160 protein-coding genes, 1 other RNA gene, 1 pseudogene and 2 other annotated features (1 of these 164 only partly in view) are annotated in these 178,680 nt (G+C 49.4%); of the genes and pseudogenes, 21 read left to right on the forward strand and 141 right to left on the reverse strand.

The features are described 5' to 3' along the window. The 37 genes from ileS to HII30_RS03215 form a co-directional block, all read right to left on the reverse strand. Positions 1-350 carry the 5' end (the start) of an isoleucine--tRNA ligase gene (ileS, locus tag HII30_RS03035; RefSeq protein WP_425495974.1) on the reverse strand. The gene continues 2,722 nt to the left of window position 1, outside the view, so 350 of the gene's 3,072 nt are visible here — the first part of the coding sequence; the start codon lies at positions 348-350; its stop codon lies beyond the left edge, outside the window. Between the two features lie 70 nt (positions 351-420). Beyond that, positions 421-691, reverse strand: a binding site (T-box leader). Between the two features lie 63 nt (positions 692-754). Then, complete coding sequence (locus HII30_RS03040; RefSeq protein WP_169503455.1) at positions 755-1,249, reverse strand: DivIVA domain-containing protein; 495 nt, start codon at positions 1,247-1,249, stop codon at positions 755-757. Between the two features lie 207 nt (positions 1,250-1,456). Next, positions 1,457-2,239, reverse strand: a complete 783-nt coding sequence (locus HII30_RS03045) for a YlmH family RNA-binding protein (protein WP_169503456.1) — start codon at positions 2,237-2,239, stop codon at positions 1,457-1,459. Between the two features lie 23 nt (positions 2,240-2,262). Next, a complete protein-coding gene (locus HII30_RS03050; protein WP_169503457.1) occupies positions 2,263-2,529 on the reverse strand; it encodes a YggT family protein in 267 nt (88 codons plus the stop codon). 7 nt (positions 2,530-2,536) lie between these two features. Further along, complete coding sequence (locus HII30_RS03055; protein WP_169503458.1) at positions 2,537-2,974, reverse strand: cell division protein SepF; 438 nt, start codon at positions 2,972-2,974, stop codon at positions 2,537-2,539. Between the two features lie 3 nt (positions 2,975-2,977). After that, positions 2,978-3,667, reverse strand: coding sequence for a YggS family pyridoxal phosphate-dependent enzyme (locus tag HII30_RS03060; protein ID WP_169503459.1), 690 nt, complete (start codon positions 3,665-3,667; stop codon positions 2,978-2,980). 8 nt (positions 3,668-3,675) lie between these two features. Further along, entirely contained in the window at positions 3,676-4,524 is an 849-nt protein-coding gene (pgeF, locus tag HII30_RS03065) for a peptidoglycan editing factor PgeF (protein ID WP_169503460.1), read from the reverse strand. A 34-nt stretch (positions 4,525-4,558) separates the two neighbouring features. Next, complete coding sequence (locus HII30_RS03070) at positions 4,559-4,867, reverse strand: YlmC/YmxH family sporulation protein (RefSeq protein ID WP_169503461.1); 309 nt, start codon at positions 4,865-4,867, stop codon at positions 4,559-4,561. Positions 4,868-5,033: 166 nt separating this feature from the next. Then, positions 5,034-5,816, reverse strand: coding sequence for an RNA polymerase sporulation sigma factor SigG (gene sigG / locus HII30_RS03075; protein WP_169503462.1), 783 nt, complete (start codon positions 5,814-5,816; stop codon positions 5,034-5,036). 77 nt (positions 5,817-5,893) lie between these two features. Then, positions 5,894-6,616 carry an RNA polymerase sporulation sigma factor SigE gene (gene sigE / locus HII30_RS03080; protein WP_169503463.1) on the reverse strand — a complete coding sequence of 241 codons (723 nt, stop codon included), beginning with the start codon at positions 6,614-6,616 and terminating at the stop codon, positions 5,894-5,896. A gap of 129 nt (positions 6,617-6,745) precedes the next feature. Further along, positions 6,746-7,681 (reverse strand): sigma-E processing peptidase SpoIIGA, encoded by a 936-nt coding sequence (spoIIGA, locus tag HII30_RS03085; protein ID WP_169503464.1) that lies wholly within the window; start codon positions 7,679-7,681, stop codon positions 6,746-6,748. A 245-nt stretch (positions 7,682-7,926) separates the two neighbouring features. Continuing rightward, on the reverse strand, positions 7,927-9,057 hold the full coding sequence (gene ftsZ / locus HII30_RS03090) for a cell division protein FtsZ (RefSeq protein ID WP_169503465.1): 1,131 nt from the start codon (positions 9,055-9,057) through the stop codon (positions 7,927-7,929). A 57-nt stretch (positions 9,058-9,114) separates the two neighbouring features. Then, positions 9,115-10,401, reverse strand: a complete 1,287-nt coding sequence (gene ftsA, locus HII30_RS03095; protein WP_169503466.1) for a cell division protein FtsA — start codon at positions 10,399-10,401, stop codon at positions 9,115-9,117. Positions 10,402-10,599: 198 nt separating this feature from the next. Next, positions 10,600-11,370 carry a cell division protein FtsQ/DivIB gene (locus HII30_RS03100; RefSeq protein ID WP_169503689.1) on the reverse strand — a complete coding sequence of 257 codons (771 nt, stop codon included), beginning with the start codon at positions 11,368-11,370 and terminating at the stop codon, positions 10,600-10,602. A gap of 62 nt (positions 11,371-11,432) precedes the next feature. Continuing rightward, complete coding sequence (gene murA / locus HII30_RS03105; RefSeq protein WP_169503467.1) at positions 11,433-12,716, reverse strand: UDP-N-acetylglucosamine 1-carboxyvinyltransferase; 1,284 nt, start codon at positions 12,714-12,716, stop codon at positions 11,433-11,435. Positions 12,717-12,732: 16 nt separating this feature from the next. Further along, positions 12,733-13,638 carry a UDP-N-acetylmuramate dehydrogenase gene (gene murB, locus HII30_RS03110; protein WP_169503468.1) on the reverse strand — a complete coding sequence of 302 codons (906 nt, stop codon included), beginning with the start codon at positions 13,636-13,638 and terminating at the stop codon, positions 12,733-12,735. A gap of 158 nt (positions 13,639-13,796) precedes the next feature. Then, positions 13,797-14,906 (reverse strand): undecaprenyldiphospho-muramoylpentapeptide beta-N-acetylglucosaminyltransferase, encoded by a 1,110-nt coding sequence (gene murG, locus HII30_RS03115; RefSeq protein ID WP_169503469.1) that lies wholly within the window; start codon positions 14,904-14,906, stop codon positions 13,797-13,799. Positions 14,907-14,911: 5 nt separating this feature from the next. Continuing rightward, complete coding sequence (gene spoVE, locus HII30_RS03120) at positions 14,912-16,009, reverse strand: stage V sporulation protein E (protein ID WP_169503470.1); 1,098 nt, start codon at positions 16,007-16,009, stop codon at positions 14,912-14,914. A 51-nt stretch (positions 16,010-16,060) separates the two neighbouring features. Next, positions 16,061-17,482 carry a UDP-N-acetylmuramoyl-L-alanine--D-glutamate ligase gene (gene murD / locus HII30_RS03125; protein WP_169503471.1) on the reverse strand — a complete coding sequence of 474 codons (1,422 nt, stop codon included), beginning with the start codon at positions 17,480-17,482 and terminating at the stop codon, positions 16,061-16,063. 2 nt (positions 17,483-17,484) lie between these two features. After that, a complete protein-coding gene (mraY, locus tag HII30_RS03130) occupies positions 17,485-18,450 on the reverse strand; it encodes a phospho-N-acetylmuramoyl-pentapeptide-transferase (protein ID WP_169503472.1) in 966 nt (321 codons plus the stop codon). A gap of 4 nt (positions 18,451-18,454) precedes the next feature. Beyond that, complete coding sequence (locus HII30_RS03135) at positions 18,455-19,870, reverse strand: UDP-N-acetylmuramoyl-tripeptide--D-alanyl-D-alanine ligase (protein ID WP_343045059.1); 1,416 nt, start codon at positions 19,868-19,870, stop codon at positions 18,455-18,457. A gap of 2 nt (positions 19,871-19,872) precedes the next feature. Then, entirely contained in the window at positions 19,873-21,354 is a 1,482-nt protein-coding gene (locus HII30_RS03140) for a UDP-N-acetylmuramoyl-L-alanyl-D-glutamate--2,6-diaminopimelate ligase (protein ID WP_169503691.1), read from the reverse strand. 61 nt (positions 21,355-21,415) lie between these two features. After that, positions 21,416-23,362, reverse strand: coding sequence for a stage V sporulation protein D (locus HII30_RS03145; protein ID WP_169503474.1), 1,947 nt, complete (start codon positions 23,360-23,362; stop codon positions 21,416-21,418). 84 nt (positions 23,363-23,446) lie between these two features. Then, positions 23,447-25,684, reverse strand: a complete 2,238-nt coding sequence (locus tag HII30_RS03150; protein WP_169503475.1) for a penicillin-binding protein — start codon at positions 25,682-25,684, stop codon at positions 23,447-23,449. Positions 25,685-25,705: 21 nt separating this feature from the next. Beyond that, positions 25,706-26,110 (reverse strand): cell division protein FtsL, encoded by a 405-nt coding sequence (locus HII30_RS03155; RefSeq protein WP_169503476.1) that lies wholly within the window; start codon positions 26,108-26,110, stop codon positions 25,706-25,708. A gap of 30 nt (positions 26,111-26,140) precedes the next feature. Then, positions 26,141-27,094, reverse strand: a complete 954-nt coding sequence (gene rsmH / locus HII30_RS03160; protein ID WP_169503477.1) for a 16S rRNA (cytosine(1402)-N(4))-methyltransferase RsmH — start codon at positions 27,092-27,094, stop codon at positions 26,141-26,143. A 54-nt stretch (positions 27,095-27,148) separates the two neighbouring features. Further along, a complete protein-coding gene (gene mraZ / locus HII30_RS03165) occupies positions 27,149-27,586 on the reverse strand; it encodes a division/cell wall cluster transcriptional repressor MraZ (protein WP_169503478.1) in 438 nt (145 codons plus the stop codon). Between the two features lie 217 nt (positions 27,587-27,803). Then, positions 27,804-29,072, reverse strand: coding sequence for an adenosylhomocysteinase (locus tag HII30_RS03170; RefSeq protein WP_169503479.1), 1,269 nt, complete (start codon positions 29,070-29,072; stop codon positions 27,804-27,806). Positions 29,073-29,099: 27 nt separating this feature from the next. Continuing rightward, positions 29,100-30,734: a bacillithiol biosynthesis cysteine-adding enzyme BshC gene (gene bshC / locus HII30_RS03175; protein ID WP_169503480.1), complete on the reverse strand. Its 1,635-nt coding sequence runs from the start codon at positions 30,732-30,734 to the stop codon at positions 29,100-29,102. Between the two features lie 160 nt (positions 30,735-30,894). After that, positions 30,895-31,833 (reverse strand): ABC transporter ATP-binding protein, encoded by a 939-nt coding sequence (locus tag HII30_RS03180; protein WP_169503481.1) that lies wholly within the window; start codon positions 31,831-31,833, stop codon positions 30,895-30,897. Then, entirely contained in the window at positions 31,830-32,825 is a 996-nt protein-coding gene (locus HII30_RS03185; protein WP_169503482.1) for an ABC transporter ATP-binding protein, read from the reverse strand. Before HII30_RS03185 ends, HII30_RS03180 begins: the two co-directional genes overlap by 4 nt. Before the next feature lie 14 nt (positions 32,826-32,839). After that, a complete protein-coding gene (locus tag HII30_RS03190) occupies positions 32,840-33,790 on the reverse strand; it encodes an ABC transporter permease (RefSeq protein WP_169503483.1) in 951 nt (316 codons plus the stop codon). A gap of 2 nt (positions 33,791-33,792) precedes the next feature. Continuing rightward, positions 33,793-34,725 (reverse strand): ABC transporter permease, encoded by a 933-nt coding sequence (locus HII30_RS03195; RefSeq protein ID WP_169503484.1) that lies wholly within the window; start codon positions 34,723-34,725, stop codon positions 33,793-33,795. A 125-nt stretch (positions 34,726-34,850) separates the two neighbouring features. Beyond that, positions 34,851-36,506, reverse strand: a complete 1,656-nt coding sequence (locus HII30_RS03200; RefSeq protein WP_169503485.1) for a peptide ABC transporter substrate-binding protein — start codon at positions 36,504-36,506, stop codon at positions 34,851-34,853. Positions 36,507-36,665: 159 nt separating this feature from the next. Next, complete coding sequence (locus HII30_RS03205; RefSeq protein ID WP_169503486.1) at positions 36,666-37,046, reverse strand: DUF3397 domain-containing protein; 381 nt, start codon at positions 37,044-37,046, stop codon at positions 36,666-36,668. A 7-nt stretch (positions 37,047-37,053) separates the two neighbouring features. Beyond that, entirely contained in the window at positions 37,054-38,025 is a 972-nt protein-coding gene (locus tag HII30_RS03210; RefSeq protein ID WP_169503487.1) for a ketopantoate reductase family protein, read from the reverse strand. A 125-nt stretch (positions 38,026-38,150) separates the two neighbouring features. Then, positions 38,151-38,801, reverse strand: a complete 651-nt coding sequence (locus HII30_RS03215; RefSeq protein WP_169503488.1) for an RsfA family transcriptional regulator — start codon at positions 38,799-38,801, stop codon at positions 38,151-38,153. A gap of 313 nt (positions 38,802-39,114) precedes the next feature. Between HII30_RS03215 and HII30_RS03220 the strand changes: the two genes are divergently transcribed. Together HII30_RS03220 and HII30_RS03225 are read left to right on the forward strand one after the other, a co-directional pair. Further along, a complete protein-coding gene (locus HII30_RS03220) occupies positions 39,115-39,351 on the forward strand; it encodes a DUF2626 domain-containing protein (RefSeq protein ID WP_169503489.1) in 237 nt (78 codons plus the stop codon). A gap of 208 nt (positions 39,352-39,559) precedes the next feature. Next, the gene (locus HII30_RS03225) at positions 39,560-40,672 is read left to right on the forward strand and encodes a hypothetical protein (RefSeq protein WP_169503490.1); all 1,113 of its coding nucleotides are present in this window, start codon (positions 39,560-39,562) and stop codon (positions 40,670-40,672) included. A 23-nt stretch (positions 40,673-40,695) separates the two neighbouring features. Here HII30_RS03225 and HII30_RS03230 read toward each other — a convergent pair whose 3' ends face one another. The 7 genes from HII30_RS03230 to HII30_RS03260 form a co-directional block, all read right to left on the reverse strand. Beyond that, a complete protein-coding gene (locus tag HII30_RS03230) occupies positions 40,696-41,949 on the reverse strand; it encodes a type 2 periplasmic-binding domain-containing protein (RefSeq protein WP_169503491.1) in 1,254 nt (417 codons plus the stop codon). Positions 41,950-42,147: 198 nt separating this feature from the next. After that, on the reverse strand, positions 42,148-43,479 hold the full coding sequence (locus HII30_RS03235; protein ID WP_169503492.1) for a PhoH family protein: 1,332 nt from the start codon (positions 43,477-43,479) through the stop codon (positions 42,148-42,150). Between the two features lie 371 nt (positions 43,480-43,850). Then, positions 43,851-44,939 (reverse strand): LCP family protein, encoded by a 1,089-nt coding sequence (locus HII30_RS03240; RefSeq protein ID WP_169503493.1) that lies wholly within the window; start codon positions 44,937-44,939, stop codon positions 43,851-43,853. A 114-nt stretch (positions 44,940-45,053) separates the two neighbouring features. Then, positions 45,054-45,350, reverse strand: coding sequence for a YlaH-like family protein (locus HII30_RS03245; RefSeq protein ID WP_169503494.1), 297 nt, complete (start codon positions 45,348-45,350; stop codon positions 45,054-45,056). Positions 45,351-45,415: 65 nt separating this feature from the next. After that, positions 45,416-47,257, reverse strand: a complete 1,842-nt coding sequence (gene typA / locus HII30_RS03250) for a translational GTPase TypA (RefSeq protein WP_169503495.1) — start codon at positions 47,255-47,257, stop codon at positions 45,416-45,418. A gap of 148 nt (positions 47,258-47,405) precedes the next feature. Then, positions 47,406-47,912, reverse strand: coding sequence for a LiaF transmembrane domain-containing protein (locus HII30_RS03255; protein ID WP_169503496.1), 507 nt, complete (start codon positions 47,910-47,912; stop codon positions 47,406-47,408). A gap of 194 nt (positions 47,913-48,106) precedes the next feature. Continuing rightward, positions 48,107-48,766, reverse strand: a complete 660-nt coding sequence (locus HII30_RS03260) for a TerC family protein (protein ID WP_169503497.1) — start codon at positions 48,764-48,766, stop codon at positions 48,107-48,109. Between the two features lie 126 nt (positions 48,767-48,892). On the opposite strand from HII30_RS03260, the gene HII30_RS03265 reads away from it, so the two are divergent. Then, a complete protein-coding gene (locus HII30_RS03265; RefSeq protein WP_169503498.1) occupies positions 48,893-49,582 on the forward strand; it encodes a TerC family protein in 690 nt (229 codons plus the stop codon). A gap of 107 nt (positions 49,583-49,689) precedes the next feature. Here the strand turns inward: HII30_RS03265 and thiI are convergent, their stop codons facing one another. From thiI to HII30_RS03295, 6 genes are all read right to left on the reverse strand, one after another. After that, positions 49,690-50,934 (reverse strand): tRNA uracil 4-sulfurtransferase ThiI, encoded by a 1,245-nt coding sequence (thiI, locus tag HII30_RS03270; RefSeq protein WP_169503499.1) that lies wholly within the window; start codon positions 50,932-50,934, stop codon positions 49,690-49,692. Between the two features lie 8 nt (positions 50,935-50,942). Beyond that, entirely contained in the window at positions 50,943-52,094 is a 1,152-nt protein-coding gene (locus HII30_RS03275) for a cysteine desulfurase family protein (protein WP_169503500.1), read from the reverse strand. 118 nt (positions 52,095-52,212) lie between these two features. Then, on the reverse strand, positions 52,213-52,974 hold the full coding sequence (locus HII30_RS03280) for a lytic transglycosylase domain-containing protein (RefSeq protein WP_246245979.1): 762 nt from the start codon (positions 52,972-52,974) through the stop codon (positions 52,213-52,215). A 164-nt stretch (positions 52,975-53,138) separates the two neighbouring features. Next, entirely contained in the window at positions 53,139-53,501 is a 363-nt protein-coding gene (locus tag HII30_RS03285) for a hypothetical protein (protein WP_169503695.1), read from the reverse strand. A gap of 90 nt (positions 53,502-53,591) precedes the next feature. After that, entirely contained in the window at positions 53,592-53,816 is a 225-nt protein-coding gene (locus HII30_RS03290) for a DUF1540 domain-containing protein (RefSeq protein ID WP_169503501.1), read from the reverse strand. Positions 53,817-53,953: 137 nt separating this feature from the next. Next, positions 53,954-54,460 (reverse strand): YpuI family protein, encoded by a 507-nt coding sequence (locus tag HII30_RS03295; protein WP_169503502.1) that lies wholly within the window; start codon positions 54,458-54,460, stop codon positions 53,954-53,956. Between the two features lie 234 nt (positions 54,461-54,694). Here HII30_RS03295 and HII30_RS03300 point away from each other — a divergent pair, with 234 nt between their 5' ends. Beyond that, positions 54,695-56,584: a S8 family peptidase gene (locus HII30_RS03300; RefSeq protein WP_169503503.1), complete on the forward strand. Its 1,890-nt coding sequence runs from the start codon at positions 54,695-54,697 to the stop codon at positions 56,582-56,584. A gap of 74 nt (positions 56,585-56,658) precedes the next feature. Here the strand turns inward: HII30_RS03300 and HII30_RS03305 are convergent, their stop codons facing one another. The 29 genes from HII30_RS03305 to HII30_RS03445 all read right to left on the reverse strand — a co-directional run bounded on the left by HII30_RS03305 (position 56,659) and on the right by HII30_RS03445 (position 92,917). After that, the gene (locus HII30_RS03305; RefSeq protein WP_169503504.1) at positions 56,659-56,925 is read right to left on the reverse strand and encodes a hypothetical protein; all 267 of its coding nucleotides are present in this window, start codon (positions 56,923-56,925) and stop codon (positions 56,659-56,661) included. 179 nt (positions 56,926-57,104) lie between these two features. Continuing rightward, positions 57,105-57,507, reverse strand: an RNA gene (rnpB, locus tag HII30_RS03310) — RNase P RNA component class A. Between the two features lie 88 nt (positions 57,508-57,595). Further along, complete coding sequence (locus HII30_RS03315; RefSeq protein ID WP_169503505.1) at positions 57,596-58,711, reverse strand: Nif3-like dinuclear metal center hexameric protein; 1,116 nt, start codon at positions 58,709-58,711, stop codon at positions 57,596-57,598. Beyond that, positions 58,687-59,457: a tRNA (adenine(22)-N(1))-methyltransferase gene (locus HII30_RS03320; protein ID WP_169503506.1), complete on the reverse strand. Its 771-nt coding sequence runs from the start codon at positions 59,455-59,457 to the stop codon at positions 58,687-58,689. The genes HII30_RS03315 and HII30_RS03320 overlap by 25 nt, the downstream gene beginning before the upstream one ends. A gap of 227 nt (positions 59,458-59,684) precedes the next feature. Beyond that, a complete protein-coding gene (rpoD, locus tag HII30_RS03325) occupies positions 59,685-60,815 on the reverse strand; it encodes an RNA polymerase sigma factor RpoD (RefSeq protein ID WP_169503507.1) in 1,131 nt (376 codons plus the stop codon). Positions 60,816-60,857: 42 nt separating this feature from the next. Continuing rightward, on the reverse strand, positions 60,858-62,675 hold the full coding sequence (gene dnaG / locus HII30_RS03330) for a DNA primase (protein WP_169503697.1): 1,818 nt from the start codon (positions 62,673-62,675) through the stop codon (positions 60,858-60,860). 46 nt (positions 62,676-62,721) lie between these two features. Next, complete coding sequence (locus HII30_RS03335) at positions 62,722-63,189, reverse strand: YaiI/YqxD family protein (protein WP_169503508.1); 468 nt, start codon at positions 63,187-63,189, stop codon at positions 62,722-62,724. A 187-nt stretch (positions 63,190-63,376) separates the two neighbouring features. After that, positions 63,377-65,452: a glycine--tRNA ligase subunit beta gene (glyS, locus tag HII30_RS03340; RefSeq protein WP_169503509.1), complete on the reverse strand. Its 2,076-nt coding sequence runs from the start codon at positions 65,450-65,452 to the stop codon at positions 63,377-63,379. Further along, on the reverse strand, positions 65,445-66,332 hold the full coding sequence (glyQ, locus tag HII30_RS03345) for a glycine--tRNA ligase subunit alpha (protein WP_169503510.1): 888 nt from the start codon (positions 66,330-66,332) through the stop codon (positions 65,445-65,447). Before glyQ ends, glyS begins: the two co-directional genes overlap by 8 nt. A 318-nt stretch (positions 66,333-66,650) precedes the next feature. Further along, on the reverse strand, positions 66,651-67,406 hold the full coding sequence (gene recO / locus HII30_RS03350) for a DNA repair protein RecO (protein WP_169503511.1): 756 nt from the start codon (positions 67,404-67,406) through the stop codon (positions 66,651-66,653). A gap of 36 nt (positions 67,407-67,442) precedes the next feature. Continuing rightward, positions 67,443-67,586 carry a YqzL family protein gene (locus HII30_RS03355; RefSeq protein ID WP_169503512.1) on the reverse strand — a complete coding sequence of 48 codons (144 nt, stop codon included), beginning with the start codon at positions 67,584-67,586 and terminating at the stop codon, positions 67,443-67,445. 135 nt (positions 67,587-67,721) lie between these two features. Next, on the reverse strand, positions 67,722-68,624 hold the full coding sequence (gene era, locus HII30_RS03360) for a GTPase Era (protein ID WP_169503513.1): 903 nt from the start codon (positions 68,622-68,624) through the stop codon (positions 67,722-67,724). Between the two features lie 24 nt (positions 68,625-68,648). Continuing rightward, on the reverse strand, positions 68,649-69,023 hold the full coding sequence (locus HII30_RS03365; protein WP_169503514.1) for a diacylglycerol kinase: 375 nt from the start codon (positions 69,021-69,023) through the stop codon (positions 68,649-68,651). After that, entirely contained in the window at positions 69,020-69,520 is a 501-nt protein-coding gene (gene ybeY, locus HII30_RS03370; RefSeq protein WP_169503515.1) for an rRNA maturation RNase YbeY, read from the reverse strand. Before ybeY ends, HII30_RS03365 begins: the two co-directional genes overlap by 4 nt. A gap of 21 nt (positions 69,521-69,541) precedes the next feature. Continuing rightward, positions 69,542-71,815: an HD family phosphohydrolase gene (locus HII30_RS03375; protein ID WP_169503516.1), complete on the reverse strand. Its 2,274-nt coding sequence runs from the start codon at positions 71,813-71,815 to the stop codon at positions 69,542-69,544. 14 nt (positions 71,816-71,829) lie between these two features. Beyond that, positions 71,830-72,801, reverse strand: a complete 972-nt coding sequence (locus HII30_RS03380; protein WP_169503517.1) for a PhoH family protein — start codon at positions 72,799-72,801, stop codon at positions 71,830-71,832. Between the two features lie 6 nt (positions 72,802-72,807). Next, complete coding sequence (gene yqfD, locus HII30_RS03385; protein WP_169503518.1) at positions 72,808-74,001, reverse strand: sporulation protein YqfD; 1,194 nt, start codon at positions 73,999-74,001, stop codon at positions 72,808-72,810. After that, positions 73,998-74,291, reverse strand: coding sequence for a sporulation protein YqfC (gene yqfC, locus HII30_RS03390; RefSeq protein WP_169503519.1), 294 nt, complete (start codon positions 74,289-74,291; stop codon positions 73,998-74,000). The genes yqfD and yqfC overlap by 4 nt, the downstream gene beginning before the upstream one ends. A 156-nt stretch (positions 74,292-74,447) precedes the next feature. Further along, a complete protein-coding gene (locus HII30_RS03395) occupies positions 74,448-75,035 on the reverse strand; it encodes a hypothetical protein (protein WP_169503520.1) in 588 nt (195 codons plus the stop codon). Positions 75,036-75,053: 18 nt separating this feature from the next. Then, entirely contained in the window at positions 75,054-76,046 is a 993-nt protein-coding gene (gene floA / locus HII30_RS03400; RefSeq protein WP_211184397.1) for a flotillin-like protein FloA, read from the reverse strand. A gap of 123 nt (positions 76,047-76,169) precedes the next feature. Further along, positions 76,170-77,537, reverse strand: a complete 1,368-nt coding sequence (locus HII30_RS03405; RefSeq protein ID WP_169503522.1) for an NfeD family protein — start codon at positions 77,535-77,537, stop codon at positions 76,170-76,172. 227 nt (positions 77,538-77,764) lie between these two features. After that, positions 77,765-78,205: a GatB/YqeY domain-containing protein gene (locus HII30_RS03410; RefSeq protein ID WP_169503523.1), complete on the reverse strand. Its 441-nt coding sequence runs from the start codon at positions 78,203-78,205 to the stop codon at positions 77,765-77,767. A gap of 16 nt (positions 78,206-78,221) precedes the next feature. Further along, positions 78,222-78,395, reverse strand: a complete 174-nt coding sequence (gene rpsU / locus HII30_RS03415; RefSeq protein WP_005547957.1) for a 30S ribosomal protein S21 — start codon at positions 78,393-78,395, stop codon at positions 78,222-78,224. A 162-nt stretch (positions 78,396-78,557) separates the two neighbouring features. Further along, positions 78,558-78,917 (reverse strand): histidine triad nucleotide-binding protein, encoded by a 360-nt coding sequence (locus HII30_RS03420; RefSeq protein WP_169503524.1) that lies wholly within the window; start codon positions 78,915-78,917, stop codon positions 78,558-78,560. A gap of 43 nt (positions 78,918-78,960) precedes the next feature. Next, the gene (locus tag HII30_RS03425) at positions 78,961-82,413 is read right to left on the reverse strand and encodes an SbcC/MukB-like Walker B domain-containing protein (RefSeq protein WP_169503525.1); all 3,453 of its coding nucleotides are present in this window, start codon (positions 82,411-82,413) and stop codon (positions 78,961-78,963) included. Continuing rightward, positions 82,410-83,588 carry an exonuclease SbcCD subunit D gene (locus HII30_RS03430; protein WP_169503526.1) on the reverse strand — a complete coding sequence of 393 codons (1,179 nt, stop codon included), beginning with the start codon at positions 83,586-83,588 and terminating at the stop codon, positions 82,410-82,412. Before HII30_RS03430 ends, HII30_RS03425 begins: the two co-directional genes overlap by 4 nt. Positions 83,589-83,613: 25 nt before the next feature. Continuing rightward, the gene (locus tag HII30_RS03435; protein ID WP_169503527.1) at positions 83,614-87,777 is read right to left on the reverse strand and encodes a UvrD-helicase domain-containing protein; all 4,164 of its coding nucleotides are present in this window, start codon (positions 87,775-87,777) and stop codon (positions 83,614-83,616) included. Beyond that, entirely contained in the window at positions 87,774-91,283 is a 3,510-nt protein-coding gene (addB, locus tag HII30_RS03440; protein ID WP_169503528.1) for a helicase-exonuclease AddAB subunit AddB, read from the reverse strand. The genes HII30_RS03435 and addB overlap by 4 nt, the downstream gene beginning before the upstream one ends. 260 nt (positions 91,284-91,543) lie before the next feature. Further along, positions 91,544-92,917 carry a class I SAM-dependent rRNA methyltransferase gene (locus HII30_RS03445; RefSeq protein ID WP_169503699.1) on the reverse strand — a complete coding sequence of 458 codons (1,374 nt, stop codon included), beginning with the start codon at positions 92,915-92,917 and terminating at the stop codon, positions 91,544-91,546. Positions 92,918-93,031: 114 nt separating this feature from the next. Here HII30_RS03445 and HII30_RS03450 point away from each other — a divergent pair, with 114 nt between their 5' ends. Continuing rightward, positions 93,032-94,009, forward strand: coding sequence for a Na/Pi cotransporter family protein (locus tag HII30_RS03450; RefSeq protein WP_169503529.1), 978 nt, complete (start codon positions 93,032-93,034; stop codon positions 94,007-94,009). On the opposite strand, the gene HII30_RS03455 is transcribed toward HII30_RS03450, so the two are convergent. The 7 genes from HII30_RS03455 to HII30_RS03485 all read right to left on the reverse strand — a co-directional run bounded on the left by HII30_RS03455 (position 94,000) and on the right by HII30_RS03485 (position 99,568). Next, positions 94,000-94,431: an NUDIX hydrolase gene (locus HII30_RS03455; protein ID WP_169503530.1), complete on the reverse strand. Its 432-nt coding sequence runs from the start codon at positions 94,429-94,431 to the stop codon at positions 94,000-94,002. The genes HII30_RS03450 and HII30_RS03455 overlap by 10 nt on opposite strands. A gap of 92 nt (positions 94,432-94,523) precedes the next feature. Next, positions 94,524-95,864, reverse strand: a complete 1,341-nt coding sequence (gene mtaB, locus HII30_RS03460) for a tRNA (N(6)-L-threonylcarbamoyladenosine(37)-C(2))-methylthiotransferase MtaB (RefSeq protein WP_169503531.1) — start codon at positions 95,862-95,864, stop codon at positions 94,524-94,526. 1 nt (position 95,865) lies between these two features. Continuing rightward, positions 95,866-96,636 (reverse strand): 16S rRNA (uracil(1498)-N(3))-methyltransferase, encoded by a 771-nt coding sequence (locus HII30_RS03465; protein ID WP_169503532.1) that lies wholly within the window; start codon positions 96,634-96,636, stop codon positions 95,866-95,868. A 104-nt stretch (positions 96,637-96,740) separates the two neighbouring features. After that, positions 96,741-97,424 (reverse strand): site-2 protease family protein, encoded by a 684-nt coding sequence (locus HII30_RS03470; RefSeq protein ID WP_169503533.1) that lies wholly within the window; start codon positions 97,422-97,424, stop codon positions 96,741-96,743. A gap of 3 nt (positions 97,425-97,427) precedes the next feature. Then, positions 97,428-98,408, reverse strand: a complete 981-nt coding sequence (prmA, locus tag HII30_RS03475; RefSeq protein WP_169503534.1) for a 50S ribosomal protein L11 methyltransferase — start codon at positions 98,406-98,408, stop codon at positions 97,428-97,430. A gap of 541 nt (positions 98,409-98,949) precedes the next feature. Further along, positions 98,950-99,150: a YfhD family protein gene (locus HII30_RS03480; RefSeq protein WP_169503535.1), complete on the reverse strand. Its 201-nt coding sequence runs from the start codon at positions 99,148-99,150 to the stop codon at positions 98,950-98,952. A 46-nt stretch (positions 99,151-99,196) separates the two neighbouring features. Beyond that, on the reverse strand, positions 99,197-99,568 hold the full coding sequence (locus tag HII30_RS03485) for a hypothetical protein (RefSeq protein ID WP_169503536.1): 372 nt from the start codon (positions 99,566-99,568) through the stop codon (positions 99,197-99,199). A 215-nt stretch (positions 99,569-99,783) separates the two neighbouring features. Between HII30_RS03485 and HII30_RS03490 the strand changes: the two genes are divergently transcribed. Next, on the forward strand, positions 99,784-99,981 hold the full coding sequence (locus tag HII30_RS03490) for a hypothetical protein (RefSeq protein WP_169503537.1): 198 nt from the start codon (positions 99,784-99,786) through the stop codon (positions 99,979-99,981). An 86-nt stretch (positions 99,982-100,067) separates the two neighbouring features. Here HII30_RS03490 and dnaJ read toward each other — a convergent pair whose 3' ends face one another. The 11 genes from dnaJ to gpr form a co-directional block, all read right to left on the reverse strand. Next, the gene (gene dnaJ, locus HII30_RS03495) at positions 100,068-101,189 is read right to left on the reverse strand and encodes a molecular chaperone DnaJ (protein WP_169503538.1); all 1,122 of its coding nucleotides are present in this window, start codon (positions 101,187-101,189) and stop codon (positions 100,068-100,070) included. Positions 101,190-101,285: 96 nt separating this feature from the next. Next, positions 101,286-103,127, reverse strand: a complete 1,842-nt coding sequence (dnaK, locus tag HII30_RS03500) for a molecular chaperone DnaK (protein WP_169503539.1) — start codon at positions 103,125-103,127, stop codon at positions 101,286-101,288. Between the two features lie 104 nt (positions 103,128-103,231). After that, entirely contained in the window at positions 103,232-103,825 is a 594-nt protein-coding gene (grpE, locus tag HII30_RS03505) for a nucleotide exchange factor GrpE (RefSeq protein ID WP_169503541.1), read from the reverse strand. A 52-nt stretch (positions 103,826-103,877) separates the two neighbouring features. Beyond that, positions 103,878-105,425 carry a TCP-1/cpn60 chaperonin family protein gene (locus HII30_RS03510; protein WP_169503543.1) on the reverse strand — a complete coding sequence of 516 codons (1,548 nt, stop codon included), beginning with the start codon at positions 105,423-105,425 and terminating at the stop codon, positions 103,878-103,880. 15 nt (positions 105,426-105,440) lie between these two features. Next, the gene (gene hrcA / locus HII30_RS03515; protein ID WP_169503545.1) at positions 105,441-106,475 is read right to left on the reverse strand and encodes a heat-inducible transcriptional repressor HrcA; all 1,035 of its coding nucleotides are present in this window, start codon (positions 106,473-106,475) and stop codon (positions 105,441-105,443) included. A 135-nt stretch (positions 106,476-106,610) separates the two neighbouring features. After that, positions 106,611-107,072 carry an N-acetyltransferase gene (locus HII30_RS03520; protein WP_169503547.1) on the reverse strand — a complete coding sequence of 154 codons (462 nt, stop codon included), beginning with the start codon at positions 107,070-107,072 and terminating at the stop codon, positions 106,611-106,613. A 77-nt stretch (positions 107,073-107,149) separates the two neighbouring features. Continuing rightward, positions 107,150-108,328: a radical SAM family heme chaperone HemW gene (gene hemW, locus HII30_RS03525; protein WP_169503549.1), complete on the reverse strand. Its 1,179-nt coding sequence runs from the start codon at positions 108,326-108,328 to the stop codon at positions 107,150-107,152. 314 nt (positions 108,329-108,642) lie between these two features. Next, a complete protein-coding gene (gene lepA / locus HII30_RS03530) occupies positions 108,643-110,460 on the reverse strand; it encodes a translation elongation factor 4 (protein ID WP_169503551.1) in 1,818 nt (605 codons plus the stop codon). Between the two features lie 87 nt (positions 110,461-110,547). After that, on the reverse strand, positions 110,548-110,937 hold the full coding sequence (locus tag HII30_RS03535) for a hypothetical protein (RefSeq protein ID WP_169503553.1): 390 nt from the start codon (positions 110,935-110,937) through the stop codon (positions 110,548-110,550). Between the two features lie 27 nt (positions 110,938-110,964). Further along, positions 110,965-112,284: a stage II sporulation protein P gene (locus HII30_RS03540; protein WP_169503554.1), complete on the reverse strand. Its 1,320-nt coding sequence runs from the start codon at positions 112,282-112,284 to the stop codon at positions 110,965-110,967. A 210-nt stretch (positions 112,285-112,494) separates the two neighbouring features. After that, complete coding sequence (gene gpr, locus HII30_RS03545; protein WP_169503556.1) at positions 112,495-113,496, reverse strand: GPR endopeptidase; 1,002 nt, start codon at positions 113,494-113,496, stop codon at positions 112,495-112,497. 196 nt (positions 113,497-113,692) lie between these two features. Between gpr and rpsT the strand changes: the two genes are divergently transcribed. Next, positions 113,693-113,965: a 30S ribosomal protein S20 gene (gene rpsT / locus HII30_RS03550; protein ID WP_169503558.1), complete on the forward strand. Its 273-nt coding sequence runs from the start codon at positions 113,693-113,695 to the stop codon at positions 113,963-113,965. An 85-nt stretch (positions 113,966-114,050) separates the two neighbouring features. Here rpsT and holA read toward each other — a convergent pair whose 3' ends face one another. The 6 genes from holA to HII30_RS03580 form a co-directional block, all read right to left on the reverse strand. Then, complete coding sequence (holA, locus tag HII30_RS03555) at positions 114,051-115,070, reverse strand: DNA polymerase III subunit delta (protein ID WP_169503560.1); 1,020 nt, start codon at positions 115,068-115,070, stop codon at positions 114,051-114,053. A gap of 274 nt (positions 115,071-115,344) precedes the next feature. After that, positions 115,345-116,691, reverse strand: coding sequence for a zf-HC2 domain-containing protein (locus HII30_RS03560; RefSeq protein WP_169503562.1), 1,347 nt, complete (start codon positions 116,689-116,691; stop codon positions 115,345-115,347). Next, entirely contained in the window at positions 116,688-117,236 is a 549-nt protein-coding gene (locus HII30_RS03565; protein ID WP_169503564.1) for a sigma-70 family RNA polymerase sigma factor, read from the reverse strand. The genes HII30_RS03560 and HII30_RS03565 overlap by 4 nt, the downstream gene beginning before the upstream one ends. A 210-nt stretch (positions 117,237-117,446) precedes the next feature. After that, a complete protein-coding gene (locus HII30_RS03570; protein ID WP_246245983.1) occupies positions 117,447-120,104 on the reverse strand; it encodes a ComEC/Rec2 family competence protein in 2,658 nt (885 codons plus the stop codon). A 100-nt stretch (positions 120,105-120,204) separates the two neighbouring features. Further along, a complete protein-coding gene (locus tag HII30_RS03575) occupies positions 120,205-120,723 on the reverse strand; it encodes a deoxycytidylate deaminase (protein WP_169503566.1) in 519 nt (172 codons plus the stop codon). A 55-nt stretch (positions 120,724-120,778) separates the two neighbouring features. Further along, a complete protein-coding gene (locus tag HII30_RS03580; protein WP_169503568.1) occupies positions 120,779-121,399 on the reverse strand; it encodes a ComEA family DNA-binding protein in 621 nt (206 codons plus the stop codon). A 185-nt stretch (positions 121,400-121,584) separates the two neighbouring features. On the opposite strand from HII30_RS03580, the gene comER reads away from it, so the two are divergent. Next, entirely contained in the window at positions 121,585-122,427 is an 843-nt protein-coding gene (gene comER / locus HII30_RS03585; RefSeq protein WP_169503570.1) for a late competence protein ComER, read from the forward strand. Here the strand turns inward: comER and leuS are convergent. The 21 genes from leuS to spoVAC all read right to left on the reverse strand — a co-directional run bounded on the left by leuS (position 122,408) and on the right by spoVAC (position 144,547). Beyond that, positions 122,408-124,849 (reverse strand): leucine--tRNA ligase, encoded by a 2,442-nt coding sequence (gene leuS, locus HII30_RS03590; RefSeq protein ID WP_169503572.1) that lies wholly within the window; start codon positions 124,847-124,849, stop codon positions 122,408-122,410. The genes comER and leuS overlap by 20 nt on opposite strands. An 80-nt stretch (positions 124,850-124,929) precedes the next feature. Then, positions 124,930-125,197 (reverse strand) — a binding site (T-box leader). A gap of 39 nt (positions 125,198-125,236) precedes the next feature. Next, entirely contained in the window at positions 125,237-126,106 is an 870-nt protein-coding gene (locus HII30_RS03595; RefSeq protein WP_169503575.1) for a helix-turn-helix transcriptional regulator, read from the reverse strand. A gap of 52 nt (positions 126,107-126,158) precedes the next feature. Further along, positions 126,159-127,232: a Gfo/Idh/MocA family protein gene (locus HII30_RS03600; RefSeq protein WP_169503577.1), complete on the reverse strand. Its 1,074-nt coding sequence runs from the start codon at positions 127,230-127,232 to the stop codon at positions 126,159-126,161. 18 nt (positions 127,233-127,250) lie between these two features. Continuing rightward, entirely contained in the window at positions 127,251-128,417 is a 1,167-nt protein-coding gene (locus HII30_RS03605; protein ID WP_169503579.1) for a Gfo/Idh/MocA family protein, read from the reverse strand. 45 nt (positions 128,418-128,462) lie between these two features. Further along, positions 128,463-129,314, reverse strand: a complete 852-nt coding sequence (locus tag HII30_RS03610) for a sugar phosphate isomerase/epimerase family protein (protein ID WP_169503581.1) — start codon at positions 129,312-129,314, stop codon at positions 128,463-128,465. Between the two features lie 594 nt (positions 129,315-129,908). Next, a complete protein-coding gene (locus tag HII30_RS03615) occupies positions 129,909-130,679 on the reverse strand; it encodes a class I SAM-dependent DNA methyltransferase (RefSeq protein WP_169503583.1) in 771 nt (256 codons plus the stop codon). Between the two features lie 40 nt (positions 130,680-130,719). Beyond that, on the reverse strand, positions 130,720-131,628 hold the full coding sequence (locus HII30_RS03620; RefSeq protein ID WP_169503585.1) for a CvfB family protein: 909 nt from the start codon (positions 131,626-131,628) through the stop codon (positions 130,720-130,722). After that, the gene (gene rsfS / locus HII30_RS03625) at positions 131,625-131,969 is read right to left on the reverse strand and encodes a ribosome silencing factor (protein ID WP_169503587.1); all 345 of its coding nucleotides are present in this window, start codon (positions 131,967-131,969) and stop codon (positions 131,625-131,627) included. The genes HII30_RS03620 and rsfS overlap by 4 nt, the downstream gene beginning before the upstream one ends. Further along, positions 131,966-132,544 carry a bis(5'-nucleosyl)-tetraphosphatase (symmetrical) YqeK gene (gene yqeK, locus HII30_RS03630; protein WP_169503589.1) on the reverse strand — a complete coding sequence of 193 codons (579 nt, stop codon included), beginning with the start codon at positions 132,542-132,544 and terminating at the stop codon, positions 131,966-131,968. Before yqeK ends, rsfS begins: the two co-directional genes overlap by 4 nt. Further along, the gene (gene nadD / locus HII30_RS03635) at positions 132,516-133,118 is read right to left on the reverse strand and encodes a nicotinate-nucleotide adenylyltransferase (RefSeq protein ID WP_169503591.1); all 603 of its coding nucleotides are present in this window, start codon (positions 133,116-133,118) and stop codon (positions 132,516-132,518) included. Before nadD ends, yqeK begins: the two co-directional genes overlap by 29 nt. Positions 133,119-133,133: 15 nt before the next feature. After that, positions 133,134-133,424, reverse strand: a complete 291-nt coding sequence (gene yhbY, locus HII30_RS03640) for a ribosome assembly RNA-binding protein YhbY (protein WP_169503593.1) — start codon at positions 133,422-133,424, stop codon at positions 133,134-133,136. Between the two features lie 48 nt (positions 133,425-133,472). Then, the gene (aroE, locus tag HII30_RS03645) at positions 133,473-134,345 is read right to left on the reverse strand and encodes a shikimate dehydrogenase (protein ID WP_169503594.1); all 873 of its coding nucleotides are present in this window, start codon (positions 134,343-134,345) and stop codon (positions 133,473-133,475) included. Between the two features lie 35 nt (positions 134,346-134,380). Next, a complete protein-coding gene (gene yqeH, locus HII30_RS03650; protein WP_169503595.1) occupies positions 134,381-135,508 on the reverse strand; it encodes a ribosome biogenesis GTPase YqeH in 1,128 nt (375 codons plus the stop codon). Then, positions 135,505-136,032, reverse strand: a complete 528-nt coding sequence (locus HII30_RS03655) for a YqeG family HAD IIIA-type phosphatase (protein ID WP_169503596.1) — start codon at positions 136,030-136,032, stop codon at positions 135,505-135,507. Before HII30_RS03655 ends, yqeH begins: the two co-directional genes overlap by 4 nt. A gap of 169 nt (positions 136,033-136,201) precedes the next feature. After that, on the reverse strand, positions 136,202-138,421 hold the full coding sequence (locus HII30_RS03660; protein WP_169503598.1) for a transglutaminase TgpA family protein: 2,220 nt from the start codon (positions 138,419-138,421) through the stop codon (positions 136,202-136,204). Continuing rightward, on the reverse strand, positions 138,418-139,665 hold the full coding sequence (locus HII30_RS03665; RefSeq protein ID WP_169503600.1) for a DUF58 domain-containing protein: 1,248 nt from the start codon (positions 139,663-139,665) through the stop codon (positions 138,418-138,420). Before HII30_RS03665 ends, HII30_RS03660 begins: the two co-directional genes overlap by 4 nt. Before the next feature lie 2 nt (positions 139,666-139,667). After that, the gene (locus HII30_RS03670; RefSeq protein WP_169503603.1) at positions 139,668-140,624 is read right to left on the reverse strand and encodes an AAA family ATPase; all 957 of its coding nucleotides are present in this window, start codon (positions 140,622-140,624) and stop codon (positions 139,668-139,670) included. Positions 140,625-140,842: 218 nt separating this feature from the next. After that, on the reverse strand, positions 140,843-142,135 hold the full coding sequence (gene ltrA / locus HII30_RS03675; RefSeq protein WP_169503605.1) for a group II intron reverse transcriptase/maturase: 1,293 nt from the start codon (positions 142,133-142,135) through the stop codon (positions 140,843-140,845). 591 nt (positions 142,136-142,726) lie between these two features. After that, positions 142,727-143,077, reverse strand: a complete 351-nt coding sequence (gene spoVAE / locus HII30_RS03680; protein WP_169503607.1) for a stage V sporulation protein AE — start codon at positions 143,075-143,077, stop codon at positions 142,727-142,729. Positions 143,078-143,080: 3 nt separating this feature from the next. Next, on the reverse strand, positions 143,081-144,094 hold the full coding sequence (spoVAD, locus tag HII30_RS03685) for a stage V sporulation protein AD (RefSeq protein WP_169503609.1): 1,014 nt from the start codon (positions 144,092-144,094) through the stop codon (positions 143,081-143,083). A gap of 3 nt (positions 144,095-144,097) precedes the next feature. Next, positions 144,098-144,547 (reverse strand): stage V sporulation protein AC, encoded by a 450-nt coding sequence (spoVAC, locus tag HII30_RS03690; protein ID WP_246246090.1) that lies wholly within the window; start codon positions 144,545-144,547, stop codon positions 144,098-144,100. 455 nt (positions 144,548-145,002) lie between these two features. Here spoVAC and HII30_RS03695 point away from each other — a divergent pair, with 455 nt between their 5' ends. Continuing rightward, a complete protein-coding gene (locus HII30_RS03695; protein WP_169503613.1) occupies positions 145,003-146,076 on the forward strand; it encodes a M42 family metallopeptidase in 1,074 nt (357 codons plus the stop codon). Between the two features lie 96 nt (positions 146,077-146,172). Here the strand turns inward: HII30_RS03695 and HII30_RS03700 are convergent, their stop codons facing one another. Continuing rightward, entirely contained in the window at positions 146,173-146,358 is a 186-nt protein-coding gene (locus tag HII30_RS03700; RefSeq protein ID WP_169503615.1) for a hypothetical protein, read from the reverse strand. A gap of 161 nt (positions 146,359-146,519) precedes the next feature. Between HII30_RS03700 and HII30_RS03705 the strand changes: the two genes are divergently transcribed. The 4 genes from HII30_RS03705 (at position 146,520) to HII30_RS03720 (ending at position 151,364) form a co-directional block, all read left to right on the forward strand. Then, a complete protein-coding gene (locus tag HII30_RS03705; protein ID WP_169503617.1) occupies positions 146,520-147,359 on the forward strand; it encodes a sugar phosphate isomerase/epimerase family protein in 840 nt (279 codons plus the stop codon). Between the two features lie 233 nt (positions 147,360-147,592). Beyond that, positions 147,593-148,936 (forward strand): LLM class flavin-dependent oxidoreductase, encoded by a 1,344-nt coding sequence (locus HII30_RS03710; protein ID WP_169503619.1) that lies wholly within the window; start codon positions 147,593-147,595, stop codon positions 148,934-148,936. Positions 148,937-148,957: 21 nt separating this feature from the next. Beyond that, positions 148,958-150,334: an LLM class flavin-dependent oxidoreductase gene (locus HII30_RS03715; RefSeq protein ID WP_169503621.1), complete on the forward strand. Its 1,377-nt coding sequence runs from the start codon at positions 148,958-148,960 to the stop codon at positions 150,332-150,334. Beyond that, the gene (locus HII30_RS03720) at positions 150,315-151,364 is read left to right on the forward strand and encodes an aliphatic sulfonate ABC transporter substrate-binding protein (RefSeq protein ID WP_169503623.1); all 1,050 of its coding nucleotides are present in this window, start codon (positions 150,315-150,317) and stop codon (positions 151,362-151,364) included. Before HII30_RS03715 ends, HII30_RS03720 begins: the two co-directional genes overlap by 20 nt. Before the next feature lie 223 nt (positions 151,365-151,587). On the opposite strand, the pseudogene HII30_RS21990 reads toward HII30_RS03720, so the two are convergent. The 5 genes and pseudogenes from HII30_RS21990 to HII30_RS03745 all read right to left on the reverse strand — a co-directional run. Further along, positions 151,588-152,256, reverse strand: a pseudogene (locus HII30_RS21990) (IS256 family transposase); the annotation flags it as partial. Between the two features lie 260 nt (positions 152,257-152,516). After that, positions 152,517-153,359, reverse strand: a complete 843-nt coding sequence (locus tag HII30_RS03730; RefSeq protein WP_246245986.1) for an ABC transporter permease — start codon at positions 153,357-153,359, stop codon at positions 152,517-152,519. 29 nt (positions 153,360-153,388) lie between these two features. Continuing rightward, positions 153,389-154,162, reverse strand: a complete 774-nt coding sequence (locus HII30_RS03735) for an ABC transporter ATP-binding protein (protein WP_169503625.1) — start codon at positions 154,160-154,162, stop codon at positions 153,389-153,391. Positions 154,163-154,364: 202 nt separating this feature from the next. Beyond that, positions 154,365-155,222, reverse strand: a complete 858-nt coding sequence (locus HII30_RS03740; RefSeq protein WP_169503627.1) for a sugar phosphate isomerase/epimerase family protein — start codon at positions 155,220-155,222, stop codon at positions 154,365-154,367. Then, entirely contained in the window at positions 155,197-156,111 is a 915-nt protein-coding gene (locus HII30_RS03745; protein ID WP_169503629.1) for a phytanoyl-CoA dioxygenase family protein, read from the reverse strand. Before HII30_RS03745 ends, HII30_RS03740 begins: the two co-directional genes overlap by 26 nt. A 186-nt stretch (positions 156,112-156,297) precedes the next feature. Here HII30_RS03745 and HII30_RS03750 point away from each other — a divergent pair, with 186 nt between their 5' ends. From HII30_RS03750 to HII30_RS03775, 6 genes are all read left to right on the forward strand, one after another. Next, complete coding sequence (locus HII30_RS03750) at positions 156,298-157,233, forward strand: helix-turn-helix transcriptional regulator (protein ID WP_246245988.1); 936 nt, start codon at positions 156,298-156,300, stop codon at positions 157,231-157,233. Continuing rightward, entirely contained in the window at positions 157,230-159,062 is a 1,833-nt protein-coding gene (locus tag HII30_RS03755; RefSeq protein ID WP_169503631.1) for a sensor histidine kinase, read from the forward strand. Before HII30_RS03750 ends, HII30_RS03755 begins: the two co-directional genes overlap by 4 nt. Then, positions 159,046-160,701: a response regulator gene (locus HII30_RS03760; protein ID WP_169503633.1), complete on the forward strand. Its 1,656-nt coding sequence runs from the start codon at positions 159,046-159,048 to the stop codon at positions 160,699-160,701. Before HII30_RS03755 ends, HII30_RS03760 begins: the two co-directional genes overlap by 17 nt. A 121-nt stretch (positions 160,702-160,822) precedes the next feature. Continuing rightward, positions 160,823-162,121, forward strand: coding sequence for an ABC transporter substrate-binding protein (locus tag HII30_RS03765; protein ID WP_169503635.1), 1,299 nt, complete (start codon positions 160,823-160,825; stop codon positions 162,119-162,121). 93 nt (positions 162,122-162,214) lie between these two features. Continuing rightward, positions 162,215-163,096 carry a carbohydrate ABC transporter permease gene (locus tag HII30_RS03770; protein ID WP_169503637.1) on the forward strand — a complete coding sequence of 294 codons (882 nt, stop codon included), beginning with the start codon at positions 162,215-162,217 and terminating at the stop codon, positions 163,094-163,096. A 12-nt stretch (positions 163,097-163,108) separates the two neighbouring features. After that, complete coding sequence (locus HII30_RS03775) at positions 163,109-163,945, forward strand: carbohydrate ABC transporter permease (RefSeq protein WP_169503639.1); 837 nt, start codon at positions 163,109-163,111, stop codon at positions 163,943-163,945. A 177-nt stretch (positions 163,946-164,122) separates the two neighbouring features. Here HII30_RS03775 and HII30_RS03780 read toward each other — a convergent pair whose 3' ends face one another. Next, positions 164,123-166,819 carry a glycosyl hydrolase family 95 catalytic domain-containing protein gene (locus tag HII30_RS03780; RefSeq protein ID WP_246245990.1) on the reverse strand — a complete coding sequence of 899 codons (2,697 nt, stop codon included), beginning with the start codon at positions 166,817-166,819 and terminating at the stop codon, positions 164,123-164,125. A gap of 160 nt (positions 166,820-166,979) precedes the next feature. On the opposite strand from HII30_RS03780, the gene HII30_RS03785 reads away from it, so the two are divergent. Further along, positions 166,980-167,852: an AraC family transcriptional regulator gene (locus HII30_RS03785; RefSeq protein ID WP_246245992.1), complete on the forward strand. Its 873-nt coding sequence runs from the start codon at positions 166,980-166,982 to the stop codon at positions 167,850-167,852. Here the strand turns inward: HII30_RS03785 and HII30_RS03790 are convergent. The 5 genes from HII30_RS03790 to HII30_RS03810 form a co-directional block, all read right to left on the reverse strand. Next, complete coding sequence (locus HII30_RS03790) at positions 167,843-168,595, reverse strand: response regulator transcription factor (protein ID WP_169503645.1); 753 nt, start codon at positions 168,593-168,595, stop codon at positions 167,843-167,845. The two genes, HII30_RS03785 and HII30_RS03790, sit on opposite strands and share 10 nt — an antisense overlap. After that, entirely contained in the window at positions 168,573-170,339 is a 1,767-nt protein-coding gene (locus HII30_RS03795) for a sensor histidine kinase (protein ID WP_169503646.1), read from the reverse strand. Before HII30_RS03795 ends, HII30_RS03790 begins: the two co-directional genes overlap by 23 nt. 99 nt (positions 170,340-170,438) lie before the next feature. After that, a complete protein-coding gene (locus HII30_RS03800) occupies positions 170,439-172,016 on the reverse strand; it encodes an extracellular solute-binding protein (protein WP_169503647.1) in 1,578 nt (525 codons plus the stop codon). Positions 172,017-172,091: 75 nt separating this feature from the next. Next, a complete protein-coding gene (locus HII30_RS03805) occupies positions 172,092-172,973 on the reverse strand; it encodes a carbohydrate ABC transporter permease (RefSeq protein WP_169503650.1) in 882 nt (293 codons plus the stop codon). A 31-nt stretch (positions 172,974-173,004) separates the two neighbouring features. After that, a complete protein-coding gene (locus HII30_RS03810; RefSeq protein ID WP_343045056.1) occupies positions 173,005-173,955 on the reverse strand; it encodes an ABC transporter permease in 951 nt (316 codons plus the stop codon). Between the two features lie 423 nt (positions 173,956-174,378). On the opposite strand from HII30_RS03810, the gene HII30_RS03815 reads away from it, so the two are divergent. Then, a complete protein-coding gene (locus HII30_RS03815; protein WP_169503653.1) occupies positions 174,379-175,464 on the forward strand; it encodes an NAD(P)H-dependent flavin oxidoreductase in 1,086 nt (361 codons plus the stop codon). Between the two features lie 233 nt (positions 175,465-175,697). Here HII30_RS03815 and HII30_RS03820 read toward each other — a convergent pair whose 3' ends face one another. The 5 genes from HII30_RS03820 to HII30_RS03840 form a co-directional block, all read right to left on the reverse strand. After that, entirely contained in the window at positions 175,698-176,243 is a 546-nt protein-coding gene (locus tag HII30_RS03820; protein ID WP_169503655.1) for a hypothetical protein, read from the reverse strand. Between the two features lie 137 nt (positions 176,244-176,380). After that, entirely contained in the window at positions 176,381-176,995 is a 615-nt protein-coding gene (locus HII30_RS03825; protein WP_169503657.1) for a hypothetical protein, read from the reverse strand. Between the two features lie 2 nt (positions 176,996-176,997). Next, on the reverse strand, positions 176,998-177,513 hold the full coding sequence (locus tag HII30_RS03830; RefSeq protein ID WP_211184401.1) for a hypothetical protein: 516 nt from the start codon (positions 177,511-177,513) through the stop codon (positions 176,998-177,000). Further along, complete coding sequence (locus HII30_RS03835) at positions 177,488-177,703, reverse strand: RHS repeat-associated core domain-containing protein (RefSeq protein WP_169503659.1); 216 nt, start codon at positions 177,701-177,703, stop codon at positions 177,488-177,490. Before HII30_RS03835 ends, HII30_RS03830 begins: the two co-directional genes overlap by 26 nt. Then, on the reverse strand, positions 177,678-178,680 hold a 1,003-nt coding region (locus tag HII30_RS03840), incomplete at its 5' end, for an RHS repeat-associated core domain-containing protein (protein ID WP_169503661.1). The genes HII30_RS03840 and HII30_RS03835, both read right to left, overlap by 26 nt.

The following is a 178,680-nucleotide window of genomic DNA, read 5'->3' on the forward strand; positions in this document are numbered from 1 at the left end:
CTTGCTTTACATTTTTTAATAAAAGCTTCAATGCCATAATTCTCGATTTCCTGTTTGCCGGAAATCCCCAGTTGTTTCTCCACACCAAGCTCTACCGGGAGACCGTGCGTATCCCACCCTGCTTTACGGATAACCTTGTAGCCCTTCATCGTCTGATAACGGCCGACAAAATCCTTGATGACACGTCCCAGTACATGACCGATATGGGGAGCCCCGTTGGCTGTAGGAGGTCCTTCATAAAATACAAAATGCGGCTTGCCCTCCCGATTGGCAATGGACTGCTTAAAGACGTCCTCATCATTCCATTTCTTCAGTATCCGCAGCTCGCGGGAACGGGCTTTCTCTTTCACATCCACTCGATTCATTACACTCTCTTCCTTTCATCTGGCTGTATTAGAACAACAAAAAAAGCCCCGCCCCAAAAGGGACGAGAACTTATACTCGCGTGACCACCCTAATTCCGTTATAAGCATCTGCAAGATTGCATAACGGCACCTCAAGTCCATGCCTGAAAAGACACGGGGCCGATATAACGTTCGGCAAGCCGGCTTTGCTTACTCACGGGTTACACCGCTTCAGCATCACTTCTCCGGGAGGATCTTCCAATGAGGACTGAACATCGGCTTTCAGCAGTATGCCGACTCTCTGGAGTTCAGAATCCTTACAGTACTTATCCCATCAACGAATGGATATTAGATCATATTATGATAATAGTTATAGTCCCTTTGTTCACAAATGTCAACCTGGCAGCAGCCTAGTAGACTTCTCTTGCTTCCAGGCTCGGCTCCCGGCTTTCGAGCGAATCCCATCCGTCATGCTTGAGAAGCTCCAGCTGGGCTTCCACCAATGAACGAAAGCGAGTGCGGTAGATGGATGCCTGTTTCTTCAGTTCCTCGACTTCAAGCGCCACTTTACGTGACTTGCCTAAAGCTTCGTTAATGATACGGTCGGCATTCTTCTCAGATTCTTTAATGATGAGCTCTGCTTCCTTCTTGGCGTTGCTCTTCACATCATCTGCAGCTTCCTGCGCCACAATAATCGTCTTGGAAAGCGTCTCCTCGATATTCAAAAAATGATCCAGCCGCTCCTGCATTGACATCAGCTGGCTCTTCATTTCTTTGTTCTCACGGATCACACTCTCATAATCCTTGATGACCTGGTCCAGAAACTCGTTGACCTCATCCTCATCATAACCGCGGAGCCTGCGGGCAAATTCCTTGTTATGTATGTCCAGCGGCGTTAACGACATGATGTCCACCTCCTAATATATGGGCCTTACCCAGCAGAATGTCCTGTACTCACCTGTACCGTAATCTCCCTATAAGGATCCTATCACAATATCGGTCATACCCGGCTTCTATTTTACTGGTAACATTAGACAAACTCATTTTCTCAGCAACTCTGCCTTGTCACTACTGTTTCATTCGACAAAAAAACGGCAATTCCTTCAAACGGCTTAAGCAAATTTGCCAATCTTGATGCGGTACCGCCCTTTTTTCGTCATGTCTCCGGTCTCGAGCACTTTAAATCGGCCCAGTCCTTGAATGGATACCATATCACCGTCTTTCAGCGGGGAAGAAGGGTCTTCCTCCACCTTCCAGTTCACCCGGCAGCGTCCGGCTTTAATCGGAACGACGATCTTGCTCCGGCTCATTCTGTGTACATCACTGCTGATACCGTCCAATCGAAGAGAGGCTGCCGTCAGTTCCATGATCTCGAGCTTGGTTTCTTTCACCTTGAGTTCTTCAATAGGCAGGATCTCAGTCATAACATGAACACGATGAACCTGGCTTAAATTCATATGCAAAAATGATGATATGTCCTGGCTGACGATCGTGTGGCAGCGGTCTTCCAGCACATGAATATCGCCAATTTTGGAGCGTTTGATGCCAAGGCCTAATATGGAGCCCATATAATCGCTGTGTTCCAAACTCAGCAGCTTCTGGTCACCTGACGTAATGGAAAGAACCCGCAGTCCGGTATCCTCACCAGTCAGGTCCCGATAATCCGGGGCGATGAAGGCGCGAACCCTTTCCGCTTCAGGATGGCCGCCATCATAAACGGCGTGCACATCCGGATGACGGTTAACCAATGTCTCCAGGATAAACCGCTGTCTGGGATCCAGAAAATCCGTCAGCTTGTCCTCATGGTACTGTCCTGCATTCTCTACCCATTCCCAGGCCTTGTCCACAAAATCGCGTTCATCGCGGTGAAAATGGCTGTAAATATCCGGGCGCATACAATGTGAATTCCTCTCTCTGTTTAGAAGTATTCGATAATGGCGTAAACGCCTCGTTGTGCTAACTGCAGCACGAACAGGGCAACGATCGGTGAAATATCAATCATGCCGCCGATTGGAGGAATAAATCTCCGGAACGGGGCGAGATACGGTTCGACCAATTTGCCCAGCAGTTCTCCGACAAAGCTTTCACGGACATTAGGCAGCCAGGACATCAGTACATAAACCAGTATCATATAGAAATAAATTCGAAATAAAACATCTACCACGTCATAAATATTATTGGACAAGCAATGTTCACCTCATTCTGTTATAGTCCTGATCCTCGGCAAGAATTTCAGAGATCGAACCCTGAATCTCCACCGTATCGGGTGTACATAGAAAAATGTTGCCGCCCAGCTTGGAGATACTCCCTCCCAAAGCATAGACGGTACCGCTAAGAAAGTCTATGATCCGAAGTGCCTGATCATTCCGTACGCGCTGGAGATTCACGACCACGGAGCGAAAGGACTTCAGCTGGTCCGCGATCTCTTGTGCCTCATCGTAAGAACGGGGCTCGCTCAATACAACTTTTACATTTTTTTGAGAATGTATACTCACTACGTTGCCGCCTTTAGGATTTTTACGGTTATCCGCCGGTGGAGCTTCATCCGGCTCTTCCAGCACTTCGCGCTCCACAACCTCTTCTTCCTCCTGCAGCCCGAGGAAATTCATAAACCTGTTCATGACACCCATGACTCATTCCTCCTCTTTTCCGACTAAAATCGAGCCCAGACGCACCCAGGTCGCTCCTTCTTCCACAGCGACTTCAAAATCGTTGGACATTCCCATAGACAACTCCGTCATCGGCTCCGGTGTCAGTGCTTGTCTGTTCAACTCATCTCTTAGCTGTCTCAATCCACGGAATACCGGTCTTGTATCCTCGGCAGAAGATTCGAAAGGAGCCATGGTCATCAAACCAATGACGTCAATATGCTTATATGCTCTAATCTCTCTCAGAAAATCAGCAGTCTCTTCCGGCTGAAGCCCGTATTTGGAGGACTCTCCCGAAATGTTGACCTGAAGAAAGGCGGATACTCTCATATTCAAAGCCTGTGCTTTCCTCTCCAGTTCTTTCGCCAGAGACAGCCTGTCCAGTGAATGAATATATGAAAACTTGCCGATCACGTCCTTCACCTTGTTGCTCTGGAGATGGCCGATGAAATGCCAGACTCCACGTTCTCCCAGCGTGCGCCATTTCTCTTCGGCGGTCTGCCAGCGGTTCTCCCCGATATGGCGGATGCCTTCATTCAGTACGGACTCTGTCATTGCGCCAGAAACGTACTTCGTTACGGCGATCACATTTACCTCATTCCGGTTTCTGCCGCTTCGGCGGCAGGCCTCCGAAATCCGCTGTTCCACTAGATCCACGCGCTCTTTCAAACTCAAGGGAAAGCTCACCTCTTTCTCAATCCGATCCAGCTGGCCATACGACCTGTAACACCGCCGTCCTTGCGGTAGGAAAAGAACAAATCGTTACGGCAGCTTGTACACCATGATGTACATTCGATATGATCCGCCAATATTCCTGCTTTTATCATAATGTGTCTGTTTATTTCTTTCAAGTTCAGCATATACTTGCCGTTTCCTTTGTCATAAAAAAGCATGTCGGGGCTCATGTTATTACCCGGTGCAGGAAGATCCAAATCTTGGACAGGATTCATCACTTTATCATCCACTTCATAGCAGCACATTCCAATGGACGGCCCGATGGCACACCTTATTTCTCCAGGCCGGCTGCCGTACAATTCCGACATCCTGCCGATCATCTTCTCCGCAATGCTGGCGACCGTTCCTTTCCAGCCGGCATGCGCGAGCCCAACCGCCTCGTGCACAGGATCCCAGAAATACAAGGGCACACAATCTGCATAAAACGAAGTCAGCAGTACACCAGGTACGTTACTCAGCAAGCCGTCCGTATCCTGGAACGCAGTTTCACGGCTGGTACTGCCCGCACCGCGCCATGCCTCATTAATGACACCAATATGGCTGCTGTGTACCTGTTCCCCACAGGTCCAGTCTTCAAGACAAAATCCAAGACTGTCTGCGAGCAGGCGGCGATTGCATATCACAGCTTCCGCTGAATCTCCGACGTGAAATGCCAGGTTCAGACTGTGATACGGAGATGTGCTTATCCCGCCATCGCGCCCTGTAAAGCCCGCTGTCAAGCCAGACTCCTGATCCTGCCACAATTTTATATTAAACCTCGCAAGTCCCTGCCCTGCCTGCTGCTCAAATGGTTCCATTCTCCATTCACCTCGATACCAGTGTACCAGAAAATCAGTACATTTTGCGTTCCCGACGCTCCGGACCTTCCAGATAAGCTGCTGGTTCCTGTTCCTCCATGGGTTTTCGGATCTCTTCCATCTTAACGAGCACCACATCCGACCCAATCTTGACGATATTTCGCCACGGAATAATAAGGTCACTGCCCCCGCCAAACAGCCCCATGAATTTGCCGTAGCTGGGTACAACGATCGCATCGATGCGCCCTTGCCTCAAATCCAGTTCGAGATCGCTGACCTGTCCAAGACGCTTGCCGTCCACAATGTTAATCACATCTTTGGTTTGAAAATCGGAAATTTTCATCAGTTTCCCCACCATCTAATTTAGGGTATTGTGAACCGTTGTTTAACTATATGATGCTGAAGCGCAAATTAAGCTCTTCTTATTCGACGAAAGACAAGAAAATGTAAAAAAACGATCCCGTTCGGGATCGCCTGTGTTAAAGATGGCATATTCAATTTTTAGGATGCTACGTTTTTACATGCTTCTGCATCTGCTTGATGGCCGACTTTTCCAGTCTGGACACCTGAGCCTGGGATATGCCGATTTCGTCGGCGACTTCCATCTGGGTTTTACCTTCATAAAACCGCATGGACAGAATCATCTTCTCCCTCTGGCCCAGCTTGTGCATTGCTTCACGCAGCGCAATTTCTTCAATCCAGGAAATATCCTTGTTCTTGTCATCACTGATCTGATCCATCACGAAGATAGGATCACCGCCATCATGGTAGATCGGCTCGAATAACGAGACAGGGTCCTGAATGGCATCAAGTGCGAATACTACGTCTTCCTTCGGCACATTAAGCGCTTCGGAAATTTCAAAAATAGTCGGTTCACGGGAATTCACATTTGTGAGCTGATCGCGGACCTGAAGCGCTTTGTAGGCAATGTCACGCAGTGACCTCGATACCCGGATCGGATTATTGTCCCTCAAATAGCGCCTGATTTCTCCAATAATCATGGGTACGGCATAGGTGGAAAACTTCACATTTTGTGAAAGATCGAAATTGTCGATGGCTTTCATGAGGCCGATACATCCGACCTGGAACAAATCATCCACAAATTCTCCACGATTGTTAAACCGCTGAATGACACTGAGGACCAGCCTCAGATTTCCATTCACCAATTTTTCTCTGGCCGACCGTTCATCGTTCTGCTGAAGATTATGGAATAACTCCCTCATCTCAGCATTGGTTAGAACAGGCAGCTTGGCTGTGTCTACACCGCAAATTTCAACTTTGTTTCGGGTCATGATGACTAACCTCCCAAGGAGAAACATTACTGTACATTATCTCCGAGGGGGCTTATTTTATTCCTTGCCTTTTCCAGTTAAACCATCTTGTTGAATTCTTTGCGCAGCCGCTTGATAATTCGTTTCTCTAAACGCGATATGTAGGATTGAGAAATGCCAAGCAGGTCGGCGACATCCTTCTGCGTTTTTTCCTCTCCGTCCCGCAGGCCGAAGCGAAGCTCCATAATCAGCCGCTCCCGGTCACTGAGCTTATCCAAAGCCTTTTGCAGCAGCTTTCTGTCGACCTGCTCCTCAATATTCCGGTAAATGGTATCATTCTCGGTTCCAAGGACATCGGACAGCAGCAGTTCATTGCCATCCCAATCGATATTCAGCGGCTCGTCAAAAGAGACTTCGCTCCGTGTCTTGCTGTTGCGGCGCAGGTACATCAAAATTTCATTTTCAATACAGCGCGAGGCATACGTGGCCAGCTTGATTTTTTTCTCGGGATCGAATGTATTGACGGCTTTGATCAATCCGATGGCTCCAATGGAGACCAGATCCTCAATATTGATGCCTGTGTTTTCGAATTTGCGTGCGATATAAACAACCAGACGCAGATTGCGTTCAATCAGCATCGCGCGGGTCGCAGCATCACCGGAAGGCAGCTTGTTGAGAAGATACTCTTCTTCCTCCCGCGTTAACGGAGGCGGAAGCGCCTCACTGCCGCCAATGTAATAGACCTCCTGACTCTTCAGACCTAGCAGGAATAAAAAGCGATAATACTGCAATTGAAGCGCCAATCTCCATTTAACAGGCATTTTTTGTCCTCCTAAGAGTTTTTCTCCGAAGGAGAAAAACTGACTTCGTAAGCATAAGCTAAGAGTTTTTCTCCGAAGGAGAAAAACTGACTTCGTAAGCGTAAGCTTTGAGTTTTTCTCTTACCTCTGTTATCCAGCAGCGCTGACAGGGATTCCGTCCCCCTGGACAAGCTCAGGGTGAAGGATTGCTTGGTACGCACCTTCTCCGGAAAGCGTCCCGCCATCTAACCCGATCAGCACCCTGACGGGTTCATACAGGTGTCCGTTCATTTCAATGATCACCCGGTCGGGCTTGAGTGCCAGCATAAAGGCAGCCCCCCGGTTCACACCGCGGTAAGGAATTAGACGCAGCCGATCCTGCCAGGCAAACGTCTCGCCATCCAGCTCCATAATCCACTTATCCGGTTCCCCAAGCCTCGTTCTCCAGGAAGCCGGCAGAATGTCTTTCCAAAGTGACGCCTCCATCACCATGACCGGAATGCGGGTCAGCGGATCACTTAACTGGTTGCCGGTGTCGAGCAGGCCTGTGCATGTAATGGTTGTCTCACCCATCTCAACCGTAACCTGGCCCAGCAGCGTCTCCCGCTGTTCCACCTGACGCCGGGTGGTCTGTACGGCACGAAAGATCATAATCACCGCAAATAAAGCAATACACATAAACCAGAAGCTGACTTTCAATTCAAAGGTGAGACCGCCCGATGCTGTAAACCAGATTCCGTTAAACAGGTCTCCTGAACTTTGCATGAAATAGTGGAAACCGATGATGCCCCCAGCTGCAGCAAAATTGACCATGTAAAAAGCCCCCAAATTACGCAGGAAGCTCTGCAAACTTACAAATCCAAAGGCAATCCACAGCATAATCAAAGACAGACCAAATTTGACGAGAAAGGTAAACAAAAATCCGAGTTCAGGCACAAACATCATCACCACATACATGGCCCCGGTGACAGCAGAGAGAAATAGTCTCCATTTTCGCGGGTTCAATCGGCGCATCCAGGCGGTTAATGCCAGTAGTACTCCATCAATAAGAAGATTCACTAAAAAAATTAGATCAATATAAACCATGGTGGCCACACCCGCCTACCCGAAAGTTTTCCGTTCCTTTACCTGGGCTTGTGGGAGATATAAATAGTATAAAGAAGACTACGGTTCAAAGTCTGTCTAAACATGGGACGGTCTACCGACTTTTTTTGTCGATGTAAGGCAGTTTTTAGAGCCAAATCATAGAGAAAAAGAACACAAAAAAGCCGGTCAGATAGATCTGACCGGCTTTAACCTATAAATCTAGATAAAGCAGATGATAGCTTGTATTAATCGTTATTACGGGAACGATTGCGAAGGAACGTAGGAATATCCAGTTGATCATTACTTACCTGATTTCCGAAAGGTTTCAGATTCACATTGCCTTTGTCGGAAGACTGCTGCTGTGTCTGCTGCTGCTCTCCTTGAGACAAAGGCCGACGTACAGGCGGCTGCTGCTGCATAGGCTTGCTCTCAAAGCCGGTAGCAATAACGGTCACCTTAATCTCTTCCTTCATACTCTCCTCAATGATTGCACCGAAGATCATATTAACTTCCGGATCCGATGCAGAGGTTACAATCTCAGCTGCTTCGTTGACTTCATACAGAGAAAGATTGGAACCCCCGGTGATATTCATGATTACGCCTTTGGCACCTTCAATCGAAGTTTCCAGGAGCGGGCTCATAATGGCTTTGCGAGCTGCTTCTGCAGCACGATTCTCACCGGTTGCCATACCAATACCCATCAGGGCAGATCCGCGTTCTGTCATGATCGTCTTTACATCCGCAAAGTCAAGGTTGATTAGACCTGGTACTTTGATCAAATCGGAAATGCCCTGCACTGCCTGGCGAAGTACGTTATCTGCCTCGCGGAATGCTTCCAGCATCGGCGTTTTCTTATCGACAATTTCCAGGAGACGATCGTTCGGAATCACGATCAGGGTGTCTACTTTCTCTTTAAGAGATTCAATACCAAGCTCTGCATGAGAGGAACGTTTCCGTCCTTCAAAGGTAAATGGACGAGTAACTACGCCCACTGTCAGTGCACCGCATTCTTTGGCAATTTCAGCAATGACCGGTGCAGCACCCGTTCCGGTTCCGCCGCCCATACCAGCCGTCACAAATACCATATCCGCTCCTTTGAGCGTGTTCATAATCAGATCGCGGGATTCCTCCGCCGCTTTCTTACCTACCTCCGGATTTGCACCGGCTCCAAGACCGCGGGTCAGCTTGTCCCCAATCTGCAGTTTATGTTCCGATAATGCTAAGTGGAGTGCTTGAGCATCCGTATTTACTGTAATAAACTCGACGCCCTGCACATCATTTTCAATCATGCGGTTCACAGCATTGCTGCCGCCGCCGCCAACCCCGATTACCTTAATCTGGGCCAGGCTCTCCATTTCAAAATCAAATTCCAACATCTATTCCATCTCCCCCTCAATGTGCGTGGATGGCACGTCCACTGCCAAATGAATCCGCTAAATAAATTCGCTGAACATATTTTTTAAACGTTCAATAAATCCCGGTTTCTGGCTGCTTTCTTCCTGAGCTGCTGCCGCAGGATTTTGCTTAGCGCGATTCACCGGTTTTTTGCCGCTGCCGTTACTCGCGGACGTACTGCCTCCTGACGTGCGTACCCGCAAGCTGCGGATCGCAGTGTGAAGGATTCCCACCCCGCTGCAGTAACCAGGATCACGTACACCGATAAAATCCGGAGTAGATATGCGGACGGAAGCCGCCAATTCGTTCTGTGCCACCTGCAGCACTCCAGGCATAGACATAGTACCACCAGTAAGTATATAACCGCCGGGAAGCTCATTGTAACCTAATCTCTTAATTTCCTGACGAACCATCTGGAAAATTTCCTGTACCCGGGGTTCAACGATAGCTGCTAAATCTTCCTGGGTGAACTCCTTGTCCACATTGCTGCCGATACGGGTCACCTTAAACGTGACTTCAGGTGCCGCACTTTCCATCCATGCACATCCGTATTTGAGCTTAACCTTTTCCGCTTGATCTGTCAGTGTTCGCAAACCATAAGCGATATCGTTGGTTATGAAATCACCACCGATTGGAAGCGTGGATGTCGAGACAATACTTCCGCTTTCGAACACAGACAGAGTCGTTGAACCTGCTCCAATATCTACCAGAACGGATCCCATCGTTTTCTCGTCCTTGGAAAGAGCCAGTTGACCCGCACCCAATGGGACTAATACGAGATCTTTCACCTTCAGGTCGGACTTTTCCACACAACGCAGCAAGTTATGTATGGCTGTCTTCGCACCGGTAATAATCGTAGCCTCCACCTCAAGGCGGACACCGATCATCCCCCGGGGATCCGAAATCCCTTCCAATCCGTCTACCACAAACTGTTTCGCTACCACATCGATAATTTCTCGGTCCGGAGGCAGCGCTACGACTTCAGCTGCTTTCAGCACCCGGTCGATATCCTCTTCGCCAATTTCACGATCCTCGTTCGATACAGCCACAACACCATGGCTCGATTGAAGTCCGATATGATTCCCGGAAATGCCGACGTACACTTCGGATATTTGAATACCGACCATACGTTCCGCGTGATCAACGGCACTGCGAATGGATTGTACGGTCTGATCGATATCTACAATTGCACCTTTTCGAATACCTTCCGAGTCGGCAGATCCAACTCCAATAATATTAAAGGTTCCATTATTAATTTCCCCAATAATAGCACGAACTTTGGATGTACCGATGTCCAAACTAACAATGATGTCATTGTTGCTCACTCTGGCACCTCCTGTTTTTCAATAGTTTTCATATACAAAGTCCATTCCATAATAACACTTTTCTAACTATTCCACACGCGCAGGGCTATCCCTCTTTTTTCTACAATTTTTTTAGTGCCAACATCTTCTAATTGTGGGCTGAAAAGTCAGAGAAAAAAAAGGGAGAACGGCGTGCTTATACGATTGTACCACCCTTTCCTATTCCTGAGTAGTAGGCGGATTATCTTCTTCTGGAGGAGGTTCCGGTTCAAAAGGTTCATAGGAATCTGCCTCCAGCATCGTGATGATTCCAGGCTGCTGCATTTCCGTGACCTGATTCAGATATTCAACCTTGCTGCGCAGCAGGGAAACCGCTGTAATCACTTCGAATTTCGAACGGGTGTACATTTTGATCCGGTCGGGAAAAGAAGGCGTAGGTGAAGGCATAATCTCCGATATATCAGATGTCATGCTGTTCGGTATATCTACCAGAGCTTCGCTAAGCTTGACCTTGATCGGATCCTTCTCATCCCAATGGGTCAGGATCGGTTTTTCGACAGCGATTCCGCTGGCCGATACCGGTATAGATGTACCGCTTGCCAGGATCGCTTTCAGCCCGCCGTCAGCTGCAAGCTCATAGGCTACAGTGGGATGCTCTGTGATACTGACGCGGATCACACCGGGAAAGGTCTTATCCACGGCAGCGCTCTTAATGGTCCCTACCTCAGCCAAAGCACTTTCGATGCGCTCAGGATCCACACCGAAAAATTGGGCTCCCACTTCAAGTCCGGCTTTTTGCATGAGCTGCTTGTCCGAGTTAAAGGTATTTCCTGTAAAATCAATCTGTGATACCTTGCTCAGCGGAGACCGAAAAAAAAGCACTGCCAGCAGGGCTGCAAACAATAAGATCAAAACAAACAGAATCTTCCTCGCCGTCTTTGGTATTTTGGGCCTGGCCTCTTTCAGCACAGGAATTTGTTGTTTGGGCATATCCACACTCCATAAAAGAACCATTTCATCCCCTCCTTCACAGGAGGGGATAAGCAGGGTCGTCAATTGGCTAAATCCAACGGTTTCGGGACAGGTGTCTGTCGTATGATCTTGGCCCCGAGTCCCTGGAACATATTCTCTATCCGGTCATATCCGCGGTCAATATGGTGAATCTGCTCCACCACTGTCGTACCTTGTGCAGCCAGACCAGCAATAACAAGGGCTGCGCCTGCGCGAAGGTCAGTCGCTTCCACGGTCGCACCATAAATGCGCTGTACTCCCCGGATAAAGGCACAGTTTAAGTCTGTTGAAATATCCGCACCCATACGTGACAATTCCTCTACATGCTTGAAACGGCCCTCGAACACAGTCTCCTTCATCACACTGAAACCATCGGCAAGAGAAAGAAGCACCATAATCTGGGACTGCAGGTCGGTCGGGAAAGAAGGGTACGGGGAGGTTACAATGCGTTCTACCGCTTTCGGGCGGCTCATACAGCTTACATTCATTATATCATTGCAGATACTGGTTTGAACACCTGCCCGCTTCAGCACATGGGTAAGCGAGTTCAGATGAGAGGGATTGCATTTCGTCAGCGTTACACTGCCGCGGGTCGCAGCCGCAGCAATCATCACCGTTCCAGCGACAATCCGATCGGGTATAATCTCATAATCACATGGGGTCAGAGAATCCACACCATGAATGGTGATGGTGTCCGTACCGGCCCCGATGATATTCGCGCCCATCTTGTTCAGAAAGTTCTGGAGATCCTGAATTTCTGGCTCTCTGGCCGCATTCGTAAGAACTGTGGTTCCCGATGCAGTTGCAGCAGCCATCATAATGTTCTCAGTCGCACCTACACTGGCAAAATCCAGATGAATGTCAGCACCGGTCAGTCTGGATGCCTTGCAGTGAATTTTCTGGTCACTCTCTTCGATCTCTGCGCCCAGAGCAAGCAATCCCTGAAGGTGCAGATCAATTTTCCGTTCACCGATCGCACAGCCGCCAGGCTGATAGATCGTGACTTCACCAAACCGGGCCAGCAGAGGACCCATCAAAAATATGGAGGATCTCATCTGCTTCATTAAATCTTCCGGCACATGAAACGAATTGGCGGATGAGGTATCCACAGTTACTGTTTCCAGCTCATGCTTGCATTTGGACCCGAGACGGCTGAGTATGTTCAACATGACCTCAATGTCCAGCAGATGTGGAACATTGCTCAGCCGAACATGGCCTTCTGCAAGAAGGCAAGCCGCCAAAATCGGTAAAGCGGCATTTTTTGCGCCATGGATACGTATAGTTCCTGTTAGGGGGCTTCCGCCCTCAATCACCAATTTGTCCAATGTATCACCTCCGAGTTTACCGCTCCCCCATGACATAGACTTCGGGAACCAAGGTGATTCCGTTTTTCTCGGAAATGGTGTCCTGAACCTTCTTCATAAGGGCGAGCACGTCCTCTGCTGTCGCTTGACCGGTGTTTTCAATGAAATTGGCATGCTGATTGGATATCTCGGCGCCTCCGATCCGGAAGCCTTTCAACCCTGCGGCTTCAATCAGCCGGGCAGCATGATCCCCGGGCGGGTTCCGGAAAACACTCCCTGCGGTGGCCGATTGAAGCGGCTGTGTACGCCGGCGGCGGTCCTTATAGGATGACATGGCTGCGGAAATTTCCTTCTTATCCCCTTTTTGGAGCTGAAATTGTGCGCTTACCACAACGCCTTTCCGCTCATGCAGTACGGAGTGACGGTAGTCAAACTCCATATCCTCAGCAGCATAGTGAACCAATTCCCCTGTATCCAGTACAATGTCAGCGGACTTAAATATGCGTGACACATCAGACCCGTGAGCGCCGGCATTCATATACACAGCTCCTCCAACTGAACCAGGAATGCCGCCGGCAAACTCCAGTCCTGTCAGAGCTTCCTTGCCTGCAAGGACACTGAGTTTGACAAAGGACATACTGCCACCGGCGAAGGCAACTTCACCGTTAAAACTGGCCTCGTCAAACCCCTCTCCCAGCTTGATCACAACACCGCGGATTCCCTTGTCAGAGATCAGCATGTTAGAACCCCGGCCAAGCTGAATCCATGGAATCTGCGCTTTGTGAAGTGTGCTCAGAAGCTCTGCCAGCTGTTCCTTGTTTTCCGGCACGACCAGAACATCGGCAGGACCGCCGATCTTCCATGTCGTATATTTCGCGAGCGGCTCGTTCCAGTGTAATGCTCCGATATTTAGTGGCTCTAATAATGTTTTTAATTGCTGCATCCTGATTTACCTCCTTGATAAAACCGAAAAAGCCATATCCTCATGGGTGAAGAGATGGCCGCTTTTTCGGGTCATACCGGCCGCTTTTGGGTGATTGTCACGTTGTATAGAGTATCTTATGTAGGCCTCTTCATGTGTGTGACAGTCGCCCAGCCGTTTTAAGGCCTTGTAATCAACCGGTGGATTTCTTCTACAATTACTGCTGCTGAATCCGGCTTTCCCAGCTGCTTGGATGCTTTCGACATCGCAAGCTGAAGCTCCGGATTCTTCATAATTTCCGTAATACGCTGAAAAAGAGTGTCTGCATTCAGGTCTTTCTCCAAAATCATTCGGGATGCTCCCGCTTCTTCCAGCTGACGGGCATTGGCCTCCTGATGATTATTCGTCACATTCGGAGACGGTATTAAAACAGACGGTATACCCAGTGATGTAATCTCTGCCAAAAAAGAAGCCCCTGCCCGGTTTACGATCAGGGATGTAGCTGCCAGCACCTCTGGCATGTTATTTACATAGGGAACAATATGCAAATGATTCGGCATCGTACCCAGCTTGCTGCGAACCGCTTCACGCGTATCTTCAAAATACAATTCACCAGTTACATATACAAAGTGGACATCTTCCAAAGACCCAAGTTTTTCGGCCATGCCAATCATAGCCTGATTAATCGCTTTTGCGCCACGGCTTCCACCGGTAATAAGCACAATCTTGCTGTCCATGGGAATACCCAGCGAAGCAAATCCGCGTTCCCGATTCGCCGACTGCACCGTCGTTGCCCGTGGATTGCCGGTATAAAGCACCCGCTTCGCTTTCGGGAAAGAGCGCTCCGAGCCTTCAAAGCTGACGGCAACACTGTCTGCATAACGGCTTAAAAATTGATTCGTCAGACCCGGAATGGCATTCTGCTCATGAATCATCGTCGGAATTCCAAGTTTCGCTGCTGCATAAACGACCGGTCCGCATACATACCCTCCGGTTCCGATAACAATATCCGGCTTGAATTGTGACAACAGCTTCTTGCTGCGGGTGACTCCCTTGAAAAAACGCATAATCGTTTTTACATTGTCGAGAGACAGCTTCCGGCGGAAGCCTGTGATATCAATACTTTCAAAAGGAAGGTTTTCCTGTGGCACAAGCCGGCTCTCCAGTCCCTTCTCACTGCCAATATATAAAAAAGCGTTACTTGTGCTCTCCGCTTCACAATGTCTTGCTATAGCGACGGCCGGGTAGATATGTCCTCCGGTTCCGCCGCCAGTTAATACGACACGCATGCCGTTCACCTCGCATAACGGGAAATGTTTAGTAAAATGCCGAGCGCGGTCAGCATCAAGGTCAGAGAACTTCCACCGTAACTGATCAGCGGAAGCGTAATTCCTGTAACAGGCATAAGTCCAATGACGACGCCAATGTTAATAATGACCTGAATGGCCACCATACCGATAATCCCGACAGCCAGCAGACTGGCAAAGCTGTCGTTGACGGTCATCGCAATCCGCATCCCTCTCCATACCAGGATCAGGAACAGCATCAGGACAATCAAACCTCCGATAAATCCCAGCTCTTCAGCCAGAATGGCAAAAATGAAATCCGTCTGGGGCTCCGGGACATAGCTGTATTTCTGCCGGCTCATCCCCAGGCCCAGCCCGCCAAGCCCTCCCGGTCCAATGGCATAAAGCGACTGAATGATCTGGTATCCCGTACCCAGCGGGTCTGACCAGGGATCCAGAAAGCCTGTAATGCGCTTCAGACGATAGGGTGCTGCCAGGATCAAGCCGACAAACCCGGCTGCTCCGCCCAGGGCCAGAAAGCCGAGATGTTTCATTTTGGCCCCAGCCGCAAATACGATCATCAATGCTGCACCAAGCATAACGGCACCGGTCCCCAGATCCGGCTGAAGCATGATCAGACCAAAAGCCAGGCCAATGAGCCCAAGCGGCGGAAGCAGTCCCTTGGAAAAGGACGTGATGTTGTAATCTTCGCGTGACAACCACTTCGCCAGGAACAGAATCATGCCCAGCTTCATGAACTCTGAGGGCTGAATGCCAAAGGAGCTTATGCCCAGCCAGCTTCGCGCACCGCCCCGGACAACCCCGATACCAGGAATCAGAACGATGACAAGCATAAAAAAACAGATCAAAAGCCCAAGCTTGGCAAATCTTTTCCAGACACGAACATCCATATTGGCTGTGAAATACATGGCCCCAAGGCCGAGAGCCGCAAAAAGCAGCTGACGTTTCACAAAATAAAACGAATCTCCGTAATCATGAAAAGCGAGCACAGAGCCCGCACTGTAGACCATAACCATCCCCATGGTCAGCAGGGCCAGGATACTGATCAGGAGCCATAGATCAGGCGCCGGGAGTTTCTTGTTCATGAAGAGGCCACCTTTTGCATTGTAAGTAGGGGCTTATCCACACCCCCCTACTTACAGATTATGCACTGCCTCTTTAAAAATGCGTCCCCGCGTCTCATAGGAAGGAAACATGTCCCAGCTGGCACAAGCAGGAGACAGAAGAACAACATCTCCTTCCTCGGCCAGTAGGGCTGCCCGATTTACGGCAGCGGTCAGCACAGCGGCAGCGTCCTCTTCATTATCGACCAGGACGATTTCCTTTAATCCGGCCTCGGCCGCCGCTTTTGCAAGCTTTTCTTTCGTTTCCCCGAGCAGCACCACAGCCTTCACACGGTCCTGCAAAACAGGAACAAGCTCTTCATAGCCTGTTCCCCGATCCAGGCCTCCAGCGATGAGCACGATCGGCTGCTGGAAAGAAGTGAGCGCCATAGAAGTTGCTTTGGCATTGGTTGCTTTGGAATTATTGTAATAGGTCACACCCTGTCGTTCCTTTACGAATTCCATGCGATGCTCTACTCCGCGGAAATCAGTCAAAGGACCGGAAAGTGAAGCAATATCTGCTCCAGCGGCCAGTGCAATGGCACAAGCGGCAAGCGCATTACCCACATTAAACCTGCCCGGGAGACCGATTTGTTCTACCGGGATGATCTCGTGCGTGAAGCCCTTATCATCACTGTACACCACAGTACGGCTGATTTCATCTTCCACACCCGGCAAGTATGGCGGAACCACATGCACCCCTTCCTGCAGCGCCTCATTCAGCGAAAACGGAAGGATATGACTTTTGATATAAGGCACGAGGCTCCGGCATACCGGATCATCCCAATTCAGTACCGCTGTATCCTCTTCTGTCTGATTAGCAAACAGCTTCGCTTTGGAGGCTACATAATCATCCATCCCACCATGATAATCCAGATGGGTTTCTGCAATATTAAGGAGACAAGCGATCCGCGGGCGGTAATCTTCTGTCCCTTTCAGCTGAAAGCTGCTCAGCTCGACGACCATCCAGTGATCTTCTGTTGCTTCCTGTGCAGCCTGACACAGCGGTGTTCCGATATTCCCGGCCACAATAGGTGATTTCCCTGCGGCTTCCAGCAGTTTCCCTACCCATGTTGTCGTTGTCGTTTTTCCATTGGAACCGGTTATACCAATCATTGGTGCACGGCAGAGGTGATAAGCAACCTCCACTTCCGTCACGACGGGAATGTTCAGCTCCTGTGCTTTCACAACGGGAGCTGCATGATACGGAATGCCAGGATTTTTGACCAAAAGAGCCACGCCCGGATGAACAAGGTCATCGGGATGTCCGCCGCAGATGACCCGGACGCCTTCAGCTTCCAGCTCCTCCGCTTCCGGACACTCCTCCCGGGGCTTCTGATCATTCACTGTTACATTTGCTCCTGACGCATGCAGCACTTTCGCTACCTGCAGCCCGCTTTTGGCCAGTCCAAGCACGATAACTTCCTTGCCGCGGTATTCTTCTGGATGTTTCATGTCTACAACCCCTTGTTCAGATAAAGTCCGATACCAGCCAGCAGAATACCTACGGCCCAGAATGTAATGACGACACGCCACTCTGACCAGCCGGATAGTTCAAAATGATGGTGAATCGGACTCATTTTGAATATGCGCTTGCCCCTTGTTTTAAACGATATCACTTGAAGCACAACGGACAGCATCTCAATGACGAACACACCGCCGATAATCAGGAAGAGCAGCTCACTCTTTGTTACGATTGCAATCGCGCCGATCGCTCCGCCAATGCCAAGAGAGCCTGTATCGCCCATAAATACCTTAGCCGGATGAGCATTGAAGACGAGAAAACCAAGCACGGCACCGATCATGGCTGCCGCACAAAAGGCAGCTGCAAAGGAGGTCGACTGGATGGCGACGAGTGCATAAGCTCCAAATGCGATGGCACTGACGCCAGACAGCAGGCCGTCCAATCCATCAGTGAAGTTGACCGCGTTGCTGATCGCCAGCATCATGATAATAATGAACGGATAATAAAACCATGGGCCCCAATCCAATGACCACTGAATTCCTGGCATGCTGATCGCAGTGCTGTGGCCGTTGGACAGCAAAAGCCAGCACATGATCCCCGAAAACAGCAGCTGACCGAACAGCTTCTGACGCGCTGTCAGACCCAGGGAGCGCTTGAATACAATTTTGATGTAATCATCCATGAATCCGATCAGGCCAAAACCGAGTGTTCCGACCAGCAGAACATAAAAGCTGTTATCCACCGGTGAAAACTTCAAGAATGTCAGAGTGAAGGCCAGTAAAATGACGACACCGCCCATGGTAGGCGTCCCGGCTTTCTTCAGGTGACTCTGTGGACCATCATCCCGGACCTGCTGACCGAACTTCATACGTCGAAGCAGCGGAATCAGCAGAGGTGCGGAAATGACAGCTAGTATAAAAGATACACCGATTGTCAGCAATAAGAGTTGAAAGTCCATGATATCACCCCCTCACATCATTGTTGCTTGCCGGCAGATTTTTCAATGCTTCGACGACTTCTTCCAGCTTCATGCCCCGGGAAGCTTTCACCAGCACAACATCTTTACTGGTTACTTCCTTCAAGACCGCTTGAATGAGCGTCGTTTTGTCCGTATATGCTTTGACACTTCCTTCCGGCATCCGGCTCTTGGCGGCCTCTGCCATGTGAAGTGAAAGCGGACCGTATGTATACAGCCTGTCAATCTCTCCAGGTGAAATCATGCGCCCAATCTCCGCGTGGAATTCAATTTCCTGCTCTCCCAGTTCCAGCATGTCCCCGAGTACAGCAATCCGGTTCCGGTAGCCATTCACCCCGCCCAGTACATCCAAAGCCGCTTTAACAGACAGCGGACTTGCATTATAAGCATCGTTCAGTACGGTGACGCCGTGGGGCGTTTCAATGCTTTCGACCCGCATGCTTGTCAGCTTCAACGAAGCAAAGCCTTCCCGGATCTCTTCCTGGGTAACGCCGAAATGACGTGCAGCCGCCATGGCTGCCAGGGCGTTAACCACATTATGTTTACCGAGCAGCGGAAGACTGAAGCTGTCTTCCGGATGCGAGGCTGCACTGAATATAACTCCCTTTTCATGAAACATCATGCCTGCTGGATAATCATCGTTATCCTCGCGATTTCCAAATGTGAACGTGACAAGTTCTTCAGGTTTTGCCGTTTCCGGCTCATCCAATACCTGATGAAGCAGCGGCTCATCGCCATGATAAATAAGCAGACCGCCAGACTTTAATCCGCTGATGATTTCCAGTTTTGCACGAGCGATCTCATGCCGGGAGCCCAGCTGCAGCAGATGGGATTCACCAACATTGGTAATAACAGCCACATCAGGCCGTGCCATGCCGGAAAGCAGTTCGATTTCATGCCGGCCGCTCATTCCCATTTCGAGAACGGCGATTTCCGTGTCCTGCGGCATTTCAAGCACTGTCAGCGGCAGTCCGATCTGATTATTAAAATTCCCCTGGGTTTTGTGCACATTATACCGTGTTGAAAGCAGGGAGGTGACCATATCTTTCACCGTCGTTTTCCCGTTGCTGCCGGTAATACCCACAACCTTGACCCCGGTCTCAGCCAAATAAGCAGTGGCCAGCGACTGAAGAGCCGCCAGCGTATCGTCTACGAGAATAACAGCTCCTGCAGGAGGGGCGCTCCGGTCTTTTTGCCACAGTACAGCTTCCGCCCCATTCTTCAAGGCAGATTCTGCAAATTGATGCCCGTCAAACCGTTCACCAGTGAGCGGTACATACAGACAGCCCTTCTGAATGCTGCGGGAGTCTGTGCTTACTCCCTGTACCATGATGTCTCCATCTTCTTTACGCATAAGCGCACCGCCGCACATGGCTGCGATGCGTTGTAAGTTATTATGAATCACTATTGTCTGCCCCTTATCGCTTCTTTTGCAACGATGCGGTCGTCAAAGTCCAATACTTTGCCGCCGATCAGTTGATAGGTCTCATGACCTTTCCCCGCAATCAATACTACATCTCCCGGGCTTGCCATTTCAATAGCCTTTTTGATAGCCTCTCGTCGATCCTCAATCAGGAGATACCTTTCGGCAGGTACATTATCCTCTATTAGACCCTTTTCAATATCCTTTAAAATTTGTTCTGGATCCTCAGATCTGGGGTTATCAGAAGTAATAAACACCATATCGCTCCACTGTGCCGCGATGCGCCCCATAACCGGACGCTTACTCCGGTCCCGGTCGCCGCCGCAGCCGAACACGGTCAGAATTCGATGTGCAGCGATCTCCTTCACCGTCTTTAATACATTCTCAAGTCCGTCGGGCGTATGCGCATAATCCACAATAACGGAATAAGGCTGGCCCTCATCAACGGATTCCACACGTCCTTCCACGCCTGAAACTGTCTCCAGGCTCTGCTGTATGAAGGACAGCGGTACGCCTTCAATCAATGCTGCAGTGATGGCAGCCAGCGTATTGTACACATTAAAATTGCCGATCAGTTTAAGCTTGATATCTGCACTGCCGCAAAATGTCTCCACGTGGAACGAGGTTCCCTGAGCCCCGATCTGAATCCGGGATGCGCGCACATCTGCGTCATGATGTATGCCGTAGGTGATTATTTCAGCAGCAGTCAGCTTACTGAACACCCGAGAGGCTTCGTCATCCACGTTCAGCACGGCGTATTTCCGGCGCTTGGGATCCTTGTCAAAAGCATTGCCCAGCCGGGAGAAAAACAGTCCTTTGGCTGAACGGTATTCTTGCAGTGACTGATGATAATCCAGGTGATCCTGGGTCAAATTAGTAAATACCGCTGTGCGAAAATGGGTCCCTTTCACCCTTCCCTGTTCCAGGGCATGGGAAGAAACCTCCATAACACACATTTGGGTGCCGCTGCGTGACATTTCACTCAAGCTGTGCTGAAGCTCCAGAGCATCCGGCGTTGTACACGACATGGGATATGTGTGACCGCCGTATGTCATTCCGATCGTTCCGATCAATCCTGTGGGTAACCCGAAGTCATTCAAGATCTTTGATATCAGCGTCGTCGTGGTGGTCTTCCCGTTGGTTCCTGTTACGCCGATCATCGTCATGGTATGGCTGGGCTGCCCGTAAAAAGCATCCGCCAGGGCAGCCAGTGCGAACTTGCAGTCCCGCACGATCACCTGCGTGACCGGTAGATCCATCCTGTGATTAACGACAAGGGCAGCAGCCCCGCGCTTTACCGCTTCTGCAGCATAATCATGTCCATCCACGGTATGACCCGGCAGGCATATGAAGAGATCCCCGGGTTTAACCCGTCTGGAATCACTTGTCAGCCCCATGACCTCGGTCTCTTCCCCATCAATAAGTGCCGCTGTCAGCACAGACGTCAACTCACTCAGCTTCATTGTCATCCCTCCAAATGTGGTGACACGCTCTTCAATCCTCTTCTGCTCAAAAAAGGAGATATTAATGACTATGCTCCTTCTCCGGGGATGCATTCCCCATATATATTCGGATTGTCGAACCGCGTTCCACCCGGCTTCCCGGTTTTGGAGCCTGATTGATGACGGTGCTGCCTGTGCCTGATTTGGCAAGATTGAAGTTCATGTTGAGGTCTTCGTACAAATCCTGAACGGTTGCCCCGACCAGATTCGGTACGGTGACAATCGGTGTTTCTCCGTATTTATACTCTCTGGACAGCTGGTCACTTCGTTTGGGAACCTGCAGGTAATGCAGAGAATCCTCAAGAATGTTTTGAACGATCGGAGCGGCCACCACGCCGCCAAACTGAATCCCTTTCGGATTGTCAACCGCCGTATATACGACAATCTCAGGATCATCCGCCGGTGCAAAACCGATGAAGGATACGATGTGTTCCGTTGAAGAGTAACGGCCGTTTATAACCTTTTGTGCGGTTCCCGTCTTGCCGCCGACGCGATATCCATCAATGAATGCGGGCCGCCCCGTTCCTTTTGCTACAACACTCTCCAGCGCCTCTCTTACCTGTCTGGACGTATCTTCTGATATCACCTGTCTGACCGGCTCCGGTTTTATTTCGCTTACGACTTCGCCGGTCTCGGGGTGGATCCAGGCTTTAGCAATATGAGGCGTAAAGAGCTTACCTCCATTAATGGCCGCTGAAACAGCCGCCACCTGCTGAATGGGTGTAACGGACACCCCTTGTCCGAACGCCGTTGTCGCCAGCTCAACCGGTCCAACCCGGGACAGCTTGAATAGAATCCCGTTCTCCTCACCGATCAGGTCAATGCCTGTCTTCGTACCAAATCCGAAGTCCCGGATGTATTGGAACAGACTTTCTTTACCCAGCTTTTGACCTAATGCCACAAATCCCGGGTTGCAGGAATTTTGAACAACTTCCATAAAGGTCTGGCTGCCGTGCCCTCCCCGTTTCCAGCAGCGGAGCCGTGCTCCTCCCACTTCCACCGCGCCGGAATCAAAAAAGTGATCGTTTTTCAGGTTCACCTTTCCCTCTTCCAATGCAGCAGCGAGTGTTATGATCTTGAACGTTGACCCCGGTTCGTAAGTCATCCAAATTGGCAGATTGCGGTTATATACCGCCGAATCGGCTTCCTTATATTGTGCCGGAGAATAGCCCGGCCTGCTGGCCATCGCCAGAATCTCCCCATTCTTCGGATTCATAGCAATCGCCCAGCTGGCATTCGCCTGATACTTCACCATCGCTTGATCCAGCTCTCGCTCCATAATGGACTGAATGGATTTATCCAGCGTCAGCTCCAAGTGAAGTCCATCCCGGGGTTCCATATACTTCTCCGACGACCCTGGCATTAACCGACCGCCAGCATCTGATAAGTAGGAGATGCTCCCGTTCAAGCCGCTAAGCTTGTCATCGAATTTCTTTTCTGTACCTGTGAGTCCCTGGTTGTCAATTCCGGTAAAACCCAGAATATGTGCTGCCAGACTTCCATAAGGATAGTAACGCATATTGTCTTCGGCAACGACGATACCCGGCAGCTTCAAATCACGAATTTCCTGAGCCAGCTCCATCGTAATTTTTCGTCCGCCGGGTTTGAGCCGTTCCACCATGGAACCTCTTTTTGTAATGATCTTCTTGACATCTGCCGTATTCATGCCGAGTTTCGATGCCAGCAGTTCCGCTGTCTTGTCCGGCTCCTTGATTTGAACCGGGATTGCCATGATGGTTGGTGTGCTGATATTGGTCACTAGGGCTTCTCCGTTACGGTCCAGTATATTCCCTCGCTCTGCCGTAAAGGGAATATTGCGCCGCCACAACTCTTCGGCCTTGGCAGACAGTTCAGCCCCTTCACCTAACTGAACATATGCCAGACGGATGACAATAGCACCAAACATAATAATCAGAAATATCAGGCTCCAAAACAGGCGCCTCCGACGGGATAATGCAGAAAATTTCATAGCGATTCCCTCCCTATTCAACCATTCAGCCCATAAGTATGTTTTATCTCATGAGTATTCGGTTGAAGCCTGGGATAGAACAAGCTATTCCTCGCCTTCCTCCTCGGTGCTGCTGCCAGATGGATCGGCTTCTTCTTCGGTTGAGGCGCCTTCCTTCTCTTTCACAGATTCTGCAGCTGACTGAAGCGTCAGATAGACCACACGGCCATCCTTCTCTTTCGTTTCCTTTTGGTCCACAATATAGCCTTCTCCCTTAACGTTAACCTTGACCTTGAGCAGTGTCAGGATTTCCAGTGCGTCTCGGAGGGACTCACCGCGCATATCAGGGATTTTCATCTTGGCTGCATCCTCTGTCATTAGATAAATCCGCTGTCCTGTGGATATCGGATCACCCGGTGCAGGATACTGCTTCACAAGCGTACTGCCGCTTCCCAGTACTTCAAAGACAAAGCCTTCGGCCAGAAGCTTGGTACGGACATCCTTGGTCTTCATGCCGGACAGATCCGGTGTGACTCTGATATCAGCTGGAGCTGCCGGTGCAGCCTGTTCTTTATCCTTCTCATCTGTTCCTTCCGTCTTCGGGACTCCCCAATACTTGAGGCTCTGGGATACAATCTTTTGAAATACCGGTGCAGCTACCGCACCGCCCCCGCTCTGTTCATTCGGTTCATCCACAATGACGATTACGGCAATCTTGGGATCATCCACAGGTGCATAACCGATAAAGGATGCCACCAGCTTGGATGTATCGCTGTAGTCTCCCTTGACGGAGGTGCCCGTCTTTCCCGCTACGCGGTAACCATCGATATAGGCTTTCCAACCTGTACCTTGCTTCTGGTCCGCTACGACCTGCTCCAGATATCCGCCTGTCTTTCTGGCAGCTTCTGGTGTGATGATCTGCCGAATCAGCTCCGGTTGAATCACCTGTACGTCACCCGTATTCGGATCCTGAATTTCCTTCACAATCTGTGGTTTCAGCAGCTTCCCGCCATTTGCTACTGCTGAAATCGCTGCAATCTGCTGAATTGGAGTTACAGATACTGCATAACCGTATGGAACGGTAGAGATATCAATATCCCGGCTCATATTCAGCACACCTAAACCTTCACCTGGCAGATCTATGCCAGTCTTTTCATTAAATCCAAATAAGTTAATATAATTGGTCAGACGTTCTTTACCGAGCATTTCGTAACCAAGTTTGACAAAGGCTACATTACTGGAGCGCTTCACGCCTTCCAGATAGGTGATCATGCCCCAGCCGTCTCTTTTAATATCATAGTGTGTTCTGCCCCCGGCTCGAATAGAACCGGACTGATAGTACGCATTGGGATCGAACAAGTTCTCTTGTATTGCGCTCGCCAGGGTAACAATCTTGAAGGTCGAGCCCGGCTCATACGTGGAACGAATGGCATGATTATAATAATTGCTGTAATCCGGTGCATCCCAGTACGTATTGGGATCGAAGGTAGGCAAATTGGCCATACCCAAAATTTCCATCGTGTTCGGATCTGCTGCAATAACGGTCATACTAACAGGTCTGATTTCCTCGTATGCTTCACGCATGGCATCTTCGATAAAATACTGAATGGTATCATCGATTGTCAGCTTGATGTTCTTGCCGTTTTTTGCAGGCTGATACACATCGTCTGCAGAAGGAAGCTTGACGCCCTTCTTGTCGCTTTTATACTTGGCGAATCCATCCACGCCTTTCAGCTCTTCATCAAACCTGAGCTCAAAGCCATCCTTGGCAGCTCCCTGCCTGTCGGTGTATCCGAGAATATGAGCTGCCAGCGAGTTGCGGGGATAAAAGCGCTTATTCTGTGAAATGAGATCAATGCCTGATTCCGCCACCTTGCCCTCTGAAGACAGCTTGGCTTCCAGCTCACTTCTAAGCGCCTCAACCTGCTTGCGCTTGTCCTCATTAATCTTCCATCCCTCGTTCCGTACTTCACGGTTCACGAGGTAATTGCCTTTGCTGTCCTTAGCGGTTACCAGCTTTACCAGCTCATCTTCTTTCTTGCCCAGCACTTTATGCAGGCCTTTAACGACTTCATCCTGAAGGTCATTCGCTTGAATCACCTTCGGATTGACGACAACGGTATATGCCGGTGCATCCATCGCCAGAATGTCGCCGTCTCGATCCGCAATGGTCCCCCGGGAAGCCGTCAATTTTTGCTCACGGTCCCAGTTTTTCATCGCCCGCTCCCGCCAGACATCGTTATCCACAACCTGAAGCCAGAAGATACGACCAATCAATAAAGCAAAAAAGAGGGTAATCAATCCCCCTATAAGCAATGAACGCATTTTAATTTTTTTTATCATCGGTTTAACCTCACTACCGTTTTAGTTTCCCGACGCCTTGCCTGCGGTTCCAGTTTGTTTGGAGTATGCCGGAACATGAATGGCATCATTTTGCTCAACCTGCACGAATCCGAGCTCCTTCGCTTTCCGAACGATGTCCATCTCCAGTGTCTGCTTTTCTACTTCCAGGATGCCCATGCTGGTGCCGGCTTTCCGGATTTCGATTTCGGACTGCTGAATCTGGCGGTTTAGCTCATATACCTTGACATGTCCCATTCCAATCCAGCCCATGACTACCACCACGAACAGGACGGACAGCAGGTATAACATTTTTTCCTTTTGAGGCAGCGGGGAACGACGCTTGATGACAGTGGTTTTCTCAACATATCCGGTTTGGCGTTCCTTCTGTCTCTCCTGAACGGCCAGGTTGCCGCGAGTGTAGGCCATGGCTGAATTCTCCTTACTGTGTATTGTCGTTTACAGTTTCTCCGCCACACGCAGCTTCGCTGAACGGGCACGCGGGTTCATTTCAATCTCTGCTTCACCCGGAATCATCGGTTTCCGGTTCACGAGTTTCAGGGTACCCTGACCGCCTCCGCAAACACACATCGGAAAATCAGGCGGACAGGTGCACTTGGCAACATAACTGCTGAAGATTTGTTTGCAGATTCGGTCTTCCAGGGAGTGAAACGTAATGACAGAAACTCTTCCTCCCGGTTTCAGACAATTTACGGCTTGATGAAGTGCATCTTCAAATGCTTTGAGCTCATCATTGACCGCAATCCGCAGTGCCTGAAAGCTCCGTTTAGCAGGATGACCGCCTGTACGGCGTGCTGCTGCCGGTATGCCTTCTTTAATCAGCTCGACCAGCTCGCCTGTCGTTTTCACGGGCTGCTCTGCTCTTTTTTCACAAATGACTTTGGCGATCCGTCTTGAGAATTTCTCCTCGCCATACTGAAACAAGATACGGGCAATTTCCTTCTCCGGCCATTCATTAATGATCTCGGCAGCTGTCAATTCAGCAGACTGGTCCATTCTCATATCCAGAGGTGCATCATGATTGTAGCTGAAGCCCCTTTCCCCTTCATCGAACTGGGGGGAGGATACGCCAAGGTCGAACAAAATGCCGTCAACCCGGGAAATTCCATCAGCATCCGGTTCCACTTCTCTTTGAAGAACCTCCTGAAGATCCCGGAAATTCGTCTTGACCAGTGTCACCTTGCCTTCATAAGGCTTTAGAATCTGCAGCGCGTTGTCCAGCGCCCAATCATCCTGATCCAAGGCAATCAGACGGCCATGTTCACTCAGTTTGGAAGCAATCAGAGAACTGTGTCCTGCTCCTCCGAGGGTGCAATCTACATAAATCCCTTCCGGTTGGATGCGCAGCCCTTCTGTCGCTTCCTCTTTAAGCACTGTGATGTGATGAAACAAGCTGCACTCCTCCAAAAATTTCAAATCATCCTAAACATGTGTATGTACGGATTTCTAAAGGTCCACATCAAAGTCGACCAGTTTCTCAGCGATGTCGTTAAATGCTTCTTCCGACTGTTGATAGTATTCATTCCATTTGTCTTTGCTCCAGATCTCCACCCGGCTGGAAACGCCGATAATCACGCATTCCTTATCCAGCTTCGCAAACTCTCTGAGATTCACCGGTAAATTTACCCTTCCCTGTTTGTCCCACTCGCATTCTGAAGCGCCTGAGAAAAAGAAACGTGTAAATGCACGGGCATCGGATTTCATGAGCGGCAAAGATTTAAGCTTTTGTTCCATGATGGCCCATTCTTCACGTGGGTATACAAAGAGACACTGATCGAGTCCGCGGGTCACAATAAAAGAGCTTCCAAGGAGTTCCCGAAATTTCGCAGGGATAATGACTCTCCCTTTATCGTCGATGTTATGCTGAAACTCCCCCATGAACATCAGTCTCTCTCACTCCTTAACCCCGTTTCCCCACTTTGCACCACAATCCACCACTTTAGGATAATAGATTCTTCATACATAATCAAATTCCTGCTAAGCTGCCATCTTTTTTTTGGTTATATCCGGAAATGTTTCCGCGCAAAAAAGAGTTCCGCCGGACATATTCCATCCCGGCGGAACTCATGAAACGATGCGTTAAAGCAGAAGTACCTGATGTTTAATGCTGTGCCCAGCTGTCCAGGTACGATTTCTGAACATCGCTGAGCTGATCGATATCCATCCCTAGACTTTCCAGCTTGTAGCGCGCTACCTGCTCATCTAGCTCATAAGGAACATTTACGACCCGGCAGCCCATGCTGCCATGAAGATCATTCACATATTTCAGGGAAAGGGCCTGAAGTGCGAAGGTCATATCCATAATCTCAGCCGGATGACCATCTCCTGCTGCCAGATTAACAAGACGTCCTTCGGCCAGCAGAAAGATTTTACGTCCATCGTTAAGATGGTACTCTTCGATGTTCCGGCGGACGGTGCGGACGGATTGGGAACGGGAGGCAAGCTCCGGTTTGTTAACCTCTACGTCAAAGTGGCCCGCATTGGACAAAATCGCTCCATCCTTCATCACATCATAATGCTCGCCGCTGATCACATCACGGTTGCCTGTCACCGTGACGAAGAAATCACCGTGACGTGCCGCTTCACTCATCGGCATGACCCGGAAGCCGTCCATATAGGCTTCCACTCCCTTGATCGCATCCACTTCCGTTACGATCACGTTCGCTCCCAGACCCTTGGCACGCATCGCTACACCTTTGCCGCACCAGCCATATCCGACCACAACAACGGTTTTGCCTGCGACAACCAGATTTGTGGTCCGGTTAATACCGTCCCAGACAGACTGTCCTGTACCGTACCGGTTGTCGAACAGGTACTTGCAGTACGCATCATTCACCGCAACCATCGGGAATTTCAGTGCGCCTTCTTTTTCCAGCGATTTCAATCGAAGAATCCCTGTCGTCGTTTCTTCTGCACCGCCGCGGACCGATTGAAGCAGATCCGGACGTTCCGCATGCAGAATCGTTACCAAATCGCCGCCGTCATCAATGATCAGGTCAGGACCAGTCTCCAAAGCACGGACCATAAGCTCCTTGTATTCTTCAGGTTCCGGATTATACTTCGCGAACACCGTGACACCATCTTCAACGAGCGCTGCACAGACATCATCCTGAGTCGACAGCGGATTGCTTCCGGTAATCGTTACATCTGCTCCACCCGCCTGAATAACCTTGGCCAGATAAGCCGTTTTCGCCTCCAGGTGCAGGGAAATCGCAACCTTCAGGCCTTTAAACGGCTGTTCTTCTTCAAATTGCTTTCGTACCCGGTTCAGCACAGGCATATGAGCCTCTACCCAATCGATCTTCAGATGGCCTTCCGGCGCTAACGCTAAATCCTTAATTACACTGTTCTCTACAGACTTGGAACTCATAAGAAATTCCTCCATTCACATAATGAATTACAAATATATGACCCGGTGAACACCTGAATCGTCATAAGCAATGTCCATCAGCCGGTCCAGAAAGGATGGGCCGTAACGATTCACAAAATAAAACAAATTATAAACCCGCTCCTGCGGACGGTTCATCGGTGCAAGTTCAGCCTGCAGCCGGTCCCATTGACGTAAAGATGCGCTGTGCTGCTGCTCCAGAGATGATTTGGTTTTTTGCAGCAGGAAATCCATCTGCTCCAAAATCTTTTGCCGGTTGGTGTCACCCAGTCTTTGAAGACCCGGCTGAAGCTCCCCCAGATCCTGGATTAGCGGCGCATACAATGCAGAAAAGGCATCTTTCATGTCCAAAAATCGTTGGTCCAAATCTAAATGATCCTGTTCTGCCAGCCACTGGCTTCGCTTATCTTCCAATCCCTGAAGCACATCCTGCAGCGTCAGTCCGTATTTATCCATGACTTTGGGTACTGCGGAATCAACCAGACTGAAGGACATACGCGGTAGAATCAAAGGCATCTGCAAATCCAATTCCTTGAAAGCATAACGGGTAATGGACCAATAAGCAATCTCGCCTTGACCGAGTACCGCTCCCAGAACCGGGAGTACCGCATCCTGCATCAGGGGCCTTGTAAGCACATTATTGCTGAATTTTTCAGGGTGTGCCGCAAGCTCTGCCAATAGCTCTTCCTCTGTCATGGATACCAAGCCTTTGCGGTCGCTAAACCGCCCCTGATCCTTGAACAGAAGCAGTCTTTTTCCTTCATGGAGATAAAAAAGATTCAGCCCGTCTTCGTTAACCTCAGCCTGAAGCTCGTAATCCCGCTCTTTCAGTTCACTGGCGGCCTTGATATAAGCAGCTGTCAGTTTCTCATTCTCGCGGATCATCTGCTCGAAGACCGGTTTTTCCAGGGCTCTTAACTGCGGATCTGCAGAATCCATCAGAATGAGTCCGTAACGTCCAAAGCACTCCCCCATCAATCTGGCAAATGCCTCACTCAAGTCTGAAGATTCCAGTGAGGTTTGGCGGAGTAAAGACATCAATTCCTTCTTGTGAGGACTGTCCTCCAGCAGATTTTGCATTTCCCCAAGTGCGGTCTCCCACTGCTCGGCGTTTACCGGAGTATAGCTGACGGAAGTTCGGGAACTATCCGCTGCGTTCATTTTGATCTTTACCGGTCCTTCATCCTGTGCCGGCAAGAACGTATGATTGACTTCATCCCAATCGTGATCTTCTCCCGCAATCCAGAACACCGGAACGACCGGACGGCCTAGACGGGCTTCAGCTTCCCTCGCAGCCTGAATAATGGTCATGGCTTTGTATGCCACCAGCATCGGTCCTGTGAATAACCCGCTCTGCTGTCCCCCTACGATAACGAGAGCATCCTCACGCTCCAGCAGAGCGATCGATTTATGTACCGCTTCGTGGCGGTTATGATGTCTTTCATTATAGGAGCGTAAACAGTCAGCCAATGCTTGACGGTTGACGGCCCTGTGTCCATTCTGATCCAGCCAATCTACGCGCTGCTTCCAGCTCTTCGGGTCACGATGGCTGCCGCCGTAGAAGTCGCCTACCTGCTCGTAATGATTTATATAGTCATACGAAAGCCGGGAGCCGCCGGATAATGGCTCCGGAATAATATTCATGAGAGTTGCCTCCTATTCTACCTTCGGGCTTACCGTTTAACTTACTTTAATAAAGCCTTCCTTGATTGTACCGAATGTTGTGGTTCTCCGTCAAAGAAAAAGAAAAAACCGCCAGCTGATGCTGGCGGCAGAACTGCCCCAAGGACGCAATGATGAGAAGTCAAGCATAGTCCTTGCTTACCCAATGTCCTGGTGACACCTCAACCAATTCCGTATCCTGGTCATTCAGAACTACGGTGCCGTCTTCACCTTTAACAGCGGAAATCGGCCCTTGGCCGCTGTCTTCCAGCGTTAAACGCTTCTTGCTGCTCTCAACTTCCGGATCCGGGACCGGAATCGCGGACAATAAAGTTTTGGTGTATGGATGAATCGGATGATCATAAAGTTCTTCACTGTCTGCCAGTTCTACCATTTTGCCGAGATACATCACTGCAACCCGGTCACTGATATGCTTCACCATGGACAGGTCATGAGCGATAAACAAATACGTAAGCCCCAGGCGGTCCTGCAGATCCTTCAGCAGATTGACGACCTGGGCTTGAATCGACACATCCAGTGCCGATATCGGCTCATCACAAATAATAAACTTCGGATTAACCGCTAGCGCCCGGGCAATTCCTATACGCTGCCGCTGACCGCCGGAGAATTCATGGGGGTACCTTGTCGCATGGTCACTGTTCAGGCCGACCATATCGAGCAATTCCTCTACACGCTTCTTGCGCTCGCCCCGGCTGCCAGCCATGCCATGAATGTCCAGCGCTTCACCGATAATATCAGTCACTGTAAAACGGGGATTTAAAGATGCATAAGGATCCTGAAAGATCATCTGCATATCGCGCCGCATAGCCTTCATTTTCTTGGGGGACAGCTGATAAATATCGGTTCCATTAAAGCGGACTCGGCCTGCGGTCGGTTCATACAAACGCAGTATCGTACGGCCGGCCGTAGACTTTCCACAGCCGGATTCTCCCACCATCCCCAGCGTTTCACCTTCTCGAATATAAAAATTGAGATTGTCTACCGCTTTAAGCGTTCTTCCTCCACCGACATTGAAATATTTCTTCAGCCCTTCAACTTCTATTAAATGATGTTCATTCATGATGACTGAGCCTCCCGTGCCATGGGATGCAGATTCCAGCAGCGCGCCATATGCGTATCGCTGAATGCAGCAGCTCCCGGGTCAACCTTTTCACAAATTCTCATCGCCTCATCACAACGGGCACAGAAAGGACAGCCCACCGGCGGCTTGATCAGATCCGGAGGTGTTCCGATGATGGGAATGAGCGGCTCGTCCTTTCTTTGATCCAGACGCGGCATGGAACGAAGCAGCCCTTGCGTGTAAGGATGCTTCGGGTTTTTGAAAATCTCCCATTTCGTCCCGGTCTCTACCACTTCACCAGCGTACATTACAATTACCCGGTCACACATACCCGCTACGACTCCAAGATCATGCGTAATCAGGATAATGGAGGTTCCCAAGCGCTGCTGCATCTCTTTCATAACATCCATAATCTGTGCCTGTATCGTGACATCAAGCGCCGTAGTAGGCTCATCAGCGATCAGCAGGGAGGGATTGCATGCCAGTGCTATAGCAATCATCGCCCGCTGCCGCATACCGCCTGAAAACTCGTGCGGATATTGATGAAAGCGTTCCTCGGCATTCTTGATACCGACGAGCTTGAGCATTTCAACCGCCTGCTTCCGGGCTTCGGAAGAAGACATCTTCTGGTGCTTCTCCAGTCCTTCTGTGATTTGTCTTCCGATCTTTATGGTCGGATTCAGGGAAGTCATCGGATCCTGAAAAATCATCCCGATGTCTTTGCCTCGAATGGCTTCCATCTGTTTATTGGTTTTCTGGAGAAGGTTCTCTCCCTTGAATAATATTTCGCCCTGCTTGATCCGGGATGGCGGGGAAGGAATCAGGCGCATAATACTTTGTGCCGTGACACTCTTGCCGCTGCCGGATTCCCCTACAATCGCAACCGTCTCACCTTTGCCAACTTCAAACGTGACGCCCCGGACGGCTTTCACCTCTCCGCCCCGGACATCAAAGGATACGTTAAGATCCTTCACCTGAAGAATCGGTTCCATACGGCTTCCACCTCCTATTTTTTCAACTTCGGATCCAGTGCATCTCGCAGACCATCACCGAAAATATTAAAAGCCAGCATCGTCAAACTGATGAACAGCGCCGGGAACAGCATCCGCCATGGATAATACATCCATCCCGACAGTGCATCGTTAATCATGGAGCCCCAGGATGCTACCGGTGCCTGAACCCCAAGCCCGAGAAAGCTGAGAAAAGACTCTGCAAATATTGCATTAGGCACAGAAAGTGTCAGGGTTACAATAATGGGTCCCATCGCATTCGGAATCAGATGCCGGAACAACAGACGTCCGGTGCCTGCTCCCATTGAACGGGCTGCCAGGACGTATTCCCGGTTCTTGAGCTGCATAATTTCCCCGCGAACAATCCAGGACATATTAATCCATCCGGTTATTGTGAGCGCCAGTATGATTGTTCCCAGGCTGGGTTCAAACACGACCAGAAGCAAAATCGTGACCAGCAAATATGGGATAGAATATAAAATTTCTGCAAATTTATTCATAAATTCGTCAATACGCCCGCCAAAATAACCCATCAGCCCGCCATAGATCACACCGATCATCAGGTCAATGGCCGCAGCCGCAAGTCCTACGGTCAGAGAGATCCGCGCTCCCATCCAGGTCCTAACAAACACGTCACGCCCCAGATCATCCGTACCAAACCAGTGTTCACCGGAGGGAGGCATGTTGGTATTCATCAGATCATTCGTTTCATAATCATAATTCGAAATCATCGGACCGATAATGGCCATAATCAAAATCAAAATCATGATGACAAGGCCGGTCATCGCGAGCTTGTTCTTTCGAAGACGTTCCCACGAATCACGCCAGGCCGACAGGCTCTCGCGCTGGATGATTTCGGACTGCTTCTCATCCATTCCGATTTTCTTAAAATCTTCCGGCTGCAGGTTGTCCCATGCTGTACCAGACGTCGTTGAATCTGATGCCATCTTTACCCCTCCTTCCCGCCGTCAAGCTTGATTCTGGGATCTACTACTGCATATGCAATATCTGTCATAAAGCGAGCCAGCATAAGCAGAATGCCATAAAAAATCGTAATCCCCATAATGACGGTGTAATCCCGATTTGTGATACTGTCGACAAACTGCTTTCCGATGCCGCCAATGCCAAAGATCTGTTCGATGACCACAGAACCGGTAATGATGTTGGCCGTCATGGGACCTACATAAGTCACCACAGGCAGAATCCCGTTGCGGATAACATGACGGAACATAATGGCCATCCAGTTTAACCCTTTGGCCTTGGCCGTCTTAATGTAGTCGGAATGCAGTACTTCCAGCATGCTGGATCGCGTCAGTCTGGCTATGAATGCGATCGGCTGGGCGGATAGCGCCATAACCGGCAGCACATAATCCAGAGGGCTGTCAAAGCCCATAACGTTAAATATCCCGGCTTTTTCGGCCAGCACATACTGCAGCAGGGAAGCCAGCACAAAGCTTGGTACGGCAATCCCGAGCACTGATAGAATCATCGCTGCACTATCAATAAGCCTGCGGTGATACAGGGCAGCCAGCATCCCCAGCAGCACGCCGACAATAACGGCAACCACAATGGCAATCAAACCCAGACGCAGGGAAGGCCCGAAAGTATCCGTTATAATATCGGTTACGCTCTGGTTCTGCTGCTTCATCGACAAGCCGAAATCACCCTGAGCGATGTTTCCTAAATATTTGGTGTACTGCTGAAACACTGGTTTATCCAGATCATACTGCTCCATCAGCCTCGCAAGAATTTCAGGCGACGGCTTCTTTTCTCCCATAAACGGATCACCGGGTATAGCTTTCATGAGAAAAAACGTGGCGGAGATCAGTATAAACAGCGATACCAGCATATAAAAAAACTTGCTCGCCACATACCTCAACATGCCTTAAACCTCCTGATGTTTGTCTGCTCACAGCAGCGCATAATAAAAATCGGGATATACAAGGGGAAGCCCCACATATATATCCCGACTCGCGATTTAGGTGGACCTAAGCCGCTGTCTTAACATTACTCAACATATGCGCGTGAAAAATCCAGATCCCCTTTAAAGTCGATGTTAATGCCTTTCATCCAGGGCTTGATCAGAGAGACGTTCGAGTAGTAATAGATCGGCATCACGACCTGATTGTCCTCGACTAGAATTTTTTCTGCCTGCGCCATAAGTTCCATCCGTTTTGCGTTATCATCTGTGGCATAAGCGTCTTTTACCAGCTTGTCATACTCCTCGTTCTTGAAGCCGGTATCGTTGTTACCACCGCCGGAAGTCCACATGTCGATATAGGTCATCGGATCATTGTAATCCGCGCCCCAGCCCGAACGGGCAACCTGGTAATTCAGGGCAGAACGATTTTTCAGAAAAACGCCCCATTCCTGATTCTGGACCTGTACCTGCACGCCCAGATTGTTTTTCCACATATCCGCAATTGCCAGTGCGATCTTTTTGTGATTGTCGTCCGAGTTGTGAATCAGGGTTACTGCCGGCAGTGTGGTGTAGCCTTTTTCTTTCATGCCCTGGTCCAGCAGTTTTTTTGCTTCGTCTATATTTTCTTCAAAATACTTGTCCGGGACTTCTTTGCGGAACTCATCCTTTTCGCCTTTAATGCCTGGCGGCACAAATCCGAAAGCAGGAATCTGACCACCTTGCGTGATCTTGTCCACGATCGCCTGACGGTCAATCGCCATGGAAAATGCTTTACGGATATTCACATTGTCAAAAGGCTCCTGTGTTGTGTTGAAAATATAAAAATAGGTAGAGGAGATCCCTTTGATGTTCAGCTCGTCCGGCATTTGCTTCTTCACTGCAGCCAATTGGTCAGTTGGTATGTTGCCGACAGGATGGCCGGCATAGTCCAGCTCGTCATTGCGATAGCTTGAAAGCTCGGTTGCAGAGCTGTTAACAATGCTCATATGAACCTTTTCGAGCTTGATGGACTGATGATCCCAGTACTGATCGTTTTTGGCCAGCTCGATCTTTTGTCCTTTTGTCATGGAAGCAATCTTGAACGGTCCATTCCCGATAATTGTCTCCGCTTTGGTTGCCCACTTATCGTTATCTTTCACAGAAGAGTGAAGCGGATAATACGTCTGGAATGACATCAGGCTGAGGAAGTATGGCGTCGGGTTCTCCAGTGTTACCTCAAGGGTGTGATCATCCACGGCTTTCACGCCCACTTGATCCGGGTCGTCCAGTTCACCCAGGTTATAGGCTTCCGCATTTTTTATATAATAGAGCTGGTATGCGTATGGCGGTGCCGGCGCGAATCCCGGATCCAATACCCGCTTCCAGGCAAATTCAAAATCTTTAGCAGTGACGGGGTCCCCATTGCTCCACCTAGCATCGTTGCGAAGGGTAAAGACATACTTTAATCCATCCTCAGAAATATCCCATTTTTCCGCCACACCCGGCACTTCTTCTCCGTCAGGTCCTTTGCGGGTTAACCCTTCAAATACGGCATTGATAATGGTGTTAGAGTTGTTATCCTGAGCTTGTCCCGGATCTAATGTTGGAGGCTCAGAGGCCAGATTCATTCGAAAAACCTGCTCTTTGGGTTTGTTTCCGGAACTGCCTGCACCTTCATTGTTGTTAGAGCCGCAGCCGGCCAGTGCTGTACCGATCGCAAGAATCAGTGTCATGAGCAGCAGTAAACTTTTGTGTTTCTTCATCTTGCAGGTTCCCCCTCGTAGGTTAAATTCACAAAAACGATTATACAACCAGCGGTCAAATAAATCAGTCGTTAATATATTCCACAAAAAAACCTGCAGGATGCTTCCCTGCAGGGTTCTATTGACTCTATGCCGGGATGACATACGGATATGTTTCCCTCAATTAACTTTGATTATGTATTGAACCAAACCAATAAATGCAAATAATATGTAGCCTGCGCTCATGCTTACAAAGGCAAGACGCCATACGGCACGGAACAGACGCTTCCCGTCAACTTTTCCTTTCCACCGGTTCTGCGCCCCTCCAATCAGACCTGCCGTAATCAGCAGCAGCAGCATCATCAGATAAAATCCGGATTGGGATTTGAACAAAATATTGAACAGCGCGGAGACGGAGACGAGAAGGAACAGGGTCGTCACATCCATGGACAGCCCGGTCGCCTGTTTCTTGTCCCGGGTGCTATAATAAACAATCAGATACACAAGCCCGAAAGGAATGATCGGTACGAGACTCATCACAATGAGAATATCCAAATTCATGCCTCCTTTAATGTTGTATGCCTTCAACAAGCTTCCAAATCAAGTAATGGCTTGGCGTCTGAACACCCGCCCTTTCTCCCATACGAACGATACTTCCGTTAATAGACGATATTTCTGTTGCACTTCCATTCAGAACATCCTTCAGCATCGATGATGTGTTAGCTGAAGTCGCCCGGCAGACATCAAGAATCTGCTTCCACAAATCTCTTTCGAAAGGTATTGCACAGGCTTCATACACGGCTGTGCCTTCGTTATAGAGTTGTTTCATAAGCTGCAGCCGGGGTCCGGATTCCAGCAGTTCCCCATTACGAATACGCCATAGTGCTGTCAAGGGGTTGATCACAGCATTGATCAACAGTTTCCGATAAATCAAGTGTTCCAATGTTTTCGACAAAAAACTTCGGAATCCTGCTCTCTCCAGCAGTTTTATAAGGTCATGATCCAGGGATTGTTCTTGATCTGTCTCATCAGAAAGACTGGAAATGCCTGGGCTGGAGAATCGGCCGAGATGGGTGTCGCCCGAACCAGCGTGAACCACATCATAATAACTGCCGCGCGCCGCTCCCTCTGTAGTTACTGCAGCATAAAGATGCCAGTGTGTAAGCAGTTTCTGCAGCTCTTCCATATGGCCGGTACCATTCTGAAAACATACCAGACGATGTCCCGTTCCCTGATATGGCATAAACAGTTCTTCTGCTGCTTCGGCCACCTTCCCTTGTTTAACCATGAGAAAGGTGTAATCGCTCCCCTGCGGCCCACTCAAATCATGATAATCGGAGATGGGATATACTTCAAACACTTCAGGTGGAATGACTGTTTCCAGAATGCCTGATGCATTGTAGATCATGATTCCTTTATGTCTGATACACTCTACTTGATCTGTACCGCGGCACCATAAAGTAACCCGTGCTCCCGCTTCTGCAAGTCTTCCGGCATACAGTAAACCCAATGATCCTGCACCTATAATATGTATATTCATATTTAATTCCGCCTATCTTCCAGTCCTGTTGGTTCTAGTATATATCATGTCCGTCTGTACAAATAGCCCGTGATTTGTGCACAGTGCACGAATCACGGGCTATGTACTACTATAAAGGACAAAAGCTATTCAATGCGTTCCAGATTGCCATTGGCATCCATCTTAAACCGTGTTTTCAATTCTTCCTCTTCCTCATTCAAAAAAGCAAGCCTTCTTGCACGATCCATAATTTGAATCAAAGCCTTATAATCATCGTTCACCACATGATAATCAGTCTTGACCAAATTGACTTCCTGGGACAGCCTCGCATTTTCACTTCGCAGTCTTGCAAGCTCTTCTTCTTTTTCCCGCAGCGTTCTCTCTAACGTCTTATACTGTCTGCCGCTTTCCTGCAGACCGCCTTTCCACTGACGAAGAAAACGGATCACGGCATCAATAGATAATGATTCTTCACTGGCTGTTTCTCCCTTGAAGCTGTCCTGCTCAAGCTGAACCTCTGCAAGGCCAGCCACCTGAGGTCCATGAGACGCAGATTGCTTTTTGTAATAGCTTCGTTTTTGACGCTGTGATTTCGCCAAACTGATGGCTTCCTCGTATTTTTTACGAACACAGCTGTTCCATCGAAAACCGCATGCTGCAGAGGTGCGGCCAATCCGTTCCCCCACTTCTTCGAATGCGGCCAGCTGCGTGCTTCCTTCCCGAATATGACGCAAAGTCACCTCTGCTAATATGAGGTCGTCCTCCGCGCTCCATGCATCCTGTCTCACTGCTGACATACCACAAAACCCTCCTAACGACATCCTAAAATAACCGTCTTCATACCGCTGTTCACGGCAGATGAATAGGGTATAAAAGCTGCTTTATTCATTCTTATGCTTCTCATAGAGTTCATAGAATCTATTTGATACTAAATTGTATTTCCACTTTGAGGACAGATCATACGCAGATGTCGCAATTCGAGGCAGGTTTCATCATAAAATTCATAAAAAATTACGAAGGCTTGCTCAGTTAGGCGTTTACACGATTATACCATGACGTTATAATGTACATAGCAATATGGGTCCTTACATACGAGAGGAGGATATGATCATGGCACGTATGTTCCGTGTGCTTGGCTTTTTCACGTTAACAATCGGTCTGATGGCTTTTGCCGGTGACCTGATTGAGATGGCGCTGCTCTTCTTCCTGCAGACTGCGTTTTTCGTGATCCTGGGATATTTGAAATTCACGGAGAGAACGTATATTACGCTCTTCTGGGCTTATATGATCGTGACCTTTACCGGTTTCAGTTATTGGACGATCTTTGAAATGGGCTTGCCACTCTAACATCCCGATTGTTGAGAAATACTAAGAAAGCGATCAGGCACTGGTGCCGGATCGCTTTTTTAATTGTGCATGGATTTGCGGCAGTCCGCAATCTTACACGGCCAAGCATTGATAATTGCGTCGCAGCAGTCATATATTGGTTAAATATGGGGATATGAATTTGATGAATAACTAACCTTTTCATTTTTGCTAAGGGGGTTTTCAAGCGTTGAATATACGAACATGGCGTCCATTCATCCTGCTGGGGCTCTGTATGGTACTCACCTTCCTTTCAATCACACCCGGGACCAGTGCAGCAGAACCGTACTCTATGCCGGTGGAATCGGAAGAAGCGCGCAAACTGCTTCAGGACAGCCTGTCCATCGTTGAAATCGACCGGGAAATCGGCCGAATTGAAATCCAGCAAACCAAACTCCGCACCCTGCAGCGCTCCCTGGAGAGAGATATAACCCGGCTCGAAAAAGATATTCACGTTAGGCGGGAACAAGCAGGTGCGGTACTTCGCGAATATTATATGGGGGAGCGGAAAACACTTTTTACGCTGCTTCTTTCGGCGAGCAGCATGTCCAGTTTTTTCAGAATTATGGAATTCTATGATCTGATTATCCAGAATGATCGTCAAGTTCTTCAAGCTTACGACAATGAATATCGAGCCCTGGCTAAAGCTAAAAATGATGCTCTCCGCAACGCGAGCCAGCTGGAGGAAGTTAGAAATCGCCTTATTCTCCAGCGTGAACGCGTGCTTGCTCTTGAAGAACAGGTCAGCAGCGGCGTCCTCGCGAGCGGCAATCCAGAAGCCATGTCCCGATTGATCCAAGAGTTCACATTATATTGGGAGAATGTAGGGCTGTATGAAGTAAAAAAACACTTTCAAGCGTTGGCAGATGCGATGAACAATCTGCCTGATTTCATCCAGAATGGTGACAGTATGCTGAAAACCAATGGCAGACAATATTCCATCAATCTTCATGAAGATGAACTGAATCGCTTCCTGCGATCTCAGAATGAGCTCTTCAATACGTTCGCTTTCCGCTTTAATGACGGTAAAGTGATTGCGGAAGGAGAAAACGGAAATCTTTCATTGCGAATTGAAGGGCATTACAGCATCGTCAATGACCCGGATAATGCCATCTTGTTTCAAGTCGATAAACTTGTATTTAACCAACTGGAGCTCCCGGATACGACGCGTTTAGAGCTTCAGGAGGAATTCGATATGAATTTTTATCCAAAACAGCTCGTATCTTTTCTAAAAGCTACAAAGGTAAGCAGTACAGATCAGCGGCTGCTGGTCACTCTGGAACTGGATCTAAAAAATAAATAACACAAAGAGGAGGTCACGGTCTGCTATGGTGCAGCCGCGGCCTCCTCTTGCTTCCCGCTCTCATCTGTGGCTAATGCCGTAAATTCCTGCAGACTGATCTCGCCATTTAGAAGAAGCAGGGTGATTTTCGTATAATCTGCAAAACCGTCCGCACGGCCAAAATTCAGCTCGGCTGCAGACGACTGTACTAAATATTGCTCCAGCTGCGCGAGCGCTGAAGGTTCCGCCAGCTGTATGATAGCGCTGTCTTTATTTAAATCGGTTCCTGACATCACTGGATATCTGCCGGTGATGTTCGTCCACAATGGATCTCTGGCTCCAGCTGTCATGTCACTAATCCAGGATAGCGCAAGCAGTGATTGTTCCCTATTTCCTGTTAAGGCAAAACTTCGGGTATGGATAACTGGTTTATAGCTCGACATTTTCGGATCCGGTAAGGTAATCTCGTATCCTTCAGGCCAGTCCCGATTCAATGATGAAGATGAACTAATCCTGGTGGAAGCCATATCAGAGCGGTCTTCCGCATTCATCCGGCGGCGATATGCTTCATCATCTTCTAGCTGAAGTTGGGTGTAGAACTGCTGCAGGTCCAGTGCTGCGGATTCCTCCTGCCCGGGCATTTCCGGATTTCCTCCTGCCGCATACACAGCAGCAGCAAAAGCATAAGGATCCTTAGGATCGATGGAAAACCCTGATATGACCTCTGGATCACTGGTCTGGACCGACTCTCCCAGCGGCTCTGCTGCCGGTTCTTTCGCTCGTTGAACAGTGATATATGGATCCACATCCAGAGGAACGCCCCATTGAAACCCGTTCCACTGCATCGACGACAGCAGTCCTGCAGGAAGCTGCGATTCCGGAATGACAGATGGCGCTGCCTCAACGGGCAGCAGCAGGCCCTTTATGGCAAAGGGCTTGATCCAGTGACTGTCTGCCAATATGACATCCGGACCTTCTCCTAGCTGCATTCTCCGCATAAAATCCTCATTGTTCCCTGCTATATTCTCCATTTCAATGATATGAACGACGGTACCGGTCTTCTGCATAAACTGCTCATTCAATTTGATGAGATGAGCCAACTCAACTTTATTCATCGTTACCCCTACAGTAATGGGGCCCAGGTCTCTCCTGCTGACATCGGGTGTTTGATCCGGCGGCAGCGGAATTTCACCAGGAAGATCACGGCCTACTTTTGGAGTGACATCAAAGCTTGGAGATAAGCTGGTTAATGATAACAGAAGTATGGCAAACAGGAGCCCATAATTTTTCCGCCTCACGGCTTGTATCACTCCTTTTTGTGATCATTGACCTTATATTACCAGAGTGATAGTGCTCTTGTCCTACTTTTTTTGCGAAATATTAAGTCCTGCTCACTATAAAATCACTTGCGCTCCAATAAACATCAGGACTGTGCTGAGCAGACAGCCCGGCACAGTCCTGAGATAACCCTATCATTTCCCGGAAAATAAAGAGAATTACAATAAATCCGCCGCGAGCTGTGCGAGCTTAGAACGCTCCCCTTTTGTCAACGTAATATGACCGCTGAGACTTTCTTGTTTAAAGGCATCCACAACATAGGTTAATCCGTTGCTTACCGCATCCAGGTAAGGATGATCAATCTGTTCAGGATCTCCCATCAGAATCACTTTACTGCCCTCTCCCGCTCGCGACACGATCGTTTTGACTTCATGTGGAGTCAGGTTCTGTGCTTCGTCGACAATGATGAACTGCGAAGGGATTGAGCGTCCGCGAATATACGTCAAAGCTTCCACCTGAATGCTGCCCAGCCCCATTAAAATTTTATCGATATCCCCTGCTTTTTTGGTATCAAAGAGAAATTCCAGATTATCATAGATCGGCTGCATCCAGGGACGAAGCTTTTCATCTTTCTCCCCCGGAAGGTATCCGATGTCTTTGCCCATTGGTACGACAGGGCGGGCAATCAGCAGCTTTTTATATTTATGATCGTCTTCAACCTTGCACAAGCCTGCTGCCAAAGCGATCAGCGTCTTCCCTGTACCTGCTTTTCCTGTAATGGTTACCAGCGGGATGTCATCATTCAGGAGCAGTTCAAGCGCCATACGCTGCTGCGCATTCCGCGCCGATATCCCCCACACCGGATCATTACTCAAGAACAGCGGCTCCAGCCGGGTCGCTTCGGCATTTACTTTAAGCAGTGCGGATTTACCACTGCCCATTTCATCCTTCAAGATCACAAACTCATGAGGATTCAAACGGAAGTTTAGCTGAAGCGGCGCAATCGGCAGATACCGGTTACTGTAAAACTCGTCAATCATGGAAGGATGCACCATCAGTGTGCAGTGGCCCGCATATAATTCGCTGGGGTCTCCTATGCGGTCAGACAGATAATCCTCTGCTGTCATGCCGAGTACATCTGCTTTGATCCGCACCAGCACGTCTTTGCTGACCAGCACAACCGACCGGGAATCCTCTTTCTCATCTTCCTCCAATTTATAATTTAATGCGACAGCCAGGATCCGATTATCGTTCGAGGCTTCACAAAACATTTCCTGAACCTTTACAAAGCTGCGGTGGTTAAGTTCCACCTTGAGGCTTCCCCCATTCTCGAGAAGCACCCCGTCATGAAGCTGTCCCTGGGCGCGTAAACCGTCCAAAAGGCGAGACACGGAGCGAGCATTACGTCCGAGTTCATCCGCATTCCGTTTCTTGGAGTCGATTTCCTCCAAAACTACAGCCGGGATAATGACCTCATGCTCTTCAAAGGCGAAGATCGCTTTGGGATCGTGCAGCAGTACGTTTGTATCCAGCACAAATATTTTCTTCATCGATATCCCCTCCACAGCTTCTTCTTACTTCATTTATTCTTTAAATACGGCTGCAACCACTGCTGTATTAAAAGGCACCACCTCCTTTGAGCTTATCCTCCAAATTCCCACATAAAACAACAAAAAAAGCCTGGCGATCATCACCAGACTTTTTGTTCAGGGCATAGCATAACCAGACCGCAACCCTGCTTTTCACGGCCAACAGCACATCCGCGCACATATGCAAATTTCATCTCTTCTAGAGCTGAATTTCGCTGAACCATGAATTTTGTCGACTGCTTTGCAGTTGGGGACATCATCCAGCCTCCTGTACGATAACTAGGGATATGCTTTTATTGTATTATAGGACACGCCAAAACTTGCTATCAATCTTAAGGCTGAGACACAGAATCTGCATTCTCCGCAGCAGCCTGGGGTTCCACAGTATGGCGTCCTTCCAGCTCATCTTTCAAGGCCTGCTTGGCCTGCTGCAGTTCGGACTCATTAATGTAAACAAATGGACTGCGCCACTCTCCGGTAATCGGAACAAAATTGACGTTTTCTTTGTTAACATCGTAATAGGCTTTGATCATATTCTTCATCTGATCATTCTCGAGATCTGTCTTCATGTTATCACTGACGGCCTCAAGTACTTTATAAGACTTTACGGCACCACCAAAAGATTTCATACGGTCAATCAAGGAATGCAGCACCTCGCTCTGACGCGCATTGCGGTCAAAGTCGTTCGATTCCTGTGTCTTCGGTTCACAGTTCATCGATTTACGATAGCGGACATAGTCCAGTGCCTTGCTTCCGTCCAGCTCCTGCGGACCAGCTGTCAGATTGATATCTGTACCGTCTTGTGAGTCTCTGTGACACATATTGTACTTCACGTTGACATCCACCCCGCCAAGCGCATCTACAACATCCCGAAATCCTTGGAAATTCAGAACCGTGACATAATCAATCGGCACATCCAAATACTTGCTCAGCATGGTTTTCATCTCTTCTTCTGCAGATGAACCGCCCTTCTTTTCCAGGTTCTTGAAGGTTGGATAAAAAGAATTCAGTTTGCGGTCGTTGCGATACCCTTGCAGTTGCAAGGAAGAATCCCGGGGCAGCGATACAAGTGTTGCTGTATTTGTCTCAGGGTTCATGGATACAACCATCACGACATCCGTCAGATGTGTCTGATGCTGCGGCCTGTAATCTGTACCTAGAATCAGCATCGTAAGCGGCTTGACCTCGGCTGACTGCTCCGGCGGCACGGCTTTATCAACACCTGTGTTCAATACGGTGTCTTCTGCTTTCAAATAGAGCGTACCGACATAAACTGCTGCTCCCAAAATAGCTAAAATCACAAGAATAAGAAGCCATTTGAAAAACAATGCCATCGGACTTTTCTTCTTTTTGACCGGAGTTTTCTTCCGCTGTCCCCCTGGATTTGCTCTGGGAGGAAGCCCCGTATTTCCTGTACTCATAGCATATACACCTTTTCGTTCAATTTAGATACATGGGAATCATGTAAAAACTCTCTACCTTATAAACGACATTTCCTTAAAAAAGTTGCCGGCATTCGCCGGCAAATGTAATTTTTATGGAGTTTTAGGGTTATTCTGGCCTTTTCTCTTCTGCCGGTCTTCCACAAAATAACGGATACGCACCATCAGCATCAAGCCAACGGCGACCAGCAGGCACTGGATAATCGGAAGCTTATCAATCTGAAAGATGAGCAGCATTCCAGAACCAAGAGCCATTAGAATATAAAGCAGTATTTCTTTCAGCAATGGCATCTTCTGCCGTACACGAAACACCTTGTTGTACACGTAAGTGATCAGCACGAAGATAATAAGGTAGGACACCAGCGGGTGTTCCGCTAACCAGTTCTGCACAGGTGGGTTCACTCCTTTACACGAAGCATGTGCGGGCAAGCCCGCAGCCGGAGGTTACCTGCCGGCTACAGACTGGACTGTGCCATTTTGCGGGTTTTCTCTGCACGTTCCCGCTCGCTCTTGTTCAAAATTTTCTTGCGAAGACGAACCGATTTCGGTGTGATTTCGCAATATTCATCATCATTCAAATATTCAAGCGCCTGCTCCAGCGAGAAGATGCGTGGCGTCTTCATTTTGACTGTGTCATCTTTAGTGGCAGAGCGTACATTCGTCAGCTGCTTTTCCTTACAGATGTTAACGACAATATCATTATCACGGGTATGCTCTCCAACAATCATGCCTTCGTAAACTTCTGTACCTGGCTCTAAGAACAGTGTTCCGCGGTCTTCGACGCCCATCATGCCGTAGAATGTCGTTGTGCCGTTCTCTGTGGATACAAGCACACCTTGGTGACGTCCGCCAACCTGACCACCATGAAGAGGACCGTAGCTGTCAAACGCATGGTTCATGACGCCGTATCCGCGGGTCAGTGTCAGGAAATGGGTGCGGTAACCGATCAATCCACGGGCTGGAATCAGGAACTCCAGACGCACTTGACCGTTCCCGTTATTCACCATGTTCACCATTTCCGCTTTACGTGTACCCAGACTTTCCATTACGGATCCCATGCTGTCTTCCGGCAGATCGATAATCAGACGTTCGATCGGTTCCATTTTGGCACCGTCAATCACTTTAACGATAACTTCAGGCTTGGACACCTGGAGTTCATAACCTTCACGACGCATGTTCTCGATCAGAATACCCAGGTGAAGCTCACCACGTCCAGATACGACATAAGCATCCGGGCTCTCGGTTTCTTCGACTCTAAGGCTGACATCGGTTTCCAGCTCTTTAAAGAGACGGTCACGCAGTCTGCGGGATGTTACCCATTTCCCCTCACGACCCGCAAACGGGCTGTTGTTGACCAGGAACGTCATTTGAAGGGTAGGCTCGTCAATCTTCAGAACCGGCAGTGCTTCCGGATGCTGAGGATCCGCAATGGTTTCACCAATATTGATGTCTTTGATACCGGCAATCGCTACGATATCGCCAGCTCCCGCTTCCGCTACCTCTACACGCTTCAATCCCTGGAAGCCGAAAAGCTTCTCGATACGTGCAGATTTGCTGGAACCATCACGAAGCATGACTGTAACGGCCTGCCCCTGCTTGATGACACCGCGGTTCACACGTCCTACCGCAATACGTCCAAGGTACTCATTATAGTCCATCAGGGTAACGAGGAATTGAAGAGGCTCTTCTACTTTCTCGGTTGGGGACGGGATATGCTCTACAATTGTTTCGTACAGAGCAAGCATGTTATCATCCTGTTTGTCCGCATCCATACTGGATGTTCCGTTCAGTGCCGATGCATAAACAACCGGGAATTCCAGCTGCTCGTCATTCGCGCCAAGCTCGATGAACAGATCCAGTACTTCGTCGATTACTTCGGCCGGACGTGCTGCAGGACGGTCAATTTTGTTCACGACAACGATCGGCGTCAGATTATGTGCAAGTGCCTTGCCCAGAACGAACTTCGTCTGCGGCATACAGCCTTCATAAGCATCAACAACGAGCAGAACGCCGTCTACCATTTTCATAATACGTTCAACTTCTCCGCCAAAATCGGCGTGACCAGGTGTGTCTACAATGTTGATCAGAAAATCCTTGTACGTAATGGCTGTATTCTTAGCCAAAATAGTAATACCGCGTTCACGTTCCAAATCGTTGGAGTCCATGGCACGTTCCTGCAGCGTTTCATGCTGCTGGAAAATCCCCGACTGCTGGAGAAGCTGGTCTACCAGCGTGGTTTTACCATGGTCTACGTGCGCGATGATCGCGATATTACGAAGTTGATCTCTTGATTGCATAAATTTATCTCAAATCCTCTCTTTTCGTATGGGCCACAAAGAAAGCGCCGGACGTTAATGCAATCCCGACGCTTCAACATATACACCTTATTTTATAGGTTATGTGATTCAAAAATCAAGTCTTTTCAGAAAACTTCCAGTTAGATGTTCAGCCGCGGCTCCACTTACTGCTGCCTTTACGACCCCGGCCATAAATCAGCCATATGCCCGCCAGGATCAGAATCAGGGCAATTACATAGAAAGCACCGGTGTTCAGCCAGGAGAAAACAAATAAAATGAAAGACAAGACAATCAGTACGGCAGCTACAGGCAGCGCACCTCCCGGACGCGGAGATTCATACAAATAATATTCATATACTCCGATACCGATCCCCAAGATAAGTGCAGGCCACAAGATGCTCATCAAGTGCCAGCCCCAAAAACTGCAGATCAGAAACAAGACGCCATACACCGTTAATATTCCGGCTGGAATTAAAATACCGGCAGATGTCCGTCTTCCAAAATACAGCAGATGCAGCAGCACGCCTGGAATCAGCAGAACCAGCGGCCACAGGGTCCGTCCCAGGAACCCGAACACCCCCAGCTTACCTAATAAAATGAATACGCCGGCAGCAATGATAAACAAGCCCAGTGACAAATCTCTTTTGGAGGACATTTCGATCACCCTCTCTTACGTATTATGTACAAACTTTAAACCAAAACGTCATGTTTCATGGTATTGCTTTCATTTTATCCGAAAACGACAAAAAAAACCATAACCCGGGCTTGACCGTCATGATCACCAGACACATTTATTTTCAGCATGCAAAGAAACCGGAAGTCCATGATCTCCCGGTTCTTGATTTATGCTTATGGACGCACTTGCAAAGATCTAAATCCGCCATACATGCCCATTCCGACAGCCAGCAGGATCGGCAGCATATTATACAAGCCTGGAAGCCAGTATATCAGCAGCACCCCTGTTCTGGAGTCATGGAGCAGCATCTCTCCCGCCGTGTAGGCAAGGATTGCAGCTCCCAGATAGAGCACAACAGGGAGTTTGACAAGCAGCTTTGAAATAATGCCGCTGCCCCATACAACAATGGGAATGCTAAGCACAATGCCAATCACGATCAGGGCCAAATCCCCTTCAGCGATTCCCGCAATGGCCAGCACATTATCAAGGCTCATCACAAAGTCCGCGACAAGGATTGTGTAGACAGCTCCCCACAGAGATGCAGACTCTCTCAATCCCGTATGTTCACTCTGCTGATCTGTAATCAGCTTCACAGAAATCCACAGCAGCAGCAGTGCGCCCCCGGCCTGCAAATAAGGAATTTTCAAGAGAAGAACAGCAGCAAATGTTAACAGGCATCGCAGGATCACAGCTCCAGCCGTGCCGATCCATACTGCCCGCCGTTTATTTTGTTCTGGAAGATTACGGCTTGCCATTGCGATCACCAGTGCATTATCACCGCTCAATACCAGATTAATAATAAGAATCTGGCCCAGCAACATCAATGTCTCCATGATGCACCCCCTCTTAAAGTCATATGAGGTCATCGTCCAAGCTATGCTTGCATCACGGAAAAAACAAGCCTATAATGAATCCACTTTATTAAAACGGCTTTTTCATATTAAAGGAGTGACATATTGATGGAGATCTTCAGCGGCGAGTTTTTCCTGGCTCTCGTGCAGATTGTGTTCCTGGATTTAGTACTGGCAGGGGACAATGCCATTGTAATTGGCCTGGCAGCCCGTAACCTGCAGCCTGCTACCCAGAAGAAAGCGATTCTGCTTGGTACAGCTGGAGCCGTGCTGCTTCGCATCTTGGCAACCATCCTGGTCGTATGGCTGCTGGAAATTCCGTGGCTGCTGCTGATCGGGGGAATTCTGCTGATCGGTATTGCCTACAAACTGCTCACCGATGAGGACGATCACAGTGACATCCAGGCAGGACAGCATCTTTGGACTGCGATTCGAACGATTATTATCGCCGATGCGGCGATGGGGCTCGATAATGTTATTGCCGTTGCCGGTGCGGCTGAACATAACAATGTCCTTGTCGTACTCGGTCTTCTGATCAGCGTGCCCATTGTCGTATGGGGCAGTACACTGTTCATTAAGTTAATCAACCGTTACCCTTGGATTATTTATCTCGGTGCCGCTGTGCTGGGCTATACCGCTTCATCCATGATTACCGATGAAGAACATTTCACTGCATTTTTTGATACTCATCCGCTCGTAAGAGGTTTATTCATTGCTGCTGTTGTACTTGGTGTCCTGGCCGCCGGACATTTTAAAAAGCAAGCCTCTCGCCGGCAGCGCGAACAGACAGGTACTTAACCCCTGTCAAATATGGGGAACCACCCCCCCTTCCCAAACCAAGAACAAAGCTCCCCTTCAAGTCGTGGTTAATTTCTTAACCTGTACTTAAAGGGGAGCTTTTCACGCTAAAACCATTCTTCTTTCACAACAGACTCCTTCTTCATCCCCTGCTCCGAATCAAGCTGCATATCCGGTGTGATGATGACCGTTTCAGTCTGTTCTACCGCCAGATCGATCTTGGCCTGCAGCCCCGGAAGCGTAGCCTCCACTTTTTGCACAATGCGAAGGTTCGGGTTGGTGGTCGGGGACTTGGGAACAAACAAGGTACAGCAATCCTCGAAAGGCAGAATCGATGTTTCATAGGTTCCGATTTTTTTGGCCATTTCAATAATATTCTGCTTATCGGTCGTGATCAGCGGACGCAGCAGCGGAAGCTCGGTCGCCCGTCCAATGACATTCATGCTGGGCAGTGTCTGACTAGCAACCTGACCCAAACTATCTCCTGTAACGATGGCCTGTGCGCCTTCCTGTTCCGCGAGTCTGGATGTAATCCGCAGCATCGCCCGTCTCATGAATGTGATAATCAGATTATCCTGCCCGATACCGGTAAACGAAGTCTGAATGTCTGTAAACGGCACCAGATGAAGTTTGATTTGACCTGCATATCCTGATAAGATTCCGGCCAGTTCAATCACCTTCTCCTTGGCCTGCTGACTTGTGAACGGATAGCTGTAAAAATGAACACACTGGACCTCCAGACCTCTTCGCATCGCAGAAAAACCCGCCACCGGACTGTCAATCCCGCCCGACAGCAGCAGCATCGCTTTTCCGTTCGTTCCCAGTGGAAACCCGCCTGCCGCCTCAATCGACTCATGAAATAGATAGGTCCGGTTCTCACGGATCTCCACTCGCAGCTCAATTTCCGGATTCTTGACATCGACCTTCAGCTGGGAGAAATTTCGAAGCAGCGGAGAACCGATCAGATGATTCATTTCCTGGGAGGAATGCGGAAAAGCTTTCCACACCCGTCTTGCATTTACTTTAAATGTTGTCTGCTCCCCCAGTTCCGACCTTCCAATGAAATCTACTGCCGCTGCAGTGATGTCTTCCAGTTCCGACCTGCACACCTTAACAGGACTTATGGAAACAACACCGAACACCTTTTTCAATACGTCAAGGATGGGGGTCACAGGTTCTCCGTTTAAATCAATATAGAGCCTCCCATACTCCTTAAGTATTTTAGCGTTCGGATAAGGCTTCAATAACGCTCTGACATGGGTTAGAATGCTTTTCTCAAAGCGATTGCGATTCTTCCCCTTTAATGTAAACTCCCCAAAACGAAGGAGCAGCATATCATACGGCGAATTCATAGTAATTCTTACCTCCTTCTTGCTGTAATAGATCGCAGCTTGTCTGCCGATTGCTCCAGCGCACGGCATAGTTGTATAACATCATTCTCTGTATGCTCCCATCCCAAACTGATCCGGATCCCGCTGGAAGCAGCGTCCTTGTCCCGGCCCATTTTCAGAAGCACCCGGCTCGGTTCACTGCTTTTGGAGGAGCAGGCTGATTTGGTTGAGATGAGGAACCCCTGCTGTTCCATAAGATGAACCAAAACTTCAGGCTTCAATCCCGGGTAGGAAAAGTGGACGATATGCGGTGCGCCGCTGTCCGTGCTGTTCAGCATAACCTCTGGCATTTTGGCGATTTTCTCAAACAAAATATTCCGAAGCCCGTTCATTTTGTGGTAAAAGTCAGCTTGTGCCGCCGAGGCCAGCCGCATGGCTTTCGCTGAGGCTGCAGCAGCCGCAACGTTCTCAGTGCCTCCCCTATGTCCGTTCTCCTGCGAGCCGCCAGTTATAAGCGGAAACAATGTTACTCCTTGTCTGATATACAGGATACCGGCCCCCTTGGGACCTTTAAATTTATGAGACGATAATGTGTACAGATCTGTTTTCCAGTTATCCAGTTCTACAGGCAGCTTTCCAAATCCCTGCACACCGTCCACATGGAACAGTACTCTGTGATTTTTCTCTTTGATGAGGCTGCCAATCTTCTCAAGAGGCTGTACTGCCCCTGTCTCATTGTTAACATGCATAACACTAACCATAACCGTATCACTGCGAACCTGTTCCGCAAGCTGTTCCGCATTAACAACACCATCCGGACCGACTGGAATCCATGTCACTTCCCAGCCCAGAGCTTCCATCTGTCTAAAGGATTCGTATACGGAAGGATGCTCCGTTACGGTCGTCACCAGATGCTTGCCGCGGGAACGATACTGCATGGCTGTACCCTTGATCGCTAGGTTGTTGCCCTCGGTAGCTCCTGAGGTGAACACAATCTCCTTGGGAGAAACCGACAGTGCACCAGCGCATACCTCTCTCGCTCTTTTAAGCAGTTTGGCTGCTTCCTCGCCTGCACTGTGAAGGGCAGACGGGTTTCCATAGTGCTGTGCCATGATCTCAGACATACTCTGGATCACTTCAGGATAAGGCGGCGTTGTGGCCGCATGATCGAAGTAAAGCAATGGATGAACCACCTTTCCAACGCAAAAAGATCAAACGGGTCGTTTTAGTGTAGGCTTCAAGCCTGCGAAAACTTCCCGTTTGACCTGTTTATGGATTTATGACAATATTCAAGCTTTATCAAACCTCATATTTGGTACGAGACTGCAAGACTTTGTGTATATAGGATTGTGTTTCCGAAGGCAAAAGTTCTAACTTGTTCATTAACTCTTCATCGGAAGACAATCCAAGTCTGGAAACTCGTCCAGGGCCGGCATTATATGCAGCAAGCGCCATACCGACTTCACCGCCGAATTTCTCAAGCTGATATGCAAGATACTTGGTGCCGCCTTCAATGTTAGCGGCTGGATCAAACGAATTGCTGACACCCAGTCCACGTGCTGTAGCATCCATCAGCTGCATCAAGCCTTTTGCGCCTGCTGAGGAGACGGCATTGGGATTAAAAGAGGATTCCGTATCAATCACAGCTTTGATCAAGTCAACAGGCACGCCATAACGCTGCGACGCCGAGAGAATCAGCTGTTCGTAGTCGCCCGAACGCGGCGCGCTTTCCTGTACTTCCACATGTTCCGAAGAAGATGTAGGGCTTAAAGGCTGATAAATGCCCCCTGCTTGTCCGTCGAGTGAGTTTATATTTTCTTTCATATCCAGCTGCTGCCATAGCAATCCGTCTTTAAAGGTAACGCCAGGGGCTAGATTAACTACCGTTCCTTCTGGAAATCTGTTCTCCCCTGTTTCATAGGAGGTCATAGCCTGAACCAAAACATTATCAAAGCTGGCATCCGGAAATGACGATTTCACTTGGGTCGTAACCTGATTACTGCTGTCTCCTGCCCGGTAAGTACCTGTCGATCGGTCTCCCTGAACTGGAATGAATTGCATTATGATCACATCTTCCTGTTAGAAGTCTGCTTCCATTTTACAACCTTTCCAGTTCAGCCGCTATACCCATTTTTTAAAAAAACATGAACACTCGTTTCAAATACAAATGGACTGTCTCATAGGTAAATGAGACAGCCACATAAATCCTTCGGTGAAGTCCGCCGTTATCTGGCAAATGGAATCAGTACAAAATAGCTGATCGTGGCCAGCAGACCCAGACCAATACTCCAGGCGCCGAGCGTGCGGCTTCCTTTGGTGTAGGAATAATAACCTGTCACGGCTGCAATCGGCCCCAGAATGACAGACCACATGAACAAAGCGGCAATGCCGATGATGAGCCCCACATAACCGACAGCTTTTCCTGTGCGGATATCCTCATGACCTGTTTCCTTTTCAACAGTCTGCTCATGACGAACCGTGTTCACCCCGTATGGCGTCATCTCTGCACCATATTCCTCCTGATAATTCCGGCGGGGATAATCGGTACGGTCACGATGGGTCTCAATCCCTTTGAACTGGGAATCCATACGGTTTTTGTTGTACTGGTTTCTGTTGTACTGATTATTGTCGTTCATACGTTGACCTCCCTGAGAATCATGATCAGAGTCGTTGGTTTGTTATCCCTTTGGCTTAAAGGTTAGGCAGCATGTGGCAGAGGAAGTATCGGCGGCATCACGGTGATTGTCTACGAAATGTTCTCCGGCAAATTCGTCACCAAGATGAACATTGGCATGACGATCGATCTCGATCATAATCATATCGGCACGGCAAATATTCTGTTCTCCCCAGTAATTACAGTTGCTGACACTGCATTTTACATATGGTTTGGCTTCGTTGGCCATTTGATATCACCTCGCATACATTTTCCCCTCGCATGGAAAGGCGTATACACATCCCCCACTGTCATTTGGTGTTAAGGAATACAAAAAAAGAGATACCTAAAGCGGCATCTCTCTTGTGTATGGTCAGTATTTAAAAATTACGCATGTTTGCGATCGGCCTGCATACGGCGTTCGGTTAAATAATCACTCTCATAATAAGCCAGATCGTCACGCAGTTCTTCATAGGTTCTGGTAATGTTCAGGATGATGTCCCTAGCAGGCCGTACCGGCTTCTTCCGGAACCGAATCGCATCCTGGCCAGTATATGCATAGCGTCCGTCTTCGGAATAGCTTTCATTTTTCGGGTAAAAGAATACGTTTACGCAGCGGTGATAAACATTATACAATGCTTTTTCCGCAAAATCGGCATCAAAGTTCGGACGACGCTGAACGATGCCCAGCTTTTCGTAAGCTACCTCCGAGAAAGCAAGCAGATGACGGAGATCTGAAAGAAATCCTTTGTAAAATTGAACGGTCTCTTCATCCTGTTCTGCGGCTAACTGAGACAGGGTATGTTCATTCAAAAATGGTTCCAGGATGTTGATCGCGGATTTCAGTTTTTCCCTTGTTTCCGCACACAGATTCTGAAGATTGTCAGCTGGCATTACGTTGGCTCCCCCTTAATGTTACTGGCCGTTTTAGAGTAAAAACCTGCGGCCAATGTCATGTTCTATCCTACCATAAATGACCTGATTTTTAAAATCCTAAACGATGAATCCGGCACCAATTTTTTTGCAGTCTTCATTTTTATAACCCAGTCATTACAGCATCGACGCATAAAAAATAACACATATCATCAGGCTAAAAGAAAAAATCATCACCAGTAAGGAGCAAAAATAATGAAATCACGCCGCTTATGGAGTTTATTAGGTGCTGTCTCTATATTGGGGTTGTTTCTTGTGATCCTGCTAAGCAGTGATCCTCAGTCCCGGGAACCGGACCTCGCGAAAAACCGCAGCCGAATCTCGGCGCCGGAGGAAAAGACAGTCAAGCTGTCCGTGATGCAGGGTGATCTAAATGCAACGGACCGCCTTAGCCGGCTGGATGCCAGGCAGCATCTCCAAACTCTGCTGGACCCTCACGGTAATAAAAAACAAGAAAAAATCAAGGCTTCTGTAGCCAAACATCAGGTCTCACATCCACAGTATGAACAAATAATCTGGTTTCAACTTCGCCCTGGCAGCGTCAAAGAGGTTTTTCGATGCGGTCCAGAACAAGGTCCTCATCAAAAAATAATCAGCAGGTATATGAAGCAGGCCCAGACTCAGATCCTGAAGGGAAAATCGTACCAGTCTCCGACGTTTCAGACAGGCCAGCAATCTTATTTTGTAGCTGCAGAGCCTTCCTCGGATAAGACATACGGGGCTGCTGCTGTGGTAAATCACAAAGTGCTGTCCCAGGTAAAAAACCATCAGCGTAAAAATCTGCGTTTGATTCCATATCCGAAAGAAGGCTCATTTAAAATTGAATCTATTCACACCGACACACTCCAGGATCTGACGGTAAAAACAGGTCACGATAATCAAAATGCCAGCCATTACTATGAGAATGAAATTGTGGTGCGATTTCAGCAGGAGCCTATCGCAGATGACATGCTGCTCATTGCATCCGCTATTGACGGCAGTGCTCCCCGAAAATTAGGAAATGCTTATGTATTTCGTTCCAGAAGCAAGAATTTCAACGAGTTAAAAGCTTACTTCACAACCACCTGGCGCCCTGTATATGCTGAACCTCATTACCTTTATTTAACAAATAATGAGCCTGTTAACACGCCTAATGACCTGCTGTTCTCACAATATCAGTGGAATCTGCCTGCAATTGAAACCAATCGCGGGTGGGATTTGTCCAAGGGGAGCGAAGATGTGGTCATTGCCGTCATTGACACTGGAATTGACTTGGATCATACCGATCTGCGCGGTCAAACGGTGAACGGATACAATGTGGTAAACCCGGATGATCGTCCTATGGATGATGTCGGACATGGAACTCACGTCGCAGGTATCATCTCAGCTCTTGTGAACAACGGAGAAGGTGTTGCCGGAATGAGCTGGTACAACAAAATCATGCCAATCAAGGCTCTGGACAGCAGCGGTTCCGGTACAACTTATGCTGTGGCGGAGGGGATTATATGGGCGGCAGACCATGGGGCTAAAGTGATTAACATGAGTCTGGGCAACTATGCAGATTCGCAGTTTCTTCATGATGCGGTGAAGTATGCCTACGACCGGGACGTGCTTCTTGTTGCAGCCTCAGGGAATGATAATACCGAACGTCCTGGTTTTCCTGCTGCCTATCCTGAAGTATTGGCGGTCGGGGCAACCAACTCGGATCTGACCCGAGCGGAGTACTCCAATTATGGAGACTATATAGATGTCACAGCCCCTGGAACGAACATTGCCAGCACGTACCCTGGTAATCAGTATGCTGCACTATCCGGAACGTCCATGGCCAGCCCCCATGTTGCAGCGATGGCTGGCTTAATTCGCTCTTTGAATCCGGATCTGACCAACCGGGAAGTGATGGATATTATGATTTCTCATGCACTTGATCTCGGTGACAAAGGAAAGGATAAATATTTCGGCAATGGACAGGTCGATGTCTTTCGTTCCCTGAAGGCTGCCGAAAATGACGAGGTCCCTTTACAGATGTGGCCGCATCATGTGCTGAACCGTCTTCAAGAGGAATTAAAACGACAGCAAGACCTGAAGAACGATACATTCTCCCCATAAATCTACGATAAACAAACCAAGAAAGCAGCCTGTGGATTGTTCTTATGGCTGCTTTCTTGATGTTCTGATATCCTTTATCTTTTGCGCCGATTACGGGAACTGCTGGAAGCACGCTTTCTGGACGAGCTGCCAGACACGGTGACGCCAGCCACCTCTTCGCGCTCTGTCACGGTGTAGATATGCTGTTCTACAGGTACACAATGCACTTTATCCACCACTTGAATCGGATGAATCACAGGCACGATCTGCGGAACGAAATGATCTCTGATCACTACGATAGGATCACATACAATGGGAGAAACCGGAGGACAAACCGGTGGGCAAGGTCTTACATGGGACATGAACTCCAACTCCTTTCCGTTGATAATATCAGCTTATTATTCATGGGACATATTGGTATGGTCATTTGTACTTCTGCCGTTTATTTATTTCTATATAACGAAAAGACGCCTGATTTCCAGTCACAATAGACTTAGAAATCAGGCGTCTGATATGATGTCCTGAATATTACCGTTGCAGTTAGAAAAGTTTTTCATAAGCCGGGTTCTGTGCTCTTCGTGGTCATAACGGGAACTACCCTGCCACCATAAGCGACAATCATCTATCTAGGCCGGTCATTACTGAACGGCTCCAGCGACCAACCCGAACGCGCCTCGGGCTAAGGCTGCTTCCTCGAAAGAAGCTGCGTTCCATTAGGTCTTGCTCCAGGTGGGGTTTACCAGGAACGAAGTCACCAGCGTTCCTCGGGGTCTCTTACACCTCGGTTCCATCCTTGCCTGATCCGTATAAACGGCCATCGGCGGTCCATTTCTGTGGCACTATCCTTCAACTCGCGCTGACTGGACGTTATCCAGCACCCTGCCCTGTGGAGCCCGGACTTTCCTCTCGCGGTTCTCACCGCCAGCGATTGTCTGACAAACTTTTCGGACAACACTACATAGTATACATGTTTTGAAAGAACGTTACAAGCCATCAAAGCTTCTCATTTAAAGAGATTAATTCCAAACTGACTCACATGAATGTAAATGGTTCTGTGTTAACCTTCGAAGCTGAAACCAGGGTATCATAACGGTGAGCCTGCAGTTGATCAGCCAGCCACAAGGCTACTTTTTCCTTCATGATTTTCTCTGCATTATGTCCCGGATCGATGATGCAAAGCCCTGCAGCCACTGCATCCAGCGCCGTGTGATAGTCGATATCGCCGGTTACAAGCACATCTGCTCCCCGGAACATGGCAGCATGCATAAACTTACCTCCTGAGCCGCCAATGACAGCGGCCTTCTTCAGAAGCGTGTCCGGATTGCCCACAACACGGACGTGAGGAACGTCCAGGTTCTGTTTGACGGTCTCGGCTAATTGTTTTAATGTCACCGGTTCTCTCAGTTCCCCAACCCGTCCGAGGCCAAGTGTTCTGCCTTTCTGCTCCAGCGGGTAAAGATCGTATGCTGCTTCTTCGTAAGGATGAGCTTTCAACATAGCTTGAACGACCTTTTTCTGGATGCCTTTCGGAACGATCGTCTCCAGACGCACTTCGTTGACCCTTTCCAGGCTTCCTTGTTGGCCGATAAAAGGCTCACTGCCCTCCTGAGGCATAAAGGTGCCAAAGCCATCCATATTAAAGCTGCAGTGACTGTACTGGCCAAGATGGCCTGCTCCGGCGTTAAGGACCGCATCCAGTACTTCCTGATGATGACTTTTTGGTACAAATACCACCAGCTTGAACAGTGATTCCTGGTGAACATCCTGCACAGATACCGTATTTTCAATACCTAATGCCTCGGCCATCCAATCGTTCATTCCGCCCTCGGTGATGTCAAGGTTCGTATGACTGATGTATACTGCAATATCGCTCTTAATCAGCTTCTCATACACTTTTCCCATCGGAGTATCGGTCTGTAAGCCTTTGAGCGGTCTGTAAATGATGGCATGATGCGCTATGATGAGATCCACACCTGTCTTCACAGCCTCATCAACGACTTCCTCTGTCACATCCAGCGCTATCATCACGTGCTTTATATCTTTTTGCAGGGTGCCCAGCTGCAGTCCAATCCGGTCATCCGGCTCGGCTGCATGCTTGGGTGCCAGCTGTTCCATACATTGAATTACGGCTTGTCCTTTTGCAAGCATGACAGCACCTCCTTGATTGTATCCATTTCCTGTTTGAGCTCGCCTGCCTTCTCGGATGCGGAAGACAGTTCTGATTTTGCAAGGGAAGCAAGAATTTTCGCCATCTTACCCAGTTCCGACCTCCATTTCGCATGGAACACGAACACAGGCTTCCTGATTAACCACGGTCCGAAACGCAGCAGCCAGGCTTGTGGCACTTCCAAACCGCTGTTCAGCCTGTAGGTTTGGTACAGCTCTTCATTGGTTAAGCCGTTTACCTCTTCTTCTTCAGGGACAGCGGTCAGCACTTCATAAATCTTGCCGTCTTCCTCCAGAATATCCTCTTCAATCAGCACCCAGTGATGCTTAACCAGCCATTTCCGCAGAAGGTCCTCTCCCACATTGGGCTGAAGAATCAAACGGTGGATGCCTTGCAATTTCCCCTGTGTATGTCCCCGGTCTAGGATGGATGATATAAGTCCGCCGCCCATGCCGGCAATCGTGATGACATCGACTTCTCCCGGATGAATTACATCCAGTCCGTCACCTTTGCGGACAGATATAACGGCAGCCAGGCCGGCTTCCTGTACCTGCTTCTCTGCGGCACGGTGAGGCCCGCTATTTACCTCACCCGCTACGGCGGAGACACACACTCCGGTCTGTACAGCTGCCGTCGGTAAAAGAGCGTGGTCTGAGCCGATATCAGCCAGCCTGCTGCCAGCAGGGATATGGTTCAACAGTGATTGCAAACGATTTGAAAGTTTCATGATAACTCCCTATCTAACTTTATTAGTGGTGTTCCTACCGTATCAAACGAAAAGCTAAACTGCAAACCAGATTTCTTTCCTGCTCGGTCTATTTGCATTGATTAAGCAAAAGAGCTAAAATAAATACGAAATACATAAATGAAGGAATTAATTCCAAAACCAAGAAATCTCTAATCGGTCAAAAAAGACCTTGCTGCATAGAATGCAGAAGGTCTGTATACTAGCTGTTATTCAAGAAAATCCTTCAGACGCTTACTGCGGCTTGGATGGCGGAGCTTTCGAAGCGCTTTGGCTTCAATCTGACGGATACGTTCACGAGTCACGCCAAACACTTTTCCGACTTCTTCCAGGGTTCGAGTACGTCCGTCATCCAGACCAAAACGCAGACGCAGAACGTTCTCTTCACGTTCAGTCAAGGTATCAAGCACATCTTCCAGCTGTTCTTTAAGAAGCTCATATGCCGCAGCATCGGCTGGAGCGAGCGCTTCTTGATCCTCAATAAAATCTCCCAGATGAGAGTCATCCTCTTCCCCGATCGGTGTTTCCAGGGAAACCGGTTCCTGGGCAATCTTCATGATCTCCCTTACCTTTTCCACACTCAATTCCATTTCTGCTGCAATTTCTTCCGGCGATGGTTCACGTCCCAATTCCTGCAGAAGCTGTCTGGATACCCGGATCAGCTTATTGATCGTCTCCACCATATGAACCGGAATCCGGATGGTCCGGGCCTGGTCTGCTATGGCACGGGTAATGGCCTGACGAATCCACCATGTTGCATACGTGCTGAATTTAAAGCCTTTTTCGTAATCGAACTTTTCTACGGCCTTGATCAGACCCATGTTGCCTTCCTGAATCAAATCCAAGAAGAGCATCCCTCGTCCGACATACCGTTTCGCAATGCTGACAACAAGCCGGAGGTTAGCTTCTGCCAGACGGCGTTTGGCTTCTTCATCACCCTGATTGATACGCTTCGCCAGCTCCACTTCATCATCAGCTGATAGCAGCGGGACCCTTCCGATTTCTTTCAAATACATACGTACAGGGTCGTTGATCTTGATCCCCGGCGGCAGAGATAAGTCATCATCAAAGCCAAAATCATCACTTTGGTTATCTTCCGAGTCGTCCGATTGGCGATGCGTTCTTTCCTCATCATTCTCGTTAACAACCTCAATCCCCAGGTCGCCCAGTTGTTCGTAGAACTCCTCCATTTGCTCAGGATCCTGATCAAAGGGAGACAACTTCTCCATAATATCTTTATAGCTCAATACGGATCTTTTTTTACCCTGTTCAATCAACTGATCTTTGACTTGGTCCAGTGTAAATTCCGTTTCTAGTTCAGTATGCTGATCATTCGCCATTCTCTCGGCTCCCTCCTCCCTAGAAACAATCAAGCATAGCCGTCACTGTCTCTCTAGGGCAATAATCTCACTTGCAATTTGGGCGGCTCGCAAAAAATCACCCGATCGTTCTGCTTTCATCATTTCTTCTTTCTTCTCATCAATCTGTTTCTGTCTCGGATACTTCAATACTTCGCGTATGCAGTCATCAAGCACCTGAACGTTCCACTCCATCGGATTCTCCATCATGGAAATGGAACTCACAGTCTTCTCAAGACGGTCATCATGCAGTGAAGACATGAACCGGCTCGGATCCGGCGGCTTGCCCTGCGCGTAATAAGCATATAGATAAGCAGCAATTGCCGCATGATCTTCGATATTAAACGCTTCTCCTAGATGTTCGTCTACATACCTGGCAGCTTCCCCGTCCTGCAGCATAAGGGAAAGCAGCCTCCGTTCAGCGGCATGATAGGCGGGCAGCAGGGTGGGTGCCGCAGCCTGACCTTTTTTATGCCTACCATTATTCCACCTTTTTTCCGGAATATCCCCCTGCTCCTCCTTTTTTTGCATGGATTGGCGCAGAAGGTTACAATCCTGCTTCAAACTCTCATAAGATAAATGAAGCTCGGTGGATAATTCACGAAGGTAAACCTCACGCTCTGTAGAAGAACTCAGCTCTGCAATGATGGGCAGCGCTTCTTTGGTATAGGCAATTTTTCCATGTTCTTCTAGCAGTATATGGTTTTTTTTCAGATATATAAGTTTAAATTTTGTGGACGAAACGGCGGAGTTCATGACATGATGGTAACGTTCCAGACCGTATTTACGATAGTATTCATCAGGATCCATTCCGTCGCCCATCAGAGCTATTCTTACCCTTAAACCTGCTCCTTCAAGCATCGGCAGCACTTTCATGGCTGCCTGAAGTCCAGCCTTGTCCCCATCATAAGAAACGATGACCTCTTCAGCCATGGATTTCATGATGGCGATCTGCTGCTCCGTAAGGGATGTGCCCATTGTAGCCACCACATTCTGATAACCGGCTTCCCAGGTTGCGATGACGTCCCCGTATCCTTCGCACAAGACGATTTGGCGCAATTTGCGTATGGACGCTTTGGCCTGATGCAGGTTATATAATGTACGGCTTTTATTAAACAGCAGGCTTTCCGGAGAATTCAGGTACTTCGGCTGTCCTTCACCAAGAATCCGTCCTGCGAAGGCGATCACACGACCATTCCGGTCATGAATCGGAAACATGATTCGGTTTCTGAACTTATCCACATAACCGTCACGCTCCTGCCTCGCCGACAGTAACCCGCCTTTCTCCATTTCCTTCAGATCAAACTCCCGCTTGCCCAAAAATTGAACCATGGTATCCCACCTGTCTGGTGCAAAGCCAATCCCGAACTGCTCAATAATCTTGTCATTAAAACCGCGGGAGCGCAGATAGGATACCGCATCCTGTCCGTGCTGTGTATTCTTCAGCAAAAAATGATACAGCTTAGCACTCAACTCATAAGCGTCATACAGCAGCTCTTTTTCCGGATTCCGCGGGGCCATCTGATATCCCTGACCTTCCGGTAAAGAGATATCACTTTCCTCAGCCATCGCTCTAACCGCTTCAGGGAAAGAAAATCCTTCCATTTCCATTCTGAATTTGATGGCATTGCCGCCTTTACCGCATCCATAACAATAAAAAATCTGGCGTTCCGGTGTCACGGTAAAGGAAGGGGTTTTCTCCGAGTGAAACGGACAGAGGCCCTTCATGTATTTCCCCTGCTTGGTCAGTTGTACGTACTTGCTTACCGTGTCGACGATATCATTCTTGGCCAGTACCGACTCAATCACATCATCCGGAATACTGCCTTGTCCGGTAACCATTCCAACCACCTTCATCTCTTCAGCACGTAAATAATATTCGCTGCGGTTAAACATTCTCCTGCATCTGCTGCAAAAGTTTTGTCAGTTTATGTTGAAAAATTTCACGGTCTTCCTCAGTCATCTTGCGCGGCCCTTTGGAATAGTGTCCCGACTTTCGCGCCTTAGCTTTTTGGTAACGGCTGTCCAGCAAAAAATCGATATCCTGATCACTAAAGGATCGGCCTCTAAACGAAATAACCTTGCACGATTTGGACAGGCAAATCGCAGCTAATCCATAATCCTGTGTTACGACAATATCTCCGGGACGAATATGGTTCGCGATGTACAGATCGGCACTTTGGTCACTGCGGTCCACCTGGATTACGGTAATTCCCTCGCCCGGCTCCTGCCTGTGATCGAAGGAAGAAACCAGCAGCACAGATACACCGAACGTCCGTGCACATTGAGCAATCTCTTTCTTGACTGGACAAGCGTCACCGTCCACGACAATGTTCATATTATTCGTTAATGTCATTTGTCCTCTTGAAAACATATTGTTGGATAAATAAATGTCTACACTTATTATATACGTCTTGACTCAATAAAAATCCTTCTTCCGTAAACGTACAAATGGCTGCCATTTTATAGAAATCTCCCCGGAATAACGACAAGCGGCTGCCCCGAAACCGGGGCCCCGCTTTTCGTCAAGCTGTTATCCTTCTTTACCACACCAGCTTTGTAAACTCAGCAAATGATTTAAGATCATTCTCAATGCCGGAGAGCAGTGCCAGACGGTTGGCTTTTACTGCTTCATCTTCGGCCATGACCATGACATGATCAAAAAATCCTGTGATGGGATCCTTCAGCTGGCCCAGAAGTTTCAAGGCCTTCTCACCTTCTGAGTTTTGAACTGCATTCAGGTATTCATCTCGAACGCTCAGCCAGGCTTCATACAGCGCACTTTCCTGCGGCTGGGCGAACAATTCCGGATTGACGGCAATCTTGCCCGCCTTTGCTGCCAAATTACTCACACGGTTAAAGGATTCAACCGTTGTTTTGAAATCCACATTACTCTGGATCTCGGACATGAGGGCATGACCGCGGGATACGACGGACACCACATGATCAAAACCGGATGAAATAACGGCATCTACCACATCATATTTCAAATCTTCGGACAGAAGCTTCTTCACACGCAGTCCGAAGAAATCGATCAGATCCTTGCGAATTTCTTTCTCTGAACGTTTCAATCCCCGAACATCTTCATGCACAGCAAGGGCGGTATCAAACACTTCCGACAAGGACAATGGCAGCTGATGTTCCAGAATAATCTGCACAATACCCTGAGCTTGTCTCCGAAGAGCATAAGGGTCCTGAGACCCTGTAGGGATAATCCCGATGGAGAAGCAGCCGGCAATGGTATCCATTTTATCCGCGATGCTCACTACAGATCCCACCAGACTAGCCGGTACAGCATCACTGGCAGAACGAGGCTGGTAATGTTCAAAGACCGCTTTTGCTACACTTTCCTTCTCACCGGCCTTGCGGGCATAATCCTCACCCATCACGCCCTGAAGCTCAGGGAATTCATATACCATTTGTGTAACAAGATCGAATTTGCAGATATCGGCTGTCCGGCTGACATCATCAGATGCTTCAGCGGTTAGCGAAAGCTTTGCGGCCAGATTATCAGCAATACGGCGGATGCGGCGGACTTTATCACCGATCGTACCCAGTTCTTCATGGAAAACAATACTTTCCAATTTAGACAAGGCATCCTTAATCTGAAGCTTCTGATCTTCTTGGTAGAAGAATTTGGCATCAGACAGACGTGCACGCAGTACCTTCTCATTTCCTTTCGCGATCACATCCAGTGAACGGCTGTCACCACTGCGGACAGTTACGAAATAAGGCAGCAGCTGGCCTTCAGCATCCAGTACCGGGAAATACCGCTGATGCTCGCGCATCGAGGTGATGAGTACATCCTGCGGAATTTCAAGGAAAGCCGGATCAAAAGATCCATGCAGCACGGTCGGGATCTCTACCAGAAACAATACCTCTTCCAGCAAGTCTTCCTTCACAGCAATATTCCAGCCCTTTTCATCTGCAAGAGCATGAATCTGGGATACAATCATTTCCTCGCGTTCTTCGACATCAACGATGACATGCTGCTGACGTAAGATGTCCACATATGCTGAAGCCTCTGGTATAACGGCTTCGCTTCCTAGAAACCGGTGGCCTCTTGTCACATTACCGGCTTTGACATCTGTAATCTCCATGTTGATCACATCTGTACCATGAAGGGCCGCGATCCATTTGATAGGACGGACGAACTTGAATTCATGAGATCCCCATCTCATATTTTTAGGGAAGGTCATCGATGTGAGAATCCCCAGCAAGCCCTCAGACAAAAGGTCCGCTGTCGCTACACCCACACTGTTTTTCGTGACATAAATATATTCGACACCGCCGAGTTCCTTAAAAGTAAAGCTGTCCGGTTCCACACCTTGGCTGCGTGCGAATCCAAGTGCTGCCTTGCTCCAGTTTCCGCTGTCGTCCAGTGCAATTTTACGGGAAGGTCCTTTTACTTCTTCGCTCATATCGCTTTGACGGTCCGCCACATCATTGATCAGTACAGCGAGACGGCGTGGAGTTGCATATGCTGTCACAGTGCCAAAACTGATTCTGGACGTTTCCAGCCATTTGACAGTCTTCTCCTTCAGCTGATCCATTGCACTGCGCAAAAAACGGGCGGGAACTTCCTCCAGACCGATTTCAAACAATACGTTCTTAGTCAAGGTCAGCCCCTCCTTTCTTGATCAGCGGGAAGCCAAGCTTCTCGCGTTCCTCTAAATACGTAGCCGCGACCTGGCGAGCCAGATTGCGGACACGCATAATATAGCCGGTCCGTTCCGTTACACTGATGGCGCCGCGGGCATCCAGCAGGTTAAATGTATGGGAACACTTGAGCACATAGTCATACGCCGGGAACACCAGGTTTTGACTCATGGCTTTGTTCGCCTCTTCCTCATACATGTTGAAGAGCGTAAACAGCATTTTTACATCCGACACTTCAAAGGTATATTTGGAATGCTCAAACTCCGGCTGGTGAAATACATCACCATACGTAATGCCGTTCACCCACTCCAGTTCAAAGACATTCTCTTTGTCTTGAATATAGGAAGCCAGACGCTCCATGCCGTATGTAATTTCGACAGCAACGGGATTTGCATCAATACCGCCGACCTGCTGAAAATACGTAAACTGGGTGATCTCCATACCATCCAGCCACACTTCCCAGCCCAGTCCCCAAGCACCAAGCGTTGGAGCTTCCCAGTTATCTTCGACAAAACGGATGTCGTGATCCAGCGGGTTAATCCCTAAACGCTCCAAGCTTTCCAGATACAACTCCTGAATATTATCAGGTGAAGGCTTAATAATGACCTGAAACTGATGATGCTGGTACAGGCGATTCGGGTTCTCGCCATATCGTCCGTCTGCCGGACGCCGGGAAGGCTCCACGTACGCGACATTCCAAGGCTCTGGCCCGATCGAGCGAAGGTAGGTCATGGGATTCATGGTTCCTGCCCCTTTTTCCGTGTCATACGGTTGTACGATGATGCAGTTTTGTTCTGCCCAGAATTGCTGCAGTGTTAAAATCATCTGCTGAAAATTCATGATTTGTAGCTCCTTTGCATTGATTTTGACTACCAGATTCTGCACAACAAAAAGCTCCCGCCCTACGCCTGTTGTACAGACATAGGGACGAGAGCATGAGCTTCCCGCGGTTCCACCCTACTTGGTCTCTTGCAAGACCCACTTTATCACTTGCAGCATGCTCCAGGGACGCCATCATCATGGAGGGTTTCCACCGGACTTCCACCACCACCGGCTCGCTATCTAACTAAGGACTCCCATACACGAATTTCCCGTTCAACGCATGATTATTTAAATCAAAGAAATCATATCATATGATACCTAAATTTGAGACATTCGTCAAATATCATATTTGTCCATCTGATCGAGAAAGTTCTGTGATTTCAGCCGAAGCCCCAGCTGCATATCCATCAGGGCCCGCATAATGAGCTTCAGTTCTGACTTGGTCTCCGCCTTGACATCAACATTGCCTAATCTTCGTAGATCCAGACGCGCAAACAGCCGGAGCAGTTTCAATGTGCGCGGTGTCAATGTCATCGCAGGAGGATCCAGATGCTTGCAGTACCGGCACAGAACACCGCCCAGACGCGGACTGATTAGCATATCTTCATCGCTGCGCTCCTGACCGCAGGAAATACAAACGGATAGTTCCGGCCCATAGCCGGCAGCCTGAAGAATCTTCATCTCATAGAGATGGATAATAATTTGAGGATCTTTATTGTCCTCTAATGAAGCAAGACAGGCTTTCAGCTGATGAAACCAAAAAGCACCTGTCTCCTCATCCTGCAGCACCCGGTCCAGCAGCTCGCAGGCATATGAGGAGTAGGCGGCTTTAAACAGATCCTCTCGCAGCAGATGATGGGATTCTATAATCTCACCGGCATTCAACGTTCCGAGACCGGTACCATTTCTAAAATAAACATATTCACCATACGTAAAAAGCTGAGTCAATGCAGCATGCCGGCTCTTCACCTTTTTGGCGCCCCGGACCAGAACCCCTACCTTGCCCGAGATTTCGGTGCAAAGTGTAATGATCTTGTTCCCTTCGCCGTAGTCCATACTGCGGATGACGATGCCTTCCACCCTGTGTAGCATGCCTTATCACCCAACCATTCCTGAAACAGCCAGGAATCAATCGTTCTCTTCATGCTGAACCACCTCTTCACCAAAAGCCGGTACCTCTTCCGCTTCTCCTGTAATGCCGGATTCTTTATACAGCAGATATGCATCGACATCTCCAGTCATTGCAAAATACTTCCACGAAAAATCTCGCATTCGTATTCATCCTCTCTTAGGAAATGACGTCTCCCATCTATGAGTTAGGATGTGCGCCGGCAGAGGATTTATGATTTGCAATTGTTGGGAGAAGCTTAGAATACGTTTTCTGGGTGAGAAGGTTATAGATCAACATTACTGTCCGCGGTGAAATCCGAGATCGCGTAGAACCCGTTCCTGGTTGCGCCAATCTTTTTTGACCTTAACCCACAACTCCAGAAAAATCTTGGAGCCCAGCAGTCTCTGAATATCATGGCGGGCCTGCTTGCCCACTTCTTTGAGCAGTGAACCCTGTTTGCCGATGATAATTCCCTTCTGAGAATCCCGCTCTACAAAAATGACGGCCGAAATATGAACAGTGCCATTCTTCTCTACCTTCATGTCTTCAATCGTGACCGCTATGGAGTGCGGAATTTCTTCACGCGTCATGTGCAGAATCTTCTCGCGAATCAGTTCGGCGCAGACAAACTGCTCCGGATGATCGGTGACCTGATCCTCGGGATAATATTGAGGTCCGGGAGGCAGATAGTTCTGCAGCTGGTTCAGCAGTGTGCTCACATTGTTTCCAAGACTTGCTGAGACGGGAATGATCTCGGCAAAATCATGCAGCTTGCGGTACTCATCTATTAACGGCAGAAGTGCTTCCGGCTCGATCTTATCAATCTTGTTCATAACCAAAATGACCGGTGTCTGCACATTTTTAAGTTGTTCTGCAATAAAGCGGTCTCCACCGCCGAACCCTTCTGAAGCATCAATCAGAAACAGAATGGCTTCCACTTCACCCAGAGTGCCTAGTGCTGTCTGGTTCATATAATCCCCCAGCTTAGACTGGCGCTTATGAATCCCCGGGGTATCCAGAAATACGATCTGAGAATGATCGGTCGTATAGACTCCGTGAATTTTGTTGCGGGTGGTCTGCGGCTTGTCCGACATAATCGCGATTTTTTGGCCGATCACTTGATTCATCAAGGTTGATTTACCGACATTCGGCCTGCCAATAATGGCGATGAAACCTGATTTAAACGTTGTTTTATTCATATATGCCTCCAGCTCAATTGCTTATCAAGATTTAAACCATGCTGTCACTGGTCCGTAAAAGACGATAATACCCACGGCTGCGGCGAATACCGCCGTCACTAGGACAGCACCCGCTGCCGTGTCTTTCGCAATACGTGCCAGGGGGTGAGACTCGGGAGATACCAGATCCACCACAGCTTCTACTGCCGTGTTGAACAGCTCTGCACAAATAACAAGCGCTGAAGCCAGAAGCAAGCTGAGCCATTCCCATTTCCCCACATCCAGCAGTGCCGCAGCTAAAAATACCATTGCTGCGGCGGATACATGAATTTTGAGGTTAACTTCCGATTTCAGAGCATGCAGGATACCATGGCAGGCATATCTGAAACTGGCTGCGAAATCATGGCGTTCAGGTTTCACTGCCTTTTTAATCCCACTTGTTCAAGTACGGTTTCCTGCTTTGCCATCATTTCAGACTCACTGTCCTCATCCTGATGGTCATAACCCAGCAGATGGAGAAAGCCATGGACAAACAGAAATCCGAGCTCACGCTCCAGAGAATGTCCGAATTCTTCACTCTGCAGTTTAGCCTGCGGAACGGAAATTACAATGTCACCCAGAATTTCAGGCACCTCACCCAGCTCATCATGCTCGTCCATATCATAAATAATGGTCAGCTCTTCATCATGCTCCTCATTCATCGCAAAGGATAGCACATCTGTCGGGCGGTCAATGCCGCGGTAGTCTCTGTTAAGCTCATGGATCTGCTTATTATCCACAAAAGTCAGGTCCACTTCGCCGTCTTCAACCCCTTCGGACAAGCCAGCCTGCTGCAAAATCTTCTCCAGAAGCGTGATCAGTTCTTCCGTGATCGGAAAATCAGTCTGCTCATTATTCCATACCAGCTGCAAGCTCATCCTTACACACTCCTCATGTCATCATGGTTGATCTTTCTTTTCGTCACGCTGTCCTGAATCCACAGGAAGGTCAGTCTTGGTCTTCTTCATGTCCTCAGGATACTCTATACGGGAGTGGAAAATCCCCATGACTGTCGCTTTTAATGTTTTGGAAATAATATCAAGCTCTTTCATCGTCAGATCACATTCATTCAGTTGATTGTCATCGACACGGCCCTTGATGATCTTCTCGATCATGTTTTCAACCTGATCTACGGTTGGCTTACGTAAGGAACGTACCGCTGCTTCCACACTGTCAGCAATACCCACGATCGCTGCTTCCTTCGATTGGGCTTTCGGTCCGGGATAACGGAAATCATCTTCTGTAAAATCCGGTTCAACACCCTGCTCCTGCGCCTGCTTCATCGCTTTATGGTAGAAAAAATGAAGGAATGTTGTACCATGATGCTGCTCGGCAATATCCCGGATCGGCTTCGGAAGGTTATAGTCTTTCTGCATTTCAACTCCGTCCCGGGCATGTGCAACAATGATCGACTTGCTCAGCTTCGGCTCCAGAGAGTCATGCGGATTCTCCATATTACTCTGGTTCTCGATAAAGTACATCGGACGCTTTGTTTTGCCCACGTCATGATAATAAGATCCTACACGGCACAGCAGGCCATCCGCTCCGATTGCTTCCGCAGCCGCTTCAGATAGGTTTCCGACCATGACACTGTGATGATACGTCCCTGGTGTTTCAGTCAGCAGTTTACGCAGCAGCGGATGATTCGGATTAGACAGCTCCACCAGCTTCAAAGCAGACAAAATACCGAATGTTACTTCGAAAAATGGCATCAAGCCAATCACGAGCACTGCCGTCAAAATCCCACCGGCAATCGCAAAGCCAAGTGCGTACAAGCTTTCTGCGCGAGTCCATGTGGAATCATGAACCAGAAGGATGATAAGCACAGACAGGGCACCGAACAGAGACACCATAATGCCCCCCTTCAACAGGGCAGAGCGCTGACTGGCCCGGTGGATTGCAAACAGCGCTACACATGATGTAACGACAGCAAAAAATCCAAACCGGAAATCAAACATCTGGCTCTTATCCACATTCAGAATTACACTGGCCAGAATACTGAAAATCATAGCGCTGAAATAAGCCAGATGGATGTCCATCAGCAGTGTAACGAGAATGACGCCGATGGCAACAGGAGCCAGATAGCCTACATAAATGCGTTCCTCACTCTGGAGAAATCCTGCCAGGTGCATGCTGATCAGTGTAATAACATAGATAAGTACCAGCATTAATATTTGAGAGTTGTTATATTTAAATAAATTGACGTCCGATTGACGGATAAACATCAGCACCCCAAAAGAGAGCAGGACGGAAAAGAGAAGCAGTCCCAGTTCCGGCCAATATGTCACTTCATCTTTCAGCAAGCCGTTCTTGCTCAGAAAATCATAAATATCAGGTGTAATCAGCTGACCTTTCTGAACGAGAATGTCTCCCTGTTTAATGAACACCGGCTGTGTGTTTTCTCTCGCCTCGACCTTCGCTTCCTTCGTTGCCACTTCATTATAAAATTTATTTGCCGTAATAGAGAGACGGACCAGCTCTTGTACGACTTCACGGGCGGTCCGGTCGTTCAGCGAACTGGTGCTGACCAGCTCGGCCACCTTGGCTCTTGCTGTCTGGGCATCGACAATCTCATTCATCAATCGTGACACGATATCCCGGGCCACCGATTTCATCTGAGTAATTTCTTCGCCTTCAAGCCGGGGTATCTTGATAAAAGTTTCTTCCGGCACACGATACGCCTGCTGTTCAATAACACGTTTCATTTCCTCCAGCAGTTCGTCCGGATATCCTTCCGACCCCCGGTTGCCCGCTATAAAGCTGTTGACAAAATCGTTCACGCGCTGCGGAATTTCTTCCCGATAGATTGAGATTTTATCCTGGACGGATACCTCATCCTGATTCAGGCGGTCAATCCGCTCGAACAGCTGCTGCACCAAAACATCATTCCGAAGAGGTACATATGTATAAATGGGCTGCACACGTTCTGCTGCTTCTTCCTGTGCTTTCAATGTAGCCTTGCTGTCCTCGATCTGAGCCGGAGCAGGAATATTTTTCTCACTGCGCGTACCAACTTGAATATCATAACGCTCCGGGAGAAGCTTGATCGACAGGCTGATATAAATCAGCAGCGCAAGCAGTAAAAACAGAATATAGCGTGTTGCCACGCTATATTTCCACCTGTTATTTTTATCTGATATGGACTTGTCCGTCGATGGTTTGGTAATGGCCATAGCGACAATCCCCTTTAAACTTGGTTTTCTGCAGCTTTGTCATATGCAACGATAATTTTCTGGACTAAAGAGTGCCGTACAACGTCCTGCTCAGCAAAATAAACAAATCCGATATCTTCAATCTCACCAAGAATCATTTTGGCTTCAACAAGTCCTGATTTCTTGCCGCGGGGCAGATCAATCTGAGTGACATCGCCGGTAATGACCATTTTGGAGCCAAATCCCAGACGGGTCAAAAACATCTTCATCTGTTCCGGTGTCGTGTTCTGGGCTTCATCCAATATAATAAATGAATCGTCCAGCGTACGTCCCCTCATATAAGCAAGCGGCGCGATTTCAATGAGGCCTCTCTCCAGTGCTTTGGCTGTCTGGTCTGGTCCCATCACGTCGTACAGCGCATCATACAGCGGCCGTAGATAAGGATCAACCTTCTCCTGCAGATCGCCTGGGAGAAAGCCCAGACTTTCGCCTGCTTCGACAGCCGGACGTGTGAGGACAATCCGCTTAACCGTTCCTTCTTTCAGGGCAGCAACAGCGAGAACGACCGCAAGATAGGTTTTACCGGTACCGGCCGGGCCAATCCCGAATACAATATCACGCTTCTTGATCGTAGTCACATAGTGCTTCTGTCCGATTGTCTTAACCCGGATCGGCTTACCCCGGAATGTTGTCGTGATTTCGCCTTTATAAAGATCGAGCAGTTGATCTGCACGTAAATCGATAGCCAGGTCTACGGCATAATTAACATCTCTTTCTGTCAAAATGTATCCATTGCGGACAAGCTGAAGCAGTACGTCAAACAGCTGCTGAAGGCTTTCCACATGAGCTGGTTCACCCGTTATGGTCAACACAGCTTCCCGCGAATCAATCCTGGCGGGTATGCGGGATTCAATCATTTTAAGAAATGTATCCTGGGGTCCGAATAAAGAAAGCCCTTCAGACGCGCTTTGCAAATGAATGTGAGTGCTGGTCGTTTGTTGTGACAAATAGCCTCATTCTCCTTGGTTATATACTATGGGAAGCTCTTTCGATATGGACTCTTCCACCTCGAAAAGTACTTTCATATAAACTTTACCATTCTCTTTCTTATCATGCAAAATTTTTTGGCCTACAAGACGTGTTTCAGCACCATATTTAGCCAAAATGTCACGAAATGCGCTCTCCAGTCCCTGCCTTTTCGCCTCATCCTCTGTAATGGTTTCTGTAGTCTGCTGTACCTCCATCACTTTCTCGGACATCCACCCGAATGGAAGCGGTTTGGTGCGCCAGGTCAGAGGATCATACAAGCTTAACGTCTTAGTGACTTCGTAATCCACATCACCATACCCCCACAGCTGGACCGCACGATTGCCCAATACGAGGTAAGACTTACTTTTATATTCTCCGGTGAGCACATTTTTCTTTTTCGTTAACGGTACTTCAATTTGATATTCATGCCAGACGAGGCCTTTAACCTCTCCTTTTGCTACAACAGACCTTTGGTTTTCTTCGTCTCCCAATATACCGGAAATTAAAACTTCACCTTTCTTGACTCTGGTGTTGACCTGAACTTTCGGAACGCCTTTCTCAGCATATATAGACGTAATCACGGCATCCGCAGTACTGACCAGATGGCGCGGACTCTGCAGAACAGGCTTCTTAGGAACTGAGGCTTCGACTACCTGGATTGTAATGCTTGTACCCTTTCGTTCCACACCGACCCATGAGGTCCCAGGAATTTGTGCGGTCAGGTCAGCAGACAGCCTGTCCAGTGATTTCAGACGAAATATCCATTGGTAAGTGTACACCCCTTCTTTGTGGGCCGCTTCAAGCACATCCTCAGAAGCGATCTTCTCATTACCTTCAACCTCAATGTTCCACACCATGGAAGAGAGCAGCATTAGCGTAAAAAAGAAGATGACCATGCCGGCCGCGAAAATCTTTCGCTTCCATAAATGAGATGTACGAAAAGGAAGGCCATGACGTTCCAGAATGGTTGTCCGGCAGCCTGTCTTTTTTAACAGGGGTCTTAAACCCTTAAAATCAGACAGCAGGAGTTTGAACTCTGCAGACTGTTCTCCTGTCGGTTTGATCTCCCAGACGGGGGTCGCCGCTTCCGACAAGGCGTTAATGAAAGACGGCAGCTGTTCTCCCCGCACCCTTACTTTCAGGTATCCGCGGATATATATCATTGTCGGAATATTCAAGGTTTTCCCCCTCTTTCTATGTATTGTATATGCTGTACTTTTCCCGCCACTGTCACTTCTGTGCTCTGAATTGCCCGGATCGAGAGGCCGGAACCAGAAATCTCCAAAGCTCCATCGTTCAGGGACAAAACAAGTTTTTCTGATGTGAATTGAATAACTCCCCGGTGATTTTCAATATGAAGTTCATGATTGCCAATCAGGGTCAACCGCGGCAAGTCAAACAGCAAATCCTGAGGCAAATCGAGTATATCCTGAGTCCATTTCTGCAGATTGCGGCTGATGCGGGACATATGAAGCCCTTCCCCCTTCCTGTACTGTACACCATATGCCTCCAGCTGCCTGATTATGCCAGCACATCCCCGACAGACCGCTGTTTCAGCGCAAAAAAACAGGCCGTTCGGGACATTGCCCGAACGGCCTGTTTGCACAGTTTTGCTGTATAAAGTTTAACGGCGTCGTCCAAGAGGCTTTTTCGCTCTTGGAGGACCCAAAATTTCAGACCAAATGATCCCTTGTACAGCTCGATCTGCAAGATCTGATTGGCTGAGCTGAGGCTGTGACTGCTCCGACGCTGATTCCTGCAGCGGTGATTTATACCCAGAATCCAAACGATCCAAATCAGCAAAAGCACCTTCGAGATCTCGCTGCATCTGCCGTTTCCGTTCTTCCATACCTTCACTGACTTTTCGGGTATCAAGGTTTTCAGCGGCTGATTCCAATCGGGATTTCGCATCTTCATACGCGTCCTGAACCTCTTCCTGCTCATGATAAGGAGATTCATACCTGCCCTGTTCACGATCTGATGAGTCTGTTGAACGCCTGGAAAGCTGACGTGAATCCGATTCTGCGGCAGGCGGGCCTGCAGGCTGTGATCCTGCGGGCCGTGGCTGCTGGTTGCGGCGTTCCTTTTCATTGCCGAAGGTTGGCATCTGTGACGGCTTTTGTTCACCGCCCTTGCCGAGTTTACCTAAGAAGGAGAGGAGAAAATACCCGGCAATGGCCACGATGAATAAATTATCGAAGATCCACTCCATGAAGGCTTCGCCTCATTCCTATTTGTTATTTCTGGAATCGTTCTGATTATCATTGTTTTCATTTACTTTACCTAACTGGCCTCTCATTTGAGTGTCAGCTTCAATATTTTTGAGATTCATGTAATCCATAACACCCAACTGTCCGCTTCTAAGCGCTTCAGCCATAGCCAGCGGTACTTCGGACTCGGATTCCACAACGCGCGCTCTCATCTCTACGACACGTGCTTTCATCTCTTGCTCTTGAGCTACGGCCATAGCACGGCGTTCCTCAGCTTTTGCCTGAGCAATACGCTTGTCAGCTTCTGCCTGCTCGGTCTGCAGGAATGCACCAATGTTCTTGCCTACATCCACATCCGCAATATCAATCGACAGAATTTCGAATGCAGTACCTGAATCCAGTCCTTTAGATAGAACCGTTCTGGACATCAAGTCAGGATTCTCCAGAACATCTTTATGAGAACCTGCAGAACCGACCGTTGTAACGATCCCTTCACCGACACGGGCAATGATCGTTTCTTCTCCTGCACCACCGACGAGCCTGTCAATGTTGGCACGTACGGTTACACGAGCTTTAACCTTCACTTCGATACCGTCTTTAGCAACTGCAGCTACGATTGGTGTCTCGATAACACGAGGGTTAACACTCATCTGTACCGCCTGCAGCACATCACGGCCTGCAAGGTCGATCGCGGCGGCACGTTCAAATTCGAGCGGAATATTGGCGCGCTGTGCAGCAATCAATGCATTAACGACACGGTCAACATTACCGCCTGCCAAATAATGACTTTCCAGCTGGTTAATGTTCAATCCAAGCCCTGCCTTTGTAGCTTTGATCAGCGGATTCACAATCCGGCTTGGTGTAACGCGGCGGAGCCTCATGGCTACCAATGTGATAATACCGACGCGAACGCCGGAAGCGATCGCCGAGATCCAGAGCATAAGCGGGAAAAAACTGAAGAACACGCTCAGCAATATAATACCGACAACCCCAATTAAAAGAATAGTGATCATTGAGTCATCCCAGTTCAAATACATCTACCTCCATACTATTTATTTGTTGATACCATTGTACCAAATAAAAAATTCTTATCAAATTCTTAATCTTATTTTGTCGGAATTAGCCGCACTCTTGTGCTATTCGACTGTGGTTTCTTCAACTACAATCCGGGTCCCATCGGTCTTTAGCACTTTAATAGGAGTTCCGGCAGCCACAAATCCACCTGCGGATACGACGTCCAGACGCTGTCCTTCAATTTCGGCAGTTCCAGCTGGACGAAGCGGAGTAACACTAATTCCCGTCAAGCCGATTAGCATATCACGGTCGGCTATCGGAATATATCCATTTTCTCTGGACAAGCTGTCGCTTAGAATAAACTTATTCCAGATTCCCCGTTCCTTGAACACGACCGCAACCACCACAATGGCAACCAGTGCACACAGGAACGCGATACCCAACGACCAGGCAACATGAGTGGTGCTGTAGGCTGCACGGACCACGCCGAACACCAGGCTGATCGAGCCGATGACGCCTAGAATACCGAAGCTTGGAACAAAGAGCTCCATTGCCAGCAATACGAGCCCGATAATGAACAGCAGCCACGTCTCAGTTCCGGCAAACCCGGCAACGGTGTTACCGAAAAAGTACAGGACAAAACCGATGATACCTATAATTCCTGGAAAACCAAATCCGGGAACGATGACTTCGATCAGTACACCGGCAATACCTACAAACAGCAGTATCGTCATAACGATAGGGTTTGTCAGGAAAGTAGCCAGCTTCTCAGAAAAGGTGAGCTCCATCGTAAACATGTCTGTGGTGGAGTACCCCATCCACTCGATCACTTCATTGGTGCTGTTGGCCAGCTTATCTGCATAACCAACCTTCAGCGCTTCCTCCGGAGAAAGAGAAATCACCTGCCCTACTTCATTGGTTCTGTTAATTTCGGGCATCTCTACCTTCTCATTGGTACCAGCCATACCGATTGCAATATCTGAATTACGTCCGCTGGACTCTGCAGCACTCTTCATTTTACTCTTCCACCAAGACACCATCTTGGCATCTTTTACCGGATTGCCCATGCCATCCACCATATATGCTGCGCCGATCATACTGCCATCAGCCATGGCGATTTTATCTGCATTCAGAGCAATATAACTTCCCGCAGAAGCAGCATCTCCGCGAATAAAGGCAACGATCGGAATATCGGTTTGCTGAAGCAAATTCCCGATTTCTTGCGCCTTGTCAACACGGCCCCCCGGTGTATCGATCTCCAAAACGATCAACCCTGCGTCCATATCCACGGCTTCTTTAAAAGAACGCTGAAGAAAACTTGTCAGTCCCTGCTCAATTTGCTGCTTAACAGGAATGACATAAACTGACCCACTGTTCTCTGCCGCTTCCGCTTTGCCTGGATTGACATATAACGCGCAGGACATGAGTATCCACAGCAATGCTAAGAGTGTGAGCCCAAGCCGCCTTGGCGACAGCTTCCTAAAACTCATCTCGTACCCTCCTCCTATAAAGATCATTCGTGCCATATCTTTAAACCGCTATCATGGTTTGTGAGCGGATGCCTATTTATTAATATGTGTAAGCTCCCGAACACATTATAACGTAATACGTATGTTTACCCATTTGGTTTCAAAAAGATAACCCCGCCATGTAAACCACCTAAAAAGCAAAGAAAAAACACTCCTTGATCAAATCAAGGAGTGCTTCGCTTATGTTATTACAGAAATTGTTGAACCACTTGATTCACTAGTTTTCCATCCGCGCGCCCTTTGACTTTCGGCATAAGAGCGTTCATCACTTTACCCATTTCGGCTTTTGAAGAAGCACCGGTTTCCTGGATGGTCTGCTGTACAATGACTTTAATTTCTTCTTCAGTAAGCTGATCCGGAAGGTAGGACGTCAGGAGCTCAATTTCTGCTTTGGCATCGGCGGCAAGATCGTCACGATCTGCTTTTTCAAATTCCTGGAGGGCATCTTTGCGCTGTTTGATTTCACGACTTATAATATCAAGCACTTCGCTGTCATCCAAACTTCTTTTCAAATCTATTTCAAGATTTTTAATCGTTGAACGAACCATTCGAATGGTGGAGAGTTTGAACTTGTCCTTACTCTTCATCGCTTGCTTCATATCTTCGTTCAATCGTTCGCTAAGATTCATGCTGAGTCATATCCTCCTAAAACTTTCTCTTACGAGCAGCCTCGGACTTTTTCTTGCGCTTTACGCTTGGCTTTTCATAATGCTTGCGTTTCTTCACTTCAGCCAAGACGCCATCTTTAGCAATGGAACGCTTGAAGCGACGAAGTGCAGCATCAATTGTCTCGTTTTTGCGAACTTTCGTTTCAGACACCAGTTTTCCCTCCCTCCGACCAGACCGTCCAAGAGCAATAACACGGTTCATCATTCTTCATTATAAAGCAAAGTTAAATAATGTGTCAACCTTGGGTCATCTTATTTTAGCATGGCCATCCCAGCAGGATCATTTTGTCTGCAATTTCAGCAATATGTCTGATTAGGCATGTGAATTTGAGCTGCCCACCAGCGCACCCAGTCTGGTACCGCCAAGCAGGTGGTAATGAAGATGGTGAACAGTTTGCTCCCCATCACGGCCGCAGTTGTTGATCAACCGGAAGCCGCTCTTGTCGATGCCAAGCTCCCGTGCAGCTTCCTGTGCCGCCTGATGGATGTCTGCAATCAGAGGCAGGTCCTCAGGCTGAACATCATTCATCGATGCAATATGCTTCTTCGGAATAATAAGCACATGCACAGGAGCCGCAGGCTGGATATCATGAAAAACGAGCAGCTGGTCATTCTCCAGCACTTTTTTAGACGGAATTTCTCCATTAACAATTTTGCAGAACAAACAATCCATTCCAAAGGCCTCCTTCATCTTCAGGATCTCTGTTTCTATCATATCACATCTTTTCGATCATGATCTTCGATCCGCCGCCTGCCTGTCCTGCCGGGGTAATGACCAGCTTCCGTGGAAGCCTTGCCCTCAGCTCCGGTACATGGCTGATAATACCGACCGTCAGTTTGTCGTTGTGCAGGCGTTCCAGAGAAGTAATGACCGTATCCAGCAGTTCCGGATCCAGGGTACCAAAGCCTTCGTCAAGGAAGAAGAACTGAAGCGGATACTGCCCGCGCAGCTGGATTTGGGCAGACAGTGCGAGTGCCAGTGACAGCGAGGTCAGGAACGTCTCCCCACCCGAGAGGGTGGACACCGGACGTCTGACGCCGCCGTTGGCATCGTCCCGGATGACAAACCCTCCTCCTGAATCTACCTCCAGGGAGTAACGCTGCTGGGTTAAATAGCGCAAACGCTGTGAAGCGGCCTGGCTGACCTGCATTAACTGTTCCTCTGCGATGTACTCCACAAATGCATTGCCTCGCAGACACGATTGAAGCTTGGACAGACGTTCGCTTTCCCGGGCGTGCTGAATACGATGCTTCTCCAATTCCATAAACCGGATGTGCCGTGTCCGGATATCCTCCAGGTCACGCTGTGCGCGGGCTTTCATCTGGATGGCAGACTCATCTGCACTCCGGCCCTCATCGAGCGAACGGCAGCACTCCTGCCACGCTTCTTCACTAAAAATCTTCCCGTCCAGCTTCTGCTCGACATCATTCAGGCGCAGTGACCATTCTTTCTGCTTGTCACGATGATCCTGAAGCAGATGACGGGATTTCTCCATCTCTTCCGGCGGCATGCTTGCATTCAGCAGCTCCTCTTCCGAAGAGAACGGGGATGTCGACAAGTCTGTAGTCCATCGCCGCTCCGCAAGTGCCGCATGTTCGCCAGCGGAATGAGCTGCCTGTCCTGCAATGGCTGCTTCTCTGGCCGCAAGCTGCTTGCGTTCTTCTGCTTTCTTGCTCCGCTCTGCGGTCTGTGCAGCAGTATCTTTAAGGTATTTAAGCCGCTGTCTGCATGAAGTCAGCAGTTCTTCTGCTGACTCATTTCCGATCCAGGCGCGGAGGCGGCCGTCTTTTTCCAGCAGCAGTTCCTGCTTGCCTTGATGCTGGGCATCCCACTGGATCAGCTGTTTCTCCAGCTCCCGGAGCTGCAGCTCCAAGCTGGCGGATGCTTTTTTCTTCTCTTCCAGGAAAGGAACACTTCGTTCCAAACCTTCGCGCACCGCCTCGGCCTTATCATCTTTTTCCCGTATCCCTGCAAGCTGCTGCTCCAAAGAATCATAATCAAGGCTTCCCGCGGCAGCATACCAAGCCTCCTTGAGGCCTGCAAGTTCTTTCTGTGCCGTGTTCACTCTGTCATTCAGCTGTACCAATCGGGCATGATTATGCTCCTGCGAAGCTTCTTTTCTGGCCAGATCCTTTTGAATCGAAGACTGTTTCTCTTGTACCAGATGAACACTGCTGCGAAACTTCGCGGCTGCTTCTGACAACCCGGCTGCAAAAGCACGCAGGGAAGACACCGCCATATCCAACTTGTCATCTTCCAGCTTCTGATTATCGTCCACCAGGATTCCTGCTGCCGCTTCAGACAATGAGGATGTGATTTCTTCCCACTCGCGGTTGCTGCTCTGCTGACCAACAGCAATGAGGCTATTGACATTATCTTTTGGCACAGGTAAAGTCACGCCTTCGTTCAACAGCTGTCGGAATTGAAGCCTCAGCTCCTGCAGCTCCTCCTGCATGGCCTCAACCTGCTTCAACCGGCGGTCAGCATCATCAGTTGAAGCGGCAGCTTCAGGCAGGGCCGGCTCAGGATGATGTAAGCTTCCGCATACAGGACAAGGCTTGCCGTCGCTAAGATCAGCTGCAAGAGAGAGCGAAAGGGCATGCAGCTCCTGCTGTCTGGCATCCAGGTTCAGCCCTCGGATCAAAGAGACCGCATGAGCAGCTCCTTGTTCACTAAGCTTCACAGCATCTGCCGCAGCTTGCCGGAGCTGCTCCCCTTCACGGGATAACATCATGAGTTCGTGATCTACGGATGAAGCCTGTTGTCTCGTCTCCCGGATCTGTTCATCGGCTTTTGCATTCACCCTTTGTTGCTCACGGGCTTCTGCTTCGTACTTGGTCAGCTGGGTTTCGGCACCCAATATGCTCTGTTTCTTCTGCATTGCTTCCTGCAGAGCCTGCCGATCCTGGGCGCGTACTTCCAGCAGCTTCAGGCTCTCTTCCAGCTCCTGTCTTCGCTTCAGGCCTCTTTCCAGGAGTTCCTGCTCCTTGGACAGCTGCTCCGTTACCGTCTGCATTTTGTCTCTAGCTTCATTCCTTAGTGCCGACAGCTTAGCCAGCTCTTGGGACAGCACCTCGCGTTCACGCTGCAATATGACGGCCTGTTCCAGCTGATCTGCCCTCGACAGCAGCGCAGGTTCCTCAGACGCCAGCTCTTTACGTGCAGTCTCGTCGGCTTCGGCAAGCTGTATCGCATCTTTCTCGGCCTCATCTGCTGCCTGCTGCAGTCCGGCTGCTCTTTGTTTCAGTGAAGCATGGCGCTCTGCCGATTCTTTCCTGGCTTCCTGCACGGGCAGCAGCTGTCTGGCATAACCGGCAAGCTCCAGCTTATGTTCCAATGCCTTCAGCTCATCTTCCCGCGCAGATAACTCGTTCAAGTGCTGTTTCAGCCTTCTGAGCTCGGCGTCAAGCTCACGTAGTTTGGACAGTGACTCATTCTGCTGAATAGCAGCTTCAAGGCGCGAACGAGTCTCTTGGGCGTGCAGTTCTGCAGCCGAAAGAGCTTTCTCAGCCTCGGCGACCGCCTCCTTGCCGGCAATACCTAACCCCTGCTGCTCGGCTTCTACCGCTCGCAAAGCACCCTCGTTCTCCTTGACTCTCCGGCTCAGCTTCTGCGCCAGCTGGTCCCCGTATCGCTCCAGATGGAAAAGGCGCTGCAGCATCTGCCTTCGCTCGCTTCCCTTGAGGGATAGGAACTCAGCGAACTTTCCCTGGGGGAGCACAACGGCTCTCGTGAAATCATCCATTTTCAAACCGATTTTCTCTTCAACACACCGTGTCACATCGGCCAGCTTGTCCGCAATAACGAGCTCCTCTTCTCCTGCGATTCGCACAAAACGGCTGACAGCATTGCTGACGGACAGCTCATTCATTCTCTTGAACCGGCGCTCTACCCGGTAACGCTCAGCCCCTTCTGCGGAAGCCAGTTCAAAGGTAAAGGATACATACAGACTGTCCTCGGAATGGTTCATGATGCCTTGGGTACCGTTCTGGGCACGTTCCACCTTGCCATACATGGCCAGTGTAATGGCATCCAGGAGCGTGGACTTTCCGCTTCCTGTCGGTCCGAAGATGCCGAAAAGCCCTGTCTCACACAGCTGTTCAAAATCAATCTCCTGCACCTCACGGTAGCTCTGAAGCCCCGATACTTTCAAAACAATCGGCTTCATCCCTTCACCTCCGGTGTTTCGGGCTCTTCTTCATCCACCAGCTCCAGGAACAGATGAACGAGACTGTCTTCCGGCTCTGCTCCCCCGGTTTGACGGTGATAGAACTTCCGGAACAAATCCGGCAGCGGCAGCCTGGAACGCTCTGCCTCCAGTTCCATGGCCTCCATCTCAGGATAGACCGGCCGGATATGAACGATGCCGTCCCGGCTCTTCCGCAGTTTCTGAATATCGGCAAGCCCCATCGCTTCCGTGAGTGTCACTTCCAGATCAATAAAAGCCTGGGCGTCACGTCCCTCATCCAGCCAACGGTAAACTTCCTCCAATCCGCCTTTAGCCTTCCAGCGGACCAGCGGTCGGCCGCTGCTCAAGAAAAGCTCCTCCACGACCGGCACTCCACCAGGAGCCACATCGATCAAGGTCACGGATTTGGCTTGACCAGCCTCTGAGAAGCTGTAGGCCAGCGGTGAACCGCTGTAGCGCATAATACCTTCGCCTTTGACCGCCTGCGGCCTGTGTAAGTGCCCCAATGCCGTATAGCAGGCCCCGACATTCAGTGCCGAGGGATCTACCGTATAGGCACCTCCGATCTGAATCGGCCGTTCCGAATCACTCTCCAGGCCGCCCAGGACGTAGATGTGGCTCATCGCAAGATTGACCGTTTCAGGCGTGAAACTCCCCGCCATCTTTTTCATCAGACTGCCTACTCTGTCACTGTATGCGCGGCGCAGTTCATTCTCCTCACCGTCGACAGACAGCAGCTCATTCAGGCGTGATTCCGAAGGGTACGGCAGAGCGGCGATTTTGGCAGTTTCTCCAGTACGGACAGCGTGCACCGTTACTGCCTCAGCTGCTGGCAGCCCTACAAGTGTGATGCCGCTCTTTGTGACCAGAGGCGTAACAGAAGCCACACGCTCTGGCTGATCGTGATTGCCAGCAATAGCCACAAATCGCCTCCCCCCTTCACTAAGCCGGGCAGCCGCTTCATAGAACAGCTGCTCCGCAGCAGCAGGCGGGTTGACGGAATCGTACACATCGCCGGCCATCATGATCAGGTCCGCCTGCTGATCATCTGCAAGCCTGACGAGCTCTTCGAGGAAGGCCTCCTGTTCCGCAAGCCGGCTTCTTCCTTCCAGCGTCCGCCCCAGATGCCAGTCTCCAGTGTGCAATATACGCATGCTCATCACTCCTTCCATTCAAGTTTTAAAGCCGCACCGCCTGGCCGGCATCAAAAAAGTACAGCCAGCTCTCCGCAATAGGCTCGCCCAAAATGTCTTCAAGCGCCTTGGCGTACAGCTCTAATTGAAACCGATATTGTTCCGTTAAAGCTTCTATACCTCCACGGTGTTCCAGCACACGGTCTGTTTTGTAGTCCAGCAGGATCAGCTTTCCTTGGGCCCGGAATAGACAGTCAACAACACCCTGAATCAGAACACATTCTTCATCAAGCTGTTCCTGCACAATGTAAGAACTTGCCCCCTGCTGCAATGAAGTCAGATAAATCAGATTTTGATAGGCTTCCGAAGCGGGGAGCGCATAAGAAAACGGCATTTCACGCCAAATCTGCTCGGCCTGAACCAGCCTTGCACCCACTTCCGAGGAGATCATATCGACGATTTCCTGCGGTGATACCACCTCTGCCTGCTCTCTGGTAATCATTTCTTTCAGAAGCAGGTCTGACAGCGTGTGCTGCACAATGGAAACATCCAGATCACCATGAAGTGGAATATGCTGCATGACCGTATGATAAACCGTTCCCCTCTCTGCCGGAGTCAGCTTCACAGCTTCCATAAATTTGGGACGTCTCAGGTTCAGCGTATATCCCTTGCCGGTATCCTCTGTCTCCAGATTACGCCGTACTGCTGTTTCCTCTGTCAGATCCAGTGAGGGGCTATCCTGCATCGCAAGCAGCTTTTTCATTTCCGTCACCGAAGTTTTAGCAGAAATACCAGAGGCGGCGCTAAAAGGATAACTCCAGCTGATGCGGCGGTACAGATCCTCCCTCTTCTCCTGCGGGCTTTCACCTTCCTGCCATACAATCTCTTGCACGGGCTCGCGCTTCAGAAGTGATGACTCTATCCTGGACCGTACGTCGTCCAAACTGTTCTTGTCTCCGCCAGCATCACTCTGGTTCAGACGCGGAGGTTCGGTGATCAGGTACTCCGCCGATTTTACGGTGATATTCCACAGGCCATCCTGCTGAAACAGAAGATCTGAACCAAGAGGCGGTAACTCCGCAGCTTCTCTAAGCACAGCGGCAGACGGGTGACGGATGATTGCCGGACCAATCCAGTCCAGGTAGCTGCGTCCCCTTGCCAGCATATAATCAGGCAGCAGCAGATCCGTATAGCTGTCTGCGTGCGCCCAGTCGTTGATTTTTTTGAGGAGGTTTTTTACAGAGGCTACCAGAATCAGCTTCTCCTTCGGTCTTGTCAGGGCCACATACAGCACCCGCATTTCCTCAGCAAGCAGCTCAATCTGAGCTCTTCTTCGGATCGCCAGATTGGGCAGCGTAGGGTACGTGACACGAAGCTGCTCATCCACATATTTCGGACCAAAGCCCAGCTCCTTGTGCATAAGAAACGGGGAGTTCAGATCCTGCTGATTAAAGTTTTTAGACAACCCGGCTACAAAAACAACCGGAAACTCCAGCCCTTTGCTTTTATGAATGGTCATGATCCGGACGGCGTTGCCCTGGCTTTCTGTATCTCCAGGTGCCCCCAGGTCTCCCCCATTATCCTTCATACGGGATATAAAGGTGAGAAACCGGAACAATCCACGGGATGAGGTGTCCTGCTCATACTGGACAGCACGATCATAGAGGGCCGTAAGGTTGGCGCGTCGCTGACTCCCTCCTGGAAGTCCGCCCAGCCAATCCAGGTATCCTGTTTCACTATAAATCCGCCAGATCAAATCACTCAGACTGCCTTGACGCGCTTCAGTCCGCCAGCTCTCCAGCCGATCACGGAATCTCACAAGCTTCTCGAACAACTCGCCGGAAACACCCGGCCGTCCAGAATGTCCTGATGTCCCTTGTATGAACTCTGCCAATCCCAGCTCTGTCCGTCCCGCGGCGGCTTCGGTCCATCCAGGAAGTTGAAGGTCATCCGACCAGCTTCCTGATGCCGTGTCTGCTCCGCGATCTTTACTATCCAGCGAATTCCCCGTCAAAGCTGCAGACATCGCATCATAGAACGAACCTGAGGCACATAAACGCACCTGGGCCAGCTCTTCTTCGCTCAGAGCAACCATAGGTGAACGCAATACAGAAGCAAGCGGAATATCCTGGCGAGGATTATCGATGACCTGAAGCAGGCATAACATAATTTCAACTTCCACAGCTTGAAAATAACCCCGGCTCTGTTCACCCGATGTCGGTATGCCTTCCTGGCTCAGCTCCTCCATCATCAGCGGTGCCCACACACTGACAGATCTCAGCAAAATGACAATGTCACCGTACGCTGCCGGTCTCATACTCTTGATAGATTTGTCATACACCATCATCGGTGTCCCGCCATCTCCCATCAGCTCACGGATTCTTCCGGCAATGGCACGGGCCTCCAGCTGGGCAGTTTCGATATCCACCACTTCGTTCTCTGAAGTCACGGCTCCTGGCGGAGTGTTGTCTTCCGTTCCAGAAGGCTCTCCGGCATCGGGGCTCTCCTTGTCAATCAGCAGCAGCTCTGGTGCATACATGCCTACACCTTCATCTGCATCTGCACTTTTATCAGAGTCTGCCCCTTCGCTGTCTCCACTGTAACGACCCGCAGGTTCAGGATCTGGGAAATAAGCTCCGCACACCAGCTCGGCACGATCGTCGTAGACGATCTCTGCTACAGATTCATTCATAATCTGGCGGAACAGCATGTTAACGGCTTGAACCACTTCCATGCGGCTTCGGAAGTTTCGGGCCAGATCAATGCGAGTGCCTTCACCCGCAGGAGCATCCGGCATATCGGATGATGAGATGTATCTCTTATACTTGTCAAGAAACAAGCCCGGCTCTGCCAGCCGAAAACGGTAAATACTCTGCTTCACATCGCCCACCATGAACCGGTTACCCGGGGAGGGTCTGGAAATCAGTCGTACAATTTCTTCCTGTACACTGTTCGTATCCTGGTATTCGTCCAGCAGCACTTCATCAAACTGGGCGCGATACTCCATGGCAGCGTCTGAAGGCAGGGCATTTCCCGGCACAGAATCCTCATGACGCAGTACCTTGAGACAGTAATGCTCCAGATCATTAAAATCGACGGTGCTCTTGGATGCTTTTGCTGCACGATAACGATCGGCAAATGCGATAACGGTCTCCACCAGCTCATCCATCAGCGGCGCTGCACCATGCAGCTCACTGAGAAATTGGGAGGCCGTGCGCCCAAACAGGGAATTTTTCAATTCGCTGACGGTCTTCTTCACATTGTCTCGCAGTTCCTTGACACGGTTCTGAAGCTCTGGCAGCACATCGTCTTTCCGTACCGACTTCAGCTTGCCGAAGGATACATCCCGAAATACATCATAAAGATGTTCCCATGGACGGTTATGCACAGCTTCCATCAAAGTCGTAATCAGCTGCAGATCTTCCTCGATCGTTACGATATAGGGCGCTGGTCCACCCGGCGCAAGGGCCGCGGCTTTGGCCTGTTCCAGCAGACCTGCAGCACCTGCGAGCGCCAGCTGCGCGTCATTCAGGATGCTGTGCACCCAGGCAGTCTGACCGAGCTGTTCCGTATCTGTGATCCGAAATGCCGAGGCTGTTTCCCTAAGCCATTCATCCGGCCAAGGATGACTTCTAGAGAAATCGTATAAACGCTGGACCAACCGGTACAAGGCATCGTCGCTTCGTTCTCCGCTGAACCAGTCGGCAAGAGTAACAAAGTTCCCCCCCTGCTCCGCCTCCCCGTATTTCTCCTCAAACAATTCTTCGAGCGTATCCTGACGCAGCAGGTTCGCTTCATTCTCATTCAAAATCCGGAATCCGGGATCAAGCGGAATCAGCTGATAGTAGCGCCGTATGACTTCCATGCAGAAGGAATGGAGCGTCGTGATGGAGGCCCGTCCCAGCATGGCAAGCTGACGCCTGAGATGCTCATTGTCCGGATCGCTCTCCAGTGCTTTATCGAGTGCTTCACGGATCCGCTGCCGCATTTCAGCCGCTGCGGCCTTGGTGAAAGTAGCCACGAGCAGGCGGTCTACGCTGAAACCTTCAGCATCATCCGCAATTTTGCGGATGATGCGCTCCACCAGCACCGCCGTCTTGCCGGAACCCGCAGCTGCAGCGACCAGAATATCATCGCCGCCTCTGGCAATGGCCTGCCACTGATCGTCACTCCACATGCTGCCTGCCGGCTTGGTCATCATCTTGTTCATCTGGAGCTTCCTCCCTTCCCTTTTGCAAGCAGATCCCATATCTGATCCTTCCCAGGCCTGCCAAGCAGCTGGTACCGGTTGCTGTCCATACTATCGTCGAACTGGCACACAGGGCGGTAGGAGCAGTACGTACAGGCTGTTTCCTGTTGGATCTTGTAAGGCTCAATCTCCACTTCGCCCCCGGTTATTCGTGAACCGATGTCAAGAATATTCTCGCGGACGGACTTCAGCAGCGTCTGCCACTGATCGGGATCCGCTACCGAAGCGCTGCTGTAGAAGCTGCCATCGGCTTTCACGGCTACCGGAATTATTGGCGAATGCCCCTTGTCCAGCGCGGCATCCATCAGCGATACGACATCACGGTCAGCCAGAAGCAGTCCTTTCATTTTAAACCTCTTCAGCAGCTCCTCTGCAGCCTGATCCGCCGTCATCCCGTTCGGTGACTGCAGCACAGGATCATGCACGTGGAAATACAGAGTCCCCGCAGGGAGTGCCTCTTCCCCGAGCCAATCCTCGGCAAATGTGAGCAGGACGTCCAGGTACGTGAGCATCTGAAGAGACAATCCATAGTACACTTCGTGAAGCTTCAGGTCTTTCTGGCTTGACTTGTAGTCAATGACCCGCAGCAAAATTCCGTTCTCGCCCCTCGCCATATCTACCCGGTCAATCCGGCCTACAACCTCCATCTCCACCCCGCCAGGCAGTTCAAAAACGAGCGGAGGAATGGCTTTCCCTGGTCCAAAATCCAATTCCAGTCCAACGGGCTCAAAGCTTCCGCGTCTGGACTGCTCTCCAAGAATGAGCGAAGCACGTCCCACAATGCTCTTCAGCTTACGGGAGATATATCCGTATCGCTTAGAACTGAGCAAAATTTCTCCCTGCAGCTTCGGTGCAAGACGGTCTACCGTTGCCTCAGCTTCCCGAAGACATTCATCCGCGCTCAGATCGCCCCAGCTTACCCCCTGCTTGCGGAAACGCTCGGCCATTTCACTCAATGCAGCATGAAATAACTGACCGATATCCGGTGCCTGAAGCCTGTACATTTGGCGTTCCCGGAGCTTAAGGCCATGCGAAGCAAAATGTGAAAATGGACATGCTACGAAACGTTCCATTCTCGAGACGCTGGTCCGGATCCGGCTGCCGTATAATCGCCGGCTCGTCTCCTCTTTGAGGCTGTGCGTCTCATTGCGGTAGGACAGTGAAGACAGCATCAGGCTCAGCTGCGACTTCCAGACCGGGCTTCTTGCAAACCAGTTGTACACTTCCCACCACATCGGATGGAGCTGTTCCCCGTTTCTCCAGTCACGCAGTCTGCTCACAAGAAAAGCCAAAGACTTCGTATCACCTGCAATGAAGGCAGATTCCTGCTCCGGTGTCAGCCCTTCTTGAGGCTTGATCGGCAGCAGCTTCTCTTGGAGCGGAAACATCCGCTTCAAATGACGGATAATTTCCGAAGGCAGCAGGGTCTTGCCTTCTTGATCGGCAGCAGGATAACTGATCCACAGCTGACGGCTTGCCGTTGTCAGAGCAGAGTATATAACAAACCGCTCGTCCAGCAGTCTGCGGGAGATATTCGGCGCCAGTTCCATGCCCGAAGCTTCCAGCGATACACGCTCCTGCTCGGACAGGATACCATCATCCTGAAACTGTGCTGGAATCACCCCATCATTTACGCCAAGCAGAAAGACATATTTCACATCCCCGCTCCGGGTCCGGTCCATACTGCCGACCAGCACCTGGTCGAGAGAAGGAGGCACGAGGGCCAGCTCCAGCTCGGTGAGTCCGGTATCCAGAATACCGGCAAAGGTCTCGGCACTGAATTTCTCGCTGCCCATCATTTCCACAAGCTGATCCAGCAGATCCAGCACAGCCCCCCATACCTGGCGGTTCTCTCTCGCCTCCTCCGGCCGGCCGCTTTCGAGAGAAGCACGGCTCATCTTCTCCAGCTTCTGCGGAATATCGGCATCCTCCAGCAAAGCGAACACCGCTGTACATTTGTCCCGGGCCGAAGCGCCTTTTTTTAATCTTTTGTCAAAAGCAAACAAGGGACCTCTAACCGCATCACGGCAGCGTTCAATCATCTGAAGCCCCTCTTCACGGCGGCCGGCTTCTCCGTCTTCCAGTGACAGGCTGGGCATCCCTTTCCAAGGTCTTCCGTCTGTCCAGCGTGAACCCTGAATGCCGGAAGCGAGGACATGATTCTCCAGCTGGTCCATATCCTCCCGTGATATCGATCCATCCAGTGGAAGCAGCAGGTCGGTTTTGACACACCGGAATACATCCTCATAGCGCCATCGCCGTACAGCAACATCCAAAGCGGCCCGAATAAACTCCACCAGCGGGTGATGAAGCTCGCTCCGCTTCTGATCGAGAAAATAAGGCACACGGTATTCCCGAAAGAGCGGACCGATCAGGAATTGATAATCCCCCAGATTTCTGGAGAACACTGCCATCTCACGAAACCGGGCCCCTTCCTCTCTCGACAGTCTCAGCATTTCGCGGAGCGCGCCCTCCACTTCTGCACGCCGGTTACCCGCTGCATACAGCGAGATGCCTTCCGGATGACGGTCTGCTGACCCCGAACCTGCATTCCAGGGAACCCGGCGGTCAAACCCCCGTTCCAGATGGGCCAGGGCAGGACTATGCTGAAAACGCGGCAGAGGATCGGGTCTCAGCACGGAATGCTCCATGGCCAGACCCAGTTCCTCCGCAGCACCTCTCAGCTTGATGTAAGTGACAGCCGTAGGATGAAAAAGATCCAGTTCATGCGGCTCCATCCCCTCACTATAAGGCTTGTCCAATGTCAGGGCTGCCGTGACAGAGCTGGCGTGTGACATCAGCTCACGGAGCACCGCGTATTCCTGAGGTGTAAAACCGTTGAAGCCGTCAATCCAGATATCCGCCTGCCTGATATAAGACGATGCCGGGATTCCCTGTGCAAGCGCCGCTAATGTGTCCTCTTCGTCGCTGTAGAGCGGAGACATTTCATGCTCGAAATCCCGGTATACCGTCAAAATATCCTCCAGCTTGCGCCGAAGTAGCGGCGGACTTCCCGGAGATCCCGCCATGTGTTCCAGCTGCTCTTCTACGCAGGAGGCGTCCAGGCAGTACCGCTTCATTTCGGTATACAGCTGACTCAGCTTGCCCACAAAGCCCATCTGCTCACCGGAAGTACCGAAGAGCTTCAGCTCATCTTTCCGGCGCTGAATAATCTTGTAGAGCAGCATGCGTTTGCCCTCTTCACCAATCGTCACCTTAGCTGAACCGCCTGTTTCCTGCATCACACGGTAAGCTAGTCGGCGGAAGCTGAGCACTTGCGCCCTCAGTGACCCCTTGACCCCCGGACTTGTCACCAGCGCATGTTCTGCTTCGAACGAACCCTGCTCCGGCACAAGCAGAATGATCGGATTTCCTTGCGGATCCTCCGCCAGGCGCTTTGAAATGTCTTCCCGGATTCTTGTACTTTTGCCGCTTCCTGCACGGCCGATCAAAAAATGAATGGACAATTCAGGTGTCCCCCTCTTCCCAAAAATGCGCCCCTTAGGGAGCCTTGTTATATTTAAAATCACCGTATATTAGTTTCATGGTGAATGCCGTTCTTTACTTCAAGATGCTGTCTTTTAGTATAACATAAGAACGAACATCTGGAACGTATGTTTGGATGTCATTCCCATTCAGGCCCAGTTCTCTCATGCAGTGTCCCAAAGCAAATAAACCGGAAGGGAAGCGACTCCCCTCCGGTTTATTCAATCACCAATCACAAGTATTACAAATTGGATTTGCTTCGCACCTCAAACACAGCGAATTTCAGATAATGCCCCTCTTCCACACCCAGAATCTGAGGATGATCTTTACCCGCTGCGCGCCACTCTACCAGCCGCAGCACCTTGCCGGCATCCTGTGCTGCTTCACGGATGGTATCCAGGAACAGCTCCGGTTTCATATGATAGGAGCAGCTCGCGGTGACCAGATACCCGCCTTCATTGACGAGCTTCATGCCGTGTAGATTGATATCCTTGTACCCTCTGCAGGCTCCTTTGACAGCACCTCTCGTTTTGGCAAAGGCGGGCGGATCCAAGATGACCACATCCCATGTTCGTCCTCCTCCGGCTGTCAACGGCTTGGACGTATCAACCTTGCTATCGCCCTTGGCACGCTCCTGCCGTTCCTCGGTGCCTTTAACCTGATTGCGCAAATATTGAAACGCATCATCGACTACAAACTCTACCCTATCCTGAAAGCCGTTCAGCTCCACGTTTTCCCGCGCACTTTGGATCGCATGTTCGGAAATATCCAGGCAGGTGACCTTTTTAGCACCGTATTTGCACGCATTGAGCGTAAAGCTTCCGGTATGTGAGAAGCACTCCAGCACGGTTGCGCCATCCCAGTATGGGAACGTGACTTCCTTGCCGCTCTTGTTGACGGGCACACGCCGCTTGATTCCGTCTTGTTCCTGTTCCTGCAGCGAAATCCCGCTCCGCTCACCCCAGCCTGTCATCAGCGGCTGAATGGATGCACGGTTCTCCCGCTGATCAAAGAAATAGCCGGTCTTCTGGCCTTCCTCAATATCCACCTTGATCTCAAGCCCGTTCTCTAACACCGTGACATGACGAGGACAGTTACCATACAGCACGCCCTTGCGCTGCTCCAGCCCTTCCAGTTCACGGACCGATACATCGCTTCGCTCGTAAATCCCTTCCGGCTGTATGACTTCCACCAGCGCCTGTGTTATTTGCTCACGGCAGCGGTCCATGCCCAATGTAAGCAGCTGAACGACGAGAATACGGTCAAACCGATCTACGATTAAGCCCGGAAGAAAGTCGGCCTCCCCGTAAACAAGCCTGTACGCCTTGTCATCTTTCAAGAAACGTTCCCGGTGTCTCAAACAATCTCTAAAGCGGTTGGCAAAAAAACCGGTATCCATCTTCTCCAGCGGCTCATAAGACATAACCCTTACTGTTATCTGGGAATTATGATTGTAATATCCGCATGCCAGAAAACGTCCTTGATGGTTCAGCACCTGAACCAGATCCCCGGAGGCCGGTTCTCCTTCCACAGAAGCTATTTCACTTTTGAATATCCAGGGATGCCCCTGCTCCAATCTTTTTTTTCGGTTCCGATCCAAAATGACCGATGGCATCATAGTCTTCACTCCCTGATTTTTATCTCCACAGACCGGACAAACCCTGCATGTCTGTCTGCGGTGATTCATATATGTAATTACCAATGACTTTTTTGCGATAAGGAGAATTACATGCTGCAATCCCTGTGGTTCCCTGTTTTGTACGGTCTCGTCCTGTTTCTTCTGGGCATGAAAATTATGGAGAGCGCCCTGCAGCGCTGGGCAGGTCCCATGCTGCATCAATGGCTGAACAGAGCAACTTCCACGCCCTTAAAAGGGATGCTGACCAGCACGGTTCTTACAGCTGTGCTCCAGAGCAGCTCGGCCGTTACTGTGCTGACCATCGGATTTGCCAACGCGGGCCTGCTGGGCCAAGCAGGTACGCTTGGCATCATATTGGGCACGAATATCGGCACAACCCTGACGACCGAGCTCATCAGTCTCCAGATCGGAGCCGCTGCTTTTCCGCTGCTGCTGCTGTCACTCTTTCTATGGGCTGCAGCGGTCATTGCAGGCGAAATGACATGGTCCATGCGTTCGGCGGTGTTGATCACCCGGCTGGAAAAAACACAGTATCTTACCCTGGCTGTCGCCGGCTTCGCCCTCGTGCTGCTGGGCATCAAAATCATGCAGTCCATCGGCCCTCCCCTGCAGGAACTCGGCATATTTCAATGGTTTCTGGAACATGCCGGACGGAGCATGATCTGGGGAATCATCGCCGGCGCTGCCCTGACGGCTTTGATGCACAGCAGCGCTGCGGTCATCGCCATGACCATGAGTCTCGCGCTGAGCGGATCCCTGCCTCCCGTGCTGGGAGTTGCTATTGTTCTGGGCTCGAATGTCGGCACATGTGTCACTGCTTTGATGGCTGCAGCCGGAAGCGGTCCGGCCGGTCGATTTGTCGCCTGGTCTCATCTTGCGCTTAATATCGGCGGCGTACTGCTGTTCGCTCCGCTGCTAAATGTTCTGACAGAGGTATCTGGAGCTCTCGCTGCCGATCCGGGAGGTCAGATTGCCCACGCTCAGACGATATTTAATGTCGTATGTTCTCTGCTGGCTCTGCCGCTGTGCTATCTTCCATTTTGGAAAAAATCACAGAACTATACGTGAATATCTAATAAGGATAAGGCCTGTTTGAGGATCGCATCATTGTTACTGTAGCCGCTCGACTGCTGTTTTTTCCAGGCTTGAAGCGGCTCAAACCAATCCACTCCATTGATTTCCTCTACCTGCGGCTTCAACGTACCCTCTTTGGCCTCCACAAGATAATAGTGAACTTCTTTATCTACGGCGCCATATTGAGGATGATTATACGTATAGGCGATGATATCCACCGGTGCTACGATAACACCCGTAATGCCGGTTTCCTCCCAAATTTCGCGAAGCGCGGTCTGCTCCACCGTCTCTCCGGCTTCCATTTTTCCTTTTGCGAGGGAGGTCTTGCCGTAGCGATCCTGAATGAGCTGGATTTGAAGGTTTCCCTCCTTGCTGCGGTACACAACGCCCCCTGCGGAAATCTCTTTCCGGTTCATATTGAATTTCCCTCCTTTATGTGCAACAAGGATTTCCTTCTCCGCTGCTTGCGAAAAAGGAAATCCTTGTATGGTTGACCTGCGCTCCTGAATTAAAGAGCGGCAGCCAATCCGTTTTCCATCACGCTGATCACTTCACCCTGGCATTCATTTACACCGGCTGCGGTAATTTTCACACGGCAAACCTGGCCTTCAAGCTCAGGACCTCCGTCAAAAACAACCTGCAGGTAATTGTCGCTGTAGCCCTGCATTTTGCCGCCCGCTGGTGAGCCTTTGTATTCCCGTTCCGGAATTACGTCAACTTCCCTGCCCACGAACTGCTGGGCATACGCAAGCTGCAGCTGTTCTGAAAGGTCAATCAGCTCGTGAACACGTGCATTCTTCACTTCATCGTCAACCTGGTCTTCCATGCGCGCAGCCGGTGTACCGGTCCGCTTGGAATAAGGGAAGACATGCATTTCCGAGAATCCGATTTCTTTCATCAATTCATAACCGTTTTGGAACATCTCATCACTTTCTCCTGGGAACCCGACAATAACGTCAGTTGTAATCGCCAGATCCGGCATCGCTTCACGAATCAGCTTCATTTTGGTCAAGAATTCTTCGGTCGTGTACTTCCGTCTCATGCGCTTCAGCACGGTATCATCCCCCGCCTGGAGCGGGATATGAAGATGCCGGCACATTTTGGAGGAATGCTTCAGCACGTTCAGCATGGCCTCGTCAATCTGGCTGGCTTCGATCGAACTGATCCGAATTCTTTCCAGCCCCTCTACCTTGTCCAGATCCCACAACAGATCGGATAAACGGTAGTTCTCCAGATCATCTCCGTAGCCGCCGGTATGGATGCCGGTCAGCACAATTTCCTTGTAGCCTGCCGCAACCAGCTGATTGGCTTGGCGGAGGATACTCTGAGGATCCCGGCTACGGGAAAGGCCGCGGGACCAAGGAATGATACAAAATGTGCAAAAGTTGTTGCAGCCGTCCTGAATTTTCAGGAACGCACGGGTACGATCGGCAAAATCAGGCACGTCCATCTCTTCAAATGCCCGGGTCTTCATGATGTTTCGAACCGCATTTATCGGCTGGCGTGTCTGTTCAATCTCATGGACGAACTCCATGATTTTATCACGGTCCTGGTTGCCGACAACCAGATCTACACCGGGAATATCGAGGATTTCCGCAGGTGAAGTCTGTGCATAACAGCCTGTTACGGCCACGATGGCGTCTGGGTTACGGCGCACGGCACGGCGAATCATCTGCCGGCTTTTTTTATCCCCTGTATTGGTCACATGACAAGTATTGATCAAATAAACGTCAGCGGTTTGTTCGAAATCCACCTGTTCGTAGCCTTCATTTTTGAAAAGCTGCCAGATGGCTTCGGTATCGTAAAAATTGACTTTGCAACCCAACGTATAAAACGCTACGGATGGCATATCAAACTCCCCCCATTTCTCCAAATTCATACAGCGCACAGGCCAGTGCGGTCATGCCCGCTGTCTCACACCGCAGAATGCGGCGTCCCAGACCCACAGATACCGCTCCGGCAACTTCAGCTTCACGGCACTCTTCTTCCGTAAAACCGCCCTCCGGACCGACAATCAGGAGCAGTGAGGCAGACGCCTCCTCTGGTGTCAGCTTCTGCGCTGCAAAAGGCTTCAGCACGTCTCTCAGCTGAGAACCGTCCTCTTTCTCGTAACAAAAACATACCAGGTCATATTCAGAAAAGGTGCTCAGCAGCTTCTTCCAGCCCAGGGGCTGCTCCACCTCAGGTACAACATTCCGGTGAGACTGCTCTGCCGCTTCCTTTACAATTTTACGCCAGCGCTCCAGTCGTTTCTGCTCCTTCTTCGCATCATACTGGACAATCGTCCGGTCTGATAGAAATGGAACAAATGAAACGGCCCCGATCTCGGTGCACTTCTGGATGACAAGCTCCATTTTATCACCTTTGGGCAGGCTTTGGGCGACTGTTACTTTGAGCAGTGGCTCGTGTGTCATCTCCATCATCTCTAGGATGCCGGCGGTAACGCCTTCAGGACCTATCTTTTGAATTTCAACAAGTGCTTCCCGTGATACCCCGTCGCTAACGATGAAGGTATCTCCCGGCTTGCCCCGCATCACTTTTGTAATATGTCTGGCATCTTCACCCGTGACGCTGACGTTCTGATTAGAAAACTGTCCGGGCGAAACAAAATATCGCTGCATAGTGTACCTACCTTTGTTCTGCCTCATCAAACATGTCAAAATTGCCAAACTACATCATACCTCTTTTAGGCTTCCATGACCAGTGTAATCTCTGGCAGGGCGGCCTAACCCCCGAACAGGGAAGTGAACATATTCAGGAAAAATACGGAAAAACTATAAGCGGTCTCATACATCGGCCGGATCGTATATTTCTGAAACCCGGGAATCAGAATGATTAATAAAAAGATCAGAATCGACCACTGCTCGAACCGCTGCATCTTCGCAGCAATTCTGCGGGGTGCCAGTTCTTCAACAATCCGGTAGCCGTCCAGCGGCGGCAGCGGAATCAGGTTAAACAAGAACAGGAAAAAGTTCAGTACGATAAACGTATCAAAAAAGATATGAACAGCATCCACAGCACGATCATTGCTCATCGCACTTAATGCACCAAACTCATATAACGCTGCATAGATCAGGCAGCCGACAAACGCCAGCAATAAATTGCTCAGCGGACCCGCTGCAGAGACAATAATACTGTCTCGGCGGGGGTTTGAAAAGTTCGCACGGTTGACGGGTACAGGTCTTGCCCAGCCAAACCCGGCGATCAGCAGTAAAATAATGCCCAGCAGATCGAAATGCACAGCCGGGTTGAGCGTGACTCTTCCCAGCAGCTTGGCGGTAGGATCTCCGAATTTATTTGCAAAGTAGGCGTGTGAGAATTCATGCAGTGTAAAAGCGATAATCAGCGTAATCAGGAAAAAAGGCAGCCGCTCGATGGGATAAAATAATATCTGGTCCAAAAATTCCATGGCCTACCTCTTTCTCGCGACGAACGCTACCCAGTCATCTTCGCGGGCCACGTCCGCAATTTCAAAACCGGCCGCTGTAAGCGCCTGTTCTACGATCTCGACCTTGTTTTTGTAAATGCCTGAAGCGATATAGACGCCTCCCGGCTTCAGCGCTGCGTATACATCATCTACAAACAGCAGAATGACTTCAGCCAAAATGTTGGCCACGACCACCTGCACAGGAAGGGTAACGCCAAGCGGCTGCCCCGATTCCCCGCCGTTTTTCAATACAGACAGCAGGTCGCTTTCGACCACAGTAATCTGGTTATCCATTCCATTAAGCCGAGCATTCTCTTTTGCACTGGAAACCGCCACTGGATCCAGATCCAGAGCGAGTACACTGGCAGCCCCGAGATGCACCGCACCGATGGACAATATGCCGGAACCCGTCCCGACATCAATCACTTCTTCGCCGCCGGAGATCACACCCTCCAGGGTTCGCAGACAGAGTGCAGTGGTGGGATGAGCTCCTGTGCCAAAAGCCATGCCGGGATCCAGTTCAATAATGCGCTCATGCTGTGACTGGACCGTGTAATCCTCCCAGGTCGGTTTGATCGTCAAGCGTTCCGAAACCCTTATGGGTTTGAAATACTGCTTCCAGGCTGTAGCCCATTCTTCCTCATCCACCGTTCTCTGCTCATAAGTAACGTCCCCGGCTCGTATGCCGAAATCTGCAAGCTCCTGAACCCGAGGAGATATTTCGTTCTGGATGCTGTCCAGATTCATCTCTTCAGAAAAGTAACCCTTAATGACAGCTTGTCCCTCCGGAATATTATTAAACGGTATAATTTCGTCATACCATTGACCTAATGAAGTATCTCTTTTCTTCTTCGTAATTGCGGATTCCTCTATGGATACTCCGCCGGCTCCCGCCTCGTGCATAAAGTTTGAAATCATCTCCACGGCTTCCTCCGTGGTATGTATCGTCAATTCGTGCCATAACATATTGAACGTGATCCTCCTCATTTTTACATACGTTATATTGTACTATACAGAGGACCCTTCGCACAAAATTTATAAGCAGCTGGGTGGGCATTTGTAAGGCTGTTTAGGTAACTGCTCATGAAGTCGCTGCCGCTCTGATCCGGGAGGGATTGCTTTTCTATTAGCGCGGCGGGCAGCCGCAGCATTCAGCATTCTGGAATAAGATTGTTTTCCAATCTTATTTTTGTGAAAATAGAGCTCACTTCCTGATTAAGATTGATTTCCAGGCTTATTTTTCAACTTCACCCCGATTTCGCGACTACCCGGAGACTTTCCACTAGGTTTAAGACTGATTTTCAAGCTTAAACCGCTGTATAGTAGGAAAAATGAGGAAATAAGCTTGTTTTTCAAGCTTATTCACCAGCGCGTGGGTAGCGTCAAGTATTCTGTGAAGTGTAGTGGCGTGCAGCTAGCCTCCTCAGCAACACAAAAAAAGCTGCTCCGCAAGATCTGAAGATCCTTTGGAAACAGCTCAAGATTAAAAACGATATATCACCTCTCTTTACTGAGGGCCATTTTCGTGATTGTCGAACATTTCTCTCAACTGGCGCTTGTCGGCTGCTTCACTGCGGCGAAGAGCTTCCACATCGTCTGTGTCCGCTTCCAGTGCAGAAAATTCCACGTCCTCATTTTTCGCGGATTGGAGTGCGATCATTTTTTGTGTTTTATCGGCGATTCTGCCTCGTTTTACTCGACGCATCATAATCTTTTACACCTCCCTTTTTTCTCTGCTACTCACACATTCACATTTACATATAGCCTCCGGCCTGTTCGATGATCTTTACAGCCTGATCAGCCACTGTATCTTCCAGTACGACAGCAAGTATAATATCCCGCCCCTGCAGGCCGTCCGGCTCGCTGGCACTCATCCCACTCGCTCCCGGATCTGCTGCGCCTAAAATTCCGGCCGATATATTGCTGAGCGCTGCATTCTGGGTCATAGCGGTTAAACTGGTGATTTCCCCGCTCAGCGGATTCATCGGGTTATTTAAACCTCCGCCGGGATAGGCGCTGAACCGGTCAACCGATACGTCAATCACACGCAGTGCCTTAAGCTTGTCCGCTGCTTCATGAGCTTGTTCAGGCGTGTTAAAATACGCCAGAATACTTTTTTCTGTCATGTCTCTCACCTGCTTATCAGAACAAAATGTCGGAGCACAGATCTCGTCTCACATGCCGCATCAGAACCTTTTTTAGCATGTGTTGAAGGACCAAGGTTTATACTTTGCCAAAGCCCAGCTTGTTCGAAACGGGTTTAGCTGGATATGGAATTATTTGAATGTTATAATTTCCCATAACATAAATTTACTGCTGTGATAATTAAGGAGGATGAACCATGTTTACCTTAAAAAATTTCATGCTGGTTGTAATCAATCTGGTTGCAGAATTGTGGAGCGGTCCATTTCACAAATCGAGTTTCTACGATAAACGCACTCCTCGCGGAAATTCTACTGGTTACTTTACTTTTGTTACTGCTTCATTGTTCGTGACCATTGCACTTGCAGGTTATCTTTATTTACAATTCTACAAATAGCAAAAAAAAGAAGCGGCGATATCAGGTCTGCCCTGTACCGTCGCTTCTTAATATTTATCTACCCCAGACATGCATCTGGATCCTGCCTAATCCCCGCGGAATGCTCTCTTCACGCGGTCAAAAAAGGACTGCTCATTCTCATGTGTCTGCTCGCCGTCCATGGAGGCAAACTGGCGCAGTAAGTCTTTTTGTTCATCGCTCAGCTTGCTCGGTGTAACGACAACGACCTTCACATGCTGGTCACCCTGACCCATCCCGCGCAGACGCGGTACGCCTTTGCCTTTCAGGCGGAAGTACGTGCCTGTCTGGGTACCCGCAGGAATCTTCAGCTTGACTTTTTCTGTCAGGGTCGGGATTTCAATCTCATCTCCCAATGCAGCCTGAGCAAAAGTCAGCGGAATTTCACAGTAGATATCGTCACCTTCACGCTCGAAGAAATCATGCGGCTTCACGCGAATGACGATGTACAGATCTCCTGCCGGACCGCCGCGCAGACCGCCTTCGCCTTCTCCGCTCATGCGCAGCTGTGCTCCGTCGTCTACACCACCTGGTACACGAACATGGATCTTGCGCTGCTTTTTCACCTTGCCATTACCATGACATGTTCCGCACTTCTCTTTAATGATCGTGCCGGTACCATTACAGTTCGAACACGCACGGCGATTCACCATCCGCCCGAACGGTGTATTCTGCACAACCTCCTGCTGGCCGCTTCCATGACAGATGCCGCAGGTCTGAGGTTTCGTACCTGGCTTGGCGCCTGATCCCCCGCATGTATCACAAGACTCGGTTCTCGGAATGGTAATATCGGTTTCCTTGCCAAACACCGCTTCCTTAAACTCTACCGTCATTGTGTACTGCAGATCGTTACCGCGCTGCGGTGCATTCGGATCACGCCGGCCATTTCCACCGAAGAACATGTCGAATATATCTCCGAATCCGCCGCCAAAATCACCGGAGAATCCGCCTCCGCCCATACCCTGATTCGGGTCAACATGGCCGTATTGATCATAGCGCGCACGCTGCTGGCCGTTGCTCAGCACATCGTAAGCTTCTTTTACTTCCTTGAATTTGGTTTCCGCATCCTCGGCTTTGTTTACATCCGGATGATACTGCCGCGCCAGCTTTCGGTACGACTTCTTGATATCATCCTCCGAAGCATCCTTCGCCACGCCGAGCACTTCGTAATAATCTCTTTTATCAGCCACGGTTCCACCCCCATTCAATATATCTCTCGCTGGACAAAAGGAAAGTCAAAGTGCGGGACTCGCGCTTTGACTTTTCCCTGACTCAATTGATTCAGCTTAACCTTTGTTCTTGTCCTCGTCAACAACCTCGTAGTCAGCATCAACCACGTTATCTTTCTTCGCAGAACCTTCCTGGCCCTGTGCAGCTTCACCCTGCTCCGCTTGAGCTGCCTGCTCATACAGCTTGACAGACAGCTGCTGAACGATTTGTGTCAGCTCTTCAGTAGCTGCGTTGATTTCCTCTACATTCTCGGATTCCAGAGCTTTTTTCACTTTTTCCTTGGCTTCATTTGCATTGTCAATCTCGGAAGCATCGACCTTGTCACCCAGATCTTTCAGCGTTTTCTCGGTGGTGTACACAAGCTGATCTGCATTATTGCGGGCTTCGACAAGCTCTTTACGCTTCTTGTCTTCATCTGCATGCAGCTCGGCATCCTTCATCATTTGTTCTACTTCTTCATCACTCAGGCCGCTGGAAGAGGTAATGGTGATCTTCTGGCTCTTGCCTGTGCCTTTGTCCGTAGCAGAAACGTTAACAATACCGTTCGCATCGATGTCGAAGGACACTTCGATTTGAGGCACGCCGCGTGGTGCTGGTGGAATGTCTCCCAGCATGAAACGTCCCAGTGTTTTGTTGCCTGCAGCCATTTCACGCTCACCTTGAAGAACATGAATTTCAACGCTAGGCTGATTATCTGCATAGGTGGAGAACACCTGAGATTTGCTTGTCGGGATCGTGGTGTTGCGCTCGATCATTTTCGTAAATACGCCGCCAGCTGTCTCAATACCGAGGGACAGTGGAGTTACGTCCAGAAGAACGACGTCTTTCACATCACCGGTCAGGACACCTGCTTGAACAGCAGCACCCAGAGCTACGACTTCATCAGGATTCACGCCTTTATGAGGATCCTGCCCTGTCAGCTTCTTGATTGCTTCCTGTACAGCCGGAATACGGGTCGATCCGCCAACCAGAACGACTTTGTTGATATCACTTGCTGTCATGCCTGCATCTTTCAATGCTTGACGTGTAGGTGCAAGTGTACGTTCTACGAGAGAAGCCGAGATTTCTTCGAACTTCGCACGGGTGAGGTTGATCTCCAAGTGCTGCGGCACGCCGTCAGCCACGGTAATGAACGGAAGCGAGATAGATGTAGTCAGAACGCCGGATAGTTCTTTTTTCGCTTTTTCAGCAGCATCTTTCAGACGTTGTACTGCCCCTTTGTCTTTGCTCAGATCAATGCCCTGCTCTTTCTTGAACTCAGCTACCAGATAGTCGATGATAACTTGGTCGAAATCGTCACCGCCGAGCTTGTTATCTCCGCTGGTTGCTTTAACTTCGAAGAAGCCGTCGCCCAGTTCCAGAATGGATACGTCAAACGTACCGCCGCCCAGGTCATATACCAGGATTGTTTGATCTTCGGATTTCTCCATACCGTATGCAAGAGCGGCTGCTGTTGGTTCATTGACAATACGCAGAACTTCCAGACCCGCAATTTTACCTGCATCTTTCGTTGCTTGACGCTGGCTGTCGTTGAAATAAGCTGGAACAGTAATAACCGCTTGAGTTACCGTTTGGCCGAGGTAAGCTTCGGCATCGGATTTCAGCTTTTGCAGAATGATAGCGGAAATTTCTTGAGGTGTAAATTCCTTGCCGTCAATGCTTTCCTTATGGTTGGTACCCATGTGACGTTTGATGGAGATGATCGTGCGGTCAGGGTTCGTGATTGCCTGGCGTTTCGCCGTGTCACCTACAATACGCTCTCCGTCTTTTTTGAAACCTACTACGGAAGGGGTTGTGCGTGCGCCCTCCGGATTTGGAATGACGACTGCTTCTCCGCCTTCCATTACTGCTACACAGGAGTTGGTTGTACCCAAGTCAATACCGATTACTTTACTCATGAAAAAAATCCTCCTTCATCATTTAACGCACGTCTAATGTGCGATTGATATCTATTTATGTGTTAGATTGAAGCCGGCTGGCGCGAAAAGCACTTCGCTAAAGCTTAGCTGCTTACCTTTACCATGGCCGGACGAAGTACCTTATCTTTCAGCATATACCCTTTTTGAACCTCTTCGACAACGATACCCTCTTCATGCTCATCGCTTTCCACCTGCATAATCGCCTGGTGAAATTCAGGGTTGAAAGGCTGGCCTACACTTTCCATCGCCTGAAGCCCTTCAGCATTTAGAACGCCTTCCAGCTGACGGAAAATCATATTGACCCCTTTTACCAGCGAGTCCGATTCAGGATCCACATTTGAAGCCGCAAGCGCACGTTCAAAGTTGTCGATCACCGGAATCAGTTCTGTGATCAGCTTGGAAGAAGCATATTTGGCCAGCTCTTCCTTTTCTTTCTGAGTCCGTCTGCGGAAGTTGTCAAAATCCGCCTGAGCACGCAGTGCGCGCTGCTGTGTTTCGGCAAGCTCCTCCTTCAGCGACTCTACTTCCTGATCCACAGCACCGCCAGCAGCACCCTCAATAGGTTCTGCAGACTCGGTCTCACTGTGACCCTGATTTTCCTGGTGCAGTGTTTCGTCCTGTGTATTATGTTCTTCTTGCATTTCTTCCTGAACGTTGGTTCCCTGTTCGTTATTCAAGATGAACTCCACCTCCTAATCATTATGTGTACGATTTGTATTCCTTATAGGATCAATCATCCGGGCCTGCAGCATCCCGCATCTTGATAACATGATGTATTCGCAGCACGGCCGCTGCGACTTCTCCCGCTGCACGAAGACCATGCAGCTTGACCGGTGCCGGATCCATAATGCCGCGCTCCTCATAATCCACCACGATGCCGGTATCACAGTCTATGCCCATCGAATCAGACCCTGTGACGATCTGTGCCGCCCGAACTTCTTCCATCTTCTCCAGCGGATTATACCCGGCATTCAGCAGAATCTGGGACATGGGACGCCGAAGGGCAGCAGATACGGCTTCAATTCCGAAAGCCTCCATCCCTTTTTGAGCTTCGCGGTAACGCTCCAGTTCATAAGAAACCGCAAGCTCGCTTGTCCCTCCTCCCGGCAGTACACCGCCGGCCGCGGCCGCCTGAAGAGCAGAGGCTGCATCGCCGGCGATTCTGGCCGCTTCACCGACGACCTCCGAGGTGCTTGCACCTACGATGACCGTGACGACCTTCACGCCCTGATCTCCCGCTGCAATACGGACACGCTCCAGCGTATCATCATACGAAGCCTTGGGAGTGTGTCCAAGCACAGATGCCAAAACATCACGGTCCTTATGCAGCGCTGCCCGTCGGACCGGAACAGCGCCAGTCATATCACATACACGCCTTAAATCGGCGCGGGATACTCTTGGCACCACGAGAATCCCGTGATCCAGACAGAACTGCTCGGCATCCGGGTGTGCTCCCTTCTCCAGCAGGATCACCTTGACACCTATTTCGGCGAGGCGTGTAAGATCTGAAGCAAATACCTGCCGTATGTCCATATACCGGGAAAAGCCGGCTTCTGTGCTTATCGCTTCCTCGTCAAGATCATCGGGTTCCAGACCATCCATCAGTACGAGAACCTTAGCATCCTCATATTGAAGCTGTTCTTTTGCAAATAAAGGTTTTTGCCGGAGCAAAATGCCTTCGAAAACTTCATTATCCGCCTTCTCCAGAGCGATGATACTGTCGGCCAGATGATATGACGGATCCCGAAGCCGCTGCAAACCTGAGCGGGATGCAGCCTCCATGACGAGGTTGACCACATCCCGCCGTTCCCTTCCGGCTACATAGGCAGTTCGCTCCAGAAGCGGATCATGCAGTCCGTCAATACTCCTTGATCGTTTAGAAAGCAGCTCCAGGGCCATATCGATGCCCTGTCTCATCCCCTCCACGACCTTGGACGCCGGTACGCCTTTGACAATCCGGTCCACACCCTCTTGAACCAGTGCACCCGCAAGCACCGTTGCGGTCGTCGTTCCATCGCCGATCTTCTGCTGCTGTGCCCTGGCGACCTGGATCAGCAAACGCGCTGCGGGATGAGTTACGTCCATCTTATCCAGTATGGTCACTCCATCGTTCGTTATAACGACTTCGCCTCGAGGTCCTACCAGCATGACGTCCAGTCCCTTGGGGCCCAGAGTTCCCTCAACGGCCGAGGTAACGGCACGCACGGCAGTGCTGTTATTTATCAATGTTGAATGACGTTCATCGCCGTCTCCATGAGACTGATTACTCTGACTCAAACCGCCACACTCCCTTTACTTGTACCAGTGTGAAAGCAACCGGGTCAAATCTCCTGATAATACGTTCAGTATGCCGATCACCCGGGCGTATTCCATACGGGTCGGCCCCAGAATCCCAATCGTGCCGATTGCTTTCCCGTCCGCCGAGTAGGTGGCTGTAATCAGACTGCAGTGTTCAAAAGCAGCATGATTGTTTTCAGTACCAATCCGTACCTGAATCCCGGAATCTCCGGAAGCCGGAGCCATCATTTTCATCAAAGTCGGTGTCTGCTCAAGCAGTTCAAAAATGTTCCTTACCTTGTCGACATCCCGAAATTCCGGCTGATTCAGCATGTTCGTCGTCCCGCTGAGATAGACTTTATGTTCCTGCTCACCGTTATCCAGCGACTCATCGAGCATCTTCATCAGTTGTTCATAATGGTCAATATGTCTCTGCATTTCCTGACCCAGCTCGGAGTACAGCCTGGACTTCAGCTTATACAGCGGAACATTGCTCAATTTGCTGTTCAGCAGGTTCACGACTTGCTCCATATCTTGAATGGATACCCCGGGAGGGATGGATACAGTCTTGTTCTCCACCTGTCCCGTACTCGTCACAATAATCGCAACCGCTGTACTTTCATTTAACGGAAGGAGTTGAAAATGACGCAGGGACGTATGAAAAACTTCCGGTCCCAAAAGGATGGAAGTATAGTTCGTCATTTGAGACAAAATACCGGAAGCATGCTGGATCATCTGTTCCATTGCATTCAGCTTCTCGGCAAAAAAAGTTTTCATCACCTTCAGCTCGGATGGGTTGAACAAAAACGATGACGTAAGATGATCCACATAATAGCGGTATCCTTTATGCGATGGAATACGGCCTGCTGAAGTATGCGGCTGTTCCAGAAACCCGAGCTCCTCCAGGTCTGCCATTTCATTGCGAATCGTCGCCGGACTGTATGCAACATCTCCGCGTTTGGATATGCTTCGTGAACCGACGGGCTCTGCCGAGCGGATATAGTCGTCGACGATGGCGTTTAGAATCATGCGCTGTCGATCTGTTAACATCTCGTTCCCTCCTTGCTGACTGAAGTTTTGTTTTGTCGTTAGCACTCATCAGCTTCGAGTGCTAACCGATATTACAAAAATACCAAACTGAGCTGAGCATTGTCAAGTCAGTTCGGTACTTCTACGCATGACTTTCTAATTCAATTTTTTCAAAACGGCGATCTCATCACATGCGTGCTGCTTGCTGCAATGAATGCAGTCCGTCCATACTTTTTCAGGGAAGATTTCTTTCTCCACAATTGAAAATCCGTTTTTGAGGAAAAAAGAAACTTCATATGTCAATGCCATGATCTTGGGAAGCTCGCGCTCCTTGGCTTCTTCAATCAGACGATCCACCAGCATGGAACCGATTCCCTGCCCTTTATGTCCTTCTGAAATACCAAGGGAACGGATCTCAACCAAGTCACTTCCGAGCTGGCATAAAGATCCGCATCCGATAACGTTTCCTTCCGATTCGGCAACTACAAACTCATTAATCTGTCTTTCCAGCACTTTTCTTGACCGCGGCAGCATGATCCCTTTCTCGGCATATCCCTGAATCATCTGGTACAGCGGCTCCACATCGTCCAGTGTGGCTTTTCTGCATACGGCTGACATTCTACCGTCTCTCCTTTACGCGCTCCGTCATATATGTATGAATAAATATACAACAGGACGTATACAAGTTCAATAGATTAATTCCCCGTTAAACTGCCGATAAACTCGCCAAACACGTCGTTTCCAAACAAAATCCCCTTCGAGCTCAGCTTATATCCCTCATCCGTCGTATCCAGCAAACCTGCATGAACCAGCTTCTCCAGCGGTGCAGCAAAGGTCTGATCCATGGAAGCTCCGAATTGCTGCTCAAATCGGGCACGCGATATGCCATCCAGCACGCGCAGACCGACCATCAGGAAATCCTCCATCGCCTCCTCACGCGGAATGTCCAGTGTATTCAGACGCGGCAGCCCTTGATTAACGGCTTCAATATACGGATTTACACCTTTCACATTGACATGCCGCTGGCGGCCGATGTAACCGTGAGCACCGGCTCCCAGGCCATAATAGTCCTCATTCAGCCAATACGCCATATTATGCCGGCTCTCGTACCCTGGTTTCGAAAAGTTGCTGATCTCATACTGCCGGTATCCGGCTTCTGACATTCGATTCATGAGCAAGAGGTACATATTCAGCTCGTCTTCCTCGTCTGGAAGCGGCAGCTGGTTTTTTTGGTACATCGTATGAAAGAGTGTATTCTCCTCCACCTTCAAGCTGTAAATGGAGTAGTGGGGAAGCCCTAGTTCAAGTGCTTTGGTCACACTTTCGGACAGCATGTCCACCGTTTGATTCGGCAAACCGAACATCAGGTCAATGGACATATTTTGAAAACCAGCCGCTCTCGCATTCTCCAAACTCCGATATACATCATCTGTATTATGAATACGTCCGATGCCGCTCAGCAGCTCATTCTGAAATGCCTGAACACCAAAGCTCACACGATTAACCCCGCCTTCCCTCATGACAGACAGTTTCTCGAGATCGGTTGTGCCGGGATTGGCCTCCATCGAAAACTCGATATTCTCATCCCAGTCCGGAAAATGCTTTCTCACTGAATTCAAAAAGAACTGCATTTCATCCGGCTTCAGTACAGTAGGTGTTCCTCCCCCTACAAAAATACTGGAAATACTTCCTGGCGGCTGGGCCTGTACTGTCATTTCCATCTCCCGGTCCAGTGCCCGCAAATAATCCATGACTGGCTGATCCTTCAGCACATAAGAATTGAAATCACAGTAAAAACATTTATTTGTACAAAACGGAATATGGATATACACCACCCGGGTGCGTTCATCCTTCTTCTGTTGAATGATATTCATTGATATAAAACCTCCCTGCAGCCGCCATGGATATCTTCCTAGTCCAGCTGCCTTTGCTACTTCCTTTATAACATACATTTGTTGAGATGCTCCATGTGGAAAGAAAAGGGGCTGTCTCAAAAGAGTATTCCGGCGCGCGAAGTATGCCCGCTCACGGGTGTGAAATGAAAAAAAATAAGCCCGGAAACCGAGCTTATTGAGATAATCGCCGGAAAATTGGAGTGGCAGCTGCTTCAGAGTAACAAACTTACTTATGAGACAGCCCCATCTCAATTAACAGCAAAAAAGTACTACGTAAAGCCAATCACAGAGGTCTATTTATCGTCGATCTTCAGTACCGCCATAAACGCTTCCTGCGGCACCTCGACACTGCCGACCTGTTTCATGCGCTTCTTGCCTTCTTTCTGCTTCTCCAGCAGCTTTCTCTTACGCGAGATATCACCGCCGTAACACTTGGCGAGAACGTTCTTACGCATCGCCTTTACGGTTTCACGAGCAACAACCTTTGTTCCGACCGACGCCTGAATCGGCACCTCGAACATTTGGCGAGGAATCAGCTCACGAAGCTTCTCGCAGATGATCCGTCCCCGGTGATAAGCACGGTCGCGGTGGACAATAAAGGACAAGGCATCCACCTGCTCGGCGTTCAGCAGGATATCCATCTTGACCAGATTGGAAGTCCGGTAACCGCTCAGCTCATAATCGAACGACGCATAACCCTTCGTGCTGGACTTCAGCTGGTCGAAGAAATCGTATACGATCTCGGAGAGGGGAAGCTCGTACGTAATGGTAACGCGCGTCGTATCCAGGTATTCCATGTTGATGAATTCGCCGCGCTTATTCTGGCACAGTTCCATAATGGCACCGACAAAATCATTCGGCACAATGATGGCAGCCTTAACGTAAGGCTCCTCCACAAAATCAATCTTGCCAATTTCCGGATAATTGGATGGATTGTCAATTTGAATCTGTTCTCCATTTGTCAATGTAATCCGGTAAATAACACTCGGCGCGGTCGTAATCAGCGGAATGTTAAACTCGCGCTCGATCCGCTCCTGGATGATCTCCATATGAAGCAGTCCCAAAAATCCGCAGCGGAAACCGAAACCGAGCGCACTGGATGTTTCAGGCTCGAAGGTCAGAGAGGCATCATTCAGCTGAAGCTTCTCCAACGCTTCCCGTAAATCGTTGTAATCAGAGCTCTCAATCGGATACAATCCGCAGAACACCATCGGGTTAATCTTGCGGTATCCCGGCAGCGGCTCAGCCGTCGGGCGCTTCGCGTCCGTAACGGTATCACCGACCTGAGTATCTCCAACATGCTTGATGCCGGCTACAATAAATCCTACGTCACCAACATTCAGCTCGTCCACGGTCGACATACGCGGCTTAAATGCGCCCACCTCAATGACCTCAAAGGTTTTGCCAGTGGCCATCATCTTAATCTTGGAACCGGATTTGATACTGCCATCAATAACCCGGACGTATACGATAACCCCTTTGTACGGATCATAGTGGGAATCGAAAATCAGCGCTTTCAGCGGCTCAGCGGCTATTCCTGTCGGAGCCGGAACCTTCTGAACGACCTGCTCCAAAATTTCCTTGATGCCGATCCCTGCCTTGGCGGAAGCCAGAACTGCATCACTGGCATCCAGGCCGATCACATCCTCGACTTCCTGCTTCACCCGTTCCGGATCAGCGCTCGGCAGATCAATCTTGTTGATAACCGGCAGAATTTCCAGGTTATTATCCAGCGCCAGGTACACGTTCGCGAGTGTCTGGGCTTCAATGCCTTGTGCCGCATCCACAACCAGCAGCGCGCCTTCGCAGGCAGCCAGGCTCCGGGATACCTCATAGGTAAAATCGACGTGTCCTGGAGTGTCAATCAGATTAAGAATATACTCCTCGCCATCATCGGCCCGGTATGTTAACCGAACGGCCTGCAGCTTGATCGTAATGCCGCGCTCACGTTCCAGCTCCATCTGGTCCAGAACCTGCTCCTGCATTTCACGGGAGGTCAGTGCGCCGGTAAACTCCAGAATACGGTCAGCGAGTGTGGATTTTCCATGGTCTATATGTGCAATGATACTGAAATTACGAATTTTTTGTTGTCTTGCTTGTACGTCAGTCATGCCTTACCCCCAACAACCACCAGATGTTTGAATCAATTCATTATAACAGTTGAAGGGATGGTCAGCAATGCCGTGTCATGTTCAATTTCAATCTGTGATTGATCCAAAGAGAGATACGACCCATCGGATGCTCTGATTGGACATCTGCTGAAGCAGCCCGGCTGTTTTATCAGCCAGTATATCCGCCGGCGGCTTGGACACATCGGGAAGGAGAATATCACGCGGCAGCGGCTCGAACTTTGGCTCTTTGGGCAGGCTGTCGCTATTCCGCTCACTTTGGGGAGGTGAACTGCCGACACCCGGTTTCAGTTCGTCGCTGGCCGGCTCAGGAACAAAAGTCTCTCTTTCCTGCACCTGTCCGTATACCGGCACTTCTCTTTTAGGCGCTTCATCCATGCCCCCCATCTGCAGACCTACCAATATGCCAATTCCGGCCCACAGGATGACTGCCGCCAGCTTTCTGCCTGTCTTCGACATGCTTATCGACTCCCCCTAAAAAATACTTTAAGCACCGCTGCCTGCAGGTTGAGCTGTTTTTCCGGCACTCGCTTTTTCCGCATCCTGCTCTTCCCAGTACACTTCTGCAATCATATCGGCGAGCAGCTCGGCTGTCCGTTTCAGTTCTTCTTTTGTATTGTCGATCCCGCCGATTTCAATCAATATACTTCTGGGAGACAGGGACTGATTATATTCTCCATTGCCCTGATTTGCTGACTTGCCCCATACGCCGCGGGATACGCCTGGGTATTTCTGTTCCAGCTTTTGATTGATCCGGTTCGCAAAGCTTTCATTGTCCCGCCAGTTTTTATTGGCATGTCCGATAATAAAATACACCTGAGCATAGTTAACGCCATTAATCTGGGTTGTCGTTTTGCTGTGACGCTGGGAATCACGATGAATATCAATCAGATATGTAAGATCATCATGCTGTGCCATAGCTGCTTTGACCGTCTGGCGGGAATATTTATAAGAATAGTTCCAGTTATAATCCGGAACGCTGGATTGATAATCGCTCTGATCATGAACGGTTCCGATCCCTTTCGCCTGCAGCCGCTTGGAAACCATACTGCCCACCAGCATAATATTTTTGGATGGAGAGGTAGAGCCGGGATTATTGCTAGCCTTGGATAGCAGCGGGTTAAAGGATTCCTGCGGATGCGAATGATAAATGAATACTGCCTTTTTGTTCGATATGGAAGGCGGATTATCTGTGCCGGGCTGCTCCTGTGCCGGTTTCTCTCCCGGCTTCTTATCAGGGTTCTGTGCCGGACTGTTCTCCGGTTCTGGATGCTCTCCCGCTGCAGGATCAGCTTCAGATGACGGCTCTTCCAGATCACCAGGATTTGCCGGCTCGCCAGCGGCTGGTTCCTGAACATCCGGGCGATAATCCGCCGGGGCTTCGCTTTGTTCATTTCCTGAGCCGCTGCGAAGGGGAACCGGCTGGTTGTTTTTCATCCCAGGAACCTCACCTGCCAGCAGGCTTTTAGGATCTTTTGGATTGACACTTGTCAGCAGTTCGAACACAAAGGGTGCCATCTTTTCAGCTGAAAGAGCTGAGTTTTCTTTCTCAAGCGCCATCTGCGGCATTTCCATGCCGATCATATCGATAAAGAAGCGGCTGGACAGTGAAGCGGCCAGTCCCTTCATAGAAGAAACGGGAGAGGTGTGAAGCCCTTTTTCAACCATGCCGCCTAAACCTAGCAATAGAAAAAACAGCAGGGAACCAAGCATCAGCAGTACCAGCGTCCGGCCCATACTCAAACTGTCCAGCCACTTTCTTCTTAGCCTGGCAATGTTCCAGATGCGGAATTTCCGGTTGTTCATATCGTTGTCCTCCTCTGTCATAAACGGGATTACAGACACTGTTCCTGCTTGTCCCGCCGCTCTGTAATCTCTTATACTTCCAATCTATGAGCTTCAAGGAATCGATAGAACGAACTGCCGAATCTTTTCTTGCAAAAGGTGATAGAACAGAAAATAGACTGCTTTCCAGACCTGTAAGGGTGGAAGCAGTCAGCATATGGATCATCTAACTCAGTGCGTATACGCCCCGACATTACCGGGATCTACAGCTTCATGAAGCGCAGCATTCAGTCCGCTAGCGACGATGTTCGCAATATCCTCAATGAATTCATCGATTTCTTTCGGCGTTACGATCAGATCGTGACCGAGCGGCTCAAGCACCTCTTTGACCAGCGCGAGTCTGTCATGTTCAGAGATTTCATTCAGCATCCCCATAATTTGTCCCGTCTGCTTCGAGTCACTGCCAAAATGATTCTTCATCATTTCGATCGCGTTATTTACAATTGTGGATGCATAGCAAACGGTAGGGACGCCGATGGCAATACAGGGAATACCCAAAATATCTTTTGTCAGTCCCCGGCGTTTGTTCCCTATACCGGAACCGGGGTGAATACCGATATCCGCAATCTGAATCGTCGTGTTAACCCTCTCGAGAGAGCGCGAGGCCAGCGCATCGATCGCTACAATAGCATCCGGACGGGTACGCTCCACAATACCCTGAACGATTTCACTGGATTCGATGCCTGTCACGCCCAGCACGCCGGGTGCTACAGCGCTGATCTGGCGGTATCCCGGTGCTACCCGGTCGGGCATCAGCTCAAAATAATGCCGTGTGACCATCACATTCTCCACCACAAGCGGCCCCAGAGAATCCGGCGTTACATTCCAGTTGCCAAGGCCTACAATGAGCACAGAGGCATGTGGTCCGAGTCCGATATGCTGCATAAATTGTTCGAATTCCCGGGCAAACACCGTAGCCACGTGCTCCTGCAGACCGGTATCTCCTTTGCGGAGCTCAGGCACTTCAAGCGTGACATAATGCCCTACGACTCTGCCGATCTTTTGGGATGCTGCCTCATTTTGAACGTCCAGGCGTGTTATCTTGATCCCGTCCTCCTGGCTGATGTCTTCCACGACCCCGGGAATGGGTGCAGGCTCGAGGCTGTTGATCATTTCTTTAGATTCTACGGCAAGGTCCGTGCGGACCGAATAACACTGCAAGTCTAACTCCATATCAGCCATCACTCTCCTGTTCTTAATGATGGTAGTGTGCGGGAGTTGCCGGAGGATTATGCGTGCATTTCCTGATTTTGAATAGTGCTGTGAAGTCGAAAGGACTTAGTATTGCTTTTTGTCCCCTCACATGCTAAACTATTTTAAGTTGTGAACCATTTCGCTCTATTGAAATGCCTTACAGGAGGTGAATGTAATGCCAAACATTAAATCCGCGGTTAAACGCGTTAAGACAACTGAAAAACGCCATGCACTCAACATTTCCCAGAAATCCGCACTTCGTACAGCTGTTAAGAATGCTGACACTGCGCTGGCTGGTACTGAAGTTGAAGCTGCGAAAGCTGCTTTCCAAGCCGCTTCCCAGAAGCTGGATAAAGCTGTTACGAAGGGTCTGATCCATAAAAATGCGGCTTCCCGCAAAAAGTCCCGTCTGGCGAAAAGACTGAACGCAATTTCTTCCCAAGCGTAAGAAATGCGATTCATTTATACGTTAATGAAAAACCCTGAGCCACAAATGCGGCTCAGGGTTTTTAGTTATTACAAGTGATAGGAAGCTAGACTCCAAGCCGCAGGATAAACAGTTCCAATCCGAGCACCTTGTCCATCGCCCCGGACTTCATCTTGTAATCCATTTCCCCCATGTAGTTCAATATATTCTCCAATCGTGCGGTTTCAAATTTACGCGCCTGCTCACCTGCAATTTTCACAGCATACGGGTGCAGTCCCAGCTGCGAAGCAATTTGCTGCTGGGAATAGCTCTGTCTGGAAAGGGTCTTGACCTGCAGGATAATTCTAAACTGTCTCGTGATCAAAGCTGCAATTTTAATAGGTTCCTCACGCTGCTTCAGCAGCTCGTAAAAAATGGATAGCGCTTGATCCAGTCTTAAATTCGCAATATCTTCGACCAATGCAAAAACACTCTGCTCGGTGCTTCGGGAGACCAATTGATTTACAACCGCAGCGCTGATACTCCCACCGTTACCGGCATATAAACAGAGCTTGTTTACTTCACCCGCCAGATTTTGCAGACTTGTGCCTGCATTGCGAACCAGTACTTCAGCTGCACCGGGCTCAAAGCTGCAATGCTGCTGCAGGGCCTGTTTTTCAACCCATTTCAACAGATCATCTCCGCCCAAGGGCGTAAATGAAAGTGCTGTTCCTGCTTTTTTGACAGCCTTGACGATCTTCTTGCGTTCATCCAGCTTCTCATTAGAAACAATAAACACGATAACACTGTAGTCTGCCGGGTTGTCCAGATATTCCAGCAGGCTTTCCGTTCGATGCTCGATCTTGGCACTTTCCTTGCCCGCGGTGAAAATAGCTGCATCCCTGACCAAAATCAGCTTTCTCTGGACCATAAACGGCACAGTCTCTGCTTCCTCAATGACAGCCTGTATCGGGATCTCGCTCAGGTCCATATGAATTAAAGCAAAATCACGGTCTTCTTTCGTGATAAGCTGGTTCTCAAGAAATGTAAGAAACTCGTTCAACTGATATTTTTCACTGCCGTACAACAGGTAAACCGGAGATACCTCCCCTTGTTTGACGGCCTTAGCCGCTGCTTTGGCATCCACCTTTCATCCACCCCTTTTTCTTCTTCGTCCACTATACCAGAAATGCCTGTACCAGGACAGCCGTACAGCGAAGAACCCCTGCCGCCAAGATGGCTGCAGAGGTTCTTCATTCCCAACACATCTATATAAACGCACTGCGGAATGCTCTAGAAACATTCCGCCGCCGGTCAAACGACGGGGTGTTCATTGTGATGTGCTTTATTTAGATCTGTTTTAACCTATTCTTGAACCCGTATAAGTGTGCATCTTTTATCCTCAATTGCCATTTTGATTCCTAAGGGGTTCGAGGAGCCCTCTCGGTTTTTGTTGGCGGTTCAGATCTTGCCGGTGTCTTTGCAGGCGGCGGCACTTCTGCAGCAGAGGAGTCCTCTTTGCTGTTCTGCTTCTCAAGAGAATACACATGCTGTTTCTCAGTGCCGTCAACCATTGTCCAATAGGTAAAGGTTTTGCTGTCTTCAGACCACTGGCCTGTGATCCATTCTCCCTGCAGTGGAAGACTTTGAATAACGGCCGGCGGGTCCTCGGATTTCGGGACCTGGTACAGCACCAGCTGGTCCCCCTCTAGTTGAGCACGGTGCAGGCCATCGGGCGCATCCCACTGCAGTGGTGCCAGCATACTGGCCATGCCAAATATAAAGTTTTCCTCCGCCTCCACTGCAGGCTCATCATTCATTGAAGGATCCTCTGCAGCCGGGGGCTCATCACTCTTATTACCGACTTCTGCATCTGCCGCTGTAGAATCCTCGGCTGGGGGTAATGCAGCCTCTGGATCTGATCCTGATGGTGCCTCTTGAGGATTATTATTGGTTTCAGAAGAAGGTTCGCTTTGTGCTGCACTCTTACTTTTGTCCGGCTTCACCTGCGGCTTCTCTGTCTCCCCGCTGCTCTTTGAATCTTGAGAAGGAGCCGTTTTGGTCGTAGAGCGCTCATTCGAGGATTCCTGCCCATCCGGAGCGGCAGATTCCCGAGTCTCTTTCGGGGTCTCCTGCCGGCTCTCTACCGGAGTTTCTGGCGGAGTATCGGGTAATACCTCGGTCCCGCCTTCTGCCTGGTCCGCAGAGCCTTCTTCTTTCATGAGCGGCTGCTGCTCTTCTGGTACCGTGCTATTGGCATCAGGAACGTCTTCCTGCTGCATCTCGGTTTCACTCTCGGCAATGCTGCTGTTCGCTGTCATATTCGACTGTTCAGATTGATAAGGAATTTCGGCATCGGAGAGCTGCTTGGGCTCATAGCTAAAAATGGCTGCTCCCAGCACCACAGCCGCAGCTGCAGCACCAATTGCCGTTCTTCCCGCGATGGTCCCCCACCAACCTGAAGAACGAGGAGTACGACGAGGTTCCGGTATCATCTCGGCCGGTTTACGGGCTGCTTCGGCAAGCCGCTCATCCCGGGCACGATCGATCGCATCCAGCTGAGGCAGTATGGAATCCACCAGGCTGAACGGCATTGTCACCGGCGGCAAGTCTTCGAGATCGCGCGATAATAATTTAATCATTTGAAAGTGTTCCGCACACTCGGCGCAAACCGCAATATGCTTGTAAAGCTGTGCGGTTTCATCCGGTGTTAGATCCTGATCGAGGTAACGCTGCATCCAATCTTCCATCACTTGCTGACAGTTCATCCTGATACACCACCTTTCTGATGCTCCTGGAGCATGTTCTGCAGCTGCTGCCTCGCCCTAAACAGATAAGACTTCACCGTATTTAAAGGTAAATTCAGGCAGTCTGCGATTTCGTTGTAAGATAAATCCTGCACATATCTCAGGACAATGACGGTTCGGTGATGATCGGGCAGATGATTGATCGCCTCTTGAATATCCTGTGCCAAATATCCCGTCATGACTTCCTTCTCAACATTCTGGCGGTCTTCGAATACGAGATCATGTTCATCAATGGAGACGGTAGGTTTGTTGCGGCGGAATTTATCAATACAAATATTCGTCACGATTCGTTGAACCCAGGTTTTGAATTGAGCCTTCTCTTCATAGGAATTGATCTTGGTGTAAACCCGGATCAACGCTTCCTGGGAAGCATCCAGCGCGTCCTGTTCATTGTTTAAGATATAATAAGCTGTGCGGTATACATGCTGCTCGATTTCTCGCAATAGGGTGATTAGAGCGTCGCGATCGCCCGATTGAGCGGCTCTGATGAGTCCCTGCTCCACCACAGTGGATCCCCCTCTCCCTGCATACTAAATGACGAATCTATTTCGAAAATTGTTGCAGGATAACATTTTATTTTTTAAGGAAACATCAACTAACTATACCAAAAATAATTCCTGGCGTCATCAGACTCTCTTCATATCCAGACCTATTGGCGTCGGCAAACAAAGGTCATATGCTCCAGTGTCCTCAGATATACACAAATAGGAAAAGCCTCACAGGGGAGGCTTTTCTGGAGGTAATTTTGTACGAACACTGATTTTACCGTCTGATTCTACTCTGATCTGGGTCTCACCGTGCAGATCGGTGCGGAACAGCGTCACGTTATGTTCTATTATACGATCTACCACATCGGGATGCGGATGACGGTAAATATTGTTCACCCCCGCTGAGATGACGGCCGCTGCAGGTCTCCAAGCTTCCAGCCACTGTGGGGATGTGGATGTTTTGCTGCCATGGTGTCCAATTTTCATCACATCTACCGGTAAGGCTGCTGCTGCAAGCGATCCATCAACGTTGTGCAAAATCGTAAGCTCAGCCGCTGTATCAGCGTCACCGCTGAATAAAAACCTCGCTTTGTTCATCTTCATTAAAAATACCAGGGAATGATGATTCTGTTCCTTGACCTGTTGAAGCTGCCTGTCATCTTCAACCGCTCTGGCGGAAGGATGAAGGAACTGTATGCGTGTATCGGCATCAGGCTCATACAGGGAATGCTCTTCCGCTTTGTAGATCGGGATTCCCTTGCGCAGGGCCGTACTCATGAGAGCCTCGAACTTGGGTGATGATGTCAGGGTCCCATTAAAAACAATCGCTCTCACCGGTATTTCCTCCAGCACCGCTTGAATGCCGCCTGCATGGTCCTGATCATTATGCGTAATCATGACCATATCCAGACTATGAACGCCTCTCTTCTTCAACAGAGGAACGACGACTTTGGCACCGACCTCAAACGGGCTTTTCCTCTCCCTCCATGCGTCCTTCTCTTTCCGAAAGTTAAGCGTACCGCCCCCATCTACCAGCAGATTTCGCCCCGATGGTGTCGTAATGAGTATGGAATCACCTTGGCCGACATCCAGAAATTGCACGGTCCCTGCTCCATGTCGGTAAGGGCTGTGATAGCCTGTATACAGTAGCAAGCAGATTATGACAGCAAGCGGAAGTACCGCAGGAATCGCAGCGGCCTCTATTCCTCGCGCCAATCGCAAGAAACCGGCGGATCTCAGCCTTGCGGTGACAGACCACAGCACAGGATGAGGTTCTGATCGGCGAAGATCCTGAAGAATTGATCGGCCTGTCCTTTTCTGCACAGCATCAAGCGGCACCGTCTCATCCGGGTTGAATGGTTCGGCACGGTTTTCAAGCAGCTTGTTTAAGGAACGCAGCAGCAGAAACAAGGTGATAAAATACATCATGATCCACCACAAAGCGGGAGAGGGCCATATGGTCAAAAATGCAGACGAGCCGTTCATCCACTCTACCCATCCAAAGGTCAGATTATTGATCGATACAATCAGGGCTGCGAGCCAGCCGGCACCCTGCATCCAGATGATACTGATAAGAACACAGATCATTCCCAGCGGCAGCACGACCAGACTGATTAAGGGTACCAGCAGGAGGTTGGCAAGGAGCGACAGCAGCGAAAACTGGTTGAAATAATAAATAGTAAGCGGAAAAGAGACCATCTGGGCTGCGGCCGTCACGGCCAGAGAGCCGCCCAGCCACTTTGGAAAAGCAGAGAGCAGCGGCATCAGCTTCGGTACAAAAATCATGAGTCCAGCAGTCACCAGGAACGACAGTTGAAAGCTGACATTGACCAGATAATACGGGTTGTACCAGAGCATCATGAGTGCAGCGGCGCTTAAAATATGCATACCGTCTTTGAGGATCCCTCGCCTGGCCGCATACAAGCCGATCATACCCATAATGCCAGCACGAGTCACGGAGGGGCTCGCGCCTGTCAGTACAACATACAGTGGCAGAAGAAAAATGACAGCTGTCAGCGATGCTTCCCTGGTCATCCTCAGAGAGGAAAAGATGAACAGCAGACAGCCGACATAAACGGCCACATGCATACCCGATATCGCCAGGATATGGGTCAATCCCAGTCTGGAAAATTCCATAAAGGTATCGTGATCCAGGTCTCCTCGGTCACCGATAATAAGGCCCTTCATATATCCGCCGTGAAATCCGCCAAACAGATCATCAATCCGCCCTCCAATCGATGATCGCAGATCATCATTCCACCGCCATAGGGATATGACATTATGTTCCTCCGCCATTGTCTTGATCTCTTGGGCCCCCGACGTCTTTACGATAAAATGAATGTTCTGATGCCGCAGAAACGAGCGATAATCAAATCCGCCAAAGTTACGCGCCTCTCCCGGACGCTCCAATGAGCCGTTAAACACAACGCGATCTCCCCTTTTCCATCCCAAAGCGGTGCCCTGCTCCTCTTCATGCGACAGCTTCACCTGAACCAGAACCTTCTCCTTCAGTTCTTCATTCGATCCCCACCGGTTCACCTGCATCGTAAAATCTGCTCGGTCTCCGTCCACTTTTACCGGTGACAAAATATGTCCTTCCACCTCATCACTAATCGTATCTTCTTCTGCTGCACCGCTCTTCAGCACCTGTTCAAGACTGCTCACATTGCGGCTGTCATTAAACTCCCAGTACAAGGCCGAACCTGTCAGTGCGAAGAGCATTATAACCGCCAATACCGAACGGGTCCGGCGAAGGATAACGGCAGCACCAAGCAGCATAGCGATACCTGTAATCACCTGCAGCTGCTGTATGCCTGTAAACATCGCCGCACAAGCGCTTCCGGCCACCCAGTAGATAGCAAACCATAAAAGAGGCCGCTGACGCATTCAATCACATCCCCCTTGAATTCAAACTGCACAAAAAAAAGAACCTCAGAACGCCTAAGCATTCATGGAGGTTCTTCCTCGGGTCACAAAATATATCCAATTAATTTTCAACAGACATCAGCGTTTCTCGCGGCGGTTCATACTGTTCCAGCTGCCGGAACGAAATCCCTTTCTGGGCCATCATAAGACTGACCTTACGGCTGTCCTTAGGATAGGTACGGTGATAGACAATCTCCGTAATCCCGCTGTTGGCCAGCATATTGGCACAGGTCCAGCAAGGTTCATCTGTAACATAGACGGTGCTGCCCTCCCGATCGATGCGGTCGGTAAACAACAGCAGATTTTGTTCAGCATGAATGGTACGGATACAGCGCTGCTTCTTCACCATCTCTTCCACGCCTTCCGTGACGACCAGTTCATAATCCTCTGCGATCATGCACCCAGCCTCTAGGCAGTCCGGCACCCCCATCGGCGCACCGTTATATGCCGTCCCGAGCAATTTCTTCCCCTGAACAAGCACCGCGCCCACATGTCTTCTCGGACACTGCGAACGGGTAGAAACCATAAATGCAATATCCATAAAGTAGGTATCCCAGTCTTTGCGATGATCACTGCTCATACGTTGTCTCACCTGTCTTTGTTTGAAATAAGATTGATTTTATTGTATCACAGGGTTAAAGCGCGATGTAAGTTTTCATTTTTTCAAACATTTTAGGTCCGATTCCCTTTACCTCCATCAGATCAGCAGGCTTCTGAAATGAGCCATGCGTGTTCCGGTAATCCAATATAGCCTGGGCTTTCTTCTCTCCAATCCCCGGCAGTTCCATGAGCATCGACAGATTCGCTGTATTGATGTTGATTGTGCCATCTTGAGCACTCGATGCAGCACTTCCGCGTGCTTTCTCAGCTGCTGCAGCGGGACTGGAAGGGACCGAATTTTCAGAAACCGGTTTCTGAGCTGCAGGCACTGCGTCAGGTATCTCGGTGGAGGATGCTGAATGCTGTCCCTCCTTATCAGCTGGAGCCGCGTTACCGGCACGGGCATCAGCTTCTTCAAGAGGAGCCGATGCTGGTTTTTCTTTACCTGCCTTCGACTTTTCTTTATCTACCTTCGCCGCAGCTTCTTCTTTCTCGTCTGCTGGCTTGCCGCCCTCAGATTGCAGCCCCAGGACTTCTTCCATTTCTGCGTTTAGCGGTACCCAGTCCTGAAGGCTCTTCTCCCCTCCACTAAACAAAATCAAACCACATCCCAGCAAGGTCACAGCGATACTTGCCGCCATTTTTGTTCTTCTCATTTCGTGATCCTCCAACCCGGACCCGCAGGTCCGCTTTATGTATTTGGCCGCTGGCCGGCTGCGGGTCTAGGGTGACAGATGCTCATTTACAGCGTACCAGTCATGGGTCAACCTTGCCGCTGCATACATTATCGGTAATACACGGCAGTTCTGTGCCGTTATAACGTGAAAGGAGGGAGCCCCATATGAAAGTCGGTTTTATCGGTGCGGGAAGCATGGGCCAGCTGTTGATCGACTCCTTGATCCGTTACGGTGCCTTGCAGCCGGAACAGATTCAGGTAAGTACCCGTACTCCGCAAAAATCGGTAGATCTTCTACATCAGCATCCCGGTATCAAACTCTATGAAAGTAATGCGGAGAATGCGTCCCAATGCGATATTCTCTTTCTATGTATCAAACCGGGTGACTTTAGATCAGTTATTGATGACATTGCAGAGGTGATGTCCCCCGAGCAGATTGCCGTATCCATTACCAGTCCCGTGCAGCTGTCCCATCTGGAGCCGGCACTTCCCTGCAAAGTGGCCAAAATCATCCCCAGCCTAACCAACTACACGGGCAGCGGCGCATCACTGTGCATGTATGGTTCCCGAATCAAAGAAAAAGACAGGCTGCTTTTGGAAAGCCTCCTGTCTTACATCAGCAGGCCCATTCAAGTACTGGAATCGCACACAAGGATTACGTCCGATTTTTCCAGCTGCGGGCCTGCTTTTTTGAGTTATTTTTTGGAAAAATGGATCACTGCTGCCGTCGAATTGACCGGAGCCGACCGCTCCTCTCTGAACCGTCTGGCCGGCGAAATGCTGCTTGGCACCGGAAGACTGCTGACAGAAGAAGGATTCACACCGGAGCAGCTACAGAAAAGAATTGCTGTCCCGGGTGGCATCACCGCCCAGGCCCTGTCCCTGCTTGAGGAAAGGCTGGACGGTCTGTTTCACCAGCTCATAAGCACCACACATGACAAGTACGATGAGGATTTGGAGAAACTGGATGCGGTGTTCGACTCCATGGTTAACCGGCCACGATATTGACCAGTTTACCCGGCACTGCAATGACCTTGCGTACACTCTTTCCTTCCAGTGCCTGCTTGACATTCGGAAGGGAGAGGCTATGTTCTTTCATGGCTTCCTGGTCCATGTCTTTACCGATCTTAACACGCTCGACAATCTTGCCATTCACCTGGATCACAATCTCGACTTCAGCATCTACGGTCCATGCCTCATCGAACTGTGGCCAAGTTTCGTAAGTGATGCTTTCACTATATCCAAGCCGGCTCCAGAGCTCTTCTGCCAGATGGGGAGCCAGCGGAGATAACAGCTTCACGAAACCTTCCATGGCTTGACGCGGCAATTCTTCGGTCTTGTAGCCTTCGTTAACGAAGATCATGAGCTGGCTGACCGCTGTATTAAAGCGCAGATGCTCCAGATCTTCCGTCACTTTCTTCACGGTCTTGTGCCAGATGCGCTTAAATTCATCGGAACCTTCACCGTCTGAAAGCTTGCTGCTAAGCTCGCCGTTCTCGCCGATAAACAAGCGCCATGCGCGGGACAGGAAACGGTGAATGCCCTCCGCTCCGTTCGTGTTCCATGGTTTGGTCGCTTCCAGCGGCCCCATGAACATTTCGTACACGCGAAGCGTATCGGCTCCATATTCATTCACAATATCATCCGGATTGATGACATTGCCGCGGGATTTGCTCATCTTCTCGTTGTTGGTACCCAGAATCATACCCTGGTTCACCAGCTTCTGGAACGGTTCCTTCGTATCCACTACACCGAGATCATACAGCACTTTATGCCAGAACCGGGCATACAGCAAATGCAGAACCGCATGCTCTACACCGCCGATGTACAGGTCAACCGGCAGCCAGGCTTTCTGCTTTTCTTTGGAGCAGATCTCTTCCGTATTATGCGGATCGATATAACGCAAATAGTACCAGCTGCTGCCGGCCCACTGCGGCATCGTGTTCGTCTCGCGGCGGGCTTTCATTCCCGTTTCGGGATCCACCGTCTCCACCCATTCTGTAACATTGGCGAGCGGTGATTCGCCTGTGCCTGATGGCTTGATGTGATCAACATCCGGCAGAAGCAGCGGGAGCTGGTCCTCCGGCACAGTTTTCATGGAGCCATCCTCCAAGTGAAGAATCGGAATCGGCTCCCCCCAATACCGCTGGCGGCTGAACAGCCAGTCCCGCAGGCGATAGGTGATTTTGCGGCTGCCTTTTCCGCTCTCTTCCAGCCAGGTTGTCATTTTCTCAATCGCTTCTTCATTATGAAGCCCGTTCAGGAAATCGGAATTGACGTGTACACCCGCTCCGGTGTACGCCTCTTCATTCACATTGCCGCCGCTGACCACTTCGATAATATCCAGGTCGAACTTTTTGGCAAATTCCCAGTCACGGCTGTCGTGGCCCGGTACAGCCATGATGGCACCGGTACCGTATCCGGCAAGCACATAATCGGCAATCCAGATCGGCAGCTTGGCACCATTCGCCGGGTTAATTGCATAAGCACCGGTGAAAACACCGGTCTTGTCTTTTGCAAGATCCGTACGTTCCAGATCACTCTTGTGTGCAGCCTGCTCTTGATACTGCTTAACAGCCGCTTTCTGGCTTTCACTTGTAATGGCTTCCACCATCTCGTGTTCAGGTGCCACCACACAGTAACTTGCACCGAACAGCGTGTCCGGACGAGTTGTAAATACCGTCAGCTGGTGGTCATGACCCTCAATATCGAATACAACCTCGGCACCCGTCGACTTACCGATCCAGTTCCGCTGCATATCCTTAATGCTTTCAGACCAATCCAGGTCTTCCAGATCCTCCAGCAGTCTTTCTGCATAATCTGTAATTTTCAATATCCACTGACGCATCGGCTTACGAACAACCGGATGACCGCCGCGCTCCGACTTTCCGTCAATGACTTCCTCGTTGGCAAGTACTGTTCCAAGCGCTGGACACCAGTTCACCGGAACTTCAGCTACATAGGCAAGACCTCTGTTATACAACTGAATAAAAATCCATTGCGTCCATTTGTAATAATCGGCATCGGTCGTACTGATCTCACGATCCCAATCGTAGGAGAAACCCAGAGATTTAATCTGTCTGCGAAAATTATCAATATTGCTGATCGTAAAATCCCGCGGATGCTTGCCGGTGTCCATCGCGTACTGCTCTGCTGGGAGACCAAATGCATCCCAGCCCATCGGATGAAGCACATTAAAACCGCGCATCCGTTTAAAGCGGGATACGATATCCGTTGCCGTGTAGCCTTCTGGATGACCTACATGCAGCCCCGCACCAGACGGATACGGAAACATATCCAGTGCATAAAACTTCGGCTTATCGTCATCTTCCCTGGTTTTGAATGTTTTGTGCTGATCCCAATACTTCTGCCATTTCGGCTCGATGGCCTGCGGCTTATAGCCGTGACCTGTTTGTTGATTTTCGCTCATCTTCGCCAGCTCCTTCTTTGCGCTTGAACCCCATTGGTTATTATGTGTAACAAAAAAACCTCCCGTCTCCAGCGTATAACGCTAGGGACGAGAGGTTGTTTCCCGTGGTACCACCCTAGTTAGTGAAAGGCATACTTTGCCTTACACTCACTCTGTCACCTATATCGCAGGTGAGACGACCATGCTTCTTCAGCCGATCCATAAACATGTGCTGCAGCAGCACAGATATCCGCCAAATTGACATCGTTACTCCGAGGTGAGTTCATTTCTGTCGTCAACCGGCTTGCAGCAACCGCCGGCTCTCTGGGTAACGAGCATGAAACTAATTGTCCTCATCATCGCATAATATTTTAAATTGAATGTCGATATTATATCGAATATTGCTGGCTAAGTCAATGTGGAAATGCGGCTGTTCCGGTATTCATCGGGACTTACACCTACCATGTCCTTGAACATTCGGCTAAAGTGAGCCAGGTGATTAAAACCTGCTGCACGCCCGGCTTCTGTCACAGACATTTCGGGATGGAGCCAGAGCAGGATTTTGGCTTGATTGATTCTACGGCTGTACACATATTTCAATACGGTTGTCCCTGTTACCTCTTTAAAAATGGAAGAGAGATACGGTTTGGAAAGATGCACAATCTGAGCAATGTCATCCAGCGTAATATTCTGATCATAATGATGCTCTACGAATGATATCACATGCTGGACATGGCGTTCTTTCTCAGAATACTCTGACTGCGCTACCGTCGTTTCCGAACAAATGTCCGCAATATACAGCAGCAGATCCGCCAGGCGAAGCCCGCGTCTCTCATTATGATGGCCGGAAGGTGATAGTGAGAGACGATTTAGTTCCACTAGCATTCGTTCAAACTCCTCACGTTCTGCTCCGGCCAACGTCAATCTAAGGTTGCTGAGCTGCTGAAATGGAGTCAATGCTTTGGCCGACAGCGCGGGACTGAGCCACTGATCCAAAATCCCAGGATCAAAATGAATAATACTGCGTACATAGCGGGCATCGGGCTCAATATGCGGACAATGAAGGGTCAGGCCGTTCATCAACAAGAGGTCCCCGGGCTGCAGTACGTAGATTCGATCACCGATCAGATATGTACAAGTCCCTTCATGAAAGTAAAAAATTTCATGCGAGGGATGAGAGTGGAAAATACCGCTTTCAATGAGGTAGTCACTCCGGTAAGAATAGCTATAAGGCTGACGTGTCAGCTGGTGTTCATGTATAAGGAACCCCGGTTTCATAAGAGTTTTCCCCTTTGCGCTCCATGGATTCCTTATAGTATAAACGAATATGTTACTGAATACGAACCGCCTGCTGCTGCGCCATCACACATAATTCTCCCGCCTTGAAGGCATGCTCCTGCGTCATGGCGCGTTCCGTTCGCTCCAGACAATCCAGAATCAGTTCACCGAAGAAAGGAAACCCTACTTTTCCGCTGAGCTCCATATGATACTCTCCGCTGCCGTTGACGAGATACAGATGATCCCCCTGCGGGCTGCGGGCAATATCAATGTATTTTCTGAGCTCGATGTACCCTTCGGTCCCCAAGATAAACGTCCTGCCGTCTCCCCATGTGCCAAGACCATCTGGGGTCAGCCAGTCTACTCGGAAGTAGTTGGTCGCACCATTGTCCCCAATCAGCGTGGCATCTCCAAAATCTTCTAGCTCCGGATACTGCGGGCTGTTGTAATTCGCCACCTTGCTGCTGGCTACAGCAGCATCCTTGCATCCCGCATAGAACAGGAACTGTTCGATCTGATGCGAGCCGATATCACACAGTATGCCCCCGTACATTTCGCGTTTGAAAAACCAATCTGGACGCTGGGAGGCATTCAGCCGATGCGGACCGGTACCCATAACCTGAACTACTCTGCCGATCGCTCCATCCTGAATGAGATGGCCTGCATGAACAGCGCTTTCCACATGCAGCCTTTCACTGTAATACACCATGTATTTCTGTCCGGTTTCCGATGCCTTGGCCCGTGCCTGATTGACCTGTTCCAGTGTAGTAAAAGGAGTCTTATCGGTAAAATAGTCTTTGGCATGCGACATAACTTTGAGTCCAAGCTCGCAACGCAGTGACGGGATCGCCGCTGCGGCTACTAGCCGAACTTCCTGGTCCTGCAGAATCTCATCTTCAGAAGAAGCGGCAGTGACCTGAGGGTATTTTTCACAGAACGCTTGAACCTTGTCAGGATCGGGGTCATACACCCACTTCAATGTCGCACCTGCCTCCACCAGTCCGTTGCACATGCCGTAAATATGTCCGTGATCCAGGGCCATAGCTGCAAATACAAATTCACCGGGCCCTACAACAGGCTGAGATTTACCAGATGGTGCATACATCATACCGTTACTTCGATTCATTATCGAAACCTCCCATTTCTATACAAAAGATTTGGACATATCCACTTCCGGTCCCGTGTCCCTTACGGTCTTCTGATACGTTGAATGCTGAATGACCTCCTGCAGCTTTTCATAATAAAGATCCTCATCGATCGGCAGCTCGACCCAGTCATCCAGCCAGGTGGATAAATGCATGCTGTTAGAGAGTGTCAACCCGTGAATACCTTCTTCCCCAGGCGCAATCAGTGGAGTACCATGCAGTATGGCATCTGTGAAATTTTGCAGTATACCGTCATGCTGTGTATTCTCTCCTGTGATCGGTACCTCACACTTCCAGCACTCCGGCTGGCCGAACTTGCCCTCAAAATTTTTATTGAATTCCGGCTCTGGAACCCGCAGCCGCGAGAATGAGAGCTTGTCGTTCTCTAGGACAATTTTCCCCCGGGTGCCTGTCACTTCAAAACGTGTCGTTCCCGGTGCCTCTCCAGTCGTCGTTATAAAAACAGCAGTTGCGCCGTTTTCATATTCCGCATAAGCCGTGACATCGTCCTCTACCTCAATATTGCGATATTTTCCGAAAGAACAGAAGGCTCTCATGCGCTTCGGCATCATCCCGGTCACCCACTGCCACAAGTCCAGCTGATGCGGAGACTGGTTCACCAGCACACCGCCGCCCTCACCGGCCCAGGTTGCACGCCAGCCTCCGGAGTCATAGTAGCTCTGGGAACGGTACCACTCGGTTACGATATAATTCATCCTGCGGATCTCACCCAGCTCACCATCTGCAATCAGTTCCCGCAGCTTTTGATACAGCGGGTTGCATCGCTGATTGTACATAATGGAGAACACCTTGCCGCTGTCTTGCGCGGCTTCGTTCATTTCACGAACCTGTTTCGTATACACACCGGCCGGTTTCTCAATCAATACATGCAGTCCCTGCTGGAATGCAAAAATCGCTTCCTTGGGATGATCATAATGAGGTGTGGCAATGATGACCGCATCGATTTCACCGGAGGACATCATCTTCCGGGCATCGCCCCAGATTTTCACATCCTGTGGCAGTTCTGCTTTAGCCATATCCTGCTTTTGCTGCTGCATATCGCATACGGCCGTCAATTGAGCCCCTTTTATACGGCCTTCAGCCAGAGAACGGGAATGACTGTACCCCATTCCAAGACCAATAACCCCTACTCTTACCTTGTCCACGGTATGATCCTCCTTGAATGAATTTATTTAGAGTCTATATTTATGTTATGCCGACCACTCTTTCATCTGCTCAACAATCGATTTCATCATGTCCGGTGAGGCAAGTGTGCCGCTGAAATCTTCAATTCCGAAATATCCGTCATACCCAACGGATTTCAGATCGGCCAGAACCTGCGGCCAGGATACAGCACCCTGGGCCAGGGGTGACCAATCCTGTTTCCATTCTGTACGGTCACCCTCTCCTGTTATGGAGCTCACGTGTGCGGCATTTTTGACATGGACGTGGGCCAGGTATGGACCCAGCAGTTCCAGTCCCATTTTGTAATTTTCATAACCTTCATATACCATATTGCCGGGATCGTACAGCACACCGATATGTTCGGGATTAAATTGCGACACCAAGCGGTGAGCCAGTGAGGCACTTGGTGCAATGGTATTGTGATGTGTTTCTACCAGTGCTTTCACGCCATACTCCGCTGCCAGGCCTTCAACCTGAGCCAGATATTCTTTACACTGATGGAATAAGGTATTGTAATTCGCACTACGATCATAAGCCGGAACCCCTGCCCGAATATAATCTGCGCCCAGAAGCTGGGCTGCCCGCAGCACACGGCGTGTATTTTCGATATCTCCACATGAGAGGTAAGGGACTACCGCAAGCGTTCGGATATTTTCCTTTTCAGCGATCTGTTTGAATGTCAGCCACTCTTCCTCACTTCCTGCAGGATCGATCGAGCAGCGGTTATGCCGCCAGTACGATGGTTCCTCCTGTAATGCATCTTGAGGAATCTCTTTAAACCGCCATTCCACTGCCTCAACTCCTGCCTCTCTGGCGGAAGTAACCAGCTGTTCCGGGCTTAGCTCCGGTGTCGAAACGGTAAATATCGAAAACTTCATTTGATCCTCTCCTTAAGGTTAGCTTATGTAAAGCACCAGTTGCAATCGCTTCCAATTTCATTCACATTCAGTTTACCACAAGACAGAATAGAGGAACTATGGCTGCATCCTGTTACCTTAACCTCAGTCAAATCAATATTGAAATAAGGGAGTTACAGGCAAACGGACTCTGAAAAAACATCCCGCGGACGAAGCGCGTAACTTGCGAAACATGCAAACAAGCGAAACTTGCGAAACATTTCTCCCGTCGCTGTTGTGCTCATTAAACTCAGCTAAAATAAGCTTGAAATTCAGGCTTATTTCTCCCATTTTGTCTGTTAAGAACACTTTAAGCCTGAAAATCAGTCTTAAATTATCTGAAAACGTTACCATAACCCGAAAATGGATGTAAAGTGAAATATAAGCCTGAAAAACAATCTTATGGATCCAAAAGCTTCTGTTTTTCTCAAAATAAGCTTGGAAAACAATCTTAAACTATCACATGCTGACACTGGGGTCGCTCGTTCGCACTCGCAGAGCAATGTCACATCTTGGCACGAACACCAAATAGAAAAAGGCCAACCAGAATACTGGCTGACCGTGTTGTTTCTATGATTATTTTACAGCTACATAAAACAGACGCCGGGCGTTTTCTCCAGCTTCAACCCATTCGAAATCGGCGTAGCACTGCACATCCCGGAATCCCGCTTTTGTCAGCTCCACTTTCATCCACTGCGGATCATACCCCCGCTGAACATGACTTTCTTCGAAACGGCGGTATATCGACCGGTCCTGTTCATCTCGCGCAAATATGGATAGATGATGTTCAATCTCACACCGCGGGCCATCCAGCTCACATGTCCAGATGTACGATACCCTCGGATCATCGAGAACAAACGGCTGCTCCTCATCATACCGGATCAGTGTGTTAGGATGATGCACATCAAACAGAAATGTGCCCCCCTCGTTCAATCCCTTATATGTACGCTGAAATGCTGCCCGAATATCCTCTTCTTCCAGCAGGTAATTGAAGCAGTCGCAGAACGAAATTACGGCATCGACAGGCTCCGGCAGTTCCCACTCCCTGATATCCTGCTGAACCCAACGGATGCTGCCTTCCCTGAAGAACCTTCCCCCCTGCGGGGTTTCTTCCAGTTTGCGTCTTGCAATGGACAGCATGTCAGCCGACAGATCAATCCCAGTCACCTGAAATCCGGATTTAACCAAAGGAATCGTAATACTTCCTGTCCCGCATCCCAGTTCCGCCACACTCGCCGGCATTCCATGCTTTTCCCAGGCCGTCCGAGCAAATCGGAGCCATTCCGGGTATGGCATATCTTCCATCAGTTGATCATAAACGTATGCAAATTTGCGGTAAGACAACATGCTGATACCACTTCCTGACACTTGTGCTTATTGTTTCTGATTACTCTTCCGGGACGGAATTTGCTGCATCATTACGCTGAACCAAATACGTCCAGTTTTCCTTCTGAGTGACCAGTCCATCCTTCATCAGCTTGCCCAATGCCCGTTTAAAAGCCGATTTGCTGATGCCGAATCGCTGCTTGATAATATCCGGCGGGGTAGCATCTGAGTAAGGCATCCCACCGCCCGGACGCTCTTTCAAAAAAGCAAGCAGCCGGTCCGCATCATCTGTGCGTCCGACTTCCTTTCGCGGAACCATGGACAGATTGACACGTCCGTCCTCCCGGAGGTGACTGACACGCACCTTCACTTCTTCACCCAATCGCAGCATCCGGGTTCGCTCGGAAGAATGGATCATGCCAATAGCCCCGAAGCCCAGCACACCTCCATCTACAACCACAAAAGTTCCCATCTGCAGGGGCTTGTACACCCTTGCCGTAAACCATTCATTCAGCCAGGAAGCAGGGGCATGAAATGCGAGAGGCACAAGCTCTTGTTCCCCTGCCAGTCTGGCCCGCAGACGTCCCTGCTTATCATGTTCCATCATGACGTAAACCTGATCCCCTACTTGAGGATGAAGCTCCTTTAACTCCGGGAGTTCACGGATGGGCAGCAGCAGCTGCCGGCCAAGCCCCATCTCAAGGAAGCAGCCCAGCCGTGGATGAACATCAGCCACCATCAGCAGGGCGGTCTCACCCAGTGTCAAATAAGGCTTCTTCATCGTTGCCGCCAGCCGGTCTTCTGTATCGAAGAAGATAAACACTTCTACAGCTTCACCCGCTGTGATCTCCCGGGTCAATTCCGTATAGTGAAGCAGAACATCGCGATCTCCTCCGTCAAGAAAAAAACCATACGGAGACACTTCACGGGAAACTTCCAGTTCCACGATCGTTCCGGCGATCAAACTCATACGTTCTCCACCACTTTGGCGTCAGACCATAAGCGTTCGATGTTGTAATATTCCCGCTCATCACGGTGGAAAATATGCACAACAACGTCTCCCAGATCGAGCAGTACCCAACGGGCAGCATCCATGCCTTCGATCCGAACGGGAATACCGGCATCATGGGCACGTTTACGAACTTCGGTCGCAATGGCCTGCACCTGGGTATCGGAGTTACCGTGACAAATCACAAAGTAATCCGCCACCAGCGAGATGCCTTTCAAATCCAATGCCACAATATTCATGGCTTTTTTATCTTCTGCGCCTGCAATGGCAGTATTCAATAATTGCTGTGGTGTTATGGTCATATATTCTCCTCCAATTGCTTAATCAAATCATTACGTGACAATACCGTGAGCGGATAAATGATTTGCTTTCTGGCTATCAAGTGGCTGATGGTGGAATCAAATCCGCCGGCAAGCGCCCCTTCAAGGCTATGTTGGGCCAGTTCGCGCAAATTATGCACACCAGGAAAATCCCGCCCCGGTTCGATGTAATCGGCAAGACAAACCACCTTGTCCAGCAAGGTCATTCCCACCCTGCCGGATGTATGATAACGAATGGCATCCAGGATCTCCGGATCTGTAATTCCGTAAACTTCCCTTGCGGTAAAAGCGCCGACCTCGGCATGCCACAGCTGCTTGTCATGCAGAAGCAGCTCATCGTTGAGTTTATGCTCAACCAGAATGTTTCTCATCTTCTCAATCGTCCAGTATTTAGAAACATCATGCAGTATAGCTGCGAGATCGGCTTTTACTGGATCCGCTCCATATCGCCTTGCCAGTTGAACAGCAGTCTCCATCACGCCCAGCGTGTGAGTCCACCGCTTTTCCGGCATCTGAGCAGATACAGCTTCAATCAGCTGTTCCCGATTGTACTCCATAGATCCCGCTCCTTGATATATATTCATAAACCGGATCCGGCACCATATAACGGATCGACTCCCCGTTCTCCGCCTTATGGCGGATGTCTGAAGAAGAGATATCCAGCATCGGCATGTCCACTATATGAACACGACGCTTAAGGAAATCCGGCAGCTGCTCAGTATCGAGCGGGGAACCTGGACGGTTCAAACCAATAAAGCTCAGCATATCGGCCAATTCCTGAATTCTATTCCACTTCGGGAGGTAATTCACCATATCGGCTCCGATAATGAAATGGAAATCATGTTCCGGCCATTCCTTTTTGAGATCCCGGATCGTATCCACGGTATAGGAAACGCCTTGACGCTTAACTTCCACGTCCAGCAGGCGAAAGTGAGGATTTGAGGATATTGCCTTCTCTGTCATGTCTAAACGCATTTCTCCCGTAACGCCTGCCTGCTGTTTATGCGGCGGAGTATGGCTTGGCATAAACCACACTTCCTCCAGTCCACATGCGTCCCTCGCTGCCTCTGCAGCCATAAGATGGCCAATGTGAATCGGGTCGAACGTTCCTCCCATGATACCTGTCTTCATCCGGATTCCTCCTTATTAAGGAAGCTCGATCGTTTTGTAGTCCCGAGACTCCTTATAAAGTACAATGGTTTTCCCGATAACCTGTACCAGCTCTGCACCGGTTCCTTCCACCAGTTCATTCGCGATCTCACGCGGATCCTCCAGGCAGTTGTTAAGCACCGAGACTTTCAAAAGTTCCCGCTTTTCAATTGCTTCGTTAATATGGCGGATCAAATGCTCGTTGCTCCCACCTTTTCCGACTTGAAAAACCGGATCCAGATGATGCGCGAGTGAACGTAAATGTCTTTTTTGCTTACCTGTCAGCATGCTATGTCATGACTCCCTTATATGGTTTAAATGTACGTCTGGAAAATCTCAAAAACTTTCCAGTACCGCCTGTTTCATCTCTTCTACGGGGGCTGTAAGGCCAGTCCAGTATTCAAAAGCGAAGGCGCCCTGGTTTACGAACATGCCCAGTCCCCCATGCACGCGGCATCCCCTCGCTTCACTTTCAGTGAGCAGCTTCGTCTTGAGGGGATTATAGATCAAGTCACTCACCACAATCCCCTCAGGAATCCATTCAGCTTCCACCGGCATTTGATCCACATGCGGATGCATGCCCACCGATGTTGTGTTGATAATGACATCGGCTGATGAAACGGCTTCTTCAGCTTCATGCTCGCCATAACCTCGGATAGTGGATGTACCCCCTCCCCATTCCTCAGCCAGCTGAACAGCTTTCGATGACGTGCGGTTTATGATCGAGATCGAACCTGCCATCTCCAGTGTTAAAGCATGAACAATGCCGCGTGCGGCACCTCCAGCCCCCAGCACAACAATATTGCTTCCGCTCAAACCCGGCAGCACTTCGTCCTTTAACGAACGGACATATCCAATACCGTCCGTATTATAACCTGTCAGTACGCCATGGTCATTCACGATCGTATTAACTGCTCCGATCTTTGCCGCTCCTTCATCGATCTTGTCCAGATACGACATCACTTCCACCTTATGCGGTATGGTCACATTCACTCCGCGAAACCCGAGTACCCGGACAGCCTGGATGGCTTCCTTCAGGTTATCGGGTTTCACATGCAGCGGAACATAATGGCCAGAAATGCCGTGTGCCTTCAATGCCGCATGATGCATCACAGGTGATTTTGAGTGAGCGATCGGATCCCCCAGCACACCAAGCAGCAGTGATCCGCTCGTGGGTACAAATTGTTCAAGCAGCCGATTCCCTGTCATGGTATTCTCCCCATTCTTTACTTCTTGGCATGATTCTAAATCAAGGACGGACGCAGCATCACCTTGACGCCCTTCGGTACATGAACCGCTGTTAATGCACCTTCATCACTGTTCACTTTGATCCAGCCCAGTCCCGAGATGAACACATCACATTTCGACCCCTTCGGAACCCGGATCTCATGCCTCGTCCAAGGCGGCATATCCTTCAGCCGATCACGGTTCGGCGGGGACAGAAGCTCACCCGCGTGGTCCTCATACAAGGAATCTGCACGCTCCAGTTTAGTGCGGTGAATCTTCAAGCGCCCGCTAATAAAAGAGGTGAATGACTGATGCTTCCCTTGGATAAAGTCAAAACGGCCCATGCCCCCGAAAAACAAGGTCTGACCCTCATCCAGCTGATAGACAACGGGTTTAAGCGGATTCTCCGGCATAACGACACCCAGATCCTCACGACCCACCATTTCACTATATCTCCAAGGATATACGATACCCGGAGTATCAATAATATAACGTCCGTCATCCAGCGGAATATTAACCATATCCAATGTGGTTCCCGGATACCGTGACGTGGTAAGTTCCTGATCCAGATCACTATAATCCCGGATCAGACGGTTAATGAGCGTCGATTTGCCCACATTCGTGGCTCCGACGACATAGACATCACGGTCTCCGCGGTTCTCTGCAATCGTCTCCAGCAGCCGGTCAAAACCCTGATTTTTCTTGGCACTGCACATAACAATATCAGTGGTTCTAAGCCCGTGTTCTTTACACTGCTTCTGCACCCAGTTTAACAGCTTGTTCCAATTCGTAACCTTTGGCAAAAGGTCGGTTTTGTTGACAGCTAGTATAACCGGGTTATTGCCCACAAAACGCTGAAGACCGGAGATCAGACTGCCCTCAAAGTCAAAAATATCCACAATGTGAATGACTAATGCGTGCTTGCTGCCGATCTGACCGAGCAGACGAAGAAATTCATCCTGATCCACCGCCACTGCGGCTGCTTCATTGTAATTCTTGATCCGAAAACATCGCTGGCAGATGACCGGCTCCCGATCCCAGGCTTTCTCCGGCAAATAGCCGGGTTTATCTTGAGAAGCATGCTGAAGCGTGATGCCGCAGCCCCTGCATTTCTTGATGTCTTGTCCCCCTGCAGCCCCACTCATTTCTTATCCTCCTCTTTCCATAAACCCATTCTCCGAAGGCGGGTTAAGGCGATCTTCTCCACACGGCGGTTAAACAGGCGTGTAATCCATCCCTCGTCATTAATGGCGATCGGCATAACCAACACTGTAAAAAGACCCAGCCGGTTCCCTCCGTACACATCGGTCAGCATTTGATCACCGACCACTATGGTTTTGTCAGCAGTCAGGTTCATCATCTGCATCGCTTTGCGAAAAGGTGCATTGCTTGGTTTGCGAGCTTCATGAACATATTGAATATCCAGCGGAGTCGCAAATTTCGATACACGCTCCAGCTGATTATTAGATACGATAATCAATTGAAATCCGATCTCTTTGACTTTTTTAAACCATTCCAAAAGCTCAGGTGTCGCCAAGGGAGCCTTGGCTCCGACCAGGGTATTGTCCAGATCTGTAATAATGCCCCGGTAGCCCTGCTTGTACATCTCTTCCAGATCGATATCATAAACCGTGTCGACACGCTGCTTGGGAATAAGCATCTTAAACAAATGATTCACCTCAATTTCATAGGAAAAACTATACCATATTCCAAGTAGTTAGTAAAAATAAACAACAGTCTCATTTAGGATGGCCGATTCCAAAGAAATGCATCCATTTTTCTCCACACCGGGTGCAAAAAACCGCCCGCCGTTCCTTGCGGAAGGCGGACGGCAGGAATTAAACGGTTTTCACCTTTTTCAATCCTTTTTTAAGTTCGGCAGCTTCCGCCTGTACCGTTTTCCACGCTTCATGATCCACCTGAACCGGACTATATCTGGCATCTTCAAACCGTTTGAGCAGCGGGTTCAGTAAAGGTGCCAGTGACGGATGATGTTCCTTCCAGCGCAGTACCGATTCACGCAGCGTTTCTTCCGGACTGCGGGTTAATCCCTTTCGGTGTATAGACCGGATCCAGCGCTCCGTCTCGGCGATCACTTTATCAGCTGGCGTCAAAGGTCTGCCGCTGGTAAGGCGCGCTCGTATAAATCGGAAGTTCACGCGCATTCTCCAAAGAATATACCCGATCCATAACAGAATAATAACACCTGCCGCTATACCAAGAATGGGATACAGATTGAAGTTGTCATCGCCAGCTGTCTCAGCTGCCGCTGTTTCCTGCTCTTCTTCTTCCACAGGTTCCTGCTCATCCGGCTCTTCTGGTACCACCGGCTCCTGAACCTCGCCTCCGGACAAAATCGGCATGGTGAAACCTGGTGTAGCTTCGATCGGAATCCAGCCGTATTCTTCACCGAAATATACTTCTGCCCACGAATGGGCATCTGCATTGGTAACCGTATAGCTGCCTGAAGGCGTTCGGCTGCCGCCAGGTGACATAAACTGCTCATTCGGTACGTTTCCCGGGGCGTACCCCTTGACCCAGCGAGCAGGAATATCCAGAGAGCGCGCCATCATGACCATGGATGTGGAGAAATAATCACAGTAGCCTTCTTTGACTTCAAACAGAAAGCTGTCAACGAAGTCGCCGCTTTGTTTGTTCGACAGATTCGGGCTGTTGGTATATGAAAACTCACTGCTTTGTAAATACTGCTGCAGCAGCATCACTTTTTTGTACGGGGTATCTCCCCCTGAAGTGATGTCCTCTGCCAGTTCCTGGACACGGTCCGGGAAGCGCGATGGAATCTGTAGATATTCATCATCCGCAGAATTGTTTCCATACAGCTCCTCATCTGATTTCTCCTTTAGCTGCTCCCATGGTATGACCGGCACCTCGGAAGTGACAGTGTAGGTTTTGGGATAATAAGGCCTTTTCGGCTCGGAGATCAGATGAAGCTCGGCTCCTTCGGTTTTCCAGCGGAGAACACCGTTCTCCTCTGAATCAACGCGGTCCACGCTCACCATGGAATAGGCTCCAAACAGCACAGGATACACGTTATCGTTAAGCATGGTGACATCCTGCTTCACCGTTTTGGTCGGGACGCCGGATTGTTCTTCAGGCAAGGCCTGGCCGACCTCAACCGATTCCGTGTCCCGCGCTCTTTGTCTGTCCGCCCAGCCGGTTCCGGAATAAACGCTTCTCGTCTCTCCCCGCCAGTAATTTCGTTCATCTGATGAAATGGACATCACCGGGGAATAGTCGAAATTAAATCCGCCGCCGAGATCATTATCTTCCCGTCCATACCCTGACATACTTTCCCAGGAAGTCACAATGACGCCTCCCCCGGCCGCTCCCCCGCCGCTCGTCAGTGGAAGACCGCTCCACTCTCTCCAGGCTGTGTAGGGATCAGTTAGTGAAGGCTGAATGTTTGGCATATTCACCCCGGCAAACATAATCAGAGAGAATATGACCAGAATGTTGCCAATAATTTTGAACGGGTAACGCCGCAGCCGCTGCCACCCTTGCGGAAACCGGATACGAAACCGGTTAAAATGCTCCGTGACCAGCCACGCCAGCCCTGCACCTGCAACCCATGCCGTTTCATCCCACAATACAAAGGTTGTGAAAGAATCCAGCACGGCAAACGCAACAATATTCAAACCGACGAGCATCAATATTTTGCGTTTGCTGTTCGCCCAGACGGAAACAAAATTAAAGATCGCCCACGCCGCAAGCGCGAACCACAAATACGGCAGCGCATAATGATAACGCTCATCATTCAGCGCATCCGCAAAGCTTTCCGGAACAGGCATTCCATAATTGGACAGGATCCTGTAAACGGCGTATATAATCAAAATTAGCTGAATAGGAATTCTATATACTCTTTTGACGAATACCAATACTTCAACGACTGCCGTTATGGCCAGCGCTGCCACAATGCCTGCTGTTGTCTCTTCGTAAAGGATAGGTTCTGTATAGGATACCCACTGTGTCAGTAGAATCCAGATCCAGAGTATAGTCAATCCGTGAAACAGCCAAGAAGAACTTCGTTGCTGCCTCATCGTAACCCACCTCCCAGCACAAAAGGCAGTTCTTCCAGCGATGATGCCGTGAAGCTCATGACACCCCGGCTTTGGAGATAAGATGTAAAGTCTTTGGACTCCGTCGCGGAATCTCCGCCATCAATCTTCAACAAACACGGATTCATTCCGCGGTTTTCCGCCCATCGTATCGTTTGTACGATATCGTCATCTGCTGTCGGTGTGACAATCAGAAACAGAGCACCTTTCGGCAGCTCCCGGCCCACCCGATCCAGGGATGACTGCAATGATTCCTTTCGGTCTGCATGAACATCAACCAGATGCTGAATCATAGCCATCCGCTCTCCCTGGAACGTGCTTGGAGGAAACAGATGAGGAATTTTTCCTGTAGTAAACAGCCCGATGCCTGCATCTTCCTTACTTCCGTATTCAAGCAATGAAGCCGCTGCAGAGACAGCTGTCTCGAAATGCTGTGCATTTCGGAATCCTTTCTCGCTGCAGTTTAAAACAAGCATCGTTTGCGGATAGGATTCATGCTCGAATTCCTTGGATTTCCAGGATCCGGTCTTGGCTGTGGCGTTCCAGTGAATACGCGAAATCCGGTCTCCGTATACATAGTCTCGCACACCATTGATTTGTGTTGTTTCCCTGCGAGCAGGGGTCGTTGTGGTTTGCGCTCCGCCCAAACGGACACTGCGGAGATTGCGCTGCCAGTTCGGGATATACACCGTTCTGGGTAGAACCCGAAATTCCGTATTCACTTCAAAGCCCCCGCGGTGTTCCATAAGTCCGAATATATCCTCACTGATACATTCCGTTTTCAAAAAAGTATAACGTCCTCGCTCGAGGCCCGGTGTCTGGAAGGTTAACTCGCCTGACCCGCGCATACTCGGGATCATACTGTCTTCGAAGGACCAGGAGTCCCCGTTATGCCGCTGCAGCACTTCACGTATAACGAGATACGGCATAGGGAGCAGTCCCGGTATGGTTACCTGCATCCGGACATGAACCTGTTCACCTGCATGCAGAAGTCCGCCCTCAGATCCGCCTGCACTCACCGTTCTAGCTGCCTTAACACGATTCACGCCGCCCAAGCTGAATCCAATTAAATAAACGGCGAGTAAACTGACCATCGAGAACAGCATCATCGCTGTTTTACCGCCTTGAAAAAGAACATAGAACAAAACCATGCACCATACCGCCAATACTGCTGCCAAATTACCCGGCTTGATGCTGCCTAAAAATGCAGAAAGATGATGGCGCATGCCTATCTCCCCATTTGAACCGGCACTTTGACTTGTCTCAATATAAACTCAAGCACTGTGGCCGTGGTGGTCTTGTCCAGCCTCGACTCCGGACGCAGCAAGATCCGGTGGGAAAGCACATAGGGCGCCAGGGTCTTAACATCATCTGGCAGCACATAATCTCGCCCTTGCAAAAACGCAAATGCTTTCACAGCATTCATAAATGACAGTGTAGCGCGGGGACTTGCACCCAGCAGAACAGATGGATGTTCACGGGTAGCCCTTGTAATCCCCAGCAAATAATCGGCTACCGGTTCTCCCAGAAACACGTCCTGAGTCTCCTTCTGGATCTCTGCGATCGTGCTCATATGTGTAACTGGACGAAGCTTGTCCGTTAACTGGCCATGCTTGGATTTGAACATGAGTTCCCGCTCGGTTGCAGCGTCGGGATAGCCCAGACTTAGTTTCATCATAAAACGGTCGAGCTGCGCTTCAGGCAGCATGTACGTTCCTTCAAAATCGATTGGATTCTGAGTTGCACACAGCATAAAAGGATGAGGAAGCTGATGGGTTTCACCATCCACCGTCACACTTCGCTCTTCCATGACTTCGAGCAGAGCGGACTGTGTTTTGGTCGTAGCGCGGTTGATTTCATCCGCGAGAAGGACATTGGTCATCACGGGACCCGGACGGAAATAAAACTGTTCATCGCGGGGATGAAAGACGGAGACGCCTGTAATATCACTTGGAAGAATATCCGGGTTGCACTGAATACGCCGGTAATCTCCCTGCATGGTCTTGGCGAGCGCCTTGATCAGCTGGGTTTTACCGGTCCCGGGAACATCCTCGATCAATACGTGGCCGCCTGCCAGAAGAGCAGTGAGAAGAATCTGGATCTCAAACTCTTTACCAAGCAGGCAGGATTCCAGGTTGGATCGCACAGATGATATGATGTTGATCGATTCTTGGCTTACGGGCATGTATGAATAACCTCCTGTAAGGGAATGATTAAATGGTTTATATCTATTGTACATGAACATGGACGTCGAGTACATTACATCACCCATACATACCCTGCTTTACTATATCTGCAACTCACTAGAGTAAAGGGCAGACATCTCTGCCCCTCCTCATCAAACCGTACGTGAGGTTTTCCCTCATACGGCTTTCCGATGTTCGTCATTCATGTGCATGCAGATCACAAGAGCGTTTTAAGTCCACATTGTGAGGACAGTGCTTTCACTTCGCGTAATGAGCTCATCCATCGCGTGCGTTGACGTTTCTTGGCAACCCATTTTGCTAGTCGCTGGAGGATGTACCAGTCCAGTTTCGCCATCTTCTTTTGGCTGTAAGCTGTGTAGTAGTAGTTGCGCCACCCCTGTATTTTAGGGTTTAAGTATTCCAGGTGGTCCTGAAAGGTCTTGTGACGCATATTTGGTGGAGCCAGTCGCTCTTTTACGACCTCTCTGATTCGCTCCTCCGCCTTGCGACACAACCACTGCTGGGTCGTATAATATATTTTGCCTTGAGATGTCTCCGCTTTCGTCTTTCGATGGTGCATGCCTAGAAAGTCAAAGCCTTCTTCTCCTGTCCATAATCCGACAATACGCGTTTTGGTCGGATGCAGCGTTAACTCCAGGCGACCCATTATGACTTTAATGAGTTCGTAAGCCCGATCTGCATCTTTCTTCGTCTTGCAAATCACCACAAAATCATCTGCGTAACGAGTCAGTTCCCCAAATGCGCTGCCGTTTCGCTCCCACAGGAGATCGAAGTAATTCAGATAGATGTTTGCGAGCAAGGGAGAGATAACCCCGCCTTGCGGCGTACCTAAATCGGAGCGTCTGATGCTTCCTTCCTCCATGACTCCCGCACCCAACCACTTCCTCACCAATTTCAAGATACGTCTGTCACTGATTCGCATTTCAACCAGCTTCATGAGCTTCTCCTGATTGATGTTGTCGAAGTAGCCTTGGATGTCGACGTCGACCACCCAATTCCCTTTGCGGTTACATGCTTTCCGAATGCGATCTAACGCTTGCTTTGCACTTCGTTTTGGCCTAAACCCGAATGACGTTTCCTGAAAATCCGCCTCGAAGATCGGTTCCATGACGAGTTTCGCTGCCATCTGGATGACGCGGTCTCTCACCGTGGGAATGCCCAGCGGTCGCTGCTTTCCATCCTTCTTCGGAATGTAATGACGTCTGACTGAGTGCGGATGATACTCGCCTTCTTTAAGAAGACGTTGACATTCGTGTACAAAGAGCACCTCTCCTTGTTTCTCGATGTCTGCCAGTGTCTCTCCGTCTATTCCTGCCGAGCCCTTATTGGCTCGTACTCTTCGCCATGCTTCCCAAAGAATGTCCAGCCGGTAGACCTTGTCGTACAACGCGTGAAACCTTCGCTTCTTGCTTTCCTTGGCCGCATGACCTAGTTTCTCTTGGAGTTGTTGAACGTTTTCCTTTGGTGTTGTTAGCCGTTTGGCATTCACTGACTCGTACCTCCTTATGAAACTTGAACAAAGCAGGGCTCCTTCCCTCCTGCAGATTGTGTTGTCCTGCATTCTTCGGTACTATGAGCCCCTCGGACTCCCTTCCTGCAGACGGTTCACTTCACCTTTCGGGCTTATAGAGCGTCTCTTTACGGTTTCAAAAAAAAAAACCGTGCAGGGGAGGGCCTCCCCAGTTCACTGCATCCTCTTTCACACCATGCCGATTCCCTTACGCCGGAGGATTCTTCACTGCTGATCCAAGTTCTAAGCAGCTTCCGTGGCCTTCGTCCAATGCAGCGAGACTCGGCATCCTCTCTTCCCTCTTGCGAGGCCTTTTTGACGACGCGGCAGAATTCACTTTATGTTACGGCCTGGTACGTTGCTCGCCCCGTTTCAGACGGGTGCTTTCGTCGATACGCTTCTACGTACAGATTTCGCCATACGCAGGTATCCTAGCTACACAGGGGCTTGGTCCCTCCTGTGACCGGACTTTCACCGGCTAGAGAATGCGTGCTTAGCTGGGCACGCCTGCATGCGTAAAAGCCCCGGAATTTCATTCCGGAGCCCGTATAACGCTCAAATAACTATGAATTAACCCTTGGGTCGAACAATAAGTGCTGCCAGAAAAGAGAAAATGATCGCCGAGGAAATACCGGCACTCGTAATTTCAAAAATACCGGTCACCACACCAATCCATCCGTCCCGTTCAAGCTCACTCAAAGCCCCATGCACCAGGGAATTGCCGAAGCTCGTGATCGGAACCGAAGCTCCGGCGCCTGCAAACTTGATCAGCGGATCATATAAGCCGAACGCATCAGCTACCGCTCCTGCTACAACGAGGGTGCTCATCGTATGCGCAGGTGTCAGCTTGACCGCATCCATCAGGATCTGTCCGATTACGCAGATCAATCCTCCGATGATAAACGCCCATAAAAACTGCATGTCTTAACCTCCCATCTCCAGTGATACGGCATGCGCAATACAGGGAATGCTCTCACCCTGCTGGTAAGACAGTGGTGACAGGAGCGCACCTGTAGCTACGACTAGGACTTTATGCAGCTCGCCTCGTTTCATCCGTTTCAGAATGTGTCCATACGTAACGACTGCAGAACAGCCGCATCCACTGCCGCCTGACAAGACATATTTTTGACGGTCGCGGTCGTAGATCATTAATCCGCAGTCCATGAAATTGGTTTCTTCCATTGCAATGCCTTCTTTTTTGAGAAGCTCCTTCGCAATCGGCAGACCGACCGCTGCCAGGTCACCGGTTACGATTAAATCGTAATATCCCGGCGAGCGTCCCGTGTCTCTCATATGAGCTGTGATGGTGTCTGCCGCCGCCGGGGCCATCGCCGTTCCCATATTAAAAGGATCCTTCACTCCCAGATCGATGACCTTACCGATCGTAGCATGCGTTACATGCGGTCCGTCACCCTGAGCGGAAACGACGGAACATCCTGCACCGGTGATGGTATACTGCGCGTAAGGCGGCTTCTGGGACCCGTACTCTGTCGGATATCGAAACTGTTTCTCCACTGTGCAGTTGTGGCTCGCGGTTCCTGCCATTGCATACTGTGCTGCACCGGAGTCGATCATCATAGAGGCAACGGCCAGACTTTCCATGGATGTGGAACAGGCGCCGAACACGCCAATATAAGGAACACCCATCTTCCGTGCTGCAAAAGAACTGCTGATAATCTGATTCATCAGATCTCCGCCTACATAAAACTGCAGATCCTCTTCTTTAATAGAAGCATGCTCCAATGCTTTCCTTGCTGCATCCTCGAGCAGTCTGCGTTCTCCCTTTTCCCATGTCTTCTCATTAATTTCGATATTGTCATAAATAAAATCAAAATCTTCAGCCAGGGGTCCTTCACCTTCCTCGGGCCCTACAATGGAAGAAGCGCCCAGAATGACAGGCTTCTTTTCATAAGTCCAGGTCTGCCCTTTCACCTGCATACGTCAGCCCCCTCCCCCTGTACCCAAGAGGGCGTAGATAATGCCAATGATAAATGCGGCTACCGTACCAAATACGATGACAGATCCTGCGAGTTTAAACATGCTGGCCCCTACGCCCAGCACCAGTCCCTCAGCACGATGCTCCAAGGCAGCCGAGCACATGGAGTTGGCAAAGCCAGTCACGGGAACCGCCGTACCTGCCCCAGCCCACTGGGCAATCTTGTCATAGACACCAAAGCAGGTCAGGATGACAGAGATGATAATCAGAACGGCAACCGTAGGACTGCCAGCCTCTTTCGTCGACATATCAAATACGGACATGAAGAACTGCTGAATGCCTTGTCCGATCAGACATATCAAACCGCCGACAAAGAACGCCTTCAGACAATTTTTCAATATACTGCGGGGCGGCTCATGCTTTTTGGCGATCGTTTTATATTCGTCCGGACTCATGGAACTTACCTTTGAATTTGACCTGGAGTCAGGCAATGTCAATAGCACCTCCGCTGATGTTGGGATGATTGTTATAATCATTATGGTTTATAATGACTTTCTTTATGTTTGGTGAAATCATCCACGAACAAAGAAAACAGCCTCGGCTCTTATCGCCAGGCTGTTAAGAAGCTGTCATCTTCAGCAGCATACGATGAGAATCAGCAGCAGAAACAGGATCAGAACGAGAAACAACATCTTATAGCGGCCGGGATCAGCGATTGGCATCGCCTTATTCATGACCGGTCTCCTCCTTTTTGTCCAGAGCGGAATTGAAATGATTCATTATATTCCAGCTGGGCAGCTGTGGTGCCTAGGTTGGAAGCATGGAAGGACGTGGACTTTTTATAGGGAACAGAGCATACTAGAGACTTGAAACCTCTCAATATCACTCAATTAAAAAGGAGATTATTCCCATGAAACAATACACGATGGACCTGCTGAAAACGCTGACCGAATTTCCAGCTGCACCAGGTTTCGAACGCGAGCTGCGTTCCTGGGTTAAAGATGCTCTGTCCCCATACACGGAAGAATTTGTACAGGACCGCCTGGGCAGCATTTTTGCCGTTCTTCGCGGTAAACAGGAAGGCCCCAAGGTGATGGTCGCAGGACATATGGATGAGGTCGGCTTTATGGTCACTGGCATCACGGAAGCGGGCATGATCCGTTTTCAGCCATTGGGCGGATGGTGGAGCCAGACCGTACTTGCCCAGCGGCTTCAGATCATCACAGATCACGGTCCCGTGATCGGGATCGTCGGCTCCGTACCAACCCATCTGCTGGACGAGGTGCAGCGAAGCAAGCCGGTTGACATCAAGAGTATGTATATCGATATTGGTGCAGACAGCAAAAGCCAGGCCGAATCTTTTGGCATCCGTCCCGGTCTTCAGGTCGTTCCGATTTGCAGCTTCACACCTCTTGCCAACCCCAAAAAAATTATGGCTAAAGCCTGGGATAACCGCTACGGTGTCGGGCTTGCGATCGAGCTGGTCCAGGCTCTTCATGCTGAAGAGCTGCCGAATACCCTGTATGCAGGTGCTACAGTACAGGAGGAATTGGGTCTTCGCGGAGCGCGCACTTCAGCAAACCTTATTCAACCGGACATTTTCTTTGGACTGGATGCGAGTGCAGCGAATGATATGATGGGAGACAAAAGCCAGTTTGGACAGCTTGGACAAGGTGCCCTGCTTCGTATTTTTGACCCTACCATGCTGACCCATCGGGGAATCGTTGAATATGTGCAGGATATGGCCGAGACGCACAAAATCAAATATCAATATTTCGTCTCACCGGGCGGTACAGACGCCGGACAAGTGCATTTGAGCGGCATCGGCGTTCCGTCGACGATTATCGGAATATGCTCCCGTTATATTCACACCTCATCGTCCATTATCCATACCGATGATTATGAAGCTGCGAAAGAGCTGCTGATCAAGTTGGTCAAAGGTCTCGACCAGACGACCTTGAATACCATTCTGGAACAGGCATAAACACAAAGAATCCCGCCGCAGTAAGAGGGGGTAGTTCTTACTGGTGCGGGATCGGGACATCATATTCCTCCGGAGCTTTTGATTCAGACAAGGCAGTCAGCAGGATTGCTGGTTTACGTCTGCTTTAAAATGCATGATTTTAAAAACGTTATAAACCAGCAATCTTTTGACACCTGTCGGCAGTCTGAATCGGGCATCTTCTATGTTATAAAGCATGACATAGATTCGGGTAGATGGAATTTCACTCCGGAATTCGTTGTCCTTGATGATCATTATAGACATCAGTAAAACCACCGTCAATAGATATGTAAGGTTTATTAACATCAAAAAATTCACATCATCGTTTACTTCATTTCATCACTTTTGCGGATATCGGTGTTCAACTCTGGTTGATTTCTTTATACTGAATGCAAACCTATTTGATAACACTGGAGGTATTTGACATGCTAAGAGGATTAACAAACGCCGGGTTAGGCGCATTAAAAAATGATGAGCACCTTATGGAACTGGCCTCACAATACAGCTTTGACAGCGTAGATCTCGACGCTAATTCATTAGTAAGCCGGCTTGGCAAGGATGCCGCCAATGAACGCCTGCAGTCCCTGGGGCTCACGGTGGGTTCTATCGGACTGCCTGTGGAATGGCGTGCCGATGATCAGAAATTCCAGGAAGGACTGGAACAGCTTCCAAAAGCGGCTGCAGCTGCCCAAGCTCTGGGCTGCACTCGCTGCTGTACATATATTCTTCCCTCCACCGATCATGCAGCTGCCCATTTCATGGCTCTTGCCACCACTCGTCTAAGACAGTGCGCAAGTATTCTTGCAGCCTTTGGCATTCGGCTTGGCCTGGAGTTTGTAGGCCCTCACCATCTGCGTACCCAATGGAAAAACCCCTTCATCTGGACGCTGGAGGAGACGCTGGACTGGATTCAGGCGATCAACGAACCGAATGTCGGGCTCTTGTTCGACGCCTATCACTGGTATACCAACGGAATGACTGTAGAAGATATTGCACGTCTGAGCCCAGGTCAGATTGTGCATGTTCATATTAATGATGCGAAAGATGTGCCTGTCGAGCAGGTCTTGGATAACGACAGACTCTACCCTGGAGAAGGAGTCATTGATCTGGCAGGATTTTTGAGAGGACTTCACCGTATTGGATATCAAGGTCCTGTAGCCCAGGAAATTCTGACCCCATCACAGCCCGAAGATTCCCCTGAGGACTTGGCTGCCCGTTCTAAAGCCTGTTTTGACCAAGTTTTCACTGCAGCAGGTATAGAGTAACCACAAGTTATTTATGGAAAGTCAAAATTCAGACTGGTTTTTGCAGAGGTCGTATTCAAAAAAAACATCTAACTTACTTTTCCTACTTGATTAGTTGGAATAAAGGTGTTACGATGCCTACATCAACGAATTTCATACATTCAGCCGATTGGTCAACCGAAGGCCTCCTGTTTCCGGACAAATGTCCGGATATGCAGGAGGCCTTTGCATTTTTATCTAAGGGAGGTTTATTTATGACGGCAAAACCCCGGAGCATGCACCTTGGAGCCTTTCTCTTTCAAGTCGGGCATCATGTGGCCGCTTGGCGCAGTCCTCACAGCAAGACCGAGCAGATTTTTGACTTTGATTTCTACAAACAATTTGCCCAGACGGCTGAGCGCGCCAAGTTTGACATGATTTTTCTGGCCGATACGCTTGCGATCCCGCGCAAACACGACGCCTATCTGAAGCATGCTGTTACCATCCGTCCCGAACCACTCACGCTTCTCTCTATGCTGACTGGTGTTACGGAACGTATTGGACTTGCAGCGACGGTATCCACGACCTACCATGAGCCTTACAATTTGGCGAGGGAATTCGCAACCTTAGATCACCTCAGCGGAGGACGCTCCGCCTGGAATGTCGTTACCTCCAGCAGGGATGAGGAAGCACGGAATTTCAGCCGGGAGAAACACCTTGATCACGGTCCCCGGTACGCGCGGGCACGGGAATTTGTGCAGGTTGCTTCGAAGCTGTGGGACAGCTGGCAGGATGATGCAGTCGTGATCGATACGAACACCGGCCTTTATGCAGATCCATCCAAAGTCCAGCGCATCGATCATAAAGGAGAGTTTTTCTCTGTACGCGGACCGTTAAATGTGCATCGGCCTCCGCAGGGCAGGCCAGTCATCATTCAGGCCGGCTCATCCGATACCGGTATTTCTCTTGCTGCTGAAACGGCAGAGGTTGTCTTCACAGCATGGCAGACACTGGAAGAAGCTCAAAGTTACTACCGGAAAATCAAGGAGCGTATGAAACATTTCGACCGGGCACCTGAAAGCTTAAAAGTGATGCCCGGAATTCTCCCTATCATCGGCGCGACCGAGAAAGAAGCCAGGGAAAAAGAACAGCACCTGCAGGAACTCGTTGTTCCTGAGGTAGGGCTGGCGATGTTGTCTGCTTCCCTTAACACAGACCTAAGCGGTTATTCGCTGGATGGTCCTCTGCCCGATCTGCCGCAGCTTGAGGATATTAACGGAGGAAAAAGCCGCTTCAAACTGGTCTCGGATATTGCCAAACGGGATGGTTTGACCCTGCGCCAGCTTATGTACCGGGTAACCGGCGCGCGCGGCCATCGTACCATTACCGGCATGCCGGAGTATATCGCTGCCGAGCTGGAATCCTGGTTTGAGGGGCAGGCCTGCGACGGATTTAATATCATGCCCCCTTATCTGCCCGGAGGTCTGGATGATTTCGCACAAACTGTTATCCCGATTTTACAGGAGAAGGGTTTATTCCGGACAGCATATACCGGTTCGACGCTCCGCGATCATCTCGGCCTGGAGCGTCCTGCAGCACGGCAGACGGTGCAGCTATAACAAAGCAAAGGAGAGATTACAATGTCAAAACGATCCGGACAATTAAAGCTCGGCGCTTTTATTTACGGCGTAGGTCATCATATCGCCGCTTGGCGCCATCCTGAAAGTGACAGCAGCGGTTTTTTGAAGCTGGATTATTATAAACGTTTTGCACAAATCGCAGAGCGCGGACTGTTTGACATGATTTTCGTCGAAGACGTCCCTTCCCTTCCTGAACCACTGGATACTGCGGTGGCGCATACGCTTTCTGCACGTGCGGAACCGGTCACCCTCCTATCCGCCCTGGCCGGGGTTACCGAGCATATCGGCCTGGCGGGTACAGTATCAACCACCTACAGTGAACCATATCATGTCGCTCGCAAATTCGCCTCCCTGGATCAGTTAAGCCACGGCAGAGCTGCCTGGAATGTCGTTACGACAAGCATGGAAGCAGCCAGCCACCATTTTGGAAAGGATCACCATCTGGATCATGCTCTGAGGTATGAAAGAGCCCGTGAATTCGTGGACGTAGTCACATCCCTTTGGGACAGCTGGGAGGAAGGCGCGGTCCTTATGGACCGCATCCGCGGTGTGTTCGCTGATCCCAACAAAGTGCATGACGTGTCTTACAATGGGCGTTTCTTCAATGTAGAGGGCCCACTTACGGTTCCGCGCTCTCCTCAAGGACGTCCGGTTATTGTGCAGGCAGGCTCTTCAGATACCGGACAGGAGTTTGCGGCTCAAACCGCAGAAGTCGTCTTTACCGCATGGCAGACACTTCAGGAGGCGCAAGCTTTTTATCACAGTTTGAAAAGCCGTCTCGTCAAGTATGGACGTACTTACGATCAGCTCAAAATCATGCCTGGTGTACTGCCGATTATTGGGTCAACAGAACAAGAAGCAAAAGAGAAAGAAGCATACCTTCAGGAGCTTGTTGTCCCTGAGGTTGGACTGCAAATGGTATCCCGAATCCTTCGGGTAGACCTCTCCGGATATCCGCTGGATAACCCGGTACCAGACCTTCCTGATGCAGAAGAGATTAACGGAGGAAAGAGCCGTTATCAGCTGCTCGTCGACATGGCTCGCAGAGACCGACTGACAATCAGGGGGCTGATTGCCAGAGTGACCGGTGCCCGGGGACACCAGACGATTGCCGGCACGCCCGAGCAGATTGCAGACCATCTGGAGCTTTACTTCAACAGCCGCGGCTGCGACGGATTCAATATCATGCCCCCTTATCTGCCTGGCGGCCTGGAAGAGTTTGTGGACCATGTGGTCCCGATCCTGCAGCAAAGAGGTCTGTATCGTACCGCATACACCGGCACTACGCTTCGAGAGCATTTAGGTCTTGCCGTACCTGATAATAAATTCATTTCAAATACGTCCGGGAGGGATATTCATGACTCATCCGTCATTTAATTACCGTTACAGAACACTGCTGCTGGTGCTGCTAGCTTCAGCTCTATGGCTTGCAGGCTGCTCCCAAAGTGGAAGCAGCCTGCAGGCAAGCTCTTCCGGATCCAATTCTAAAGATGACAAGGTCGTTATTCATATCGGTGTGCAGGGCAAAACAGGCATTCTGCCTTACGCCAGAGAGAAGGGATGGTTTGAAGATTCCTTGAAGGAGGCCGGTGCAGAGGTACAGTGGCATGAATTCGCCAGCGGCCCTCCTCACTTCGAAGCTCTGGCTGCCGGCAGAATTGACTTTGGTGCGGTAGGGGGAACTCCGGTCATCTCCGGTCAGGTTGGCAATGTGGATTTTCGCGCAGTCGCCGTCACCGCTGACGGGAGAAAGGGAAATATGATTGTCATTCCCAAAGACAGCCCGATTCAAGAGCTGAAAGATTTGAAAGGCAAAAAAATCGGGGTTGCCAAGGGCAGCAGTGCTTATAACTTTCTTTACATGGCGCTGGATCAAGCAGGCCTAACGGATTCAGATGTAAAAGTAATTCAGCTTCAGCCCGACGAAGCAAGGCCAGCTCTGGATACCGGAGCCATCGATGCCTGGTCCATCTGGGAACCTTACGCTACGACTGCGGTCTTCCAAACCGGGGCCAGCCTGCTGGCTAGCGGTGAGGATCTGAACATTAATGCACCCAGCTTTCTGATTGCCCGGACCGGCTTTACGGAAGAGCATCCTGAGCTCACCGTTGCTTTTTTGAAAGCTTATGAAGAAGCGAGAATCTACTTTACTACACATTTGGATGAAGTATCTGAGGATATCTCCAAGACCCAGAAGCTCGACAAAGAGATTATATCCCGTGTGTTGAAAAATTCGCAGCCTATCCTCCTCCCGATCACGCCTGAATTTGCCAAGGCTCATCAGGAGCAGGCGGATTTCCTCTATAAATCCGGAGCGATCGATAAACAGCTGGATACCAGCAAAGTTCTGGAATCCAAGTTCGTAGAACAAGCCTTGAAAGAACTGAATGAAGATAAGCAGAAATGATCGTTGAAACGATCGAAATAAAGGGCTGTCCCAAAAGATCTTGGATCTTGTGGGCAGCCCCCTTTGCTGTGTCTGAGACGTGAGAATAGTGAGGCGATCGGCACGAGAGGCTCCAGAGGCATGTTTGGCATGTTTGGCATGATTGGCACGTTTGGCATGATTGGCACGAGAGCTTCGAGAGTTCCGAGAAATAAGCTTGAAAATCAGGCTTATACAAGGAAGCTGTCGTATAGATGGCAGGCCGAGTGAGCGCGGGGTATTTGTAGAAGGTCAACAGCGTCGGCAGCTGTTCCTCCCAGGACTTCACTTCCTTAGGATATTGCTTGCGCCATTTTTCCTTAAATTCTTTGAAAACTGTGCGGGCTGCGTCACCATCAACCGCGGTGTAGACCTGCTTTAGATCAGCCAAAAATTCGGTTTTATCCGCCACACGTATCTTGGGGAAGGTCGCCCGAACTTTGTGCACGATACAGTGCTGGACATCTGTTGCACCACGTTTCTGGAAGTCTTTTAGCACCTCACGCCAAACGTTTGAGCTTTCCTGACCTCCGACATAGAAACCAAGAATCTGGCGAATGCCTTTCTCATCGATGCCCATGACTAAATACACAACCTCACTGCTCACGGAGTTGCGTTTGAGTTTGACGTAAAGTCCATCCAGGTAGATCACGGAGTAGCGTTTCTCAAGTGGCCGATTTTGCCACGCTTCGATATCCTCCATGACCGTCTGAGTGATGTTGCTGATCGTGGTCGGAGAGTAGTGCGTACCAAACATGGACTCAATAAATTTTGCTACATCACGTGTGCTCATGCCATCTTTGTACATGTGAATAATGGCCTCTTCCAGCAACCCCTCACGCCGCTGATACGGCTCAAACAAACGGGTATGGAAAGACTCCAAATCATGGTACACAGACTATTGTACGTCACCCGAATGAAGCAGATCTTCTTGCCAGATTATGCTCCAGCTTTAGCTGGGATACACTGCAGAACAAAAAACAAGCAGCTGGCCGGGATCCGTATCCGGATGCCGCCACGCTGCTTCATGATGCCCTAAGGGCGAAACAAACAGATTCAAGTGAAGCTCCCTGAATGATGTGCTCATCAGTTCAACACCTTTCTATATGAAACATGAAATTTTATGAGCCCGCTTCAACCTGTATATGCGTCTCTCCACTTCAGCAGCTTCCGCTCCAGATAGCGCACAAAGGAATCGGTCGCTTTTCCTACAACTGCAAAAATGATAATACCCACAAATACAATGGAAGTTTGAGAAAATTGTCTAGCGTCCATGATCAGGTATCCGATGCCTTCACTGGAACCCATCAGTTCAGCGACGACGAGACCCAGCCAGGATACACCGAGCGACAGCCGCAATCCCAGCAGCATATTAGGCAGGGAGGCGGGAATAATCAGCCGAGTGACCTGCTTCCAGCGGCTGAACTCCAGAATACGCGCCACATCAAACAGTTTGGAATCTGCGCTCCGGATGCCAAGAAACGTATTGACATACAGTGGAAAAAAAGCACCTTTGGCAATAAGCAAAATTTTGGACATCTCTCCAAATCCAAACCACAAAATAAACAATGGCGTAATCGCCAAATGCGGAATCATTCGCAGCATTTGAACACTTGGATCAACGGTCTGTTCCACTCTGTTGAACATCCCTGTGAGCAGTCCCAGACCCAGACCCAGACTGCCGCCAAGCAAAAACCCTAACGCTGCTCTGCGGACACTGACCTGCACATGCCCCCACAGTTCACCGGATACGGTTAATTCCCAGCCGGATTTCGCAATTGCTGTCGGTGTTGGCAGCAGCGTTTCCGAAATAAGGCCAAGCATGCCGGCAGCCTGCCAGATCACCAGAATGAACACCGGGATGTAAAGCCCTCTCCTTATACTCTTCCACTTCGTGCCCGGCGGTTTCGTCACAGGCTTGCTCCGTTTCTCCTCCACTTGCACTGGTGGTCTAGCCACGGTTTCCATTGTACTCATGAACAGTCACACCTTTCCTCTTGATTGGATTAAATATCATAATTGCCAGCACCTGCCGGCTCCTCAATACGCTCAAATTCGCTAAGTACTAGTCTCCGGTATTCTTGAAATGATGTACTGGATTTCTTGCGGGGAAAAGGTAAATCCACACCCACAATCCGGCGGATTGTGCCCGGTCTGGCATCCATGATCACAACCCGGTCAGCCAAGTAAACCGCTTCATCAATATCATGCGTAACCAGGATCATGGTCGTCCGGTTCTGCTGCCATATATCGAGCAGCACTTCCTGCATATGTCCCCGAGTGAAAGCATCCAGCGCACCAAATGGTTCATCCAGCAGAAGCACCTTGGGACTACGGAGCAAAGCACGTGCAATAGCGACGCGCTGGGACATGCCTCCGGAAAGCTCCCGCGGAAATGCTTTTTCAAACCCTTCAAGACGCACAATACGTATCAATTCGTCGACCTTTTGACGCACTTCCGGCTGGCTTAGTGATAAATCTGCTGCGATGTTCCTCTCCACATTCAACCAAGGGAAAAGCCGATGTTCTTGAAAAATAAACCCTTTATCAATGCTGGGCCGTTCCACCTTCTGACCTTCCAGCAGCACTTCGCCGTCATGAACGATGTCCAAACCCGCAATAATTTTAAGCAGGGTGCTTTTTCCGCAGCCGCTGGGTCCGATAATGGTTACAAATTCTCCCGGTTTCACTTGAAGTTTGATATCGCGCAGCGCCTGAACAGGTCCGGCAGGGGTTTCAAATGTTTTGTTCAGATTTTCGATGCTTAGTATCGTTCTCATTGTTTTCTCCCCTTTACAGTTTGAATTGGAGGTGAAAAAAAAGAGACTTTCCGTACGTCCGCCCTTGAATAAAAGGCAAACAGGAAAGTCTCCGGTGTTCCGGTGGACAGGCCGATATCGTAAATAAAACTTATTATCCCTATCAGCTTGGTATGTTTTGTTGATATTATAGTCCGAGACAGATATGGTGTCAATTGTTAAATTAGCTTTGTTCCCATAACTGAACGACCTGGTTCTTTAATAGGATCGACTGTTTGAACCGTTCCTGTCCTGAAACCCCTGCTGCATAGGGGTCTGGCCCCAGTTCGCATACAAATGGGAAAACCGTATCCGAATCAGCCTTTTCCTTCCAGTACGTCATGCCTCTCTGCCACCATCGGTGGAATCTTGCCGTGAGATGATCTGCCGTATCTGTACCAATCTGGGCCTGGATCTGCTGTCCATGACAGATCCGGCCGTGAATACAGGCAGTCCGCCGCAGCAACGTATCGAAATAGGGTTCAGCTTTCGCTTCCACCTGAGATGCAAACCCGTCCATCTCTCCTGCCAGTACATAATGAGAGAAATCGATGGTGAGCGCAAGCCCTGGAAGCTTTTGAACATAACTTGCTGTACGGATCAAATCCTGAGTGATACGCCCCCTGTGGGTTTCAACAAAATGAGGAACACCGGCAGCATTCGAGACTTCTTCAAGCTGACGCAAGAGTGCCAGCGCTTCATCGTCTACCACAAAGCTGTCCATCACCTGCGAATTGACATACTGGGCTCCGAATTCTTTGGCCTCGGCAAGCTGACCAGCCAGTTCTTCCGCGGTGGATGGAAATCCGCCTGTACCGAAGCTGAAGTCATAGTCATCCAGCAGCTTGCGGAATTGATCACGCTCAGTCCCTTCTGCAGGGATGCCTCCGAAAATTCCGGTAAAACCCGCCTTGGCAATCTCATCAAACTTACGCTCTACTGACCATTCGCCGTGATCATCACCTGCGCCGGCCATCGACCACCATGCCTGCTGAACATCCAGCTTGAGCGCCATATTAGTCATTGATCCAGTATTGTTCATGAGGATAACGGAATGTTTCCGGCTTCACGCGCTCTGTCACGGCCAGTTTGCCTTCCGGACGATATTCAAAATGTTCTTCATCCTTCGCATATTCCGCTTCCTTGCGGATATCCAGGCATTCCATGAGCATCTGCTGCTTCAAAGCCAGGTATTCCGGCGTATGCGGTCCAAACTCCAGCTCGATTTCACCCGGGCGGAACTCAAAGTACACGGTTCTGCGCAGTGCATTGCCATCTCCTGCTGGTGATCCGTGAAGGACGGTAATATCGTGCAGGATCGCATCCCCGGCTTCCAGCGGTACCGGAATGGCATCGGACGTATCGAAGCCTTCTTTCTCGCAGCGTGCTTTGGAATCTGCTACCGTCCACTGGTTGCTGCCCGGGATGACCCATAAACAGGATTTAATATCTGCGGGATCCAGGTAAAAGTCCACATTAAAAATCGGTCTTGGATCCTGGCAGCCTTCCGGAAGCTCGGCATCCCGGTGCCATGGCACAATTATTCCTTCATCCGGCATTTTGATGACCATGGAATCCCAGGTCGGAATAAAGCTGGGCCCTTGAATCTTCTCAACAGAACGCATAATGAACGGATGTCCCATCAGCGCACGAAGCGGCTTACTTTTGTCCACTACATATTCAACTCGTCTCAGCACATTGGCGCCAGTCTTCGAACCTTTCCCGTATTGGTAGTCAGAATCATCCGTGCCTTTCATCCCTTTTTCCAGCAGTACCTGCATTTCATCCTGTACAATCCGGAGCTCCTCGTTCTGAAGAACATTCTTGATAATCAAAAAACCGTTGTCCAGAAAAAATTGTTTTTGCTCATCGCTCAATGTGTTTTGCTTGGAAGCATCTGCAATAATCATGCGCAGGTTCAGGTTATTCATATCTCATATCTCCTTTAAAGTTGATGTTAGGCTGATTGCGTTATGGATTCATTGTAGAAGACCACGAACCACCCTGTCTTTAGCTTAAATTCATAAAGGAGTTGCCGAAATCACAATCAACCCCATATAATCGAGTTCACTGACAGATGACTGACATTGACTGCTGCCTGAAAGGAGACAGATGTTTTGACGAATGAAAAAACCAAATCCAGCTTCGAGCTGATCGATATGAGTCCCAGTGAAACCCTGCATTGGATGGAGCACTACCACTGTCCGCCGTATATTACGCTCGCTCATGTATTCCATGCTCCACAAGGCTGGAATGTAGAGAATCGTATACTCAATCAGTACGCTCTGCAGTACTGTATTGATGGTGCTGCAGAATATCCGGTTGAAGACCAGCATTACCTCACGCAAAAAGGAGACCTCCTGTTTCACCGCCCCGGTGAAGTACATTCTATTCATACGGTAGAGGGAGAGCCTTACGTATGTGCTTCGATCGTTTTTCATTTTGGCGCTGAGCCTTTTCCCTTTGATTCGGTATTCCAGAACAGACATTTGCTCGGCCGGTTTGAAGGACACAAGCTGGAGCGGATGCTGAATGAACTGATCCACTATCACCGCCAGCCGGGTCTGTCGGCACAATTGAAATGCCAGGGGCTGCTGCTGCAAGTTTTGGGTGAAAGCGCTGATCCGCAGCGTCAATCCGATCACAAAGAACGAACCAATCTGGCCAAGATGGTGCTCGTCAAAAACCACCTCATCCATCATTATCCTGAAGATATTACACATGAGGACCTGGAAAAGATCTCCGGTTTGACCCGAAATTATATCATTTTGCAGTTCAAACAGGCTTTCGGAATGTCACCTTTTCAGTTTCTAACATGGGTGCGCTTACAAAAAGCCAAGGAGCTGGCGCTCATGACCTCGCTTTCTGTGGGCGAAATTGCCCGTCAGGTCGGATATTCAGATGTGCACACATTCGGAAGAATGTTCAAAAAGAAGATGGGGGTCAGCCTGACAGAATACTGCAGCTCGCTGACCACACACTATCTCAACACCAAGCCCAGACTGAGCCCGGAACCGGAAGGCTCTGCTGCATCAAAGGAGTATGAAGCATGACATCGAGATGGGAACGCTTGACACAGTGGTTTGGCAACCGCCGGATCCGCACCAAAATTATGCTGATTTACCTCCCTCTTTTGCTTGCACCACTGTTTGTTGTGGGGTACACCGCCAATACCATTTATTCCAATGCTATTGTCAATAAGTCGACCCAGAGCTTCACGCAGAACTCAGCACTCATCATCAGCCGGATTGACGGCATGCTGGAGAATGTCGAGAGCGCAGGCAATATGCTCGCCTTGAACCTGAACCGGATTCTCCAGGAAGGCAGACCATATGGTCAGAGTGAACTTGCCCGGTACAATGCGATAACAACGCAGCTGAGTCTGGCACTTCTGGTGTTTCCGGATGCGGACTCTATTGTGTTTGTCGACCGGTCGAACCGGGTCTATGGCACCAACCCTGTGCTGGAACAGAGAAGCACCGACATAGAGGAACGTGCCGTCTTTCAACAGGTTATGGAGACGAATGGCATTAACTACTGGGTGCCGATGGAACGCCGGGAATATTTGACGAGCGATCCGGGAACCGTGCTGCTGACCATGGGAAAAAAAATCATCGACATTCAAAGCGGCGACTCTTTAGGTGTTCTATTTATTCAGGTTCGTGAAGATCAGCTTTCTGCTGTCCTGCACAATATGAATGCAGAACCTTCAGGGCGCTATTTCATTGCAGACGAACAAGGTACAGTCATTTCTACTCCAGACAACACCCTGCTGTTGAAGAGCGTACCGAAGGAATCTATCCGATCTTGGATGAATGGCCAGAGCCAGGCCACAGATATCCGGCCCATCGACGGGCAGCGCTCACTGCTTGCCATGAGCAGCTTCCCGCAGCTGGGCTGGAAACTCGTCAGCATCACACCTCTGCATGCGCTTACAGATGGTCTGGATAAATTGCAGTGGACCCTGCTGGCGGTAGCCGCACTGTGCAGCTTGTTTGCCATTCTTGGCGCTGGATTTTTGTCCAAGCGGATTGCCCGGCCGATCGTCGAACTGGCCCGCAGCATGAAAGGCTTTCAGGAGGGACATCTCGATGTGCAGGTGGAGGTAAAGACTCGGGATGAACTGGGCTACTTTGTCCTTGGCTTCAATCAAATGCGGCGCAGAATCAAAGAGCTGCTCAGCAATGTGCTCCTGGAGCAGCGGAAGAAGCGTGAATATGAGCTTGCCCTGATCCAGGCACAAATCAAGCCGCATTTTCTATACAACACACTGGATGTCATTTATGCGCTGTCCCAGATGAACCGGATGAAGGAGGTTCAGCATACAACCAAGGCACTGGCAGATTTTTACCGGGCTGCACTCAGCCAGGGGCGGGAAGTCATTACGCTGGAGGAAGAATTCCGCAATGTGCGCGACTACCTTGCCATACAGCATATAAGGTACAGGGATGTGTTTACCTACGAGTTTGAAATCAGCCCTGACATTCACCATATTCCGATCCTGAAGCTGACGATTCAGCCCTTGGTGGAAAATGCGATCTATCATGGTTTGAAAGAAAAAGAAGGCGGCGGGCATCTGCAGATTAAGGGTTATCTCCAAGATGAGGTCATCCTGATCGAAGTCACAGATGATGGCATTGGCATGCATCACGAGCAGCAGGCCAATTTGCTGAAGCATACAAGTGCCAGCAGCCGGGAGCCGATAGCCGGAAAATCCGGATCTTCCTATGGTTTGAGAAATGTCAACGACCGAATCAAACTGTTTTTTGGCCATGACTATGGACTGTCGATCCGCAGCAAGTCTGGTAAAGGAACGACCGTCACCATTGCACTTCCGAAAGAATGGACAACCTTGAGCGAAAGGGATGAAAATATTGATTAAATTAATGATTGTGGACGATGAGGCGATATTCCGGGACTATCTATGCACCCTGCTCCCTTGGGATGAATACGGGATGAAGATTACCATTGTTGCCAAAAATGGCAAGGACGCTCTTGTGCAAGCCGAAGCGGCGATTCCGCATATTGCACTGATCGATATTAACATGCCGTTCATGGACGGCCTGCAGCTGAGTGAAGAACTCAAAAAACTAAGCCCGGACATCGGCATTGTTCTGGTCACGGGACATAATGAATTCGAGTATGCCAGAAAAGCTTTAAAGCTGGGCGTTCAGGATTATATTTTAAAACCGTTTTCAAAAGAAGAACTGCTGCTCACCCTGCTGAATATTCAGGAAAATATGCTGAAAGTTCAGGAGGACAAAGAAACACACCAGGCCAGCAAAATGATGATGCGGGAAGTGTACTTGAACCGGCTGGTGAACGGCGAGCTGGAGGATTCGGAAGACAAACTGATGGAACAGCTGCGTGACCTGGGATATGCGCCAATGAGCGGCATGTTTCAGGTCGCCGTGATCGAGATCGATAATATGAATGCGCGATGGCGACATATCAGTGACCGGGAGCTGTGGAAATTTGCGGTGACTAATATTTTGAGCGAGACCTTGGACATTCCAGGTAACCATATTGTCTTCAATGGTTCTGAAGGACGGATTGTATGCATCTATGAGGTTGGTGATCACGGGGTGCAGGGATTTTCGGGTGCAGCAGGTCAAGCAGTATCCCCTTCGCCTCCGCTTGCAGCTTATGTTGAAGGCTGTAAACAGTTAAAGTTTTTGATTCGAAAGTATTTGAAGTTCACAGTGACCATCGGGGTGGGGCGAATCCACAGTGGATATGCGCAAATCAAGCAGTCCTATCAGGAGGCACTGCTCGCGTTACAGAACAAGTTCGTGGTCGGGCAGGACCAGGTCATTGATTACGGAACCCAGGCCGCAATTACAGGGAAAACGGCGGGTGGTTTCCTTGCACCTCATATGAGTGAAAGTCTCCTGGTTGGGATGCGCAGCGGAGATTGGGACAGCGTAAAACGTCAGCTGGAGGACATTTTTGATGGTCTGGAGCAGGAGCGGATGCCGATTGATTATGTTTTTGTTATCTGTATGAGTCTGGTTTCCCTCTGTTTATCATGCGTTTCGGAAAACGGGCATCCCATTGAGGACTGCTTCGGAGAGGACTTTTACCCTTACAGCGAAATTGTGACCAAGCCGACGATTGAGGAAGCAGGAACTTGGCTGATCCATTTGTTTAACAAAGCAAACCGCTATACCCAGCTGCATAAGAAAACCAAGTCCGGCAAAATTGCCGAAACGGCCAAGGCGTGGATTGACCAGCATTATACCGATCCCGAGCTTAAGGTGGAACAGATTGCACAGAGCGTATTTATCAACCCCAGCTACCTGAGAGCCATTTTCAAAAAAATGAACGGGATGACCGTGACGGACTATATATTGCAAAAAAGAATGCAGCATGCCAAATCTCTGCTGTCCGCCTCCAAGCCGCTGCGCCTGGCCGATATTGCCGAAGCCATCGGATATCATGATCCGGCGTATTTCAGCCGTGCTTTCAAGAAGTACTATGGCTACTCACCCAGCGAGTTTGAAAATCTGCCGCGAGCTTAAAGCAAATGTTCTAAACATGCGCGAATAATCCAAGTTACAAGCGTTTAGTCCATTAGCACCGGGACTGGATACCTTTATACTGATAAAGCAAATAGACAAAACCAATCGGGAGGTCCTGGTTATGAAAAAAGCAATGTCGATTCTGTTAAGCTCTGTTTTAATGTTTAGTTTGGCTGCTTGCGGCGGCGGTAATGACGCTAATGAAAGCGCAGACACGCCGGCTAACGGCGGAGAGGAACAAACAACAACCCTTCGCATCTATGCACAATACTCTGACGAAGATACCAAAGGATATTACGATTATGCTGTAGCTGAATTGGCTAAAGAAATGCCGAACGTCAAGCTGGATCTGGAAGTACAGGCCCAGGATGACGGCCAGAAGCTGAAGTCGTATGCAGCTACAGGCAATCTGCCGGATATTTTCAATGCCGGGCAGGATCAAATCAACCTGTTCCGTAAATCGAACAACATTTTGCAGCTGGATGAGTACGCCAAAAAGGCAAACTTCGAGGAAAAAATGCAGCCAAGTGCACTAAACACGCTGTATTCGGATGATCAGCACATCTATGCATTCCCTTACGCAGGTAACGAATTTGTACTGCTCTACTACAACAAAGAGTTGTTCGAGCAGAACAATGTAAAAGTGCCTACGACAAAAGAAGAACTGGTGACCGCAATCCAGACCTTCCAGTCGAAGGGCATCACACCAATGTCTGTATTCGCCAAGGAAAAATGGATCACGACAGCGCTTTATGATATTTTCGCTACTCGTTATGAGCCTAAAGGCATCAAGGGACTTGATACTGGCGAAACCAAGCCTTCCGATGAAGCTTATACCAAAGCTGCTCAGGACCTGATCGATTTGGTGAAAGCCGGCATGCTTCCTAAAGGTGTAACGAACCTGAACTATGATCAGGCTGCTGCTCTCTTCCATGAAGGTAAAGCCGCAATGTTCGTCAATGGCCAGTGGGAAGTTGAAGCTTCCACAAAGGCACTCGGCGACAAGGCCGGATACATGTACTACCCTGCTCCAACAGCCGAATTGTATGAGCAGAACAAACTGGCATTCAGCGGCGGCGGAAGCCCGGGCGGCTTTGCAGTTTCAGCTAATACCAAACATAAAGATCTGGCAGCTGAAGTAGCAAGCTTTATGGCCTTGAAATATGCGGAGTTCAAATACACGCAAAAAGGCAGCCCGATCGTAGCTACTCAAGTCGATAAGGAAGCTGAAAAAGAATTCGATCCGATGATGGTCACCCTTTCCGAGGATATCCCGAACATCACGAGTACAACAGCATTTGCTTGGGGCCTCAGCAACGCGAAATTTAAAGCAGCGATTGAGGATGCAAGTCAGAACCTGCTGGTTGACGGCTATTCGGCCGAGCAGTTTATCTCTGATCTGGAAAGCGCTCTGAAATAAAAGGGAATGCCCTGAAATGATGCACACCGGCTCTGAACATTTGACCGGTGTGTATGCTTTCCGGGAGACTGACTGCGTAAGGAGAGGACCATCATGAATAAATTTCTAGGTAATAAAATCGCAATCACCTTGTTTATAGCCCCAGCCTTGCTGCTGTTCACCGTTCTCGTATTTTGGCCGATTGTCCAAGTGTTCTACCGCAGTATGTTTGAATGGGACGGCCTTACAGAAGGCACATTTATTTTCCTGGATAACTATAAGCGTATGTTTGAGGACAGCTTGTTCTACACTTCCCTTTATAACGGCCTGATTTTTGCCGTTATCCTCGCTGTGCTGCAGATTTCGATTGGCACAGTATTGGCATTGACAGTATCGGACGGCTTGATAAAAGGACGGAAAATTTTGCGCATCAGCTATTTTATTCCGGTCGTTCTTTCCATAACCGTCGTGTGTCAGCTGTGGCTGGCGATGTACAACGGAGAATACGGACTGATCAACAAGATTTTCGAAGCGCTCGGTCTTTCCTACCGGCAGGACTGGCTCACTGACAGCAAAACCGCCATTTTCGCGATTGCTCTTGTCAACGCTTGGCAGTACATGGGTTACCACTTTGCCCTGCTGCTTGCCGCTGCACGATCTATCCCGGAGCAGTACATGGAAGCAGCCAAGATTGACGGCGCCGAACGATGGAAGGCCCACTGGAAGGTTACCATTCCACTCATGGCTGAAACGTATAAATTCTGTCTGGTGCTGGCCATTACAGGTGGTCTCAATGCGTTCGCCAATATGTATATTATGACCGGCGGCGGTCCTGGAACCAGCACCTACACGCTGACCTATATGATGTACCGCTCGGCGTTCCGCGTAGGTGAATTTGGTTATGGTAGTGCATCGGCCGCGTTTCTGGTCATTGAGTGTCTGATCGTCACCTTTGCGATCAACCGGCTTATCGCTCGCGATCGGATCGTGTATTAGGAGGATGATCATATGTGGATGAAAATAAGACGTAAACAGCCATTCTTTCAAATTTTTCTCTGGCTCTATGCCTTGGTTTCCGTATATCCTCTGATCTGGATGCTGTTCTATTCCTTCAAGGATAACAATGAAATCTTTGTCACCAATCCGTTCGGCTTCCCGAAGAAGCTAAGGTTCGAAAATTATGTCTCGGCCATGACGGAGTTTAATGTACCCAAGTATTTTCTGAACAGTGTGTTCGTCTCTGTCGTTACGGTCATAGGTACGATCGCGATTGCCCTGCTGTTCGCTTATGCGGTAGCCCGTATGCGGTTTCGCGGCAAGACGCTCGCCCAGATGTATATCGTCATCGGCATGTTTGTTCCGGTACAGGTCATTATGATCCCGCTTGCCATTCTGGTTCGGGACTTTAACCTGACCAATACGTACTGGTCCCTGATTCTGCCCTACATTGCATTTAACGTCTCCTTCTCGACGATGGTGTTCTACGGCTTCTTCCGAAGTGTTCCATTTGATCTGGAGGAAGCGGCATGCATTGACGGCGCGAACATTTACCAGACGTTCTACCGTATCATGCTGCCGCTTGTGACGCCGGCGATCGCGACGATGGTCATCTTCGTCTTCCTGGCCGCCTGGAACGAGTTCCCGATTGCACTCATGCTCATCTCCGATGAGGACTTGAAGACACTGCCCCTCGGCCTCTTGTTCTTCCAGGGCCAGTTCACAACCGACTGGGGTGCCATGGGTGCTGCGATGACCATCGCCTCCCTGCCAACAGTGCTTGTATACATCCTGTTCAGCGAACAGGTAGAAAAAGCGATGACCGTAGGTTCCGCTGTAAAAGGTTAGAACTGCGCGTGAAGTTCATGCAAATACAAAATAAGAGACCGTCCCCCAGATCTCAAGGGACGGTCTCTTTTGCTGTGGTGGTCCATTTATCTCATTATTAAACGTACCGAGACGAGCAGCAGCATAGCAGCCAGCACTTTGACCAAATTCTGAATACATGTGCAGTCACTCCAAAAATCAATTAAAATCTATAATAACATCGGTTCCCTCATGCAGCGTTATTGCGATAAACCTGCCCGTTTCACCGCTCTGCACCTGAGCTTCCTTCCCGTCTACAAATGCTTTTGTCCAAGGAACTCCCGCGCTTAATCGGATCGTGTTCCCGCTTGCCCTCGATTTTAGAACAGCCTTCACTTTCCCTGATGGCATATCCCAGGATAACTGCTTAACCTCCACTTGCGTTCTGGCCATCAATCCTTCGACTGATCCGGCGTTCCAATCGGAAGGCAGTGCCGGAAGTAACTCGATCTCTCCGGTGTTTGAGAACAGCAGCGCTTCATTCACAGCACCGATGACACCAAACGATGTGTCCGTACAATAGCAGTGGTTCCTTCGATTGGTGTCATGATCCGTCATTAAGGAAGCGTAATAACCGGCACCTGCCAGCATAGGCAGCAGGGCGCTAACGACGCCGTCTCCTTTTTTAAGTCGTGCGCTGACCAGAGCCTTATGCATCCATCCATGTCCTGCTGTGGCATCTTCTGTATTGAACTTGTCCCTGTTCTCAAGCGCAGTCTTGGCGGCTGCGGCAAGTGATGGATTGTTTTGCGTTTCATAAGCTGGCCATGCCGGGTACAGATGGCTCAAATGGCGATGGTTATTGTTTTCCGTATATTCGCTCATTGCCCATTCCCGCAAAGCCCCATCCTCATCATATTTATACGCAGGCAATAATCCTAAAAGTTTCTCCCACTTGGCAACGGCTTCTTCATAACCTTCCCGCTTGACGGTTTTCTCCATCGCAATCACCATGAACAAGCCGTCTCTTGCAGCCGAGATATCCATCGTCGCATTTGCTGTAATAGTGCTGTTATAACCAATCGGGTTATTTTCAGGAGAATATCCCGGAATAATCATGTATTTCTCGCCTTCGCGGAGTGAGGTTTTACCGCGCTCATAACAGGCATTCCCACCCAGATCCGTGTAATATTCAGGTGTACAGATCTGCTCCCAGAAGTTAGCCTGCTTTGTCAGCAATGGAAGCAAAATATCCTTCTCCAGATCCAGGTATCCCTTTTCCACTAAATCCGCAAATTCCTCATCAGACAATCCTCCGTCTTGGACACTGAGAAGGGTCTGCAGCTCTTGAATTCGCATCGTATCCACAATAGGAATCTCCATATTACCGTAACACTGCCAGTATTCATAAATCGGCAGCAGACACCAGCTGGCTCCGGCGTTCCAGTATTCAAACGGGTAATCATTGTCATACTCCACATGCATACCGCGGTCGCCGTCGGAGTTCACAGATATCTGAATGGCATCATGCATGCCGTATGCCATTCGAGCATTATATTCGAAATCAGGCAGATTTCTTAAGAAGAAGGCAATATACCCAAGCTGCGCCTGAGTCAAATGCCCTGTATTCATAGCGGCAACCTGCAGATTCACATTCGCATCAAGGGTGTAAATTCCCCGCCAGCCCGGGTTCCATTCACCGGTCCACATCCCGTATAAACGGGGGGCGCTTGATCCGTTGCAGCAAATCATCGCATACCTGCCCTGGTTGTAAATCTGCTCCATAAAAGCATGATTAATTCTAGAATGTGATCGCTGCTGGGTATGCAGCAAAGCCAGATTATCCTGGTCCTTGTCCGCCTCGTCACCAGGTAGAGAGAAGCTTACCGCATTAAATTCAGCAGCATGAAGCTCGGCATGGGGTGAAAGTGCTGCTTGATAATCAAAGCGGCCGTCTGAACTTTTATATTTCTGAGCGACAGCATCCGTATTCGAGAGCAGCTGCTCTAACAATGCGTAGTCGGACATGCCGGCGAACTCTTCCATTGTGCCCATGTCGTATGTTCGGTTGGATTGTGTGATCAGATAAACAGCTTCAGCATCCACAATCTGAATAGCCGGGTTTGGTTCACCACCCACATTCATCGGTTCCTGAGTATCGTCCAGCAGTATTTTTTTCTTGCTCCCATTCATAACGATTACCCTGGTAAGGCCACCATAGCCCCCTTGACTCAGCTCGCTGCCCTCATAAGATGGGTAATGCACCAGCTGGGCAATATATTTCGCTTCGGGATCTACCAGCTTCTTGTAATGAAGTGCGGTTATCTCCGAGGTGCCGTTGTGTGCACGGCTCATATTTGAAATGTCATCGATTGAGATCGTCATATTTATTTTGGATCCGGTAGAGGATTGTTCAAGCTTGGTAATGGTCACATTGTCTGCTCTGGATGTGAATGAAGTCCGGATCCACTGTCCGAATTCATCTCCGTAGCGCACCCCGGTCTCGGCCGTCTCATAATTTGTCCATCGTTCATATCCGTTCACACTGCCCCTGTTCTTCACGGACAAGCGGAGCTGATGGCCCGGATGGTAGCTGTAATAGAAGGTCCGGATTCGGGTAGCGCCTGTATGATCCTTGATCTTCCATTGATCATTGAGATTCAGTACATTCCATCTTGCTTCTTCAAGCTGTCCTGTTAACTCTTCCGGGATTTCTCTCGGATGGCTGGATGGATAGTTAAACCACATGTATTGAAAAATAAAACTGTCATGATAAGGCGAGCCGGATGTAATATAACCATTCTCTCCGTTGCCGCTCACCATACCATCCCGCCATGCATACCCGGGGTTCGACACTGGTACTTCCGTCCAGCCGTAAGCATAGTTCCCTTTTTTGAACAGATGTGCTTCTGACATCATTAATCCCTCGCTTTCCTACATTGGTTGCTTTTCGTATAATTATACCGAGTTATAATCATCGTCGTTATGAGTTGAGACGACCAACTAAACATTGAGGTGTCGCATTATGGCAGAGAAGTTCAGCAAAAGAGACCTTCCCCCCGTTAATATAGGCAATATGGATATCAAGCTTAATTTCGGTCTTTTTGTGCTCAATGTGCTGGATGTAAAGTTCGGCTTGTTTCACAGTTCCATTCGCGAACACAGCCATAGTCATGGCAGCTATGAGCTTCATTACATCCCTGGCGGTCAAGGTACCCTGGTCGCACAGGGACAACGTTATTCTCTGATCCCTGGGACCCTGTTTATGACCGGTCCGGATGTCGCACACGAACAAATCCCGGTGGCAAGTGACCCTATGGCTGAGTACTGCATCTTCTTTCAACTGCTTCCCGGAGATTCAAGACAAATCATCAACAAGCACAGCCATCATCAGCTGCTTTACGAGCTGCTGATCAACCATCCGTTCTGGATCGGACAAGACTGCGAAGATTTGATGACCCTGTTCAATATGCTTGCAGAGGAGCTGTCAGCAAAACGCACCGGATTTCATCACGCAGCAACCAATATCCTTGAAATTATCGTCACCCGGGTGCTTAGACAGTTCTTGGAGCACGATGCATCGCCCAAGGCGGCGGATATTCCTCTTAAAACGCTGGACGACAGCAGACTGCTTACGATTGAAAACAGTTTCCTGTATGAATTCCACTCCATTACATTGAGCCAGCTTGCTTGCAGATTAGGGCTTGGCATAAGACAGACCGAAAGGATCGTACAGAAGCAGTACAACCTCTCCTTTAATGAGAAGAAAAAGCAATCCCGGATGAGTGCTGCAGCACAGCTCCTGAAAACGACAGACCGGGCCATTCATTCCATCGCTGAAGACACTGGATTTGCATCAGCTGAACAGTTCAGCCATGCTTTCAAGCGGTATTTTGGCATGACGGCTACCCAGTACAGATCACGGCATCATGCTGGACTTCATCCTTGAGAGGCCGATTTTCTGTACTCACCAGGGGTGACACCTGCCATTTGCCTGAACACTTTATAGAAGGTACGGCTGTTATCGTAACCGACACATTTAGCAATTTTATCTAATGGCATGTTCTGCGTGCTTTCCAGCAGCTGCTTTGCCTTATCCACACGCACCTGATTCAAGTAGCGGACAAAGGAATTTCCTGTTTCTTTTTTGAACAGGTGACCGGCATAGCTTGGATGCAGATTCAGCTGCTCGGCAATGTCGGGCATAGATATATTCTTCATATAATTCATTTCGATATAGGCTTTCATGAGTGGAATATTCTCGTTTCTGGAGGAATTCACCGGGACATCCGGTGCTGATTGAACCCGATGCTGCTGTTCCTCCATCAGCATCAGGGCAGCCCGCTTGAGCAGCTCGGCAAGCTCCTGCTGATTGACTGGCTTGAGCAAATAATCCACGACCTGCAGCTGAATGGCTTTGCGTGCATATTCGAACACATCATGCCCGGTCAGAATGACGAAGCGTTTCACCTTTTTCAGCTGAGCCTGTCTGATGAACTCCAAACCATCCATACCCGGCATACGGATATCCGTTATGATCAGGTCGGGTTTAAAATAATCGATCTTCTCCAAGGCATCGATTCCATCATCAGCTAATAAAATTTTGCCAAAAGGCGTGTTCTCTTCCTCAATCATATCGCGAATTCCTTCTTGAATGATGGGTTCGTCATCAACAATCATCAGTCGCAGCATGCTGGATCTCCCCCATATACAGAATAAGAGTAAACGTCGTGCCTTCTCCCTCTACACTTGTAACAAGCATCTCGGATTCGCTGCCAAAATAAGCTTTCACGCGTTCTGCCACATTACCAACACCGATACCAGTTCCTTTGGAAGAGGCAAGATCTGCATAGCTGCTGCCGCCCTGAAGCTTCAGCCGGAGACTGGACAGCTTTTTTTCCGGAATTCCTGCCCCGTTATCGGCCACCTGGATTTCCACCGCATCTTCTCTCTTTTTAAAACGTATGGCGATCGTCTTATTTCCTCGGAGATTGGACAGTCCATGGATCATGCTGTTCTCTACCAGCGGCTGTAAAATAAACCTCGGGCACCGGATCGTGAGCAGCTCTTCATCGGCTTCCAATACGAACTCCAGATCTCTCATCCGGATTTGATGGATAGCAATATATGCCTTCACGTGCTGAAGCTCTTCCTGAAGGGTGGTGTGATCCGATTGTGATAAAGAGTAGCGCAGCAAGTTACCCAGGGAATATGCCATATCCGCTACTTTATGATCCTTGTTAGACCTGGCGAGCATCCGCATCGTTTCCAGTGTGTTATATAAAAAATGAGGCTGGATTTGTGCCTGCAGCATTTTGAAATCCGCATCCTTTTTGAGCAGCTCCACCTTCTGGACGTGGTTGATAAGCTCATCGATCCGTTCAATCATGGCATTATAGTTGGAAATGAGAAATCCGATCTCATCCTTGCCCTGTTTCCCTGTGTATGGAATTCCAACGTCATCCAAACCGACTTTTCGCATATGGCGGGACAACAGCAGAACCCGCTTAGTGAGAGAGGACAGCAAGACATAATAAAAGATGGACAGCAGCCCCAGCAGTACAATTCCAGCAGCGGCAAGCCACAGCTTGGTCGATAAGAACCGGAACAGGGCTTCCTGCTTGTTAATCTCAATAATGTTTAGGCCCAGACGCGGCAGATTCACCGAATTGACCATCAGATTTTCTCCATCGACCAAAAATGTATCGTCCCCTCTGTCCGCCACTGAGGCTTGAATGTTCTCAATTACTCCCTCCTGGATGGAGGTGTTTTTAATCGAGCTGTATTCAGTGCCATCCGAGTCCAGCAGGAGCACCGTGTTTTGCGGATGAACCGTTCGAAGCGCTTTCATAAATTCTTCGATGAGCGCGGGGTTCACTCTAATTTCTACAATACCAAGCTCACTTGTATAGGTATCACTATACAGCTTGTGATAGTACACTAATGAAGGCTTATAACCAGCTTGTGCGGAATCTTTCCATAATCCCTTCGCTGGTCGCAGCTGTCTCTGCTCCTCCAGGCTCAGCTTGCTCTCGATCTTCGAATAATCTGCAAATTCAGGAAAAGACAACAGCCGGCTTTGTGTTTTGGGATACACGACCACTTGACTGACCATCGGCTCTCCAAGTGAAGCGAAATCGAAAGCGGGCCGGATTTCCTTAATGTAGGAATAGATAAACTCCCGGTCATCCACATAATCTCCGCGTAAAAAATCGAGCAAAGCGGTATTATTCTGGTAAATCGAATATAACGATTCAATCTTGGACAAGCTCGCATCCAGATTAGCGGCCTGCTGCTCAATATTTTGCTGATTGGTCAGCTGATACTGCGAGATAAACCGTTCATAAAACTGACTATACACGAAAGCGGAAAAAATCAGAAATGGCAGCACAATCAAAAGCAGGTAACCGACCACCATTTTGGTGCTTATACGCATAATTACAATGCTCCCTTTACTAAGACGTTGGAAGCAGGCAAGCTCATATGGAAAGCTGCCCCTTCGGACTAACTTCCATATGAGCTTATAAGCAGCCTTTTATTTCGTCAAGCTTTCATACTTTTCTTTATACGGCTGGTACTGTTCAGTTGCCCAGGCTTCCAGCTTTGCCATCCCGATTTTTTCTGCTTTTGCCAGCATTTCGTCATAAGCTTTTTGAGCTTCAGCTTCTGTAGGTGCCAGATAAACCTTGGTGACTTCCGTTTTAACCATATTTTCAATGTTGGTTTGAATAATCTTTTCCGGTGAATCCGTGTCCGGGTTAATCATGCCGATAGCTGGATTGTAGGTAATAATTTTGGAGTACTCCTTCCCTTGACGAGTCGTTTCCGATCCATCCTTATAGGAGCTCAGTGCCATTCCTACTCCTGTTTCTGTTGGGACACCCCACCAGTAAACACCTTTTTGCTTCAGAACTTCCAGGTCCTGCACATTGTAGTTAAACTCCGGATAACCATCTTCGTTCCAAGTCCAGTCCTGACCTTCAATGCCCCACTGGGCGGTGCGCCATCCTTCTTCCGAGTACAAATATTCCAGGAATTTCACGGTTGCTTCCACATTTTTATTGTCTTTTGTTACATACATGCCAAGTCCGCCAGTTCCGGTACTCGTAACCGAAGCGTCAGGCCCGAGAGGCTCGGCAAGCATCATAAATTCATTCCCTGTGTCTTTGCTGGCAGCATTCAGACGATCTGCCCCTGAATAAGTCCAGGTATAAGCAAACCCCTTACCGGATACCATCATTTGTTCGGTTTCGGATTCATTCTTGTACGCGAAGTTTTCTGAAGTGACAAAACCGTTGCGATACAGACTGTTCATATACAGCATTGATTTTCGAGTAGCGTCCTGTCTGAGATAATATTGTATCTTCCCGTCTTTCTCCGCCAACCCGCCGACTGCACCAAATTGGGTATCGAAATAAGGGCGCTGCCAGTTCGGATTAAGAATGAGCGGACTCATTTCCGGATGTTTCTCCTTCACAGCCGCAAATACCTGATCCAAATCCTCCAGTGACTTGATCTCCGGGTTTCCGAGCTCTTCCATAATATTTTTGTTAAGAACAAGGCCTGGAACCATCATGTGAGCGTAAGGACTTGCCTTCCATTCTTTCTCGGTAGAGAAATCGTTACGGATGGCGTAATAATTGCCGTCACTGACCGTATTTACGAATTCTTTAACCGGGTCAAACTTTACGTCCGGTGCGTATTTCGGGAAAATTTCGTTATAAGGAAGACTGATATTACCATCTGACATCAGCTTAAAGTTAAATGAGAGGACAATATCGGGCAAATCACCGGATGCTACCATCAATGCCAACTGCTTGTCGTCTGTAGCTACCGTAATTTTCGGTTTCACCCCGGTTGCTTCAGTGATTTTCTCCGGTATTTCACCTGTCCAGTCCTGGAACGGATACCATGTCGCATCGACAAACATGGACAGCTCAACTGGCCCATCATTTCCGCTGCTGCCGGCAGGTTCTTCTCCCTTCGTTCCATTATCACTTCCCGTACCTGCATTATTCCCTCCGCCGCCACCGCATCCCGCAAGAGCCGTACCTGCAATTAAAAATACCGCCAACATTACGACAAGAAGCTTACTGTACTTCAACATCTTCATAACCATCCCCCTTTGTCTGAATGTTTATTGTAGGTCACCAGCTCCAATATTGGAGCTGGTGACCGAAAAACCTGATCAGCCTTTTACTGAGCCTAACATCATGCCGGATACAAAATATTTCTGCAAAAACGGGTAAACGGCCAGAATCGGAACAATGGATACGACCATCGCGGTCGCCTGCACCGAGAACGGTGTGACACTGGAGCGTGACATGGCCGCAGCCTGTGCATCACCAGTTGGCACCATGGACTGGTTGATTACCTGCATCATCCGGTACGTCAGGGTGCGAAGCCCTTCATCCTGTACGAAATAGGCCGAATCCAGCCAGGCATTCCACTGTCCTGACCCGATAAATAAAGCCATGGTAGCTAATAAAGGCATCGACACCGGAAGAATGATTTTAATGAAAATTCGCAGCTCTGAAGCTCCGTCAATTCTTGCCGATTCTCTCATTTCTTCCGGAATATCGTTAAAGAAAGAAATAGCGATGAGCAGGAAAAACAAATTCAGCATGCCTGGAATGACGTAAACGCCGAAGGTGTTAATCAGTCCAAGACTTCTTAACACGATGTAGAAGGCAATAATGCCGCCTGAGAAATTCATTGCGATGATGATAATCGTAAAATAGGTTTTGCGGAGGATCAGATCCCGCTTGGCAAGACCGTAAGCGACAAGCCCGGTAAACAGAACCCCTAAGAAGGTACCGACAACCGTACGGAGTACCGAAACACCGAACGCACTGATCCATTTCGCATCTTTCAGAAAATAGAGATAATTTTCGAAAGTGAATTGTCTGGGCCACAGATACATACCGCCTGAAGCGGTGTCGGTACCCGCATTAAATGTGATTAATAAGATATAGTAAAATGGATAAACCGTAACGAAAATAACGACGAGGAGAATTACCGAGATGATTGTGTCCAGCACACGATCCTCCGTTGTTTTTCTTCTGCGCATAAGTAATCACCACCCTTGTATGTCTGGTTCATTAGAACAATCCCTGGCCTGTAAAGCGTTTGGCAAGCGCATTGCTGGAGAAGATCAGGATCACGGATATGACGGACTGCATCAAATCAATCGCTGTAGCGAAGGAGAATCTGCCTTGTGCAAGTCCAATATTAAACGCATACGTCTGAATAATCTGTGATTTTTCACTGTTAATCGTGTTGCCGAGCAGCATGGATTGTTCGAAATTCGAACCGACCAGGCCTCCGCCGAGCATGCTTCCGATCGTCAGAATCAAGACCACGATGGCTGCGCCCTTCAATCCCGGCAGGGTAATATGAATGATCCGTTTGAGGCGTCCCGCCCCATCGATCTCCGCCGCTTCATACAGTGAAGGATCAATGCCGGCAAGTGCTGCAAGGAAAATGATCGTCCACCAGCCTGCTTCCTTCCATACCGCCGTAGATACCGCAAGGCCCCAGAATGCATCCGGATCTGTGAGAATGGACAGCGGTTCTTTAATAATGTTCAGCGAGAGCAGAGCATCATTGACGATTCCGAAGCCTGATGAAAAGAAAGCAAAGGCTATACCGGTTACAACCACCCATGAGATAAAATGCGGCAAATAACTCACCGTCTGCACGAAACGCTTCAAGAAGACATTCTTGACTTCACTCAGGATAATAGCAAAGAGAATCGGAATCGGATACGAAAAAAAGATTTTCAACAAGCTGAGCACCAGCGTATTCCGTACCAGTGTCGGGAAATTGTAGTCGTTAATCAGCTCTTTAAAATGTGCCAGCCCTACCCAGGAGCTGCTGAAAATGCCTTCAATTCCTGAGGATATCTTATAGTTCTTGAAAGCAATGATAATTCCGAACATTGGAATATAACTGAACAGGAATAGGAACAGAAGTCCGATCCAGACAAAGATCTGGAAGGGTAATTGCTTCTTGAACTGTTTCGCAAGTACCGTTTTTTGAATGATGTCCACTTCTCCTTTCAGATATGTCCTGGATGAGTGTGTGCTGCGCAGCATCTCTTGAATTCAATTATAAAAGCGCATACATTTTATGAAAACGGTTCATTTCGCAGAAACTACTGTCCTTTTTCAAGGCGGGCAGGGCGATTAATGATAACGTTTTATCATTAATCATGTTGAGAAAATGAGTGGGGCCAGCCACAAATGCTCCATCGAGTTCATATTGAAGCTCTTTTGCTGCCTGACAATTACTTCCCAGCTTTGCAACTGTCTGAAATATCTTATCTATATATCAAAAATAAGTTATTCTTATCTTACATTCATTCGTAGGTGACCATGGTTTCCTATTAAGGATTAGCGGCATTCCTACAGCTGTAAACATTCGATCACAATCGAAATGTGTTAAAAATAAGAGGCATAATCGAGGTGTTATTCATGTTAAACAATGATACAACGAAGCAATTGAATATTCAGTATCCTATCGTACAAGCTCCGATGGCAGGAGGAATAACCACACCGAATTTTGTGGCTGAGGTTTCAAACAATGGCGGTCTTGGAATGATTGGTGCAGGCTATTTAACGCCGAGTCAAACAAGAGAACAAATTAGGGAAGTCAAGCAGTTAACCTCTAACCCTTTTGGCATTAATTTATTTGTACCTAACCAATTTGAAATTACACACGATACCATCGAATCCGCAAACCGATTGCTGCACTCTATTCATCAACAGTTAAATATAGAAGAATTCGGAATTGAGGTGCCAGAATCCAATCAAATAATGAGAAGTTTTGTTGACCAGCTTCAAGTTGTTATTGAAGAAAATGTGCCCATTTGTTCGTTTACTTTTGGTCTCCCTTCCAAGGAAGTCATTGCTGAGCTTAAACAGCATCAGATCACTGTCATAGGAACCGCTACTACAGTTAGAGAGGCTGTTGAAGTCGAAAACTCTGGAATGGATATGGTTGTTGTTCAAGGCAGTGAAGCAGGGGGACACCGCGGGAATTTCATTGATAATCATGAAGATAGCCTTATCGGTTTAATGTCGCTGATACCTCAAGTCGCTGAATGTGTAAGTATACCTGTTATTGCAGCCGGAGGTATTATGAACGGCAGAGGTGTAATAGCCGCAATGATTTTAGGGGCCGAGGCAGTGCAAATGGGGACAGCCTTCTTAACATGTACAGAAAGCGGAGCTCATGACATTCATAAAGAGGCCATTTTAAATGCACAAGAAGATCAAACCACGTTGACTCGTGCTTTTTCAGGTAAATGGGCACGAGGCATTAAGAACAATTTCATATCAGAAATGAAAGATCATGAACGGTTACTGCCTGACTTTCCAATTCAAAACATGCTGACTCAACGCATTAGAAAAACAGGCAGTGAACAGCGTAATCCAGAATTCATGTCTCTCTGGTCTGGACAGAGCCCTGGGCTCGCACAACATCAAACGGTCAAAAAATTAATGAGAGATATCGTGAGTGAGATGAAAAAATTCAATTTTGCAGATGAATCAATTTAATCTTGAATACGAAGCCGTTTTAAAGCGATCTTTTTGCTCCATTTCGTATAACTCTTGAAGGGAAAACAAGCTCTCGTGTCGAATATATGGCATGGGAGTTCCTCCTTTTTATCTCTGTGTTTTGGTCGTACTTAACACTTTCGAGATTTGGGGAGGTTCTCCTTTTTCTATGCTTGAAAAGTCAGTCAGGTCAAGGCTTAGGAATTATGAAATTGATTCAATTCTCTATGAATCTAACAATCTTCTGGAGTCAGCGGGCTGCCCCAGATGTCGTAGGTGTATTGGTTCAGCTGCATACCATCGGCGGCATACAGCCCCGTGACATCGCCGTGGCCATTGTGCAGGTAGTAGGCTTTGCTGCCGGTTGCGTCCTCGCGGTACAACAGCTGCTCTCCCCGCACATAACGCACCTTGAAGGTGACGGCCCCGCCGCTCACGGTGCCTTCTGCAATAATGTTCATTCCATCGTAATAATAACGCGTCGTGGTGGCAACTCCGCTTACAGTCTCTGTACGTTCCGTCATCAGGCCGTCGCCATTGTACCGGTATGTGACTTCAGCTCCTCCGCGCTGGACGGTACTCAGCTGCTCGGCATCATCATAGGTGTATTCCACATTGTCCGTATGCGGGGACTGGATACTGGGCTGCAGTGTCAGACGGTTGCCCTTCGCATCGTAGCTGAATTGCCCACTTCTGATCCCTTCGGTTCGATAGACGATGTCGCCATTATGATCATGGCCGTATTCATATGTTTCGGCAAATGCGGCTCTCAAAACCATCCCGAAGATAGGTTGTAACCAGCTGTCCGCCAGCCAGCTTGGTCTGGTACAACTGTGAAGATTTTTTTATAAATTGGATAGGTGCAAAAAAAGAGCCTTGAAAGGCATAAAGCCAATCAAGGTCACTATTTAGAAAATCAAAAAGAAGATTGTTTGTTAAAGTAATTAATTGTCAATAAATCCGAAAAATCTTCTGGAACTTTTTTATTTGTATATTGAAGTGGAATTAGTTCATTTATCGCCTTATCAACGGTGCGCCATGTAGATAGCTGTAGTTGGTCTAGCTCATTTCTTGTTGCCAATACACATACTCCATGACTTCGCTCCCCCCAAATAGCCCAACTTTTTGAAGGGGATACCCAAACTACTACATCTGAGTTAAATACAACTGCATCTGCCGGGCTTCCTTCTGGCTCAAGTTCTAAAATACTCCAATAATCGTCAGTAGAACTGGTAGTAGGTATTTTAAACCAACTATAGTATCCAAACTCCTTATAAAAATAGTCAATTGGATTTGGCTCAATGACTGCCATAAGGACGTAAGAATCTGCCGATTGTAATGCTAGGCTCTGAATTGTTTCCCAAAATTCTGCGCTCATAGACCAATCAAATTCTTCAAACACAAACTTATTTAATGGAGGCTGAAAAACTTGATTTGGCAGTCTAAACCCATCAATAATGATTTGATTAATTAACGATTGAAAGATATTAAATTCTTTTTTCTCCTTAATAATCACAGTTTTTTTATTCATTTTTATTTCCCCAGTCTAATTTTAACATCAATTTTTTTACTGCCTTTTTTGTAATAATCTGCGCTCGTTTCACCTGTTGATTTTGCACCTTCTCGTATGGAATATCTCGCTCCGTCTTTCTCATAATTCACTGCTTTCCCATCCTTACTGATCGATCTAGTCCACCCTTCTTCTATTAAGTTCTCCTCAAACTTTTCTCTAGTTACACCAGTTCTTCTGTTATGAAATCGACTAGTTGGTTCTGTTACATCCTTGTACTTGGATGCTTTACCCGCACCCTTGGAAGCAGACTTAGACATCTTGCCATAAGGGCTCATACCAAAAAGAAGTAGTCCTGCCCTAGCAAAATGCTCGGCTGAATAGGGATCTTCCTTACTTACTTCTGCATATTTTCTCAATTCAGTTACTGAACCGTTAGTCCAGTAATCTAATGCAGTATCCCATGATTTATGCTGTTCCTTAATATAAACCCAGCCATTAGAAACATCCTGCTTAAATCCAACCCCATGCTTCTTCAATCCATTCGGGCGCGTATCCTTTGGGATCAATATATCTTAGCGGATTATTCTCCACATACACATATGGATTCAAGCTGCTCGGGCGGTTCATGTACCCTTCAAATCTATCTTCTTGGATAAACCGTCCCAGTCCCGGATAAACCCAGCCATTAGAAACATCCTGCTTAAATCCAACCCCATGCTTCTTCAATCCATTCGGGCGCGTATCCTTTGGGATCAATATATCTCAGCGGATTATTTTCCACATACACATATGGATTCAAGCTGCTCGGGCGGTTCATGTACCCTTCAAATCTATCTTCTTGGATAAACCGTCCCAGTCCCGGATCATACCAGCGGCTTCGCAGATACTGCAGACCCGTGGATTCATCCCAGTACTCGCCGGAGTAGCGGAATGGGTTCTCTACCTGATTCTCTGTTCCAGCTTCCTGATCGCTTTCTGGAAGCGGGCTGCCCCAAATATCATAGGCATATTCACTTAGCAGCGTTCCGTCTGCCTGCCTCAGTGCGGTGATATCGCCGTGTCCATTTTGCAAATAGTAGGCTTTGCCCTCGGCATCTTCCCGGTAAATGAGCTGTGCACCGCGCACATAGCGGGCTTTAAAGGTCACCTGCCCGGCATGGACAGTGCCTTCTGCTACTATGTTCATTCCATCGTAATAATAACGCGTCGTGCTGGCAACTCCGCTTACAGTCTCTGTACGCTCGGTCATCAGGCCGTCGCCGTTGTACCTGTATGTGACCTCGGCTCCTCCGCGCTGGACGGTACTCAGCTGCTCGGCATCATCATAGGTGTATTCCACATTGTCCGTATGCGGGGACTGGATACTGGACTGCAGGGTCAGGCGGTTGCCCTTCGCATCGTAGGTATAGATCTCACTGCCTTCTGTGCTGGTGAGAATCCGGTTCAACGCATCGTAAGTGAATTCACCGTTGGTTGTTCCCTCACTCCGACTGATAATATTATCGTTATCATCATGGCCGTATTCATAGGTTTCGGTAAATGCGGGTCCCGATTGGGTCAGCGTGCTCAGACGGCCAAAACCATCCCGAAGATAGGTGGTCATTAGCTGTCCGTCAGCCAGCTTGGTCTGGTACAGCTGTGATGATTTTTTATAATTCGGATCTGTAGTGTCCAGGTTATCCCGATAGATATATTCCGCTTCC

Origin of the sequence: Paenibacillus lemnae, from assembly GCF_012933385.1 — a bacterium.
GTDB classification, from domain to species: Bacteria; Bacillota; Bacilli; order Paenibacillales; family Paenibacillaceae; genus Paenibacillus_AQ; species Paenibacillus_AQ lemnae.

Excerpts from the sequence above, each read along its gene's own strand:
- HII30_RS03760 (WP_169503633.1), top strand. The coding sequence starts at position 159,046 with ATGAAAATATTGATTAAATTAATGATTGTGGACGATGAGGCGATATTC.
- HII30_RS03785 (WP_246245992.1), top strand. The coding sequence starts at position 166,980 with ATGGATATCAAGCTTAATTTCGGTCTTTTTGTGCTCAATGTGCTGGAT.
- HII30_RS03520 (WP_169503547.1), bottom strand. The coding sequence starts at position 107,072 with ATGTCAGCCGTATGCAGAAAAGCCACACTGGACGATGTGGAGCCGCTG.
- rpoD (WP_169503507.1), bottom strand. The coding sequence starts at position 60,815 with ATGGCGAATGATCAGCATACTGAACTAGAAACGGAATTTACACTGGAC.
- HII30_RS03295 (WP_169503502.1), bottom strand. The coding sequence starts at position 54,460 with ATGCCAGCTGACAATCTTCAGAATCTGTGTGCGGAAACAAGGGAAAAA.
- mraZ (WP_169503478.1), bottom strand. The coding sequence starts at position 27,586 with ATGTTCATGGGGGAGTTTCAGCATAACATCGACGATAAAGGGAGAGTC.
- yqeH (WP_169503595.1), bottom strand. The coding sequence starts at position 135,508 with ATGAGTGGGGCTGCAGGGGGACAAGACATCAAGAAATGCAGGGGCTGC.
- gpr (WP_169503556.1), bottom strand. The coding sequence starts at position 113,496 with ATGGAGTTAGACTTGCAGTGTTATTCGGTCCGCACGGACCTTGCCGTA.
- leuS (WP_169503572.1), bottom strand. The coding sequence starts at position 124,849 with ATGAGCGAAAATCAACAAACAGGTCACGGCTATAAGCCGCAGGCCATC.
- bshC (WP_169503480.1), bottom strand. The coding sequence starts at position 30,734 with ATGAATATTATTCCGGAGCCATTATCCGGCGGCTCCCGGCTTTCGTAT.
- HII30_RS03190 (WP_169503483.1), bottom strand. The coding sequence starts at position 33,790 with ATGGCATCAGATTCAACGACGTCTGGTACAGCATGGGACAACCTGCAG.
- ybeY (WP_169503515.1), bottom strand. The coding sequence starts at position 69,520 with ATGAGCTTGCAGCTGGTATGGAATAATGAGCAGACTGATTTTCCGATC.
- HII30_RS03560 (WP_169503562.1), bottom strand. The coding sequence starts at position 116,691 with ATGAACTGTCAGCAAGTGATGGAAGATTGGATGCAGCGTTACCTCGAT.
- HII30_RS03490 (WP_169503537.1), top strand. The coding sequence starts at position 99,784 with ATGTTTACCTTAAAAAATTTCATGCTGGTTGTAATCAATCTGGTTGCA.
- murG (WP_169503469.1), bottom strand. The coding sequence starts at position 14,906 with ATGCGTGTCGTATTAACTGGCGGCGGAACCGGAGGACATATCTACCCG.
- HII30_RS03335 (WP_169503508.1), bottom strand. The coding sequence starts at position 63,189 with ATGACATTAACGAATAATATGAACATTGTCGTGGACGGTGACGCTTGT.
- HII30_RS03210 (WP_169503487.1), bottom strand. The coding sequence starts at position 38,025 with ATGAATATACATATTATAGGTGCAGGATCATTGGGTTTACTGTATGCC.
- HII30_RS03195 (WP_169503484.1), bottom strand. The coding sequence starts at position 34,725 with ATGTTGAGGTATGTGGCGAGCAAGTTTTTTTATATGCTGGTATCGCTG.
- HII30_RS03255 (WP_169503496.1), bottom strand. The coding sequence starts at position 47,912 with ATGTCCTCCAAAAGAGATTTGTCACTGGGCTTGTTTATCATTGCTGCC.
- HII30_RS03445 (WP_169503699.1), bottom strand. The coding sequence starts at position 92,917 with ATGCCATCGGTCATTTTGGATCGGAACCGAAAAAAAAGATTGGAGCAG.
- HII30_RS03480 (WP_169503535.1), bottom strand. The coding sequence starts at position 99,150 with ATGATGCGTCGAGTAAAACGAGGCAGAATCGCCGATAAAACACAAAAA.
- nadD (WP_169503591.1), bottom strand. The coding sequence starts at position 133,118 with ATGAAGACAGGTATCATGGGAGGAACGTTCGACCCGATTCACATTGGC.
- HII30_RS03305 (WP_169503504.1), bottom strand. The coding sequence starts at position 56,925 with ATGTCCCATGTAAGACCTTGCCCACCGGTTTGTCCTCCGGTTTCTCCC.
- aroE (WP_169503594.1), bottom strand. The coding sequence starts at position 134,345 with ATGACAGGGAATCGGCTGCTTGAACAATTTGTACCCACGAGCGGATCA.
- HII30_RS03740 (WP_169503627.1), bottom strand. The coding sequence starts at position 155,222 with ATGAACAATACTGGATCAATGACTAATATGGCGCTCAAGCTGGATGTT.
- HII30_RS03610 (WP_169503581.1), bottom strand. The coding sequence starts at position 129,314 with ATGAAGTTTTCGATATTTACCGTTTCGACACCGGAGCTAAGCCCGGAA.
- spoVAD (WP_169503609.1), bottom strand. The coding sequence starts at position 144,094 with ATGCAGGTGAAAGGGCAGACCTGGACTTATGAAAAGAAGCCTGTCATT.
- HII30_RS03535 (WP_169503553.1), bottom strand. The coding sequence starts at position 110,937 with ATGTCGAAGACAGGCAGAAAGCTGGCGGCAGTCATCCTGTGGGCCGGA.
- HII30_RS03540 (WP_169503554.1), bottom strand. The coding sequence starts at position 112,284 with ATGAACAACCGGAAATTCCGCATCTGGAACATTGCCAGGCTAAGAAGA.
- HII30_RS03805 (WP_169503650.1), bottom strand. The coding sequence starts at position 172,973 with ATGCGCAGAAGAAAAACAACGGAGGATCGTGTGCTGGACACAATCATC.
- HII30_RS03420 (WP_169503524.1), bottom strand. The coding sequence starts at position 78,917 with ATGGATTGTTTGTTCTGCAAAATTGTTAATGGAGAAATTCCGTCTAAA.
- HII30_RS03775 (WP_169503639.1), top strand. The coding sequence starts at position 163,109 with ATGTGGATGAAAATAAGACGTAAACAGCCATTCTTTCAAATTTTTCTC.
- HII30_RS03055 (WP_169503458.1), bottom strand. The coding sequence starts at position 2,974 with ATGGGTGTCATGAACAGGTTTATGAATTTCCTCGGGCTGCAGGAGGAA.
- HII30_RS03735 (WP_169503625.1), bottom strand. The coding sequence starts at position 154,162 with ATGAGAACGATACTAAGCATCGAAAATCTGAACAAAACATTTGAAACC.
- HII30_RS03705 (WP_169503617.1), top strand. The coding sequence starts at position 146,520 with ATGCTAAGAGGATTAACAAACGCCGGGTTAGGCGCATTAAAAAATGAT.
- prmA (WP_169503534.1), bottom strand. The coding sequence starts at position 98,408 with ATGTTATGGCACGAATTGACGATACATACCACGGAGGAAGCCGTGGAG.
- HII30_RS03800 (WP_169503647.1), bottom strand. The coding sequence starts at position 172,016 with ATGAAGATGTTGAAGTACAGTAAGCTTCTTGTCGTAATGTTGGCGGTA.
- rpsT (WP_169503558.1), top strand. The coding sequence starts at position 113,693 with ATGCCAAACATTAAATCCGCGGTTAAACGCGTTAAGACAACTGAAAAA.
- HII30_RS03450 (WP_169503529.1), top strand. The coding sequence starts at position 93,032 with ATGCTGCAATCCCTGTGGTTCCCTGTTTTGTACGGTCTCGTCCTGTTT.
- HII30_RS03155 (WP_169503476.1), bottom strand. The coding sequence starts at position 26,110 with ATGGCCTACACTCGCGGCAACCTGGCCGTTCAGGAGAGACAGAAGGAA.
- HII30_RS03770 (WP_169503637.1), top strand. The coding sequence starts at position 162,215 with ATGAATAAATTTCTAGGTAATAAAATCGCAATCACCTTGTTTATAGCC.
- floA (WP_211184397.1), bottom strand. The coding sequence starts at position 76,046 with ATGATCACTATTCTTTTAATTGGGGTTGTCGGTATTATATTGCTGAGC.
- HII30_RS03780 (WP_246245990.1), bottom strand. The coding sequence starts at position 166,819 with ATGTCAGAAGCACATCTGTTCAAAAAAGGGAACTATGCTTACGGCTGG.
- dnaK (WP_169503539.1), bottom strand. The coding sequence starts at position 103,127 with ATGAGTAAAGTAATCGGTATTGACTTGGGTACAACCAACTCCTGTGTA.
- HII30_RS03185 (WP_169503482.1), bottom strand. The coding sequence starts at position 32,825 with ATGGAACCGATTCTTCAGGTGAAGGATCTTAACGTATCCTTTGATGTC.
- spoVAC (WP_246246090.1), bottom strand. The coding sequence starts at position 144,547 with ATGAGTCCGGACGAATATAAAACGATCGCCAAAAAGCATGAGCCGCCC.
- HII30_RS03180 (WP_169503481.1), bottom strand. The coding sequence starts at position 31,833 with ATGAATGAACATCATTTAATAGAAGTTGAAGGGCTGAAGAAATATTTC.
- HII30_RS03720 (WP_169503623.1), top strand. The coding sequence starts at position 150,315 with ATGACTCATCCGTCATTTAATTACCGTTACAGAACACTGCTGCTGGTG.
- HII30_RS03235 (WP_169503492.1), bottom strand. The coding sequence starts at position 43,479 with ATGAAGAAAATATTTGTGCTGGATACAAACGTACTGCTGCACGATCCC.
- HII30_RS03300 (WP_169503503.1), top strand. The coding sequence starts at position 54,695 with ATGAAATCACGCCGCTTATGGAGTTTATTAGGTGCTGTCTCTATATTG.
- HII30_RS03100 (WP_169503689.1), bottom strand. The coding sequence starts at position 11,370 with ATGCCCAAACAACAAATTCCTGTGCTGAAAGAGGCCAGGCCCAAAATA.
- HII30_RS03595 (WP_169503575.1), bottom strand. The coding sequence starts at position 126,106 with ATGAAACCGGGGTTCCTTATACATGAACACCAGCTGACACGTCAGCCT.
- HII30_RS03575 (WP_169503566.1), bottom strand. The coding sequence starts at position 120,723 with ATGAGCAGTGATCATCGCAAAGACTGGGATACCTACTTTATGGATATT.
- HII30_RS03205 (WP_169503486.1), bottom strand. The coding sequence starts at position 37,046 with ATGAATTTGGATATTCTCATTGTGATGAGTCTCGTACCGATCATTCCT.
- HII30_RS03320 (WP_169503506.1), bottom strand. The coding sequence starts at position 59,457 with ATGAAACTTTCAAATCGTTTGCAATCACTGTTGAACCATATCCCTGCT.
- spoVAE (WP_169503607.1), bottom strand. The coding sequence starts at position 143,077 with ATGCAGTTTTTATGGGCGTTTATCATCGGAGGATTGATCTGCGTAATC.
- HII30_RS03745 (WP_169503629.1), bottom strand. The coding sequence starts at position 156,111 with ATGAATAACCTGAACCTGCGCATGATTATTGCAGATGCTTCCAAGCAA.
- HII30_RS03765 (WP_169503635.1), top strand. The coding sequence starts at position 160,823 with ATGAAAAAAGCAATGTCGATTCTGTTAAGCTCTGTTTTAATGTTTAGT.
- HII30_RS03790 (WP_169503645.1), bottom strand. The coding sequence starts at position 168,595 with ATGCTGCGACTGATGATTGTTGATGACGAACCCATCATTCAAGAAGGA.
- HII30_RS03220 (WP_169503489.1), top strand. The coding sequence starts at position 39,115 with ATGGCACGTATGTTCCGTGTGCTTGGCTTTTTCACGTTAACAATCGGT.
- ftsZ (WP_169503465.1), bottom strand. The coding sequence starts at position 9,057 with ATGTTGGAATTTGATTTTGAAATGGAGAGCCTGGCCCAGATTAAGGTA.
- HII30_RS03405 (WP_169503522.1), bottom strand. The coding sequence starts at position 77,537 with ATGAGTTTTAGGAAGCTGTCGCCAAGGCGGCTTGGGCTCACACTCTTA.
- HII30_RS03215 (WP_169503488.1), bottom strand. The coding sequence starts at position 38,801 with ATGTCAGCAGTGAGACAGGATGCATGGAGCGCGGAGGACGACCTCATA.
- sigE (WP_169503463.1), bottom strand. The coding sequence starts at position 6,616 with ATGCCTGTTAAATGGAGATTGGCGCTTCAATTGCAGTATTATCGCTTT.
- HII30_RS03620 (WP_169503585.1), bottom strand. The coding sequence starts at position 131,628 with ATGAGTTTGATCGCCGGAACGATCGTGGAACTGGAAGTTTCCCGTGAA.
- HII30_RS03825 (WP_169503657.1), bottom strand. The coding sequence starts at position 176,995 with ATGAATAAAAAAACTGTGATTATTAAGGAGAAAAAAGAATTTAATATC.
- HII30_RS03280 (WP_246245979.1), bottom strand. The coding sequence starts at position 52,974 with ATGCAATTCATTCCAGTTCAGGGAGACCGATCGACAGGTACTTACCGG.
- yqeK (WP_169503589.1), bottom strand. The coding sequence starts at position 132,544 with ATGGAGTACAATCGGGAACAGCTGATTGAAGCTGTATCTGCTCAGATG.
- spoVE (WP_169503470.1), bottom strand. The coding sequence starts at position 16,009 with ATGAACAAGAAACTCCCGGCGCCTGATCTATGGCTCCTGATCAGTATC.
- era (WP_169503513.1), bottom strand. The coding sequence starts at position 68,624 with ATGAATAAAACAACGTTTAAATCAGGTTTCATCGCCATTATTGGCAGG.
- HII30_RS03670 (WP_169503603.1), bottom strand. The coding sequence starts at position 140,624 with ATGCCCGTAAGCCAAGAATCGATCAACATCATATCATCTGTGCGATCC.
- dnaG (WP_169503697.1), bottom strand. The coding sequence starts at position 62,675 with ATGGTTACCGGACAAGGCAGTATTCCGGATGATGTGATTGAGTCGGTA.
- HII30_RS03435 (WP_169503527.1), bottom strand. The coding sequence starts at position 87,777 with ATGAACAAGATGATGACCAAGCCGGCAGGCAGCATGTGGAGTGACGAT.
- HII30_RS03465 (WP_169503532.1), bottom strand. The coding sequence starts at position 96,636 with ATGCAGCGATATTTTGTTTCGCCCGGACAGTTTTCTAATCAGAACGTC.
- spoIIGA (WP_169503464.1), bottom strand. The coding sequence starts at position 7,681 with ATGGTTTATATTGATCTAATTTTTTTAGTGAATCTTCTTATTGATGGA.
- typA (WP_169503495.1), bottom strand. The coding sequence starts at position 47,257 with ATGCAATCAAGAGATCAACTTCGTAATATCGCGATCATCGCGCACGTA.
- HII30_RS03665 (WP_169503600.1), bottom strand. The coding sequence starts at position 139,665 with ATGCGCCATCATCTTTCTGCATTTTTAGGCAGCATCAAGCCGGGTAAT.
- HII30_RS03710 (WP_169503619.1), top strand. The coding sequence starts at position 147,593 with ATGACGGCAAAACCCCGGAGCATGCACCTTGGAGCCTTTCTCTTTCAA.
- yqfC (WP_169503519.1), bottom strand. The coding sequence starts at position 74,291 with ATGTCCCGCATCAGCCGCAATCTGCAGAAATGGACTCAGGATATACTC.
- HII30_RS03040 (WP_169503455.1), bottom strand. The coding sequence starts at position 1,249 with ATGTCGTTAACGCCGCTGGACATACATAACAAGGAATTTGCCCGCAGG.
- HII30_RS03285 (WP_169503695.1), bottom strand. The coding sequence starts at position 53,501 with ATGGATTCCCAGTTCAAAGGGATTGAGACCCATCGTGACCGTACCGAT.
- HII30_RS03265 (WP_169503498.1), top strand. The coding sequence starts at position 48,893 with ATGGAGATCTTCAGCGGCGAGTTTTTCCTGGCTCTCGTGCAGATTGTG.
- HII30_RS03355 (WP_169503512.1), bottom strand. The coding sequence starts at position 67,586 with ATGCGAGATTTTTCGTGGAAGTATTTTGCAATGACTGGAGATGTCGAT.
- rsfS (WP_169503587.1), bottom strand. The coding sequence starts at position 131,969 with ATGACCATAACACCACAGCAATTATTGAATACTGCCATTGCAGGCGCA.
- glyQ (WP_169503510.1), bottom strand. The coding sequence starts at position 66,332 with ATGAATTTTCAGCAGATGATTTTAACACTGCAGCAATTCTGGGCAGAA.
- HII30_RS03755 (WP_169503631.1), top strand. The coding sequence starts at position 157,230 with ATGACATCGAGATGGGAACGCTTGACACAGTGGTTTGGCAACCGCCGG.
- HII30_RS03430 (WP_169503526.1), bottom strand. The coding sequence starts at position 83,588 with ATGCGTATATTGCACACTGGAGACTGGCATCTGGGGCGGACGCTGGAA.
- HII30_RS03660 (WP_169503598.1), bottom strand. The coding sequence starts at position 138,421 with ATGAGGCAGCAACGAAGTTCTTCTTGGCTGTTTCACGGATTGACTATA.
- HII30_RS03570 (WP_246245983.1), bottom strand. The coding sequence starts at position 120,104 with ATGCGTCAGCGGCCTCTTTTATGGTTTGCTATCTACTGGGTGGCCGGA.
- comER (WP_169503570.1), top strand. The coding sequence starts at position 121,585 with ATGAAAGTCGGTTTTATCGGTGCGGGAAGCATGGGCCAGCTGTTGATC.
- murB (WP_169503468.1), bottom strand. The coding sequence starts at position 13,638 with ATGCAGCAATTAAAAACATTATTAGAGCCACTAAATATCGGAGCATTA.
- mraY (WP_169503472.1), bottom strand. The coding sequence starts at position 18,450 with ATGGACTTTCAACTCTTATTGCTGACAATCGGTGTATCTTTTATACTA.
- sigG (WP_169503462.1), bottom strand. The coding sequence starts at position 5,816 with ATGACCCGAAACAAAGTTGAAATTTGCGGTGTAGACACAGCCAAGCTG.
- HII30_RS03700 (WP_169503615.1), bottom strand. The coding sequence starts at position 146,358 with ATGTCTATAATGATCATCAAGGACAACGAATTCCGGAGTGAAATTCCA.
- HII30_RS03695 (WP_169503613.1), top strand. The coding sequence starts at position 145,003 with ATGAAACAATACACGATGGACCTGCTGAAAACGCTGACCGAATTTCCA.
- HII30_RS03730 (WP_246245986.1), bottom strand. The coding sequence starts at position 153,359 with ATGAGTACAATGGAAACCGTGGCTAGACCACCAGTGCAAGTGGAGGAG.
- HII30_RS03795 (WP_169503646.1), bottom strand. The coding sequence starts at position 170,339 with ATGCGTATAAGCACCAAAATGGTGGTCGGTTACCTGCTTTTGATTGTG.
- HII30_RS03315 (WP_169503505.1), bottom strand. The coding sequence starts at position 58,711 with ATGCTTGCAAAAGGACAAGCCGTAATTCAATGTATGGAACAGCTGGCA.
- HII30_RS03260 (WP_169503497.1), bottom strand. The coding sequence starts at position 48,766 with ATGGAGACATTGATGTTGCTGGGCCAGATTCTTATTATTAATCTGGTA.
- HII30_RS03600 (WP_169503577.1), bottom strand. The coding sequence starts at position 127,232 with ATGAATCGAAGTAACGGTATGATGTATGCACCATCTGGTAAATCTCAG.
- HII30_RS03140 (WP_169503691.1), bottom strand. The coding sequence starts at position 21,354 with ATGAAGCTGAGTGAGTTGACGTCTGTGCTGACAGCGGCACTTATTGAT.
- HII30_RS03045 (WP_169503456.1), bottom strand. The coding sequence starts at position 2,239 with ATGCGCCCGGATATTTACAGCCATTTTCACCGCGATGAACGCGATTTT.
- HII30_RS03455 (WP_169503530.1), bottom strand. The coding sequence starts at position 94,431 with ATGAACCGGAAAGAGATTTCCGCAGGGGGCGTTGTGTACCGCAGCAAG.
- hemW (WP_169503549.1), bottom strand. The coding sequence starts at position 108,328 with ATGAATATCATTCAACAGAAGAAGGATGAACGCACCCGGGTGGTGTAT.
- HII30_RS03715 (WP_169503621.1), top strand. The coding sequence starts at position 148,958 with ATGTCAAAACGATCCGGACAATTAAAGCTCGGCGCTTTTATTTACGGC.
- thiI (WP_169503499.1), bottom strand. The coding sequence starts at position 50,934 with ATGAATTCGCCGTATGATATGCTGCTCCTTCGTTTTGGGGAGTTTACA.
- HII30_RS03150 (WP_169503475.1), bottom strand. The coding sequence starts at position 25,684 with ATGATAAAAAAAATTAAAATGCGTTCATTGCTTATAGGGGGATTGATT.
- HII30_RS03815 (WP_169503653.1), top strand. The coding sequence starts at position 174,379 with ATGTTAAACAATGATACAACGAAGCAATTGAATATTCAGTATCCTATC.
- HII30_RS03615 (WP_169503583.1), bottom strand. The coding sequence starts at position 130,679 with ATGTTGTCTTACCGCAAATTTGCATACGTTTATGATCAACTGATGGAA.
- HII30_RS03425 (WP_169503525.1), bottom strand. The coding sequence starts at position 82,413 with ATGAAGCCGATTGTTTTGAAAGTATCGGGGCTTCAGAGCTACCGTGAG.
- yhbY (WP_169503593.1), bottom strand. The coding sequence starts at position 133,424 with ATGCTGACAGGTAAGCAAAAAAGACATTTACGTTCACTCGCGCATCAT.
- pgeF (WP_169503460.1), bottom strand. The coding sequence starts at position 4,524 with ATGGAACCATTTGAGCAGCAGGCAGGGCAGGGACTTGCGAGGTTTAAT.
- HII30_RS03410 (WP_169503523.1), bottom strand. The coding sequence starts at position 78,205 with ATGAATCTTAGCGAACGATTGAACGAAGATATGAAGCAAGCGATGAAG.
- HII30_RS03200 (WP_169503485.1), bottom strand. The coding sequence starts at position 36,506 with ATGAAGAAACACAAAAGTTTACTGCTGCTCATGACACTGATTCTTGCG.
- HII30_RS03485 (WP_169503536.1), bottom strand. The coding sequence starts at position 99,568 with ATGACAGAAAAAAGTATTCTGGCGTATTTTAACACGCCTGAACAAGCT.
- HII30_RS03170 (WP_169503479.1), bottom strand. The coding sequence starts at position 29,072 with ATGAGTTCCAAGTCTGTAGAGAACAGTGTAATTAAGGATTTAGCGTTA.
- HII30_RS03580 (WP_169503568.1), bottom strand. The coding sequence starts at position 121,399 with ATGAGAAGAACAAAAATGGCGGCAAGTATCGCTGTGACCTTGCTGGGA.
- hrcA (WP_169503545.1), bottom strand. The coding sequence starts at position 106,475 with ATGTTAACAGATCGACAGCGCATGATTCTAAACGCCATCGTCGACGAC.
- HII30_RS03145 (WP_169503474.1), bottom strand. The coding sequence starts at position 23,362 with ATGAAATTTTCTGCATTATCCCGTCGGAGGCGCCTGTTTTGGAGCCTG.
- HII30_RS03375 (WP_169503516.1), bottom strand. The coding sequence starts at position 71,815 with ATGGCCATTACCAAACCATCGACGGACAAGTCCATATCAGATAAAAAT.
- HII30_RS03395 (WP_169503520.1), bottom strand. The coding sequence starts at position 75,035 with ATGGAGTGGATCTTCGATAATTTATTCATCGTGGCCATTGCCGGGTAT.
- murD (WP_169503471.1), bottom strand. The coding sequence starts at position 17,482 with ATGAAACATCCAGAAGAATACCGCGGCAAGGAAGTTATCGTGCTTGGA.
- HII30_RS03240 (WP_169503493.1), bottom strand. The coding sequence starts at position 44,939 with ATGAGTACAGGAAATACGGGGCTTCCTCCCAGAGCAAATCCAGGGGGA.
- lepA (WP_169503551.1), bottom strand. The coding sequence starts at position 110,460 with ATGACTGACGTACAAGCAAGACAACAAAAAATTCGTAATTTCAGTATC.
- mtaB (WP_169503531.1), bottom strand. The coding sequence starts at position 95,864 with ATGCCATCCGTAGCGTTTTATACGTTGGGTTGCAAAGTCAATTTTTAC.
- HII30_RS03820 (WP_169503655.1), bottom strand. The coding sequence starts at position 176,243 with ATGGTTTTGAGAGCCGCATTTGCCGAAACATATGAATACGGCCATGAT.
- recO (WP_169503511.1), bottom strand. The coding sequence starts at position 67,406 with ATGCTACACAGGGTGGAAGGCATCGTCATCCGCAGTATGGACTACGGC.
- HII30_RS03070 (WP_169503461.1), bottom strand. The coding sequence starts at position 4,867 with ATGAAAATTTCCGATTTTCAAACCAAAGATGTGATTAACATTGTGGAC.
- HII30_RS03470 (WP_169503533.1), bottom strand. The coding sequence starts at position 97,424 with ATGGAATTTTTGGACCAGATATTATTTTATCCCATCGAGCGGCTGCCT.
- HII30_RS03290 (WP_169503501.1), bottom strand. The coding sequence starts at position 53,816 with ATGGCCAACGAAGCCAAACCATATGTAAAATGCAGTGTCAGCAACTGT.